The sequence below is a fragment of the Actinoplanes sp. NPDC023936 genome, assembly GCF_040639325.1.
Classification (GTDB): Bacteria; Actinomycetota; Actinomycetes; order Mycobacteriales; family Micromonosporaceae; genus Actinoplanes.
Genome location: NZ_JBEZZR010000008.1, coordinates 57,672 through 241,332 on the forward strand (window position 1 = coordinate 57,672; position 183,661 = coordinate 241,332).

157 protein-coding genes and 3 pseudogenes are annotated in these 183,661 nt (G+C 71.8%); 71 read left to right on the forward strand and 89 right to left on the reverse strand.

The genetic code is table 11. The annotated features are described in order from the left end of the window. Positions 1–96 precede the first annotated feature (96 nt). The 3 genes from AB0F72_RS13645 (at position 97) to AB0F72_RS13655 (ending at position 3,426) form a co-directional block, all read left to right on the forward strand. Positions 97–1,764, forward strand: a complete 1,668-nt coding sequence (locus AB0F72_RS13645) for a sigma-70 family RNA polymerase sigma factor (RefSeq protein ID WP_360430038.1) — start codon at positions 97–99, stop codon at positions 1,762–1,764. Between the two features lie 285 nt (positions 1,765–2,049). Beyond that, a complete protein-coding gene (locus AB0F72_RS13650; protein ID WP_360430040.1) occupies positions 2,050–2,406 on the forward strand; it encodes a hypothetical protein in 357 nt (118 codons plus the stop codon). Positions 2,407–2,661: 255 nt separating this feature from the next. Next, positions 2,662–3,426, forward strand: a complete 765-nt coding sequence (locus tag AB0F72_RS13655) for a hypothetical protein (protein WP_360430042.1) — start codon at positions 2,662–2,664, stop codon at positions 3,424–3,426. A gap of 8 nt (positions 3,427–3,434) precedes the next feature. Here the strand turns inward: AB0F72_RS13655 and AB0F72_RS13660 are convergent, their stop codons facing one another. Beyond that, on the reverse strand, positions 3,435–3,638 hold the full coding sequence (locus AB0F72_RS13660; protein WP_360430044.1) for a cold-shock protein: 204 nt from the start codon (positions 3,636–3,638) through the stop codon (positions 3,435–3,437). 617 nt (positions 3,639–4,255) lie between these two features. Between AB0F72_RS13660 and AB0F72_RS13665 the strand changes: the two genes are divergently transcribed. Then, positions 4,256–4,399: a hypothetical protein gene (locus tag AB0F72_RS13665; protein ID WP_360430046.1), complete on the forward strand. Its 144-nt coding sequence runs from the start codon at positions 4,256–4,258 to the stop codon at positions 4,397–4,399. A gap of 367 nt (positions 4,400–4,766) precedes the next feature. Here AB0F72_RS13665 and AB0F72_RS13670 read toward each other — a convergent pair whose 3' ends face one another. Then, positions 4,767–5,774, reverse strand: coding sequence for a YafY family protein (locus tag AB0F72_RS13670; RefSeq protein ID WP_360430048.1), 1,008 nt, complete (start codon positions 5,772–5,774; stop codon positions 4,767–4,769). A 101-nt stretch (positions 5,775–5,875) separates the two neighbouring features. On the opposite strand from AB0F72_RS13670, the gene AB0F72_RS13675 reads away from it, so the two are divergent. Then, positions 5,876–6,337, forward strand: coding sequence for a VOC family protein (locus AB0F72_RS13675; protein ID WP_360430050.1), 462 nt, complete (start codon positions 5,876–5,878; stop codon positions 6,335–6,337). A gap of 33 nt (positions 6,338–6,370) precedes the next feature. Here the strand turns inward: AB0F72_RS13675 and AB0F72_RS13680 are convergent, their stop codons facing one another. The 5 genes from AB0F72_RS13680 to AB0F72_RS13700 all read right to left on the reverse strand — a co-directional run bounded on the left by AB0F72_RS13680 (position 6,371) and on the right by AB0F72_RS13700 (position 9,707). After that, positions 6,371–6,943, reverse strand: coding sequence for a DM13 domain-containing protein (locus tag AB0F72_RS13680; protein WP_360430052.1), 573 nt, complete (start codon positions 6,941–6,943; stop codon positions 6,371–6,373). Positions 6,944–7,053: 110 nt separating this feature from the next. Further along, on the reverse strand, positions 7,054–7,665 hold the full coding sequence (locus tag AB0F72_RS13685; RefSeq protein ID WP_360430054.1) for an NAD(P)-binding domain-containing protein: 612 nt from the start codon (positions 7,663–7,665) through the stop codon (positions 7,054–7,056). Positions 7,666–7,886: 221 nt separating this feature from the next. Then, the gene (locus tag AB0F72_RS13690; RefSeq protein WP_360430056.1) at positions 7,887–9,020 is read right to left on the reverse strand and encodes a hypothetical protein; all 1,134 of its coding nucleotides are present in this window, start codon (positions 9,018–9,020) and stop codon (positions 7,887–7,889) included. Further along, the gene (locus AB0F72_RS13695; protein ID WP_360430058.1) at positions 9,007–9,537 is read right to left on the reverse strand and encodes a SigE family RNA polymerase sigma factor; all 531 of its coding nucleotides are present in this window, start codon (positions 9,535–9,537) and stop codon (positions 9,007–9,009) included. Before AB0F72_RS13695 ends, AB0F72_RS13690 begins: the two co-directional genes overlap by 14 nt. Then, complete coding sequence (locus tag AB0F72_RS13700; RefSeq protein WP_360430060.1) at positions 9,534–9,707, reverse strand: hypothetical protein; 174 nt, start codon at positions 9,705–9,707, stop codon at positions 9,534–9,536. The genes AB0F72_RS13695 and AB0F72_RS13700 overlap by 4 nt, the downstream gene beginning before the upstream one ends. Before the next feature lie 31 nt (positions 9,708–9,738). On the opposite strand from AB0F72_RS13700, the gene AB0F72_RS13705 reads away from it, so the two are divergent. Both AB0F72_RS13705 and AB0F72_RS13710 read left to right on the forward strand, forming a co-directional pair. Further along, positions 9,739–11,319: a Na+/H+ antiporter gene (locus AB0F72_RS13705; protein ID WP_360430062.1), complete on the forward strand. Its 1,581-nt coding sequence runs from the start codon at positions 9,739–9,741 to the stop codon at positions 11,317–11,319. Between the two features lie 109 nt (positions 11,320–11,428). Continuing rightward, entirely contained in the window at positions 11,429–12,187 is a 759-nt protein-coding gene (locus tag AB0F72_RS13710) for a hypothetical protein (RefSeq protein WP_360430064.1), read from the forward strand. Between the two features lie 147 nt (positions 12,188–12,334). Here AB0F72_RS13710 and AB0F72_RS13715 read toward each other — a convergent pair whose 3' ends face one another. From AB0F72_RS13715 to AB0F72_RS13725, 3 genes are all read right to left on the reverse strand, one after another. Next, on the reverse strand, positions 12,335–12,850 hold the full coding sequence (locus AB0F72_RS13715; protein WP_360430066.1) for an STAS domain-containing protein: 516 nt from the start codon (positions 12,848–12,850) through the stop codon (positions 12,335–12,337). A 95-nt stretch (positions 12,851–12,945) separates the two neighbouring features. After that, positions 12,946–14,103: a serine hydrolase domain-containing protein gene (locus AB0F72_RS13720; RefSeq protein WP_360430068.1), complete on the reverse strand. Its 1,158-nt coding sequence runs from the start codon at positions 14,101–14,103 to the stop codon at positions 12,946–12,948. 169 nt (positions 14,104–14,272) lie between these two features. Continuing rightward, on the reverse strand, positions 14,273–14,560 hold the full coding sequence (locus tag AB0F72_RS13725; RefSeq protein ID WP_360430070.1) for a DUF1330 domain-containing protein: 288 nt from the start codon (positions 14,558–14,560) through the stop codon (positions 14,273–14,275). Between the two features lie 115 nt (positions 14,561–14,675). Here AB0F72_RS13725 and AB0F72_RS13730 point away from each other — a divergent pair, with 115 nt between their 5' ends. Beyond that, positions 14,676–15,644, forward strand: coding sequence for an AraC family transcriptional regulator (locus AB0F72_RS13730; RefSeq protein WP_360430072.1), 969 nt, complete (start codon positions 14,676–14,678; stop codon positions 15,642–15,644). Between the two features lie 93 nt (positions 15,645–15,737). Here AB0F72_RS13730 and AB0F72_RS13735 read toward each other — a convergent pair whose 3' ends face one another. Both AB0F72_RS13735 and AB0F72_RS13740 read right to left on the reverse strand, forming a co-directional pair. After that, positions 15,738–18,143 (reverse strand): helix-turn-helix domain-containing protein, encoded by a 2,406-nt coding sequence (locus AB0F72_RS13735; protein WP_360430074.1) that lies wholly within the window; start codon positions 18,141–18,143, stop codon positions 15,738–15,740. After that, positions 18,029–20,284, reverse strand: coding sequence for a helix-turn-helix domain-containing protein (locus AB0F72_RS13740; protein WP_360430076.1), 2,256 nt, complete (start codon positions 20,282–20,284; stop codon positions 18,029–18,031). The genes AB0F72_RS13735 and AB0F72_RS13740 overlap by 115 nt, the downstream gene beginning before the upstream one ends. 245 nt (positions 20,285–20,529) lie before the next feature. Here AB0F72_RS13740 and AB0F72_RS13745 point away from each other — a divergent pair, with 245 nt between their 5' ends. Both AB0F72_RS13745 and AB0F72_RS13750 read left to right on the forward strand, forming a co-directional pair. Beyond that, positions 20,530–23,193, forward strand: coding sequence for an AAA family ATPase (locus AB0F72_RS13745; protein WP_360430078.1), 2,664 nt, complete (start codon positions 20,530–20,532; stop codon positions 23,191–23,193). A gap of 1,176 nt (positions 23,194–24,369) precedes the next feature. Beyond that, entirely contained in the window at positions 24,370–24,927 is a 558-nt protein-coding gene (locus AB0F72_RS13750) for a SigE family RNA polymerase sigma factor (protein ID WP_360430080.1), read from the forward strand. 77 nt (positions 24,928–25,004) lie between these two features. Here the strand turns inward: AB0F72_RS13750 and AB0F72_RS13755 are convergent, their stop codons facing one another. Both AB0F72_RS13755 and AB0F72_RS13760 read right to left on the reverse strand, forming a co-directional pair. After that, positions 25,005–26,087: an amidinotransferase gene (locus AB0F72_RS13755; RefSeq protein ID WP_360430082.1), complete on the reverse strand. Its 1,083-nt coding sequence runs from the start codon at positions 26,085–26,087 to the stop codon at positions 25,005–25,007. A 42-nt stretch (positions 26,088–26,129) separates the two neighbouring features. Continuing rightward, positions 26,130–33,227: an amino acid adenylation domain-containing protein gene (locus AB0F72_RS13760; RefSeq protein WP_360430084.1), complete on the reverse strand. Its 7,098-nt coding sequence runs from the start codon at positions 33,225–33,227 to the stop codon at positions 26,130–26,132. Positions 33,228–33,452: 225 nt separating this feature from the next. On the opposite strand from AB0F72_RS13760, the gene AB0F72_RS13765 reads away from it, so the two are divergent. Next, a complete protein-coding gene (locus AB0F72_RS13765; RefSeq protein ID WP_360430086.1) occupies positions 33,453–33,611 on the forward strand; it encodes a hypothetical protein in 159 nt (52 codons plus the stop codon). 194 nt (positions 33,612–33,805) lie between these two features. Further along, a complete protein-coding gene (locus AB0F72_RS13770; RefSeq protein WP_360430088.1) occupies positions 33,806–34,645 on the forward strand; it encodes an SDR family NAD(P)-dependent oxidoreductase in 840 nt (279 codons plus the stop codon). A gap of 31 nt (positions 34,646–34,676) precedes the next feature. Here AB0F72_RS13770 and AB0F72_RS13775 read toward each other — a convergent pair whose 3' ends face one another. The 3 genes from AB0F72_RS13775 to AB0F72_RS13785 all read right to left on the reverse strand — a co-directional run bounded on the left by AB0F72_RS13775 (position 34,677) and on the right by AB0F72_RS13785 (position 37,819). Further along, positions 34,677–35,525, reverse strand: a complete 849-nt coding sequence (locus AB0F72_RS13775; protein WP_360430090.1) for a helix-turn-helix transcriptional regulator — start codon at positions 35,523–35,525, stop codon at positions 34,677–34,679. A 116-nt stretch (positions 35,526–35,641) separates the two neighbouring features. Then, entirely contained in the window at positions 35,642–37,024 is a 1,383-nt protein-coding gene (locus AB0F72_RS13780; protein ID WP_360430092.1) for an amidohydrolase family protein, read from the reverse strand. Positions 37,025–37,057: 33 nt separating this feature from the next. Then, positions 37,058–37,819 (reverse strand): Atu4866 domain-containing protein, encoded by a 762-nt coding sequence (locus AB0F72_RS13785; protein ID WP_360430094.1) that lies wholly within the window; start codon positions 37,817–37,819, stop codon positions 37,058–37,060. A 101-nt stretch (positions 37,820–37,920) separates the two neighbouring features. On the opposite strand from AB0F72_RS13785, the gene AB0F72_RS13790 reads away from it, so the two are divergent. Further along, positions 37,921–38,760, forward strand: coding sequence for a helix-turn-helix transcriptional regulator (locus AB0F72_RS13790; protein WP_360430096.1), 840 nt, complete (start codon positions 37,921–37,923; stop codon positions 38,758–38,760). Positions 38,761–38,837: 77 nt separating this feature from the next. Here the strand turns inward: AB0F72_RS13790 and AB0F72_RS13795 are convergent, their stop codons facing one another. Beyond that, positions 38,838–39,773: an HAD family hydrolase gene (locus AB0F72_RS13795; RefSeq protein ID WP_360430098.1), complete on the reverse strand. Its 936-nt coding sequence runs from the start codon at positions 39,771–39,773 to the stop codon at positions 38,838–38,840. A gap of 158 nt (positions 39,774–39,931) precedes the next feature. On the opposite strand from AB0F72_RS13795, the gene AB0F72_RS13800 reads away from it, so the two are divergent. Both AB0F72_RS13800 and AB0F72_RS13805 read left to right on the forward strand, forming a co-directional pair. Then, a complete protein-coding gene (locus AB0F72_RS13800; RefSeq protein ID WP_360430100.1) occupies positions 39,932–41,434 on the forward strand; it encodes an arylsulfatase in 1,503 nt (500 codons plus the stop codon). Between the two features lie 47 nt (positions 41,435–41,481). Beyond that, on the forward strand, positions 41,482–42,390 hold the full coding sequence (locus AB0F72_RS13805) for a formylglycine-generating enzyme family protein (RefSeq protein ID WP_360430343.1): 909 nt from the start codon (positions 41,482–41,484) through the stop codon (positions 42,388–42,390). A 312-nt stretch (positions 42,391–42,702) separates the two neighbouring features. Here the strand turns inward: AB0F72_RS13805 and AB0F72_RS13810 are convergent, their stop codons facing one another. The 6 genes from AB0F72_RS13810 to AB0F72_RS13835 all read right to left on the reverse strand — a co-directional run bounded on the left by AB0F72_RS13810 (position 42,703) and on the right by AB0F72_RS13835 (position 50,205). Further along, positions 42,703–43,212, reverse strand: a complete 510-nt coding sequence (locus tag AB0F72_RS13810; RefSeq protein WP_360430102.1) for a hypothetical protein — start codon at positions 43,210–43,212, stop codon at positions 42,703–42,705. Positions 43,213–43,364: 152 nt separating this feature from the next. Beyond that, complete coding sequence (locus AB0F72_RS13815) at positions 43,365–44,363, reverse strand: LacI family DNA-binding transcriptional regulator (RefSeq protein WP_360430104.1); 999 nt, start codon at positions 44,361–44,363, stop codon at positions 43,365–43,367. A 78-nt stretch (positions 44,364–44,441) separates the two neighbouring features. Then, the gene (locus AB0F72_RS13820; RefSeq protein ID WP_360430106.1) at positions 44,442–47,027 is read right to left on the reverse strand and encodes a glycoside hydrolase family 78 protein; all 2,586 of its coding nucleotides are present in this window, start codon (positions 47,025–47,027) and stop codon (positions 44,442–44,444) included. A gap of 6 nt (positions 47,028–47,033) precedes the next feature. Further along, positions 47,034–47,930 (reverse strand): carbohydrate ABC transporter permease, encoded by an 897-nt coding sequence (locus tag AB0F72_RS13825; RefSeq protein ID WP_360430108.1) that lies wholly within the window; start codon positions 47,928–47,930, stop codon positions 47,034–47,036. Positions 47,931–47,933: 3 nt separating this feature from the next. After that, on the reverse strand, positions 47,934–48,818 hold the full coding sequence (locus tag AB0F72_RS13830) for a sugar ABC transporter permease (RefSeq protein WP_360430110.1): 885 nt from the start codon (positions 48,816–48,818) through the stop codon (positions 47,934–47,936). A gap of 76 nt (positions 48,819–48,894) precedes the next feature. Next, positions 48,895–50,205, reverse strand: a complete 1,311-nt coding sequence (locus AB0F72_RS13835; protein WP_360430112.1) for an extracellular solute-binding protein — start codon at positions 50,203–50,205, stop codon at positions 48,895–48,897. A 271-nt stretch (positions 50,206–50,476) separates the two neighbouring features. On the opposite strand from AB0F72_RS13835, the gene AB0F72_RS13840 reads away from it, so the two are divergent. Then, positions 50,477–51,487, forward strand: coding sequence for a LacI family DNA-binding transcriptional regulator (locus AB0F72_RS13840; protein ID WP_360430115.1), 1,011 nt, complete (start codon positions 50,477–50,479; stop codon positions 51,485–51,487). A 31-nt stretch (positions 51,488–51,518) separates the two neighbouring features. Here AB0F72_RS13840 and AB0F72_RS13845 read toward each other — a convergent pair whose 3' ends face one another. The 6 genes from AB0F72_RS13845 to AB0F72_RS13870 form a co-directional block, all read right to left on the reverse strand. Beyond that, positions 51,519–53,420, reverse strand: coding sequence for an adenylyl cyclase (locus AB0F72_RS13845; protein ID WP_360430117.1), 1,902 nt, complete (start codon positions 53,418–53,420; stop codon positions 51,519–51,521). 147 nt (positions 53,421–53,567) lie between these two features. Beyond that, the gene (locus AB0F72_RS13850; protein WP_360430119.1) at positions 53,568–54,467 is read right to left on the reverse strand and encodes a LysR family transcriptional regulator; all 900 of its coding nucleotides are present in this window, start codon (positions 54,465–54,467) and stop codon (positions 53,568–53,570) included. A gap of 7 nt (positions 54,468–54,474) precedes the next feature. Further along, positions 54,475–55,662, reverse strand: a complete 1,188-nt coding sequence (locus tag AB0F72_RS13855) for a cytochrome P450 (RefSeq protein WP_360430121.1) — start codon at positions 55,660–55,662, stop codon at positions 54,475–54,477. Then, positions 55,659–56,603: a PDR/VanB family oxidoreductase gene (locus tag AB0F72_RS13860; protein WP_360430122.1), complete on the reverse strand. Its 945-nt coding sequence runs from the start codon at positions 56,601–56,603 to the stop codon at positions 55,659–55,661. The genes AB0F72_RS13855 and AB0F72_RS13860 overlap by 4 nt, the downstream gene beginning before the upstream one ends. Before the next feature lie 109 nt (positions 56,604–56,712). Further along, on the reverse strand, positions 56,713–57,471 hold the full coding sequence (locus AB0F72_RS13865; protein ID WP_360430124.1) for an IclR family transcriptional regulator: 759 nt from the start codon (positions 57,469–57,471) through the stop codon (positions 56,713–56,715). Between the two features lie 12 nt (positions 57,472–57,483). Continuing rightward, the gene (locus AB0F72_RS13870; protein ID WP_360430126.1) at positions 57,484–58,965 is read right to left on the reverse strand and encodes an FGGY family carbohydrate kinase; all 1,482 of its coding nucleotides are present in this window, start codon (positions 58,963–58,965) and stop codon (positions 57,484–57,486) included. A gap of 195 nt (positions 58,966–59,160) precedes the next feature. Between AB0F72_RS13870 and AB0F72_RS13875 the strand changes: the two genes are divergently transcribed. Next, positions 59,161–59,667: a hypothetical protein gene (locus tag AB0F72_RS13875; RefSeq protein WP_360430128.1), complete on the forward strand. Its 507-nt coding sequence runs from the start codon at positions 59,161–59,163 to the stop codon at positions 59,665–59,667. A 96-nt stretch (positions 59,668–59,763) separates the two neighbouring features. Further along, positions 59,764–61,020, forward strand: coding sequence for a PP2C family protein-serine/threonine phosphatase (locus tag AB0F72_RS13880; RefSeq protein ID WP_360430130.1), 1,257 nt, complete (start codon positions 59,764–59,766; stop codon positions 61,018–61,020). Between the two features lie 121 nt (positions 61,021–61,141). Here AB0F72_RS13880 and AB0F72_RS13885 read toward each other — a convergent pair whose 3' ends face one another. The 3 genes and pseudogenes from AB0F72_RS13885 to AB0F72_RS13895 form a co-directional block, all read right to left on the reverse strand. After that, positions 61,142–61,549, reverse strand: coding sequence for a DUF6069 family protein (locus AB0F72_RS13885; protein ID WP_360430132.1), 408 nt, complete (start codon positions 61,547–61,549; stop codon positions 61,142–61,144). Continuing rightward, positions 61,542–62,015 carry an SRPBCC domain-containing protein gene (locus AB0F72_RS13890; protein WP_360430134.1) on the reverse strand — a complete coding sequence of 158 codons (474 nt, stop codon included), beginning with the start codon at positions 62,013–62,015 and terminating at the stop codon, positions 61,542–61,544. The genes AB0F72_RS13885 and AB0F72_RS13890 overlap by 8 nt, the downstream gene beginning before the upstream one ends. Positions 62,016–62,128: 113 nt before the next feature. After that, a pseudogene (locus AB0F72_RS13895) lies at positions 62,129–62,464 on the reverse strand (metalloregulator ArsR/SmtB family transcription factor); the annotation flags it as partial. A 167-nt stretch (positions 62,465–62,631) separates the two neighbouring features. Here AB0F72_RS13895 and AB0F72_RS13900 point away from each other — a divergent pair. Genes AB0F72_RS13900 through AB0F72_RS13915 form a run of 4 tightly spaced genes read left to right on the forward strand, consistent with a single transcriptional unit; the run spans position 62,632 to position 67,790 of the window. Next, positions 62,632–63,363 carry an ABC transporter ATP-binding protein gene (locus AB0F72_RS13900; protein ID WP_360430136.1) on the forward strand — a complete coding sequence of 244 codons (732 nt, stop codon included), beginning with the start codon at positions 62,632–62,634 and terminating at the stop codon, positions 63,361–63,363. Then, positions 63,360–65,867 carry an ABC transporter permease gene (locus tag AB0F72_RS13905; RefSeq protein ID WP_360430138.1) on the forward strand — a complete coding sequence of 836 codons (2,508 nt, stop codon included), beginning with the start codon at positions 63,360–63,362 and terminating at the stop codon, positions 65,865–65,867. Before AB0F72_RS13900 ends, AB0F72_RS13905 begins: the two co-directional genes overlap by 4 nt. A gap of 31 nt (positions 65,868–65,898) precedes the next feature. Then, complete coding sequence (locus AB0F72_RS13910; RefSeq protein ID WP_360430140.1) at positions 65,899–67,158, forward strand: sensor domain-containing protein; 1,260 nt, start codon at positions 65,899–65,901, stop codon at positions 67,156–67,158. Then, positions 67,146–67,790 carry a response regulator transcription factor gene (locus AB0F72_RS13915; protein ID WP_360430142.1) on the forward strand — a complete coding sequence of 215 codons (645 nt, stop codon included), beginning with the start codon at positions 67,146–67,148 and terminating at the stop codon, positions 67,788–67,790. Before AB0F72_RS13910 ends, AB0F72_RS13915 begins: the two co-directional genes overlap by 13 nt. A gap of 55 nt (positions 67,791–67,845) precedes the next feature. Here the strand turns inward: AB0F72_RS13915 and AB0F72_RS13920 are convergent, their stop codons facing one another. Next, positions 67,846–68,562, reverse strand: a complete 717-nt coding sequence (locus AB0F72_RS13920; RefSeq protein ID WP_360430144.1) for an NAD(P)-binding domain-containing protein — start codon at positions 68,560–68,562, stop codon at positions 67,846–67,848. A gap of 249 nt (positions 68,563–68,811) precedes the next feature. On the opposite strand from AB0F72_RS13920, the gene AB0F72_RS13925 reads away from it, so the two are divergent. Further along, entirely contained in the window at positions 68,812–69,249 is a 438-nt protein-coding gene (locus AB0F72_RS13925) for a DUF1622 domain-containing protein (RefSeq protein WP_360430146.1), read from the forward strand. Between the two features lie 106 nt (positions 69,250–69,355). Continuing rightward, positions 69,356–69,784 carry a hypothetical protein gene (locus tag AB0F72_RS13930; RefSeq protein WP_360430148.1) on the forward strand — a complete coding sequence of 143 codons (429 nt, stop codon included), beginning with the start codon at positions 69,356–69,358 and terminating at the stop codon, positions 69,782–69,784. A 77-nt stretch (positions 69,785–69,861) separates the two neighbouring features. Here the strand turns inward: AB0F72_RS13930 and AB0F72_RS13935 are convergent, their stop codons facing one another. Both AB0F72_RS13935 and AB0F72_RS13940 read right to left on the reverse strand, forming a co-directional pair. Then, on the reverse strand, positions 69,862–70,419 hold the full coding sequence (locus tag AB0F72_RS13935; RefSeq protein WP_360430150.1) for an LURP-one-related family protein: 558 nt from the start codon (positions 70,417–70,419) through the stop codon (positions 69,862–69,864). 148 nt (positions 70,420–70,567) lie between these two features. Further along, positions 70,568–72,949: a hypothetical protein gene (locus tag AB0F72_RS13940; RefSeq protein ID WP_360430152.1), complete on the reverse strand. Its 2,382-nt coding sequence runs from the start codon at positions 72,947–72,949 to the stop codon at positions 70,568–70,570. Positions 72,950–73,184: 235 nt separating this feature from the next. Here AB0F72_RS13940 and AB0F72_RS13945 point away from each other — a divergent pair, with 235 nt between their 5' ends. From AB0F72_RS13945 to AB0F72_RS13955, 3 genes are all read left to right on the forward strand, one after another. After that, the gene (locus AB0F72_RS13945; protein WP_360430154.1) at positions 73,185–75,545 is read left to right on the forward strand and encodes a LuxR C-terminal-related transcriptional regulator; all 2,361 of its coding nucleotides are present in this window, start codon (positions 73,185–73,187) and stop codon (positions 75,543–75,545) included. Positions 75,546–75,671: 126 nt separating this feature from the next. Then, a complete protein-coding gene (locus tag AB0F72_RS13950) occupies positions 75,672–77,549 on the forward strand; it encodes a glycoside hydrolase family 15 protein (RefSeq protein ID WP_360430156.1) in 1,878 nt (625 codons plus the stop codon). A 6-nt stretch (positions 77,550–77,555) separates the two neighbouring features. Beyond that, the gene (locus AB0F72_RS13955; protein ID WP_360430158.1) at positions 77,556–78,170 is read left to right on the forward strand and encodes a hypothetical protein; all 615 of its coding nucleotides are present in this window, start codon (positions 77,556–77,558) and stop codon (positions 78,168–78,170) included. Here AB0F72_RS13955 and AB0F72_RS13960 read toward each other — a convergent pair. Both AB0F72_RS13960 and AB0F72_RS13965 read right to left on the reverse strand, forming a co-directional pair. Continuing rightward, entirely contained in the window at positions 78,116–78,562 is a 447-nt protein-coding gene (locus tag AB0F72_RS13960; protein WP_360430160.1) for a hypothetical protein, read from the reverse strand. The genes AB0F72_RS13955 and AB0F72_RS13960 overlap by 55 nt on opposite strands. Beyond that, a complete protein-coding gene (locus tag AB0F72_RS13965) occupies positions 78,559–79,200 on the reverse strand; it encodes a TetR/AcrR family transcriptional regulator (protein ID WP_360430162.1) in 642 nt (213 codons plus the stop codon). Before AB0F72_RS13965 ends, AB0F72_RS13960 begins: the two co-directional genes overlap by 4 nt. Positions 79,201–79,328: 128 nt before the next feature. On the opposite strand from AB0F72_RS13965, the gene AB0F72_RS13970 reads away from it, so the two are divergent. The 7 genes and pseudogenes from AB0F72_RS13970 to AB0F72_RS14000 all read left to right on the forward strand — a co-directional run bounded on the left by AB0F72_RS13970 (position 79,329) and on the right by AB0F72_RS14000 (position 90,441). Further along, positions 79,329–80,903 carry an FAD-dependent oxidoreductase gene (locus tag AB0F72_RS13970; protein WP_360430164.1) on the forward strand — a complete coding sequence of 525 codons (1,575 nt, stop codon included), beginning with the start codon at positions 79,329–79,331 and terminating at the stop codon, positions 80,901–80,903. Next, entirely contained in the window at positions 80,900–82,600 is a 1,701-nt protein-coding gene (locus AB0F72_RS13975) for an aldehyde dehydrogenase family protein (RefSeq protein WP_360430166.1), read from the forward strand. Before AB0F72_RS13970 ends, AB0F72_RS13975 begins: the two co-directional genes overlap by 4 nt. 209 nt (positions 82,601–82,809) lie before the next feature. Next, positions 82,810–82,962: a zinc ribbon domain-containing protein gene (locus tag AB0F72_RS13980; protein WP_360430168.1), complete on the forward strand. Its 153-nt coding sequence runs from the start codon at positions 82,810–82,812 to the stop codon at positions 82,960–82,962. Beyond that, positions 82,902–86,123 (forward strand): AAA family ATPase, encoded by a 3,222-nt coding sequence (locus AB0F72_RS13985; protein WP_360430345.1) that lies wholly within the window; start codon positions 82,902–82,904, stop codon positions 86,121–86,123. Before AB0F72_RS13980 ends, AB0F72_RS13985 begins: the two co-directional genes overlap by 61 nt. Further along, positions 86,050–86,412 (forward strand): annotated as a pseudogene (locus tag AB0F72_RS13990) (hypothetical protein); the annotation flags it as partial. The gene AB0F72_RS13985 and the pseudogene AB0F72_RS13990, both read left to right, overlap by 74 nt. A gap of 51 nt (positions 86,413–86,463) precedes the next feature. Next, positions 86,464–87,555 carry a S53 family peptidase gene (locus tag AB0F72_RS13995; RefSeq protein ID WP_360430347.1) on the forward strand — a complete coding sequence of 364 codons (1,092 nt, stop codon included), beginning with the start codon at positions 86,464–86,466 and terminating at the stop codon, positions 87,553–87,555. A 6-nt stretch (positions 87,556–87,561) separates the two neighbouring features. Next, the gene (locus tag AB0F72_RS14000; protein WP_360430170.1) at positions 87,562–90,441 is read left to right on the forward strand and encodes a P-loop NTPase fold protein; all 2,880 of its coding nucleotides are present in this window, start codon (positions 87,562–87,564) and stop codon (positions 90,439–90,441) included. Positions 90,442–91,043: 602 nt separating this feature from the next. On the opposite strand, the gene AB0F72_RS14005 is transcribed toward AB0F72_RS14000, so the two are convergent. The 11 genes from AB0F72_RS14005 to AB0F72_RS14055 all read right to left on the reverse strand — a co-directional run bounded on the left by AB0F72_RS14005 (position 91,044) and on the right by AB0F72_RS14055 (position 103,632). Further along, positions 91,044–94,529 (reverse strand): tetratricopeptide repeat protein, encoded by a 3,486-nt coding sequence (locus AB0F72_RS14005; protein ID WP_360430172.1) that lies wholly within the window; start codon positions 94,527–94,529, stop codon positions 91,044–91,046. After that, positions 94,526–95,011, reverse strand: a complete 486-nt coding sequence (locus AB0F72_RS14010; RefSeq protein ID WP_360430174.1) for a hypothetical protein — start codon at positions 95,009–95,011, stop codon at positions 94,526–94,528. The genes AB0F72_RS14005 and AB0F72_RS14010 overlap by 4 nt, the downstream gene beginning before the upstream one ends. Before the next feature lie 128 nt (positions 95,012–95,139). Beyond that, positions 95,140–95,742, reverse strand: a complete 603-nt coding sequence (locus AB0F72_RS14015) for a 4'-phosphopantetheinyl transferase superfamily protein (RefSeq protein WP_360430176.1) — start codon at positions 95,740–95,742, stop codon at positions 95,140–95,142. 38 nt (positions 95,743–95,780) lie between these two features. Next, on the reverse strand, positions 95,781–96,842 hold the full coding sequence (locus tag AB0F72_RS14020) for an acyl-CoA dehydrogenase (protein WP_360430178.1): 1,062 nt from the start codon (positions 96,840–96,842) through the stop codon (positions 95,781–95,783). Continuing rightward, positions 96,835–97,977 (reverse strand): acyl-CoA dehydrogenase family protein, encoded by a 1,143-nt coding sequence (locus AB0F72_RS14025; protein WP_360430180.1) that lies wholly within the window; start codon positions 97,975–97,977, stop codon positions 96,835–96,837. Before AB0F72_RS14025 ends, AB0F72_RS14020 begins: the two co-directional genes overlap by 8 nt. Then, complete coding sequence (locus AB0F72_RS14030; protein ID WP_360430182.1) at positions 97,974–98,219, reverse strand: phosphopantetheine-binding protein; 246 nt, start codon at positions 98,217–98,219, stop codon at positions 97,974–97,976. The genes AB0F72_RS14025 and AB0F72_RS14030 overlap by 4 nt, the downstream gene beginning before the upstream one ends. Next, positions 98,216–99,487: a type III PLP-dependent enzyme gene (locus AB0F72_RS14035; RefSeq protein WP_360430184.1), complete on the reverse strand. Its 1,272-nt coding sequence runs from the start codon at positions 99,485–99,487 to the stop codon at positions 98,216–98,218. Before AB0F72_RS14035 ends, AB0F72_RS14030 begins: the two co-directional genes overlap by 4 nt. After that, positions 99,484–100,947: a class I adenylate-forming enzyme family protein gene (locus AB0F72_RS14040; RefSeq protein WP_360430186.1), complete on the reverse strand. Its 1,464-nt coding sequence runs from the start codon at positions 100,945–100,947 to the stop codon at positions 99,484–99,486. The genes AB0F72_RS14035 and AB0F72_RS14040 overlap by 4 nt, the downstream gene beginning before the upstream one ends. Beyond that, positions 100,944–101,216 (reverse strand): acyl carrier protein, encoded by a 273-nt coding sequence (locus AB0F72_RS14045; RefSeq protein ID WP_360430188.1) that lies wholly within the window; start codon positions 101,214–101,216, stop codon positions 100,944–100,946. The genes AB0F72_RS14040 and AB0F72_RS14045 overlap by 4 nt, the downstream gene beginning before the upstream one ends. Next, entirely contained in the window at positions 101,213–102,715 is a 1,503-nt protein-coding gene (locus tag AB0F72_RS14050; protein ID WP_360430190.1) for an amino acid adenylation domain-containing protein, read from the reverse strand. Before AB0F72_RS14050 ends, AB0F72_RS14045 begins: the two co-directional genes overlap by 4 nt. Next, positions 102,712–103,632 (reverse strand): BtrH N-terminal domain-containing protein, encoded by a 921-nt coding sequence (locus AB0F72_RS14055; protein ID WP_360430192.1) that lies wholly within the window; start codon positions 103,630–103,632, stop codon positions 102,712–102,714. The genes AB0F72_RS14050 and AB0F72_RS14055 overlap by 4 nt, the downstream gene beginning before the upstream one ends. 260 nt (positions 103,633–103,892) lie before the next feature. On the opposite strand from AB0F72_RS14055, the gene AB0F72_RS14060 reads away from it, so the two are divergent. Genes AB0F72_RS14060 through AB0F72_RS14075 form a run of 4 tightly spaced genes read left to right on the forward strand, consistent with a single transcriptional unit; the run spans position 103,893 to position 108,168 of the window. Continuing rightward, a complete protein-coding gene (locus tag AB0F72_RS14060; RefSeq protein WP_360430194.1) occupies positions 103,893–104,369 on the forward strand; it encodes a flavin reductase family protein in 477 nt (158 codons plus the stop codon). 33 nt (positions 104,370–104,402) lie between these two features. Next, positions 104,403–105,425 (forward strand): NAD-dependent epimerase/dehydratase family protein, encoded by a 1,023-nt coding sequence (locus AB0F72_RS14065; protein WP_360430196.1) that lies wholly within the window; start codon positions 104,403–104,405, stop codon positions 105,423–105,425. Then, positions 105,419–106,717, forward strand: coding sequence for a DegT/DnrJ/EryC1/StrS family aminotransferase (locus AB0F72_RS14070; protein WP_360430198.1), 1,299 nt, complete (start codon positions 105,419–105,421; stop codon positions 106,715–106,717). The genes AB0F72_RS14065 and AB0F72_RS14070 overlap by 7 nt, the downstream gene beginning before the upstream one ends. After that, positions 106,714–108,168: a serine hydrolase domain-containing protein gene (locus AB0F72_RS14075; RefSeq protein WP_360430200.1), complete on the forward strand. Its 1,455-nt coding sequence runs from the start codon at positions 106,714–106,716 to the stop codon at positions 108,166–108,168. The genes AB0F72_RS14070 and AB0F72_RS14075 overlap by 4 nt, the downstream gene beginning before the upstream one ends. 177 nt (positions 108,169–108,345) lie before the next feature. Here the strand turns inward: AB0F72_RS14075 and AB0F72_RS14080 are convergent. The 8 genes and pseudogenes from AB0F72_RS14080 to AB0F72_RS14115 all read right to left on the reverse strand — a co-directional run. Then, a pseudogene (locus AB0F72_RS14080) lies at positions 108,346–109,533 on the reverse strand (MFS transporter); the annotation flags it as partial. Beyond that, complete coding sequence (locus AB0F72_RS14085; RefSeq protein WP_360430202.1) at positions 109,530–110,435, reverse strand: LuxR C-terminal-related transcriptional regulator; 906 nt, start codon at positions 110,433–110,435, stop codon at positions 109,530–109,532. The pseudogene AB0F72_RS14080 and the gene AB0F72_RS14085, both read right to left, overlap by 4 nt. Positions 110,436–111,218: 783 nt before the next feature. Next, positions 111,219–111,557: a hypothetical protein gene (locus AB0F72_RS14090; protein WP_360430204.1), complete on the reverse strand. Its 339-nt coding sequence runs from the start codon at positions 111,555–111,557 to the stop codon at positions 111,219–111,221. Between the two features lie 463 nt (positions 111,558–112,020). Continuing rightward, a complete protein-coding gene (locus AB0F72_RS14095; protein ID WP_360430206.1) occupies positions 112,021–112,191 on the reverse strand; it encodes a CsbD family protein in 171 nt (56 codons plus the stop codon). Between the two features lie 89 nt (positions 112,192–112,280). After that, positions 112,281–112,865, reverse strand: a complete 585-nt coding sequence (locus AB0F72_RS14100; RefSeq protein ID WP_360430208.1) for a TetR family transcriptional regulator — start codon at positions 112,863–112,865, stop codon at positions 112,281–112,283. 54 nt (positions 112,866–112,919) lie between these two features. Beyond that, entirely contained in the window at positions 112,920–114,149 is a 1,230-nt protein-coding gene (locus tag AB0F72_RS14105) for an FAD-dependent oxidoreductase (protein WP_360430210.1), read from the reverse strand. 3 nt (positions 114,150–114,152) lie between these two features. Beyond that, positions 114,153–114,347, reverse strand: coding sequence for a ferredoxin (locus AB0F72_RS14110; RefSeq protein ID WP_360430212.1), 195 nt, complete (start codon positions 114,345–114,347; stop codon positions 114,153–114,155). 327 nt (positions 114,348–114,674) lie between these two features. Then, the gene (locus tag AB0F72_RS14115; protein ID WP_360430214.1) at positions 114,675–115,520 is read right to left on the reverse strand and encodes an SGNH/GDSL hydrolase family protein; all 846 of its coding nucleotides are present in this window, start codon (positions 115,518–115,520) and stop codon (positions 114,675–114,677) included. Between the two features lie 108 nt (positions 115,521–115,628). Here AB0F72_RS14115 and AB0F72_RS14120 point away from each other — a divergent pair, with 108 nt between their 5' ends. Further along, positions 115,629–116,867, forward strand: coding sequence for a helix-turn-helix domain-containing protein (locus tag AB0F72_RS14120; RefSeq protein ID WP_360430216.1), 1,239 nt, complete (start codon positions 115,629–115,631; stop codon positions 116,865–116,867). Positions 116,868–116,894: 27 nt separating this feature from the next. Here AB0F72_RS14120 and AB0F72_RS14125 read toward each other — a convergent pair whose 3' ends face one another. Further along, the gene (locus tag AB0F72_RS14125) at positions 116,895–117,620 is read right to left on the reverse strand and encodes an SDR family NAD(P)-dependent oxidoreductase (protein WP_360430349.1); all 726 of its coding nucleotides are present in this window, start codon (positions 117,618–117,620) and stop codon (positions 116,895–116,897) included. A 41-nt stretch (positions 117,621–117,661) separates the two neighbouring features. On the opposite strand from AB0F72_RS14125, the gene AB0F72_RS14130 reads away from it, so the two are divergent. Next, positions 117,662–118,531, forward strand: coding sequence for a helix-turn-helix transcriptional regulator (locus AB0F72_RS14130; RefSeq protein WP_360430218.1), 870 nt, complete (start codon positions 117,662–117,664; stop codon positions 118,529–118,531). A 41-nt stretch (positions 118,532–118,572) separates the two neighbouring features. On the opposite strand, the gene AB0F72_RS14135 is transcribed toward AB0F72_RS14130, so the two are convergent. From AB0F72_RS14135 to nhaA, 4 genes are all read right to left on the reverse strand, one after another. Further along, positions 118,573–119,034 (reverse strand): hypothetical protein, encoded by a 462-nt coding sequence (locus AB0F72_RS14135; protein ID WP_360430220.1) that lies wholly within the window; start codon positions 119,032–119,034, stop codon positions 118,573–118,575. A gap of 5 nt (positions 119,035–119,039) precedes the next feature. Next, positions 119,040–120,203, reverse strand: coding sequence for a hypothetical protein (locus AB0F72_RS14140; protein WP_360430222.1), 1,164 nt, complete (start codon positions 120,201–120,203; stop codon positions 119,040–119,042). Continuing rightward, positions 120,200–121,096 carry an ABC transporter ATP-binding protein gene (locus AB0F72_RS14145; protein ID WP_360430224.1) on the reverse strand — a complete coding sequence of 299 codons (897 nt, stop codon included), beginning with the start codon at positions 121,094–121,096 and terminating at the stop codon, positions 120,200–120,202. Before AB0F72_RS14145 ends, AB0F72_RS14140 begins: the two co-directional genes overlap by 4 nt. A 105-nt stretch (positions 121,097–121,201) precedes the next feature. Then, a complete protein-coding gene (nhaA, locus tag AB0F72_RS14150) occupies positions 121,202–122,512 on the reverse strand; it encodes a Na+/H+ antiporter NhaA (protein ID WP_360430226.1) in 1,311 nt (436 codons plus the stop codon). A 248-nt stretch (positions 122,513–122,760) separates the two neighbouring features. Between nhaA and AB0F72_RS14155 the strand changes: the two genes are divergently transcribed. The 4 genes from AB0F72_RS14155 (at position 122,761) to AB0F72_RS14170 (ending at position 127,115) form a co-directional block, all read left to right on the forward strand. Further along, the gene (locus AB0F72_RS14155; protein ID WP_360430228.1) at positions 122,761–123,123 is read left to right on the forward strand and encodes a DUF1330 domain-containing protein; all 363 of its coding nucleotides are present in this window, start codon (positions 122,761–122,763) and stop codon (positions 123,121–123,123) included. Between the two features lie 291 nt (positions 123,124–123,414). Then, positions 123,415–124,302, forward strand: coding sequence for a hypothetical protein (locus tag AB0F72_RS14160; RefSeq protein WP_360430230.1), 888 nt, complete (start codon positions 123,415–123,417; stop codon positions 124,300–124,302). A gap of 293 nt (positions 124,303–124,595) precedes the next feature. After that, on the forward strand, positions 124,596–125,051 hold the full coding sequence (locus tag AB0F72_RS14165) for a transposase family protein (RefSeq protein ID WP_360430232.1): 456 nt from the start codon (positions 124,596–124,598) through the stop codon (positions 125,049–125,051). A gap of 1,317 nt (positions 125,052–126,368) precedes the next feature. Next, on the forward strand, positions 126,369–127,115 hold the full coding sequence (locus AB0F72_RS14170) for an alpha/beta hydrolase (RefSeq protein ID WP_360430234.1): 747 nt from the start codon (positions 126,369–126,371) through the stop codon (positions 127,113–127,115). A 6-nt stretch (positions 127,116–127,121) separates the two neighbouring features. On the opposite strand, the gene AB0F72_RS14175 is transcribed toward AB0F72_RS14170, so the two are convergent. Then, positions 127,122–127,763, reverse strand: a complete 642-nt coding sequence (locus AB0F72_RS14175) for a helix-turn-helix domain-containing protein (RefSeq protein WP_360430236.1) — start codon at positions 127,761–127,763, stop codon at positions 127,122–127,124. A gap of 228 nt (positions 127,764–127,991) precedes the next feature. Here AB0F72_RS14175 and ligD point away from each other — a divergent pair, with 228 nt between their 5' ends. Further along, positions 127,992–128,930 carry a non-homologous end-joining DNA ligase gene (gene ligD, locus AB0F72_RS14180; RefSeq protein WP_360430351.1) on the forward strand — a complete coding sequence of 313 codons (939 nt, stop codon included), beginning with the start codon at positions 127,992–127,994 and terminating at the stop codon, positions 128,928–128,930. Between the two features lie 24 nt (positions 128,931–128,954). On the opposite strand, the gene AB0F72_RS14185 is transcribed toward ligD, so the two are convergent. Further along, the gene (locus tag AB0F72_RS14185) at positions 128,955–129,935 is read right to left on the reverse strand and encodes an aldo/keto reductase (protein WP_360430238.1); all 981 of its coding nucleotides are present in this window, start codon (positions 129,933–129,935) and stop codon (positions 128,955–128,957) included. Positions 129,936–130,094: 159 nt separating this feature from the next. Then, the gene (locus AB0F72_RS14190; protein ID WP_360430240.1) at positions 130,095–130,232 is read right to left on the reverse strand and encodes a hypothetical protein; all 138 of its coding nucleotides are present in this window, start codon (positions 130,230–130,232) and stop codon (positions 130,095–130,097) included. 187 nt (positions 130,233–130,419) lie between these two features. On the opposite strand from AB0F72_RS14190, the gene AB0F72_RS14195 reads away from it, so the two are divergent. Further along, positions 130,420–130,860 (forward strand): response regulator, encoded by a 441-nt coding sequence (locus tag AB0F72_RS14195; RefSeq protein WP_360430242.1) that lies wholly within the window; start codon positions 130,420–130,422, stop codon positions 130,858–130,860. Positions 130,861–130,968: 108 nt separating this feature from the next. Here AB0F72_RS14195 and AB0F72_RS14200 read toward each other — a convergent pair whose 3' ends face one another. The 3 genes from AB0F72_RS14200 to AB0F72_RS14210 all read right to left on the reverse strand — a co-directional run bounded on the left by AB0F72_RS14200 (position 130,969) and on the right by AB0F72_RS14210 (position 134,566). Next, positions 130,969–131,106, reverse strand: a complete 138-nt coding sequence (locus AB0F72_RS14200) for a hypothetical protein (RefSeq protein WP_360430244.1) — start codon at positions 131,104–131,106, stop codon at positions 130,969–130,971. A 730-nt stretch (positions 131,107–131,836) separates the two neighbouring features. Next, positions 131,837–132,358 (reverse strand): SUKH-4 family immunity protein, encoded by a 522-nt coding sequence (locus AB0F72_RS14205; RefSeq protein ID WP_360430246.1) that lies wholly within the window; start codon positions 132,356–132,358, stop codon positions 131,837–131,839. Positions 132,359–133,768: 1,410 nt separating this feature from the next. Next, on the reverse strand, positions 133,769–134,566 hold the full coding sequence (locus AB0F72_RS14210; RefSeq protein ID WP_360430248.1) for a helix-turn-helix transcriptional regulator: 798 nt from the start codon (positions 134,564–134,566) through the stop codon (positions 133,769–133,771). Between the two features lie 137 nt (positions 134,567–134,703). On the opposite strand from AB0F72_RS14210, the gene AB0F72_RS14215 reads away from it, so the two are divergent. Together AB0F72_RS14215 and AB0F72_RS14220 are read left to right on the forward strand one after the other, a co-directional pair. Further along, positions 134,704–135,624 carry an NADP-dependent oxidoreductase gene (locus tag AB0F72_RS14215; RefSeq protein ID WP_360430250.1) on the forward strand — a complete coding sequence of 307 codons (921 nt, stop codon included), beginning with the start codon at positions 134,704–134,706 and terminating at the stop codon, positions 135,622–135,624. Positions 135,625–135,752: 128 nt separating this feature from the next. Continuing rightward, positions 135,753–136,214: an aromatic ring-opening dioxygenase LigA gene (locus AB0F72_RS14220; RefSeq protein ID WP_360430252.1), complete on the forward strand. Its 462-nt coding sequence runs from the start codon at positions 135,753–135,755 to the stop codon at positions 136,212–136,214. A 45-nt stretch (positions 136,215–136,259) separates the two neighbouring features. On the opposite strand, the gene AB0F72_RS14225 is transcribed toward AB0F72_RS14220, so the two are convergent. The 3 genes from AB0F72_RS14225 to AB0F72_RS14235 are packed head-to-tail and all read right to left on the reverse strand — an operon-like array spanning position 136,260 to position 137,406. Beyond that, on the reverse strand, positions 136,260–136,706 hold the full coding sequence (locus AB0F72_RS14225) for a hypothetical protein (protein WP_360430254.1): 447 nt from the start codon (positions 136,704–136,706) through the stop codon (positions 136,260–136,262). Further along, a complete protein-coding gene (locus tag AB0F72_RS14230) occupies positions 136,703–137,161 on the reverse strand; it encodes a DUF6325 family protein (protein WP_360430256.1) in 459 nt (152 codons plus the stop codon). Before AB0F72_RS14230 ends, AB0F72_RS14225 begins: the two co-directional genes overlap by 4 nt. Further along, positions 137,161–137,406: an SHOCT domain-containing protein gene (locus tag AB0F72_RS14235; RefSeq protein WP_360430258.1), complete on the reverse strand. Its 246-nt coding sequence runs from the start codon at positions 137,404–137,406 to the stop codon at positions 137,161–137,163. Before AB0F72_RS14235 ends, AB0F72_RS14230 begins: the two co-directional genes overlap by 1 nt. 517 nt (positions 137,407–137,923) lie before the next feature. Here AB0F72_RS14235 and AB0F72_RS14240 point away from each other — a divergent pair. After that, a complete protein-coding gene (locus tag AB0F72_RS14240; RefSeq protein ID WP_360430260.1) occupies positions 137,924–139,477 on the forward strand; it encodes a CHAD domain-containing protein in 1,554 nt (517 codons plus the stop codon). Beyond that, a complete protein-coding gene (locus tag AB0F72_RS14245) occupies positions 139,474–140,211 on the forward strand; it encodes an AAA family ATPase (RefSeq protein ID WP_360430262.1) in 738 nt (245 codons plus the stop codon). Before AB0F72_RS14240 ends, AB0F72_RS14245 begins: the two co-directional genes overlap by 4 nt. A gap of 31 nt (positions 140,212–140,242) precedes the next feature. Here the strand turns inward: AB0F72_RS14245 and AB0F72_RS14250 are convergent, their stop codons facing one another. Both AB0F72_RS14250 and AB0F72_RS14255 read right to left on the reverse strand, forming a co-directional pair. Beyond that, positions 140,243–140,461, reverse strand: coding sequence for a hypothetical protein (locus tag AB0F72_RS14250; protein ID WP_360430264.1), 219 nt, complete (start codon positions 140,459–140,461; stop codon positions 140,243–140,245). A 28-nt stretch (positions 140,462–140,489) separates the two neighbouring features. After that, positions 140,490–141,341, reverse strand: a complete 852-nt coding sequence (locus AB0F72_RS14255; protein ID WP_360430266.1) for an NmrA family NAD(P)-binding protein — start codon at positions 141,339–141,341, stop codon at positions 140,490–140,492. A gap of 136 nt (positions 141,342–141,477) precedes the next feature. On the opposite strand from AB0F72_RS14255, the gene AB0F72_RS14260 reads away from it, so the two are divergent. Both AB0F72_RS14260 and AB0F72_RS14265 read left to right on the forward strand, forming a co-directional pair. Then, the gene (locus AB0F72_RS14260; protein ID WP_360430268.1) at positions 141,478–141,912 is read left to right on the forward strand and encodes a hypothetical protein; all 435 of its coding nucleotides are present in this window, start codon (positions 141,478–141,480) and stop codon (positions 141,910–141,912) included. Further along, a complete protein-coding gene (locus AB0F72_RS14265; protein WP_360430270.1) occupies positions 141,909–142,214 on the forward strand; it encodes a transcriptional regulator in 306 nt (101 codons plus the stop codon). Before AB0F72_RS14260 ends, AB0F72_RS14265 begins: the two co-directional genes overlap by 4 nt. On the opposite strand, the gene AB0F72_RS14270 is transcribed toward AB0F72_RS14265, so the two are convergent. Beyond that, positions 142,211–142,369 carry a hypothetical protein gene (locus AB0F72_RS14270; protein WP_360430272.1) on the reverse strand — a complete coding sequence of 53 codons (159 nt, stop codon included), beginning with the start codon at positions 142,367–142,369 and terminating at the stop codon, positions 142,211–142,213. The genes AB0F72_RS14265 and AB0F72_RS14270 overlap by 4 nt on opposite strands. 63 nt (positions 142,370–142,432) lie before the next feature. Further along, entirely contained in the window at positions 142,433–143,146 is a 714-nt protein-coding gene (locus tag AB0F72_RS14275) for a TetR/AcrR family transcriptional regulator (RefSeq protein WP_360430274.1), read from the reverse strand. A 123-nt stretch (positions 143,147–143,269) separates the two neighbouring features. On the opposite strand from AB0F72_RS14275, the gene AB0F72_RS14280 reads away from it, so the two are divergent. The 16 genes from AB0F72_RS14280 to AB0F72_RS14355 all read left to right on the forward strand — a co-directional run bounded on the left by AB0F72_RS14280 (position 143,270) and on the right by AB0F72_RS14355 (position 161,005). After that, complete coding sequence (locus tag AB0F72_RS14280; protein WP_360430276.1) at positions 143,270–144,208, forward strand: alpha/beta hydrolase; 939 nt, start codon at positions 143,270–143,272, stop codon at positions 144,206–144,208. A gap of 745 nt (positions 144,209–144,953) precedes the next feature. Then, positions 144,954–146,033, forward strand: coding sequence for an extracellular solute-binding protein (locus AB0F72_RS14285; RefSeq protein ID WP_360430278.1), 1,080 nt, complete (start codon positions 144,954–144,956; stop codon positions 146,031–146,033). After that, positions 146,009–147,121 carry an ABC transporter ATP-binding protein gene (locus AB0F72_RS14290; protein ID WP_360430280.1) on the forward strand — a complete coding sequence of 371 codons (1,113 nt, stop codon included), beginning with the start codon at positions 146,009–146,011 and terminating at the stop codon, positions 147,119–147,121. The genes AB0F72_RS14285 and AB0F72_RS14290 overlap by 25 nt, the downstream gene beginning before the upstream one ends. Then, positions 147,118–147,930 (forward strand): ABC transporter permease subunit, encoded by an 813-nt coding sequence (locus tag AB0F72_RS14295; RefSeq protein WP_360430282.1) that lies wholly within the window; start codon positions 147,118–147,120, stop codon positions 147,928–147,930. Before AB0F72_RS14290 ends, AB0F72_RS14295 begins: the two co-directional genes overlap by 4 nt. Beyond that, a complete protein-coding gene (locus AB0F72_RS14300; RefSeq protein ID WP_360430284.1) occupies positions 147,927–148,844 on the forward strand; it encodes an ABC transporter permease subunit in 918 nt (305 codons plus the stop codon). The genes AB0F72_RS14295 and AB0F72_RS14300 overlap by 4 nt, the downstream gene beginning before the upstream one ends. Beyond that, positions 148,841–149,782 carry an ABC transporter ATP-binding protein gene (locus AB0F72_RS14305; protein ID WP_360430286.1) on the forward strand — a complete coding sequence of 314 codons (942 nt, stop codon included), beginning with the start codon at positions 148,841–148,843 and terminating at the stop codon, positions 149,780–149,782. Before AB0F72_RS14300 ends, AB0F72_RS14305 begins: the two co-directional genes overlap by 4 nt. Beyond that, positions 149,779–150,540, forward strand: coding sequence for an ABC transporter permease (locus AB0F72_RS14310; RefSeq protein WP_360430288.1), 762 nt, complete (start codon positions 149,779–149,781; stop codon positions 150,538–150,540). The genes AB0F72_RS14305 and AB0F72_RS14310 overlap by 4 nt, the downstream gene beginning before the upstream one ends. Next, complete coding sequence (locus AB0F72_RS14315; protein ID WP_360430290.1) at positions 150,534–151,490, forward strand: hypothetical protein; 957 nt, start codon at positions 150,534–150,536, stop codon at positions 151,488–151,490. Before AB0F72_RS14310 ends, AB0F72_RS14315 begins: the two co-directional genes overlap by 7 nt. Next, a complete protein-coding gene (locus tag AB0F72_RS14320; RefSeq protein WP_360430292.1) occupies positions 151,487–151,984 on the forward strand; it encodes a hypothetical protein in 498 nt (165 codons plus the stop codon). The genes AB0F72_RS14315 and AB0F72_RS14320 overlap by 4 nt, the downstream gene beginning before the upstream one ends. Positions 151,985–152,007: 23 nt before the next feature. Further along, positions 152,008–152,460 (forward strand): SRPBCC family protein, encoded by a 453-nt coding sequence (locus AB0F72_RS14325; protein ID WP_360430294.1) that lies wholly within the window; start codon positions 152,008–152,010, stop codon positions 152,458–152,460. Continuing rightward, a complete protein-coding gene (locus AB0F72_RS14330; protein ID WP_360430296.1) occupies positions 152,457–153,704 on the forward strand; it encodes an aspartate aminotransferase family protein in 1,248 nt (415 codons plus the stop codon). Before AB0F72_RS14325 ends, AB0F72_RS14330 begins: the two co-directional genes overlap by 4 nt. A gap of 8 nt (positions 153,705–153,712) precedes the next feature. Next, positions 153,713–154,954 carry an acyl-CoA dehydrogenase family protein gene (locus AB0F72_RS14335; protein WP_360430298.1) on the forward strand — a complete coding sequence of 414 codons (1,242 nt, stop codon included), beginning with the start codon at positions 153,713–153,715 and terminating at the stop codon, positions 154,952–154,954. 2 nt (positions 154,955–154,956) lie between these two features. Beyond that, the gene (locus AB0F72_RS14340; protein ID WP_360430300.1) at positions 154,957–155,211 is read left to right on the forward strand and encodes an acyl carrier protein; all 255 of its coding nucleotides are present in this window, start codon (positions 154,957–154,959) and stop codon (positions 155,209–155,211) included. Beyond that, on the forward strand, positions 155,208–156,437 hold the full coding sequence (locus AB0F72_RS14345) for a beta-ketoacyl-[acyl-carrier-protein] synthase family protein (RefSeq protein ID WP_360430301.1): 1,230 nt from the start codon (positions 155,208–155,210) through the stop codon (positions 156,435–156,437). Before AB0F72_RS14340 ends, AB0F72_RS14345 begins: the two co-directional genes overlap by 4 nt. A 1-nt stretch (position 156,438) precedes the next feature. Next, positions 156,439–157,464 carry an SDR family oxidoreductase gene (locus AB0F72_RS14350; protein ID WP_360430302.1) on the forward strand — a complete coding sequence of 342 codons (1,026 nt, stop codon included), beginning with the start codon at positions 156,439–156,441 and terminating at the stop codon, positions 157,462–157,464. Positions 157,465–157,609: 145 nt separating this feature from the next. After that, positions 157,610–161,005: an SIS domain-containing protein gene (locus tag AB0F72_RS14355; RefSeq protein WP_360430304.1), complete on the forward strand. Its 3,396-nt coding sequence runs from the start codon at positions 157,610–157,612 to the stop codon at positions 161,003–161,005. 39 nt (positions 161,006–161,044) lie between these two features. On the opposite strand, the gene AB0F72_RS14360 is transcribed toward AB0F72_RS14355, so the two are convergent. The 14 genes from AB0F72_RS14360 to AB0F72_RS14425 form a co-directional block, all read right to left on the reverse strand. Next, positions 161,045–161,998, reverse strand: a complete 954-nt coding sequence (locus tag AB0F72_RS14360; protein ID WP_360430306.1) for a BadF/BadG/BcrA/BcrD ATPase family protein — start codon at positions 161,996–161,998, stop codon at positions 161,045–161,047. After that, positions 161,995–162,903 carry an N-acetylmuramic acid 6-phosphate etherase gene (locus tag AB0F72_RS14365; protein ID WP_360430308.1) on the reverse strand — a complete coding sequence of 303 codons (909 nt, stop codon included), beginning with the start codon at positions 162,901–162,903 and terminating at the stop codon, positions 161,995–161,997. The genes AB0F72_RS14360 and AB0F72_RS14365 overlap by 4 nt, the downstream gene beginning before the upstream one ends. Continuing rightward, on the reverse strand, positions 162,900–163,874 hold the full coding sequence (locus tag AB0F72_RS14370; protein WP_360430310.1) for a hypothetical protein: 975 nt from the start codon (positions 163,872–163,874) through the stop codon (positions 162,900–162,902). The genes AB0F72_RS14365 and AB0F72_RS14370 overlap by 4 nt, the downstream gene beginning before the upstream one ends. A 100-nt stretch (positions 163,875–163,974) precedes the next feature. Beyond that, the gene (locus tag AB0F72_RS14375) at positions 163,975–165,009 is read right to left on the reverse strand and encodes an SIS domain-containing protein (RefSeq protein WP_360430353.1); all 1,035 of its coding nucleotides are present in this window, start codon (positions 165,007–165,009) and stop codon (positions 163,975–163,977) included. A 112-nt stretch (positions 165,010–165,121) separates the two neighbouring features. Next, complete coding sequence (tmk, locus tag AB0F72_RS14380) at positions 165,122–165,736, reverse strand: dTMP kinase (RefSeq protein WP_360430312.1); 615 nt, start codon at positions 165,734–165,736, stop codon at positions 165,122–165,124. 84 nt (positions 165,737–165,820) lie between these two features. Then, the gene (locus AB0F72_RS14385; protein ID WP_360430314.1) at positions 165,821–166,624 is read right to left on the reverse strand and encodes a creatininase family protein; all 804 of its coding nucleotides are present in this window, start codon (positions 166,622–166,624) and stop codon (positions 165,821–165,823) included. Continuing rightward, a complete protein-coding gene (locus AB0F72_RS14390; protein WP_360430316.1) occupies positions 166,608–168,308 on the reverse strand; it encodes a radical SAM protein in 1,701 nt (566 codons plus the stop codon). The genes AB0F72_RS14385 and AB0F72_RS14390 overlap by 17 nt, the downstream gene beginning before the upstream one ends. Beyond that, positions 168,305–170,227, reverse strand: coding sequence for a hypothetical protein (locus AB0F72_RS14395; protein ID WP_360430318.1), 1,923 nt, complete (start codon positions 170,225–170,227; stop codon positions 168,305–168,307). Before AB0F72_RS14395 ends, AB0F72_RS14390 begins: the two co-directional genes overlap by 4 nt. A 6-nt stretch (positions 170,228–170,233) precedes the next feature. After that, positions 170,234–172,858, reverse strand: a complete 2,625-nt coding sequence (locus AB0F72_RS14400) for a radical SAM protein (protein WP_360430320.1) — start codon at positions 172,856–172,858, stop codon at positions 170,234–170,236. Further along, positions 172,846–174,747: a radical SAM protein gene (locus AB0F72_RS14405; RefSeq protein ID WP_360430322.1), complete on the reverse strand. Its 1,902-nt coding sequence runs from the start codon at positions 174,745–174,747 to the stop codon at positions 172,846–172,848. Before AB0F72_RS14405 ends, AB0F72_RS14400 begins: the two co-directional genes overlap by 13 nt. Before the next feature lie 523 nt (positions 174,748–175,270). Then, the gene (locus AB0F72_RS14410) at positions 175,271–175,738 is read right to left on the reverse strand and encodes a cupin domain-containing protein (RefSeq protein WP_360430324.1); all 468 of its coding nucleotides are present in this window, start codon (positions 175,736–175,738) and stop codon (positions 175,271–175,273) included. 89 nt (positions 175,739–175,827) lie between these two features. Beyond that, complete coding sequence (locus AB0F72_RS14415; RefSeq protein ID WP_360430327.1) at positions 175,828–176,898, reverse strand: alkene reductase; 1,071 nt, start codon at positions 176,896–176,898, stop codon at positions 175,828–175,830. Between the two features lie 228 nt (positions 176,899–177,126). Further along, positions 177,127–177,633 carry a MarR family winged helix-turn-helix transcriptional regulator gene (locus tag AB0F72_RS14420; RefSeq protein ID WP_360430329.1) on the reverse strand — a complete coding sequence of 169 codons (507 nt, stop codon included), beginning with the start codon at positions 177,631–177,633 and terminating at the stop codon, positions 177,127–177,129. Between the two features lie 242 nt (positions 177,634–177,875). Continuing rightward, on the reverse strand, positions 177,876–178,754 hold the full coding sequence (locus tag AB0F72_RS14425) for an alpha/beta hydrolase (RefSeq protein ID WP_360430331.1): 879 nt from the start codon (positions 178,752–178,754) through the stop codon (positions 177,876–177,878). Positions 178,755–178,884: 130 nt separating this feature from the next. Between AB0F72_RS14425 and AB0F72_RS14430 the strand changes: the two genes are divergently transcribed. The 3 genes from AB0F72_RS14430 to AB0F72_RS14440 all read left to right on the forward strand — a co-directional run bounded on the left by AB0F72_RS14430 (position 178,885) and on the right by AB0F72_RS14440 (position 183,417). Beyond that, entirely contained in the window at positions 178,885–182,076 is a 3,192-nt protein-coding gene (locus AB0F72_RS14430) for a BTAD domain-containing putative transcriptional regulator (RefSeq protein WP_360430333.1), read from the forward strand. A 61-nt stretch (positions 182,077–182,137) separates the two neighbouring features. Next, entirely contained in the window at positions 182,138–183,034 is an 897-nt protein-coding gene (locus tag AB0F72_RS14435) for a MerR family transcriptional regulator (protein WP_360430335.1), read from the forward strand. A 161-nt stretch (positions 183,035–183,195) separates the two neighbouring features. Further along, a complete protein-coding gene (locus AB0F72_RS14440) occupies positions 183,196–183,417 on the forward strand; it encodes a hypothetical protein (RefSeq protein ID WP_360430337.1) in 222 nt (73 codons plus the stop codon). The last annotated feature ends 244 nt before the right edge of the window (positions 183,418–183,661 follow it).

Here is a 183,661-nt window from a genome sequence, read left to right on the forward strand (position 1 = left end):
CGCGGACATGATCACATAACGACTTTTCACGACCGAATTTCGTCGGCTGAACGACTGAGGATCTTGGAGGTCCGGCGGGCATAAGGTGGCCGGGCTATGAAACAGACGCAACCAGACGTGGCGGACCTCGTCACCGCCGCCCAGGACGGCGACCGGCGGGCCCTGGAGCGGCTGATGGCCGCGCATCTGCCGCTGGTCTACAACATCGTCGGGCGCGCCCTCGGCGGTCATGCCGACACCGACGACGTCGTGCAGAACACCATGCTGCGCGCCGTCCGCGACCTGCGGTCCCTGCGTACGCCCGGCAGTTTCCGGTCCTGGCTGGCCGCCATCGCGGTCCGCCAGGTCGGCACTCATCAGCAGCAGCGACAGGCCGCGCAGGACCGCACCACCGGGCTCGACGTGGCGGCGCACCAGCCCGATCCGCACGCCGGCGTCGAGGACGTCACAGCGCTGCGCGCCGAACTGTCCGGCCAGCGCCGCGAGATCGCCGAGGCCACGCGCTGGCTGGACCCCGACGACCGGGTGATCCTGGCCCTGTGGTGGCAGGAGGTCGCCGGCCTGCTCAGCCGCGCCGAACTGGCCGGCGCCGCCGGGCTCAGCGCCGCCCACGCCGGTGTGCGCCTGCAGCGCATGCGCGAGCAACTCGACCTGGCCCGCGCCGTCGTCACCGCCCTCGCCGTGGACCCGCCCTGCCCGCAGCTCACCGGCGTCCTCACCGGCTGGGACGGCCGGCCCGCAGCGCTGTGGCGCAAGCGCATCGGCCGCCACGTCCGCTCCTGCCCGCTCTGTTCGGCCGCGGCAGCCCACCGGGTTCCGCCGGACCGGCTCCTGGCCGCCCTGCCCGCCCTGGTGGCGCCCGGCGGCCTGCTCCCCGCGACCCTGGCCAAGACCGTGACGGCCGGCGCAGCCACCGCGGCCGGCGCCGCCACCGCTGCGGCCGACGCCGCCTCCGCCACCACATCCATCGGCACCGCCGCCGCTACCTCCGTCGCCGCCATCGCCGCCGCTGGTGGCGCCACGACGGCCGCCTCCGCCGCCGCGAAGGCTGCCGTGGCGAAGTTCGTGGCCGCGCACCCGATCGCCGCGGCCGTCGCCGGCCTCACCGCCGCCGCGGCGGTCGCCGTGCCGGTCGCCGTCCGCACCGACCCGGCGCCGCGGTCCCAGCCGCGCTCGCCCGCCGTGATCGCCACCGTCTCGCCGGCCGTCGCGCACACACCCGCCGGCGGCCGGCCGCCGGCACCCACTCCCCCCGCCTCCGCATCGGCGTCCGCACCGGGCCCCACATCACCCACCACGTCCGCCACCAGGTCCCCCGCCGCATCGCCCGCCGCCGTGGGTGCCGTGCCGCTCGGCCGGGTGTCGTTGCAATGGGTCGCCGGCGGCTACGTCAGCAACACCGCGGCGAACACCATCACGGTCACCGGCAGCCCGGACCGGCGGCTCGCCACGTTCGAAGCCGTCCGCGGCCTGGCCGACCCGCAGTGCGTCTCGTTCCGCACCCTCGACGGCGCCTACCTGCGCCACTACGAGCTGTACAGCCAGGCCGACGCCTTCGACTACAGCCAGATCTTCCGCGAGGACGCCACGTACTGCCCGCGCCCCGGCATCGCCGCGGACTCGGTCATGCTCCGCTCGTTCAACTATCCGGACTTCTTCCTGCGCTGGGACGGCGTCAGGTTCGGCATCGGCTACACCAAGAACACCGACGACTTCCGGACCGCGAGTTCGTTCCGGATCCGAGAACCGTTGTCCACCGGTTGACCCCACCGGCCGGCAGCCGGTGTGCGGCTGCCCGGCCGGGACCATGGGGGCTGTATCCTGTGCCACGGAATCACTTCGCTTGTCGATGGCGCGCGGACAGCCGCGAAGCACATCACACATGATCCTCAAGCCGGATCACTGGCGCGGTACGAGCTCGCCGGACCGTGGTTCCTTCTCCGCGGCGGCGCGGCCGCACACCGGCCGGTCGACGCCCCGGAGGACCCGAAGAGAACTGACCAGCGCGGGCTACGCTGTGTCACTAGGTGTGGAAGAACGGAGGTGCCGATGATCAGCGTGCAGGAGTTCGCCCGCCGACTCAACATCCTGAGCCCAGGGGCGGTGACCAGCGAGGACATCGAGGATCTGGCCGATGCCGCGGGGGTGCGCATCGACCCGGGTCGCGGCATCGATGCCGCTCAGGCCCAGCAGATGCTGGATCATCTGTCGCCGCCGGTGCCGGTCAGTGGAACCGCGATCGTGGCGTCGCAGTGGACGCCGGAGACCACCGGGCGCGTCTCGGCGCCGCCGATGGTGTTCTCCAATCCCGGCGCCGTCGACGCCCCGTCCGACCCGCCGGCCCGGCCGCGGAAATCCGGGCAGACCCGTAACGGGCGGCCCGGCTCTCGATCACCCCGACGGTGACCGCCGGCGTCGTCACCGGGGATTGAGACGTCCCGGAGGCCGCCGACCGGCGTTCTGACCAGGCCGGTGAGGGATCGGAGAGCGTCCGGAGACCGCCGATTCGTACTGTTCAGCGAGGCCGATCGACTGTTCCGCGGCGTCCGGCGACCGCCGCACCTGCGCCTCGCGGGACACGGTGTCCACATGCGACATGGTGTGCGGGGCGCTGAACCCCGATATGCGCCCGGGCGATCCCGGAGGCACAGGGACCGGACATTGCTGGAGTTCCGTGTGCTCGGCCGGCTCGGCGTCGCCCGTGACGGCACGGCGGTGCCCTTGCCGGCACAGCAGACCTCCCTGCTGGCGTCCCTGGCGCACCTGCGCCTGGTCTTCACCGCCCCCCGGCTACCGCCGCGGCTGCTGATGCTCGTCGCACCGGTCACCGCGTTGTCTGCCGGCCGGCACGGTGCGGTCCTGCTCGCCACCTGGGACGGCTTGCGCCGGAATCTCGGCCTGCCGGTGCCACTGGGGTTCGCCGTCACCTGGCGACATCACCCGGCGCCGCGCCTGCGGCGGTTCCGTTCGACCGGCTCGACGAGCAGAGTCGCACGGTCTTTCGGGCGATCGCGTGACAGGAGTGCTTCGTTCTTACTTACGTACGCTGATCGCGCTCTCGTCGCGGTGAACGCGCTCGGATCGCCGGTCAGCGGTCGTCACTGTGCCGCGAACGGATGGCGAAGGCGGCGCATCGCCTGCTCACCGCGGTCCGATGCGGGAAGGGCCGGCGTCAGATCAGCCGCGGCGGCGGGAGCGAGAAACGGCGTCACACTTGCGCCGACCGCGACAGGCGCCGGGCGTCGGAAACGTGAAAGTTCGGAGAGCGGGCGGGAAACAGGTGCCCGTAGCGCCTCGGTGATCGTGGTCATAAGCCTTCCTCGAACGGCCCGTAACCGCGAAGCGCGGGCCGCGAAAAATCGGATTGGATTGAGTTTTGGATACGCCAACGGCGGCTCGCTGAACCAGTCGAGCCGCCGTCGGTAACGTGTGGATCAGAGAACGCGGATGTTCTCCGCCTGCGGGCCCTTCTGGCCCTGCGTGATGTCGAACTCGACCCGCTGGTTCTCCTCAAGGCTGCGGAAGCCGCTCGCCGAGATTGCCGAGAAGTGGGCGAATACGTCGGCGCCGCCACCGTCCTGGCTGATGAAACCGAAGCCCTTGTCGCCGTTGAACCACTTCACGGTACCTGTAGCCATGTCTTTTCCTTCGCAAGCTGTCGGAGCCCGCACCGCGCGGACTCTCACGTCGCCGCGTTGATCGCCCGCATCGCCTCGACGCGGATAACGAAAAAGCGCCTGGATGGGCTCGATAACCCATCAGGCGCCGAAAACGTCTACGGAAATCAAAACTGCAACGAGGGAACCGTATCACAGAAAATCGGCTACCGACCCAAAAACTTGCGGATGGTTTCCGGGACGCCTCCTGAGGGGCGGTCACCGCACGCGTGGGCTCGATGCCACCGAGCCTAAGTCGATCTTGGAGTTGGCACTGGTGGGCGACGAGTTCGGGGTGAGGCGGCCGCCGCTCGCAGCCGCCTGACTACCCGGGTCGTCACCGACTGCCCCGGGTAGTCACCGACCGCCCCGGGTCGTCACCTGGCGTGCCGGCGTCCGGGGTAAAGCCGGCGCTTTCCGGAAAGCCGCGGACGTGGGAGGCCCCACAGAATGCCGCACACCCCGTAGCGCTCCCCGTGGACAGTCACCCATCGTGACGCAGCGTGGGCTCGGCGAGGCCGCCGGGACGCAGACTCGGCGATCCCGTCACCCAGCGGGCGAATCGCGGGCGACCTGGCGAACCGGGCGAAGGCGGGACGGTGGACATCTCGAATGCCGACCCTTATGACGCGATGCTGCCCGGCGACGGACGAGGTGGAGGATTCACCATTGAAGAGACCGGCACCGGAATTCGAATCTCTCTGAGCACCGAACAGGAAGCCGACACGCCCGGGCGGCAATGAGCCGCCAGGTCTCCCAGGGATCGCGCGGCGCCGAAGCATTACGCCTCATGCACGCGCAGACCGCCGTGTTCGCCGTGGTGCCACCTCGATCAGGCGGCGCGTCACCGACCGGGTCGCCCCGCCTGACGGCTTGCTCACCCCTCACACTACCCCGCCGAACGGAATCGTCCCGGCGCAGAACTCGCACCATCCTGTTCGCGATTTCTGGCACGTGAAGAACGCTCCGCTCGTGCTAGCGTTGTGCTTTTCCTATTTTCCATTCTTCTTCCACCGGACACCGGACAGGAACATTTCTCGCGGGTGTTCAGTCCTGATCGGACAGGCGCGGCCTTTCCATCGGCGACACTGCCGGCCCGGCCCAGCATGATCAGTCGGCAGGAGAGCCGAGACCGGCGAAACGGCGGGCGAGCCGGGCGAAAGCGTCGGTGAGTTCGTCCGGGCCGATGACGGTGATGCCCGCGTCGTAGCGGGCGAAGGCGGCGGCGAGGCTGGGCCAGGACCACGACCCCAGGGTGAGCCGGCAGCGATCCGGTTCGATTTCCTCGACGACGCCGTCCCGGGTGTAGCGGGCCACGACAGCGGCGGGCAGGTCGAGGATCACGGTGCCCCGGCAGGGCCAGTCTCCCGAGGCGTCGCCGGAACCGCGGAACGTGCTGATGACGTAGGCGTCGACATCTCCGCCGGGCAGCGCGCGTGGCGTGAATCGGGGCCCGTTGGGGGTACGCAGGCTCATCCGGTCGGCACGGAAGGTACGCCAGGCGTCGCGGTCGAGATCCCACGCGACCAGATACCACCGGCCATCCCACGTGATCACATGGTGCGGCTCGACGCGCCGCGCGGGCCGGTCCGCCCCGCCCGAGCCGTAGTCGAAGCGCAGGATTTCACGCGCTTTCACGGCCGCGCTGATCGCCAGCAGCACATCGCCGCCGACGGGCGCGGCCGGCCGGGTGACCGGGCGGTCGACGGCGGTGACCTGCAGCGCGTCGACGCGATGCCGTAGCCGGGAGGGCATCACCTGCCGGATGGTGTTCAGCGCCCGTTCGGCGGCCTCCCCCAGAGAGCCGCCCCGTCCGGCGGCCTCCTCCAGCCGGCCGCCCTGGGTGGTCGCGACGATCTGCAGGGCGACGGTGAGCGCGACGGCCTGGTCGTCGTCGAACAACAGCGGTGGCAGTTCGGTGCCGGCGCTCAGCCGGTACCCGCCGTCCGGGCCCTTGACCGCGGCGATGGGATAGCCGAGTTCGCGGAGCCGGTCGATGTCACGGCGCACGGTGCGCAGGCTGACGTCCAGGCGGTCGGCCAGTGCCGTGCCCGACCAGTCCCGGCGCGTCTGCAGCAGCGACAGCACGGCCAGCAGGCGCGCGGAGGTTTTCGGCATGGATCTGATTCTGCCGTTGAGTAGGTGACACTTCCTGTCACCCACCGCTGCGAATCTTGGTCTCAGCCGGATGCACCGGCTGCCACGACCGAGGAGTCACCATGACCATCTCCACGACCACGCACCTGAACTTCCGCGGCGACGCCCGTACGGCGCTGGAGTTCTACCAGTCGGTGTTCGGCGGCCACCTCACCGTCATCGCGTACGGCGATTTCGGCATGCCGAAGGACCTGCCGGACGCCGACAAGGTGGTCTTCGGCCAGGTCACTGCCGACAACGGATTCAGCATCATGGCCTACGACGTGCCCGGCCGGGCCCCGGAGGCGGTGCCGCCGGCCATCACCACCCGCGAGCACGGCATGACGCTGACCGGCGACCGGTTCTTCGTGTCCGTCCGCGGCGAGACCGTCAACGAGGTCGGAGCGCTCTGGGACAAGCTCGCCGACGGCGCCGAGATCATTGAGAAGTACGGCCCCTCGCCGTGGACGCCCGGCTTCGGAATGCTGACCGACCGTTTCGGCGTCACCTGGATCCTCGACGTCGCCGCCCCGTACGCCGGCTGAGCAAGCACTCCCGCGCAGCCGTCGCCGCCACCTCTACGACCTGACCTCGCTCAGCTCGGCCGCTCCGAAGGAGACGGCGAACCGCTTGCACCAGATGCTCACGCTCCGGAACACCTCCGGGTCGACACCGTCGGCGACGCGGTACACCTGATCGCCGCGGTTGCCCTTGAGCTTGCCCAGCTCGGCGTATTCACCGTCGTCGAACACGTGCCATCCCGCCGTGCCGGTGGTCACCCCCTGGTCGGAGAGCCACACGCGCAGGTCGGGTCCGTCGCTGGTGTCGAGTCCGGCCAGTTCGAGCTGGTGGCTGCCGTCCGGGTTGCGCACGATCCGGGCGGTGCCGCTGGTGTCGTGCTCATGTGTCACGAAGGTGCCCTCCGCGATCACCACAGGCGACACCACCCGCGCGGACGCGGACGGCGTGGAAGGTGCGGAAGGTGAAGGCGCGTCCGACGGTGGTGACGACACGGTGGACAGGGCGTCCGCCACCACGGTGTCGGTGAACAACCGCCACGGCTGGAACCAGTAGAGGGCTCCCGCGCCGCCGATGCCGAGCACGGCGACGACGACCCAGGTGACGGGTCTGGTGAGAAGTCGGCGAATCATCGTTCGAGTCAACCCGCCGAGCCTCGATGACACCAGCCCCACCGGCTTACGAGCCCCTTACGGCCGGTGCGTGGCGCGGCGCCGGGGAGGACGCCGCGCCGAGCGTCACGTCAGCGGATCACGGACACGTTGTACTGACCGGACGGGCTGACCGCCCCGATCGCCAGCGAGAGGTACAGGTAGTGCTCGGTGGCCCGGGCGGTGGCGATGCCGCCGAGGTCGACCTGGTCCTCGTGCTGCCAGCCGAGGCCGGTGAGCAGCTGCCCGGTGATCTGCTTGGCGTCGCGGTCGTCACCGGAGAGGAAGACCGAGCTGCGCTCGGGCAGGGCGCCCGGGTTGGTCATCACCGCGGCCGGGACGGTGTTGAGGGTCTTCACCACCTTCGCGTCGGGCAGCAGCGCCTGCAGTTTGGCGCCCAGGCTGTCGCCCGGATACAGCAGCTCGAAGGCCGGGGTGATGGCGTTCGCCACGTCGATCAGCACCTTGGTGCCGAACGGGCCCGGACCGATCTTCCCGAGCACGTCCAGTGTCACCGAGCCGGGCAGGGTGTTGACGACGACCTCGGCGGAGGTGATGGCGTCGGTGAGTTCGGCGACGGGTGCGCTGAAGCCCTGCCGGCCCGGTGAGTCACGGACACCGAACACCACGCCGTGCCCGGCGTCCAGCAGGCCGTAGCCGAGCACCGTGCCGACGTTGCCCGCTCCGAGCACCGCGATCTTCATGATTGTTCCCCGTTCTGGGTTGGGCGGCGGTTGCCGCGTGCAGCAGGACCCCGTGACGGGTTTCAGGATGGAACGCGGCGGCACCGGTTCGAATCGGTGTTTCTCGCCTAATCGGCTCTCCGCGGTGCGGAACGCCGCGTCGTCGCCGGCCGGCAAGAGCACGAGCGACGCCGGGGCCGGGCCTGCGACGCCGGGGGAAGCGTCGCAGGCCCGGGGCTCGGTCAGAACTCCGCGCGCAGGGCGGTGGCGGCGTCGACCCAGCTCGCGGGCTGGTCGACGTCAGCCAGCTCGATGCCTTCGATGATCTTGGTCATCTCGGCGTCGATGAGCCGGCCTTCGCTCGCCACCTGGACGACGACCTTGCCGTCGACCCGGTGGGTGGTGCAGAAACCGCTGGTGCACTTGATCGTGGCGTCACCGGGTCCCTGGTTGGAGTTGGCGGTGCGGCCGACGACGACCAGGAAGCTGCCGGGCAGCTCCGCCTCGGAGACGCTGCCGAACGGCCTGGCCAGGCCGCTGGTGGCCGGCGCCGGGTCGGCGAACTTCGCGCCGCCGTACTCTCCGTCGCGAGCGGTGGCGATGCCCTCGAGGCCGGGCAGAGCGCCCGATCCCAGCTCCACCGCCTGGTAGCCGGCCGGCACGTAGCCCATCCGGAACGGCAGCGTGGCCGCGGTCGCCGGGCTCGGTTCCAGCCCGGCGACGACCTGACGCAGGTCGGCGTCCGTGGGGTCGGCCGCGCTGTTGGAGTGCGACTCCAGAACGGCCCAGCCACCCTCCGTGTACTCCCAGGCCAGCACGCGGCGGGTGATGTCGTCGGTGCCGCCCTTGCCGGTGAACTGCCAGGCCCGGTGCCCGTCGACGGTGAGCTGCTTCGCGCCGCCGAGCTTGGCCGGGTCGAACGCGCCCGGACGGTACAGGGTCAGATGGGCGGCGATGGTCTCCTCGCGTTTGCGGGCGCCCGGCGTTACGGGGTCCGGCAGATCCGTCGCCGGAACCGCCTTGTCGTGGGTGATGCGCCCGTCCAGGTAGACCGAGGCGATCTGGTACGCGGTGGAGGCGACGATCGGATCCTGCACATGCCAGCGCCCGGCGTCGAACGCCCGGAACGTGAAGCTGAAGGGATTGTCCGGGATCTCGAACGACGGTCCGGCAGCTGCCTGCTGGCCGCCGGGGAGCACGGTGGGCATCGTCAGCCCGGCGGCGGCCACGACCGCCACGACCGCGGCGCCCGCCCCGGTCCAGCCGGCCCGGCGTACGCGCTGCGCCCGCCGTCCCCGGGTGACGATGTCCTCCACCGTGCTGCCGTGCGGCGGTTCGTGGGCCGCCGCCAGTTCGAGCACGTCATGCATGCGCATTCGCCAACTCCTCAATATCGTCGACCATGTCGATGTCCTCGGCGGCCAGCAGTTCCCGTACCCGGGTCAGGCCTCTCGCGGTGTTGCTCTTCGCGGTGCCGAGGCTGATGCCCATCACCCGGGCCGTCTCCTCGAGGCTCAGCCCCAGGTAGAAACGCAGAACCAGGGCGGCGCGCTGCTTGCGCGGGACCTGTTTGAGCGCGGCCTGCACCCGCAGTTGCTCGTCGGTGACGCCGGTGGTGTCACGGGTGGCCATGTCGGGCATCGCGTCGCCGGCCGAGCTCTCCCGCCGCCACGGGCGCCGCACCTCGGAGACCGCTGCGCGGTGCACCATGGTCCGGACGTACAGGTCGGGTCGGTCCACCCGGCCCCAGCGGGGATAGAGCTTGGCCAGAGCGTTGGACACGGCGTCTTCAGCCGTGTGCCAGTTGCCGCAGGTGAGATACGCCTGTTTGCGCAGCGGTCCCAGTTGGGCCGCGACAAACTGACGGAACTCGTCCTCGTCCTCGGCGTTCAAGATTCAGCTACCTCCTTAGGCGCGAGAAAAACGCCAAGTCGGCGCTGGAAGGTTGCAAACGCCAGGGACGTAACTTTCCGCAACGTGCCGAACACGGCCGCGCGAGAACCGGTGTTCACGCGATTTAGGCGACGGCCACCGATACGGCCGAGCCCGCCGTCGTCGATCATCGAGCCACCTCGACCCGGTGGAGGATCCTCGATGCAGATGCAACTGCTGCTGGTGACGATCGTGTGCCTGATCGCCGTGTCCCCGGCGTTGGCGCGGCTGGTCCGGCTTCCCGCGCCCACGGTCCTGTTCCTGGCGGGCTGCCTGCTCTCGGCCGTCCCCGCCGCGGCACATGTCGAACTGCCGCCGGAGTTCGTCCTGCTGGTCGTCCTGCCGGTGCTGCTGTTCTGGGAGGGCTACTCCACCTCCATTCACCACCTGCGCCGCTATTGGCGACCGGTTCTCCTGCTGGGCGTGCCGCTGGTGCTGCTCACCGCCGCGGCCGCCGCGGTGGTCGCGCACGCCGCAGGCCTGCCGTGGATCGCGGCCTGGGCGCTCGGCGCCGCGGTGGCGCCAACCGATGCGAGCGCGGTGGCCGCGTACGCGCGGGCGCTGCCCGGCCGGTGGATGACGGTGCTGCGGGCGGAGAGCCTGATCAACGACGGCACGGCTCTGGTGGTGCTGGCCGCGGTGATCGCGGTGAGCCACGGCGAGAGCACCGACGGCTGGTCGTTCGGGGTGGACCTGCTGCGCTCGTACGCCGTGGGGCTGGCCGCGGGCCTGCTCGCCGGGGTCCTCGGCCTCCTGGTGCTGCGCCGCGTCGCCGACCCGATGGTCAACGGCGCCGTCGCCGTGGCGTTGCCGTTCGTGGCGGCGGTGCCCGCCGAGGCCGTGCACGCCTCGGGTGTGGTGGCCGTGGTGACGTGCGCGCTGACCGTGAGCCGCCGCTCCCGGCGGATCACGACGGGCCGGTCCCGGCTGCAGGCGTACGGATTCTGGGAGATCACCACGTTCCTTCTCGGTGGTGCCCTGTTCGTCGTCAGCGGACTCCAGGTGCGCAGCCTGTTCACATCGGTGGACACGGCCGCGGCGGTACGCCTCGTGGGGTGGGGCGTGGCGATCGCGGTGGTGGTCCTCGCCGTCCGGGCGGGCTGGCTGTTCGTCAGCGCGTGGGCGCTGCGGCTGGTGGATCGCCGGCCCGTCCAGCGCACGCTGCGGGCCCCGGCACGGATTCGTATCGTGCTGGCGTGGGCCGGCATGCGCGGCGGCATCTCCATGGCGGTGGCCCTGACCGTGCCGGTGGCGGTGTCGGGCGCCGCGTTCCCGGGACGGGCGGAGATCCTCATCCTGACGTTCATGGTGGTCGCGATGACCCTGCTCGTGCAGGGCGCGACCCTGCCGCTGGTCATTCGCTGGTCGCGGATCGCCGCAGAGGACGCCGACCCTCAGGCGGCGCTGCGCCGGGTCGATCAGCGACTTGCTGACCACGCGCTCGCCGCGCTCGACATCCCTTCGGTACGCGGTGACGCGTCGCCCGAGGTCATCGAGCAGGTGCTCGCCGGCCTCCATGACGAGCACCGCCGGGGCGGCCAGCCCACCGAGCAGGACCGGCACGTCACCCGGGTACGGCTGCGGCTGCTCGAGGAGATGCGCCGCGAGCTGGTGGCGATGGCCTCCCGTGACGAGGTCGAGGACTCCCTGATGTGGCAGATTCAGGAGCGCCTGGATCATGAGGAGGCGCGGTGGGCGGTCCGGCTCGACGACGCCGGCCACTCCGAGGCGCGGTCCCGCTGAAGCGCTCCGGAAATTAGGCGGGAACCACCGATCCGGCGCGACCGCACGATGGGGATGATCAACTGGGCCGGCGTGGCGCCGGTCGAGCCCTCACCGGAAGGACCACTCCTTGCTCCGCTCTCGTACCCCTGTCCTGCTGGCCACGGCAGTCGCTGTCGCGCTGACCTCGCAGGCCTGTTCGACGGACACTTCGCCGGCGCCCACCGCGCCCGGGTCCGCACCGGTGACGACCACCACCGGTGCCGCGGAGACCACTGCCACCGCGGAGACCACTGCCACCGCGGGGACCACCGTGGACGCGACCGAGCCGGCCTCGCCCGGCGACGACGACGCCGAGCAGGCCCCGCCGGCGACGCGCACGCCCACCGCGGGCGCCACGTCGCGGCCGGCGGCAGCGTCCGCCGGCGCGATCCTCGACGGCCGGCGGCAGGTCGTGATCAAGCCGGTCGAGAGTTCCGAGTCCATCGTGGTGATCGATGACGCCGGCCGGCTCACGCTGACCGACGGACCCACCGACAGCGGGCTGTTCGTCCTGACGCCGTCCGGCAACCGGCATCTGATCAAGACCGCCCGGGCGGGTGCGGGCGGCGAGCCGTCGTGCCTGGGCCTGAAGACCAACGGCAGCAGCTCGCTGACGGTCGAGGCCGCGCCCTGTGACGCCGGCCGGGCCGGGCAGCTCTTCTCCATCCAGCGCCAGAACGGCCAGGAGGCCGGCGGGCGTCCGGTCTACTCGCTGAGCAGTGGTGGCGCGTACCTGCGGGTCTCCGGCCAGGGCGGGCTGATCGCCGAGGAGCTGGGCGACAGCGCCGCGACCGGATTCACGTTCGTCGACAACGGCGCTGCCACGTTGCCGCAGCTCGGCGACTGACCCCGGCGGCCGGCCCGCCGCCGCCTCCCCCTTCACCGGCGCCTCCGCCGGGCACGCCGGCGACCGGCCCTGCTTCCGTTGCGGAGGCGGGGCCGGTCGCCGGCGTTCGCGGGCGTGGTGGCCCGTCGGCTGCGTGATCGGCATCGGTCACGGACGGCTGCTCGCCGCCGCGGGTTGTCCCGGCCGGGGAAGGACCGGCGCGGGTTGTCCCGGCCGGGGAAAGGCCGGCGCGGGTTGTCCCGGCCGGGGGAAGACCGGCGCCGGGGTACGCGACCACGTGCTCGCGGGTACCGGAACGGGAAGTACCGGCGTGCGAGCCGCCACGGCGGCCGGCGCCGGCAGGTTCGGCCGGCTGATCAGCGGCCAGATGCCCGAGATGTCCAGCACCCGGCGGACGAAGCCGCGCGCGCCGGTGACCAGGAATCCGCTGCCGGCCGCGGTGCTGGCAGCCCGGCAGCGCACCAGCGTCCCGCCGCCGGTCATGTCGATGAAGGTCAGCTGGTACAGGTCGATCAGCACGTGCTCGGCCCCGGCGGTGAGTGCCTCGTCGATCGCCGCGGCGAGCTCGGCGGTTCCGCTGAGGTCCAGTTCGCCGCGCAGGCTCAGGTAGCAGGCGGGTGGGAAATCGACGTCGACGGCGATGTCCAGTATCGAGGTGGTCATGAAGGATTCCCTTCGTCACGTCGCTTGAGGCGGCGTCCACGACCAGCCTGCTCCCCGCGGGTGATGCTCGAATCGGCGTTGATCGCCTATAGATCTCAGGTCAGCCGGCACAGGGCGGTGTCGACGAAACGCACGACGGCGTCAGCGGCCTTCTCCGGCTCCGGCACCGAGCCCGGCAGCGCCGTGACGGCGACCGCCGCGGCCCGTCCGTCGTCGGTGGCGCCGTCCCTGGTCTCGTATCCGTGAATGTCGCCGCCGTGACCCCACATCAGGCCACCACAGCTCAACGGGGTGCTGATGATGCCGAGACCGTATCGGGCGCCCGCCCACATGCCCGGCGCCGCGACGGTGGAGCGCATCTCGGCGAGTTCCGCCTCGCCGAGCAGCCGCCCGGCCAGCACCGCGGAGTAGAACGTGTTGAGGTCGGCGGTGGTGCCGATCATGCCACCGGCGGCCCAGCCCCACGACGGGTCGAGGCGGGTGACGTCGCGCAGTGTCCCGGTCGTGTCCAGGTGGTACCCGTGCGGGTGCGGCTTGCGGATGTCCTGGTCGCCGGCGGACGGGAAGTAGGTGTCCCGCAGGTTCAGCGGCCGCAGGATACGACGGGTGATCTCCTCGCCGACCGGGCGGCCGGTGACCCGTTCGACGAGCAGCCCGGCAAGCAGGTAATTGGTGTTGCTGTAGGCCCAGCCCTGTCCGGGGGCGAACTCGGCCTTGCCGGCCAGCGCCAGGTCGAGCAGGTCGCGCGGGGAGACGTAGCGGTGCTGCACGGGGAAGATGTCGTCGGCGAGGTACGCCGCCGCGTAGTCCGGCAGCCCGCTGGTGTGCTGCAGCAGCTGGCGCACGGTGATCCGGCGGCCGTCGATGCCGTCGCCGCGCACCAGTCGCGGCAGATAGGTCTCCACCGGTTCGTCCAGGCGGATCCGGCCGTCACCGACGAGCTGGAGCACGACCACGGCCGTGAACGTCTTGGTGTTGCTGCCGATGCGGACCTGCCCACCGGCCGGAACCGGCGCCTTGGTTCGCAGGTCGGCGACGCCAGCGGTGTAACGGCGTTCGCGGTCGTCGCGGCTGTGCAGGGTCGCGACGGCGCCGGGGAAGTGCTGCTCGGTCACCAGAGCGCGCAGCCTCGCCGCGACGTCGTCACGGCCGGCGGCGGCCGCTGCGGGCGTGCTGCTGACGGCCACCGCGCCCACGGTGAGTGCCGCGGTGGCGGCCACGCCGATCCGGCGGCACAGGTGCGGGTAGGACACAGGGACTCCTTCGATGGAAGTGACACATCGAGCTTGTCGAAGATCCTTTACCGTGCCCATGCGGCCACCTGGCCGGTTGACGGTAGGGGTAACCCGACCACCGGGTCACCCCTACCCCGGGTTCAGGCGCCGGCCGCGGCGATGATCCGGCCGCCCGGCCACGCGCCGGTCAGCTGTTCTCGCCGACGACCACCCGCACCCGGGAGTGGCGGCGGCGGATCTCCTTGAGCGGCTGGTACTCCGGCGAATCCCAGAACCGCTGCACCGCGGCCTTGTCCGGGAACTCGTGGATGACCAGCGTCGGCGGCCGCCAGTCGCCCTCCAGCACCAGGGCGTCCGGCTCCGTCAGCACGTTGCGGCCACCGGCGCGCTCCAGCAGCGGGCCGACGCCGTCGAGGTATTCCTGGAAACCCTCGGCGCTGTCCACGTCGAGATCGATGACGACGTACGCAGTCATGTGCTCTTTCTCCTTGCCGTGTCGCTTGGTGATCCCAACGTTAAGCCGCCTTCGCGGTCGTTTCTATGCGTGAAACACGCGGAAACATACGTGAGCGTCCCGCTAACATGGACGGGTGGATGTGCTCAGTGACGTCATAGCGTCGATGCGGACCGGCCGCGCCAAGTTCGCCCGCACCCGGCATCTGGGCCGGTGGGGCAACCGCTTCGGGCCGTACCCGGGAGCGGGTTTTCATGTCGTGCTCGCCGGCTCCTGCTGGCTGCTGCCGCCCGGCGGTGAGCCGATCCGGCTCACCGCCGGAGATGTCGTGTTCCTGCCGCACGGCGCCGTGCACGGCCTCAGCGACACCCCGGCGCGTGCCCTCGACCGGCTGCCGCCGCAGTCCCCCGACGGCCCGGATCTCGGCGACGGCGACCCGGACGCCGGCGACGCGCTGCTGCTGTGCGGCGCCTACCGGCTCGACCACGGCACGGCGCATCCCTTCCTGCGCCACCTGCCCGAGGTCATCCACCTGCCCGCGCAGCTGGGCCGGCACCCGGCGCTGCGCGCGGCCGTCGACCTGCTCGGCGCCGACCTCACCACCGCCCGGCCGGGCGCCGACGCGGCCCTGCCCGCCCTGCTCGACCTGCTGCTCATCTATGTGCTGCGGGCCTGGCTCGACGAGCAGAGCGCCACCGGCGCCTCCGGCGGCTGGTCGGCCGCGCTCGCCGACCCGGCGGTGGCCACCGCCCTGCACCACATGCACCAGGACCCGGCACGGCCCTGGACGGTGCAGCAGCTAGGCGAGCTGACCGGCCTGTCCCGCACCGCGTTCGCGCGCCGGTTCACCGCCACCATGGGCCAGGCCCCGCTGGCCTACCTGACCTGGTGGCGGCTCAACACGGCGGCCCGGCTGCTCAGCCGCGACGACGCCGCGCTCGCCACGATCGCCCGCCGGGTCGGCTACTCCTCGGAGTTCGCGTTCGCCGCGGCGTTCAAACGGCAGTACGGGGTGTCCCCCGGCCGGTTCCGCCGCGACCACCGGGCCCGGCCGGTTCAGCACGACCACGACGTCGACGACGCGAGCGTGCTGCACAGCGCCTGACCAGACAGCGCGTGACCAGACAGCGCCTGACCACGGCCGGGCTGCTGCTCAGTCGGCCGATGCCAGCCGCTCTGCCAGCTGACGCCGCGAGCCTCATCGCGGTAGCTCGCGCAGAGCCTGCTCGGTCTCCGCGATCCCGGCCTCGTCATTGGTGGCGCTCTGCAACAGCAGCAGCGCCTCGAAGTCGGCTCGGGCCGCCGGGACATCGCCCAGCTCCCGGTAGGCCCGCGCCCGGCACCGCAGCGCGCGGATACGCCCCTGCATCATGGTCGGCACATCAGCGGGGGCCAACGCGATGGTCGCCGCCTCCACCACGGCCGGCCAGTCACCACGCTCCAGGTGGACCAGAGCCGTGTGACCGCCCAGCGACAGCCTGGCCTGCTGGGCGATCGTCTCGATCGGTGCCGTGGCGGGGTCGTTCAACAGCGCGAACGCCTGATCGAAAGCGGCCAGCGCCTCGTCGTAGCGGCCCACCAGACGTAGCGCGTCGCCGAGACCGACGAGCGCGGACTGTTCCCCGGCGTAGTCGCCGGCCAGCCGGAAGTTCTCGACGGCGTCGCGGGCCGGCGGGAGCGCCTCGTCGTGGCGCTCCTGCAGCAGCAGCGCCCAGGAGAGATAGGTGTCCGCCCAGGCCATCTGTTGATGATCCGCGGCTCGCTCGGCGAACCGGAACGCCTCCCGCGCGTACCGGACGCCGCCCTCGCTGTCGCCCAGGCAGATGAGGTGGGCCCAGGAGAGGTAGCCGAGTTGTGTCGCGACCAGGCGGTCGTCGCCGAGCCGGCGGGCGGCCTCGGTGGCGAACGCGAAGACCTCGTGCCATCGACCCCAGTGCATCCAGTGGTCGGAGAACCAGTGCAACGACTCCGCCACGTCGACCACCTGCCGATGCTCGCCGGAGGCCGCTGCCGAGGCCAGCGCCCCGAACCAGTTCTCCGCCTCGTCCATCAGCCAGGTCTTGGCCGCGTCGGGCGAATCGAGCGGGACCAGCCGCGGCTCCGGGGCCTCGGCCGTGCCGCCGGGCTCGTACCAGCTGCCGGCCGCGACGGCGGTCCCCAGCAGCCAGCGTTGCAGCCGGCCCCGGGTGGCGTCGACCTGATCGGCGCTCTCCTCCTGCCGCAACCTCTGCCCGGCGAAGAGCCGCAGCAGGTCGTGGAACCGGACCCGGGCGCCTTCGGATTCCTGGAGCAGACCGAGCTCGATGAGCTCGTCCAGGGCGTCAGCCGCGTCGCCCGGGGAATCGCCGGTCAGGATCGCGGCGACCTCCTCACCGGCGGTGCTGCCGAAAATCAGGCTGAGCCTGCGGAACAGCCGGCGGGCCGGCGGCGAGAGCTGCTCGTAGGAGAGCGCGAATGTCGCGCTGACCTGGAGATCTCCGGCGGCCAGCGTGTCCAGGCGGCGTTCCTGGACGGTCAGCCGCTCGATCAGGTCACCGGCGCTCCAGCGCGGCCGGCTCGCCAGCCGGTTCCCGGCGACCCGGATCGCCAGCGGGACGTTCGCGCACAGCCGCGCCAGGTGCCGCAGATCCCCGGGGTTCTCGGCCCGGTCGGCGGTGATGACGCCGAGCAGCCGGACCGCCTGATGTTCCGGCAGCGAGGCCACCCGCAGCCGGTCGACACCTTCCAGGCCGCTGAGCATCCGGCGGCTGGTCACGATCACCGCGGCCGGCCCCTCTGCCGGCAGGGCGGTACGAACCTGGGCCTCGCCGGCGGCGTTGTCGAGCACCACGAGGATCCGCCGGCCGGCGCAGAGGCTGCGCCACAGCGTGGTGGCGTCGGCGAGCCGATGCGAGAAACGACCGATCTGGGGTGCGACCGCCTGGATCAGCCGCACCAGCACCGCTGTCGGGCTCAGCGGTTGCTCGGCGAGCCCCTGCAGGTCGAGGAAGTACCGGCCGTCGGGGAATGCCTCGGCCAGCTCGGCCGCGGCGGTGACTGCCAGGGACGTCTTGCCGATGCCGGGCGAGCCGCTCAGCAGCAGCACCGGCCCCGGTTCGCCGGGTTTGGCCGCGGTGGCCCGGCTGCGGATCCAGTCCCGTTCGGCGTCACGGCCGGTGAAGTCGGTGATCGTCCGGGGCAGCGGTAGAGCGCCGTGCGACAGGCTCGGTCCGCTGCGGCGGCCGGCGCGCGCCGCCGCGGCAAGCGCGGCCCGTTCCGGCTCCCCCAGGCGCAGTGCGTCGGCGAGCGCGGCGACGGTACTCGCGCGCGGTCCCCGGCTGATCCCGCGTTCCATGTCGCTGATCGCCCGGTCGCTGAGTCCGGCCGTCTCGGCGAGCTGTTCCAGTGTCAGTTCCGCTGCCGCGCGCAGCCGCCGCAGCAGGGATCCGAAGTCGTCGCCGTTCAGGATGGTGACCTTCCGCCCGTGTCCTCGTCGTGCACCATGATCCTCTAGTGGCGCGCGGGGTCCTGAAGGTTGCGCAGAGCTCGCTCGGTCTCGGTGGCTCCGGCGTCGTCGCGGGAGGAAACCTGTAACCGCAGCAGCGCCTCGAGGTCGGCCCGGCACGACGCCACGTCGCCCAGCTCCCGATATGCCTTCGCCCGGTATTGCAGGCAACGGATGCGGGTCTGCATCGGCGCCGGTTGACCGTCCCGCCGCAGCGCGACAGAGACCGTCTCCACCACCGCGTTCCACTCCTGCAGCTGGTAGTGGGCGCGGGCCGCGTAGCTTCGCGCCGACACCTCGGTCTGGCGAGCGATCGTGAGCCTCGGCGCGGTAGCCGGGTCGGTGACCAGAGCTATCGCCCGGTTGATGGCTTCCAGGGCTTCGTGGTGACGACCGATCTCGAAGAGCGAATCCCCGAGGGCGAGCAACGCCTGTGGCAGAGCGGCCCGGTCCCCGGCGGCGGCGAAATACTCGGCGGCCTGCCGGGCGGGCAGCAGCGCCTCCTCGTGACGCAGTTGTCCCCGCAAGGCCCACCAGCGGTACATCCGGGCCCACGCCATCTGCAGCGGGTCGCTCGCGCGTTCGGCGCACCGGAACGCCTCCTCGGCATGCCGCAACCCGGTGTCGTACTCCCCCAGACAGAACGTGTGCGCCCAGGACAGGTATCCCAGCTGCGTCGCCAGCACCACATCGTCACCCAACCGGCGAGCGGCCTCGGCAGCCAGCGCGAAGACCTCGTGCCACCTGCCCCAGTGCAGCCAGTAGTCGGAGAACCAGTGCAACGACTCCGCGACGTCGACGACCAGCTGGTGTTCTCCGGCGGTGGCGGCAGCGGTCAGCGCACCGAACCAGTTCTCCGACTCGTCCATCAGCCAGGTACGAGCCGCCTCCGGGGAATCCAGCGCGGCCAGTCGCGGTTCCGGTGCCGCAGCGCCGCCTTCGGGTTCGTACCTGCTGCCCGCGGCGATGGCGGTGCCGAGCAGCCAGTCGCGCAGCCGGGTCCGGACGGCCTCGATCTGCTCGGCGCTCTCCTCCTGCCGCAGTCGCTGCTGGGCGTAGAGCCGCAACAGGTCGTGGAATCGGGCGCGGCCGGCCCCGTACCCCTGGAGCAAGCCCAATTCGACGAGAGCGTCGAGGGTGTCCGCCGCGTCAGCGGCGTCACCGAGCAGAATGGCCGCTACCTGCTCACCGGCACTGGTGCCGAAAATCAGGGACAGCCGGCGGAACAGCTGCCGCGCCGGCTGCGGGAGCTGTTCGTAGGAGAGCGCGAATGTCGCGTTGACCTGCAGATCTCCGGCTACCAGGGCGTCCAGGCGGCGTTCCTGCACGGCCAGCCGCGCGATCAGGTCACCGGCGCTCCACCGGGGGCGGCTGGCCAGCCGGTTGCCGGCGACCCGGATCGCCAGCGGCACGTTGGCGCACAGCCGGGCCAGATGCCGCAGATCCTCGGGGGTGGTGGGCCGGTCGACGGTGATGGCGCTCAGCAGCCGGACCGCCTCCCGCTCCGGCAGGGCCGCGAGCCGCAGCCGTTCGGCGTCACCGAGCCCGCTGAGGATCCGGCGGCTGGTCACGACCACGACCGCCGGGCCCTGCGGGGGCAGCGCGGCCCGGATCTGGTCCTCGCCGGCGGCGTTGTCCAGTACCATCAGCATCCGCCGGCCGCCGGCCAGCCGGTGCCACAGCGCTGTCGCGTCGGCGAGCCGGCGCGAGAAGCGGCCGATGTCCGGTGCGACGGCCTGGATCAGCCGCGTCAGCACGGTGGTCGCGCTCAGCGGTTCGCCGGCCAGTCCCTCCAGGTCGAGGAAGTGCCGTCCGTCGGGGAACAGGCCCGCCAGTTCCGCCGCGGCCCGTACCGCCAGGGAGGTCTTGCCGATGCCGGGCAGGCCGCTGAGCAGCAGCACGGGGCTGGGCGCCGTGGCCTTCGCCGCCGCTGCCCGGTCATGGATCCACGCCAGCTCGGCGTCCCGGCCGGTGAAGTCGGCGACCGCACGCGGCAACGGCAGCACGTCGCGCGACGTCGTCGTCCCGGCGCCGCGTCCGGCCCGCGCCGCGGCCACGAGTGCGTCACGGCCGGCGTCATCGACACCGAGGGCGTCGGCGAGCGCTTCGACGGTGCTGACGCGCGGTCTCCGGCTGATGCCGCGTTCCATGTCGCTGATGGCACGATCGCTGACACCGGCTGCCTCGGCGAGCTGCTCCAGCGTCAGGTCCGCCATCGTGCGCAGTCGCCGCAGCAGCGACCCGAACTGTTCACCGTCCACGGTGAGTGCCTTCCGCCAAAACTGCGTGTCTTCTTCGTGGTGCGACCGAGGCCGATCAAGTGAAATGAAGGCTACGGCGGGGAGCGTTGTCTTCCCTGCTGACGGCGGCCATGACGGCTGTCACACCGCGCGCGTCCGGTAGTGTGCGCGCAGCGTTTTCCGGGGGAACGGCATTGCATCCAGCTCAGCCACTGCGGCGATCAAGCGGGGATGCGACAGCCGGCGCATCGACTCCCGTCACCGGCGTGGCATCGCTGCACGGTCGTGCCGAGGTCGTGTCCGGCGTCGGGAGGCTGCTGGCGGACGCCCGCGGCGGTCGCGGCGGTGCGATGGTCGTCTGCGGCGGCGCCGGCATCGGCAAGACCGCCGTCCTCCAGCGAGCCGTGCAGGCGCACGGCCAGCGGATGCGGGTGCTCGCCACCTCCGGCAACCCGGTGGAAGGACATCTGGACGGCGCCGCGCTGCACCTGATGCTGCAATCGGTTGCCGAGGAGCTGGACCGCCTGCCCGCCGCCTCGGCCGGAGCGCTGCGCCGGTTGACCGGGCTGGAGCCGCCGCGAGCGGATCCCCCGGCGCTGATCGCCGATGCGATGCGTGCGCTGCTGGCCGATCTCGCCCGCGACACGCCCGTGGTCTGCGTCGCCGACGACTGGCAGTGGCTGGACGAGCTGAGCGCTTCGGTGCTGTCCGTCCTGAGCGAAAGGCTCGACGACCTGCCCGTCGCGCTGCTCGTGGCGACCCGCGGCACGGGCGGGCAGAGCCCTCTCCAGGCGCTACCGCACCTGCGGCTCGCTGGACTCGACGACGAGGCGGCACGCCACCTGATCGATGAGCTGTCGCCGGTGCGCGTGGATCCGGCGGTCGTGGACCGCATGGTCGCCGAGTCCGCCGGGGTGCCGGCGCTGCTGTCGGACGAGATCGACCCGGCGCCGCCGGGCCTGGCCTGGGTGGCGGGTTTCGGTTATCCGCGCTCACCGGCCCCGGCCGCGCTGCCCGCGTCACTCGGTCGAGCGCTGGACGGTCTGCCCCCGTCGTCGCGACTGCTGATCGCCGTGGCCACGGCGGACCCCACCGGTGACCCGGCGGTGTTCCGGCGCGCGGCCGGACTGCTCGGTCTCGGCGACGGCGACATCGCCGGCCTCGGCCTGCGGGGCTTGCTGACGATCCGCGACCGGGTGTGTTTCCCGGACTCCGGCGTACGGCGACGCCTCTACGCGGCAGTGTCGCTGTCCGAGAGGCGGGAGGCCCATCGGGTTCTCGCGGCCGCCTACGACCGGCCCGCCGATCGGGACCGCCGGGCCTGGCACCGGGCGCTGGCGCAGGAAGCTCCCCTGGACACACTCGCGGGTGAGATCGTCGCGGCCCTCGACACGGCGCGCGGCCGTGGCGGCCATCCGGCCGTGGCGGCCCTTCTGGTGCATGCGGCCCGGTTGTCGACCGGCGTGCGCGACCGCAATCAGCGTCTGTTGCAGGCCGCTGACGCGCGCCGGGCCGCCGGTGACTTCGCCGGGGCGGCCGAGCTCGTCGACGTGGTACGGCACCACGCTTCCGACAAGCAGCTCCGGCTGGTCGCCGCCGCGGTGGGGGCACGTGTCGCCTTCGAACAGCGCCGCGATCTCGACAGCGCACGGGCACTGCTCGCCGCGGCCACCGGCGCCGCCGAGGCCGGATTGCCGGGTGCGGGCGTCGTGCTGCGCGACGCGCGCGCCGCGCTGAGCAGCCTGGGCCGGCCGGGCACGGTCGCCACGCCGTCGACGAAATTCGGCCGTCTGACCGGCCACACCCCGTCGCTGTCCGGCTTCGCTGCCTGCTGGGGGCCCTGGCACGCGTACGGGTCGTGGCCCAGCAGCGACAGGCCGGATCCCTCGGACAGGGGTCAGTCCGTCGAGCATGCCGAGCAGCGGCTGCGAGCGGCCCGGGATGCCGGGGACCTGGCCGGGATGCCCGACGCCATCGCCTGCCGGGCCGTCGGCCACCTGTTACGCGGTGAATTCGACGCCCTCGACCGGCTCGCCGCGGAGGGCGAGCGGATCGCCGTCCTGCTCGGCATGCCCGCGCCGGCACACCTGCGCCTGATCGCGGCGGCGTGGCACGGTGACGAGCTCAAAGTTCGCAGGCTGACCAACACGGTACGGGTGTCGGCCCGGGCTCGCGGTGACGAGCGGCTGCTGGCCGTCGCGGCCTACGCCCAAGCGGTGCTTCTGAACGCGGGCGGCCGCTACGCCGAGGCGCTGTCCGCCTGCCAGGAGACGGATCCGGCCGCCGGCGGTCTCGCGCTGTGGCTGCCGCTGGAGCTGGCCGAGGCCGCCGTCCGCGCCGACCGGCTGGACCAGGCGAAAGCCGCCGTCGCCCGGCTCGTCGCGAGCGGCTCCCGTGCCGAGACCGCGGTCGGCCGCGGTTCGATCGCGCTGGGCCGTGCGCTGATCAGCGGCGAAGCCGAGGCCGACGAGCAGTACCGCGCCGCCATCGCCGAGCTGTCCGGCGGCCATGGCGTCGCGCTGCTGGCCCGCGCTCACCTGCTGTACGGCGAATGGCTGCGCCGGGAGGGCCGCAAGGGCGAGGCCCGCACCCACCTCACGACCGCTGAGACCAGCCTGGCCCGCCTCGGAGCCACGACGTTCGCCGCGCGGGCACGCCGGGAGTACTCAGCGACCGGGCGGCGCCCCCGCGCCCGGCGTCCGGACGCGACCGGGACGCTGACCGCGCAGGAGGCGATCGTCGCGGAACTGGTCGCTTCCGGCGCGACGAACCGGGAGATCGCCGAGATGCTGTTCCTGAGCCTGCGGACGGTGGAAGCTCACATGCGGGCCATCTTCGCGAAGCTGGCAATCACCTCGCGCCGGCAGCTGGTCAGCCGCAAGCCCCCAGCCGAGGCCGCGACACCGTCCGCAGTACCGCCCGCTGGGTGAAGGGATCGCCGCGTCTGCGTCCGGGCGGCCTCGCCGAGCCCATGCCGCGTCACGATCGGTGACTGTCCACGGGGAGCGTTACGGGGTGTGCGGCATTCTGCGGGGCCTCCCACGTCCGCGGCTTTCCGGAAAGCGCCGGCTTTACCCCGGATGCCGGCACGCCAGGTGACGATCCGGAAGTCGGGCGGCCGCGAGGCGCCACATCACCTCGAAGTAGCCGCTCACCAGCGCTGACCCCAAGATCTACTATGCTAGTGGCATTGCGGCCTTCCGAGCCGTAGCCGAGCACGGCTACCCCAGCTTGATCACATGCCTGAGCTACGGCTGGGCCTTCCGAGCCGTAGCGGAACACGGTTATCTCGGCGTGATCACAGGCCTGAGCTACGGCTCGGCCTTCCGAGCCGTAGCGGAACACGGTTATCCCGGCGTGATCACAGGCCTGAGCTACGGCTCGGCCTTCCGAGCCGTAGCGGAACACGGTTATCCCGGCGTGATCACAGGCCTGAGCTACGGCTCGCCAAGCCCCAATGCCACTTGGCTTAACGTGACCATGGGTGCGAGCTCCGCAGGCCCGCGAGATCCGGGCCTGCGGGGGTGATAGGTCGCCGGGGTGGGGTCCAGTCGTGCAGCCGGGTCGTCCCGCTGTCGCGAGGGTCGCCGCTGAGGCGGGTCGACCGGTTCGCCTAGCCTGCCCGGTTCGCCTAGCCTGCCCGGTTCGCCTGGCCTGCCCGGTTCGCCTGGTCATCTGGTTCGCCAGGTCACCCGGAGCGCCCGGTCGCCCGCAGCTCGCCCGCTGAGTGAAGGAATCGCCGGTTCTGCGTCCGGGCGGCTCATCGAGCCCATGCCGCGTCACGATCGGTGACTGTCCAGAGGGAGCGTTACGGGGTGTGCGGCATTCTGCGGGGCCTCCCACGTCCGCGGCTTTCCGGAAAGCGCCGGCTTTGCCCGAGATGCCGGCACGCCAGGTGACGATCCGGAGGGGTAGTCGAGCGGCTGCGAGGGGCGGCCACATCACCCGGGCTGCCACGCCGCCAGAACCATAGGTAGAGATCACCGATGCGTGGCCACGGTCGTGCCGACACCCTGGTTCAGCAAGAAGAACTGTTCAGGGGGAGGCATCCTGCGGCGCTGCGCGACCGCGGGGCGCCGGAAAGTTCGACGTGGCTGATGGTGAACATGACAGACGCGGGTAGTCCCGTGCGGCAACAGTGGCAGCAGCGGCACGACGGCCGCGACGCGGCCCGGCGAAGCGATGCCGCCTATCGCGAGTACGTGTCGGCGCGCATGGACGGCTGGCGGCGCACCGCGTACCTGCTGTGCCGGGACTGGCACCTGGCCGACGATCTCGTGGCCACCCTGCTGCTCAAGGTGTTCCAGCACTGGGCCACCATCGCGGCCGTGGAGAAGCCGGACTCGTACGTGCGCCGCATCCTCCTGCGCACGGCGCTCGACGAGCGGCGCCGGGCCTGGCAGCGCGAGCTGCCGGTGGGGATCGTGCCCGAGCGGGCCGCCGCCGTCACCGGCACGGATCTCGTCGCGGACCGGCAGACGCTGGTCGCTCTGGTGGCCGCACTGCCGCCGAAGCGGCAGCGCATGATCGCCCTGCGCTATCTCTGCGACCTGTCGGTCGAGGACACTGCCGCGTGGCTGGGCTGCTCGGTGGGCAACGTGAAGAGTCAGACGTCACGGGCCTTGGACACGTTGCGATCCGGCCTGCGCGAGCAGGCGCACTGACCGGGTCGGCGACCGCCCCCGGGCGATCCGGGAGCGGGCCGCCCGGCTGCGACGAGACAGCCGGGCGGCCCCGTGGCTCAGAAGTACGAACGCAGGGTCCCCTGCCGCCGGACGTCCGCGGTGACGCAGTGGAAGCATCCGCCGAAGCGCATCACGTTGCGGAACGGCACCGGCACCGGTTCCATGTCCCAGTCGGCGAACAGATCGATCAGCGGCTGTTCGCCGGCCTCGACCACGACGCGCCGCTCGTCCAGCATGAACACGTTCATGCTGACCCAGGCACTGGACATGTACAGCTCATGGTCTTTCGGCAGGGCCGGATCCGGGGCGTACCGGATGTCCCAGGAGTCGAACATGGCCGGCGCCGACTTCACCCGGTTCGGGTTGAGCAGCAGCTTGCCGGGCGCCAGTGGCATGAACGACGCGTCGATGTGCATCGGCGACGGATCGGTCACGTCGATGACGTGCACGGTGTACTCCTCGCCGATGTGCCGGGCCACCCAGTCGATGCCGAGCTGGTTGGTGACGTGGCTGCGCTGGGCGAAGATGTCGGTGCCGCAGCGGATGAAGTCGGCGGCGTCGAACGTCGGCTCGAACTCGGTCGTCAGGTACCGGCCCGACTCGTACGGCCGCTCGGTGTCGTACCCGGCGTCGTAGATGTCGTCGGTGAGCTGCGGCTTGGGCGCGCTGATCCACCGGGCGCCCCGGCGGAAGTAGTCGGTGAGCAGGCCGCGGTACGCGTCGATCTCGAAATACCGGGACCGCCAGGCCATCGGCGCCTCGATGATGGTGTCGCCGACGACGAGCAGCAGGTCGCGCGGCATCGCGCTGTACAGGCCGCCCGGGCTGCGCCAGTTCGGGGTGGCGAACGGCCGCCGATGGTCGACGGCGTCGGGCCGGACCACCCGCACACCGAGCCCGGTGAGGGTGTTCGCGAAGCCCTCCAGCTCGGCGACGGCGGCCGCGGCGTGCTCGGCGGGCCAGGGCCGGCCCGCCGAGTTGCGGAACAGCTGTTCGGAGCGGGCCGGCATGGTGGCCTCGACGGCCACATCCCATTCCGGTACGGCGGCGCCGTCCATCACACCGACGATGACCTCTTCGAGTGGGTCCCACTCGTTGTAGGAGCTCACCGCGGGTGTGGTGAGGTTGTTCTCGGACACGGTTCTCCTCTGTGGAGGGATGGGAACAGTTGCGGGAAAGCGTCAGACGGCGGTCAGGCGAGCGTCGGCCTGCCGTTGCAGGTCGTCACGGCCGAGGATTTCGGCGTCCGGGACGGCGTCGGGCAGCGCGTCCTCGAGCAGCCGCAGCCGCGGGTTGTACCAGCCACGCAGCGTCCAGCCGATCAGCAGCAGGCCGCTGACCACGATCACCAGGGCCAGGCCACGGCCGGGGCCGGTGCCGAGGAGCGCGCCGGCCGTGCCGGCCAGCGCGGCGTCCGGTTGCAGCGCGTCGCGGAACAGCCGGTCGGCCAGGGGGCCGACCAGCACGTACCCGATCGGCATGGTCAGGTTCATCGCGGTGATGAAGATGGCCAGCACCCGGCCCTGCAACTCCAGGCCGACCTTGGTCTGGACCAGGGCGATCCAATGGCCGTTGATCAGCGATTCGGTGGCCGACAGGCCGAACATGCCGACCACCATCAGCCACGGCCGGCTGCTCAGGCCGATGGCAGTCAGGGCGAGGCTGCTGACACCCATGAAGACGATCATTCCGGTGGCGCGGCGCCGGGTGCCGCCCCACACGCTCATCACCAGCCCGCCGACCAGAGCGCCGAGGCCGCCCGCGGTGAGCACCAGGCCGAGCGTGGCGACGTCGTGCTCGATCAGAATCATGGGGGTGATCAGCGCGAAGCCGATCGTGTAGATGAGGTGGTCGACGACGAAGAACCGCAACGCGGCGGTCAGGCCGGGTCGCCGCGCCACGTACCGCCAGCCGTTGCGGATCTGCTGGGTGACGGTCTCCTCCCGGCGGCGGAACAGCCGGTCGGGGAACCGGACCATCAGCAGGGTGACCGCGGCGACAGCGAACGTCGCGGCGTCCACGAGCAGCAGCTGCGGCGTGCTGAGCAGGCCGAGCAGACCGGCCACCAGCATCGGCGCGAACAGGGCGCCGGCGCCGACGCCGAGCTGGCCGATGCCGGTGGCGTGGCCGAGGAACGGCTTCGGCACCAGCTGCGCCATCGCCGCCAGATAGGCCGGCCGTTGGAAGGCGGTGGCCAGCGACGTCAGCGCGCACAGCAGGTAGACATGCCACATCCGCAGCTCGCCGCCGCTCATCAGGGCGATCAACGCGATGGTGGCGAGGCCTGCCGCGCCGTCGGAGGCGAGCATCACCAGCCGCCGGTCATAGCGGTCGGCGACCGCGCCGGCGACCGGACCGGCGAGGATCCCGGGCAGCAGGGCGACCGCGGTGACGAACGCGAAGTCGGTGATCCGCCCGGTCTGCTGGTACACCCACAGGCTGAGCACCAGCTGGCTGAGGCTGCTGCCGACCATCGACACGAACTGGCCGGTCGCGACCACGGCGAACCGTCCGAGACTGGGCTGTGGCGCCTCGGGATCCGCCGCGGGTGCGGGGTCCGGCGCCGCGGCCGGCGCCGGATCGGTTCCGCCGGCCCACCGCACGATGCGCCGCGCCAGCTCGGCGGCCTGGTGCTTGAGGAAGAAATGCCCGGCTTTCGGCAGCACGGCCAGGCTCACGTCCGGGCCGAAGTGCTCCCACTCGTGGAAGCGTTCCTGGTACAGCTCGGTGACCCGGTCGCGCTCACCGACCACGCTCAGGATCGGGATCGGCAACCGCTGCGGGTCAAGGCGCAGCGTACGGGTGAAGTACTCCTCGGTGTCGCGGACATCGTGCCGTACCGCGCGCAGCACATGAGCTTGCTCATGTTCGTCGATGACCTCGGTGAAGCCGCCGCGGGCGCGCAGGAACTCGAGGTATTCCCGGTCCGAGACGAGGCGGTTGACCGGAAGCCGGCGGTACGCCCAGTCGAACAGCTTGCCGGGCAGCCGCGCCACCGGGAACCCGGCGCCGATCACCAGGCCGGCGACGTCGCGACCGGACTCGTGCAGCCGGCGGGCGAGCTCGACGGCGATGGCCGAGCCGTGGCAGTGGCCGTAGACGTACAGCGGGCCCGGGATGCCGGCGAGCTCGTCGAGACAGCGGCTGACGATCTCGGCTCCGGGCAGCAGTGGCTCGTCCGGGCGGCTCCAGTCGTGACCCGGGCTCTGCAACGCGTACAGCGCCCAGTCGCCGGGCAGCGCCGACGCCAGCGGTTCGAAGGCGATCGCGCCGCCACCGGAGTAGGGCACGCACACCAGGGTCGCCGTCGTGGCGGGCCGGTGCGGGGTGAGCCGGTGCAGCAGCCGGTCCGGCTCCGGTTCCGCGGCCGGAGCGGCGAGGTGCTCGGCGAGCCGCCGCACTGTCGAACAGCGGTAGAGATCGAGCAGCGCCACCCGTACGCCGGTGACCGGCTCGATCGCCCGGACCAGCCGCAGGGCGGTGAACGAGTCCCCGCCGAGGGCGAAGAAGTCGTCGTCGAGACCGACCGCGTCCACGCCCAGCTCCGCGGCCCACACCGTGGCGAGCCGGCGTTGCAGGTCGGTGCCGGCCTCGCCGCCGGCCGCCGGTGCGGCGCTCTCCGGCGGTGGCGGCAGGGCGGCACGGTCCAGCTTGCCGTTCGGTGACACCGGCAGGGCCGGAAGCGTGACCAGCGCCGCCGGCACGGCGTAGTGCGGCAACGTGTCGTGCAGCAGCCGCCGCAGCGGCTCGGTTTCGAGGTGGCCGTCCGGCACCACATATCCGACGAGCCGGGCGGTGTGCACCGCGACGGCGGCGGCACGTACGCCGGGCAGCGCGGTCAGGGCCGCTTCCACCTCGCCCGTCTCGATGCGGTGACCGTTGATCTTCACCTGGTCGTCGCTGCGGCCGAGGAACTCCAGGACACCGTCGTAGCGGCGACGGGCATGGTCGCCGGTGCGGTACATCCGGGCGTGCGGATGCCCGGCGAACGGATCGGGGTGGAACCGCTGGGCGGTCAGCTCCGGACGGCCGTGGTAGCCGGCGGCCACACCGGGCCCGCCGATCCACAGCTCACCGATCACACCGTGCGGCACGGGCTCGCCGTGCTCGTCGAGCACGTACAGCCGGTTGCCCGGGTACGGGTGTCCGATCGGCAGTGGCGCCGACGGCGGCAGGTCGTCGGCGGGGCCGTCGAAGTAGGCGTTGTCGACGGTCGCCTCGGTGACGCCGTAGGAGTTCACCACCCGCGCCTGCGGGCCGAGCAGCGCTCCGGCCCGCCGGTACTCGTGCACGTACCAGCGGTCCGCCCCGCCGGCGAGCAGCCGCAGCCGGGGCAGTGTGACGCCGGTGGACTCGGCGTGCTCGATCAGCCGGCGCAGCACGGCCGGCACCAGTTCGGCGACCGTGACGTGCTGCTCGTCGAGCAGCGCGTGCAGGGCGGCCGGGTCCAGCAGGGTCTCGCGGGGGCAGACGACCAGGTGGGCGCCGGTCGACAGGGCCCGGACCGTCTCACCGACGAACACGTCGAAGGAGAAGCTGGCCGCCTGCAGGTGGACGTCGGCGCCGGTCAGGTCGTACGCGGTGCGCCACATCGCCGCTGCCGCCCGCAGGTTGCCGTGGGTCACCACGACGCCCTTGGGCTGCCCCGTCGTCCCGGACGTGTAGAGCACGTACGCCGGTCGGGCGTCATCGACGCCGCCGCCGGTGGACGGCGCTGAGCCGGGCGCCGGCGGCAGGCTCGTGCAATCCAGTGTCGCTGCGCCGGCCGGCAGGGCGGGCGTCCCCGCGCCGGTGAGCACGACGGCGGCGCCGCTGTCCTCGACCATGTAGCGCAGCCGGCCGGCCGGGTAGTCGGGGTCGAGCGGCACGAAGGCCGCGCCCGCGTGCCACACGCCGAGGACGGCCGCGATCACCAGCGGCCCGCGGGGCAGGCAGATACCGACCCGGTCGCCGGCGCCGACGCCGGCCGCCGTCAGCGCCGACGCGATCCGGGCAGCCGCGTCGTCCAACCGCCCGTAGGTCCAGGTCTCGGTCCCGCACCTCACCGCGGGAGCAGACGGCGTCAGGCCGGCCCGGTCCCGGACGGCGTGGTGCACGGGCGGCTCCGGGGCCGGCCCGGGTTCCGGTGCCGCGAGCAGGTCGCGGCGCTGCCGATCGGGCAGGACGGCGAGCCGGTCCACCCCCGCGTCCGGGTCGGCCACCGCGGCCTGCAACAGCCGCACCAGCTGGTCGAGCAGTCGTTCGATGCTGATCTTCTCGAACAGCTCCGTGGCGTACTCGGCGGTCAGTTCGGGTGTCTCGCGGACCAGGTCGACGGTGATCGTCAGGTCCAGCTTGGTCATGCCCGCGTGGGTGTCGCCGACGTGGGCGACCGTCACCGCCCCTCGGGTGGCTCGCGCGGGCGGGGTGTTCTGGACGATCAGCATGGTCTGCGTCAGCGGGCTGCGGTCGGCGCGCGGAGACACCCCCGCCGCCCGGATTATCTCGGTCAGGGCCAGTCCGTCGTGGCTCAGCGCCTCGCGAGCGGCCACGGTCGCGCGCTGGAGCACCGTGCGGAAGGATGGCTCTCCCGACAGATCCGTGCGCATCGGCAGGACCGTGATGAAGGCGCCGACGGTCGACTCCCGCTCCGGGTCGGTGCGGTGCGCCACCGGGGTGAGCACGGTGATGTCGCTGTGCCCGGTCTGCCGCCGGATCAGGGTCTGCACGGCGGCCAGCACCACCGCGTACGGGGTGCTCGCCGCCTCGGCCGCCAGCTCCCGCACGCCGGTGAGCAACTCGGCCGGCAGCGGCCGGGCCAGTTTGACGCCCGCGAAGGACCGCATCGCCGGCCGCGCCCGGTCGGCGGGCAGCTCCACGCCGGTGTCCAGGCCACCGAGCCGCTCGGCCCAATGCGCGCGCAGCCGGTCGCGTTCGGCGGACTGTGCCAGGATCTGCTCGGCGTGCAGATGCCCGGTGTAGCTCGCCGGAACCGGCGGGTCCTCCCCGGCGAGCAGCGCGGCGAGGTCGTCGGCCACCACCGCCGCCGACCAGCCGTCGAAGACGGCGTGGTGAACGGCCAGCACGAGTTCCCACTCCCCGGCGCCCAGCCCCAGCACGGTGGCCGCCAGCACCGGCCCGCGGGACAGGTCGAAGACGGTGCGGCCCCGCTCGGCACGCAACCGCTGAGCCTCCGCCTCCCGGTCCGGGACGGTGAGCGCGGTCAGGTCCCGTACCTCGACCGGCACGGTGGGGGTGTCCCCGACGACCAGCACCGGCCCGGTGTCGCCCTCGCGGATCACCGCGCGCAGGGCGTCGTGCCGGTCCGGCAGCCGCCGCACGGCCGCCACGATCGCGTCCGAGCCGGTAGCCCCGCTGATCCGGTACCGGATGCCGAGAGTGTTCATCGCGGTGCCGGGCAGAAGCTGCTCGCCGAGCCACGCGTCGCGCTGGAAGTCGGTCAGGGCCGGCGGCCCGGCCGGTTCCGGCGCCGGTCCGGCGTCGTGCGGCGCCCGCTGCGGGCCGGCGGATACCAGGCCGGACAGGCCGGCGACAGTGGGATGCGCGTACAGGTCGGCGAGGGTGACGAGGGCGCCGAACCGGCGCTGTATCCGGGTCAGGACCTGGACCGCGGCCAGCGAGTGCAACCCGAGATCGGGCAGCACGTCGTCCGGGCCGGGACGGTGCCCGAGGATCCCGGCGACGATCTCGGCCACCGCCTCCTCGGCCGGTGAGGCATAACCGGTGGCGGAGGCGGCTCGCGGCGCCGCGAGCGCGGTCAGCGCCGCGATGTCGATCTTGTCGCGCCCGGTACGGGGAAAGCCCGTGACCGGTACGAGCGTCGTCGGCACCGCGTGCCGGGGCAGTGTCGCCGCGGCGTGGTCGCGCACGCCGGCCAGGTCCGCGGTGACGTCGTCGACCAGCAGGAACGCGAGCAGGATCTGCCGCCCGTCGTCGTGGTGCACCACCGCGTCACGCACGGCCGGGTGCCCGATCAGCGCGCGTTCCACCTCGGCCGGCTCGACGCGGAAGCCCCGCACCTTGATCTGCCGGTCGATGCGGCCGAGATAGACCAGCCGGCCGTCGCCGAGCTCCCGGACCCGGTCGCCGGTGCGGTAATAGCGCACGCCGTCGCCGAGGGTGCGGAACCGCTCCGCGGTCAGCTGCTCCTGGCCGACGTAGCCGATGGCCACCGTGGGCCCGCCGATGAACAGCTCGCCCGCCTCACCGGGCGCGACCGTGGCGCCGCCGGCGTCGAGGATCCGGGTGAGCACGCCCGGCAGCGGCCGGCCGATCACCGACTGTCCCGGGACCTCCGGTTCGGCGTCCGGTCCGGCCAGCTCGTCCCAGGTGCAGACGATCGTCGTCTCCGTCGGCCCGTAGGCGTTGACGACGCGGATCCGGGCCGCCTGCGGCAGCGCTCGCCACGCGGCCACCCGCTCCGGCCGGACGGCCTCGCCGCCCATGGTGACCAGCCGCAACGTCGGTGGCAGCGCGATCGCGTCGCTCGCCAGCGCGTCCACCATCTCGTGCCAGTACGCGGTGGGCAGGTGCAGCACGGTGAGCCGCAGAGCGGCGCACCGCTCCAGGAACCCGGCCACCGAGGAGATCATGGCGTCGTCGCGGATCACCACCGTGGCGCCGGCGGTCAGCGGGGGCAGGATCTCCTCGATGCTCGCGTCGAAGGCGATCGAGACGAACTGCAGGACCCGGTCGTCCGGGGTGTACCGGTAGCCCGCCGCGTCGACCCGGCAGAAGTGACGCAGGGAGTCGCGGGACACCGCTACGCCCTTGGGCCGGCCGGAGGTGCCCGACGTGTGGATGACGTAGGCGGTGTCCCGGCCGGTCGCCGTCGCCGGCGGCGCGACCGCCGAGCCGGCGCCCGTGGCCGGCGGCGGCAGGCAGGTCAGCCCGACAGCGGCGAACGGCGCCTCCCGGCCGGCGGCCACCACCACGGTGGTGACGCCCGTGCCGTCGGCGGTCCGGCGCAGCCGGTCGGCCGGATCGGCCGGGTCGAGCGGGACGAAGGCAGCGTCGGCGAGCAGGATGCCCAGCATGGCGAGCACGGTTCCGGCGCCGCGTTCGGCGGCCAGGCCGACCACGTCGCCGCGGCCGATGCCGTTGTCTCGCAGCTGTGCGGCCAGGGTGCGGGCCCGGGCGTACAGCTCGGCGTAGGTCAGGACGTCGTCACCGTCGACGACCGCGGGATGGCCGGGACGGACGGTGACGTGGTGAACGAGTGAGGACAGCAGGGTGCTCGGCGCGCCGGGTACGGCAGCGGCGATCTCGGGTGCAGACATGAACCGGGTCTCGGTAGGCGACGGTGCGGCAGGAACTATGGAGGCCGCCGATGAACACCCGTCATCCCGTCGATGGCGTGATCGTGCACTTTGGACTCGCCGATCCCGGTGTTCGTGATCATTGATGGAACACTTCGGGGCCGGTGCAACCCCCGGCCCGATGCGACCCTCTGGAGCCCGCGGGCACGCCGCCGATTCCGACCGGTGGGGCTGAGCATCGCCGCGGTGGCTCTGCCCATGGTGGCCGTCACCATGCTTGACGCGAGCGCGGAGCAGGTGAGCCTCCTGGCCGCCGCGGTCTGGCTGCCGGCGCTACTGGTCGGCCTGCCCGCCGCGGTCGCGGCCGACAGGCTCCCCGCGCGAACGTCAGCGTTCCGGAGATGACGGGCAGCTCGTCAGCCTGGGTGCGTGACTCCCAGGAAAACCGCGTCCTACCTCGGCGGCCCGCCACGAAGCAGGCTGGTTCTCGTCAGCGGCAACGATCCGCCAGCAAGACGATCCGCCAGCAAGACGATCCGCCAGCAAGACGATCCGCCAGCAAGACGATCCGCCAGCAACGACGAGAAAGGCTTTGTCACATGGCTACCTGGTTTGTCACCGGCGCTTCCCGGGGCATCGGCGCGGAGATCGCGCGTGCCGCCCTCGCGGCCGGCAACGATGTCGTGGTCGCCGTCCGGGATCCGCGGCGGATTCCCGCGGATCTCCAGCAGTCCCCGGGTGTTCTGCCGGTGGCCCTGGACGTCACCGACAGCGCCGGCATCCCGCGGGCCGTCGATGCCGCGCTCGACCGGTTCGGCAGTATCGACGTGCTGGTCAACAACGCCGGGCGGGGCCTGCTCGGCGCCCTGGAGGAGATCACCGACGCCGAGGCCCGGTCGCTGTTCGACCTCAACGTCTTCGGTCTGATCAACGTCACCCGGGCCGTGCTGCCGGTGATGCGCAAGCAGGGCTCCGGCAAGCTGGTGCACATCGGCTCGCGGTCGGGCTTCGAGGGAGAGCCCGGGGTCAGCCTCTACAGCGCCTCGAAGTTCGCGGTGGCCGGCGTCAGCGAGGCCCTGTCGGTGGAGCTGGCCCCGTTCGGGATCCAGTCGATGGTGGTGGAGCCGGGCGTGTTCCGCACCGACTTCCTCGACACCAGCTCGCTGTCGGTGGCGGCGAACCGCCTGCCCGAGTACGACGGCACCCCGGCGCACGTGACGCTGGACTGGATCGGCGAGGCCAACCACGCGCAGCTGGGCGACCCGGTCAAGGGTGCCGCGCTGATCGTGGAGGTCGCCACCGGCGACACGCTGCCGAAGCACCTCTACCTCGGCCGGGACACCTTGGAACGGCTCCAGGTCAAGATCGATCAGATCCGCGCCGACGTCGAGCCGTGGCGGGAGAAGTCCGCGGCGACCGCGCACGACGACGCTGCCTGACGGCAGCCGGCCTTTCGCCACCCCGGTACGGTCACGGCCGTGCCGGGGCAGCGGCATTTCCGGGTACGGGCACAGCCGCCCGCAGACGCTCGAACGCCACAGCCGTGGGGCTCGCCGGCTCGGCCTGGTAGACCACGAGCTGCTGATGCGGCGCGCCGTTGACAGTGAACGCCGAGAACGCGATGTGCAGGTCGCCCACCTGCGGGTGCCGCAGGTGTTTGCCCTCCTGCGACTTGCCTTTGACCTCGTGCAGCCGCCAGAGCCGGGCGAAGTCGTCGCTGGCCCGCGACAGCTCCTCGACGACCGCGGCGATCCGCGGCGAGTCGGGGTCGAAGCCGTAAGCAGCTCTGATCTCGGCGACACAGCTGTGCGCCGCCCGGTCCCACTCCTGGTAGAAGTCCCGCCCGGCCGGGTCGGCGAACACCATCCGGGCCAGGTTGTCGAACCGGGTGAAGCCGCTGTGCAGGGCCGTCGCCATGGCGTTGGCGGCCAGCACGTCGAGGGCGGGGCCGACGACGAAGGCGGGCGTGTTCGCCCAGCCGTCCATCAGTTGCAGGAGCTGTGCGCTGACCGTGTCGGCACGATGGTGCCGGGGCCGCTGCGTGTCGTCGAGGCACAGCCGGTGCAGGTGGTCGGTGGCTTCGGCGTCCAGGCGCAGCGCCAGCGCCACGGCGGTGACGACCTGGGGTGACGGGCGAGTCTCCCGGCCCTGCTCCAGGCGGATGTAATAGTCGGAGCTGACGCCGGCCAGCAACGCCACCTCCTCCCGGCGCAGTCCCGGGACCCGGCGGCGCCCGTACTCGGGCAGTCCGACGTCGTGGGGTTTGAGGGCCTCCCGGCGGGCTCGCAGGAAGTCGCCCAGCGGCGTCTCGTGGCTCATGATCCGAAGAGTAGTTCGCGCCCGGCGGCGGGTGCATGTGACGTGAGCCGGCCCGGCGGCGCCCCGTGCGGAGGGCGCGGCCGGACCGGCTCGTGATCGTTTCCTCGGCGCGCTGCTCAGGCCGCGGCGCGCAGGATGTGCTCGCGGGAGGCGGCCACCTCGTCGCGCAGCGCCGCCAGATCCACGTCGAGCAGCCGCCCGCCCCACTTACGGACCTGACCGGCGATGAACACGGTGTCGATGTTGCGGGCGTCGGCGCCGAGGACCACGGTGCCGACCGCGTCGTTGAGCGGCATGGTGTTGACGTCCTGAGCGCCGATGACCAGCAGATCGGCCTGTTTGCCCGGGGTCAGGGACCCGGTCACGTCACCGAGCCCGTTGGTGCGGGCGCCCTGCAGCGTGGCGAAGTCCAGCACGTCGGACGTGCTGATCCGCCGCGGCTCGGCGCCGGTGCCGTAGACGGCGTTGACCGCCCGCATCCGCTGGATGGCGTGCAGCGCGCGCATCTGCGTGAACATGTCGCTGGCCAGCGCGACCTCCACGTCGATGCTCAGGCCGGGCCGCACACCGGCGGCGAGGGCCTCGTCCACGGCGGGGATCGCGGTCTCCAGGCCGATCTGGGCGTCCGACGTGGGCGCCAGCGCGATGGTGGTGCCGGTGTCGCCGATCGCCCGCCAGGCGTCGGCCGTCAACCCGGTGGCGTGGATCAGGGTGACGTCCGGTCCGAGCAGTCCCTGCCGCTCCCAGCCCAGGATCGCCTGCGAGGACGGCGTCCCGAAGACGGCGTCGATGCTGACGCCGACGCCCAGCCGCCGGGCGGCCTCGGCCAGCTCCGGGCCGTACGCCAGGGCCGGGCCGGCGATCTCGTCGGTCGCCAGCGTGGCGAGGCGGAAGGTGAGCAGCTTGCTCTCGTACTGCTCGCGCAGCCGGGCCACGTCCGCCGGCCACTGCTTGTCCCAGTCACCGAAGTGCGGCGCCATGGCGGCGTGCACGCCCCGGATGCCGGTGTCCAGCAGGGCCCGCACCGCCTGGTCGGAGTGTTCGGCGGTCCGTGAGTTGTGGGAGAAGTCGAGCATCGTGGTGATGCCGCTGTCGATCGCGGTCAGCGCGGCCAGCCTGGTGCCGACGTACATGTCGTGCGGGCGGTAGGCGGGCGCGTATCCCATCAGGGTGCTCGTCACGTACCCGGCGAGGTCGTCGACGTCGGGCATGAGCCGGCGCAGCTGCGCCTCCCAGGCGTGGCGGTGGGTGTCGACGAAGCCCGGTGTCAGGATCGCGCCGGTCACGTCGATGACGATCGCGTCCTCGGCGTTGATGCCGGCGCCGACGGCGGCGATCGTGTCGCCTTCGATCAGGACGTCACCGGCCGGCAGCACACCGAGGGCGGCGTCCATGGTGACCACTGTGGCGCCGGTGAGCAGGATGCGGCGGTGCGGCTGGGCGGCGGTGGCCCGCAGCCGGGCGAGCTGGGCTTCGCGGTGAGAGTGGTCGGCGTACATGTCGGGGGTCCTTTGCGGTTCGCGGTGGATTGGTCAGCGGCGGGTGAAGCGGTAGCCGGCGTGGTGCAGTTCGCCGTCCTGGAAGGTGCCGAACGCCCAGAAGCCGAGGTCGTCGAGGTAGTCGATGCGGTCACCGGTGATCCAGTAGCGGCCCTGGTAGGCGCTGGCGCGGTCGCCGCGGGCCTCGTCGTAACGGCCGTCGGGCAGCAGCTCCTGCCGGACGAAGTCGTTCTCGTCGACCCACATGCCCCGGTACGGGGTGTCGGCGTCGGTGGGCAGGTCGTCCGGTGCCGCCGTCTCGTCCTTCTCCACCGGGCGTCCGTCCCAGACCGTGACCCGGCCGCCGCTGATCAGCAGGTCCAGGTGGCTCCCCCGGGCCGGGACCGGGCCCTGCGGAGTGTCCGGGGCGTCGTCGAGGCGCAGCACGGCGATGTCGGCGTCCGCGCCGGGCGTCAGCGTGGCGCCGGTGCCGCGGCCGGTGAAGTCCGGCGCGGACGGGAGCACCAGGGTTCCCGCGCAGTCGATGACGATCATGTTGTCGTCGCCCGCCGCGGTGAGCAGGCCGGGACCGACGCCGACGATGACCGAGCCGCCGATGAGCACATCGGCTCGCTCCCAGTCACCCATCAGCGGGTTGCCGGTGATCACCGTGCCGCCGGTCAGCAGCAGCGGACGGCCCGGCTGGTGGAGGATCTCGGTGCGGACCCAGTGGGGCCGGCGGTCCGGGTCGTGCCGGCGGTAGCTGGTCATCGCGGTGTTCCCTTCGAGCGTCGAGCGGCTTACGGCATCGAGCATCGCGACACCGGCAGGGGCTAACCAGGACGAGGCGTTCCTGGGTGTAACGCACCCACCCTCAGCACCGCGGAAGCCGGGCTCCGGCGCCTAACCTCAAGGGCGTGACATCGACCGAGGGCCGTGCGGCGGGCGAGCTTCTCCGGTCTCGCCGGGAACTCCTGACCCCGGACGCGGTCGGGCTACCGAGGGCCGGGCGGCGGCGGGTGCCCGGGTTGCGCCGGGACGAGGTGGCGATGCTGGCCGGGATCAGCCCCGGCTACTACGCGCGGCTGGAGCGGGGCGAGGCGGCCCGGCCCGCACCGCACGTGCTGGACGCCGTCGCGCACGCGCTGCGGCTGGACGAGCAGGCCACCGCGCAGTTGTACCGGTACGCCCGGCCGCGGGCGCGACCACGACGCCCGGCGGGCGCTGCCGAACCGGTCCACGCCGGCCTGCGGCGGCTGATCGAGCAGGTGGGTTCGCTGCCGGCGTTCGTTCTCGGCCGTACCCAGGATGTTCTGACCTGGAACGCCCTCGCTGCCGCGCTCTTCTCCGGCTTCAGCCGGCACGACAACATGGTGCGGATGCTGTTCCTGGATCCCGCGACGGACACCTTCTACCGCGACCCGGCGCGGGCCCGGCGCCGGGCGGTGGCCGACCTGCAGCGCGTCGCGGCGGAGGCGCCGCACGACCGGCGGGTGCGGGACCTGGTGGGAGAGCTCGCCGTGTGCCGCGCGTCGTTCCGGGCGCTGTGGGCGCGTACGGATCTCGCGGCCGTTCCGGTGGGCGGCATCGAGCAGATCCAGCACCGTGGCGTCGGCGCCCTGGAACTCCACCGCGAGGCGTTCACCGTCCGTGGGATGGCCGATCAGCAGCTGGTGATTCTTCATCCGGAGCCGGGTTCGGCGTCCGCCGACGCGCTCGTGCTGCTCCGGGCCATGGCCGGCGAGCCGGACCGGTGACCCGGGCGGGCCGCGGAACGTCACGGCGGCAGCGACGCCGGCACCCACTCGGCCCGCGCCGCAGCCGGCCGGGAGCGTCAGAAGACGGTCGACCAGTCGTCGCGGACGCTGACCACCGTCCACCCGTGACGGCCGGCCTCCTCCAGCGCCTTCTCCGCTCCACTGGTGTAGGCGAACTCGCGGTCCGCGTCGTCGTGCAGCACGAGCAGCCGCAGGAACGGCTTGCCGGCGTGCTGGCTGAAATGCAGCATCGGGATGTCGCCGTTGGAGTTCCCGGCGGCCAGCAGCGGGCGGCGGCCGACCCGGTTCCAGATCCGGACCGGCTTCTCCGGGCCGTCGTCCAGGTAGTCGAGCTCCGCCTTGTGGTAGATCGTGCCGCCGGCGGCGTCCTCGCGGTAGTCCAGCGCCACGCTGCTGCCGATGACCCGCTCCCGCGGGATGCCGTAGACCTCCTGGCTGATCGGCCGCATGAAGTCGCGGCCACCGCCGGAGGCGATGTAGTTGGCGAAGCCGTTGACCGTCAGGAAGTCGAGCAGCTCGACCATCGGCTGGTAGGCGCACCGGAGGTATCCGCGTCCCAGCGTCGGATGGTCGGTCTTCCGGAGGAACTCGTCGGACCGGGCTTCGAACTCCTGCACCGAGATGCCGTCGTACGCCGCGAGGATCCCGCCGGCGACGATCCGGACGTTGCTGTCGTCGCCGGCGTAGTGCTCGGTGAGCACGGCGCCCAGCCACTCGCTGTCGCGTTCGTACGCCGCCTTCCACGGCTGGCGGCCGCGCAGCGCGGGATCGGCCTCGGCCATCTCCACGAACCGCCGCAGGATGAAGTCCAGTTGGATCGGCAGTGGCTTCTCGCACCACAGTGTCCCGTCGTTGTCGAAGACCGCGACGCGCTCCTCGACCGGCACTTCGGCCGTAACCCGTTCGACGAAATCGAGGATCGCGGCCCGGGCGGGCCCGTCCTGCCAGCTGGGGAGTGGTGCCTGCGCCGTGCGGCTGTCATCAATGGTCACCCGCCGAGCATCGGCCACCGTACGCCGTCCGGCCTCACCCCGAGGAGGTGAACCTCCCGTCGCTGACTCACCCGCATGGGATGAGGCGGCGGGGGTGACGGCCATCGTTCACTCGGTGGGTGCCGGACACCAAACCAGCGGCGAAGGAGCGACCACGAATGCCCACCGAGCGTCCGAATATCTTGGTTATCTGGGGCGACGACATCGGGATCTCGAACCTGAGTTGTTACAGCGACGGCTTGATGGGCTACCAGACGCCGAACATCGATCGGATCGCCGAGGAAGGCGCTCGGTTCACCGACTACTACGGCGAGCAGAGCTGCACCGCCGGGCGGGCGGCCTTCATCTGCGGGCAGAACCCGATCCGTACCGGGCTGACCAAGGTGGGGATGCCGGGAGCGCCGGTCGGCCTGCAGGCCGAGGACCCGACCATCGCCACCGCGCTCAAGGCACACGGGTACGCGACCGGCCAGTTCGGCAAGAACCACCTCGGCGACCGGGACGAGCACCTGCCGACGATGCACGGCTTCGACGAGTTCTTCGGCAACCTGTACCACCTCAACGCCGAGGAGGAGCCGGAGCTCGCCGACTACCCCACGCCGGAGGAACTGCCCAACTTCCACAAGAGGTTCGGCCCGCGCGGGGTCATCCACTCGTGGGCGGACAAGGACGGCACCCAGCGCATCGAGGACACCGGCCCGCTCACCAAGAAGCGGATGGAGACCGTCGACGAGGAGTTCTTCAGCGCGGCGGCCGGATTCATCCGGGACAGAGCAGCCGCCGACGAACCGTTCTTCGTGTGGTTCAACAGCACCCACATGCACTTCCGTACGCACGTGAAGCCGGAGAGCCGTGGTCAGGCCGGCCGGTGGCAGTCCGAGTACCACGACGCGATGGTCGACCACGACAAGCTCGTCGGCGACCTGCTGAACCTGCTCGACGAGACCGGCATCGCCGAGAACACCATCGTGGTGTACTCCACCGACAACGGCCCGCACATGAACACCTGGCCGGACGGCGGGATGACCCCGTTCCGCGGGGAGAAGAACTCGAACTGGGAGGGCGCGTACCGGGTGCCCGCGGTGGTGCGGTGGCCGGGCCGGATCGCCCCCGGCACCGTGTTCAACGGGATCGTCAGCCACACCGACTGGTTCCCGACCCTGCTCGCCGCCGCCGGCGTGCCGGACATCGTCGACCAGCTGAAGACCGGCGCCGAGCTCAGCGGCACCCGCTACAAGGTCCACCTCGACGGCCACGACCAGACCGGTTACCTCACCGGCGAGGCCGAGGAGAGCCCGCGCCGGCACTTCTTCTACGTCTCCGACGACGGCGACCTGACGGCCGTACGATTCCACAACTGGAAGCTGGTCTTCCTGGAGCAGCGGGCCACCGGAACGCTGCGGGTGTGGGCCGAGCCGTTCACCGAACTGCGCGTTCCGAAGATCTTCAACCTGCGCACCGACCCGTACGAACGCGCCGACATCACCTCGAACACCTATTACGACTGGGTGCTCGACCACGCGTGGATCGTGGTGCCGATGCAGGCGTACGTGTTCAACATGCTGCAGAGTTTCGCCGAGTTCCCGCGGCGGCAGGAACCCGCCAGCTTCAACCTCGACAAGGTTCTGGCCAAACTCCAGGAAGGCATCGGGAGCGCGTGACCGAGTCAGCCCTCTCCCCGTCCACGAGGATCCCGCCGGCGGACGACATGATCTGGGTCCCCGGCGGGGCCTTCCGGATGGGATCCGACAAGCATTATCCGGAGGAGGCCCCGGCCCGGACCGTCGAGGTCGACGGGATCTGGATCAGCCGGACCACCGTGACGAACGCCGCCTTCGCCGCCTTCGTCGCGGAGACCGGCTACCGGACCGTCGCCGAGCGCCCGCTGGACCCGGCCGACTTCCCCGGCGCGCCGGCCGAGAACCTGGTGCCCGGGTCGATGGTCTTCGTCGGCGCCCCGGGCCCCGTCGACCTGCGGCACCTCAGCCAGTGGTGGGCGTGGACACCGGGCGCCTGCTGGCGGCGCCCGGAGGGACCGGCCAGCGATCTCCGCGGCCGTGCCGACCATCCCGTGGTGCACATCGCCTACGAGGACGCCGAGGCGTACGCGACCTGGGCCGGCCTCACGCTGCCCACCGAGGCGCAGTGGGAGCACGCGGCCCGCGGCGGCCTGGAGGCCGCCACCTTCACCTGGGGAGACGAACCCGAGCCGGCCGGCGAGCGCCGGGCGAACTACTGGCACGGCGACTTCCCCTGGCGTGCCGAGCGGGGCTACGGAACGACCATGCCGGTCGGCTCGTTCCCGCTGAACGGATACGGGCTGGCCGACATGGCCGGCAACGTCTGGGAGTGGACCCGGGACTGGTACGCCGAACGGCGCTGGACCGACATCTCACCGTGCTGCGCCCCCCGCGATCCCCGGGGCGGGCAGCGGGAGCAGAGCTACGACCCCGCGCAGCCGCAGGTCCGGATCCCGCGCAAGGTGATCAAGGGCGGATCGTTCCTCTGCGCGGACAGTTACTGCCTGCGCTACCGCCCCGCCGCGCGGCGCCCGCACATGGTCGACACCGGCATGAGCCACCTCGGCTTCCGGTGCGTCGCACCGGCCAGCCCCTGATCACCCCTCCGAGGACGCCGGTTAGGACCGCACGGATCTTCATCGCTGGCTTTCTTTGCGGGCGGTATGGCCGTTGTCTTAACTTGGACATCGACCCAGGCCGGTCCAAGTCTCGATGTTGGCGTGTCGGTGATGGCGGTCGCCATGACTTGCACCGCGCTCATCGTTCAGGGAGTTGATTTCCGACGAGATCGACTCCGTCGGTCAAGCCGCATCAAGGGCATGTGCTGGATTGAAACGCCGCCAAGTCGTACGCGCTGGCGAGGTGAACCGGAGGCGCGATGCGCACCCCGTGCCTCGGTCCTCGCTTCGTCACGCCGGGCGCCAGATGCGTAACAGGTAGCGTTCGACGCCGCTCCCTTGTAGCTGCAGAGCGTCGGCGGCTGGGCCGTCGGCGGCTCCGAGCGCTGCGGCGATCCCGACTGCCGCAGCGGCGGCCTCGTCGCGGCCGCGGTGATAGACGCTCACGGTGTGCCGACCGGGGCCTTCTGGGACTTCGATGTTGTCGATGACCTTGCCGAACGTGTCACCGGCCAGCAGTTCGCCGGTGGGAAGGTCGATGGTGAAAGTAAGCGGGTGCGACCAGCCCTGGTCCTCGATGGTGTCCGGCGGCCCCTCCCATGTCTCGACCTCAAGGTGTACAAGGGTCAGTTCCTGGGCAGCGGCGATCACGACTTCGTAGTCGGTGGCGGCCGCGACGGTCGTGGCGGCTTCCTCGATCGCGCGGGACCGCCCCTCGGCGGCGTCGGCGTCGATGTCTCGCACCACGATGAGCCGGTACTGCGGACGCAACATCAGCTCGTGCCGGCTGACCTGGGGCACTGATCCTCCTGCGGTGAGTCGGCTGCCGCCGGTCGAGGCACATCACCCATGCCCGTACAACGAATGATGTTGTGCTACAACAACTCTAAGCCCCAGCTCATCTCGCTCGTGGCGCCGATCAGCATGCCGTGCCGACCGCCACCACCAGCGCGTCAGCGGCGACCGGCGGTGGATTCGCGGATGACGAGTTCCGGCTGGAAGACCATGTCCCTTCCTCTCCGATTCCTGTCCTTCACCTCGTCCAGAACGAGCTGCACCGCGGCCCTGCCGATCTCCGCGGCGGGCTGGCGCACGCTGGTCAGCTCGACGGCGCTCGCGGCGCTGGCGAGGTCGGTGTCGTCGAAGCCCACCACGGCGAGATCATCGGGGACTCGTAGCCCGTACCGGGTGAGCTGCTGGATGACGCCGGCCGCGATCAGGTCGTTGGCGCAGAACACCGCCGTGGGCCGCCGCCGGGACGGCAGCCCGGCGAGGCGTGCGCCGACCGCACGCCCGCCGGCGATGTCGGCGTTGCCGGTATCCAGCCACTCCAGCGTGGTGTCCGCCGTCGCGGCGACGCGGGCGGCGCCGTCGTAGCGCTCGTCGCGCCGCCAGCCGGCGAAGGCCAGGCGGCGGTGCCCGTGGTCGAGCAGGTGCCGGGCGGCGATCTCCCCCCCGAGGAGGTCGTCGCTGCGCACCGCGCTGTGCCGGCCGCTGGGCACCTCCCGGGCGAGCACGACGACCGGTGTGCCGCGCTCAGCGATCAGTGTCAGCGCGGGATCGTCCACGTCGTTGGGGGTGATGACGAGCCCGTCGAGGCGCCATTCGGCCAGCCGGTGCAGCAGTCGCTGTTCGCGGGTGTTCTCGCCCAGGCCGGTGTGGAACAGCGCGACCTCGGCGCCGGCCTCGACGGCGGCCTGTTCGGCACCCGCGGCGACCTCGGCGAAGAACGGGTTGCCGAAGTCGAGGACGACCAGGCCGAGGGTCCGGGTGCGGCCGACCCGCAGCGCGCGGGCGGCGGCGTTGGGCACGTACCCGACGGTCTCCATCGCCTGCCGGACCCGGTCCTGGGTCGCCGGGTTCACCAGGTGCGGGCGGTTCACCGTGTTGCTGACCGTCGCGTCGGAGACCCCGGCCACACGGGCGACGTCCCGGATCGTTGCGCGCGCCACCGTCGTCCTCACTCGTCTGCTGTCTCCGGCTGCCGCCGGCGGCTCCCGGCCTGAAGGGTACGGGAGCCGCCGGCCGGCTCAGAAGTAGTGGCGGGCGGGAAGCGGGGCGATCGGATCCTCCGCGGCCGGCCGGTGGGCGCAGGAGAACGCGTGGGTCCCGCTGCCCACGCTGACCGGCGGCCGGCCGGGCAGTTCCACCACGGCGTCGCAGTTCGGCGGCACGATCACGTCCACGTGCAGCGTCGCGCCGTCGCGTCGCCACCGCACCGAGGCTTCGCCGTACGGGGTGCGATGCCGGGCCGCGGCCCAGTCCAGTCCGCCGCCCGGCCGGGGCCGCACCCGCAGCGTCCGGTAGCCGGGGGCGGCCGGTGCCAGGCCGGCGACCGTGCGGTGCAGCCAGTCGGCGACCGCACCGAGGGCGTAGTGGTTGAACGAGGTCATGTTGCCGGGATTGATCGATCCGTCCGGCAACATCGAGTCCCAGCGTTCCCAGATCGTGGTGGCGCCCATGGTGACCGGGTAGAGCCAGGACGGGCAGCCCTTCTCCAGCAGCAGCCGGTACGCCTCCTCCAGGTGACCGCTGACGGCGAGCGCGTCCAGGATCAGCGGCGTGCCGGCGAACCCGGTGCCGATGCGGAACTCGCCCTCGCGGACCAGCTCGGCGAGCCGCTCTCCGGCGTGCACCCGCTGCCCCGCGGAGAGCAGGTCGAAGCAGAGCGCCAGGGCGTACGCGGTCTGGGTGTCCGAGACGCAGCGGCCGCTGGCGGTGACGAACTCGCGGCGGAAGCCCGCGGTGACCCGATCGGCGAGCCCGGCGTAGGAAGCCGCGTCGTCGGTCTTGCCGATCAGCTGGGCCTGCCGGGCGAGCAGCCGGGCGGAGTGCGCGAGGTAGGCGGTGGCGACGAGGTACGGATCGGTGCGCGCCTGCTGCGGGCGGTCCGGCGGGGCGGCCGGATCCAGCCAGTCACCGAGCTGGAGCCCGGCGGCGATGACGTCGCGGTCGTCGAGCAGCCGGCGGCAGCCCTCGACCCACGCGCGGGCGGTGTCGTAGCCGCGCAGCACCGGCCCCGGGTCCGCGGCCCGGTCGAACAGCACCAGCGGGACCACCGTTGTCACGTCACCCCAGACGGCGCAGTGGAACTGGGTGAAGTCGGTGGCGATGTGCGGCACGTAGAGCGGGACGAGGCCGTCGTCGCCGGTCTCGGCGATGACGTCGGTGAGCCAGTCGGCGATGCTCCCGGTCGCGTCGTAGAGGAACGCGGCGGTGGGGGCGAAGACCTGCAGGTCGCCGGTCCAGCCGAGACGTTCGTCGCGTTGCGGGCAGTCGGTCGGCACGGAGACGAAGTTGCCGCGCATGCTCCACCGCACGTTGTCGTGCAGCCGTTCGATCAGCGGGTCGGAACAGGCGAAGACGCCGGTTTCGGCCATGTCGTCGTGACAGACCACCGCGACGACGCCGGCCGGGTCGAGCTCGCCGGGCCAGCCGGTGATCTCGGCGTAGCGGAAGCCGTGGTAGGTGAACCGCGGCTCCCACGTCTCGGCGCCGGTGCCGGCGAGCACGTAGCTGTCGTGCGCGACGGCGGTGCGGATCGGCCGGGTGCACAGGCGGCCGTTCTCGAGCACTTCAGCGTGCCGGAGGCCGATCCTCGTACCGGCCGGGCCGGTGACGGTGATCCGCAGCCGACCGGCGAGGTTCTGACCGAAGTCGATCAGGTGGGTGCCGTCGTCGAGGCGGGTCACCGTGGCCGGCGCCAGTGTCTCGGTGCGGCGCACCGGTGGTCCGGCGGCGGCGGTCAGCTCCCCCACTGTGGGTTTCTTTTCCTGTACGGGGGTCCAGCCGCCCGGTTCGATGCGGGCGTCGTGGTGTTCCCCGTCGTAGATGCTGGACGCGGTGATCGGCCCGTACGCCCAGGTCCAGGTGCCGTCGGTGACGACCTGCTCGACGCTGCCGTCGGTGTAGCGCAGTTCGAGCTGTGCCAGCAGCGCGGTGTCGGCGCCGTACCGCTCCCCCACCCGGTTCCAGCCGTACTCGCCGCGCCACCAGCCGTCGGCGAGCCAGCCGCCGATCGTGTTGGCCCCGGCGCGCAGCAGCCCGGTGACGTCATAGGTCTGGTAGGACAACCGGTGGTGGTAGCTGGTCCAGCCGGGGCTGAGCACGTCGTCGCCGACCCGGGCGCCGTTGAGCTCCAGCTCGTAGAGGCCGCATGCGGTCGCGTACACCCTGGCCCCGGCCAGCCCGGGGCGTACCGCGAAGTCGCGCCGCAGCAGGATCGGCCGCCGGTCGCCGGCGCTCGCGTCGGTGGAGCCGACGAAGGCCGCCTTCCAGTCGCCGGGTTCCAGCAGGCCGGCCTCGACGGTGGTCGGCTCGCTCCACGGGGTCGGCTCGGTCTCCCCGGCGGCCCAGACCCGCACCCGGACCTCGGCCCGCTCGCGGGAGGTCAGGGCCGGGCCCGGCCACGGCACCAGGACGCTGTCGCCGGAGTCGATCCGTCCGGTGGCGTGACCGTTGATCTGGATCTCGTAGCCGGCCTGACGCCAGCCGGGCCGGACGGTCCGCACCTGCCAGGACAGGCGGGGAGTACGGTCACCGACGCCGAGAGGATGGTTGTGGTGCTCGATGCGGGGCGCGCCCACGCGCGTACCCGTGCCGTTCATGGCAGACATCGCGGCTCAGCCCTTCACCGCGCCGGCCGCCAGGCCGCGCATGACTCGCTGGTTGAGGAAGACGTAGATGGCCAGGATCAACAGCACGTTGATGCAGATCGCGGCGAAGGTGGGGCCGTACTCGACGACGCCGAACTGGCCGGTGAAGTTGAGCAGGCCCACCTGAACGGTGCGCTGCGCGTCGTCGGTGGTGAAGGTCAGCGCGATGAGCAGGTCGTTCCAGAGGAAGAAGAACTGCACGAGGGCGATCGTCAGCACCGAGTTGCGCATCATCGGGAAGCCGATCGAGACGAACGAGCGGATGATGCTCGCGCCGTCCATGGTGGCGGCTTCGAAGACCGACTTGGGGATGGCCCGGAAGTAGGTGGCCATCATGAAGACCGTCAGCGGCAGGCCGGTGGCCGTGTACGTGATGATCAGCGGCCACAGGGTGCCGGTCAGGTGCAGGTCGAAGTAGACGGTGAACAGCGGCAGCAGGATCATCTGCCCGGGGATCATGATGCCGGCCAGGAACAGCAGCAGGGTGGTCTGCCGACCCCGCCAGACCAGCACCTCGAGCGCGAACCCGGCCGCCGTGCCGAACACAATGATCATGACCAGGGCGGGCACCACGGTGAGCAGCGAGTTCTGCAGGTAGGTCGCCACCGACGACCACGCCTGGGTGTAGTTGCCGAAGTTCGTGAAGCTTTCCGGCAGGGCGGTGGTCGAGCCGTTGAGGAACTCGTCCTGTGTCTTGAAGGAGCCCAGGAACAGCCAGATCAGCGGGTACACCACGACGATCAACAACAGCGCCACGCAGGCGTAGCCGGGCAGCCGGCGCGCGGCCCGGCGCCAGTCGCGGGTGTTCCGTGGCGCCGGCACGCCGGTTGCGGCGCGGGCCGGGCGGGTGGTGGTCAGTGTCATGGCTTATCCCTGTCCCACGTCGCGGCGCGTCGCGCGGAAGATGACGACGGTGACCAGCAGGCACAGCACGGTCAGGGTGAGCGCGATGGTCGAGCCGTATCCGTAGTCGCCGTAGGCGAACGAGGTCTGGTACATGTACAGCGTCAGCGGGCTGGTGGCGCTGCCGGGGCCGCCGCCGGTCAGGGCGTAGATCGAGTCGAACGCCTTGAGCGTGCCGTTGATGCTGAACACCAGCGAGCTCACCAGGACCGGGAGCGAGAGGGGCACGACGATGCTGCGGATCAGCCGCCAGGTGCCGGCGCCGTCCATCGCCGCGGCCTCCATCATCTCGTCGGGGATGTCGAGCAGGCCGGCGTAGAGCAGGACCGCGTAGAAGCCCATCGAGCGCCAGATGTCCATCAGCGCGACCACCAGGAACGCGTGACCGGGGGTGCTGAAGAAGTCGACGCCGGTGCCGCCGAACGCCTCGATCGCGGCGTTGACCGGGCCGGTCTGCGGCGCGTACTCGAAGAACTTCTGGAACAGCAGCGCTACCGCGACGGTGGGCAGGATGACCGGGAAGAACACCAGGGTCCGGATGATCGAGCCGGCCCGGCGCAGGAAGAAGACGTAGAGCAGGGCCAGCAGGTAGCCGACGAGAACCTGACCGACGGTGATGACCACGGCGTACTTGACGGTGAACCACAGCGCCTGCGGCAGGGCCGGGTCGTCGAGCAGCTTGCTGAAGTTGGCGCCACCGGCCCAGGTGAAGCCGGAGATGACGCTGCCGGTGAAGAAGGTGTAGCCCAGCGACCACAGCATCGGCACCAGCATGACCAGGGAATAGACCAGCAGGGCCGGTCCGAGCAGGAGGGCGACCGACTTCCGGTCGCCGAGCACGCTGTGCATTCTCGTTGTTGCCTCTCTAGGAGAGCGCCGGCGGCACGACACCCCAGCCAGCCCGCCGGCGCTCCGTCCTCCGGGGTCAGCCCAGGTTGGCGGTGACCGTCTGCATGAACTTCTCGCCGGTCAGCTGGCCGCCGGCGAGCAGGCCGCCGTTGCCCTGGCTGACGGTGGTGGCCTTGGCGGAGAAGTAGGCCTCGAACCACAGGACGCTGGTCCGCACGCCCGCGATCTCGGTCTGGATCTGCTTGGTCAGCGCCGGCACCTCGACGCTGCCGTCGGTGGCGAAGCCGGTGATCTGGCTGGAGTCGCGCAGCGCCACCGTGCCGTAGTTGTCGACGATGCACGTGACCCAGGCCCGGGTGTTCTCGTCGTTCTCGTACGCCTTCTTCGAGATCGCGAGGGCGGTTCCGACGTTGGCCGGCATCTGGTCGGCGGTGCCCGTGCCGCCGGTCACGGTCGGGAACTTCAGGAAGCCGACGTTGTCGGCGCCGATCTTGTTCTTGCTCTCGTCGTTGAAGTCCGACAGCGCCCAGGAGCCCATGTAGATGAAGGCGGCCTTGCCGGTGAGGAACGTGTTGAGCGCTGTCGCGTAGTCGATCGAGGTGGGCGACTTGCCGAAGTAGCCGGCCTTGCCGAGCGCGGCGATCGCGTCGGCGGCCGCGACGTACTGCGGGTCGGTGAGCTGGGCCGATCCGTCGGCGACCTTCTTGAGCGCGTCCGGGCCCTGCTGGCGCAAGATGTAGTTGCCGACCCAGCGGGTGACGCCCCAGCCGTCGCCGCCCTTGCCGGCCTGCGAGATCGGCTGCACGCCGGCGGCGTGCAGCTTCGCGAACGCGGCGACCAGGTCGTCCCAGGTGGCGGGCGGCGTGGTGATGCCGTTGTCGGCGAGCAGCTTCTTGTTGTACCAGATGCCCTCGATGTTCAGCTCGGTCGGCAGCACGAGCTGTTTGCCGTCGTACAGGCTCGTGATCGTCGACGAGGCGGCGGGCAGCACGCCTTGGGAGATCGCGGCGGTGTCGAGCACCGAGCCGCTGTCGGCGAGCTGGCTGGTCAGCGACGGCGCGTTCGCGGCGATGAACGTCTGCGGCAGCGCGCCCTGGCCGGCCAGAAGCTGGAGCTGCTGGTCGAGGCTGGCCTGCGCCTGCTTCTTGATCTCCAGCGGCTGCGCGGCGTTCTGGGTGGCGCACTCCTTCTGGCTCAGCGTGGTGAGAGTGGCCGGGATGGTGGTGTTCTCGTTGATCGACAGGAACGAGAAGTTCTTGGCCGAGGATCCGCCGGAGGCGGTGTCGTCTCCCCCGCCGCAGGCAGCGGTGGAGACCACGAGCGCCAGAGCGCTGATCGCCGCCGCCACGCGGGCGGGTCGGTGGGTGCGCGGAGATATGGGTGCCACAGGTCCTCCTTGACGACCGCGGATGTTTCGGTGAGGGTCTTCGTTGAAGCGTCTAAAGACTCTGTGGGCAACGACACGGGGTCAATACGCGGTTGCTGATACCGTCTATTGATCGCTTGGATATCCGCAGTTCACGAGCTTTACCAGCGGTTATCGCGATTCAACACGCCGGAAACACGGCGGCTCCGACGCTGGGAGTGCACGGGCCTTCCGCGCTGCGGGAGCCGCCTCGGCCGGTTCGGAATTGAAGCGTCTGACCTAAGCTCTGCGCATGATCAGGATCGCTGACGTCGCCGCCCGCGCCGGCGTCTCCGTCGGCACCGTCAGCAACGTGCTGAACCGGCCGCACGCCGTGGCCCCCGCGACCCGGCAGCGCGTGCACGCCGCCATCACGCAGCTCGGCTACGTGCCGAACGAGGCGGCCCGGTCGCTGGCCGCCGGCCGCCGCCGCGCCATTGGCCTGATCGTCCCGGACGTCACCAATCCGTTCTTCGCCGATGTGACACGGGGCGCCGAACAGGTCGCCGATCAGCGTGACGTCGTGGTCATGCTGTACAGCAGCGGCGAGTCCGGCGAACGGGAGGCCCGCTACGTCGACCGGCTGGAGAGTCAGCGGGTGCAGGGGGTTCTCGCCAGCCCGGTGCAGGAGGCCGGACCGGCCGTCACCGGCCTGGCCGGCCGCGGCACACCGGTGACCCTGGTCGACCGCGGTTCCGCGCGGCGCGACCTGTGCTGTGTGTCGGTGGACGACCACGCCGGTGGCCGTCTCGCCGCTGAGCATCTCGTCGCCACCGGTCATCGCCGCCTGGCCTACCTTGGTGGACCGCTGTCGGTTCCCCAGGTCACCGCCCGGCTGGCCGGAGCGCGCGAGGTCTGCGGCGCCGCCGGCGCGACGCTCGAGGTCATCGAGACCGAGGCGATGAGTGTCGTGGCCGGCCGCCGTGCCGGAGCCGCGCTGGCCGGCCGGCCCGCCGTGGACCGGCCGGACGCGGTGTTCTGCGCCAACGACCTGCTCGCGCTGGGGCTGCTGCAAACGGTCAGCCGCCACGGTCTGCGGGTGCCGGCCGACCTGGCGATCGTCGGCTACGACGACATCGACTACGCCGCCGCGGCCGCCGTGCCGCTGACATCGGTCCGCCAGCCCCGGGCCGAGCTGGGCCGGGCCGCCGCCGAGCTGTTGTTCGAGGAGATCGACACGCCGGGACAGCACCGGCATCGGCAGGTGGTCTTCCAGCCGGAACTCGTGGTCCGGCAGTCCAGTGGGCCGGCCCCGGCCACCTGACGGCAGCCGGGGTCCTGGCCCGCTCCGGTGATCAGCCGGGGTGGGACGCCAGCCGCGCCGATGCGGTGAAGCCGGGAACTACCTGGTTGGGCTGGGTGGAGTCGACGGCGGCGCCGGTGCTGCCGACGATGGCGCGGATGCCGCCGCCGAACGCGATGACCGCGGTCGTCATCGACGTGAACCGGACGCCGGCGCGCCGGGGCGCCTCGACGGCGGTCCACGCGTGCACCGGCGCGCCGGCGAACGTGGAGTCCAGGAACAGCGTGTAGATCGCCGTGCCGGTGGCCGCGTGGGTCGTCACGCCGGGCGCGACCCGGTAGGAGGCGTAACCCTCCTTGGTTCCGTCCCGCCAGGCGGCCTGGTTCGGCGGGTCGTACGGGAACTCGCTCTGGTAGAAGATCGTCCGGCCGCGCTCGCCGTTCCAGACGACCTGATTCTTCTGGTGGTGCTCGACGAAGAGGCCGAGAGCGGTGACGTCCGTGCCGTTGACGACGAGCCCGGTGTCGCTGGTGTTGCTGGTCCAGCCCACGCCGCTGCCGTGGTCGGCACGCCACAGCCAGTTGTCGTCGAGGATGACCCTGCTCTGGTTGACCTGCACCGAGATCCTGCTGGACCCGGGCTGGGCGCCGCCGATCCGGACGAACAGGTCGCTGAGCGTCGTCGGGTTCGTCGCGTCACCGATGTTGTTCGCCCGGCCGGTGCCGACCTTGACCAGCACATCGGTGCCGGGGCTCGCGTCGACGAGCAGGCTGGAGATGACGACTCCCTTGACGTCGCCCACGTCGATCGCGGCCTGCCCGCCGGTGGGCGCCAGTGTCGCGTACCCCATGCCCATGACGACGGTGTCGGCTCGGGTCACCGTGATTGGGCCGTCGAGGCGGTAGATGCCGGGGGTGAGGATCAGGTGCTTGCCGGCCGCGAGGGCCCTGTTGATCGTCGCGGCGGTGTCGGTGCCGGGCTTGGCGATGTGGAACCGGGAGATCGGGATGCTGGTGCCGGCGGCGCTGCCGGTCGCCCAGTTCACGCCGGAGGCGTTGGTGCGCGCCTTCGGCACGAAGACCGCGTAGGAGTCGCCGTTCACGGTGAGGAACGGGGCGGGCCGCGACGTCGGGGTGGCCGGCAGGGTGGTGATGCCGCGGCCGGTGAAGTCGCCGGCCGGTGCGCCTTTGACCCCGGAGAAGACCAGGTTGGCGGAGCCGCCGCGCCAGCCGCCGATCTGGCTGTCGCGCACGTAGTACTGCGCCTGGCCGGGTCCGGCGTCACCGCCGCTGGTGACGGTGCCGCTGATCCGGCTGTCGGCCATGGTGGTGCCGAACAGGGTGGCGCCGTACGCGCCGTTGAGATCGAGGTTGCCCCGGATGTCGACCCGGCGCAGCGAGGAGGCCTGGGAGGTGGCCCAGCGCATGGTGTGCGCCGGCGCGACGCCTTCCGGTCTGGCCCGCTGCGCGTCCGCGCCGACCGGCCGCTGGATGGGGTCGATGGAGAGGTTGGCCAGCGATCGGTAGAAGTTGGTCAGGCCGTCGGCGGAGCCGTCGGCGTTCTGTCGCGGCTCGGCGTGCAGGGCGCCGTTGATGGTGACGCTGGTGGGCGAGGCGCCGAGACCGGCGATCGAGGTGTAGTACCCGACCTCGCTGTTGACGATGCCGGTGGCTGTCGCCGGGTCGTTCCGGCCGGCGGCGCTGCCGTAGACGCCCGGCTTGAAGTAGACCGCATGCCGGTTGGTGCTGAACTCCGCCTCCGCCGAGATGCCCTGCAGGTACGCGTTGATCTGAGCGACCGGCGTGCTCGGGTCGAAGATCTTCACATCCGGACCGAAGTCGGGAGTGGCCGCGGCGCCGGCCGGCAGCGCCGGGCCGGTGAGGGCGAGGGCGCCCGCGGTCGTGAGGACGGCAAGGATCGACGTTGCCGCACTGCTTCGTCTGCGTGGTGGCACGGATGTCTCCTCGGGTCGGCGCGTCGTGCCCGCGTGGTGGTCGCGGAGGGGATGACGCGCGGGGTGCCGTCACCGTGCCTGAGCGCCGGCACATCGGAGAAGACGAAATTGTTTATGCGGTGTATCCGTCGTGTTAATAGACAGCCGTTACTGCTGGATCTGGATGGCGGCGTCGATGAAGCAGCGGCGCAGCCATTGATGCGCCGGATCGTTCTCGTGTCCCGGATGCCACCACATCGCCTCGACGATCGGCGCGGTCGGGAACGGGCAGTCCACCATCCGTACCCGGCCGGCGGCCTCCATCGCCGCACCGAGCTGGCGTTGCACGAGGGCGACCCGGTTCGTGCCGGCGATCAGGGCGGGCAACACGGTGTAGCTGTCGACCACCAGCCGCGCGTCGAGATCGATGCCGTGGGTGCGCAGCTCCCGGGCGGCGGTGGTGATCGCCGTGCCGTCGTGGTAGGTCAGCACCCACGACCGGCGGGCCAGGTCCTCGCCGGTCAGCGTGGCGTCGGCGGCGGCGTCGACCAGGCACGCCCACTCGTCCTGATACAGATTGCGGTGCGGCAGCCCGGTGAGGATGCCGTGCGGCAGCACCAGCAGGTCGACGTCCCGCAGCTCGTCGGCGGCCTGGTCCACGTTGTGCCGGGTGGTGGGCTGGACGTGCAGCCGCACGTGCGGCGCCCGCTCGTCGATCAGGGCCGCCACGGCCGCGCCGAGCACGGTGAGAGCGTAGTCAGACATGATCACGGTGAAGGTGCGCCGGGACAGCGCCGGGTCGAAGTCCGGCTGAGCGCTCAGGACCTGATCGGCGGCCGCCACCACGTTCGCGGTCGGCGCGGCGAGCCGCGCCGCCAGCGGGGTGAGCTGGTAGCTGTGCCCGGCCCGGGTGAGCAGGTCGTCGCCGAAGTGCCGGCGCAGCCGGGCCAGGGCCGAGCTCATCGCGGGCTGGCTGATCCGCAGCCGCTCGGCGGCCCGGGTGACACTGCACTCGGTGAGCAGCGCGTCCAGCGCGGTCAACATGTTGAGGTCGACGTGGCGGGCCATCGCAGCCTTACTTCCGGTGCAGTCGGACGGGGATGCTGCGCCAGGCGCGCAGGGTGTTGTTGTGATGGCGGCGCACCGGCCCGGCGAGCTCGATCCGCGACACCCGCCGGGCGAGCGCGGTGAGCACCGACTCGGCTTCCAGGCGGGCGATGTGCTGGCCGACGCACTGATGGATGCCCATGCCGAAGCCGACGTGGCCGGACGGGTCCCGGGACAGGTCGAAGCGGTCCGGGTTCGCCCAGCGGCGGGGGTCGCGGTTGGCGGCGCCGAGGAACATCAGGATCTTCGCGCCGTCCGGGATGACCGTCTCCCCCACCGTGACGTCGGTGGTGGCGGTGCGGAAGAACGTCTGCACCGGCGACTCCCACCGCACCGCCTCGTCGAACGCGACCCGGGCCAGCGCCGGCTGTGCGCGCAGGCGTTCCCACTGGTCCGGGTGGGTGGCGAAGGCGTAGAGCACGGCGGACAGCCCGTGCACGGTGGTGTCGACGCCGGCCGACAGCAGGGATCGGACCACCAGCGGCGCCTGCTCGGGGGTCAGGTCGCCGCGGTCGGCGGCCGCCCAGATGGCGGCGCCGAAGCCGTCCGAGGTGAGCACGTCGCGGGCGCACTGCGCGTTCACCCAGGCCGACAGGCCGGCGATGCGTCCGGCGCCCGCGGCGACGAGGTCGTTGGGCGGACCGAAGGCGTTGAACAGGTGGTCGCCGTAGGGCAGCAGGTTCTCCCGCCCGGCCTCGGGAATGCCGACGGCGTCCGGGAAGACCCGCAGCGGGAACGCCTCGGCCAGCGCCGGCACCGCGTCGATGACGTCACCGCAGCTGAGGACCCGGTCGGCGAGGTCGGCCGCGGCCGCCGCCCACCGGTCGCGGAGCCGGTGCAGTGCCCGCGGGCCGACGATGGCCGACAGGACACGGCGTGGGGCGTCGTGGTGTGGCGGGTCGGCTTCCAGCAGCAGGCTCGGCGGCCGCCACGGCTTCTCGTACCGGAAGTTGCTCAGCCCGACACCGGCCGCGGACTGGAAGCGCTGCCAGTCGGTGAGCGCCGCGTGCACGTGTTCGTAGCGAGCCAGCGCATAGGTGTCGTAGCGGCTCAGACGCACGACCGGGCCCGCCTCGCGCAGCCTCTCGTGCAGCGGGCCGGGGTCTTCGAGGTTGTCGTGGTCGAACGGGTCGGCGTGCGAAGCGGGCGGTTTCACAGGTCCACCACCAGCCGGTCGGAACGGGACCGGGAGACACACGCGAACATGCGGGTGCCGGCGGCGCGTTCGGTGTCGTCGAGGACGCTGTCGCGGTGGTCCGGCTCCCCCGCGAGCACGGTGATCTCGCAGGTGCCGCAGACGCCCTGGCGGCAGGAGGAGAGCACGTCGGCGCCGGCGGCGGTGAGCACGTCGAGGACCGACGAGTCGGTCGGCACGGTCAGCACCGCCTTGGACCGGGCCAGCTCGATCTCGAACGGGGTGCTCCGGGCCGGGCCGGTCAGCGTGGTCGCGGCGAACCGCTCGGTGCGCAGGGTGTGCGGCGGCAGCCCGGCGCAGGCCCGCTCGACGGCGGCCAGCAGCGGGGCCGGGCCGCAGCAGTAGACACGGGTGCCGGGCTCCCAGGCGCCGAGGAATCCGGGCAGGTCGAGCAGCCCGTACCGATCCTCGGGGCGCAGGTGGACGCGATCGCCGTACCCACCGAGGTGGCGGCCGAAAGCGAGGCTCGCCTCGCGCCGGCCGCCGTAGAGAAGCTGCCAGTCCGCGCCGAGCAGGTCGGCCTGCGCGATCATCGGTAGCAGCGGGGTGATCCCGATGCCGCCGGCGATGAACAGGTAACGCGCGGCGGGAACGAGGGGGAAGTTGTTGCGCGGCCCGCCGAGGCCGACGGCCTCGCCGACATCGAGAACATCATGGAGGTACGCGGATCCGCCGCGCCCGCCCGTTTCCCGCAACACCGCGATCCGGTACGTGTACGGGTCCCACCGATCGCCGCACAGCGAGTACTGGCGCACCAGCCCGCCCGGCAGAACCAGGTCGATGTGGGCGCCGGGCGTCCAGTCCGGCAGCCGGGCACCGCCCGGGTCGGTCAGGGTCAGCGCGATCACGCCGTCGGCGACCGGCTCCTTGCCGGCCACCCGCAGGGTTCGTGTTTCCGCCACGTGAACCTCCTGTGACATGAGGCCGCCAGGATGCGACGGCCGTCACAGCGGTACCAGTGGCCTTCTCACTGAACGAGAGACGAGTTCACCGGCTGAATGAGAGACGAGTTCACCGGAGCCGTCGCGTGATGCCCCGGGCAGCGGCCTGCAACGCCGGCACCAGCGACAGTGCCCGGCCGTCGTTCGGCACGATCACCGACAACCCGGCCACCACCGGGCTCGCCGGATCGGCGCCGTCGCGCACCGGAACGGCGACTCCGGTGGCGTCGGCGTGAATCTGGCCCTCCGCGACGACGTGCCCCTGCCGGCGAATCCCGTCCAGCACCCCGCGCAGCCGCGCGGGCGTGGTGATCGTCGCCGGCGTGAAGCGGGGAAGCGGCCCGGCGAGGACCTGTTCCTGCAGGTCCCGTGGCGCCCAGGCGAGCAGGACCAGGCCCGCGGAGGAGGCGTGCAGCGGCAGCCGGCCGGCGATCCGGGTCACGTTGACCACCGCGTCGCGAGCCGACAGCCGCTCGACGAACAGCACCTCACCGGCATCGAGCACACCGAGCTGCACGTGGTGGCCGATGACCGCGTGCAGGTCCTCCAGGAACGGCATGGCCGCCTCGCGCAGACCCAGCGTCGGCGAGGCCCGCTGGGCCAGCTCCCACAGCCGCATGCCGATGCGGACCTTTCCCGCCGCGGTGCGCGTCAGGAGCCCTTCGTCGATGAGCGCGGCGATCAGCCGGGACGCGGTAGCGACATGGAGCCGGGCCCGGCGGCCGATCTCCGAGACCGACAACTCGGGCTCGTCCGGCGTGAAGGACTGCAGGATCCGGGCAGCGCGAGCGAGCACCGGCTCGCCGCGGGGCCGGTCGTCAGGGTGCACGGCGTTCCGTTCTCAGTCCCGCAGGAGCTTGTCGTACACCTGGGCGAACCGCGCGCGTCGTTCCGCGTAGTGCTCGGCGTGCGCCGGCCGCGGCTCGTAGGTCGCCCCGGTGGCCCGGGGCGCGCGCGGGACGTCCGGCGCCAGCACGTCGAGCGCGAGCAGCGCGGTTCCCCGCTGGGTGGCGCGCCGCCGGGTCACGTGCGTGACGGGCCGCCCGAGCACGTCCGCGAGGACCTGCAGCCACTCCGGCTGGTCGTTGCTGACCCGGCCGGCCGCCGCGACCTCCACGACCTGCGGTGCGGCCGGGTGCAGCTCACCGGCGACCCGCGCGTAGGTCATCGCCACCCCCTCGACGATCCCGCGGAACAGGGCGTCAGCGTCGGTGGCCGCCGACACCCCGCCGAACACGGCGCGGGCCCCGCCGGCCCAGCCCGGCGCGCGTTCACCGGTGAGGTACGGCAGCACGAGCGGCGTGGCGTCACTCGGTGGCGCGGTGAGGACGGCGGGGAGGGCCGGGCTCAGGCGTAACGTGCTCTGCGCCCAGCTGACGGCCCGGCCGACGTCGTTGATCGCGCCGCCGAGCAGCGTGCGGCGCGCGTCGACCCGGTAGTTCCACAAGCCGAACGGCAGCGGATCGGCCGGGCCGTCGAGCAGCACCCGCAGCGCGCCGCTGGTGGCCGTCGCCGCGGTGAGCACCGTGGCGTCGATCGCCCCGGACCCGATGTTGCTGGCGAAGCCGTCGGTGATCACCGGGAACCACGCGGCCCGGGCCAGCGCCGGCCAGCGCGCCGGAGCCGCCGCGGGGACCGGCTGTGTCATGTCCCGCGGCGCGGAGAACTGCTCCGGGCCGGCGCCCGCGGCGGCGAGCAGCCCGGCGTCGAGTTCGCCGGTGCGCCGGTCGAGCAGGCCGGTCCACGCCACCGTGGACGTCCCGGCCAGCGGCTGCCCGATCAGCCGGGCCCAGACGTACTCGCCCAGCGACCACCAGCGCGCGGCCTGCGCGACGACGCGCGGCTGGGTGGCCGTGAGCCAGCGCAGACGCGGGGCGTGGTAGCTGGTGTGGATCCGGGTCCCGGTGCGCTGCTGCGCCGCGTGCTCGTCGAGTTCCTGCCGCAGCGCCGCGACCGCCCCCGCGCTCCGCGAGTCCGCGTAGGTCAGGCACGGCGTGAGCGCGCGCCCGGCGGCGTCGACAGCGATCAGCGAGGCGGCGAACGTGTCCATCGCGACGCCGGCGATCCGGTCACCGAGTCGCGGGTCGGCGGTCACCGCGTCGATGACGAGCGTGACCTCGGCGGTGACCTGCTCCGGATCGATGACCGAGGTGCCGTCGGGCGCGACGGTGAAGGCGTGCGGAACCTTGTGCTGCAGGCCGTGGACTCGCCGCCCCGCGGCGTCGTGCACACCGCCACGGGTGGCGGTGGAGCCGATGTCCAGCGCGAGGACCAGCGGGTCCAGCGCCGCCTCGAGGGCAACGTCCTTGTCGGTCGGGGTCATCGCGGTCCTCGTCGTCGCCGTCGCGGATATCCAGCGACCTTAGCCCGGCCGAGCTCCCGTGCGCCGGTACCGTACCTGATCCGCTCGCCACCCGAACGGATGAGTTACGCCACGGGCGGCCCGGGGCGGCTCCTGCGGTGCGGCAGCCTGGGAGGGCTACCGGTAGACGGAACCAGCGGCGAGTCGAGGAGTGCGATGGGACTCGGCACCACGACCCTGGCGGTAGCCGTAGCACTGGGATCGGCCGCCGCCCCCGGCCGACCATCGGTCACCTTCGATCCGGCGACCGGTACCGGCTTCGTCGCGGCGGCAGACCTTCAGCGTGCCTCCCGGTGGAGCGGGGCGACGGTACGCAAGCGGGCACCGGGCATCACGTTCGCGATCTCCACCACCCGGACGTACACGGCGACGTGTGAATGGCTCGCCAATGGCGGGACACGCCGCCGGGACATACGCCGGGTGGTCGTCAGACGCACCGGCACGGTCGCCGCCGTACGCGTCTATCAGCCACGAGTAAAGGACCAGCTCGTCGGCTTCTCGCTGGCCGGTCTGGGCCCCGCCACGACCGTCGGCACGGTGCCGAGAGTAGGCGCTGCCTGTACCGGCCCGCGCCGCCACGGCCGGTGGACGATCGTGAAGCAGACCGCCGCGGTGAGCACCCTCTCCGCGCGTTTCGGCAAGGCCTCGGTGAAACTGGCGTGACACTGCCACGCGTGGCGCTCCCGCCCGCTCGATCACGCCTGGCCGGAGTCGCTCCGCCCCGGCGGTCCCGAAGCCGGACGTCCGTATGCTGCCCCCATGGATCCGTCGGTCGAGGTGGCGTTGTCAGGGATGCTGGCGGCTGCCGAGGACGCCACGCCGGTCAACGCCGTCGAGGCCGTCACCCGCGAGCTCGGCGAAGCACTGCACGCCAGCAGCGTCTCCTTCCTCATCGCCGACCTGAGCGGCCGGGCCCTGGTACGGCTGGCGCATGTGCCGTTCGGCCCGGTGGGCGACGGCCGCCGTGACGGCGACGAGGTCGCGACCGTGATCCCCTTCGACGGCGGCCCCCAGGAGGAGGCGTTACGCACGCAGGCGGTGCAGGTGATCGGCGGGGACGCGCGGTGGATGGTTCTGGCCCCGGTCACCGAGCGCGGCGAGGTCATCGGGCTGCTGGAGATCTTCGTGGCCGTGGAGCCGGCGCCACAGATGCTCGCCGAGATCGCTCGGACCGCGCATGCGCTGGCGTTCGTGGTGATCGCCAACCGCCGCCACACCGATCTGTTCGAATGGGGACAGCGCACCACCACGTTCAACCTCTCCGCCGAGATCCAGCGCCGGCTGCTTCCCAGCGCGTTCACCTGCGAGGGTGGCTCCTTCACGCTGTCCGCCTGGCTCGAGCCGTCGGCGAGCATCGGCGGTGACACCTTCGACTACAGCCTCGCCCGGGACACCCTGCACTTCAGTGTCACCGACGCGATGGGCCACGGCGTGACCAGCGCGCTGATCGCCACCCTCGGCGTGGGGAGCCTGCGCAACTCCCGCCGGGCCGGGCACAGTCTCACCGAGCAGGCCGATCGGGCCAGCTCCGCGATCGCTGAGCACAGCCCGGCCCGCGGCGGCTTCATCACCGCGATCCTCGGTCGCCTCGATCTGCACACCGGGACATGCGACCTGATCAACGCCGGGCACGTCGAACCGATCCTCGTCCGCGACGGCGATCTCCACGAAGTGACGCTGCCCCGCAACCCCGGACTCGGCATGTTCCCCGGCCGCAAGTCCCGGGCCGGCGCGGTCACGCTCGATCCCGGCGACCGCGTGGTGATCGTCACCGACGGCATGAACGAGCGCCGGGCCGCCGCCCTCGACCTCAAGGCCCGGCTCCCATCGCTGGGCTCCCTGCACCCCCGGGAGGCCGCGCGGGCGCTGGCCGACGGCGTGCTCGCCGTGGCCGGCCCCACGCTGGAGGACGACGCCACCCTGATGATCATCGACTGGCACGGACACCACGGCCGGCCACGCCGCAGCAGCGCGGGCGCCGACGTCTCCGCCGCCGCCTCGACGGACGGCCGCTGACCGCACCGCGGCTACGGCCGGGTCGTCCGGCCCCCGATCCGGAACCGTTGCCGGCATGATCGAGGGCCACCGACTCACTGAACGCTACGGCTCCGCGGCGCGGGTCTGCATGCGCCGGCGATCAGGCTGGTGCGGGACGCCGCGTCCGCATCCGCAGGACCGCGACGACGATCACGGGCACCAGCATGAGGTGGCAGATCGCCAGCGCCGCCGTGCTGGCCGTGTCGAAGTCCGCGGGCACCGTCATCAGCGGGACCGTGACGACGGCCAGCAGTGGGCCGGCGATCAGCGCGGCCGTCGCCACCCAGCCGGCCCGGGGCGCCAGCAGCGCGACAGCGGTCAAGCCGATCAGCAGCGGAACCGCGCTGAACCCGGCCACGGTGAGCGCGTCCACCTCGGCCGGCTCGCCCCGCGAGGTGAACCGGTAGGTGGCGCCGGCGGCCCGGCCGATCGCGTACACCGCGAGGTTGAGCACGACCGCGGCGGTCACGCCGAGCGCGACCACCGCGGCCCGCGGCGGCTCAGACATCCTGGGTCCGGCGGGCATCCTGGGTCCGGCGGGTCAGGAACGCCTCGATCCGGGCGAACGCCCCGGCCCAGACCTCGCCGACGAAGAAATCACGGACCTCCGGTACGGGGAAGCCGCTCTGCACCACGGTCATCAGCGTCCCGCCGTCACGGGCCTCGAAGGTGATCTCGATACGGGTCTGCATGGTCATGCCGTCCGGGCTGGACCCGGTCGAGTCGGTGACCAGCCGGTGCGGGCGGTCGATCTCGACGAACGTCTGCGTCTCCCGGAACAGCGCGTCCGGGCTGGGACCCCAGACGGCGGTCTGCGTACCGCCGACCCGCAGGTCGACCTCGATCTCGACGATGCCGGGCTCCTCGTCGAGGATGCTGAACCAGATCTTCTGCTTCTCGGCGTCGGTGTAGGCGTCGAAGACCTCCTCCGGTGTGGCCGGCAGCTGCCGCGTCATCCGCATGTCGATGCTCATTCTCCGGGTCCTTTCCCGTCGTCCGATGGGTTCGTCGCGCGTTGCCGGGGTTCGTGTGGCGGGGTGCCGAGCGGCCGCGGTTCGCGCGGCGGTGTGCCGTGCGGCGGCGTCTCGTTCTGCCGTGTTCCGCTTCGAAGCGTGAAGAAGACGTCGAGGCCGTCCAGGCGGCGGGCCCAGAGCCGCTGGTAGAAGGCGATCCACGCCATCGCCTCGTCGAGCGGCGCGGGGGCGAGGCGGCACAGGCGGGCGCGGCCGACCTTCTCGGTCACGATCAGGCCGGCCTCTTCGAGGACGCGCAGGTGTTTCGTCATGCCGGTCAGGGTCATGCCGGTCGGCTCGGTGAGCTCGCCGACGCTGGCCGGGCCGTCACCGAGCCGGATCAGGACACCGCGCCGGACCGGGTCGGCCAGGCACGCGAACACCCGGTCGAGAGCGTCTTGCTGAACCATGCGGTTCACTGTACGACACTGAACCGGTTGGTTCAATGTCGTACCCGAAACGCGGGGTGTGGGAACTTCTCCCGTCCGGGGGTGGCGGCATGGTAGGGGTTTCCCCACCATCGGGACCATAGGTCGCCGTGTACTGCCCGCCTCCCCCGCCGACCAGGCTGATCCTCATGAGAATCAGTGGAGTTCCGGTGGTCGAGCTGACCGGCGTCACCAAGGCGTACCCGGGTGGCGCCCGCGCCCTGGACGGTGTTTCGGTGGCCTTCGACGCGGGCTCGTTCGCGGCCGTGATGGGCCCGTCCGGATCCGGCAAGTCGACGTTGCTGCACTGCGCCGCCGGCCTCGATCGGCCCGACGCCGGGCGGGTCCGGTTGGCGGGCGAGGACATCGGCGCGTTGCGGGAGCCGCGGCTCACCAAGGCGCGGCGGCGCCGGGCCGGCTTCGTGTTCCAGTCCTACAACCTGATGGACTCGTTGTCGGTCTGGGACAACGTGCTGCTCCCGCAGCGGTTGTCCGGTGCCCGGCCGGATCGGGCCTGGGCCCGGGACGTGCTGCGCCGGGTGGGCCTGAGCGGGCGCGAGCGTGACCGGCCGGCGCAACTCTCCGGCGGGCAGCGGCAGCGGGTCGCCCTGGCCCGGGCGCTGGCCGCCCGGCCGGAGATCGTCTTCGCGGACGAGCCCACCGGCGCCCTGGACCTGTCGGCGGGCCGCGAGATCCTGGCGTTGCTCCGCGAGGCCGTCGATGACCTGGGTACGACGGTCGTCATGGTCACGCATGATCCGGTCGCGGCCGGCTGGGCGGACCGGGTGGTGTTCCTGGCCGACGGCCGCGTCGTCGCCGACCTGGCCGACCCGACGCCGGAGAAGGCCGCCGCGCGGATGATGGCGGTGGCGGCGCGATGATCCGCCTGGCGTTCGGCACGCTACGCCGGCACCGCGGCGTCTACTTCGGCACGTTCGTCGCCGCGCTGCTGGCGATCGCCCTGCTGGCCAGCGGCGGACTGCTCCTGGCGTCGGTCCTGACCGCCCGGCCGCCGGCCGACCGGTTCGCCGCCGCGACCGTCGTGGTGGCCGGTCCGCACGAGGTCAGCGTCACCACCACCACGACGAAGAAGGACAAGGTCAAGACGAAGGTCAAGACCGAGCAGCTCACCGGGTCGGAGATCCTGCCGGCCGGCCTGACCGGCCGGTTGCGGACCCTGCCGCAGGTCACGGCCGTCGTTGCGGACGTCGCTTTTCCGGTACGGGCCAGTACGCCGGACGGCCGTGTGCTGCGCGGCGCGGACGGGGCGCCGGTGATCGGGCACGGCTGGGCTTCGGCGGCGCTGACGCCGTACACGTTGCGCAGTGGCCGGGCGCCGCAACCGGGTGAGGCAGTCCTCGACGCCGACCTGGCCCGGCGGGCCGGTGACACACTGGTGATCACGACACGGACGGGCACCCGGCAGGTCCGGGTCGTCGGCGTCGCCGCCCCGGACGGGCGCGACGGACTACCCGCGCAGGGCGCGATCTTCCTGGCCGACGCGGAGGTCGCCGCGGTCGCCGGCACGGCCGGCCCGACGGCGGTGGCTGTCGTGGCCGCACCCGGCGCCGACCGTGCCGCCCTGGTCGCGGCGGTGCGCGAGGTCGCCGGTGACGCCCGCGTGCACACCGGCGACGACCGGGCCCGCGCCGACCTGCCCGGGGCCGTGCCGGACTACATCGCGCCCATCTCGATCTTCGGTTTCGTCCTCGGTCTGACCGGATTCGCCGCCGTCTTCGTGCTGACCGGCACCGTGACGCTGGGTGTGCGGCAGCGGCTGCGGGAACTCGCGTTGCTCCGTGCCGTCGGCGCGACGCCGGGACAGTTGCGGCGACTGCTCGGATGCGAGAGCGTGCTGCTGGCCGCCGTGGCGGCGCTCGGCGGAGCCCCCCTCGGGATCGTGCTGGCCGAGGTGGTGGCGGAGCGGTTCCGGCAGCTGGGTGTGGTCCCGGCCCAGTTCGAGGTCCGCGTCCAGGTGTTCGTCCTGGTGGCCGCCGCGGTGGCGGGGATGCTCGTCACCTTCGCCGGCGCACGGCTCGCCGCACGCCGCGCGGTCCGGATCGCCCCGACCCAGGCGCTGACCGAGACCGCGACCGCTCCCACCGGCGCACTGCTGCCGCGCGTGGTCATCGCGGCGGTGTCCACCGCGGGCGCCGTCGCCCTGCTGACGTTCGTGCCGCTGGACGGGCCTCTGGGCATGGGGATGAGCTTCGTCGCGACGGCGCTGCTGCTGAGCGCTGTCGCGGCGCTCGGCCCGCTGCTGGTGCGCCTGCTGACCGGGCCGTTGTCGCGGGTCCTCGGAGCCGGCAGCGCCGCGGGCTGGCTGGCCGGGCTGGTGACCCGGGCGGAACAGCGGCGGGTCGCAGCGGTCGCCGTGCCGCTGGTCCTCATGTTCGCGGTCAACGCGGTGATGCTGCTCAACAACGCGCTGGTGGGCGACCTGACCGAGGCCGAGCAGACCGCTCGCGGCGCACCCGCCACGGCGCAGGTGTCGGCACCGGCCGGGCTCTCGCTCGCGACGGCCCGGCGGCTCGCCGCCGCCGACGGAGTGACCGGCTCCGCGACGACCCTGCCGACCCGGGTGGTCGTCGAGCAGGGCGGCAAGCCACAGGACTACCCGGCGCAAGGCCTGCTGACCACCGGAACGGCGCCGGCCCTGGATCTGTCGGTGCACGAGGGCGTCCTGGGCGGGCCGGGCACGCTCGCCGCGAGCGCCTACCTCACCCGGCAGTACGACTGGCGGATCGGTGACCACGTGCCGGTCTGGCTGGCCGACGGTCATCAGGTCCAGCTGCGCCTGACCGCGGTGTACGAGCGGGCCCGCGGCTTCGGTGACCTCGTCCTGCCCGCCGACCTGGTCGCCGCGCACGATCCCGGCGGGCTGGTCGGCGCGATGGCGGTGCGGTACTCGGGCGGCGTACCCAATGATCTTGCGGCTTTTCCCGGCGTGCGGATCACGCCTGCCGTGGCGGCGGCGACGCCCGGCGACGCCTCGGACCAGCAGGGCGGATGGGAACTGATGATGGTGATCTCCCTGGGATTCACCGCGATCGCGGTCGTCAACACGTTCGCCATCGCCACGGCGTCACGCCGGCGCGAGTACGCCGGGCTGCGCCTGGCCGGGGCCACTCCCGGACAGCTGCACCGGCTCGCGTGGCGCGAGGCGCTCATCACGGTGGGCGTCGGCCTGGCCCTGGGCGTGATCGTGACCAGCGTGGTGGTGGGGACGTTCAGCGCCGCACAGGACGGCGCTCCACGGGTCATCGTGGACCTCCCGACGTACCTGGGAATGATCTGCGGTGTCGGCGGGCTCGGGCTGCTCGCGGGCGTGCTGCCGATCCGGCTCGTCGTCCCCCGTCGCAGTCTGCCCGTTCTGGGGGCATGACGTGGCGGCCGGGATCGGTAACATCAGCGCGATGCTGCTGCGGACGGGGCGGGCCCTGGCGTACCTGATCATGGGCTTCCCCGCCGGTGTGCTCGGGTTCGTCTGGAGCCTGGCCGCCACGCTCGCCGTCACGCTGACCTCGATCACCCATCTCGGCGGGCCGGCTTTCCTCGGCGCCTCCTGGGTCACCCGCCGGTTCGCCGACACGGAACGGCGCCGGGCCCGGTGGGTTCTCGGCACACCCATCAATTCACCGTACGTTCCTGGCAGCGGCCGTACCGTCGGCGAACGCGTCCGGGCCGTGGCTGTCCAGCCCGCGACGTGGCGCGACCTGGTCTGGCTGGTCCTGCTGTTCCCGATCGGGCTGGCCGGCGCGGTGGCCGCGATCGTCACCGCCGCCGTGGAACTCGGCATCCTCACCGCCGTGCTGTGGGCGTGGGCGGTGCCGAACCCGCACGCGCCCGAGCCGATGCGATTCCTGATGACCACGGTTCCCGGCCGGCTCTGCCTGACCGTGCTCGGCATCCTCCTGCTGCCGGCGGCCGCCTGGCTGATCCGCACCCTCGGCCGGTTGCAGGGCCGGGCCGCCCGCGCCCTGCTGGCGCCCGGCATGCACCGGCACCTGGTCGACGAGACGGCCCGGCTGGCCGAGACCCGCCGCCGCGTCGTGGACGCCCAGGCCGCCGAGTTGCGACGCATCGAACGTGACCTGCACGACGGCGCCCAGGCCCGCATCGTGGCCGCCGGCATGACACTGGCCCTGGCCGCCCGCAAGCTCCGGCCGCGCGGACCGGACCGGCCCGCAGAGCCGGGCACCGGCGCCGCTCAGGCCGCCGCCGACATCGATCTGGCCCGCCGGCAGCTCGACGACGCCCTCACCGAGATGCGCCGTCTCGTCCGCGGTATCCACCCGCCGATCCTCACCGACCGCGGCCTGTACGCCGCCGTCGCCGCGCTGGCCGGGGACAGCCCGCTCACGGTGAGCGTCCAGGGCGACCCCGCGGAGCGGTACCCGGCCGCTGTCGAGTCCGCGGCGTACTTCGTGATCGCCGAAGGCCTCGCCAACGCCGCCAAGCACGCCGGCGCCGGCCGGTGCACCGTCTCGCTGGGCCGATCCGGCGACACCATCCACCTCACCCTCGTCGACGACGGCCACGGCGGCGCTGATCCGTCCGGGTCGGGCCTCGACGGGCTGCGCCGCCGGGTCGAGGCACTCGACGGCACGCTCACCGTCACCAGTCCGGCCGGCGGTCCGACCGCCCTGCACGCGGAGTTCCCATGCGCATCGTGATCGCCGAAGACCTGCTCCTGCTCCGGGACGGCATGGTGCGGTTGCTGACCGACACCGGGCACACCGTCGTGGCTGCCGTCGACACCGCGCCCGGTCTGATCGCCGCGGTCACCGAGCACCGGCCGGACCTGTCCATCGTGGACGTGCGGTTGCCTCCCGGCTTCCGCGACGAGGGCCTGCGCGCGGCCCTGGAGCTCCGGGCCGCCGACCCCGGCACCCGGGTGCTGATCATCTCGCAGTATGTGGAACGCGCCTACGCCGCCGAACTGCTCGCCGACGGCCGAGGCGGGGTCGGCTATCTCCTCAAGGACCGGGTGACGGCCTTGGACGACTTCCTCGACACGGCGGAACGCGTCGCCGGCGGCGGCACCGCGATGGACGCCGAGGTCGTCCGGCAACTGTTCCACCGCGGCAGCCGCAACCACGGCATCGACGGACTCACCGCCCGCGAGCGGGAGGTCCTCGACCTGATGGCTCAAGGACTGTCCAACTCCGCGATCTGCGGCGCCCTGTTCCTGGCCCCGGTGTCGGTGGAGAAGCACATCACCAACATCTTCGCCAAGCTCGACCTGCCGCCCGCGGACGACACCAACCGACGAGTACGCGCCGTCCTGACCTACCTCAATCAGTAGTCGGCCGAGCCGTCCCGGGCCGAGCGGAGATCCGCCGGCCCGTGGTGTCGCCGGGTCAGAAGGCGCGGCCGGCCACGTGCACCCGCTCGGCGGCATCGAGCGCACGGCGCAGCCCGGCGGCCGCGACGGGGCCGGCCGGAGCCTGCATCATCTGCTCGCCGGGGGTGGCCGGGTCGGCGAGGTAGAGGCGGGTGTACGCCGCCGCCTCCGGTTCGAAGCGCCAGCTCTGCGCGAGCGGGCCGGCGTCGACGGTGTCGTAGCCGAGCTGGTCGATCAGGGTGGCCGCGGCGCTCTTCGCCGCGGCGTCGTCACCGGCGATCGGCAGGGCGGTGCGGTCAGCGGCGCCGGCCGGGCGGGCCAGCTGGGGGATGTGGTGGGCCAGGATGTTGTTGAACGCCTTGACCAGTCGCGCTCCCCGGAAGTGCCGGTGGACCAGCTCGCTGGTGGTGATCTTGTCCTGGTCCAGCTCGGCGATCCGGCCGTCGCGGTACGGGTAGTAGTTGCTGGTGTCCAGCACGATCGTGTCGTCGAGCAGCCCGGCGGGGATGGCGGTGTGCGCCGTCAGTGGCACGGACAGCAGGACGAGGTCGCCGGCCCGGGCGGCCTGCTCGACAGTGCCCGCCGTGGCCAGCGGGCCGAGTTCGGCGATGAGCCCGGTGAGGCTTTCCGGTCCGCGCGAGTTCGCCACGACAACCGGGATGCCGGCCGCGACGGCGAGACGCGCGACGGCCGCGCCGATGTTGCCGCTTCCGATGATGCCAAGGGTGGGCATGTCCGCTCCAGCTGCAGATTCTCAGCGGAGGATGTCTCCGCTTCCACCTCAAAAAATACGGAGATAGCCTCCGGGTTGTCAACGTGACGCGATCGACGCCGGCCCGGTCCCGCCCGGCCGTCGGCAGCGGGCCGCACGCCCCGCCGCCGGTTCCGGCGCTGCCGATTCATCCGCCGGAAGCGATGCCCGCGGCGCCGCCACCGGGAAGCGTCGAGCCGAGCGATCGATGCGGGAGGAGGCCGGACCGGCGTGCGCTTTCACCAGGTGATGGAGTGGATCGTCAGCGGTTTCGAGATCACCGGGGTGGCCATCCTGGCGATCGGGTCGCTGTGGGCGCTGCTGTCGGCCTCGGCGACCCTGGTCAAGGGCGATCGGCAGGCCGCGTACCAGCGGGCCCGGCAGGACGTCGGCCGGGCCATCCTCCTGGGCCTGGAAGTCCTGATCATCGCCGACATCGTCCTGACCATCACGGTCGATCGCACGCTGGAGAGCGCGCTGGCACTCGGAATCATCGTGCTGGTGCGTACGTTCCTCAGCTTCTCGCTGGAGATCGAACTGGAGGGCGCCCCGCCCTGGCGCCGGGCCCCGCGGCCGGGCACGCCGGGAACGAGCCGTCGCACGCCTGGCCCGACGCTCTCCGAGGAGTCATCCGCTGCGGACGAAGCCGCGCGGCGCGCCGACCCATAACGTCGGCCGAGCCGATCTTATCGATTCATGGGCACCGATCAATTGCCGACCGAATCCACCCCGCGGCGCGCTCCGGTCCGGGCGCGGCCAGACAGGAGACCCGATCATGACCGAACAGACAACCTCACAGTACGGACGTACGCACGACAAGCGCCCCAACGGCTGGGCCGTCGGGCTGACCACGTTCGCCGGCGTACTCATGATCATGGTTGGCTGTTTCCAGGCCTTCGTCGGGTTCGTCGGCCTCCTGGAGAACGAGATCTACGTCAACACCCCGAACTACGTCGTGGAGTTCGACGTCACCGTCTGGGGCTGGGTCCATCTGCTGTTCGGGCTGGTGGTGCTCTGCGCGGGCTTCGCGGTGCTGGCCGGGCAGACCTGGGGCCGCGTCGTCGGCATCATCCTGGCCGGCCTCAGCGCACTGGCCAACTTCGCGTTCATCCCGTACTACCCGATCTGGTCCCTGGTGATCATCACGTTGGACGTCTTCGTCATCTGGGCCCTGGCCGCACACGGCCGCGACATCACCCGGTGAGCCGACCGGCCGTCCACGGCCGGGACGCAGCCGGCGGATCGGTCCCGGTCCGGGACCGATCCGCGCCGGCGTAGCTGTCAGTCGTCGCCGTGCGTCATCTCGTCGATGGCCACCGCGACGGCGAGCACCAGCGCCAGATTCTGGTCCGGGGCGATCTCGACACCGTAGGTGTCACGCAGCCGGAACCACCGCTTCGACACCTGCGCGACCTTGCGGCCGTCGTCGTTCTCGATCTCGTACTCGTGGTCGACGATGTTGCCCTGCGCCCGCAGGTCAGCGCCGTCCTCGACATCGACCTTCCAGCGCTCGCGCAGAGGCGAGACCAGCGCCTTGTGCACCAGCGCCATCCGGTCACCGTCCGGCCCCTCGATCGCCATCGTGCCGCGGATGTGCATGACCCGCTTCTGGATGGTGCACAGCCGCTCGCCCCGCATGTCCTCAAGGTGGAACGTCTTGCGCAGCCGCAGCGCCTTCCCGTCCACCCGGAAGACCCGCTCACCACGCTCGTCCTCGATCCAGAAGTCATCCCCGATCGAGATCATTTTCTGCCGCAGCTGGAAGCGGCGCGCGGTGCCGCCGTGCCCGAACGTCTCGCGCTCCTCGTGCCGCCTCGCCCGCCGGTCACCCAGTCCCATCTCGACGCCTCCGTCCCGCGGATGCGCAGGGCACCCACCGGCCCAGCATGACCCGCCCGGCCCGGCGGCACCTCACCCACCGCGGATGGGGTGGCGCCCCCTCACGCGGCGGCGTTGCCCGCCCTCACCCGTGGAGCGTTGCCCTCCTTCACGCGTGGAGCGTTGCCCTCCCTCGCGCGCCGGTGCCGCCGACCGGATCGGCGGTGGAGACGCGGAAGACCGCGACGTCGCCGGCCGTGGCGGCCACGGCCCAGCCGCCCGCCACGTCGAGTGTCCCGATCGGCCCCGCGAACAGGCCCGAAATCCGCGCGGCGCCGCTGCGGCCGATGTCGAGCAGCAACTTTGTTCCGTCGGCCATGATGGCCACAGCCACCCCGCTGGTCGCGAAGCCCGGAACGGTCACCACGCTCGTCATCCCACGGATCCCTGCGCGCTCGGCGATGCGTTGCGCATTGCCGTCCCCGCCACCAGACCGCGACGGTCGGGGCTCGTCCTCCTTCGGAGGCAGCGGCTGTGGATTCAGTGCGACGTCCTCAGCGCCTGACCCGGGCGGGGACACCACACCGATCGCCGTCACGGTGTGCACGAGGGTCCGCCCGGCTGCCCGGGTGGCGATCGTTGCGTTCCCGGAACGTGTGAGCCCGAGGACGGAACGCTGGAGCCCGGGCAGAGTGACATGGCGCTCGAACAACACGGTGCGAACGACGACGTGACCCTCCAGCGAGCGGCCATCGGCGCGGGCGAGCAACGCCGGTTCGACGGCTGCCGAGAGCGGGAGCAGGACCGGCAGGACGGCACGACCGCCGGCATCGGCGATCACATCGATGGAGTGCGTGGCCGATCGGAATCGGACAAGCTCACCCGCGTCGAGACCGATCGCTCGCACGAGCTGCACGATGAGCCCACCGTGGTCGTGGACGAACGCCGCCCAGCTGGGATCCTCGAGGGGCGGTGGCTTGAACACATCGACGTGCACGCCCCAGCCGAGGCCGAACCGGCCATGCTCCAGGGGAACGACACGGGGGCAGTCGGGGATGTCGTAGTCGCGAGCGTTGAGGACGCGTCCGGTAGCGTCGGTCACCGCTTTCGGCGGCACGCCGACGTTGACGAAACGTACCCCTCGAGCCGTGCGGACGATGAACGTCAAGGGCTGGGTCACGACGCCCGCGACCGCGTAAGGGATCGCGGCCCGAACGGTCGCGGACTCGAGAGCGGAACCAGTATCGGGTGATGACAGATACTGGATGAAGGAAGCTTCCGGGCTGCGAACCTCGACGCCACAGAATGCTCCACAGCCGTCGATGACCACCTCGCCGAACGATGTGGTGTCGCTGATCGTCGGCGGCTCGGCGGAGGGAGCCCCGTCGCCCGTCTGCGCGCCGATGGAGCACAGTTGAATCCTGGTCGGCCCGCTGAGTGCGGAAACCGTCAGGGTGAACGGCGGCTCGTACCGGCCCGGCATCGTCACGGCACCGCCGATCGTCATACCTGCCGGGGAACCGAAAATCGTGTCATAGCGGAATCGCACTCCGAGGAACTGAATGGACGACAGCGCCGTATCCATGACGAAGGTGTGGTCGCCGGCCGGTGTTCCGCCGAACTGGAGGGGGTCGAAGGCGTCCTCCATGAGGCTCTCCGCAATTTTCTCGACGAATCCCGGAACCAGGTCGGAGAAGACGTGCAGTGACCATTGAATCGTTGCGCGCAGTGCCGGCGCCGGCCCGGTCAGAAGACTGAGATCGATTTGCAGATCGACGCTGATTCGTACGGTGAAGATCCCCATAGTCAGTGACTGGTGGACCCCGAGGTCGACACGCGGGACAGCATCGACCGAGGAGTATTGGGCACTGATGGCCGCCACCGGTAGGCGTTTGGCGATCGACGGCTCAACTTTCGAACGGACGAGACGCTCGACCGCGGGCGAGTCGAGGAACAACGCCCAGTCCTGGCCGGGCAGCAACCGCGAGACAGGAGCGCTCGCCGCATCGAACCGGACGGCGACGACGCCGTCAGCCAGCACGATGTCGGCCTTCTGGATCAGCGTCACTCCGAGTAGGGCCAGCTGGGGGGTGAGATCGATGGACGAGGGCGGAACGAGGGATCGCAGTTGTCCCTCGATCTGATCGGGATCGACACCGATCCGCTCGGCAAGCATCCCGATGTCGGGCTTGACCGGGTTGAGCGTCAGCGTGGAACGGGTTGCGGCCTCACCCGTCGACGTTTCGAATTGGCTCAGTGTGACCTGCAAACGGAACGGGAGAGAAAGGCGGGCAGCCGCGTTCACGGCACCGTCCGGGACACCATTGGCGGCGGCGAACAGCTCCCCATCCGCGACAGCGAACACGTCGACCGGAACCCGCACCTCGACGGAGGACTGGACAACGCCGACGGTGGCCCCCGCCACCACGTCGAGATGATCGATGGAAAATCCCGAGAATCGGGGACAGCACGTGGCTCGGAGCTGCCGCCGCAGACTTCGTGACGTCAATTCCGCGAGCGATACGTCGCGGATCTGAAGTTCGACACTCACGGCGGGTCTCCCTAAATAGAGCCGGCATGGCACAGGCATGGCACCACCACTGACATCGCAACAGCTCATTCTTTCGCACGCTTTCTCGGCGCGGCCCGGGCATTCGCCGTCTCTCACTGCTTCGGCTGAGGCGGCCGGCTTCGGCCGAGGCGGCCGCCGAAACCTGACACGGCCGCGCGGCGGAACAGGGCTGAATGCCCGGTTGGTCCCGTTGACGCCCGGCCGCTGCCACTTGATGATGGATGCGTTCGTGGCGGCCGCCCTGCGCCACGGAGCAGGCGTACACGATTCGGCAACGGTGACGGCCCGCTCCCGGGGGCATCAGCCGACGGGCGAAGTGGAGCCGGACCTGGTGGCCGACGCGCAGCAGCCGAACCGGTCGAGCGACCTGACGGCCTCCAAACTCCTGCCCCCGCTCGTGCGGGCCGGCACGGTTCGCCGCTCGTCGTTGCTGGAGCTCCTCGTCGATGCCGACGCCCAGCGCATCGTGTCGGTGGTCGCTCCCGCGGGCTACGGCAAGACGACCCTGCTGTCACAGTGGGCCGACCGGGGCAACCACACGTTCGCCTGGGTGTCGGTGGACGAGGCGGACAACGATCCCAAGGTCCTGCTGACGTACGTCGCGGAAGCGCTCAACGCCGTCGAGCCGCTGAGCCCGCGGGTCTTCGACGCGCTCACGTCGCCGGCCAGCTCGATTCCCGGCTCCGTCGTGCCGAGGCTGGCGTCGGCGTTCGCGTCGATGCGGAAGCCGGTGGTCCTCGTGCTGGACGACGTGCACCTGCTGCAGGACCGGCCGTGCCGGGACGCCATCTCCATCCTGGCGGAGAACGTCCCGGACGGCTCCCGCCTGGTGCTGGCCGGGCGCACGGCCCCGCCGTTGCGCGTCGCCCGGCTGCGGACACAGGGCCGGATCCTGGAGATCAGTGCGGCCGACCTGTCACTGACGGCCACGGAGGCCGGCTCGCTGCTGCGCGAAGCAGGCGCCCCGTTGCGGGCGGACGACGTGGTCGCGCTCTACGCCCGTACCGAAGGATGGCCGGCCGGCCTGTACCTCGCCGCGCTGTGCCTGCGCGAAGGCGGCTCCGTCGACCGGGCGGTCGCCTCGTTCGGGGGCGACGACCGGCTGGTGAGCCAGTACATCGAGGCGGAGTTCCTGGCCCGGATCCCCGCTGGTCAGCGGGAGTTCCTGGTCCGGAGCGCGGTGCTGGAGCGGATGTCCGGGCCGCTGTGCGAGGCGGTGCTGGGCGTGGCCGGCGCCGCCGCGGCCTTAGCCGATCTGGCCCGGTCGAACATGCTGCTGGTGCCCCTGGACCGCCGCGGTCAGTGGTACCGCTACCACCACCTCTTTCGCGACATGCTGCGGGCCGAGCTCGAACGGTACGAACCCGAGCTGATCACCACCCTGCAGCGCCGTGCCGCGAGCTGGTACCTCGAGCATCACCTGCCGGAGGAGGCGCTGGAGTACTCGATCACGGCCGGGGACGTGGAGGCCACCGCCCGGCTCGTCGGCGAGCTCTGGTTGCCGATCTACTGGCAGGGCCGCCGCGAGACCCTGGAGCGCTGGGTCACCTGGCTGGAACGGCAGGGCGGGATCGACAAGCATCCGATGATCGCCGTGATGGCCGGATTCCTCTACACCGTGACCGGACGCCCGGTGGAAGCCGAACGATGGGCGAATCTGATCGACCACTGGCAGTACGGGCGACCGGGCTGGCCGGCCGATCCCGCCACCGAGGCGTACACGGCCACGCTGCGGGCCGTCCACTGCCGCCGCGGTGCGGCCCAGATGCGCGCCGACCTGGACGAGGCCGACGCCAAGTACGCGCTCGCGGGCATCGTGTCGCCGACGCCGGCCCTCTATCGCGGGGTCGCGTGCATCATGTCCGGCGAGCCCGGCGGCTGCGACGCGCACCTTCAGGACGCCGTCACCGTCGCCGAGCAGACACACGCCCAGGAGATCCTGGTCGCCGCCCTGTACCTGCAATCGATGCTGGCCATCGCCCGCGGCGGGTGGAGCCTCGCCCAGTCCCTGGCCGATCGCGCACGCGATGCCGCGCAGCACCCCGGGACCGAAGAGGCCCTGGTCTGGACGGTGCGGGCCCGCCTCGCGCTGCATCGCGGCGATCTGCCCGCCACCCGCCGCGCCCTCGCCGAGACGCAACGCCTGCGGCCCCTGCTCACGTACGTGGTGCCCTTCTACGCCGTCCAGGCGCGCCTCCAGCTGGTCCGCGTGCACATCGCGCTGGCCGACACGGCAGGGGCGAAGACGCTGATGACCGAGGTCGACGAGGTGCTTCGGCACCGGCCCGAGCTGGGCATCCTGACCGACGAGGCCGACGAGCTCCGGGCGCACCTGTCGACCATCCAGACGCCGGCCGAGCCGGGGGCCTCGTCGCTGACCGGCGCCGAACTCCGGGTACTTCCCATGCTCGCGACACATCTGACTCTCGGCGAGATCGGCGCCGAGCTGTACGTCTCGGTGAACACCATCCGGGCACACGCCAAGTCGATCTACCACAAGCTCGGGGTGGCGTCCCGCGCCAGCGCGGTCAGCCGGTCCCGCCAGCTCGGTCTGCTGGAGGAACTGCGGACGTGACGCGCCGGCAAGCAGTGACGGCGCGAACCATCCGTACCAGATGAGGCGCGGCCGCCGCGGCCGCACCATGCTTGCGCCATGCGGGGTGCGCCTGCGCCCGTGAGGCCGACGAGCGGGAGGCAACTGATGGACCAACAGCACCGGAGCGCGGCGGCACCATCGCCGTTCCCGCCGATCGCCGACTACGCGTTCCTGTCCGACTGCCACACCGGCGCGCTGGTGGCGCCGGACGGCGGAATCGGCTGGTTGTGCGTCCCCAGCTTCGACTCGCCCAGCGTGTTCGGCTCCCTGCTGGACCGCCAGGCCGGCTACTTCATGTTCGCGCCGTTCGGGACGAGCCACCCGGTCACCCGCAGCTACGAGCCGGGGACGAACGTCGTGGTCACCACGTGGCAGACCCCGACCGGCTGGATCGTCGTCCGCGAGGCGCTGACCATGGGTCCCCGCGACCGGCCCGACGAGGTAACCCCGCACACCCGGCCGCCGGCCGACGACGACGCCGATCATCTGCTGGTGCGCACCGTGCGGTGCATCGAGGGGACCGTCGAGGTCGAGCTGTCCTGCGAGCCGGTGTTCGACTACGGGCGGGTGCCGGCGCAGTGGACGCTCGTCGACGGCGACCGGCACACGGCCGACGCGACAGGCGCCGGTCAGACGATCAGGTTGCGTACCGATCTCGCGCTCGGTGTCGAGGGTGACCGGGTCCGGGGCCGGCATGTCCTTAAAGCGGGCGACGAGGCCTACTGCGTACTGTCCTGGGCGGAGGGCCTGGCTTCGGTGCAGGACGTCGCGGAGGCCAACCGGCGACTCGACGCCACCACCAAGTACTGGCGGTCATGGCTCAACGGCGCCCGGATGCCCGACCACCGCTGGCGCGAGGCGATCCAGCGCTCGGCGCTGACGATCAAGGGCCTGACCTACATGCCGACCGGGGCGACGGTCGCGGCGCTGACCACGTCGTTGCCGGAGACGCCCGGCGGCGAGCGCAACTGGGACTACCGGTACACCTGGATGCGCGACACCACGTTCACCCTCCAGGCCCTGCACTTCCTGCGGCTCGACTGGGAGGCCGACGAGTTCATGCAGTTCGTCACCGACCTCGAACCCAACGATGACGGATCCCTGCAGATCATGTACGGCATCGACGGCCGCCGTGATCTCACCGAGGCGACCCTGAGCCACCTGAGCGGCTACGACGGAGCCAGCCCGGTGCGCACCGGCAACGGCGCGTTCGACCAGCGGCAGAACGACGTGTACGGCGCCGTGCTGGACTCGATCCTGCTGCACACCCGGCACAGTCAGCGGCTGCCCCGGCGGCTGTGGCAGATCGTCGAGGTGCAGGCCCGCTGCGCGACACAGGTCTGGCGCGAACCGGACCAGGGCATCTGGGAGGCCCGCGGCAAACCACAGCACTACGTGTCCTCGAAACTGCTCTGCTGGGTGGCCCTGGACCGCGCGGCCAAGCTCGCCGAGATCCGCGGTGCCCCGGCCCTGGTGACCGAATGGCGGGCGACGGCCGACGAGATCAAGGCGGACATCCTCGCCCACGGCCTGACCGATCGCGGTGTGCTCCGCAAGCACTACGAGACCGACTCGCTGGACGCCTCCACACTGCTCGCCGCGATGTTCGGCTTCCTCCCGCGCGACGACGAGCGCCTGCACGCCAGCGTGCTCGCCATCGCCGACGACCTGACCGAGGACGGCTTCGTCCTGCGGTACCGCACCGAGGAGACCGACGACGGCCTGTCCGGCAAGGAGGGATCGTTCCTGATCTGCTCGTTCTGGCTGGTGTCCGCCCTGGCCATCGTCGGCGAGGAACAGCGCGCCCGCGACCTGATGGAACGGCTGCTGCGAGTCGCCTCGCCCCTCGGCCTGTACGCCGAGGAATTCGACGTCTCGACCGGCCGGCACCTCGGGAACTTCCCGCAGGCCTTCTCCCACCTCGCCCTCATCGAAGCAGCGGCCCGCATGGTCATCGCCGAAGCGCGCGAAGAATTCTCCTGACCCGTCGTGCTGGTCCTGAACGTGTACGCGCCTGTCGCCGCCAAGGCGGATGTGCTCGACGTCCTACGCGCCGAACCGTCCGCCGTGAACATCCTGCGAGGCGGCACGACAGTCGACGGCGGGCGGGTGCTGATCACCGCGGACATACCCGCCGCGAGTGTCGACTCCCTGCTGCCGCGGCTGGAAGCCACCGGTGTGCCCGGGGAGGACATCTCGATCGTCCATCGTGATGTCAGCCGTCCGCTGGGCACGCTGCACAGCAACGACCGGCCCTCGTGGAGCGGTGGCGCGCTGGCCTGGAGCGAATTGGCGATGGAGTCCCGCCAGTACGCCCGGGCGGTGCCCCAATACCTGACGTTCATGGGCTGCGCCGGGGTCATCGCGGCGTTCGGCGTCCTGACCAAGAGCTCCACGCTCGTCGTCGGGGCGATGGCGATCAGTCCCGACCTGCTGCCGCCGTGCGCGATGTGCGTCGGCCTGGCCGCGGCATCGGGCCTGCCGGCAGCCGCGATCCTGGCCGTGAACGTCGCCGTGCTGGTCCTGGCGGGCACCCTCACGCTGCTCGTTCAGCGACGCCTGGACAGATTCCACAGCGCCTCCCCGCCGCCCTCCGGCACCTGACAGGCTCCCGGGTCAGTGCGCGATTGCCGGTCGAGCGCCGCGCCGAGGAGAACGCCCAGCACCGCGGCCGTGCCCGGCACCGCCAGCGCCGCCCACCGGCGGCGGGCCGGCAGCCTGCGGAGACCAGCGACGACGCTGAGCGTGTCGACCGCGTCGACGACGGCGGCCCACCGGACCCAGCGTCGCAGTTCCGCGTCCGACCCCGCGGCGGCGACGACCGCGCCCAGCAGCGCGTCGCGCACGCCGAAGAACCTGATGTACGCCTCGGCACCGGGTGTGACCGCGTCCTCACCGGTGAGGGGCGCGCTGCTCGATGCCGGAGCGAACAGATGCGCCGCACCGATTCCGGCGCGCAGGACGCCGGTCAGCCGCCCGGCGGTGGTTGCCCTCATAGCTGACCCCCCGCACCGGCCGCGGTGCTCGCGTTGACCGCGGAGAGCGCCTCGATCACCCGGTCGCAGCGCTGCGTCATCGCGGCGGCCGTCTCGGCCGGGTGCGCGAGCCACCAGTTGACGACAGCGGTCACGACCGCCTCCCACACGTGGGCGCTCAGCGCGTGGTCCTGGTCGTCGGTGAGGCCACGCCCGGCGAGCACCTCACGGGTGCCCTCGACGGCCAGCCGGTGCAGCCGGTCCCGGTATCCGGACGCCGCCTCGTGGACTGCTGAGCCGGCCGGAAGCGTCGGGTCGGTGAGAATGACCCAGTCCAGGCGGCGGCCGTCGAGCGCGGCGAAGATCGCGGCGAGGGTCTCGCCGGCACGTCCGAGCGTCGTTCCGTTCTGGGCGTCGACGACGTGGCCGACCAGGTGCTCACCGGCGCGGTTCAGGCAGGCGAGGTACAGGCCCTCCTTCGAGCCGAAGTACTCGTAGACGAGCGGCTTCGAAATTCCGGCCCGCTGCGCGATCGCCGCCATCGAGGCGTACGCGAAGCCGCGCTCGGCGAACCCCTGCACCGCGGCATCGAGAATCTGCTGCTCACGGTCGGCCCGCGGAACTCCCTTGGTGCCGGCACCGCCACCGGTTTTTGCCATCTGCGCAGTCTGACATTCGGCCATGCTCGCGTGTGCCACCGGTCAGCACTCCCTTCGAAAAGAACTGACTCGGTGGTAACTTACCAGAGAGTCAGTTCGATAGCGGCACGAAGAGAGTGGGGTAACCGGTGGGTACGTACGACTACATCGTCGTCGGGGCCGGGTCAGCGGGCGCCACGCTGGCCGCACGGCTGTCGGAGGATCCGGGAACGACGGTGCTGCTGCTCGAGGCCGGCGGATCCAGCCGTCACCTCAGCGTCCAGGTCCCGGTCGCCTTCTCGAAGCAGTTCCGGACCAAGTACGACTGGGAGTTCTGGACCGAGCCCGAGCCGCAGCTCGGCGGACGCCGCCTGTACCACCCGCGCGGCAAGATGCTCGGCGGCTCCAGCGGCCAGAACGCGATGATCTACATCCGCGGCCACCGCTCGGACTACGACGACTGGGCCAAGGGCGGCGCGACCGGCTGGTCGTACGACGAGGTGCTCCCGCTGTTCAAACGCTCGGAGCGGAACTCCCGCGGCGCGAGCGAGTTCCACGGCGGCGACGGCCCGCTCTTCGTCCAGGACCCCCGCTCCCCCAACCGGCTGAGCCGCAGCCTGGTGGCGGCCATGATCTCCACCGGCCTGCCCGGCAACGACGACTTCAACGGCGCCGAGCAGCTGGGAGCGGGTCTGTTCCAGCTCACCCATCGCCGCGGTCAGCGGTGGACCACCGCGGACGGCTACCTCACCCCGGCCCGCAAGCGCGCCAACCTGACCGTCCAGCCGGACACCCATGTGTTGCGGGTGCAGATCGACGGCGGGCGCGCGACCGGCGTCCACGTCAGCCGCGGCGGGACCGTGGGGTTCCACCGCGCCGAGCGCGAGGTCGTCCTCTCCGCCGGGGCCTTCAACACCCCGCAGCTGCTCATGCTCTCCGGCATCGGCCCGGCCGGCCATCTCGCCGAGCACGACATCCCGGTGCTCCTCGACAACCCGAACGTCGGCGCCAACCTGATGGACCATCCCGTCTACATCCTCAACTACGAGACCACCGCCAAGGGCACCCTGGCCGGCGCCGAGTCACCGATCCACCTGGTGAACTACCTCGCGCGCCGCCGCGGGCTGCTGACCTCCAACGTCGCCGAGGCCGGCGCCTTCTTCCACACCCGCTCCGGCGACGAGGCGCCGGACATGCAGTTCCTCGCCGGTCCCAGCTACTTCTGGCAGCACGGCCTCGCCACGCATCCGCGGCCGGCGTTCGCCATCGGCTGCTCACTGGTCGGCTCGCTGAGCACCGGTCAGGTCCGGCTGCGCAGCGGTGACCCGCAGGCGAAGGTCGCGATCACGTTCGACTACTTCGCCGAGCCCGCGGACATGGCGTCGATGGTCACCGCGATCGAGCGGGCGCGTGAGGTCGCCGCCGCGCCGCCCCTGCGGGCCGTCGTCGGCAAGGAACTGCACCCGGGTACGGCCGCGCGACGCCGCCAGGAGATCGTCAGCGAGATCCGGCAGAGCGCGGAACACACCTATCACCCCGCGTGCACGGCCCGGATCGGCAGCGAGACCAGCGGCGTGGTCGATCCCCAGCTCCGGGTGTACGGCGTGGACGGTCTGCGGGTCGCGGACGCCTCCGTCTTCCCGCGCATACCGCACGGCAACACCCACGCGGCGGCGGTCCTGGTCGGCGAGCGTGCCGCGGACCTGCTGCGGGGCACCCGATGACCGGCGCCGCGGACATCGACCGGACGGTCGGCGACGCCGTCACCGCTCTGTCCAGAGGTGAGACCGCGTGGGGCGCGCTGCCGCTGCGGGGACGCCGGGTTCTGCTCGAACGGCTCCGCGGCCTGACGCTCGCGCACGCCGACGAGTGGGTCCGGGTGGCCGGCCGGATCAAGCGACTGGATCCGCGCTCCCCGCTCATGGGCGAGGAATGGCTCAGCGGGCCCTATCCGCTCCTCGCCGCGGCCGGGGCGCTCGCCGAAAGCCTGCGGGAGCTGGAGTCCGGTCGCGGTCCCGCCGACGGCCTGCGCATCAGCCGGGCGCCCGGCGGCCGGTCCGCGGTGCACGTGCTCCCGCACGACATCTTCGACCGGCTGCTGCTCAGCGGATACACGGCCGAAGTGTGGACGACGCCGGGAGTCGACGCCGCGACGGTGCGCGCCGGCGCCGGGCTCGGCCAGCGGACGCCGCAGCGCACCGGCGGGATCTGCGCGATCATGGGCGCCGGGAACGTCTCCTCCATCGCCCCGCTCGACACCCTGTACGCGCTGTACGCCCACAACCAGGTGGTGGCCCTCAAGCTCAACCCGGTCACCGATCCCCTGCTGCCGATCTTCGAGAAGATCTTCGCCCCGTACGTCGAAGCCGGTTTCGTCCGGATCCTCACCGGCGGAGCCGAAGCCGGCGCCGCCCTCGTGCACCATCCCGATGTGGCAGCCGTCCACATGACCGGCAGCGCCGTGACCCACGACGCCATCGTCTTCGGGGCCGGCGCCACGTCGCCCGGCCGCAGCCCGATCCTCACCAAACCGATCTCCAGCGAGCTCGGCGGGGTCAGCCCCACCATCGTCGTCCCCGGCGACTGGTCGGCGCGGGACCTGCGATTCCACGCCCAGCACGTGGCCACCCAGCGACTGCACAACGGCGGGTACAACTGTGTCGCGTCGCAGGTCGTGGTGGTCAGCTCGGACTGGCCGCAGAAACGGCAGTTCCTGCGGGAGCTGGAACGCGCGATGGGCGAGGCGCCGGCCCGGGACGCCTACTATCCGGGCAGCGACGACCGGGTGGCCCGGGTCCGGGAGCACTACCCCGCCGCGAAACCCGTCGGGCCGGCCGGCAGCCGGACCCTGGTGCTCGGCGTCGCGCCGGAGAAGGGCGAGTACGCGCTCACCGAGGAGTTCTTCGCCCCCGCCCTCGCGGTCACCGAGCTCCCCGGACGCGGCATCACCTTCCTGCGGGCCGCGGTGCGGACCGCGAACGAGTGCTTCGCCGGGACCCTCGGCGTCAACCTGCTCGTCGACCCGGCGACCCGGCGGAAACTGGGCGCCGCCTTCGAGGAGGCGCTCGCCGACCTGCGATACGGCACGATCGCCGTGAACGCCTGGACCGCGTTCGGCTACCTCACCGCCCGGGCCACCTGGGGCGCCTTCCCCGGCCACACGATCCAGGACGTGCAGAGCGGCATCGGGGTCGTACACAATGCCCTGCTGCTCGACCACACCGAGCGCACCGTGGTCCGCGGGCCGTTCCGCCCGATGCCGCGCTCCCTCGCGCACGGCGATCTCACGTTCGCCCCCAAACCGCCCTGGTTCACCGGCAACCGGACCGCGGCGGCCACTGGGCGGCTGCTCACCCGGTTCGCCGCCGAACCGGGCTGGTCGAAGCTGCCCGCGATCTTCCTCTCCGCCCTGCGCGGCTGATGCGCCGCGCCGCGCCGCGCCGCCACCGCCGCGCTCGCCGGGTGATCGCCGGCAGTCGTCTTCTTTGTTGCTACGTCCACTGTCTCCGATTGGACCCGCGCGAGCCGCATTGATGTCCAAGAGTCGACTGCTGCGGCGGCGATTACGGGTCTATTCTGAGCTGCGTCAATGGGATCTTTCTCGCGCATGTCGAGTATTGGATCGGTCAGATGATTGTTTGCAGCCGGTGTGCGCGAGAAAACGCTGACGAGGCACGCTATTGCCCCGATTGCGGTGATCAATTGCGCGGCGCGGACGCCGGCTGGAAACCCGGAAGGTCGTCACGGCCCTGCGCTGCGGGATCGACGGTTACCAGGAGCTGAGTGAGTCACTCGATCCGGAAATCCTCAAGGAATTGATGAACGTTTTTCTGGAGGATGCCGGACGGGTTCTCGATCGTTATGGGGCGACCGTGCTGCCGTCGTCCGGCGGCGTGATTCTGGCCGTCTTCGGCGTTCCCCGGGTGCACAGCGACGACGCTCTCCGGGCCGTTCGCGCGGCTCTGGACCTGGTATCGGATCTGCGCGGCCGCAACGACGCGTTTCACCGTGCCTGGCGGACGCGTCTGTCGCCGCGGATCGGGATCGGCACCGGTACGGTCGTGGCCGCCGACCCCGTCGACGGGCAGATGGCCGTCGCGGGCGACGCGCTGAATCTCGCGGCCCGCCTCGAACGAGCGGCCCGGCCCGGCGACATCCTGATCTCGGACGCGACACATGCCTTCGTGCGCGACAGCTCGACGGTCGAGCCGACCGCTCCGGCGTCACCCACCGGCCGGCAGGCGCCGATCCACGCGCTGCGCCTGCTCGGACTGCGCGGCCCGCGCGAGCGGGCGCCACATCTGGACGCCCCGATGGTGGGCCGCGAACAGGAGCAGGCCCTGCTGCAGCAGGTGTTCGAGCGTGCCGTCTCGAACCGGACGTGCCAGCTCTTCACCGTCCTCGGTGACGCCGGGGTCGGGAAATCGCGGCTGGTGCGCGAGTTCGCCTCGGCGCTGGCGGGCGGCGCGACGGTGGTCACCGGGCGGTGTCTGCCGTACGGCAAGGGGATCACGTTCTGGCCGGTGGCGGAGATGGTGCGGCAGGCCGCGGATCTGCACGTCGAGGAGACCGCCACGACGGCCCGAGCCAAGCTGCTGGACGCGCTCGGCGCCCTCGGCGGGCAGGAGAGCGCCCGGTCCGTCGCCGACCACCTTCTCTGCGTTCTCGGTTTGTCGGACACCGCGGCTCCGCTGGAGCAGATCCTCTGGTCGGTCAGCAGGTTCCTGGAGAGTCTGGCCCGGCGCGAACCCCTGGTCGTGATCTTCGACGACCTTCAGTGGGCCGAGCCGACCTTCCTCGACCTCGTCGACCACGTGGCGGAATGGTCCGGCGAGGTGCCGCTGCTGATCCTCTGCCTCGCCCGGCCGGAACTGCTCGAGAACCGGCCGGCCTGGGGCGGCGGCAAGACCAACGCCACCTCCATCCTGCTGGACGCGCTGAGCCGCGACGAGTCGGCGCGGCTCGTCGGCCATCTGCTGGACTACACCCCGGTGGCGCGGGACACCTGGAATCGGATCGGGGACACCGCGGCCGGGAACCCCCTGGTCCTCGAACAGCTGCTGGGCATGCTCCTGGACGAGGGGACGCTGCGGCGCGTGGACGGCGAGTGGAGCATCGCCGACCGGACCACGCCGACGATCCCGCTGCCGCCGTCCATCCAGGCCATCCTCGCCGAACGGCTGGAACGGCTGCCCCGCAGCGCACAGGCGCTCGCGCAGCGCGCCGGCGTCGTCGGCCGGGTCTTCTACCGCGGGGCCGTCGTCGAACTCACCGATCCCGAGGCGCGCGCCGGTGTCGAGGCCAACCTCCTCGCCCTCACCCGCAAGGGCTTCATCAACACCGCCACCTCGGAGCTCCTCGACGACGACACGTTCCGGTTCCGGCACATGGCGATCCGCGACGCCGCGTACGAATCGCTGCCCAAGTCCCAGCGATGGGCGTTGCACGAGCGTTTCGCGCGGTGGGTGCAGGACCGGCTGCAGGGCGGCGACCGGAACATCGACGAGCTCGTCGGATACCACCTGGAGCAGGCGTACCGGTACCGGTTCGAGCTGAATCTGCTCGACCGGCACAGCCGTGAACTCGCCGTCGAGGCCGCCGCCAGACTCGGCGAGGCCGGGCGGCGCGCCTTCGGGCTGGGTGATCTCTGCGCTGCCGCCACGCTGCTCACCCGTACGGTGGCCCTGCTGCCCGACGACGATCCGGAGAAACTGGAGGCGCAGGCGCTGCTCGGCAGAGTGCTCCGCTGCGCCGGTCAGTTCCCGCAGGCGCAGGCCGTCGTGTCGGACCTCATCGCCGGGGCGGCAGCCGCCGGCGACGAACGCCTGCGCGCCCAGGGCCTCGTCGAGCAGGCGTTCATCCAGCTCTACACCGACCCGGAGGGCCGCACCGAGGACGCGATGGCCTGCGCCGGTCAGGCCATCGAGGTGTTCGAACGGATCGGCGACCACCGCAACCTCGCCGAGGTCTGGAACCTGCTCGGGGTCGTGCACCTGATGCGCAGCGACATGACCGCCCGCCAGGAGGCGCTCGAACAGGCGCTGGACTACGCGCACCGGTCCGGCGACACCCGCAACGAGGCCTGGATCATCTGGGGCATCATCGGGTCGATGGCGCAGGGCGCGATCCCGGCCATCGACGCGGCCGCCTACGCGCAGGATCAGCTCGACCTGGCGCGTACGAAGGGATGGCGTCTCCTGGAAGCCGGCGCGTCGCTGCACCTGGGCCGGCTGCGTGCCTTCCTCGGCCGGTTCCGGGAGGCACTGGCACACGTGGTGCAGGCCCGCCGGCTGTGCGAGGAGCTCGGCCTCCCGCTGTGGGCGGCCAGCACCTGGCAGTACTCCGGGATGGTCGAGTCCCTCGCCGGTGACTGGACCTCGGCCGAGCGCCACTTCCGCCGCGGCTACGAGGCTCTGGGCCGGCTCGGTGAGCAGACCTACCGGCTGACCGGGGCGGCCTATCTCGCCGAGGCCCTGTACCACCTCGACCGGTTCGACGAGGCCGTCGAGCTGACCGACGAGATCAAGGAGAACGCCGCCTCGGACGACGTGCACACCCAGGTGCTGTGGCGCGGCACCTCCGCGAAGGTGCTGGCGCGCGGCGGCGACAGCTTCCGTTCGGTGGCGCTGGCGGAGGAGGCGGTCGCGCTCTCCCACACGATCAACGACCCGAACGTACGGGCCGACGCGCTCTTCGATCTCGCGGAGTGCCGCGGGCTGGCCGGCCTGCCGATCGAGGCGACTCAGGCGGCGACCGAGGCGCTGGCCCTGTACCGGGACAAAGGCAATGTCGTGAAGGCGCGGGAATGCCGTGGCTTCGTCGACGATCAGCGGTCCGCACTGGACCCGGCGAATGCGATGGAGGAATCAGATGAGCACCCCGACGACTTCGCAGAATCCGGTCAGGTTCCCGATTCCCGGGAGCGCGAGGACGCTGACCGGTAAAGAGCTCGAACTACGCGGAGCTACGCTGACCGAGAAGAGCCTCGGCGCGGAAGAGATCATCATAACCGTCGCGCTCGGCGATGCGTCGGATCTGCCGGAGCTCCAGAAATTCGCTGCGGCGAACCGGCTCACCGAAATCAAAACGGGCCTTCCCGCGAGATTCGTCGTGCTCCAGGGGACCGTCGCCGACATCGAGGCGGCCTTCGACACGGAATTGACGATTGCGCAGCAGCCGTCGGAGACACACGACCGGGCGGTTTCGCGCACCTTCCGGCGCAGGAAGAACAAGCCACTGTGGGTCCCGGAACCGCTTGCCGGCAAGATTCACGGAGTCTTCGGCATGGACAACCGGCTGGAGACCCGGATGCAGATGCATACGCGTCCCCGTCCGGAGTTCTTCGGGATGGAGAAGCCGGACGTCGAGCAGACCGTGCTCGACGCCCGGTCGATCGCGCAGGAGTTCGGACCCGAGGACGGCTCGGGGCAGGTCATCGCGCTTCTGGAGTTCGGCGGCCGGCTGGACAGCCGGTTCGTCGTCGAGGGTCAGCCGATCCACGAGGTCGATGTCACAGTCCACCAGGCGAGGAGGGTTGGCGACGAGCCCCGGGCCGACATCGAGGTGGGACTCGGTGTGCACGTGCTCGGCAACGTCGTCCCGCGCGCCGAGATCGTGATCTTCTACGCCGAGAACACCTCAGCCGGATTCATCCACGCCCTGGCCACGGCGATCCACGACGAACGCCGGCCATCCGTCATCTGCATCCCGTGGGGCGACCACGAGAGATCCTGGACCGCCCAGGCGATGCGCGTCGCCGACGAGCTGTTCGCCGAGGCGAACAGCAAGGGGATGACCATCTGCTGCGCGTCCGGGAACCATCGGTCCGCCGACGACGAGTCCGACCCGGAGGCGTTGCAGGTGGACTTCCCGGCGTCGAGCCCGCACGTCGTGGCCTGCGGCGGGACGATGATCCGGAACGGGCGGGAGGTCGTCTGGGAGGACAAGTCAGCACCGGAACTGGACAAGCCCGACCTCGGCAGCGGGGGCGGTGAGAGCACGCAGTTCGCCCGGCCCGAGTGGCAGGAGCGCTTGGCGGAGCGCGGGTGGACCCGGCGCGCCGTGCCCGACCTCGCCGGATACGCCGACGGCTACGAGATCGACCAGGACCCCCGGACCCCGCTGGCCGGGGGGACCAGTGCGGCGGCGCCGCAGTTTGCCGGCGTGATCGCCCGACTCAACCAGCGCCTGAACACCCGCGTCGGCCACATCACGCCGCTGTTGTACGCGCTTCCCGAGGACGCGTTCACCGACGTGCTGCACGGGGACAACACCGGTTATCCGGCGACCCCGGGCTGGGACGCCTGCACCGGGCTGGGCAGCCCGAACGGCAGCAGGTTCCTGGACCTGCTCGAGGCCGAACTGCGCCGCGAGTGAGATGCCATGCGGGTCGAGTCCGGCCGGCGGCCGCCCTGGGTCTGTGCCGTGCACGCCGGGCCGGAGCGGGTGGCGGGAGTGGGGGTGCTCGTCGCCGACCGGTACGTGCTGACCTGCGCCTGGGTGGTCGACCGCGCGCTCGGCCGCGATGCCGAACCCGATCCCCCGACCGGAACGGTGGACGTCACCTTTCCCTTCACGCGGCTGAGCGGGACGGTCCGGGCCCGGGTGGCGCCCGGAGGCTGGTTCCCGGGAACGGATGACGGCTCGGGGAACATCGCGGTTCTCGAGCTGACCGCAGAGCCGCCCGCCGATGCCGTGCCGGCGCCCGTCACTCTGGAACCGGCACGTCCCGGCAGCAGGTTCAGCACGGTGCGGTTCCCGCACAGGCCCGGCACCGGGCTGGTGTCGACGGGAGTGATCCGCGGGTCCAGCGGCCCGGCCGCATGGGTCAAGATCGATTTTGACGATCCGGTGCCAGGGCGCGAGGACGCCGGGGACGGTGGCGCTCCCGTCTGGGACGAGGACGCCCGGCTCGTCGCCGGCATCCTGGTCGGCCACGACCCGGCCCGGGACAGCCGCAGCGCGTTCATGATCCCCATGTCGGCGGTGCCGCGCTACTGGCCCGAGCTGACCGACGGCATCACCCCGGCGCCGGGCCGGGCGGCGAGCCGAGCGCCGGGCCGGGTATCGGGCCGGGTATCGGGCCGGGTATCGGGCCGGGTATCGGGCACGCCCGCTCCCGCGCACCAATCGGCGCCGGCCGACGACGACCAGCCGGCCGACGACGACCAGGGTGAACGGATCGCCGGATACACGGCCGACGACGCGGACACCGTGGACCGTCTCGGGTTCTCCCGCGACGTCAACACGCTCGCCGCGCTGCTGGCCTCCAACACCATCCAGCCGCCGCTGTCGGTCGGCCTGTTCGGCGCGTGGGGATCCGGCAAGACGTTCTTCATGCGCCAGCTCGAGCGCCGGGTGGCAGCGATCGCCGCCGCCGCCGAACAGGCCGCGCAGGACACCCCGCCGCGCGCCAGCTTCTTCTGCGCCCGGGTCGTGCAGATCAGGTTCAACGCGTGGCACTACGTGAACGCCGACCTGTGGGCCAGCATGGTCACCCGGGTCTTCGAAGGACTCGACGACCATCTCACCTCGGGTCCGGACCCGGCGGCCGGGCGCGGGTACCGCAGGCTGCTGGCCCAGTTGGAGACGTCGCGGGCCCTGCTGCGGGAAGCCGAGCAGGCGCAGGAGTCGGCGCGGCAGGATCTGGAACGGGCCGAGCAGCAGCGCGACGAGCGCCGCGCGGACTCCGAACGCCGCAACGTCGGTGAGATGGTCCGGGACAATCCGCAGCTGGCCACCGCGGCCGATGAGCTGACCGACATCCTCGGGCTCGACCGGACGCTGACGAGTCTGGCCGAGGTCCGGCAGGTCGCCCGCGACCTCGGCAATCTGCGGGGACGACTCGCGTACAGCTGGCGGGCCGTCCGCCCCCGGCGCGCCGTCGCGATCCTCACCGGTCTCGGGGTGCTGGCGGTGCCGGCGCTGGCGTGGCTGCTCAGCAGCCAGGAACAGGTGGCGGCGACCGCGTCGTTCCTGGTCACCCTGCTGGCTGGCGCCTCCGCCCTGATCAGCGTGGTCCTGCGGCGTGCGCGCGCCGCGCTGAGCGCCGCCACCCGGGTGCTGGAGGCGGACAACCCGGCTCTGGTGGCCGCCCAGCGCGCCGTCGAGGAGCAGCGGGAGCGGGTCCAGCGGCTGGAGCAGGAGGTCGCGGCGCGGCGGGACCCGCAGCCGTCCAGCCTCTACCGGTTCATCAACGAGCGGTACAGCAGTTCGGACTACCGGCAACACCTGGGCATCGTCTCGCTGGTGCAGCGCGACTTCGAGGCGTTGAGCGAGCTGCTGGCGGCGTCACCGGCGGACGACGGACCGGCCGGGCTCCCCCGGATCGACCGCATCATCCTGTACGTCGACGACCTCGACCGGTGCCCGCCCGACAACGTGCTGCAGGTGCTGCAAGCGGTGCATCTGCTGCTGGCCTTCCCGCTGTTCGCGGTGGTCGTCGGCGTCGACTCGCGCTGGCTGGAACGCTCGATGAGACGCCAGCTCGAGTCGTTCGTCGCGCTGGCCGACGCCGGACAGGACGGCGACGACGGTGATGCGTCGACGGCGCAGCGCTACCTCGAAAAGATCTTCCAGATCTCGTACTGGCTCCCGTCGATGAGCCGGGACGGTTACGCCGCGCTCGTGCGCTCGCTGCTCGACGTGCCGCGAGCCGACCCCGGCGCCGCGGACCGGCTTCGTCCGCCGGTCCCGCTCTCCGGCGAGCACGGCGTCGCCGCCGAAGAACCGATTGCCATGGGTACGGGGGAATCGCCGCCCCGCGCGAAACCCGTGGCGCCGCCGCCCGGGGCAGGGATCGACCTGACGCCCCGGACACTGCTCATCACCGAACGGGAACGCCGGTTCGTCGAGGCCCTGGCGCCCTTGATCTCGACTCCGCGGGCACTGAAGCGGCTGGTCAACCTCTATCGCCTGCTCAAGGTCTCCGCCGACGACGTGCCGGCCGAATCCGGCTTCCAGGCCCCGCTGCTGTTGCTGGGCATCACCGTCGGCTTCCCCGGTCAGGCGGGAGCCGTGCTGGCCGCGCTGCACGAGACCAAGGCGGAGACCTGGACCTCCTTCCTCGACGAGCTGCGGACCCGCACGCCGCCGGCGGCTCCGGGCGCCGGTCCGCACAGCCCGCCCGGCGAGACCCGGTCCTGGCGGCGGCTGTGCGCGGCCCTGGACAACGTTGCCGGGTCCGTCACGGTCAGCGACATCGCCCCGTTCCAGGACTGGCTCGGCCCGGTCCGGCGTTTCTCCTTCATCCTCGACCCCTGAAGGGGGGCCCGAGCCGCCCGCAGGATCACGGCGTCGGCGCTCGACCGCCCGGCCGAGCGCAAGGGACGTGAGATGGTGCCGCCGGTTGCCGATCGTGGAGCGGCGCGGGAGAGCTGGCGCTGAGTGCTCCCGCCACGGGTATCCAGCAGCACTGACGACCAGCTCGTCCTGCTCGGCTGGCTGTCAGCGTTCTCGCAGACCGGCCTGGACAGCACCCAGCGCCAGCCGGACCGGCTGAACCAGCCGGACCAGCCGGACCAGCCGGACCAGCTGGACCAGCTGGTCATCAGTGCTCCCGGGCGCGGCAATGTCCCACGGAACACGGCAATGTCACCCAGCGTGCGGACAACCGAGGTAAACGCCGCGCTTCACGGAAACCCGCGGCCGCCCCAGGCCCCACAGAATCACGCACAGTCGCAGCGCTCCACCATCGCCGGCCACCCACCGTGACACGCAGCGAAACCGGCACACCACCGATCGACGAGTTCCCGCATCGCGAACCCAGCGGCTCACCCACGTCTCCCGCTCGACCCCGGGTCCGGCGCGAGCCCGGGGGCCGGCGCGACCCCGGGTCCGGCGCGAGCCCCGGGGCCGGCCGCCGATCACGTCGGCGGGCCGGAGGCGGGCTGTTCGAGGTGGCGGCGCAGTTCCGCTGCCTCCTGCGCCCGGCCGAGCCCGTCGAGGATGGCGGCGCGTGTCAGGTGCGCGGAGCGCAGCTCCTCGTCGTATCGCTGCGGCAACTCGCGCGCGAGCTCGTCGAGGATGCCGATGGCTTCGGTGACCGATTCCAGGGCCTGTCGCAGGTCGGTTCCCAGGCTCGCGCACGCCCGGGCGTACGCGAGAAGTGACGTGGCGTAGTCCGATCGGTGAGCGTCCGGGTTCGTCGCGGCCAGCCGGCGCCGGATGCTGACGGCTTCCGCGGTGGCGGCCAGGGCCGGCTCGGTCCGGGTCAGCCCGGCCTGGATCGTGCCGAGCGTGGTCAGTGCCTCGGCGAGGCCGGGCAGGTGGACGTCCGGCTGGGCGGCGGCCAGCGGGCGCAGGATCGCGGCGGCCTCGTCCGCTGCGGTCAGGCCCGTTTCGCGGCGGCCCGTCTCGGCGAGGTGGCGGCCGTGGTTGCTCAGTCCGGCGGCCAGCCGGGGCAGATAGACCTGCGGGTTCGCCGCGGCCAGCCCGCGGTGGATGCGCACTGCTTCGTCACTGACGACGAGGGCGTGCTCGGGTTCGCCGCTCCGGGCGCGCCAGTTGCCGAGACTGTCCAGCGACACCGCGAGGTCCGGTAGGTGGGCGTCCGGGTTCGCCTCGGCCAGCCCTCGCCGGAGGAGCACGGCCTCCTCGGCCGAGGCGAGGGCCAGGTCGGGGCGCCCGACTGCGGCCTGGTGGTGAGAGAGATTGTGCAGGGACGAGGCGAGATCGCGGAGATGGGCGTCCGGGTTGGCGGCGGCCAGCCCGCGCCGGATGCGCTCGGCTTCCTCGGCCAGGGCCAAGCCCTGCTCCGGACGGCCCAGCTGGGCCAGGATCATGGCGAAATTGTGCAGGGACGCCGCGAAGTCGGAGAGGTAGGCGTCCGGGGTCTCCGCGGCCAGCCGGCGATAGATCTTCACCGCCTCCTCGGCGGGCGCCGGTGCCTGTTCGCGCCGGCCCTGCTCCCACCGGTACAGGCCCAGCCGGTTCAGGGATCGGGCGAGGTCGGGCAGGTGGGCATCCGGGTTCGCGTCGACCAGCCGGCGGCAGATGCCGGCGGCCTCTTCGCTCAGCTCCAGGCCCTCCACACCCCGGCCCGACCCGGACCGGATGGCGGCGAGGTTCGTCAATGACGCGGCGAGGCCGGGCAGGTGGGCATCCGGGTTCGCCGCGGCCAGCCGGCGCCGGATGCTCACCGCTTCCTCCGCCGGAGCGACGGCCCGGTCTCGCCGGCCGGACTGCCACAGGCGCATGCACAGGCTGTTCAGTGACGCGGCGAGGTCGTGCAGATGCGCGTCCGGGTTCGCCGCGGCCAGCCGGCGGTCGATGGCCAGGGACTCCTCGGCCAGCGTCAGAGCCTCCTCTCGCCGGCCCAGCAGGTTGAGGATCAGGCTGAGGTTGTACACCGAGACACCGAGATCCCGCAGGTGGGTGCCGGGGTCGCTGCCGGCCAGCCGGCGCCGGATGCGGACAGCCTCCTCGGCCAGCGGCAGCGACTGTTCGTACCGGCCCAGTTCGGCGAGGCGGCTGCACAGGTTGTTCAGCGACCGGGCGAGGTCGGGCAGCTGGTTCTCCGGGTCGGTCTCGGCCAGCCGGCGCCGGATCCCCACCGCCTCCTCGGCCAGCGGCAACGCCACGTCTCGCCGTCCCAGCCCGGACTGGATCAAGCCGAGATGGGTGAGTGAGGCGGCCAGATCGGACAGGTGGGCTGCCGGGTCGGTCTCGGCCAGCCGCCGCCGCAGGCGCACCGCCTCTTCGGCGGGGACGAGGGCCTGCTTGCCCTGGCCCGCGTGGTCGAGGCGCCGCGCGTGCGAGGCGTGCAGGCGGGCCTGCTCGGCGAGGTCGGTCGTCCGGGCCAGATGATGTCCGACCAGGACGCTGCTGATCGCGGCGGCGGCGATGTCGAGGTCGAGGTGCCGCTCGGCCGGCAGCAGGGGGTCCAGCGCCTCCAGGATGCCGGGATCGATGCCGGGGATGCCGGCCAGCCGGGTGAGGGTGGCGCCGCCGGCGGCCATCACCAGACCGGGCTGCTCGCGGATCATCGGGTACAGCACGCCGGTGGCCAGGTGCGGCCAGCGGCGGGCGGCTTCCACCAGTACGGTGATCGCGCCCGACGCCCCGACCGCCGGCGCCGCGGTGGCGGTGAGCAGGCCGGTGATGATCTCCCGGGTCCAGTCGCGTGCCAACCGGCTGTCCTCGCCGTCCCGGCCCGGGGTGGACAGGGCGAGCAGATCTTCGCCGAGCCGGTCGGGGTGCAGCGGTTCGAGGACCGTGCTCGCGCCGGCGGGCGGATAGCAGGCGAGGTGGTCGTCGATCACCCGGTCCGCGAGCGGGCCGCTGTCGGCGATCCCGGCCCGGTGCAGGGCCTGCCTGGCGTCGTGGCGCGGCTGGGCGCCGAGCAGCGTCGCGGCGACCACCGTACGGTGCATCATCTCGGGTGCCGTGGTGATCGGCGCTTCGGCCCGGGTGTGCAGGTGCTGCCAGTACCCCTGTTCCCGGCGCAGCAGGTACGCCGAGACCGCGCCCTGTCGCGTCGGTGGAACCTGTCCGTGCCGTGTCGCGTCGACGGTGGCCAGCGCGGACATGTGTACGGCCAGCACCTGCCCGAAGGCGTCGGTGGCCAGGTCCGGAGCGGGCCAGGTGGCGGGCGGATGTTCGAGATCCAGGGCGGCGGCGAATCGGTTCGCCGCGGTGCTGAACAGGGCGAGACGGTCGTCGGAGCTGTCCGCGGCCAGCGCGGGCAGGGCGAGCTGGTCCGCCGGCACGCCCAGGTCGCTGTCCACCCGGTCGGCGAGCGCCGGCCACCAGTACCCGTCGGAGCGGGCCAGCAGCAGCACGCGAACCCGGGCTCCGGTCCGGGAATGCAGCCCGTGCAGATGGGTGATCAGCGCCAGCAGCGCGGAGAAAGGCCACCGGTCGGCGTAGTCGACGACCGCCAGGAGCGCGCCGCCGGGCAGGTCGACCCGGGAGGCGTCGGCGCCGCTGACCGGAATCGCGGCCGGCGCGTGGGCGATCTGCCACACCGTCCATCCCGCAGCGGCGCATTGGATGCCGACTTCCGTGGCGAGCCGGGTCTTGCCCTGTCCACCGGCGCCGTGTACCAGCAGCGCCGACACCGGGTCGTCACCTCCGGCCCACTCGGCCAGCCCGTCGAGCGTTCGTTCCCGGCCGCTGAACGGCACGATCTGGTGGCGGGCCAGCAGGAGGCGGCTGGGCTGGGACCGTGCTCGTGCCGCCGGCAGCGGCACCGGCGTGTGATCGGCCGGGACCACCCGGTACGGCGGGCGGTCCCGGCTGATCGTCACGTCTCCGCCGGCACCGGCGATCATGATGATGTCGCCGAACACCACGCTGCCGGTGACCGTCTGCCCGGCATCCGGCGAGCTTCCCCATCGACGCCGGGTCACCGGTCCACCTCGGCGTCGCCGCCGATCCCGTCGATCTGCGTCACCTGTCCGGTCACCGGCGTGCGCGTCACCGACTGCCCGCCGCTGCCGGACGGTGGTGGCTCGACAGACGTGCCCGCCGCCGCAGAAGAGGCAGCCGGAGGCCCGGCGAGGGAGGCAGCCGGAGGCCCGGCGGGGAAGGCAGCCGGAGGCCCGGCCGGTGTGCCGGGGCCGACGCGCAGGTTCCCGTGGACGGAACGGATCTGGGTGACGCCGCCGGCGGCCGAATCGGTGACGGACTGCCCGCCCGCCTGCCGGCGGGCGTCGCGGACGCCGAAGATCGCCAGGCCGAGCCCGGCCAGGCCGACGAAGAGGGCGCTGACGCCGGCCCACTGGTCAGCCTTCTCCAGTCCTTGCCGGGCCAGGAACGTCCCCCATCCGGCAACGATCATCCCACCGGCGAGCACTGCCACCCACCCGCGCCTGCGGCCGCCTCGTGTCATCACACCATCATGGACGAAGCCGGCCACCATCGACATCGATCAGCCCGGACGGCGGCTCCACGCGGCATTGTCACAGGCCCAGGTAGATCCGACGAGCAGCATGCCGAGGCCTTCGGCGCGCAGGCGTTTCAGCACGGTGAGGATGTCCTCGCCGGTCCGGCCGGTGAGTCGCGGCCCGGGTCGACGCCGTGCCGGTCGGTCCAGGCGACCGCCAGCGCGGCCACCGGATGGGCGAGCCGGGCCCAGCGAACCTCGCCCAGCTCACCCCGGTCACCCTCGGGGCTCACCGGGAGCTGCCAGAACGCGGACCGCATGCCGAGGCCGGTCGCCTTGGCGTACGCCTCCTGCACGGTCCAGACGGCGCAGAACTCCCGTTCGCCCGCGGGACGGCCGCAGCAGCGCCGCACCAGCCGCGGGTCGAGTCGCGCCGGCGGCTCCTGGATGTCCACGCCGACCGGGCCGGCCGGCCACACCGCGGCCGCCAGGTGCCGGTCGGTGTGTGCCAGGGAGAGCCCGCACCGGGTTCCCGGCAGATGCGGGCGCTGCCCGGCGGGCGCGATGACCCGCCGGGCGGCGCCCGGGCCGAGGACGGTGCGGACCAGGTCGCGCAGCAGCGCGCGGCTCTGCGCGATCTCGGCGGCCCGCCGGGGACCGGCCCCGGCGGGCGGGCGCCCGGTGGTCAGCACGGTGATCGGCGGGCGGCCGGCGCCGGTCGGGACGACGTACCTCATGGCCGGCTCGGCTCGCCTCATGACCGACTCGGCTCGCCTCATGGCCGGGCCAGCTCGGTGGCGATCATGTCGAGCATCGTCTCGGTGCTGCCACCGGCGATCGCGAAGGCGCGCAGGTCGTCGGCGAGGGCGCGGATCCCGGAGCCGGCGGTCAGTCCGTCCGCCCCGCGCGCGTGCAGGCAGTGTTCGGCGAGTTCCGGCAGGAGCTCACCGACGGCCGCCTTGACCGCCATCGTGTCGCCGGCCGGAAGACGATCCCGCTCCCCGGTGGCCGCCACCCGCTCGACGAGCGCGTCCAGCATCCGCAGGCGTACGTCGAGGCGGGCCAGCGCGTGGCGCGCCGACGACCGTTCCCACAGCGGGCGGTCGTCGATCGACCGCTTCCGCAGGTGCTCGACGGTGCCGGTGATCAGCTCCCGGCCGAGCGCCGCCGACCAGACGCCGCCGGCGAACCGTTCCCCCGCGATGTGCTCGAGGAACGCCGCCAGGCCGCGGCCGACGCCGCCGAGGATGTGGCGTTTCTCCAGGCGTACCTCCCGGAACCGGACCGTGGCGAGACCGGCGCCGGCCATCAGGTCCGTCGGTGCGGGGGCCCGGCTGACGCCGGGCGTGTCCGCCGGGACCAGCACCGCGGTGAAGGCGCCGAAGTGGCGGCCGGGCCGGTGCCGGGCGAGCACGATCAGGTGGTCGGCGGTCAGGCCGTTGGTGACCCAGGTCTTCGCGCCGTCGAGCACGACGTCGCCGCCGGTGATCTCCAGCCGGGTGGTCATCGCGGTCAGGTCGGTGCCGGGGGCGCCGGCGTCGGTCGCCGCGATGGCACCGACCGACCGGCCATGGGTGGCGTCGTCCACCACCTCCGGCCAGTCCGGCCGGGCGAACCGCCACATCATCGGCAGGAACGTCGCGACGTGCACCACCACCGACAGCGCCGCTCCGGTCGGGAGGCCGGTGGTGACAGCGGGCAGTTCGGCCCGCAGCCGGGCGGTGTCGAGCGGCTGCCGGACCTCGCCGCGCAGGCAGCGGGCGAAGACCCCGGCACGCCCGCAGGACAGGACCGCGTCGTGCCCGGCCGGGCGCACCAGGGTGGCCGGCTCAGCCAAGGCGCACCTCCCGGTCCAGCAGGGTCAGCGCGCCGTTCGCGAGCAGCAGCCGGTCGTTGGCGTAGTTCAGGCTGGCCGACCGCAGATCCCGCAGGGTTCGTTCGAGCTTGAGCGGGCCGCCCCTGAGGTAGCCGAATCGCAGCCCGACCAGTTCGACCAGCTGGTCCACAGCCCGGTAGGCGCGTTCCGACGTCTCCACCTTCAGCGCGTTGAGGCGGATCTGGAACGCCGGGTCCTCGGCGGTCCGGGCATCGCGCAGGGCGGCGTCCGCCTCGGCCGTAACGGCGTTGAGGAACGCCGCGGCGACCTCCAGGTCCTGCCGTACCCGGGCCAGCCGCACCCGGACCAGCGGTGAATCGCTGGGCAGCTGCCGGCGGCCGGCCGGCGACCGCATCAGCTGGACCACCTCGGCCAGGGCCGCGCGGGCCGCCCCGAGCCAGCAGGCGGCCCAGCCGAGATGGCCGGCCGGGGCGAACGCGCGCACCACGACCTCGCGGAAACCGCCGGGCTCCCCGATCAGGTTGGTCGCCGGGACCGTGCCGTCGAGCTGCACGGCGACGCTGTGGGTGCCGCGCATGCCGAGCGGATCCCAGTCGCCCTTGGTCTCCATCTTCAGGTCGGCCCGGTCGGCGTAGACCAGGGTGACCGCGTGCGGCGGCGCGCCGGCGTCCTGTCGCATGGTGATCAGGAAGCCGTCGGCGTGCAGCGCGCCGGTGACGATCGGCGCGTCCCGGCGGACGATCAGCTCGTCGCCGTCGGTCTCCAGCGGCGCCTGGGCGGTCAGCAGGTGACCGCCCTTGCCGCGCTCGCTGGTCACCGACGCGAGGTAGACCTCGCCGGCGGCGATGCGCGGCAGCAGCGTGTCGCGCAGCGGCGATTCCGCGTAGGCGACGACGGCGGCGACCTGCTGGCAGTGCATCGCCCAGATCATCGCGGTGGACAGGCACGCGCCGGCCAGTTCGCCGGAGACCCGCACCAGATCCTGCAGGGTGCCGCCCGCTCCGCCGTACTCCGCCGGCACGAGCAGGCCCATGAGCCCGCTGCCGCGCAGCGCGGCCAGCGACTCGGCGGGAAAGGAGGCCTCGGCGTCGGCCCGGCCGGCGTTCTCGGCCAGCACCTGCTGGAGTGAGGTCATGACACCGCCTCCCGCTCGGCCTCGACGACGGCGAAGAGGCTGGTGGGCGTGGCGAACGTGTCGGCGGTCAGCCGGTCGTCGGGGAGCGTGACGTCGAAGCTCTCCTCGATGTCGAAGAGCAGCTCCACCGCCTGCATCGAGTCCAGCCCCAGTTCCTGCAGCCGGGCGTCCGGCGGGAGGGGCTGGTCGGTGCCGAGGTAGGGCAGGTGCGGACGCAGGACCTGCTCGAACTGGTCGTTCATCGCGCGTACTCCTTCGTCTTGTCGTTGTTGTTCGTCTTGTTGTTGTTCCCTGCGGGGATCGTCGGGGTCGGGGTCGTGACCGGGACCTCGGTGCGGTGCAGCGCCAGCCGGGACACGTGGACCGGCTCGCCGTCGTCGAGCACCACCTCGACCGGCGCGGGGTGGCCCAGGAACGCGAGCAGGCTGGCGGTCAGCCCGTAGGCGCCGACGTTCGGGATCTCCAGCAGATCGCCCGCGGCAAGCCCGGGCAGGGTCACCCCCTGCGCCCAGGTGTCCAGCGGCGTGCAGAGCGGGCCCACCAGGGTGTACGGCTGGGCGTCGCCCCCGGTGCCGACGTGCGGGCGGGGCTGCAGCCGGGGCAGCCGGCGCAGGCCCGCCATGCCGCCGAGGTGGTGGACACCGCTGTCGAGCACCGCGTAGGTCTTGCCCTTGGAGGTCTTGACGTCGACGACCCGGGTGATCAGTCGCCCGCAGGTGCCGGTCAGGTAGCGACCGGACTCGAACGAGACGCCGGGCCGCCCGTGCCGCCACCCGGCCAGGTGCTGGTCGAGCAGCGCGCTCAGCCGGCTCCGCAGCCCGGGGAAGGCGTAGCGGTCGCCGGGGACCGAGTACGGCGCGCCGAAGCCGCCGCCGAGGTCGAGTTCGGACAGCTCGAAGCCGAGCGCCGCCGCGATCGTGATGCTCTGCTCGTACTGCCGCAGCAGGGTGTCCTCGTCGGCGATGTTGGTGCCCATGTACAGGTGCAGGCCGGTGACCCGGCCGCGGAACCGCTCGGGCGCGGCCAGCACCGCGGACAGGTCGGTGCCGAACTGGGAGGCGGTGCCGGTCATCGCCAGCCCCATGCCGGGTACCGGCTGGTCGGCGTTGATCCGCAGCAGGCACTCGGTGGTCACCGCGGCGGCGCGGGCCGCCGTCTCGATGCGGTCCAGGTCGGCCGCCGACTCGGCGGAGAAGCGGCGGACCCCGGCGGCGAGGGCGCCGGCGATGTCCGCCCCGGTCTTGCCCGGACCGGTCATCAGCAGGTGCTCCGGGGGGAAGCCCGCGGCCAGGGCGGCGGCGAGCTCGCCGGTCGAGCTGACCTCGGCGTGGCAGCCCTGTCCGGCGAGCGTGCCGGCCACCACGGGGTGCGGGTTGGCCTTCAGCGAGTAGTAGAGGCGGTGCGGCCGGGGCAGCGTGTCGCGCAGCGCCCGGCAGGCGGCGCGCACCTCGGTCAGGTCGTACACGTAGGCCGGGGTGCCGAAGCGGCGGGCGATCTCGTCGGCGTTCATGCCGCCTCCCATCGGGCGCGCAGCGCCTTGCGGTCGACCTTGCCGTTGCCGTTGAGCGGCAGGTCCGTCTCGACGTGACAGAACGGCGGCACCCGCGCGTCGTCGAGCCGGGACCGCAGCTCCTTGCGCAGCCGGTCCTCGTCGATGTCGCCGGCGGCGATCAGCCGGGCCGGCTGTTCGCCGCGCGGGGTGAGCACCACGGCCAGCTCGACGCCGGGGATGTCCATGGCCGCCGCCTCCACCTCGGTGGCGCTGACCCGGGTGCCGCGCTGCTTGTACACGTCGTCGTCGCGGCCGGCGAAGTACAGATAGCCGTCCGCGTCCATCAGGCAGCGGTCGCCGGTGTGCAGCACCGGCAGGCCGAGCTCGTCACGCCGGAACCGTTGCGCGGTCAGCTCCGGCGCCCGCCAGTACCCGGCCATCACGTGCGGCCCGCGGACGACCAGCTCGCCGACCTCGCCGGGTCCCAGGCGCCGGCCTTCGTCGTCGACGACGAAGGCCTCGGTGTCGTCGAGGGGGCGGCCGACCGTGCCGGGCCGTTTCAGGTCCTCGTCCGGTTCCGAGATCGAGATCCGCTTGCACTCGGTCAACCCGAACATGGTGATCACCGAGAGGCCGGGCACCCGGTCGCGCAGCCGGGAGGCCATCGCGTCGGACAGGGCGGCGCCGGTGTTGGTGGCCAGTCGCAGCCGGGCGGGCGGCTCACCGCCGCGGTCGATGAGCCGGACCAGGGTGGCGGCCAGGCTGGGCACGGCCGGCAGCACGGTCGCCGACCAGCGGTGAATCGCGCTCAGCAGGGTGGGGCCGGCGTCGGCGGCCGAACCGAGGACCAGGTGCGCGCCGGCCAGCACGGCGAGATGCGCCTGGTAGAGGCCGTAGTCGAAGGAGAGCGGCAGGCAGCAGAGCACCACGTCGTCCGGCCGGTACCGCAGGCGGGCGGCGATGGCCCGGGCCGCGAAGAGGATCTGGCCGTGGGTGGAGACCACGGCCTTGGGCATGGACGTGCTCCCCGAGGTGTAGATCAGAGTGGCGGCGTCCTGGGAGATCCCGGTGCGCGTCACCGCCGACGCGCCGGCGCCGTCCGGCCGCAGCGGCCGCACCCGCGCCGCGGCCAGGCACTGCTGCTCGGCGGTGCCGTCGGTCAGCACGGCGGCGGGCGCGCAGTCGCGCAGGATGTGGGCGAGCTGGTAGTCGGTGGACTGCTCGTCGACCACGACCGCGCAGGCGCCCAGGCGGGTGATGCCGTACAGGGCGGCCACGGTGTCCGGCGAGTGGGCGGCGAGGACGACCACCCGGTCGCCGCGGCCGATGCCGGCGTCGTGCAGGTCGGCGGCCACCCGCAGGCTGCGGTCGCGCAGCCGGCCATAGGTCAGCGTCTCCGGGCCCGAGCTGACGGCGGGCCGGTCCGGGGTGGCGGCGGCCCGCTCGTCGAGCAGGTCGGGCAGAAGAGTGGCGGTCATGATGCGGTCACCTCCGGGGTGGCGTCGGTGCGGAGCCGGTCGATGAGCGCGGAGATCGCCGGCACGGACGAGAAGGTCTCCGGTACGACGTCCCGCGGCGGCACCTCGACGCCGTAGTGGTCCTCGATGCGTTCGAGCACGGTGACGATCGCCATCGAGTCGTAGCCGGGGACGTCGAACAGGGTTGCGGCGTCGCACACTGTCGCCTCGTCGACGGCGAGCACGTCGGCGACGGTCGCGGCGGCGAAGGCGTCGGTCGTACGGGTCATCGGGGGTCCTCCGGGTTTTCCGGGTCTTCCGCCGGGTTTTCCGCCGGCAGGCCGAGCAGCTCCGCGCGGGCGATCTTGCCGGTGCTGGTGCGGGGCAGTGCGGAGCGGATCGCGACGGTCGCCGGCACCATGTATCCGGGCAGCTGCTCCCGGCAGTGCCGCAGCACGGCGCCGGCGGTGACCGCGCCGCCCTCCCGGCCCGCCACGAACGCGTGCAGGGTGTGGGTGAGCCGGTCGTCGGGGCGGGCGATCACGGCCACCTCGGCCACGCCGGGATGCCGGCCGATCGCCGACTCCACCTCACCCAGCTCCACCCGGTAGCCGCGGGTCTTGACCAGGCCGTCGCGGCGGCCCAGCAGGTGCAGCAGCCCGTCCGGGTCGCGCCGCACGTGGTCGCCGGTGCGGTAGAAGCGCCGCCCGCCGATCGTGCGGAACGCCTTCTCGTTGAGTTCCGGCCGGTTGAGATAGCCGGGAGTGACGCAGTCGCCGGCGACCAGCAGCTCGCCGTCGTCGGCCACCCGGAGGCTGACGTCGCCGGCCGGGTGGCCGATCGGGATGCGGCTGCGCGTCAGGTCGGCGCGGTCCAGCCGGTACGAGGTGATCACGTTGGTCTCGATCGGGCCGTACAGATTGGCCACCTCGCAGTTCGGCAGCGCGGCCCAGAGCCGGGCGAGCGGCTCGGGCCGGAACTCCTCACCGGCGTACAGCAGTTGCCGCAGCGCGTCGAGCGGGGCGTCGGCGAGGTCGGTGCGGTGGATCAGCGCGGTGAGCGCGGACGGGACGGCGTACAGCGCGGTGATCCGCCGGCGCCGCAGGAAGTCCAGCAAGGCCTGCGGGAACAGGGCGGTGCGCTCGTCGACCAGGTGCAGCGTGGCGCCGGCGGACAGGCCGGCGTACAGGTCGTAGACCGGCAGGTCGAAGTGGAGCGGGGCGTGCACCGCGACGGCGTCCTCCGGCTTGAGCGGGAAGGCGCCCGCCGCCCAGCCGACGAACGCGGCCGCGTTGCGGTGGGTGATCCGCACGCCCTTGGGGGTGCCGGTGGACCCGGAGGTGTAGAGCAGGTAGGCGTCGCTGTCCGGGTCGATCGGCGCCGGCTCGGACGGGCGGTCGCCGGTCGCGATGTCCCGTGGGTCGGCCGGCAGTGTCAGCACCGGCACGCCGCAGCCGGAGAGGTCGTCGCCGCCGCCGGCGAGCACCAGGCCGCAGCCGGCGTCCCGGAGGATGAAGGCGCGCCGGTCGGCCGGCATCGCCGGGTCGACGGGCAGGTAGGCCCGGCCGGTGGCGAGCACCGCCAGGAACGCGACGACGGTGCTGGGGCGCTTGGCGGAGAGCACGGCGACCGGGCGGCCGGGCGGCGCCTGCGCGTTCAGCCGGGTGGCGAGCCGGGACGCCGCGGCGATCAGATCGGTGTAGGTGACCGGCACGTCACCGGCGATCGCGGTGGCGTCGCCGTGCCGCCGCGCGGCGTCGAAGACGTCCAGATGCACGGGTGTGGTCATGAGTCCTCCTCGAGAAGCCGGGCCGCCGTCGCGTACTCCGCCCGCGCGGCCGCCCGGATCCGGTCCAGGACCGCGTCGGGGGCGGGCCGCCCGCGGCGGACACGGCGGACGGCGAGGTACGCGGCCTGCTGCGCCCGGTCCCACGCCGTGACGACGTCCTCGGTGAACCGGTCGTCGGCCAGCCAGCGGGCGTGCAGCCGGCGGGATCGGGCCAGCAGCCAGGTCTGCAGCGCGAGGTTGTCCACCTGTTCGGCGGTGAGCTCCCGGTGCGCGGTCAGGAAGCGGTCGAACACCCCGCCGTCGATCGCCGCCCGGATCTGGCGCGCGTTGGCGGCGATCCGCTCGCCGGCCGGCACCGGGCGGGGCGCGCCGGCGGGCTCCAGCGCCGCCCAGCGGACCGACCCGTCGGCCGCGGTCACCGCGGCGTCCAGCTCCGGGACGGCGATCGTGGTGACCGTCGGCGCGGCTTTGCCCCACTCGGTGACGTTGTCGTACGGGTCGGCGATGGTCACCGCCGTGTCGTCCTGCCCGGTCACCACGAAGCCGTGGCTCATCCGGGCGTGCCCGAAGTAGGGCAGCCAGGGCAGCGCGAACGCGTCGCCGAGGACCAGCACGGCGTCCCGCCGGCGCCAGGCGTCGCGGGCCTCGGCCGGACCGCCCGACCGGTGCCACACCGGTCGCAGCCCGGTGCGGGCCGCCACCCGCTCGTCCAGATCGGCCGGGGGCAGGTCGAAGCGGGGCAGGCCGCCGTCGGGGGCGGCCGGCACGGCCTCCCAGTCCTCGGCCAGGCTCGGATGCGGGTCCTGCACTCCGGCGTGGACGAGCAGCGCCGCCAGCGGGCCGGAGACGCAGTCCAGAACCGCGCCGTCGACCGTGCCGAGCACCGTGTCCCATCTCGCCGGTGCGGCCGTCGTCATGTCGAATCACCTCGCTCTCAGCTCCTGTTCGACTTCCAGCAAATGCGCACCGCGGTACGGCGGCAACGCGATGACCGCAAGCTGAATCGCACCGCTGGCACGATGCGGACAACGCGCTGGTAGACACGGCGAATCCGAGCTGACCAGAAGCGGCAACGGCTGCTCTGGCACTTTCCGGCCAGTGCCCGCCCCTTGTCGCTTCCGGTTCGGCGCGATGCCATGGGAAAGGAATTCCACCACCCGTACGAGGAGGGTCTATTGTGGATACCGCCACCATTCCGGAAATACCGCAGGAGGTTTTCCGCGACGTATTGGGAACGTTCGCCACGGGGGTGACAGTGGTGACCGCGCCGGAGGCCACGGGCGCGACAGTGAATTCGTTCACCTCGGTCTCGCTGGACCCGCCACTGGTCGCCTTCTGCCTGCGGTGCGGGTCGCGGACCGGGGCCAGCGTGCGCCGGCACCGCCGGTTCGCGATCAGCATCCTGTCGAGGGATCAGCAGGACGTGTGCCAGCGTTTCGCCCGCGCCGAGCCCGACCGCTCCCCCGCCGCCCGGCAACTCGTCGACGCCGCCGGGGTGCCCGTGGTGCGCGACGCCCTCGCCCATCTCACCTGCACTCTTTCCAGCATTCAGCGGTACGGCGACCACGACCTGGTCGTCGGCCAGGTCCGTGCCGCCCAGGCGCCGCGCGCCGGCGAGGAACCCCTGATCTTCTTCCGCGGCGGCTACCGCTGAGCCCGCCGCGACTACCCGGAACGGAGTTTGTCAATGGAGCATCTGACGTTGGAGAACCTGGGTCCGCTGCGCTGCGTCGCGGTGACCGGCGGCCTCGGGTTCGTCGGCCGTCACCTGGTGACGGCACTGCGCCGGCAGGGGGTCGGCGTGCGGGTCCTCGACCTGTCCGACGGGCCCGGCCGGCACGCGACAGGCGTCGAGTACCGCCAGGTCGACCTGCGCGATCCGCGCGCTGTCGCGAGCGCCATCGAGGGGGTCGACGTCGTTTTCCACCTGGCGGGGAATGCGAGCGGGACTCGTTCCGTACACAATCCGAGGTTTGATTTCGAAGCGAATGCCGAGGCCACTTTCACGCTCGCCGAGGCGCTCCTGAACACCGACGCCAAAAGACTTGTCTATATGTCCTCGGCAATGGTCTACGGCCGTCCGCAGGCCGCGCCGATCCCGGAGGAACACCCGCTACAGCCGTTCGTTCCCTACGGCGCGTCGAAGCTCTCCGGCGAGTTCGCGCTCCGGGCGTTGCACGAGTCCCGCGGCCTGCCGGTGGTGATCGGCCGTTCCTTCACGATCTACGGACCCGGCGAGGACCCGCGCACCGCGGGCGGCGAGGTGTCGCAGTTCCTGCGCTGGCACCTCAACGGGCTGCCGATCCGGATGACCGGCGACCCGGACCGCAAGACCCGCGACTTCAGCCACGTCAGCGACGTGGTCAGCGCGCTGCTGCACCTGGCCTGCCGGGCAGCGGACGGCGACGTGGTCAACATCGGCACCGGCCGGGAGGTGTCGCTGCGGCAGCTGGCCGACGTCATCGGCGAGGCCACCGGGCGGGCCGCGACGCTGCTGGCCGACGACACCATCACCGACGACACCTACCGGCACATCGCCGACATCAGCCGGCTGCGGTCGCTGGGCTTCCAGCCGGCGGTCGACCTGCCGGCCGGTGTCGCCGATCTCGCGCGGCGGCTCGGCGCCAACCCGGAACTGCCCAGCGTGGACACCGTCTTCCGGGCCGAGCAGGAGTTCACCCCGACCCGGATGGAGGTTCCCACATGCTAGCGCTGCACGGCGGATCGCCGGTCGTCACCGAGTCGATGATCGGCGCCTGGCCGCAGGTCACCGACGCCGACCGGCAGGCCGTTCTGGCCGCCATGGACGAGTCCACCCCGTGGCACTGGCCGATGCGGGTCGTCCAGCAGCTCGAACGGGACTGGGCCGGGTACACCGGCGCGCGGCACGCGCTGGCCGCCAACTCCGGCACCGCGGCCCTGCACATGTGCATCGCCGCCTGCGACATCGGCCCCGGTGACGAGGTGCTGGTGCCGGCCGACACGTTCCTGGCGTCCGCGTCGTGCGTGCTGCAGGTCAACGCCGTGCCGGTCTTCGTGGACGTCGACCCGGTCACGTACAACATCGACCCGGCCCAGGTCGAGGCCCGGATCACCGAGCGCACCCGGGCGATCGTGGCCGTCGACCTGAACGGCCTGCCCGCCGACTACGACGCCCTGCACGCGATCGCCCGCAAACACGGCCTGGTGGTCATCGAGGACGGCTCGCAGGCGCACGGCGCCACCTATCACGGACGTCAGGTCGGGGCGCTCGGCGATCTGGCCGGGTGCAGCCTGAACGGCTCGAAAACCCTCTCCGCGCTCTCCGAAGGCGGGCTGTTCACCACCGACAACGACGAATGGCGGGAGAACGCCGCCCGCGTGCTGATGTTCGGTGACGAGATCAAGGGCAAGAAACGCGAGTACAACGCCCGGATGATGGGCTGGAACTACCGGATACACTCGCTGGCCGCCGCGTTCGCCGGATCCCAGCTGAGCCGGCTCGCCGAGATGACCCGGATCCGCCAGGAGAACGGCGCCTACCTGTCCGAGGCGCTCGCCGGCGTGCCCGGCATCCGCACACCGGTGGTGCCGGACGACCGGACGCACGTCTACTTCTTCTACCCGATGATGGTGGACGCCGCCGCGATGGGCTTCCCCGAGCACAGCGACGAGACGGTGCGCCGGGCGCTGAAGGTCGCGTTGCGCGCCGAGGGCGTTCCGGTGGACGAGTGGCAACCGCAGCCCATCCCGGGCCAGACCCTCTTCCAGGAACGCCGGGGGTACGGCAAGGGCTGCCCGTGGACCTGCGGCCCGTCACCGTCCCGCGTGCAGTACCACTCGTCCGACTACCCGGTCGCCGAGGACATCTGCCGGCGCCGGCTCGTGCTCGGCGGCAGCGTCGCCGGGTTCGGGCCGCCGAACGGCCGCGACCTGATGCAGCGATTCGGCGAGGCGTTCCGCAAGGTGGTCGTCGAGCACCGGTCCGAACTGGCCGTGCTGGTCAAGGAGGAGGCCGGATGACCGCGACGCTGACCCGCCCGCCCACCGCCGGGCGGCTGGACCTGGACGACATCTCCGCGACCATCGACGCGGAGATGCGGGCGGCCCGGGTACCCGGCCTCGCCCTGGCCGTGATCGCCGGCGGCGAGGTCGTGCACGCCGGCGGGTACGGGGTGACCAGCGCCGACTCTCCGATGCCGGTCACCGGCGACACCCTGTTCCGGCTCGCCTCCGTCACCAAGATCCTCACCGGTGTGGCGATCATGCGGCTGGTCGAGAGCGGGCGGCTCGACCTGGACCGCCCGCTCGCCGAGGACCTGCCGCGGCTACGGCTGCGCCGGCCCGGCCTGGCCGGCCGGATCACCCTGCGCATGCTGCTGAGCCACACGTCCGGCCTGCCCGAGGGCTCGGTGGAACGGCCCTGGCGCCAGGAGCGCCGGGAATGGGAGGGACTCGGCGACCACGTCCACGACGATCTGCGCCGGCTGCCGTCGGTGGGCGAGCCCGGCGAGCTGTACTACTACAGCAACCTGGGGATCAACCTGGCCGGCTATCTCGCGCAGGAGGTGACCGGCACGCCGTTCCCCCGGCTGCTCGACGAGCTCGTCATCCAGCCGCTCGGCATGGAGCGGACCACGCTGGACCCGACCGTCGCGATGACCTATCCGCTCGCGCAGCGCCACCGCCTCGACGAGGCCGGCCGGCTGCGGGTGCGCCGGGACGGCGGCGACAACTGCGGGTTCCACCCGTCCGGTTACGCGTTCTCCACTGTCGCCGACACCGCCCGGGTCCTGCAGCTGCACCTGGCCGGCGGGGTGTTCGCCGGGCAGCGCCTGCTGCGGCCGGAGACGGTACGGGAGATGCAGCGCCCGCACGTCGACCTGCTGCTCGCCCGGCCGCTCGGATACGGCCTCACCTGGCTGATCGAGCCCTCGTACAAGGGGATCCGGCGGGTCGGGCACGAGGGCGTGCTCCGCGGGTACTGCGCCAAGGTGGTGTTCGCGCCCCGGGAGGGCGCCGGCGTGGTGCTGTTCTACAACCACGAATACAACGAGACGCCCCGGTTCTTCGCCGCCCGCGAACGCATCATCGATGCCGTCTTCGACCGCGTGCTAGGCCTGCCCGACGGGCCGGCCACGGCGCCGGGCCCGCCGACCGGCTCGTTCGACCCGCGCTGGGCCGGCGAGTACGGGCAGATCCTCGGCACCGGCACGGCCGAGCTGTCGATCCGGGACGGGCGGCCGCACCTGCGATACGGGCCGGCGGGCGACGGCGTCACGGTCCCGCTGCGCCAGACCCGGCCCGGCGCGTACGAGAGCGTGCTCGCCGACCGGGAGTTACCCGCGGTGCCGTGGCCGCGCACTCCCTACCTCATCATCGACCGGGTCTCCGTCGGAATCCCCAGCGGCTCCGCCGGGTACATCGCCGTCAACGGGCAGCCCTACCGGCGGCTCAGCGGCCCCGGCGGCTGAGCCGTGGCGCAGCATCGCGGTGGCGGCGATCATCGCGGCCACCGCGATCACCGCGGCGCCGGCGAAGGCGAGGTGGTAGCCGGCCAGCACGTCCCCCGGGCCGGCCGGGCCGTCGCCGGCGACCGCCGCGGTCCGGATCGCGGCCGCCGTCACCAGCACCGAGACGCCGACCGCCACGCCCAGCTCGCTCGCCGTGTTGATCATCCCGGAGACCACGCCGGGCTGGTCCTGGACGGTCCGGGTGGCGACGCTGAACGCGGCCAGCGCGGCGAGACCGTTGCCCGTGCCGAGCAGGACGAACGCGGGGACCGTCACCGGCAGCGGCTCGCCGCCGACGGTGAGCAGCAGGGTGAGCATCGCGCCGGCCGCGATCAGCAGCAGCCCGCCGGCCAGGACACGGCCGACCGAGAACCGGCGGATCAGGGCCGGACCGGCCAGCGAGGAGAACACCACCGCGAGGTTGAACGGCAGGAACGCCAGACCGCTCGCTGTCGCGCTCATGCCGGCGATCTCCTGCAGCAGCATCGAGCACAGCAGCAGCACCGAGGTGGTCGTGGCGGTCACCGTGCCGGCCACCAGCAACCCGGCGAGCAGCAGGCGGCGGCGCAGCAGCGCCGGCGGCATCAGCGGCGCCGCGCTGCGGCGTTCGACCAGGGCGAACAAGGCGAGCACGAGCAGACCGGCCGACGTGGCGATCCACCAGCCCGCACCGCCGCTGTCGATGCGGGTGCAGCCCAGGATGACCAGCGACATCCCGGTGGTGATCAGCACCGCGCCGGGCACGTCCAGCCCGGCGGTCCCGTCGCTGCGCGACTCGGGCAGCAGAGTCTTGAGCAGCAGGAGCCCGGCCACGCAGAACGGGATGTTGGCGAGGAACAGCCACCGCCAGCCGACCTGGTCGGCGACCAGGCCACCGGCCACCCAGCCCGACGCGCCGCCGGCCGCCTGGGCCGCGGTGTACCAGGCGATCCCGCGAGCCCGGCGAGGACCGGCCGGCAGGATCGTCACCACGATCGCGAGCGCCGAGGAGGCCAGCGCCGCCGCGCCGCCGCCCTGCACGGCCCGCGCGGCCAGCAGCACCAGCGCGGTGGGCGCCACCGCGCAGGCCAGCGACGCCGTACCGAACAGGGCGAGACCGACACCGAAGAGCAGCCGGCGGCCGTACACGTCGGCGGCGCGGCCGGCGGTGATCAGCGTTCCCGCGAAGACCAGGGTGTAGCAGGTGATCAGCCACTGCGTGTCACGATCGGCGAGGTGCAGGTCGGCCTGCACCGACGGCATCGTGATCGTCACGACGGTCACGCCGAGGACGACCATGAACTGGGCCACGCAGATCAGCACCAGGGCACCCGTCGCACGCCTCACGCGTCCGCCTCCTCACCGACCCAGCCCAGGGCGTGTGCCCGCACACCGGCCTGGAAGCGGCTGGTCGACTGCAGGCGTTGCAGCAGTTGTGACACGAGGCGGCGCACGGTGCGCACCGACACGCCCAGTTGCCGGGCCAGCGCCTCGTCCTTGAGGCCCAGGCTCAGCATCGCGAGTATCTCGCGTTCCGCGCCGCTCGGTGGCTCGGTGGCGGCGACCGGCCCGGCCGGCGCCTCGTCGCTCAGCGGCAGCGCCCCGTTCCAGCAGAAATTGAACAGGGAGCTGAGGGCCGCGGTGACGCCCGCGTCGCGCAGCACGAGCACGGAGCCGCCGTCGGAGACCGCGGCGAGCCGCTCGTCGGCCAGCATCAGAAAGGTCGGCGCGCGGTCGAGCAGCCGCACCTCGGCACCGGCCGCCACGGCCTGGCGCACGTGCTCCCACCGCCCGTCGGCCCGCCGCCCGTCAGCCGAGAAGATCATCCGGGTGTGCACCCGGCGTTCGAGGGCGCGCCGCTCGTGCGGCAGGACGAGGGCCCGGAACTGGTCGTCGGGCGAGCCCGGCGGATGCACGATGCGCAGCGTGTGCTGGGCCAGGCCGTAGAACTCCCGGAGGAAGACGTGCGACTGCTCCGCGTTCCGGGCCCGCTGCATGTCGTTCTGCTCGGCCTCGTGCCGGACGTACTCACTGAGCAACGGCCCGATCTGGCGGCGGACCGCGGCGGCCTGCCGGCGACGACGAGCGGCCTCCAGGTCGGCCTCGGCGACCCTTTCCTCGAGCACCGCCTCGGGACCATACGCAACGATCTCGGCGATGCCCCGCTGACGCCGGATCAGGCCTTTCTCCACCAGGCCGGCGATGGTGCGCTCGACCTCGTCGAGCGGCACCTCGGCCGAGCGCGACAACTCGAGGTCGCTTCGCCCCGGGCGAACCAGGATCGCGCGGTATATCCGATCTTCGTCATGAGCCAGCCCGAGCGCTTCGAACACTCGTCCCCCCATCGATGCCCGTCACCTGGTAATGATCAGCCACCCCACGATCCAGTGACCAACTCTAACGACGCCTCCGGTGCCTGACAACTTGAACGGCCAATTGTTCAGTCTGTAAACGAACGGTTAACGGGATTGGCTTTAAGCGTCTTCATCCCCTTTCCGAACGACGAAACAATTGCTTTTCCAGACTGCCCAGAAAGCAGCATGAGGACGCCCCCGGCCCGGGCGCAGGCCACGTCTCGCCTGGCCCACAATGCCACTTAGCTTAAGTTGATCGTGACTGGGAGCTCCGCATTCGCCCGCGAAATCCGGGCCTGCGGGGTGATGCTCGCCGGGGGTGGAGGCCAGTCGCGCAGTCGGATCGTCCCGATGTCGCGGGTCGTCGCGGGTGGTCGCTGGCACGGATCGACTGGGCCGCCCCGGCGTCTGGTCCGCCGGGTCGCCACGTTGCCAGGTAGCCACATCGTCAGGTCGCCGAGTTGCCAGGTGGCGCGCGGTTTCGCCCGCCGGGTGCACGGATCGACGCGTCTGCGTCCGGAGGTCTCGCCGAGCCGACCCCGCGTCACGATGCGTGACTGCCCACGAGGAGCGCTACGGGGTGTGCGGCATTCTGCGGGGCCTCCCACGTCCGCGGTTTTCCGGAAAGCGCCGGCTTTACCCCGGATGCCGGCACACCACGTGACGATCCAGGGGTAGTCAGGCGGCTGCGAGGCGGAGCATCACCCCGGACTCGTCGCTTACCAGTGCCAACTCCGAGATCAACTTGAGCTGAATGGCATTGCGCCTCGCCCGGTGAGCACCGAAGAAGCGCTCACTTATCGAGAAAACCGGGAACCAGCGTGTAGCCATGCGCACGAGTCGCTGCCAGAAACTGTTTCCGCCGCAGATAAGCAGGATGCGCACAATCTCATCGCCACTGATTGATCTGACGAATAATCTGCGCGACATGCGGCTGCGACACGGCGACCATCGGCAAATCCGGCCCTCTTCCTCCGCCTGCACCGGCTCGGAGATCCACGCGTGTTCGGCCTGCACCGGTTCGGAGATCTACGCGTGGATCTCCGGGCACATCGCGTTGGCCATCCTAGGAACCTAACCTGCACCGGCCCGGCTCGACACCGACGCGGCCGCGGAGCAGCGCACCCCATCGGCCGCATCGACCTCCGGCGCTGCCGGCCCGGCCCTGCTGGGAGCGGTGACACTCGACGGCGTACCGGAGAATGTCGCCCTTGGGTTTCGCCGGGCGGCGACACCGGCGGCCTGGCCCTGCTCGCTTCCCTGGCCGACACGCTGATGCCCGAGGCCTACAGAAGGGCGGACCACTCGTGGCGATGAGCACCACGGCCGGATTCGCGCTCTCGTTCGTCCTCTCCATCCTGTGACCGACCGACCGCCCGACCGTCGGCGGCGGCGGCGACGACGACGACGACGGACCCACACGGCGCAGGGCCGGGGCGGTGATGACCCGCCCCGGCCCTGTGCTGACGTGTTCGCCCTGTTACTTGAACACGTCCTTGATCTTCTCGCCGGCCTGCTTGACCTTCGAGCCCGTCTGGTCGGCCTTACCTTCGGCTTCCAGCTGCTCGTCGTCGGTGGCCTTGCCAACGCCTTCCTTGACCTTGCCGCCGACCTCTTCGGCCTTGTTGTCGACCTTGTCGTCGAACGCCATCGGGCACCTCCAGGTCGTAATGGCTACACCCTGTTCATACCCTCACCGGCGACCGGCAACCCCACGGTCAGGCTTCGGTGCGCCGTTGGTCAGGAGCCCTGGCCCGGTGCCGGCCGCAGCATCGGCAACAGCGTCTCCCGCGCGAAGGCCGCGACGGCTCCCGGATCGTCGGCCTCCGCCACGCCGTGCGGGGTGAGCAGTAGCGACACTGCGAACCGGACGATCGCCTCGGCCGCGCGATCGACGTCGGCGGGCGCGATGCGGCCGCGATCCCGCCAATCCCTCAGGCGCTCCGCGATGAGCGATCGATAGACCGCGAGGACCGGCCCCGCGTTGATCGTCAAGGCCGGCAGGAGGAGCTCCGGCTCACGATGCAGCACGCGGTCGAACAGCGGATGGCCGCGCACGTAGCGGACCAGGAAAACGAACCCGGCTTCGATCGCCCTGGCCGGGTCCTGCTCCTGGCCCAGAACGTCGTCCAGCGCTTCGACGCCGCGCCGGGTCTCCGCCTCGATGACGAGCTCGATCAGATGGTTCTTCGTCCCGACGTGGCGGTAGGCGGTGGCCCGCGCGAGTCCGACGCGTCGCGCGACATCGTCGATGCTCGTGCGACGGATCCCGACTTCCGAGAACTCCTTCAGCGCGGCTTCGAGAATGTCGTCAAGGACTGTCATAGGTCGAGGGCGCGGTACCGGGCGGACATACCCGCAGCTTACACTCGCTCGTCGTCACGGCAGGCGAGCGCTTCGCGCGAACCGGAGGGCGTGATCCCAGCTCGCCCGCTCAGAGATCATCCGACGGTATTTCATGATCTGGCCGGGCCGGTCGACGGTGAGGCAACCGACCAGACGGGCGCCGCGGCGGTACAGGGCGAGCAGCCGTTCACTGCCGGGTTCGCTGACGACGCTGACCTCGTCGGCCTGCGGGACACCGACGAATTGAATCCGCTGCCCGTACCAGACGGACCAGAAGTAGGGCACGGTCGACAGGGCGGCGCCCCGCGGCCCGATGGCGTTGCGCGCCGCGGCGGCACCCTGCTCGACAGCGGTGGCCCAGTGCTCCAGCCGCATCAGTTCGCCGTCGAAGAGCGCGTTCGGCCAGTGCGCCACGTCGCCGGCGGCGTAGACGCCGGGCAGGCCGGTCCAGAGTGTCTCGTCGCAGAGAAGGCCGCCGTCTCGCTGATGCAACGCAGCGCCGGATTTCGCCAACCACCCGGTGCTCGGGGTGACGCCGATACCGGCGATCACGAGATCGGCGGGCAGTTCGGTGCCGTCGTCGAGCATGACGGAGCGGACCTGGCCGCCGGCCTCGGTGATCCCGGTGACGACGGCGCCGCAGCGCAGCTCGGTGTCTTCCCGTTTGTGCAGTGCCGCGAGGGTGTAGCCGACTTCCGGGCCGACCGAGCGTGACAGGGGCACGTCGAGGGCCTCGACGATGGTCACGTCGAGACCGCGCATCCGAGCGCCGGACGCGATCTCCGAGCCGATGAAGCCGGCTCCGATGACGACGGTGCGGGCGCCGGCGTCGAGCGCCGATCGCACGGCCCTCGCGTCGTCGAGAGTGCGCAGGGTGTGCACGCCGCGGACGCCCGCCGCGCCGGGTAGGGCACGGGCCGCGGCGCCGGTCGCGATGACCATGGCCGAGTAGTGGATCGCCTCCTCTCCCACGGTCACGGTCTGCGACTGCGGATCGAGGGCACTGGCCGGGACGCCCAGTTTGAGCACCAGGCCCAGTTGTTCGGTCAGGTGCCGTTCGGTGCGCAGCCACGGCACCGCCGCGTCACCGGGATCAAGGAATGCCTTGGAGAGCGGTGGCCGGTCGTACGGGAGGTGCTCCTCCGCGCCGACCAGGACGATCTCGTCCTGGAATCCGTATTTCCGAGCCGTCTCGGCCGCCCGGAGCCCGGCCAGCGAGGCACCGACGATGACGAGTCGATTCGCTCTTGCTCGATGTGTCATGGCTCAGGCTTCGACGATCTTTATCGCCTGGTACGGGCAGCTGGCGGCCGCGGCTTCGGCCGCTTCCCGCCGGTCCTCGCCCAGCCGCTCGACGAGCTGCTTCATGGTCCCGTCGTCCTGCACCTCGAAGAGATCGGGTGCCTCGGCTTCGCACAGGGCGACTCCGCTGCACTTCGCATAGTCGACGTTCACGCGCATGTCCTTCTCCTCAGCTGAGAAACGTTGAGACGAATGAGTCTATGCGTCTCACGCCCATCGGAGCGTGCCAACATGAGACTGACAGACTGTTGCGTCTCTCCGTATCATCGATGCATGAGGATCCCTCGGAAATGCGGGGGCGGCTGCTACCGCCCTTCGACCGGTCTTTGCGGAGTCCGAACTTGCCGTTGGACTTCTTGTGCCACTGGAGGTTGTTCTCCCGCATGTACTTCGCGTCGCCCGCCGCGGAATCGGTGATTATCGGGAGCAAGCCGGTCAGGTCGCTCGCGATCACCGGCGAGTTGTTGGCGTACGCCAGGTCGCGGGCTATCGGGCCGCGGTGGCGATGGCGTGGCCGAAGGCGGCCATGCCCCGGGCGTTGGGGTGCAGCGGGGCGGCGGGGCTGGCCGGGACAAGTCCTTCCACGTATCGCTGCGCGGCCGGGGCGCAGGTGTCGTGACCGGCGCTGATCGCGGCGAGGTCGACGTACGTGGCCTGGTGCTCCCGGGCCTCCTGCTCGATTGCCGTGTTGAGGTCGGCGACCAGCGACTGGACGTAGTCGGCGTCGCGGGCCCAGATCGGCTGGGCCGGGAAGCAGCCGCCCGGCCGGATGTAGGTGGGGTAGCCGGTGACGACGAGCGTGGCCTGCGGCGCCCGGCGGTGGATCTCGGCGAGGGTGGAGCCGAGCGCGGTGGCGAACGCGGCGATCCTCGCCCTGGCCGGGTTTCCCTGTTGCTGCTGACGGTCCGCGCAGGACGTGCCGAGGGGTTCGCGCAACAGGTTGACGCAGCCCAGCGCGAGGGACACCAGTTCGCTGTCGTTGCCGCCGACCGTCAGGGTCACCAGGTCGGTCGTGGTGCGCAGCGCGGTGAGCTGCGGGGCGATGATGCCGTACTGCCGGCCGGACAGGTCGGGCAGCTTCGCCGCTGAGCAGGTCACGTCGGTCAGCCGTGCGCCGAGCAGGTTCGCCACGACGCGCGGATAGTTCTGACTGCGCGATCGCAGGCAGAGCAGGTTCCAGTCCGGCACTCCGACCAGGGGGCCGGCGGCGGCCGAGTCGCCGAGCGCGACGTAGTCGAGGGTGTCGGCCCGGGCGGCCGCGGTGGTACCGAGAACGAGCGCGACGGCCGTGACGAGCACGGCGACGGTACGGCTGAGCGGGCGTAGGCGCATAGCGGCTCCCTGGACGAGTATTACCGGCGTGTTACCGACCCATTTAGGATCGGTGCCAGGCCGGGGAGCCCGGCCTGGCAACTTGGCCAGATATCGAAGGCGGCTGTTGTGACCGAGCACAATGGCGTGTCCGCGGCGCTGCTCCGGCGACTGCGGACGGAAGCGCCCGCTCTGGCCACCGCCGCCACCGCCCTGCTGGCGCAGGAGCTGCCCGTCTACCGGCGATTGCCGGCCGAGGAACTGCGCGGCGACGTGCGCCGGATCGTCGAGGAGACCATCCTCGGCTTCGCCGAGTTACTGGCCGGCCGGCCGTCCGTCGACCCGCGGAGACTGGCCGGCGCACGTGCCTCGGCGGGCCGCCGCGCCGAGGAGGGCATTCCCGTCGACGCGGTCACCAGCGCGTACCACGTCGGGGCGCAGGTGTGCGTGGACGCCATCCGGCCACACGCGACAGCTGACGAGATGACCGTGCTGCACCGCGAACTGCTCGGCTACCTGCGCATCATGCTGGCCGAGGTGATGGCCGGATACCTGGAGGAACGACAGGCCCTGATCGGTGAGAGCGGCGCCGCGCGGCAGAGCCTGCTGTCCGCGCTGCTGGACGGCGGTGACAGCCGTACCGTGGCGCAGCGCGCCGGGATCAGCCTGCCGGCCCGGTACGCGGTGCTGTCGCTGGTCATCGCGGCGCACCCCGACGAGCAACATCCCGACATCGACGCGACGGTCGCCGCCCGCCGCAAGATCCGCCGAATCACCGCGGAACTCGACCGCCGGATCGGCCAGCCGGTCCTCGCCCGCATCGCCCCGGACCAGGCCATCGTCCTGCTCCCCGCGACGGCGCCGGCCGGCGGGCCCCTCGACGGCGACAGCGGGACCCGGCTGCGGTCGCTGATCGACGCGCTCAGCCGGGCAGCGGAAGCGCCCATCCTGGCCGGGGTCACCGCCGGCCCGCCCGACCAGGTGCCGGCGCTCGCCCGGCAGGCCGCCGAGGTCCGCGACGTGGCCGCCGTCTTCCGCCGCCCGGCCGGGCTGTACCAGCTGGGTGACCTGCTGCTGGAGTACCAGCTGACCCGGCCCGGGGCGGCCCGCGCGGAGCTGGCCGCGCTGCTGCGCCCGATCATCGGCAAACCGGACCTGGTTCCGACGCTGCGCCTGTACCTCGAGGCGAACCTCAACCGGCGCAAGGTCGCCACCCAGCTGCACGTCCACCCCAACACGGTCGACTACCGCATCCGGCGGGTCGCCGTCCTGACCGGCCTGGACGTCGCCGAACACCGCGACCTCCTGACGCTCAGCGCGGCGCTGGCGGCACATGACGCGGAGAGCGCCACTGCCGCGTCGGGGTGATGCCGTCCCGGCCGAGCAGACAGGTTGTCACACGGCCTGCGCGATGTCGGTCGAGAAGCTCAGATCGCGGCCGTTCTCGATGTCGGCGCTCAGGGCCTCGACGCGGGCCTTGGCGAGCCCGTAGGAGTCGGAGCCGAGCAGCTGGTGCAGCGGGGCCTTCCCACCGGTGGCCACGCTGATGATCGCCGCCGCGGCTTTGCCGGGATCGCCGAGCTGGGTGCCGGGCATCTTCAGGTGGGCGTCGGTCATCTCCCGGATCGCCTCGTATCCGCCGATCGGCTTCGACGGCAGACCGAGCGAGGTGGTGCGCAGGAAGTCGGTACGGGTGTAGCCCGGCTCGACGAGGTGGACGTCGATACCGAAGCCGGACACCTCGGCGGCCAGTGATTCGGTGAGGCCTTCCAGGGCGTACTTGCCGGCGCAGTAGAGACCCCAGCCGGGGAAGGCGGTCAGGCCGAGGATCGAGGAGATGTTGATGATGTGCCCGCTCCGGCGTTCGCGCATCCCCGGCAGCACCGCACGCAGCACGTTCCAGACGCCGAAGATCTGAACGTCGAACATCTGCCGGGCCTCGGCGTCGGTGACCTCCTCCACGGCGCCGAGGAAGCCGTACCCGGCGTTGTTGACGACGACGTCGATCGTGCCGAACCGCCGGGCGGCCGCCTCGACCGCCGCCGCGACGGCGGCCTCGTCGGCCAGGTCGACCTCCGCCGTCAGCAGCCGGGACCGGTCGACGTTGCCATGCCCACCCAGGCTCTTCTCCCGGGCCCGGGCAGCGCGCGATGATCTGTCGCATGGCGGTGAACCTGGACCTGGGCGAGTTCCTGCGCACCTGCCGGGCGAGCACGACGCCGGAGGCCGCCGGGGTCGAGCCGGCGGACGCGGCGGCCGGGCGACGCGTCCGCGGGCTGCGGCGCGAGGAGGTGGCGCAGCTCGCCGGAGTGAGCGTCGACTACTACACCCGGCTCGAGCAGGGCCGCCACAGCACCCCGTCGGACGCGGTCGTCGACGCGCTGGCCCGGGTGTTCGGTCTGGACCAGGCAGGCCGCGCGCACTTGGCCGATCTGGCCAGCCCCGCCCGGCGGCGCACCAGGCAGAAGCCGCCGCAGCGGGTGCGCCCGGCCATGCGGCAGATGATCGCCTCGATGACCGAGCACCCGGCGCTGATCCTGGGCCGGCGCACCGACGTACTCGCCGCCAACACGCTGGCCTGCGCCCTGCTCACCGACTGGGCGCGGCTACCGGCCCGCGAGCGCAACTACACCCGGTGGATCTTTCTCGACCCGGACGCGCGCGCCGCGTTCCTCGACTGGCCGTCCGTTGCCGCCGACGTCGTGGGCACCCTGCGTCTGTACGCCGGCCGCAATCCCGACGACACCCGGCTCAGCGAACTGGTCGGCGAACTCACGATCAAAAGCCCGGATTTCCGTACGTGGTGGAACAGTCACAAGGTTCACGAGCGCACCCACGGCACCAAGCGCATGACGCACCCCGCCGTCGGGCCGATCACGCTGCGGTACGAGGCGCTGACCCTGCCCGGCGACGAGGACCAGACGCTGTTCCTCTACACCGCCGACCCCGGCAGCCCGTCCCAGAACAACCTGCGCCTGCTCGGCCTCTGGGCCGGCGGCGACCGTGGTCGCGCGGGCGCCTCGGCAGGGTGACCGGATCAACCCCGGTGTCACCGACATCTGGCCGATGGGGTTCAGCACCGCAGATCTCGTCGCTGATAGCCGACGACTGCCAGGACCGTCGTGGCCGCAGCGATGCCGATCATGGTCGTCGTCGCCAGCCAGTCCGCGGACTGCAGCGGTACCGGCGCGAGGTGCGCGAACGGCGAGACTTCGCGGACCCAGGTGGGCGCGTCGATGCTTTCCGCCATTACGAGGAGAAGGAAGCCACCGGTGGCGGGTAACGCACCCAGCAGCGCGGCCAGGCGTGGCGCCCAGCCGGCGGCAAGGGCGGCCGCGGCAAGACTGAGCAGCACGATAGGCAACGTGTTCCAAGCTCCTTGAAGCGCTGCCAGCACGTCGAGCCCGCCACCGGCAGCGGCGATCCCGGTCCACATCGCCAGCCCCGCGAGCGTGACCAGTGCGACGGCCCCACCCGTCGTCGCCAGCAGTTCGGCGCCGAACAACCGCCGGCGGCTGATCGGCTGGGCCGACAACAGGGTCAGTGCCGCTCGGTTTCGGCAGCGAGGAACGCCGCCATCCGGATCGCGGCGAAGCCGCCGACGGGAAGCGCGAGGAGAGCGAAGAGCGTGGCGGTGAAGCCTTCGACAGCGCTGAGGTCAGCGAACCCGGCTTCGGCCGCTTCGCCGGCCAGGACCGGGTTGTCGGCCAGGAAGCCGGTGACCGTTACCGTTGTCGCGCCGATCAGCAGGAAGTAGGCGCCGATCCCGAGGGCCCAGCCGGTCAACGGTCGCAGCAGGCGCCGTACGGCGAACGCCTCGACACCGCCGAGGAGTCGCAGTCGTGGACGTCGGCTCGGACTACCGGTGATCAGCCCGCCGCGGACGTCGCGGCGCCCCGCGGCCAGGAACGCGGTGGCACCGGTCAGCACGGCCGCGGCGAGCAGGACGAGCAGGGGCAGGACCCGGTCCTGGTGGTACGGGCCGCTGAGCGCGAGCAGCCCGAACGGAGACAGCCAGCGCAACCAGCCGAGTTCGGTGATCCCGTCGCCGATCATGCGCATCAGCAGCCCGACACCGAGAACCGCCACGGCGGCTCCGGTCGCCGGCGACCGTGCGGGGAACACCTGGGCGGCCAGTGCCGCGATCATGGTGAAGAAGAGGCCGAGCAGTCCGATGCCGGCACCGTGGATCAGCGCACCCGCCGGCGGTGTGCCCGCGAGCAGCAGGACCGCGGCGACCGCGATGCCGGCGGTGAGCGCCGCTGTCACGACGACGATGACATGCCGGGTCACCGCCGTGCGCAGGGCGACCCGGCCGGCCAGCAGGACGTCCCAGCGGCCGGCGTCCTCCTCGCCGCGGGTGATGCGGGTGGTGGCCACGACCGCCCAGGCGCCGAGCAGGACGGCGATGACGGTGCCGACCCGCCAGACGGTGAATCCGCCGGCGGTGCCGAGGGCGACGGGTTCGCCGAACAGGGTGCGGATGGCGGGGTTTCCGGCCAGCGCCTGCAGGCCGCCGGCGGCGCCCGGGTCTGCCATCACGCCGGCGTAGGTGCCGGCGACCAGGGCTGTCATACCGGCGATGAGGGCGACGACGACGAGCCCGCCGCGCCGAACCTGCCGCACCGCCAACCGGGTGACGGCCCGTCCCTGGCCTTGGGGCATCGCCGGGTGCGCGGTCGCGGCCGGTGTCGTGGTGGTCATCGGACGGCCTCGGTGCCGTAGTAGTCGAGGAAGATCTCCTCCAGGCTGGGTTCGCGAACCGCGAGGGCGGTGATGTCGGCGTTCGCGAGTGCCCTGAGCGCCGGCGCGGGCGGTCCGGTGAGCGTGAACCGCAGCCGTCCCGCACCTGCCGCCTGCACCTCGCCGACCCCGCGGATCGTGTCCAGGCGCGGTGGCGCGCCGGTGTAGGTCAGGGTGACCTCGGAGCGGTGCAGGCCGCGGAGCTCGCCGATCGGGGCGATCTGGATGAGTCGGCCGGCACGCAGGATGGCGACGCGGTCACAGATCGCTTCGACTTCGGCCAGCTGGTGGGAGCTGAGGAAGACCGTCTGCCCGCGGTCGCGAGCTTCGGTGACGGCGGTGCGGAACTCGCGTTCCATCAGCGGATCGAGGCCGCTGGTCGGCTCGTCCAGCACCAGCAGCGGCGCCCGGGTGGCGAACGCCGCGATCAACGCCACTTTCTGCCGGTTGCCGGTTGAGTAGGTCCGAGCCGGTTTGGACGGGTCGAGCTGGAACCGCTCGAGGAGCTCGTCGCGGTAGGCCAGGTCGGCGCCGGGGCCGGTGGCGGCCTGCAGGTGCAGGATCTCGGTGCCGGTGAGCTGCGGCCACAACGCGACATCCGCCGGGACGTAGGCCAGCAGCCGGTGCGCGCGGGCGACCTCAGCCGCGTTGACGCCGAACACCCGGGCGGAACCGGCGGTGGGGCGGGCGAGGCCGAGCAGCAGGCGGATGGTGGTGGACTTGCCGGCCCCGTTCGGGCCGAGGAACCCGAACACCTCTCCGGCGGACACGTCGAGGGTGAGGTCGTCGAGGGCGGTGAGGCGCCCGTACCGTTTGGTCAGGCCGGCGGTGCGCAGCGCAAGATCGCTGGTCATGGGAAGTCCTTCGCGGTCGCGTGGATATGACCGCCGACCAGACTTCCCGGCACACCTGCCTTCACCGTACGCCTGCGCATACCCGGCGGGAAGGCCTCGCGCCGGTCAGCGCCGCACGGTGTCGTCGTCCCAGAAGTCAGGGATGCCGTCGGCGTCGGTGTCGCGTTCCTCCGCCGCGCACAGCTGCCGGTAGTGGCGGTTGCGGGCCCGCAGCACCACCGTGGCGAGAAGAGCGGAGATCAGGGAGCCGGCCAGGATCCCGATCCGGGCATGCTCGTCCTTTTCACTGCCCACACCGAAGGCCAGTTCGCCGATCAGCAGCGAGACGGTGAAGCCGATCCCGGCCAGCAGGCTCAAGCCCACGACGTCCCACCAGCTCACGCCGTCGCCCAGAGTGGCCCGGGTGAACCGCTGCACCAGCCACGTCGACCCGAGCACGCCGACACATTTGCCCAGCACGAGGCCGGCGACGATGCCGATCGTGACCGGGTCACGCAGTGTCTCCCCGAGGCCACCCGCGCCGGCGACTGACACCCCGGCGGCGAAGAACGCGAACACCGGCACCGCGAACCCGGACGACAGCGGCCGCCATCGGTGCTCGAAATGCTCTGCCAGCCCCGGACCGTCGGCACCACCACGGCGGAGCACCGGAACCATGAACCCGAGCAGCACACCGGCCACCGTGGCATGGATGCCTGAGGCGTGCACCAGAGCCCAGGTGGCCGCGGCCAGCGGCAACAGCAGCCACCACGAGCGGACCCGTCGCTGCACCAGCACGGCGAACAACCCCAGCGGCAGCAGAGCCGCAGCCAGCGGCAGAAGGTGCAGGGAGCTGGTGTAGAACACCGCGATGATCAGGATCGCCAGCAGGTCGTCGACCACCGCCAGGGTCAGCAGGAACGTGCGCAACGCCGCCGGCAGATGCGTGGAGATCACCGCCAGGACGGCGAGGGCGAACGCGATGTCGGTGGCGGTCGGCACCGCCCAGCCGGACAGCGCCCCACCCGCCGTACCGGCGTTGATCGCGGTGTAGATCAGCGCGGGGGCCGTCATCCCACCCACCGCGGCGGCGACCGGCATCACCGCGCGCCGCGGATCGCGCAGATCTCCGGCGACGAACTCACGTTTCAGCTCCAGGCCGGCGACGAAGAAGAAGATCGCGAGCAGCCCGTCCGCCGCCCACTGCGCCAGCGTCAGATCCAGATGTAGCGCGTGCGGACCGACCCTCAACGCGACCAGATCCTGGTAGCCCGCCGACCACGGCGAGTTGGCCCACACCAGCGCCAGGACCGCGGCGCCGAGCAGCAGCGCCCCGCCGACGGTTTCGGTACGCAGGATGTCGCCGATGCGGCTGACCTCCGGCCAGCTGCCCCGGCCGAACAGGTGGCCGGACTGACGAGGCGGTGTTGCGGTCACGGAACTCCTTCGGCGGGCACGACAATGACGTCGCCGACCAGGCTTCCCGGCACACCTGCTTGGCAATCTACCGGGCCCGGATCATCGCGGCAGCGATACACCTCACGCCGGGACCGCATCCGGTGATGTTCAGGCCCGGGCCAAGTGATTGCACGTGCAGTGCAAATTTATTGTTCCAGCGTCTTGACGGGCACCGTGTCCGCACCCGGATACTCGCGACGGGACACCCACGACCGGAGGAGCAATCGATGGCAGTGAACCCGGACGGCGATTTCCTGGCCGACTTCCTCGCCGAGGCGCCGGACGACCCTGTCGTCATGCTCAATCTGCTCCGGTTCGCCGACGGCGGGCGAGCGCTGTACCGGCGGTACACCCGAGCCTTCGGCGAGAAGATCGCTCCTCGCTACGGTGTCGAAGTGGTCTATGCCGGTGACGGCGGTGACGCTCTCATCGCCGAGGACGGCCAGCAGTGGGACGCCGTCCTGCTCGTCCGGTACCCGTCCCGGCGCGCGTTCCGCGAGATGATCGGCGACCCGGACTATCAGAACATCAGCCATCTGCGGACGAGCGCATTGCGTGAGGCGGTCCTGCAGCCGACTCGCCCTTGGTGACACCTGGTCGCCGCGCCGGACCGATCGTCAGGGTTGACCGTTCCGCAGCAGCGCCTCGATGTGGAGGCGCTCCGGAAGGTCCTGTTCGGTGGCGTACCGCAGAGCAGCCTCCCAGTCAGATCAACCGACTCATCCGGACAAGGGAAGTTCCGTTCCGTCTCCACAAGCCCTCCGAGGTCAGCAAGCCGACGCAGTGTAGGCACGCAGCCAGATCCAGCCGGACCAACATCACAGCGGAACTCGGCAAGCCTCCCGTCGTTACCGCCCCACGAAGCCGGGCTGATCGAGGAGATGACCAGCAACACGCATCACCACCGAGGCCGCGAAGCCGTATGGTTGGATCCCTTGATCAAGCTAACCGCGGCGCGGGAGACGATCCGGTTGAGTTTTGACCTTGCCGTTCTGGCGATCGACGGGTGGACCGACGTTTCCGAGGTCGCCGCGATGGTCGACCGTTGCCAATCGCCCGTCCATGTCGAAGGCGAGCTCGACGAACGAATCGTCGCCTTCTATGAGCGGTTGCGGGCACGGTTCCCGGACTGTCCGCCGTACTCGGACTCCGACGACTGCCCGTGGATGTCGATGCCGCTGGATGTCGGCATCGACCACGTGTCCATGTGCCTGAGCTTCAGCGAACGCAGCGATCCAGCGATCACGCTCATCACGGAGTTGGCGACCGAGTACGGCCTGACCCTCTGGGACCCGCAGGACGGGTCGGCACACAAGCCGGTAACAGCACCTTCCCGCGAGCAGGTCACGGCATGGTGGCGTGATCTCCTCGACGGCCGGTGCAACCGAGAGGATATGTTCGACCGCGCCCGTACCTGGGTCGAAGACTCGCCCGAGGCCATCGACGATCCGATTACCTCGATGGGGCTGCAGCAACTGCACGGCTTCGCCCTGACCGCCGAAGGGCGTGCGGGTCATCTCCACGGCGACCAGGAGATCCGAGCCGCGTTCGAGCAGTGGTTCAACCACGGAACGCGATTCGACGCCGACCCCATCGGCTGGCAACGGGACCGCTACAGCCAAGCTCTCCAGGCAGTCCTGCGCGCCCAAGGCCAGCAGCACGCCCAGGCCCTCGGGAAGCGCCTAGTGGCAGAAGGCTGGTTATCCACGAGGGCGGTTACACAGATCTTGGGCTCGACCACTGAACTCCCGAATCAAGATCCTTCCTAATTCAGAGAAGGCACGGGCACTAGATAGTTGCGACGTAGTCGCGCACCGTCGTGTACGACAACCGACCCGCGTTGTTCTCCCTGACGAGCTGCCCTTTGCCAACGAAGTTTGTCCGCGTCATCGGATCATGTTCCAGGCGAGGTTCTTGCCACCGAAGTCTGTTCGCCAGAGATGGCGGCGCGGCTTGCGCTGCACGCCCGGGCGACTTCAAGTAACGCTGGGTCACCTCCAGGGCGATTGCACAGTCCGACGGCTCGGCTCTGAACTGGGGATCCGTGGAGTGAGTGGCCTGCGTGGAGGCGACGGCATTGGTCACCGACGGTGAAAACAACGGTCTGCTGGCCGCTCTGTCGAAGGTCCCCGACCGTCGTGACCCGCGCGGGATCCGTTACCCATTGTCCGCGGTGCTGACCGTCGCGGTCTGCGCGGTGACGGCCGGTGCGTCCTCGTTCGCTGCGATCACCGATTGGCTTCATGACCTCGACGAACACGCCCGTGTCCGACTCGGCTTCAGCGATGGCGTGCCGGCCGGCACGACGATGTGGCGGCTGTTGATCCGTCTCGATCCGACCCTGCTGGCCACCGTTCTTGCCGGCTGGTTGCACACCCGGGCCCGACAGCCGAGCCCGCCGCCGCGCAGGTATCGCCGGGTGATCGCGGTCGACGGCAAGACTCTGCGCGGCGCCCGCCTGGTCGACGGCCGTCGAGTTCACCTACTGTCCGCCCTGGCACCACCACGGGGATCGTGATTGCCCAGGTCATGGTGGACACGAAGTCGAATGAGATCACGTCGTTCGCGCCGCTGCTCGATGCCGTCGCGCAGGTGCTCGGCACTCACCCGAACCCGCATCGTCGCAGGCCGGACCAGCCGCGAAACGGCCTACCTAACCGTGTCACTGCCCACCGGCCAGGCCCTACCCCGCGACCTGCAGACCTGGATCCGCAGCCACTGGCACATCGAAAACCGCATCCATCACGTCCTCGATGTGACGTTCCGTGAGGACCTGCACCAAGCCCGGACCGGCAACGGACCGCGGTCATCGCGACGCTGCGTAACGCCGCGATCGGGTGGCACCGCACCACGGGCGCAACCAACATCGCCCGCGCCACCCGCCAAGCCAACCGCCGCTCACACGACCTGATCATCGCCGTGACCAGCAGCTACCCGACAACGCAATGACCCTGGGGTCACCCCGCTGAAGTCCGGACATGCCGATGTGAGCGCGTTATTCCCGCGAAGGCTTACGCCGTCGGTGTTTCGGAGATCGCGGCTGGCTCCGGTGTCATTTGTCGGTCCCGCTGCACGGCGGGCCTCTGCCATTCTTCGGATCATTCAATTTCTGGCGCTTATCGCGCGTTGACAGGAGCCCTTCCATGAGTTCGGAAAGCCGGCCGAACATTTTGTGTCGGACATCTTGGACCATCGATGCTGGCACCCGGCGTGAGCGCTTGAGCGCTTTTGCCCGATCCGCGGTCAGCGTCTCCGCCTCGACAGCCGGCGCATCGGCCGCCGACGTTTGATGCGCGGTCGCTGGCACGGTCGCAGACTGCACCTGACCTCCGGAGGGAGCGCCAGCCGCGGACGAAGCCCCAACTACCGACGATGCGCGAGCCACAGACGGTGCCCGAGCCACGGGCCATGCGGGAGCCTCCGACGATGTGCCAGCCACGGACGATGCCTCAACCACGGACGAAGCCTCAACCACGGACGAAGCCGGAGCAAGGGACGAAGCACCGGCTGCGGACGGCGGCGGCTCGCACGGCACCGGGGTGGCCGGCAACGCGGGTGCGCTGATGAACCCCGTACCGCGGCGCGAGAGCACGGATCGAGACGCCTCGCCGGTGGTCCCGGCGGCTCGCCTCGAACACTTTCAGGAGCGAACGGGCCACACCGGCCGCCTTCCGACTCCGACGATCGTCAGGGTTGACCGCGGTCCGGCAGCATGGTCAGGGTCGCCGCCCGCTCCGGAATCTACGCGATTCTGCGTTCGTGAGCCCTCACCGGCCGGCTGCGACGAAGGACATGGTTGACGGGTCAGCGGCGCTGGTGTGGCAGGGTCGTCGCCGTGGAGAAACTGATCGATGTGGGCGACGGATCCCTGTGGGTAGAGGACACCGGCGGCGAACTGCCGCCGGTCGTGCTCCTGCACCCGGGCGTCGGCGACGCGCGGATCTGGGATTCCGTCTGGGAACAGCTCGGCGGGCAATACCGGCTGATCCGCTACGACGTACGGGGTTTCGGCCGCTCCGCGCCACCGACCGGGCGGTTCTCCCGGCTGGACGACGTACGCCGGGTGCTCGACCGGCTCGACGTCGGGCCGGCGTTGTTCGCCGGTTGCAGCATGGGTGGCGGCACCGCGCTCGACCTCGCCCTCGCCGAGCCGGATCGGGTCCGCGGATTGGTGCTGGCCTGCCCCGGCATCTCCGGTGCTCCGCCGGCGCACGACCCGGACGACGAGCCGGACAGCGCTGACCCCGAGGTCTTCGTCGAGCAGGGCGTCACCCGGTGGGCGCGGGCCGGGCGCGACCCGCTGGTCGTTGATCTGCTGCGGTCGGCGGTCCGTTTCTGGCTCGGCTGGGGCGATGCGTTCTTCGCCGATGACGGCGACGCCTGGTCCCGGCTGGAGGAGGTCGCCACGCCCAGCGTGCTGCTGCTCGGCGAGCTCGAACGCCCGTCGTTCGTCCCGGCCTGCGTCGAGGCCGCGCGGCGCATTCCCGGCTGCCGCCTGGTGCGTCTGCCCGACGCCGACCATTTCGTGCCGCTGCGCGCGCCCGACGCGGTACGGGAAGCGCTGCTCTCACTGTCGCAGTGAGGTCTCTCAGCCGCGGGCCCCGTGGGCACAGGATGAGCCGACGACCGGGTGGCGGAACTGCTTGATCCCGGTGCTGTGCAGCCGGACGTCGTGGGCGGCCCAGCGGGTCCGGAACTCCTCGCTGCGGGTGCACAGCTCGCCCACCAGGTCGGTCAGGGCCTTGTCGTACGGGTCCCGGCCGGCCTCGGCCCGCAGCATCGCCACGGTCATGGTGGCGATCCGTTCCCAGTCGCGCCAGAAGTCCCGGGCACGAGGGTTGAGGAAAGCGAACCGGGCGTGGTTCACCGGGCGGGTGGCGTCGTCGAACATCGGCGCGTACAGGGCCTGGGTCAGCCGATTGGCGGCGAGGACGTCGCCGCGGCCGTTGTTGACGAACGCCGGAATGTCGGTCATCAGCTCCAGGACGCGCGCCACGCTCGGGCGGACATGCTGCGCGGCGGGCTTGCGGCGGGTCCGGGCGGCCGGGCCGGCGGCGCGGGCCAGAGCGGCCAGGTGCTGCTGCTCGGCCTCGTCGAGATGCAGTGCCCTGGCCAGGGCGTCCAGGACGCTGTCGGAGGCGCCGGCCAGGTTGCCGCGTTCGAGCTGGGCGTAGTACTCGACGCTGACCCCGGCCAGGTCCGCGACCTCACTGCGGCGCAGTCCCGGCACCCGGCGGTTGCGGTTGTAGCTCGTCAGACCGGCCTGCTCGGGGGTGATCTCGCCGGTACGAGTGGTGGGCTGTCAGTACACCTTCCAGCAGCATCTTCTCCGTACCCGGGAGGACGTGAGCGCGGCGGCGCGGCCTGGAGTTCGCCGATTCGGCTGCGTAGGTGGTGCTCTTCGCTCGACGATCACCCCATGTGCGCGGCTGAGGACATGCCGCCGGCGATCGCTGCGATGCTGGCCACTCCAGGACCGGTCCCCGTGGGTGAGGGATGGGCAGCTGAGGTGAAGCACGACGGGATGAGAGCCGCGGTCACCGCCGTCGACGGCCGGTGGCGGGCTCGCAGCCGCACCGGCCGCGACATCTCCAGTGCCTTCCCTGAGCTGTCGGTGATGCCGGAGCTGCTGGGCGGGCGCCGGGTCGCGCTGGATGGCGAACTGGTCGTACTGGACGCTGCGGGGGCCTCCGACTTCTCGCGCCTTCAGGAGCGTATCGGGGTGCGCGAACCCAGCCCTCGGCTCCTGCGCACGGCGCCGGCCACCTTGTACGTTTTCGACCTGCTGGTCATCGGTGAGCGGGAGCTGCTGGCCGCGCCCTACACCGAACGCCGCGAGATGTTGGAGCAGCTGGGGTTGCACGGAGGCTGCGTGGACACGCCGCCGTTCTTCGTCGACGCGGCCGCCGACCTGTACGCCGCGGCCCAGGAGCACGGCTTGGAGGGCATCGTCTGCAAGCGGCTGACCTCCCCGTACACACCGGGCCAACGGAGTAAGACGTGGATCAAGACGGTGATCCCGCACGAGGCCGACGTGGTGGTGTGCGGATGGCTCCCCGGGCGGGGGCGACTGCGCGACACCATCGGCGCCCTGCTGGTCGGCGCCTACGACCGTACCGGGAAGCTGCACCTTGTCGGCCGGGTGGGCAGCGGCCTGTCCGGCGCGGCACGCCGGCAACTACAGCAGCAGCTGGCGCCGTTGCGACGCAGCCGCCCGCCGGCCGGTCATGCCGAGAGCGTGGCCATGGCCGCCGAGGCCCAGGCCAACTGGGTGGACCCGCAGGTCGTCGCACGGATCGCCTACCGGTCGTGGACCAGCGGCACCCAACTGCGGCACCCGGTGTACCGGGGTGTCCTTGACGATCGGGACGCCTCTGCCGCGCAATTGCCCGATTAGTGCCACCCGCCGGCGCACTACCCGTCACCTGTCGATCGAGGCCATGTTGGCATCGTCGTGGCGTGCTCCGGCCGCCGGTCGCAGCGCGTCGAGGCGTTCGAGTTGCGCCGGGGTGAGCTCGATGGCGTCCGCGGCGGTGTTCTCCTCGACCCGGGCCACCCGCCGGGTACCGGGGATGGGAGCGACGTCGCGGCCACGGGTGAGGATCCACGCGAGCGCGGTCTGTGCCGGGGTGGCGCCGATCTCGGCGCCGATGGCGGTGACCTCGTCGACGATGGCGAGATTGCGGACGAAGTTCTCGCCGGTGAACCGAGGGTTGGTCGTACGCCAGTCGTCGTCGGCGAAGTCGTCGACGGTACGGATCTGCCCGGTCAGCAGGCCGTGCCCGAGCGGTGAGTACGGTACGAAGCCGATGCCGAGCTCGCGCAGCAGCGGCAGGATCTCGGCTTCCACGTCGCGGGTCCACAGCGAGTACTCGGTCTGCAGGGCGGTGACCGGCTGCACGCCGTGGGCGCGGCGGATGGTCTCCGGCGACGCCTCGGAGAGGCCGAAGTGCAGCACCTTGCCCTGCGCGATGAGGTCGGCGACCGCGGCGGCTGTCTCCTCGATCGGGGTGTTGCGGTCGACCCGGTGCTGGTAGTACAGGTCGATGTGATCGGTGCCGAGCCGCCTGAGGGATCCCTCGACGGCGGCCTTCACGTTGGCGGCGCTGCTGTCGGTGACGCCGGGGCCACCACCCGCGTGGGACACCAGACCGAACTTCGTGGCGATCTTCACCTGGTCGCGGCGTCCTCTGATCGCCTCGCCGACGATCTCCTCGCTGAGGAACGGGCCGTAGATCTCCGCCGTGTCGATGTGGGTGACCCCGAGGTCCAGCGCGCGGTGGATGGTGCGGATCGACTCGGCGTTGTCGAGGCGGCCCTCGCTGGTGTAGGTACCGGCCATGGTCATGGCTCCGAGGCCGATGCGGGAGACTTCCAGGGCACCGAGGTGTGCGTTCTTCATGTCTGACTCCTGGGTTCAGGACGGTGAGGCGGACTTCCCCACGGGTCACCACGAGCGGCAACGACTTCAGGAAACGCCTGTTCACAGGATCGGAGAAGTTACTGCTGGAGGGTGTGCTGACAGCCCACCATTCACCGGCGCGCGCCTGAGCGTGCGACATCAGCGCCGCGGCGGCGGCCGCCGTTTCGGCACCTGCAGCGGCGTGTACGCCCAGAGCAGCCCGGCGACGAGCACGGCGGCGAACAGGGCGGCGACCGAGAGCAATCCGATCAGCAGGGGGAACCAGAGGGACTCCATTGCCACAGTGTGTGCGCCGCGGTGCTTCCGATGCCGATTCAAGGGCGTCAATAAGATGTGAAAATCACCGCGGGATACGGCGCCACGCTCTCTCGTAGCGGCCGTGTTCACACCGCACCGGCCGGCAGGGCTATATTTGCCGCCTAGCAACGGTCCGGCATCTCGCCAGGCCGAGAGGGAGACAATCATGGCGACTGGCCGGGCACTGACTGTGTTGGTCGTCGACGACGACGACGCCGACACGATGATGATCGAGGAAGCGCTCATGACGGCGCCGATCCCGCCCACGGTGCACCGGGTGGCCGACGGCACGGAAGCGCTCGAGTACCTGCGCCGGAACGGCGGTTTCGCCGACGCGGTGCGACCCGACTTCATCCTGCTGGACTTGAACATGCCCCGGATGAACGGCAACGAGGTCCTGGTCCAGCTCAAGAGCGACGACGATCTGAAGACGATTCCGGTCGTGGTGCTCACCACCTCAAACGCCGGCGCCGACATCGAGTCGAGCTACGCGCACCACGCCAACGCCTACGTCACCAAGCCCATCGACCTGGAGTCGTTCGAGGGCGCCGTCCGGCAGATCAACCGCTTCTACAGCGACGTCGCAACCCTCGCCGTCCGCGAGTAAGGCGGCCCGGCGATCAGGTCGTCCGCGGCCGCCACCTGCGGAACCGGCCCACCGGAAGGTCCTGGGTCGTGATTCTGGCCTTGGCCGTCACCATTCGGAAAGCCGCTGTCACTGGCGATGACGGTATTGGTCTTTGTCGCCGCTCATCGGCGCTTCCGCTACCGTGTGACCCTTGATCAGGAGACGAACCGCGTCGCCGTCGCCGAAGCCGCGGGTCACCGCGGTTCGGCTGATCAGCCGGAACATCTCCGCGTCGACTCTGACTGGGTACGTTGCCGGCGGCGGTGGCTCCGGCACCTCTTCGGAGGCCCTCGCTCTTCCGCGTTCGGTGACGGGCATCGACCTGGCGAGATCACCGAGCGCTTCCGTTCAAGAGCGGCGTAGCCACCAAGGATCACCACTCGGCGTTTGCGGATCGTGATAAGTGCGTCTCAACGATGCGTCATCCAGGCGGTCGACAACGGTTCCGAGCTCTCGCGCGGCGTGGGCGGGCAGCATGGCGACCGCCTCGTCCAGGCGCGTTCGTGCCCAGCCCGCACCGCAGCAAGAACACGTGAACTCCGCTTCCCCCGGCTTGCGCCGACGCTGACTGCCGTGGACGTGCGCGCTCCACACGCTCACCGCGACAGCCACCACACCGGGCAGCCAGAGTCGCCTCTCCAACAAACGGACGGCGGCGTTGGCGGGGCCGGACAATCCAGGAACATGGCGATGCCTGATCCATGGGCTTCCTGCGACGGGCACCCGGCGCCGTAGCGATCCAGGGGGCCTACGAGGCACGGCCCCTTCTACGAAACGTCATGCTGCCGATCCTCCCACGGAAGACGTGGTGCCGGTGGGCCATGGACCCCATCCTTGATCATTCCGCGCCGGCCAACATCCGTCCGCTCATCGGCACGACCGGACACCGCGCCGCAGCTGGGTGACTATCCGGAGCGCCCGGTATGCGGCAAAAGCGGATGAGCGTCGGCCGGGATCAGAAGAGCCACCGGTCGAGCACTCCGGGCCAGAACTGCCGTTCGTGATCACCGTCCGCGACGGCGGCCGGATCGATGACTTCGATCCGGCGGAGCAGATCGGCGAGTACGGCGAATGCCTGTTCCTGCGCCTCGGCACTCTCCTCCCAGCGGTCCAGAGCGGCCGATTCGGCGAAGCAGCTGCCGACCATGTGCAGCGAGCACAACCATTGGCTGATCGAGGAATTCACGAAAGAGCTGTCCCCATGCCCGCCGGCCGGCCACAGCCGGACCTCGCCGGTCTCCGGTACGGCGCCGTATTCCCAGGCAGTCTGTGCGGGCCCATCGTTGGACTCGAAAGCCAGCCTGTACATAGTCGGCGCGGCGCGGAAAGAGACCTCCTCGACGAGGTCCTCGAGCAACGGCACACCGCTGAGAATCAGCGCAGCCTTCTCCGATTGCGGAAGCCGCCATGCCGTCACGTCCGCCTCGGTCGCGCGTCTGACCCGCCCGCGGCCGGCCCAAGACTCGAGCTGTTCCATCGTTGGCGCCATCGGAGTTTGATCAGCAACCACGTCCAGACGATAGTCCGGCGGCTTCACCGTCGTGCGTCACGTGGCGTGCCGGCATCCGGGGTAAAGCCGGCGCTTTCCGGAAAGCCGCGGACGTGGGAGGCCCCGCAGAATGCCGCACACTCCGTAGTGCTCCCCGTGGACAGTCACCCATCGTAAGGCGGGGTGGGTTCGATCTTGCGGGCATCTATGCTCCTCCCTCGTGATCGAAGATTTTCGGTGGCGGCCTGTCGCGCTGCTGGCCGTCGCCGCGCTGCTGGCCGGGGCTACGTTGAGCGCCTGCCGGGACACACCTGCCCCCGCTACCTCCGTGAGTTCGGCGCCGGCACCGGAGGCGACCACCCCGGCCCTGGCCCGCCCCGGTCCGGGGGCGCCCCTCTCCGACGTCCAGGCCTGGGTCGGGCAGGAAGTGCGGGCGGCTTTCAAGGCTCAGACCGAGGGGCTGCTCACCGGCGACTTCGACGCATTCGCCGGCGCGGCACAACCGGGCGACAAGTCGCTGCTGGCCGAGCTGCGACGCCGGTTCCGGACTCTGCGCTCGCTCCAGGTGTCCCGGTTCGAGCAGCGGATCGACGGGCAACCGTACGCGTTGCCGAAGAAGGGAACCTGGCGCGCCGTACACATCGTCGATCACTGCTTTGTGGACAGGGACTGTGCCGCCGACGAGGCCGTCTTCGACAGCTTGTGGGTGGAGACGGCAGCGGGTCTGCGACTGACTGGCTTCCGCCCGCATGATCGCAAGTCGCCGTGCTGGTCCTGCCAGTCGTACGGATCCCGCCCGCTGAGCCGCCCGTGGGAGACCACTGAGCTGGTGGCACAGGTGGGCGCGCGTACGCTCCTCGCCGTCCCGGTCAAGTACCGCAACCGGCTCGCCGACCTGTCCCGCCGAGCGGAGAAGGCCGCCGCGGTCGCGGACCGCTACAGCATCGGAGACGGTACGGTCGGACGGTACCTGATCTTCGTCGCCGACGACGCGTCCTGGCAGCGCTGGTACGACGGTCGTCCCGGCCGATGGGTCGCCGGCCGAGCCTTCCCCACCGGTCCGGCGCGGATCGAGGTCGAGGTGCTCGCGTCGGAGCTGACCCCGGGGTTCGCCGACGAGCTGCTCACCCACGAGCTGGCACATGTCTCCACGTTGCGCGGCGACTCCTACTACGGCCGCGACGACGTCTGGTTCCTCGTCGAGGGAATGGCCGATTACGTCCAGCGGCAACGACCGGGCGTCGACGGGTACCGCAAGCGTTACGCGCTGGCTGACCTGCTGCGTCAGCGGCCGCTCCGCTCGGTCTCGATCAAACCGCCGGCCGACGATGCCGACCTGCTCGACGCCGACGGCCGATACGCCGTCGGCTTCTACGCCGTCAGCTTCCTGTTCAAGAACTACGGCAAGGCGAAGACACTGCAGTTCTTCCTGGGTGCGGTGCAGTACGGCATCGGGCTGGACGGGGCGTCACAATCGGCGTTCGGCAAGCCGTGGGCCACGGTGGACAAGGAGAGCGCGGCGTACGTTCGAGCCCTCTGATCAAGGGGCAGGCGGCGGTGGATCGGCTGGTCGAACTCCGGGCTGGCCTGGCGCAACCGGCGCACCAGGCCGGTGACCGCCGGGTCGTCGCCGCGGCGGGCGGCGGCCGCCCGCAGGTCACCGACGTGCAGCCGGCTGTAGTACTCCCGGTCCTCCGGGTGGTAGACGGTCCGGTGCTCGGCGTCGGTGAACCACCGCCAGACGATGTTGCGGCTCTGCGGCTGCGTGGGGCAGACCCCACCGAACAGGGCCTGTGCCAGCGCATTCTGCACCAGCAGGTCCCCCATGTCGTTGAGGATCTGCGCCGGTGTGTCGACCAGGCGGTCGAGCAGGAACAGCAGCCCCGGGCGTACGTGGTCCCCGGCCTGCCGCCCAGCCGGTGGCCGGTGACCGGCCAACAGGTACAGGTGATCACGCTCGTCGTCGTTGAGTCGCAGCGCCCGGGCCAGCGACGCGAGCAACTGGGTGGACGGCTGCGGGCTGCGAGCCTGCTCGAGCCGCATGTAGTAGTCGGCGGACATCCCGGTGAGCTGGGCGACCTCCTCCCGGCGCAGGCCGGGGGTGCGGCGCCGGTTGTCAGCGACCAGACCCACGTCCGAGGGCTGGAGACGCTCCCGGCAGCGGCGCAGAAAATCGGCGAGCTCGCGGCGATCCATGACAGTCATGATGCCGGTTGCCGGTCAGGCATAGCCAAGGATCACCAGTCCTAGGTAGGACGATCCGATTCTCGGCACGGCTCCGCGATGACAGAGTCCGGTCGTCCGATTCACACACGTCAGAAGGGAACGGACTGGTGTCACGGATCGTCAGCTTCACCCGGTTCGGCGGAACCGACGTCCTGGAAGTCATCGAGGCCGAGACCGGCACGCCCGGACCGGGTGAGGTCCTCGTCGAGGTCCGCGCCGCCGGGCTCAACCCGGTCGAGTCCGGTATCCGCGGCGGCTTCCTCCAGCAGGTCTACCCGACCACCTTCCCGGCCCGGCAGGGCAAGGACCTGGCCGGCGTCGTCACCGCGGTCGGGCCCGACGTCACCGGCTTCGCCGCCGGCGACGAGGTCGTCGGCTTCACCACCGCGCCCGGCACGCAGGCCGAGACGGTCGTGGTCCCCGCCACCCACCTGACCGCCCGCCCCGCCGGCGTGCCGTGGGAGGTGGCCGGCGCCCTGTTCACCGCCGGCGCCGCCGCCTGCGCCTCGGTGCGCGCGGTCGCCGTCACCGCCGGCGACACCGTCGTGGTCGCGAACGCGGCAGGCGGCGTCGGCAGCATCGCGGTCCAGCTCGCCCGCCTGGCCGGTGCGACAGTGATCGGCCTGGCCGGCCCGGTCCATCACGACTGGCTGCGCGCCCACGACATCGTCCCGGTGGCGTACGGCGAGGGCGCCGAGCAGCGGATCAAGGACGCCTCGGGCGGCACGGTGGACGCGTTCATCGACGCGTTCGGCGCCGCGTACGTCGACCTGGCGATCACGCTCGGGGTGCGCCCGGAGCGGATCAACACGCTGATGAACTTCGCGGCCGCCGGCAGGTACGGCGTCAAGGCCCGGGGCAGCAACGACGCGGCGACCCCCGAGGTGCTCGCCGAGCTCGCCGGGCTGGTCGCCGACGGCCGCCTGGAGGTGCCGGTGGAGGCGACGTACCCGCTGGACCGGGTCGCCGAGGCCTATCAGCACCTCGAACGCCGCCACACGCTCGGCAAGATCGTCGTCATCCCCTGATCCAGCCACCTAGCCCGTACATCAGCCGGGTGCCGTACGAGCCGTTGCCGCCCCGCGGAGCCCGTCACGCCATGTCTCATCCATTGCGGACGATGAATATCGCTGGGTTCCCCGAGATGGTGAAGCACATGGCATCTACCAACCGTCGGACCGGAGCGGTCCCTCTGCTCGGACTACTGGTGATCATCGCGGGCTCGGCTCTCCTGATCGCCGGCGTGGTCACGTACAGCGTGGTCAGCTCGACCCTGGCCGCTCAGAAGATCACGGTCTCGGATGACGCCGCCTACTTCGCGGGGCAGCAGGTTTCCCAGCCCTGGGAGGCGTATGCCGAGGCCATGGTGATCGCCGACCACGCCGCCGACATGGCGGGTGGGAAGACGTATGCGGAGCTGCCCCGCGACGACCCCAACCGGGAGTCCGTGATGACGGCGTCGTTCCTGCAGGCCTCGCTGTTCACTTCGGTCGTTGCCTTCGGCGTCGCGGCGCTGGCCGCCGGCCTCGGCATCGTGTTGCTGCTGATCGGGTTCGCCCTGCGGCGGCTCGCCCGCGCGACCGCGTTGGCCGACGCCCCAAGCCCCGGACCGGCCTGACCGAGCCGGTCAGGGGTTCAGGCCCACGCCTGCATCCGGATGTAGCTAAGCGTTTGGCCTGCCCAGCGCGGCCGCTATCTGCTCGATCGCCTCGGCCTCGGCGGGGCTCACGCTCCGGCCGTCCTCCCGGTGCGCGGCCGCAACCTTGTCGGCGAGGGTGAGCACGAAGCTCCGATACCCCTCGACCTCCTCGGCCGTCGCCTTGCTCTCCAGCAGCGCCACCGCGGTACGCAGGTGCCGAAGGCCGTTGTCCCGCAACTCCTGCGGAGTGCGATACATCGTGTGATCCGCCTTCGGCCGGGCCGCCACGATCTCGTCGAGCAGCTCACTTCGGCCGTGCAGGGAACGCGCCTCGGCGTACGCCTTCGACATCGCGATCGTCTCGCGGAACATCCCGCCGGCTGCCGCCGTCACCACGATCATGCCGGCGCTCGGCGGACCCTCGAGCACTGAGCGCCACTCCTCGTCGGAAAACGCTGCCTTTGTCGTCACCTCAACTCCTCCTCGATTCGCTGGTTCATCAGGGCCTCAAGCACCGCAAGGTCGTCGGGTGCCAGCCAGGTCTCCTCCAGCGGGGCACCACCCGCTTTCTGGATCGCCGCGGTCAGGGGCCCGGCCCAGAGGTGCTCGATCAGGGCGACCGCCGCTACGGACCCGGGCGGCACGGCATCGGCCAGGGACCACACTGAGTCACCGGCGGTGTCTGCGCCGGTCTGCTCCTTGCCTTCCGGCTGCCCGAGGAGCGCGGCTGCCAGTCCGCCGAGTCCGGCGTCGGCGCCGGCCGGCATGGCCAGCGTCTCGACCGCGCCGTCCCCGGCGCGCGCGACGAGGAGCAGGTCGAGCAGGCGGACAATTCCCGCCTGACGGAGCCGGGTGAACTCAGCGAGGATCTCGCCGGAGAACGCCGCATGATCGAAGCCGACAACGAGCACCTGCACCGGCCCCATCAGCGGTTCACCCGCGCCCGCAAGTCCTGATACTCCTCGGCGGTGATCACCCCGGTGTCGAGCAGCTGCTGCAACGCCGGCAGCGGGTCCGCCTCCGGTGCCGCGGCCGGGGCCGCGGCAGGCTGAGGGTGCGGGTGGGACGGATGAGAGGCCGCGTAGGCCTGCGCAGGCGTGAACCGGCCACCGTAGTACGGCACATCGCCGGTCATACCGGAACGCCGCAACTGCTTCGGCACCAACAACATCGGTCCTCCTCTCGACCTACCGCCAGTTTTGCCCACCCGCCGGGAGTAACGCCTCATCCTCAGCGGGGGGTGCATCGCGGGGCGACGGATGGGTTCACCAATTCTTGATAGGCATGCACCCAATCGCTGAGCTGCCCACACTCCAAACAGGCCGCGGCAGCCCACGGGGGTCCGCGCCGCCTACGTCTATTGAACAATCGGCTGCCATTGCCCGGATATTCCAAGGTCCCCACAATCGCCGGAAACGACCGGGACTGTTAGCTCACCACGGCCGTTGTGCCAGCACCACGCCGGCGAGCAGCACGGTGTCGGCCACGCTCAGGCCGGCACCGGTCACACGTACCTCGATGGTCGGGTAACGGGCGGACAGCCGGCCAGGAAGTAGACGCCGCCGGCCGAGGTGGCGCCGCGTGTCATTCCGCCTGGATGAGGTGCGAGCGCCGCGCGCCCTTCATCCTGACTCCTGGAGGCGTCGTCAGGCCGACCGAAGCGACGAAGCACTGAGCTGGAGATTGACATGCCCCGATCGTCGGCTCCCCCGTACCTGGTAGCGGACCGTGCACAATTACTCGGCCCACCGGAAACACACGGTGATCCCATCACCGCCGAAGCCGTCACCGCCGCCCTCACCGACGAGTTGTCCGTCGGGTTCGACCCCGCGTCGGTCGTCCAGGGCGCCGCCCTCGACACCTTCGACCGGCGGCTGGCGGCGGCCGGGCTCTTCCTCTACCACGTGTCCGACCCCGCAGGTCAACGGCTGGTGCTGATCTCGGAGAAGGACGGCGCGCCGTTGACGGTGCCGACAGTGGACGCGCGCTGGCCGGCACTCGTGACCGCCCTGCCCGCGGGTCCGGTCCGGGACGCACTGGCGCCCGTGGCCACGATCCGCGCCCTGATGGTGCTCGACGAGCAGACCCACCGGGTACGCCGGGGCGCGCTGCGCGACGAGGATCAGAAGATCCTGGTCAGGTTCGAGCTGGTGGAGCAGGTTACGGACGCGGCGGCGAGCACGTGGCTGAGCGTCAAACCCCTGCGCGGGTACGGCAACGAGGCGCGCAACGCGGTCCGCCTGCTCACCGCGGCGGGACTGCGGCCGGTCCAGCCCGCCCCGGTCGCCCCGGCCCCGGACGAGACCGGTGTGCGGCCGCTCCGGATCGGCCGGTCCGCGCCCGCGATCACTCTGCTGGTCGCCGAATGGTCCGCGTACCTCGCCGCGATGCGCGCCAACCTTCCGGGGGTGCTCGACGACGTGGACACCGAGTTCCTGCACGACGTGCGGGTCGCGGTCCGGCGGACCCGCTCGACCCTGAAGCTCGGTCGCCCCGCGCTGCCGGAGGGTGTGTCCGAGCGCTGGGAGCCGGCGTTCAAGTGGCTCGGCGACCTGACCACTCCGGTCCGCGACCTCGACGTCTACGAACTGGGCTTGCCCGAGATGGCCGGCTGGCTGGTGGCGGCCGAAGCCGCTGACCTGCGGCCCTTCGCCGACCAGTTACGGCGCCACCGGTCGGCCGCTCGGCGGAGTCTGGTCCGCGGGCTGCGCTCCGCCCGGTTCCGGACCACTCTCGAAGACTGGGCGGACACGCTGGCCGGCCTGTCCGGTCCTGCGCTCGCGCACGCGCCCAAGCTCGCCGTCGGCACGCTGGCGAACCGGAGCATCGGGCGGGCCTATCGGCGCGTGGTGCGGGACGGGGCCGCCATCGGACCCGGTTCACCGGCGGAGGCACTGCATTCGCTCCGCAAGCGGTGCAAGGAGCTGCGGTACGCCCTCGAGCTGTTCGCGCCGGTCAGCGACGACACCGCCGGCAAGCGCGTGGTGGCCGACCTCAAGGAACTGCAGAACGTCCTCGGCCGGTTCCAAGACTCCGACGTGCAGCAGCAGACGCTCTACGGTTTCGCCGAACAGATGCGGGCGGCGCACGCACCCACCCGGGCCCTGCTCGCGATGGGCGAGCTCGTCGCTCATCTGGGCGTGGACCAGCGGCGGGCCCGCGCCGACTTCGACAGGGCGTTCGCCCGGTTCAGCCGACCGGCTGGCCGGGACCGGATACGCCTGGTGAGGGTGGGCCGATGAAAGTCCTCGCGATGTACAACATCAAGGGCGGCGTCGGTAAGACGACCACCGCGGTCAACCTGGCCTACCTGGCGGCGCGCGAGGGGCAGCGTACGCTGCTGTGGGACCTCGATCCCCAGGCCGCGGCCACTTTCCTGTTCCGGGTGCAACCGCGGGTGAAGGGCGGGAGCCGAGCCCTGCTCACCCGTGGGCGCTCGCTGGCGGCGGCGCTGAAGGCAACCGACTTCGAGCGCCTCGACCTGCTTCCCGCCGACTTCAGCTACCGCAACATGGACCTCGAACTCGACGACACCAAGAAGCGGGCACGAAGGCTCGGCCAGCTGATCAGCACCCTCTCCGACGACTACGACATCGTCTTCCTGGACTGCCCGCCCAGCATCTCCCTGGTGTCGGAGAACGTGATGCACGCGTCCGACCTGCTCGTCGTCCCGCTCGTCCCGGCGACCCTCTCGCTGCGCACCCTCGACCAGCTGACCAGCTTCGTCGCGGAGGCGGGCGGCCACCAGCCGCAGGTGAAAGCGTTCTTCTCGATGGCCGACCGCCGCAAGAAGCTGCACCGGGACGTCATCGCCACGCTCTCCCGCGACCATCCCCACGTGGCGCGGACGATCGTGCCGGCCCTCTCGATGATCGAGCAGATGGGCGAGCGGCGTGCCCCCGTGCCGGCCTTCGCACCACGCAGCCGCGCCGCGATCTGCTACGAGCAGCTGTGGGCCGAGGTCCGCCCGTCATAGATCCGTCGAGTCGTGGACACGGTCGGCGACATCACGGGCGCCGCAGGGCCAGCGTGGCGTGGACCTGGGCGAGTTGCGTGGTGGCGGTGAGCATCGCGAGGTCAGCTCCGGGAACGTACGGCTCCTCCGAGTGGTCGTCTTCGTTGATGTTGGTGTGGTAGTCGACCAGACAGATCTGATAGAGGCGTTCGGCCTCGGCGATCAGTTCGGCGGCGCGGGCGGCGTGCTCGTCAGCAGTCACGTCGATCATGGTGCCATCCCGGCCCGGCGCGACACCCCTACCCGCGGAACTCGCCGGCGTGATCGCGAACCCAGGTTTCGTACGACCTCGCCGGATGCCCCGTGACGGCCTCGACGTCCGTGGTGACGCGCTCCGGTTCGTCGACGAGCCCGGCCCAGTACGCGAGCGACTGCTCGGCGAACGTCGCGCCCATCAACCCGCTCCACTGCTCGCGGGCCTGCTCCAGCGGCTGGGCCTGCGCCCGCAGCCGCCGGCCCAGCACCTCACCGATGACGCGGACCTGATCCTGGCAGCTCAGCGACTCCGGGCCGGTGGCCACGTAGGCGCGGCCGGCATGCCGCCGGTCCAGCAGCGCCCGCACCGCGACATCGGCCAGATCACGCTCGTGGACCAGCGACCGGCCGGCACCCGGATAGGGCATGCGCACCACGTCGCCGGCGCGGACCTGCTCCGCCCACTCCAGGGTGTTGGCGGCGAACCCGCCGCTGCGCACGAACGTGGCGGTTCCCGGCGAACGCTCGATGATGCTCTCGACGTCCGACCACACGCCCGGCATCGGGCCGTGCTCGTCGCGTTGCAACCGCGCCGCCGACAGGTGGACCAGATGCGCGACCTGCCCGGTCAGCGCCTCGATCACCGGTTCCGCTCCGGCGGCCGAGAAACCCGGCCACAACAGGAACGCGGCATCGGCGCCGGCGGCGGCTTTCGCCACCGTGGCGGGCTCGTGCAGATCACCCTGGGCGACCTCGGCCTGCGGAGGGAGATTCGACGCCTGCGGCGAGCGGACCAGGGTACGGACGTGAGCTCCGCCGCTCAGCAGACCGTCCACGACGAGGCGGCCGACGCGGCCGGTCGCGCCGGTGACGAGGACGATGGGTCGGGATGCCATCGGTGGCACTCCTTTCGTTGAGGGACGGACCGAGCCTCGTACCTCAACGGAACTTGAAGTCAAGCGTGTCTGCGCCGGAAAGTTTCCGCGTGGTTGAAAGTTGCCATGACGGAAAACATCTGGAATAGTTTCCGCTATGGAAAACAACCCGCACGTTCCGGACCCCGCCGAGGCCCGCGAGGCGCTGGCGACCATCGACACCGCCCAGCGTGCCGTGCGGGACACCCCGTGGCCCACGTGGATCTACCCGGTCAACGCGCTCCTGCTGGGAGCCATGACGCTGACCTTCGCGTTCGGCGACGACGGCTTCGCCCCCCTCCTCGCCGCCAGCGCGGTGCTCCTCGCGATCAACATGCTGGCCGGGTACCGGATGGGTACGCCGTACACGCTGCCCACCAGCCGCGCCTTCCTCGCCCTGGTCGGCGCCGCGATCGCGTGCCTGCTCGCCGCGTTCATCGTCGCCGAGCTCACCACGCGGTCCTGGCCGATCGTCGTCCTCGCCATCGCGGCGGCCGCCTTCTACCTGGCAGGCGGCGTCGTGCACCGGCGCTCGACCGGGGCGCCCCGGTGACCGCGGAACTCGACCCGATCATCCACCCGACGCACCGGCTGCGCATCTGCGCGATGCTCGTCGCCGGCAGCACCCTGGAACTGTCGGTCATCAAGGAACACCTGGATCTGAGCCCGTCGGCACTGAGCAAACAGGTCGCCGCCCTCGTCGACGCGGGGTACGTGAAGCAGGAGCGTCTCGGCTCGGACACCCGGCGAGTGTGGCTGTCGATGACGCGCAAGGGGCTCAAGGCGTACCAGGGGCACGTCGCCGCGCTCCGCCAGATCGTCGACGCGGCGACGGTTCCCCCGATGTCCGGCTAGCGCTCGGCGCGGCCGGCCTTCCCCGCGCCGCCCGGGACTCCGCCACGGACCGGCGGCCCGGCCGGGCTCCGCAGATAACCGCCGGTCGCGAGGGCGCTCGCGTGCCTGTCGTAGTCGGCCGGGTCGGCGGGCATGGCGGCCGGGTCGGCGGGCATGGCGGCCGGCGATGCCCGGCAGCGGTGGAAGATCGATGTGCGCCATCGCGTCAGGGAACCACATCAGCCCTGGGACGCCATGCGGTTCAGCAACTCGCGCAGCAGGAGCCGTTCGCCGGGGGTGAGACCGCCGGGCACGTCCTGATCCGGGGCGGCGAGAGTGGTGGCCAGCGCGACGGCGTTCGCGCGGAGGTCACCGGCGACGGGATTCGCGTCGGTATTGAGGATGCGGTCGAGCACCGCGTCGCGAAGCACCGACGAGTCGAAGTCGTCCCGATCGGATTGCGGCAGCGAGAGCGCGTGCAGCACCGCGCCCATGCCGGCCGCGTGGATCGTCGACACCGCCTGCTCGACCGGCACCACGAGCAGCCCGGACTGGGCGACGCGGACCACGAGCCGCCGCAGGACCGACAGGGCCGTCGTGGCAGCCGTGTTCTCCCGGTCCCGGCGGTCCTCCCGGTAACCGAAGATCAGAACGTAGACGTCCGGGTTCTCGATGCCGAACCGAACATGGACGTCCCAGCCCGAGCGCAGGGCGCTGACCGGATCGCCGCCGTCGGGCATCGCCTGTTTCCGCTCGAGATAGCGGGCGAACGTCTCCTCGGCCACGACGTCGAGCAAGCCCTGCATGTCGCCGAAGGCGCGGTAGATGGCCGCCGGCTGGACGTTGGCCGCCGCGGCGACGGCTCTGGTGGACACGGCATCGCGTCCGCCTGCTGCCAGCAGATCGATGGCGGCTCGGCGGATGCGGTCGCGGGAGGGGTCGGAAGCGGACACGTGTCAACGCTATCAGTGATGTCGGCCATCCCGACATCAGTGTTGCCGCGAATCCCGTTCCGTGCTTACATCGGTGATGTCAGCTGAACCGACATCACCGATATCACCAAGGAGTGACGCGGAATGACCGACACGACAGCACCCCCGGACGCACAGATCGCGGCGACCCTGCAGACCATGGCCGAGAGCTTCCGCACCTGGACGCGGGCCCCGATCCTTCACCACCCCGACGAGGCCGGTCTCGAGTACGAGGACGTCACCTTCCCCTCGGAGGACGGCACGCCACTGGAAGGCTGGTACATCCCCGCCGCCGGATCCGACAAGATCGTCATCGCGAACCACCCGCGCTGGTTCAACCGTGCCGGGCTTCCCTCCCACCTCGAACCGTGGAAGTCTCTCGGCGGTGCCGCGGGCAACGACTTCGAGGTCGACTTCGTGCCCGACTACCGGATCCTGCACGACGCCGGCTACCACGTCCTCGCCTACGACCTGCGCAACTTCGGTCAGAGCGGCGAGGCCAACGGCGGCATCTTCACCGTCGGGCGGTTCGAGTCCCGCGACGTCATCGGCTCACTGAACTACGTCCGCGGTCGCACCGACACCAAGGACATGGCGATCGGCCTGTTCAGCCGATGCGTCGGCGCCAACGCGACCATGTTCGCGATGACCCGGCGGCCCGGCGTCTTCGACGGCGTGCGCTGCATGGTCGCTCCGCAGCCGCTCTCCCCCGGCGTGTCCCTCGGGCGCGCGCTGGAACGCTTCGGCATCCCGCAGCGCTACCTGGACGAGCTGGACGAGCGGATCCGGCTGATCACCAGTTTCCGGCTGAGCGAGCTCTCACCGGTGCCGTGGGCGAAGAACGTGACAATTCCGACGTTCCTGTACCAGGTTCGCGACGACGTCTACACCCGGCCGGACGACGTGCAATCCATGTACGACAACCTTCCCGCCGAGAAGGACCTCCTCTGGATCGACGGCAGCACCCGCCGCTGGGACGGCTACACCTACTTCCAGAAGAATCCCGCCCCCATGCTCGAATGGTTCGACCGCTACATGACATGACCGGTAGCCGCCGGAGAGGCTGACGGTGGGCACCGGCCTTCCTGGAGCCTCGTCCGGAGCCACCACGTGTGGCTTCGGTCGCGGGAAGAGAACACTGCGCAGGCCCGCGAAATCCGGGCCTGCGGTGTGATGCTCGCCCGGAGGCGGAATCCAGTCGCGCAACGGATCGTCCCACTGCCGCGGGTACTCGTTGGCGCGGGTCGTCGTGGGCACGGACCGACCGGCCGCCAGATCGCCCGCCATTTCGCCCGCTGAGCGAAGGGGATCGCCGGGTCTGCGTCCGGGGCGGCTCATCGAGTCCACCCGCGTCACGATGGGTAGCTGTCCACAGGGAGCGCTACGGGGTTCGCGGCATTCTGCGGAGCCTCCCACGTCCGCGGCTTTCCGGAAAGCGCCGGCTTCACCCCGGACGCCGGCACACCAGGTGAGGATCCGGTGCCGGGCGGCCGCGAAGGGCTGCCGCATCACCCGGACTCGTCGCTCACCAGCGACGACTCCAAGATCAACTCATGCTATGCGGCATTGCGCAGGGGCTTCCCGGGGAGTCGCTGAGATCAGCTCACTGGAGCCCTCTGATCCGGCGGCCTTCGCTTTTCCTCGGGCCTTCCCGCGATGATCTCCATTCAAGATCAATGATGTGTAATCGGCCGCCAAGATTCGGTCTGGATACGTATTTGCATTGACTGCTATCGTGTTTGCCCTGTGCGGAGGCCCGCGGGATCACGGGCGGAACGGGGGATTCCTGATGGCCGATCGGCGGGTGCGCCGATTCATCGGCGGCGTGATGGCGTTGGCCGTGGTCACGGCCGGCCTTTCGGCCTGTGGCGGCGACGACGACGGCGCCGCCGGGACCGAGAAGATCGTTTTCGACTCCTGGGGCGGTGATTTCCAGAAGTCGCAGACCGAGCTGCTGTTCACGCCGTTCGAGGCCGAATCCAAGATCGACGTTGTCGAGCTCAGCGACGGCGAGAACATTTACGCCAAGGTCAAATCGCAGGCCGGCCAGGAGGCCGGTGAGATCGACATGGTGCACGGCGACGCGTCGTGGCTCATGCGCGGGCGCAAGGACAATCTCTGGGCGAAGATCGACTATTCCGCCCTGCCCGCCGATCAGGTTTACGAGGACGCCCGCGATGAATACGGCGTGGGCATTCTGTACTGGTCTTTCAACATTGTTTACAACCCGGCGAAGTTCGCCGGCGAAGCCCCTGACACCTGGGCCGACGTCTGGGATTACGCGATCCGGAACCCGAAGCGGGTGGCGATGTGGAGCGCCCGCCCCAATTACGTGATCGAGGCCGCGCTGATGGCGGCCGGCGTCCAGCCCGGCGCGGTCTACCCGCTGACCGACCAGAAGATCGACCAGGCGTACGCCAAGCTCGACGAGATCAAGGACAAGGTCGCCTGGTACGAGAGCGGCGCGCAGGGCGGCCGGCTGTTCGAGCAGGGCCAGGTCGACATCGGCCTCTATTACGGCGGGGACGCCTTCTCCCTGAAGATCGACGGCAAGGCGCCCACGGTGGTCTGGGACCAGGGCCTCTACACGCGCGACTACTGGCTCATCCCGGCGAACGCCCCGCACAAGCAGCAGGCCCTGCAACTGCTCAACTTCGCGCTGCAGCCGCAGCGGCAGGCCCAGTTCGCCGACCGCACCGGGTACGGGCCGGTGGCGCCCGCGGCGGTCGACCAGATCAGCGCGGCCACCCAGGCCCGGCTGACCAGCGTGGAGCCGAACAAGTCCCGTCAGCTCAGCTACGACTACCGGTGGTGGGGCGAGAACGACGACGTCCAGTTGCAGCGGTGGACGAAGTGGTTGCGGGGCTGATGGCCGGCGACACCGGCACCGGGCACGTCCTGCGGCTGGACCGCGTCTCGTTACAGCGGGGCGGCACCGAGGTGCTGCGCGAGGTCAGTCTCGAGGTGTACCCCGGCGAACGGCTGGGCGTGGTCGGGCCGAGCGGCGCCGGCAAGACGACGCTGCTGCGCCTGCTCGCCGGGCTGGAACGCCCCGCGGAGGGCGTCGTGGAGCCGGCCGTGGTGCCCGGCGAGCGCGCCGCCGGCGGTGTCCGGGTCGGCATGGTCTTCCAGGACCTCGGCTTGTTCCCGCACATGCGGGTGCGCAGCAACGTGGCGTTCCCGCTGCTGGTCCGCGGGGTGCCCCGCGAGGAACGGCGCCGGCGGGCGGTCGAGGCACTGGCACAGGCCGGGATCGGCGGGTACGCCGACCGGTTCCCGGGTTCGCTCAGCGGTGGCGAACGGCAGCGGGTCGCCATCGTCCGGACCTTGCTGAGCGAGCCGTCGGTGGTCCTGCTGGACGAGCCGTTCGCCTCGCTCGACCCGCACCTGATCGGGCGGTTCGCCGAGTGGCTGGAGGACATCCGGGCGCGCTCGAAGGTCGGCATGGTCATGGTGACCCACGACGTGGGCCTGGTCATGCGCTGGGCCGACCGGCTGGCGGTGCTGGTCGACGGCGCGGTGGTGCAGCTCGGACGCCCGGCCGACCTGTACGCGCAGCCGCGGACGGCGTTCGTGGCGACGTTCCTGGGTGGCGCCAACCTGCTCGGCGCCGTGGTCGCCGGCAACGCCGGGCCCGGCACGGTGACCTGCACCGTGCCGGAGCTGCCCGGGCGGACTGTCCGCGCCAGCGTCGCCGCCGATGTGCCGGCCGGCGCGTCGTGCCGCCTGGTGATCCGCCCCGAACACCTCACCGTCGGCGCCGAGGATGAGCCCGGTGGCCTGCCGTGCGAGGTGACGGCGGTGGAGTTCGCCGGGCGCAGCGCGGACCTGTCGGTGGTCACCGCGACCGGGCTCCGGCTGCGGGCCGGGGCCGGCTCCGCCGATCTGGCGCGGCGCGCCGGCGACCGGGTCAGCCTGCGCTGGCCACCGGCGCACGCGCACGCCGTGGCGGCATGACCGTGCGGTGGCGGGTGGCCGCCCGGGTGGCTCCGGCCGCGGCGGTGACAGTGTTCATGGTGGGCGGGCTGGTGGTGCCGCTCGGCCTGGTGCTGGTGGAGCTGACCGCCGAGCCGGACCGGTTCGGTGCGGTGGTCCGCGACAGCCTCTCGGCGGCCGGCCGGTCGGTGCTGCTCGCCGTCGTGGTCGCGGCGATCGCGCTGCCACCGGCCGTCGTGGTCGCCCGTTCGCTGAGCCGCGCCCGGCCGGCGGTCCGGGTGGTGGGCATCCTGCTGAGCCTGCTGCCGTTGCTGCTCAACCTGCTCGTGGTCATCCTCGCCTGGCTGGTGGTGCTGGAACGCGAGGGCCTGGTCGCCGTGGCGTGGAGCGCGCTGGCCCTGCCCGGTGATCCGCCCGGCATCCTCTACACCCGGTCGGCCGCCGTGCTGGCGATGGTCTACGTGGTGATGCCGGTGATGGCGCTGATCCTGCTGGACAGCTTCCACCGGATCGACCCGCGGATGCGGGAGGCGGCCCGGATGCTCGGCGCCCGGCCGCTGACCAGCCTCGTCCGGGTCGAGCTCGGCTTCGTCGCGCCGGCCCTGGTCACCGCGTTCGTGATGGGCTACGTCATCTGCCTGAACCTCTACCTGGTGCCGGAGTTCCTGACCGGCCCCGACCTGACCACGCTCGGGCTGCTGGTGCAGCAGGACGTCATCGAGACCTTCGATCTGCGGCAGGCCTCCTCGCGGGCGCTGATGCTGTTCGTCATGGCGGCGCTGCCGGTGTGCGGCGCGCTGGCCGTGGACCGCGGGGTGCGGCAGCGATGAGCCGTTCCGACGTCTGGCGGGGCCGGCTGTCCGCGGCGGCGCTCGCCCTCTGCCTGCTCTTCCTGGCGACGCCCCTGGTGCTGGTCGTGTGGATCGGGCTGAGCGACGCGCCGACCATCACGCTGCGGGCCGGCGGGCCGACCACCCGGTCGGTCGAGGCGTTCCTCGGCGATCCGGAGTGGGCCGACGCCACCCGGCGCAGCCTGCTGATGGCGGCCGTGGTCGCGGTGCTGGCCGTCGCGGTCGGCGCGCTGGCCGCGCACGCCAACGTCCGGCAGGGCGGCCACCTGTCGGTGCTCGCCGCGGGGCTGATGATCCTGCCGGCGGTGGTCCCGACCGTCTTCTACGCGCTGGGGCTGGTCCTGCTGGCCGACCGTACCCAGGCCGGCGCCCTCTCCCTCGTCGTGCTCGGTCAGACCGTGCTCGCCGCGCCGTTCGCATTCCTGGTGATGCGGATCGGGCTGCGGGCGCTGCGCCCCGAGCTGATCGAGAGCGCCCGGCTGCTCGGCGCGCGGTGGCACACCGTCCTGCTGCGGGTGGTCGCCCCGCCGCTCGTGCCGTACGCGGCGGTGTCGGCGGCGATCGCGGCGTCGCAGTCGCTGGCCGAGCCGGTCCTGGCGATCTTCCTGGTCAACGACGCGACGGCGACGCTGCCGCAGCGGTCGTTCCAGGGCCTGCGGTTCACCTTCGACCCGCTGATCATGACCGCCGCCGCCCTGATCGTGCTGGTGACCGCCGCCGTCGCGGGGCCCGCGCTGGTCCTGGTCCACCGGCGCGGGCGCCGCACCGCGCCGCCGGCCGACCCGGCCGATCCCGGTCCAGCCGTCCCCGGCCCGGCCGACCCAGGTCCAGCCGTCTCCGGCCCGGTCGTCCCCGGTCCGGCCGCCGCGACCCCGGCGGAGACCGCGTCATGACGCCCTTCCTGCGGGTCGACGGCGTCCACGTCCGGTACGACGACCGGCCGGCACTGAACGGCGTCTCCCTCGACCTGCACCGCGGGACCGTTCTCGGGCTGCTCGGCCACAACGGGGCCGGCAAGACCACGCTGGCCCGGGCGGTCACCGGGCTGGTCCCGCTCAGCGCCGGCCGGATCACCGTGGGCGGTGTCGACGTCACCCGCGACCGGCGCGCGGCCCGCCGGCTGACCGGCGTCGCGCCGCAGGACCTGGCGGTCTTCCCGCCGCTGACCGCGGTGGAGAACATCCGCAGCTGGGCCGAGCTGTCCGGGCTCCGCGGCGGCCGGTGCCGGCGCGCGGTGGACGAGGCGGTCGAGATGATGCAGCTCGGCGAGCTGCGCGACCGCCGGGTCGGACAGCTGTCCGGCGGCGAGCAGCGCCGGGTGCACTGCGCGATGGCGATCGTCGCGCGGCCGCCGTTGCTGCTGCTCGACGAACCGACAGTCGGCGTCGATCCGGTCACCCGGAGGGCGATCCTCGGCCATGTCGGCGCGCTCGCCGCGGCCGGGACGGCGGTGCTCTACTCCACCCACTACCTGGCCGAGGTGGAGCAGCTCGGCGCGGAGGTGGTGATCCTGCACCGGGGTGCGGTGCTGGCCGCCGGCGGCGTCGCCGAGCTGGTGGGCCGGTTCAGCGAGACGGCTGTCGAGCTGACGTTCCGGTCCGGTGACGGCGTCGAGGCGATCCGTACCCCGGTGGCCGATCCGGTCGACGAACTGCCGGCCGTGCTGCACCGGTTCGGCGACCGGCGGCAGGACCTGGTCGGCGTCGCGATCCACCGGCCGAGCCTGGAGGACGTCTTCGTCCGCCTCACCAGCGGCGAGACCCGGCTGACCAGCGGCGAGACCGGTCCGGCCAGCGGCGAGGCCCCGGCCGCAGAGGAGGCCGGCCGATGAGCGCGCTGGTCGCCATGGTGCGGCACGAGTGGCGGGTGCAGCGGCGCGAGCTGGCACCGGTCGCGATGCTGACGATCATGCCGGTGGTGCTGATCACGGTGCTGCTGCCCACCTACGAGAACGCGCTGGCCCAGGACGCCCGCGGCGTCGGCGCGGCCGAGCACGCGGTGCCCGGGTTCGCGGTGATGTTCGCGCTGTTCCTGGCCGCGCACGCGGGCATGACGTTCTTCCGCGACCACGCCTGGCACACCTGGATGCGGCTGCGCACGCTGCCGGTTCCCGCGTCCACGCTGGTCACGGCCAAGCTGGTGGTGCCCTTCCTGCTGGTGCTGTTCCAGCTCGTCGCGGTGTTCGCGGTCGGCGCCGCCCTGTTCGACCTGCGGGTCCGCGGCTCGCTGGCGGGCCTCGTGCTGGTGCTGACCGTGTTCGCCGCCTGCGTGCTGGCGCTGAGCGTGCTGGCGGTGGCGGTGTGCCGGACCGTGGTGCATCTCGCCGCCGTGACCAACGTGGGCACCCTGGTCCTCTCCGGCCTCGGCGGCGCGCTCGTGCCGGTCGTCCTGCTCCCCGGCTGGCTGCAGCCGCTGGCGCCGCTGACCCCGTCGTACTGGGCGATGCGCAGCCTGCAGACCGTCGTGTCCGACGGCGCCGGCCTGACCGGGGTGCTGCCGCCGCTCGGTGTCCTCGGCGCGATGACCGCGGGGGTGGCGGCGGTCGGCGCCGTGCTCCTGCGCCCCGACCGTCCCAAGGAGGCATGGTGACCGGCAAGACCGTGCAGGAGGCGCTCGCCGTGGTGGGCCTGGAGCTCGACGCGCTGCTGGCAGCGGCCGGCAGCGTCCTCGACGGCGGCCATCCCTACCTGGTCGGCTCGCTCGCCGCCGGCCTGGGAAACGCGGGCAGCGACGTCGACATCCACCACTTCCGGCCGGAGACCGCCGCGCCGGCCCCGCCCTACCTCATGTTCGTCGACGGCGTCACCGTCGACGTGGAGTACTACCCGGCCGAGATCGCGGCCCGCACGGTCGCCGGGTACGCCGGCCTCACCTCGGTCGCCGTCGCGGACGGCCGGATCGCCCTGGCCACGCCGCCGGCCCGGACCGTGGAGCACCAGCTGACCCGCTGGCTGACCGCCCTCCCGCTGCGCGACGGGAGCCCACCGCTGGTGACCGGGGACGACCGCGCGGCCGTGGTGGCACTGCTCGCCCGTGCCGCGTACGACACCTTGGTGCAGCTCGCCGCGGTCGCGGCACTGGCCGGCGGGCGGGCCGGCGCCGGGTACCTGTGGCATCGCTGCGGGCGGCAGGCGCTGGAGGTGGCGTGCCGGATCGCCGGTGATCTCGCCACCGGCGACAAGTGGCTGCCCCGGCGGGCGCTGCGCACGCTGGGCGGGCCGTCGGTCGCCGGCGCGGGGTTCCGCACCGGCGACGAACAGGCGGTACGGGAGCTGCTCGCGGTGCTGCGCCTGCCGCTCGGCGACCCGCTCGCGATGACCGTGGTGCAGCGGTGCGACAGGGCCAGGGAGGTGGCGATCGGGCGGACCCGGCACCTGCTCACCCGGCACGGGCGGCTGTTCCGGGAGTACCCCGCGGCGGAGGGCCGGGTCGCCACGGTGGCCGCCGAGATCGGAGCGGGGACGTTGCTGCACGCCCTGCGCACCGGACAGATGACGATGCGCGCCGACCCGTCGGCGTGTGCGGAGGTGCTGCGATGAGCGAGGAGACCGGGAACGACCTGACCTGGGTGCTGACCCACGGCGCCGGCGCGGCGTGGCAGTACGCGATGGCGGTGCAGAGCACGGCACAGGACGTCGAGGCCGCGTACGACGACGAGGACTGGGCGGTCTGCGTGGAGTCGTGCGCCACCGTGCTGCGTGCCGTCGTGTACTGCGACCAGGTCGCCGGGGGGTACGTCGGGCCGCCGACCGACCTGGAACGGCATCTGGAACTGGCCTTCGCCGGCGGCGACGCGGCCGAGGCGCTGCACGCGCTGCCGGTCCCGGCCGACGCCACCCGCGACGACGCCGACACCGCGCGGGGGCTGATCGCCGGGCCGGTGGCCGCCCTGTGGTCCCGGTTGCCGATCGAGATCCCGGTGGTCCGCAGCGCCACCGGCTACTTCCCCACCGTGCGCATCGGCCGCGACATCGAACGGCTGCGGGCCGAGCACGGCCTGCCGCCCCTGGACTGGAACCAGTGGGAGTTCTGAACCCGCCGACCGAGGAGGACGCCGTGCCGATCGTCATTACCGAACACACCACCGAGCAGCCGGCCGACCGCGTCTGGACGGCGCTGCTGGACACCGAGTCGTTCGCGTCGTACATGGAGGAGGTCAGCGAGATCCGCATCGTGGAGAGCGACGGCGACCGCCGGCTCAGCGACTGGGCGGTGCTGCTCAAGGGCTCCCTGCTGGAGTGGCAGGAGGAGGAGCTGATCGACCGGGACCGCCGGCGCATCGAGTTCCGGCAGACCGAGGGCGACCTGGCCTACTTCTTCGGCCACTGGCAGGTCACCGAGCACGAGCAGGGCTGCACCGTGGAGCTGCGCGTCGAGTTCGACATCGGGATCCCGCTGATGGCCGAGATGCTCAACCCGGTCGCCGCGCGGGCCCTGGAGGACAACTCCCGGCGCATCCTCGGACAACTCGGCGAGCGGGCCGCCGTGACGCACCCGGCCCAACCATGACCACGGGCGCCGAGCCGGCCCGGGTGTTCCGCGCCATCCAGGACCACCTGTCGCCACCGCTCGCGCTGGCCACCAAGCTGGCCGGCCGCGGGGCGGTCGAGGTCGCCGCGGACGGCGTGTGGGTGACCATGTCCGACGGGCGGCGCCTGCTGGACTTCGGCTCGTACGCGGTGACCCTGCTCGGCCACCGTCATCCCGCCGTGGTCGACGCGGTCCGCGCCCAGCTCGACGTGATGCCGACGGCCACCCGGTCGATGGGCAACCCGGCGCACACGGCCGCGGCCGGCGCGCTGTCCGACTACCTCGGCGGGGCGTTCCCCCGGGTCCACTTCGGGCTCAACGGGTCGGACGCGGTCGAGGTGGCGGTCAAGCTGGCCCGGGTACGCACCGGCCGGCCCCGGATCGTGGCGGTCGAGGGCGGCTTCCACGGCAAGTCGCTGGGCGCGCTGGCCCTGACCCACCACGCGGCGTTCCGGGCCGGCCTCGGCGAGGTGCTGCCGAGCACCACGTTCGTGGCCCCGGACGATCCCGGCGCGGTGGCCCGGGAGGCCGCCCGCGGTGACGTCGCGGCCCTGGTGTTCGAGCCGGTCCAGGGCGAGAACGGGGTGCGTCCGCTCGACCCGGCGGTGCTGCGCCGCTGGTGCGACGACATGCGCGCGGCCGGCGGATACGTCGTCGCCGACGAGATCCAGACCGGGCTGCGCCGCTGCGGGCCGCCGCTGGTCGTGAGCGAGTGGGGACTACCGGTCGACGCGGTGCTGGTCGGCAAGCCGCTCGGCGGTGGCGTCGTACCGATCTCGGCCATGCTCTGCACCGACGATCTCTACCGCCCGCTGGCCACCAACCCGTTCCTGCACAGCGCCACCTTCAGCGGGCATCCGCTGTGCACGGCGGCGGTCCCGGCGGTGCTGGAGGTCCTGGAGTCACGGCGTGCGCACGGCGAACGGCTCGCGGCGCAGGTGTCGCAGGCGCTGCACGCGTTGCGCGAGGCCCACCCGGACGTCGTGGTCGAGGTCCGCGGCCGGGGCCTGCTGTGGGGCCTCGACTTCGCCGGCCCGGAGCTGGCCGGCGAGGTCATCCTGGGCGTGCTGCAGAACGGCCTGGTCGTGTCGCCGTGCCTGAGCCGCCCCTCCACGCTGCGCCTGCTCCCGCCGCTGGTCGCCGAACCGGGGCACGTCGAGCAGGCGGTGGGCGTGTTGACGAAGGCCGTGCAGGACGCCGGCCGCCTGGTCCGCAACGGTTAGGAAGACCGATGGACATGCATCCGTACGGGGCCGTCTGGCCGGACGTCACCCGGTTCCTCCCCGACCCGGTGCTGGCCGGGATCGCCGGCGGCGCGCAGGAGGCCGACCGGGCGGGCCGGCCGCCGGCCGCCGGCCTGGCTCTGCTGCGCGACGCCGACTGGCCCGGCATGCCGGTGCCGGCGGACTTCCACGGTGGCGGCGCGACCCTGCTGGAGTGCTGCGCCGCCCAGCTCCGCCTGGCCACGGCCGATCCGGCGCTGGCCATCGCGGTCAACATGCACCTGTTCTCGGTGGGTCTGATGGTCGAGCACTGGCGCCGCCGCGCCGACGTGTCGTGGTTGCTGCTGGAGGCGATCGCCGAGCAGCGGCGGCTGCTCGCGTCGGCGTTCGCGGAGCCGAACCTGGGCGGCTCGGTGAGCCGGTCCACGTTCGTCGCCCGGCCGGCGCCGAAGGGCTGGCTGGTGTCCGGCACCAAGCGGCCGTGCTCGCTGGCCGGGGAGGCCGACCTGGTCTCCTTCCAGATGGAGGTGCCGGCCGGCGACGGACGCGACGTGGTGGTCGCGCTGCTGCCGACCGGCGCGCCGGGGCTGAGCGTCCGGCGGTCCTGGGACGCCCTCGGGATGCGCGGCTCCGGCTCGGACACTGTGGTGTTCACCGACTGTCACGTGCCCGAGGAGCTGGTGTTCTACCGGGCCCCGGCCGGCGACGAGCAGGACGACGTGCTGGCCGCCGGTGTGGTCTGGTTCAGCCTCACCGCGTCCGCCTGCTACCTCGGGCTCGCGCGGGCGGCCGTGGCGGCGGCCCGTGATCTGCTCGGCCGCGGGTCGGTCCACCACCTCGGCGTCCCCCGCGCCCACCTGCCCAGCGTGCACGACGTGGTGGGCGCCCAGGTCGCCCCGTTGCTGACGCTCGAGGCGGCGTGCGCGCACCTGGCCGGGCAGCTGGACGCCGGCGCCGCGCCGCACGCGGTGCTGCCCGCCTGCCTGGCGGTCAAGCAGCAGACGATGGACGTGGTCCCGGCCGCGGTCGGCGCGCTGGCGGAGGTGTGCGGCGGGGTCGCGTACGGCCGGTCGACCCCGCTGGAACGACTCTGGCGGGACGCGCAGGCCGTCCGGTTCCACCCGCCGACCCGCCTGCCCACGCTGCAGTACCTGGGCCGCGACGCCCTCGGCCTGCCGGCGTACCTAGACCTCGACGAGCACGCGCCGCGGCTGGCCGGTGACCTCGCCGGAACCGACGAAAGGGGATGACGATGCGGTCCAGAGCGGAACTCGCCACACTCGTACGGGAGAAGGTGGCCGAGGTGGTCGGCGCCCCGGTCGAGGAGATCGACGAGTCGACCAACCTCGAGGTGGGATACCACATCGACAGCCTGGAGCTGATGGAGATCGGCGCCCGGCTGGAGACCGCGCTCGGTGTCCGCCTCGACCTGCGCGAGCTCGCCGGGATCGAGACGGTCGGGCAGGCGATCGACCTGCTGACCAGGCGGCTGGCGGCGCAGCCGTGAGCCGGGTCCGGGTGGCGGTGACCGGGCTGGGGGTGAAGGTGCCGGCCGGCACCGGCGTCGAGAACGCCTTCGCCTGCCTCCTGGCCGGGCGGTCGCGCGCGGTGCCCGTGCCGGAGCTGGTCGACCGCGGCATCGCTGTCACGTTCGCGTGCCCGGTGCCCGGCTTCGACCCGGCCGCCTACCTCACCCACCGCGAGTCCCGCCGCCTCGACCGGGCCGCTCAGCTCGCTGTCGCGGCGGCCGCCGACGCGGTCGCCGACGCCGGTGACGCGGGCATCCACCCGGACCGGACCGGCGTGTTCGTCGGCAGCGGGCTCGGCGGCATCCTCGCCACCACCGCGATCACCCGCGCGCACGACGCCCAGCCGGGCGGCATGCCGGTCGACACCGTCGCGCGGCTGATGCCCAGCGCCCCGGCGGCCTGGATCGCGCTGCGCCAGGGTTGCCGTGGGCCGGCCCTGACCTACGCCACCGCCTGCGCGAGCGGCGCGACGGCGATCGGTGAGGCGGTCCTGAAGCTGCGGGCCGGCGAGGTGGACACCGCGGTGGCCGGTGGCGTGGACACACCGATCGGCGCGATGGTGATGGCCGGCTTCGCCCGGATCGGCGCGCTGTCGATGCGCAACGACGACCCGGCCGGCGCCTCCCGGCCGTTCGACGTCTCCCGCGACGGGTTCGTGATGGGCGAGGGCGCCGCCTTCCTCGTGCTGGAGCGCTGGGAGCACGCCAGGGCCCGGGGCGCCCGGATCCACGGCGAGGTCGCCGGGTACGGCAGCAACACCGACGCCTTCCACATCGTGGCCCCGATCGCCGAGGGCACGGTGGCCGCCGACTGCATGACGGCCGCGCTGGCCGACGCCGGGGTCGAGCCCGCCGACGTGGGGCACGTCAACGCGCACGGCACGGCGACGCCCCTGAACGACCGGGCCGAGACGGCCGCGCTGGCGCTCTGCTTCGGCGACCGGGCGCCGGTGGTGACCGCCCCCAAGGGCGTGACCGGCCACATGATCGGCGGCGCCGGCGCCTTCGAGGCGATCGCCGCGCTGCTGGCGGCCACCCGCGGCGTCGTGCCGCCGGTCGCCAACCTGACGGCCGCCGACCCCGGCTCCCCGCTCGACCTGGTCCGCGCCGAACCGCGGAGGATCGAACAGGGCCGCCCGGTGATCTCCAACTCCTTCGGGTTCGGCGGGCACAACGCGTCCCTCGTCCTGATCCCGGAGTCCTGACGTGCGCGTGCTGCTGACCGGGGCCACCGGTGTGGTCGGCGTCGAGGTGGCCCGCCGGCTGGCCACGCCCGGCGGGCCGGAGCTGGTCCGGGTGGCGCGCCGCCCGGCCGGCGACGACACGGTGACCGTCTGGCGGATCGGCGCCGAACCGCCGCCGGCCGGGGTGCGCGGGCCGTGGGACGTGATCGTGCACGCCGCGGCGTCGACCCGCTGGACGATGACCCGGGACGAGGCGCGGGAGGCGAACATCGTCCCCCTTGACGCGGTCCTCGCGCTGGCCGGCGCGGACACCCACCTGGTGCACGTCTCCACGTCGTACGTCGGTGGCGCGCGCCTCGAGGACGACCGGGCCGACGCGTTCGACGGCTTCCGCAACGGCTACGAGTGGTCCAAGGCGGCCGTCGAGCGGATTCTGCTGGACCGCCACCGCGGCCCGGTCACCGTGGTCCGGCCACCGCTGATCCTCGGCCGCCGGGAGGACGGCGCGATCCGCCGGTTCAGCGGGCCCTACACGTTGCTCCAGTCGCTGGTCTCCGGGCTGGCCGCGGTGGTGGTCGGCGACCCGGGCGGGTACGCCGAGATCGCGCCCGTCGACCAGGTCGCCGACGTCATCGCCGGGGCCGCGCTGGGTGCACCGCCGCAGCGCCCGGTGATCGAGGTGGTGGCCGGCGGCGAGCGCAGCCTGCGGCTGGCCGAGCTGGTCGAGATCACCTGCCGCGAGCTGAACGACTGGCGCGCCCGGCACGGCGTGCCGCCGATCGAGCCGCCGCCGCTGATCTCGCGGCGGCGCTGGCACCGGTTCTTCCTGCCGCTGGCCGACCAGTACCTGTCGCCGATCCAGCGCGGCGCGGTCGACCTGCTCGGCATGTTCGAGAGCTACACCAGCATGCCCGAGCCGTTCACGCCGACCCGGCCGGTCGAGGACCCGGCGGCCGTCCTGGTCGCCTCGGTGCGCTATTGGACCGAGACCAAGCCTCGGCTCGCGGCCCGGCTGCCGCAGCCGTGGGCCTTGATCGCACCGGGATGAGCGCGGCCCTGACCCGCCGTAACGCACACGACCGATGCTCGAAAGAGGTCATTTTGAGCACACTGTTTGCGCGGTGCGCTATGGTCGTGGCTCTCGACGGGCCGGAGCCGTCCGGTGCGAAACCATCGATCTGAGGAGCTCGTGCATGTGCGGGATCGCCGCGGCACTGCCGGACTACGACTGTGACCTGCCACCGGTCACCGATGCCCAGCTGCGCGACGTGCTGCCGGCGGCGCCGCAGCCCGAACCCACCACCGACCAGCCCGGCTCGATTGAGCTGCACGCCGCCTTCGACGGCCTGGTCAAGGACCTGACCGCCGCCCACGAACTCCTCACGCTGCCCACCGCGGTGCACCGGCTGGCCTGCTCCGCCGCGCTGTGCGACGACATCCTGGCGCGGACCTCGGCGCTCGACCGCTGGCTCACCGCGGCCGAGCGGGTCCTCGACGACCCGGCCGCCGCCTGGGACGCCGACCTGCTGGAGCAGGCGCAGCAGCGGGCCGTCGCCGCCCGCGACCTGCTGTGGTCGATCGAGCAGGACCGGATCAGCGCCGCCCGGCGGATCGCCGCCCTGGCCGGGCAGCACGACATCACCCTCCGGGAGGCGCGCAGCTACCTGGCCGTCGACGCGGTCCTGGACGCAATCGACCGGCTCGAGGTCCGCGGCCGCGACTCGGCCGGTGTCCAGCTGTGGGTCGAGCTCGACGACGCCGACCTGGCGCGGGTGCCGGCCACGCTGAGCGCCCGCGCCGACGACGACTTCCGCCACTGCGCCACGGCGCAGTTCCCCGGCGGCGTGTCGCTGGTCTACAAGCGCGCCTCGATCATCGGCCGGCTCGGCGACAACGTCGCCCACCTGCGCGCGGCGATCACCGGCGACGACGAGCTGCACACCGTGCTCGGTCTGCCCAGCGCCCGCGTGACGGTGGTCGCGCACACCCGCTGGGCCAGCGTGGGCCGGATCAGCGAGGCCAACGCGCACCCGCTGGACAGCGCCGCCCCGGCCGGCGACGGCACCGGCTTCGCGATCGCCGCGCTCAACGGCGACATCGACAACCACGTCGCGCTGCGCGAGCACCTCGGCCTGCCCGCCTCCTCGACCGGCATCAGCACCGACGCCAAGCTGATCCCGGTGATGCTCGCCCGGCAGACCGGCGCGGGCCGCCCGGCCGACCAGGCGCTGGCCGCCTCCGTCCGGCAGTACCACGGCTCGGTCGCCATCGCCGCGCAGTCCGACGCCGCCGCCGGGCGCCTGCTGCTCGCCGTCAAGGGCAGCGGCCAGGGGCTGTACGTCGGCTTCGCGCAGGGCTGCTTCCTGGTCGCCAGCGAGGTGTACGGCCTGGTCGGGTGGACCGACCGCTACCTGCGGATGGACGGCACCCACACCGACGGCGGCGAGGCCGGCACGGTCATCGTGCTCGACCGGCGCGGCGCCGGCACGCTCGCCGGCCTGACCCGCGAGACGGTGCTCGGCCGTCCCCGGCCGGTCGAGGGCGCCGAGGTCTCCACCGCCGAGATCACCACCCGCGACATCGCCCGCGGCGCCTTCGACCACTACCTGGAGAAGGAGATCAAGGAGGCGCCGTCCTCGTTCCGCAAGAGCCTGCGGGGCCGGATCTCCGACGACGGCCAGCGGCTCTCCGTCGCGCTCGGCGAGTCGTCGCTGCCCGTTTCCATCCGCACGCGTTTCGCGGCCGGCGAGTTCAGCGAGCTCCTCTTCGTCGGGCAGGGCACGGCCGCGGTCGCTTGCGAGGGCATCGCGAAGCTGGCCGAGGAGCTGCTGCACCCGGCCGTCATGGTGAGCGCGATGCCGGCCACCGAGCTGTCCGCCTGGAAGCTGCGCGCCGACATGTCGTCGACCTGCATCGTCGCGGTCAGCCAGTCCGGCTCCACCACCGACACCAACCGGGCCATCGACATGGCCCGCACCCGCGGCGCCGCCGTGCTGGCGATCGTGAACCGCCGGGACAGCGACCTGAGCCACAAGGCCGACGGCGTCCTCTACACCTCCGACGGGCGCGACGTCGAGATGGCGGTCGCCTCGACCAAGGCGTTCTACTCGCAGGCGGCCACCGGCGCGCTGCTCACTCTGCAGATCGCCAAGCTGTGCGGCACGCTTGCCCCCGAGCTGGAAGACCTGATGCTGCACGCGCTGCAGGAGATGCCGCAGCAGTTGCGGACGCTGGCCGGCGTGGGCCCGCGGATGGCCGAGATCGCCCAGGTGGCGATCCGCTACCCGCACTGGGCCGTGGTCGGCTCGGGGCCGAACCGGGTCGCCGCCGACGAGACCCGCATCAAGCTCTCCGAGCTGTGCTACAAGACCGTCTCCACCGACGCCGTCGAGGACAAGAAGCACGTCGACCTGTCCGCCGAGGCGTTCGTGCTGGTCTGCGCGGCCGGCACGCCTCCGGGCCAGCTGCGCGACCTCACGAAGGAGGTGGACATCTTCGCCGCGCACCGCAACCAGCCGGTGGTCATCGTGGACGAGGGCATCGACCTGCCCTGGGCGACCGACTGGGTGGTCCCGGTCCCGGCGGCGCACCCCGCGTTCGCCTGGATCCTCAGCACGGCGGCCGGGCACCTGTTCGCCTACCACGCCGCCCGGGCGATCGACGGCACCGCCGACCCGCTGCGGGAGGCGCTGGCCGAGCTGGAGGCGTCGGTGGACGCCGGCCGCACCGCCCTGGACGAGCTGGACGCCGCGTCCGGCCGGGTGCACGAGTTCCTCGCCGGCGCGGCGCAGGGCCGCCTGCGCGGGGTCCTGCCCAGCGACATCATGCTCCGCGTGCACCAGGCCGCGACGCTGGTGCGGCACGGCGCCGCCGCCGTGCTGCCGGAACTGCCGGTCGCGGTCGGCGACGCCGCCGATTTCGTACGCACCCAGCTCACCGGCGCCGTGGACGAGCTGACCCGGTCGATCGACTCGGTCAAGCACCAGGCCAAGACGGTGACCGTGGGCACCTCCCGCGGCGACTCCGACCTGCTCGACAACACCATCGCCGGGGCCGTCACCGAGGCCGGCGGCGACCCGTCGCTGCTGAGCTACCCGGTGCTGCTGGCGGCGCGCGCGTTCAGCCGGGTGGTGGAGCGGGTCGACGGCACCATCCGCTACCAGCTGAGCGGACCACCGAGCCAGGCGACGCTGCGGGTCACCCGCAAGACCGGCATCGTGCGCGACCTCACCAGCCGCGCCGACGGCGGCGCCGCGCTGAGCGGCTCCAAGCAGCTCGCGGTCGCCTCGCGGATGGTGCGGCTCGTCCGGGGCACCCGCGACGGCCGGCTGGTGCTGATGATCCCCGAGCAGACCGGCGGCCGGGTGCACGCGCTCACGCTGGTGCACGTGACCCTGGCCGAGCGGGCCGAGCCGGCGCACGTCGCCGGCGTGCTGGAGCTGACCGGCAACCGGCTGGCGGAGATCCGGGCCGCGGTCACCGAGACCGACACCGCGTTCACCGTCGACGACCTGGCCCGCGTACCTGTCGAAACGGTCCTCATGGGCCCGATCGACGAGGTGGTCCGGCACCTGACGGTCCCCGCCTGACGGTCCCGGCCCGCCGCCCCACCGAGCCGACGCGGCCGGTCAGTGCCGGACGTCCGGCAGCCCGGCCGCGCGGGCGGCGGCGAGCCGGGCCGCGCCGAGCGCGGGGTCGTCCGCCGGCAGCGGGTCGACGCCGTGGCGGTCGCGGACGCCGCGCATGACGGCTGCGCCGACCGGGCCGGGTCCGAGCAGCACCGAGCCGCCGAGCACGACGGTGGCCGCGGGACCGTCCGCGGCCACCGTCGCCAGCGCGTGCAGCAGCAGCGCGGCGGCGTCCGCGGCGATGGCGGCCGCGGTGGCGTCGCCGCGGGCGGCGGTGGCGCTCACCACCGGCGCCAGGCTCGCCAGGACCGCCGGCGGCGCGCGGTGCACCCGCGCGACCAGCGCCTGACGCGCGTCCTCCGCCCCGGCGGCGATGCCCAGCGCGGCGGGCACGGTGGCGGTGAGCTCCGTCGCCGGCGCGCGCCCGTCGAGCCGGGCGAGGACGGCCCGTACGGCTGCGCGTCCCAGCCACACCCCGGACCCGTCGTCCCCGACGATCCACCCGTGACCGTCGCAGCGCCGGGCCAGGCGGTGCCGGCGCACGGCCGCCGCGGCGGCGCCGGTGCCGGCGACCAGGACCAGGCCGGCGGGCTCCGCGGTCGCCGACGCGAAGGCCAGCTCCAGGTCGGTGCGGAGCTCCACCGCGCAGGTGAGCCCGGCGAGGCGCCAGGCCCCGCGCAGCGCGTCCAGGGCGGCCGGTCGTCCGGCCGGGCCGGCGCCCGCCATCCCGGCCACGGCGGCGACCACGCGCCGGGGATCGACGCCGGCCAGCGCGGTGTGCAGGGCGTCGGCGAGCGCGGCCTGCGGCCGGCCGGCCGACCACGGGTTCGCGCCGCCGCTCTCGCCGCGGCCCACCACCCGGCCGCCGATCGTGGCGATCACGCAGCGGGTGCCGCTGCCGCCGCTGTCCACGCCGGCGACCAGCGCCTCCGGCCGGCCCGCGGCCGTCGTCACGGGCGCCGCAGCACGGCGACCGCGTCCCCCACCGTCCCCCCGCAGCGCTGCAGGGCGGCCGAGGCCGCGTCCACGCCGGCCTCGGCGAGGAGGGCGACGACCGCGACACGGACGTTCCACCCGGCCCGGCGCAGGGTGTCGGCGCACATCTCCGGGCTGGCCCCGGTCACCTCGGCGACCACGCCCACCCGCCGGCGGTCGAGCTTGTCGTTGCGGCCGGCGCCGTCGATCATCAGATTCGCGTACGTGTGTCCGCGCCGCACCATGACAGCGGTGGAGAAGGTGTGCAGCACGATCTTGGCGGCCGTGGCGGCCTTCATCCGGGTGGAGCCGGTGACCACCTCCGGACCGGTGTCCACCGCGATGTGCACGTCGGCGCGAGCCGCCAGCGGCGCCTGCGGGTTGCTCGAGATCAGCACGGTCCGCCCGTTCGCCGCCCGGGCGGCGAGCAACGCGCCGCCGACGAACGGGGTGCGCCCGCTGGCGGTCACGCCGATCACGACGTCGCCGGGGCGCACCACCCGTGCCATCCGCCCGGCCCCGGCGTCCGCGTCGTCCTCGGCCGCCGGGTCGGCGTGCAGCAGCGCCGCCGGGCCGCCGGCCAGGTGCGCCACCACCCGGCGTCCGTCGTCACCGTAGGTGGGCGGCAGCTCGGCCGCGTCGAGGACGGCGAGCCGGCCGGACGTCCCGGCGCCGACGTAGTGCACCCGGCCGCCCGCGTCCAGCGCCGCCACCGCGAGGTCGACAGCGGCGGCGATCCGCGGCAGGGCGGCGGCGACAGCGCCCGGCACGGTGGCGTCCTCGGCGTGGATGGCCCGGACCAGTTCGTCGGTGGGCAGGCGGTCGAGGTCGGCCGTGCGCGGATGCCGCCGCTCGGTGGGCGGCAGCTCGCCGGGCCCGGTCATGTGACGGCCTCGTACAGGCGGCGCATGGAGCAGATGGTGGACCGCAGCTCCTGCAGGTGGTTGCCGGGTGTGTAGGCGACAGCGGGCAGCGTCCGCGGGACGGCGGCGGGGTCGAGGCCGACGGTCTCCACCGCGCAGCCCGACGACAGGGCGAGGATGCGGACGGCGTCGCAGTGCTGGTAGGGCACGTAGATGCCGGAGGTGACGATGAGCACCCGGTCGTACAGCGTGAGCGCCACCTCGCGCGCCCAGTGCCGCAGCGTGTCCAGTGTGGAGGCGCGCCGGGCGCCGGGCGCGCTGGACGCCGACGCCAGCACCCGCACCTCCGGCCCGGGGCCGTGCCACCAGCGGCTCGACCACGACCGGTTCAGATCCGGCCCGGTGTGCAGCTCCTCGACGACCTTGTCCGGTTCACCCAGCGCGAAGGCGTCGCGCACGGCGGCGGTCAGCACGTCCACCTCGTACGCGCAGCCGTGCAGACCCAGCGGAGCGAGTGCCGCGCGTTCGGCCTCGTGGAGGCGCCGATAACTCCCCAGCCCGGTGACGACGCCCGCGGCGGTCGTCCCGGCCGAGATGAGGTGGCCGGCGTAGTGCACCCGTTGCAGGCACGCCGGCGCGACAGCACCCAGCATGAGCAGGTGGGTGTAGCGGCGCCGGCGGGGCGGGCGGCGGTCGCACAGCCCGAGCGCCGCGGTCGCCGCCGTGACCCGCCGGACCAGGTCGGCGGCCAGCACCGGTTCGTCGGCGTCGATCCGTTCCCGGCCCCGGCGGTAGTCCCAGTGCTGAGCCGAGAAGTCGTCGAGATATGCCAGCACCGCGCCCGTACCGGAGGCCCGGGGAATCCGGCCGCCGAAGGACTCGACCAGGTCGCGCAGCGGCGTGGAGGTGCTCCACCGCGTGACCGCCGCGGCGATGCCGGCCGGCGCCACTCCCCCTTCGGCGGCGGGGAGGGGCACCTGCTCGTACCGCACCGTTCGCCACCCCCACCACAACAGCTCTATCGACGAGCATCTTTCCGGATGCCCCGGTGCCAGACAAGGGGTGCGGTGACCGGCGGCCGTATGCGGTGGCTCACCGGGTGGGCGTCACCTTGGTGATGCCGAGCGGGGCGTCCGGGTCGTTGCCCCGGTTCACCGCGAGGGCGAGGGTCAGCCGCTGCAGCGGCAGGATGTCGAGCAGCGGGCTGTACCGCTCGTCCACCGCGGGCACCGGGAACCGGCCGTGCGTGCCCGCCACCTCGGTCGGCGAGACCACGGTGACCTCGGTGTCGCGGGTGCTGAGCTTGGCGACCACCTCGCGCATGGCGGCGCCGCCGGGGCCCGCGCCCACGACCGCGAGCACCGGGACCCGGGGGGCGGTGACGGCCAGCGGACCGTGCAGCAGGTCGGCCCCGGAGTAGGCCAGGGTCGGCACGTACGAGGTCTCCATGATCTTGTGGGCGGCCTCGCGGGCGGTCGGATAGCCGTAGGCGCGACCGGTGACGACGAGGTTGTCGACGAAGCGCAGGCGGGAGGCGACCCGCTCGGGCTCGTCGCCGGCGAGGACCTCGGCGGCCAGCTCGGGCAGTGTGGCGAGGAACGCCGCCTCCTCGGCCGGGAGCCGGCCGTCACCGGCGCGGACGCCCTCGATGAGCATCAGCAGCGCCAGCAGCTCGGTGGTGTAGGTCTTGGTGGCGGGCAGCGCCCGCTCGTGGCCGGCGTCGAGGTGGATGACCAGCTCGGCGATGGTGGCCAGCGGCGAGTCGGGCTCATTGGTGATCGCCACGGTGGTGGCGCCGGACGCCCGCGCCGCCTGGACCAGCTCGCACAGGTCCGGCGACTCACCGCTCTGCGAGACGCCGATGACCAGCGCCTGCGAGTAGTCGGCCCGCGCGCCGAACAAGGTGACGGTGCTGGGCGAGCCGAGGCCGGCCGGCAGCCCCAGCCGGATCTCGCTCAGGTAGCCCCCGTAGAGCGCGGCGTGGTCGGAGGTGCCCCGCGCGGTCAGCATCACGTACCGCGGCCGGCGCGCGGCGACGACCGCGGCCACCTCGGCGATGCGGGCGGCCGCGGCGGGCGCGACGAGACGCCCGTACGCGGCGGGCTGCTCACTGATGTCGGTGGCCATGCCGGCGCCAGCCGAGCCAGTCTTGATGTTCGAAGCGTGCGCGCTACTGGAGACCATGTGCTCATTGTTGCGCGAAACGCGGCACTTTCGCAATCAAAGAAGCAGAAGCTGCTCACTCAGCGGGCTTCAGGTGCGCGAGGATGGCCGCCGTGACCTCCTCGGCCGGGCGTTCGGCGTTGATGGTGACAATGTTCGGGCGCTGCTGCGCCAGGCGCAGGTATTCCGCGCGGAACAAGCGCAGGAACTCCACGCCCTCGCTGGTCTGCACCGGCTTGTGCCGGCGCGCCGAGATGCGCTTCCAGGCCAGGTGGGGATCCACGTCGAGCAGGATCGTGATGTCCGGCGGGCGGACCAGCCGCAGCATCCGCAGCACCCATTGCAGTTCGGCGCCGTACGCCCGGGCGTAGGCCTCGTAGCAGAGCAGCCCGCGGTCCCAGACGACGGTCTGCCCGGCCTCGAGCCGTGGCTCGATCCACCGCCGCGAATGCTGCACGACGTCGCTGGCGATGACGAACTCGCGCAGCGTCGCCGGGATCTCCGGATGGTAGGAGTGCGGATCGCCGAACATCTCTTCGGCCAGGTCGAAGATGCTGTACGTGGCCGACAGATGCGTCTTGGTCGTCACCACGTCGACACCGCGCGCCGTCAGCGCCGCGGCCACCGCCGCGACCTGTGTGCTCTTACCGCTTCCGTCGATGCCCGCGAGGGAGACGAGCTGCGGCACCATGCGATTTCCCCCGTTTCGACGACCGTTGTGGCACCAGGCCGACGAGCATACTCATCGATGGCAAGGCCGCCGGGCGTCCGTGCGTCAGGCCACCTCCTTGCGCGGGAAGGCGTCGCGGAAGCCCAGCAGGAACGACGAGAGCCGCTCCGCGGCGGCCTCGAACCACACCCGGCCCTTCTCCGCCGTGGCCAGCGACGGCGACCCGATGATGCCGGTGGCGGACAGCTCGCCGAACACCTCGGGCATGAACATCGGCGACTTCTCCAGCAGGTCGTGGTGCAGCCCGGGCAGCCGCCGGTAACTGATCTCGTCGGCGATCAGTTCCGTGCGCACGCTCTCCGGGCGCAGGTGCAGCATCAGCGAGGTCTCGAACTCGCACCCGTGCGCCATGCCGCCGGGTGTTGGCGACTCGCGCAGCTCCCGCACCTCCGGCAGGCACAGGCTCCAGTAGGAGCAGCACGCCGTCCGGAACTGCGGATCCTCGTTCAGCACGTGCGTGGCGGCGCGGACCAGGTCGTTGTTCCAGCCGTGACCGTTGACGATCACCAGCCGGCCCCATCCGGACCGGCGCAGCGACCGGCCCAGGCCGACCAGCAGGTCCAGGTAGACCGGGGCCGGCACGGAGACCGTGCCGGGAAACCCCAGCTCCTTCTCGTTGTAGCCGAACGGCAGCGCCGGCAGCACCAGGTCGCCGGTGGACGCGCACGCCGCCGCCGCGACCCGTTCGGCCAGGTAGAGGTCGGTGTCCAGGGGCAGGTGCGCGCCGTGCTGCTCGCACGACCCGGTGACCAGCACCGCCGTCGGGTCGCGGTCGCGGAACGCCTCGCTCACCTCGGTCGTGGTCAGCAGCCCGGCCGGTACGGCCGGCCGGTCAGCAGGGCTCGGCAACGGTGCTCACCGCCGTACCGGTCAGGCAGGTGATCCGCTCGACGACGCCGGCGGGCAGGGTCGCCAGGTCCTTGACCAGGGCCTCGCGGATCGCCAGTGACCGCTCCAGGTGCTCGCGCCGCCGGCGGTCGAACGCCTCCTCGTTCCAGCTGGTCATCGCGATGTCCAGCGCCGACTCGAAGAACTGCAGCCCGATGTCGTTCAGCCGGCCGATGTGCTCGTCGGTGATGGCCTGGATCCGGTGCGCCATCGCCTCGTCGAGGTCGCCGTTCTGTGCCCGCCGCCAGAACGCCGGCACGTCGACCACCGCGAAGCGCTGGAAGAACTTGTCGACGTCGATCAGGTCGGCGGTGTAGCCGCGCATGAACGCCTTGCCGAGGTGCCCGATCTCGGGGATCTCCCAGTCGTACACGTCGTACGGCGAGTCGTAGCTGAAGTCGGCGGCGAGCATGCCCTTCTGGATCAGCTGCATGGAGATCTCGGTGCCGGGGAAGACGTCCAGCGTCTGGCAGTAGTTGGAGTACAGGTACATCTGCCCGACCGAGTGCAGGAAGTGCCCGTCGATCTTCAGATCCTGCCACGAGGTGAACGGGTCGAACATGATGAAGCCGATCTGCAGTCCGACCCGGGCCTCCCGGAGCTGCCGCAGGACCTTGTAGTACTCCTCCGGCGTCTCGTGCTTCTTGAAGTACTCCAGCCGCCGCGGCGAGCCGGACTCGACGCCGATGTAGACACAGCTCAGGCCGCTGCGCATCAGTTTGGCGATCAGCTCGGTCTCGCCGTTGATCGCGTCGGCGCGCAGCAGCGCCCGGAAGCCCACCTTGATGCCCGACTCGATCAGCAGGTCGGCGATCTCGTCGGCGCGTTTGCGGCCCCGCTTCGACGGCGGGATGAAGTTGTCCTCGCTGAACCAGAAGAAGTTGATGCCGTACTTCTCGACCAGGCTCTTCATCTCGGCGACGACCAGCTCGGCGCTGCGGGCCCGCCACTTGATCCGGTAGCCCAGCGAGGGGTCGACGCAGAACGTGCACTTGAACGGGCAGCCCCGGCTGGTGGAGATCCGCGCGTCGGTGACGTTCATGCCCCGCCGGATCATCTCCTCCAGCGTGTCGCGGGCGGGTTCCGGCAGGTCGTCCAGGGCCGGTTCGGGCGGCGCCCCGGTGTAGTGCATCAGGCCCTTCTCGTTGCGCAGGTAGAGCCCGGGGATGGTCTTCAAATCAGTGCCGTCGTTCAGCGCGTCCACCAGCCGGCCCATGGTGATCTCACCGTCGCTGGCCACCACCACGTCCACGCACGACTCCCGGCGCAGCAGGTCGCGGGCGCTGTAGAAGGCCTGGTGGCCGCCCCACACGATGAACAGATCGGGGCGCAGCTCCTTGAGCCGGTAGGAGATGTCCAGCGCCTCGCGGATCGTGATGCCGGTGATCGACATGCCGACCATGTCGGGTTCGGTGGCCAGGATCTGCCGCGCGCAGGCGTCGGCGTCCTTGATCGGCGCTTTCTCGGCCAGCTCCCAGTAGGAGATGTAGCTGTCGACCTGGAAGTTCAGGATCTCCACCGGTACGCCACGCTCGCGCAGGTAGGCGGCGATGTACCCGATACCGAGGTGTTCGGCGCCGGCCTGCGAGACCGCGGAGGAACGCTTCTCATCACTCGACGGCAGGACGAGCGTCACCTTTGTCATCGTGCTTCCTCCCCATAGCTTGCGGACCCTTTGTCCATCACCGCCCGCGCCGGCCGCCCGAACCGCGGGCAGTGCACCGGCCGGACCGCCTTACCGAGACACTCGTTGCAGCCGTCGCAGGCGCCCCCGCCCACGCCGGCGAGGATCTTCGCCGGCAGGTCGGGCTCGGCGATCAGCGGACGGGAGAGCGCGACGAAGTCCGTCCCGCCCTGGGTCAGCGCGGAGGCCATGCCCGCCGCCGTCCGGAACCCGCCGCACGAGCCCACCACCAGAGCGGGATGCCGCGCCTTGACCCGGCCCGCGAACGGCACGAAGAAGCCCTCGGACCGGACGTCCGGCTCCCCCCGGCGCGACGGCGTCAGCCAGGACCGCGCCGCGGGCGTCCACGCGCTCCACTCCACCGCGGACACCCGGGTGGCGGCCAGCGCGTCGGCGAGCCGGTCGGCGTCGGCCAGGTCGTAACCGCCGGGGACGAAGTCCGAGACGTTGGCCTTGACCAGGACGGCCAGGCCGGGCTGCACGGCGGCGCACACCTCGTCGACGATGCGCAGCGTCAACTCCAGACCGCGGTGCCCGGCGGTACCGAGCCGCAGCGGCGGCGCACCGGCCACCAGCTGATTGAGCAGGTAGCCGTGGGCGGCGTGCAGCTGCACGGCGTCGAAACCCGCCTCGGCGGCGGCCCGGGCCGCGTCCCGGAACAGGCGTACCACGGCGGCCTCATCGTGCTCGCCGAGGGCGAGCGCGCCGCCGTGCCCGAGCTGGGCGCAGAGCGGCGCCGGGCCGGCCCGGCGGACCGCCGCGACGACCGCCGCCCAGGCCGGCACGGCCGGACCGGGCCGCAGCACGCCGTGGCTCCGGCTGGCGCGCACCGCCTCGTCGACGGCGAGGTAACCGGTGACCACCAGGCCGGCGCCGCCGGCGGCCAGCTCCTCGTGGATGCGCCGCATGTCCGCGGTCGGCAGGCCGTCGCCGTCCACCGCGCGTTCCGTGGTGCCGGACCGGACGATGCGGTTGGCCAGGCGCAGCGGGCCCATCCGCAACGGGCGGGCGAGCACCGCGGCCGCGCCGGGGTCCGGGCGGGGACGGAAGGTGACCGACATCAGCAACCGCGGCCGCAGGTCGGTGGCGAGCCCGGACACCAGGCCGTGCGCGCGCACCACCGCGTCGGCCTCGCGCAGCTCCGCCTCGGTCGGCACGCGGGGCCCGGGTCGCGCGCCCGCCAGGCCGGCCGGGTCGCCGGCGTCCAGCACCGCCACCGAGACGACGTCGGGCAGCAGGGCGAAGGTCAGTGCGGTCGCGGCGCCGGTACGGCCCGCGGCGGACCACCGGCGGTGGAGCTCGCGGGCGGCAGCGGCCCGGCCGTCACCGGAAGCGGCCCGGGCGTCACCGGCCGCGGGCGAGCCGGGACCGGCCAGCAGGCCGTCCGCCAGCGGGTGCCGCACGATCACCGCGCCGCCCCACCGGCGCAGCCGGCCCAGGCACTCCAGCAGGACCTCCTGGCGCACCACGCTGAAGGCGAGCTCGACGGCGTCCAGGCCGGGCACCTCCAGCGCCGCCCGCACCTCGGCGGCCGTGCGCACGGTGGCGCCGACCGCGCGCAGCCGGTGCCGGTGCCGCAGCTCGGTGAGCGGCGTCAGCGCGGCGACGCCGGCCGCGGCGACGTCCAGCAGCACCAGGTCGGGCGGCTCGGGCAGGGCCGGGCCGGTGAGCGCGCCGGCCGCGGCCGGGGCGGCGGTGAACGCGTCGGGCAGCTCCGGCCCGGTCCAGCGCGCCGGCCGCACATCCCGGAAGAACCGCACGCCCCGGTCGTACGCGGCGATCCGCCGGCCGGCGTCGGCGGGATCACCGGCCAGCCCGATCTCGGGGAAGGTCAGCCCGGTGGAGCCGAACCGGCGCAGCACGGGCGGCGAGCTCAGCACACCGCCTCAATCCACATAGCCGACCGCCGTGGTCCGCGGGGACTCGGTGCTCAGCAGGTCGACGAGCCGGTTCAGCGGCTCCTCGAGGCTCCGGTACTCCGACGCGTCCAGCGACACCGTCAGGGTCGGCTTCTCCGGGTCCAGGTAGAACGACCGGTAGCCGCGCACCACGTCGGCGATAGCCGGCAGCGAGTAGCCCCACTCGTGCAGCAGCGGGACGCCGTACTCGCGCAGGGTCTCCAGCAGCTGGTCGTGCCGGGCCGCGTTCACCATCACCCCGAACAGCGCGACGCCCATCTCCATCGCGTACAGCGGTGCGGGGTCCTCGTCGGCGATCCACTCCACGTCGAAGTCGATGAAGTGCAGGTGCCCGGCCGGGTCAACGATCTCGTTGTAGCCCCACCGGTCGCCGAGGACGATGCCCGCGCGGTGCGCGCTCTTGAGCTGGTGCAGCATGCGCAGCACGGTGGCCGGGTTGCCGCCGTCGCGCAGCTCCTCGGCCAGCGGGCGGCCCGGAACGTACTCCAGCGCCAGCCAGTCGGCGCCCCGGGCGGCGATGGCGGGCGTCCGGACCCCGGCCTGCCGCAGCCGCTCGACGAAGCGCGCCTCGTCGTCCAGCGTGCGCAGCCGGAACCGCCCGCCCAGCTCCGACATGTGCGCCCGCTCGTAGAGCAGCCGGAGATATTCGGTGGTGGCGTCGCGGTCCTGCTCCTTGCGGACCCGCACCACGTACGCGGCCTTGGTGCCCTCCAGCAGCACGACGGTGTTGAGCATGCCGCCGCTGAGCTCGTGCACCGCGTAGTCGTCGGCCGGCAGCGCGGCCAGCGCCTGCCGGACCTGCCGGCTCATCTGGCCGGCCGGCGACGCCGCGGCCGGCGGAGCGGTCGTGCGGCGGCGGCCCGTCCGGTCGGCGGCCGCCGCGGCCACCTCCCGGTGCAGGTCGTCCAGTTGCGCGGCGCCGACCCGCTGGGCGGTCCACGCGGTGTCGCGCAGCTCGAAGAAGCGCTCGCCGCACCGGCCCTGCCGTGCCTCGTCGATGGCGCCCGTGAAGAAGGCCATGTTCGCGTCGTTGAGGTCGCGGATGACCGCCTCCTCGCGGCGCCGCCAGTCGTCGAGGCGGGCGTGGCCGCTCAGCTTGCGGTAGAGCCGGGGCAGCAGGTTGGTCCGGTAGCGGTAGAGCCACTTGTCCCGGGTGACCGTCTCGTTGTCGTGCGACTCCTCGATGAGCTTCGCGAGCCGGCCCAGGTCGCGGTCGGCGAAGTCGTACGCGTCGTAGGGCGAGGTGGCGTCGAAACCCTCGTGCAGCAGGCCGTCGCGCTCCATCTCGTCGGCGATCTCGGTGCCCGGGAACACGTCCAGCGCGTGCGTGAAGTTGCTCTCCAGGTACATCTCCTGGATCTCGTGCAGGAACGTCGCGGACGCCTCCAGGTCGGCGAAGCTGCAGTACGGCTCGTACATGATGAACCCGCACTGCAGCGCGATCCCGAGCCCGCGCATCTCGGCGACGATCTGCTTGTGCTGCTCGACAGTGGTGCGCTTCTTGAACCGGTCGAGCTGCGCCTCGCTGCCCGCCTCCAGCCCGACGAACGCCGAGACCAGGCCGCTCTCCGCCAGCCGCGGCAGCAGGGACTCGTCCCGCAGGAAGGTGTCCGAGCGGTACCGCACCCGGTAGGTCACGTCGAGTTCGCGGGCGATCAGCTCGTCGGCGATCTCGCGGGCCCGGCGCTGCGACGACGGGGCGCCGGTGACGAAGTTGTCGTCCGACATCCAGAAGTGCGTGATGCCCAGCCGGCGGTTCAGCATCTCCATCTCGTCGACGGTCTGCCCGGCCGTCCGCGCGTACCACATCCGGTCGTAGCGCATCGCGTCGATGCAGAAGGTGCAGTCGTAGTTGCACCCGCGGCTGGTCGTGATGCGGCACTCGGTGATCGGGGCGCGCAGAACCATCCACATCAGATCGTCGCGGGCCGGCACCGGAAGGTCGTGCACGCCCTTGGGCATCGCCCGGTACATGTCCATGATGCCGCGGTCGGCGGTGGGCGTGCGGGTCACCGCCTCCGGGATCGCGCAGGGGAACACGCCGCGTTCCAGGGCGTGGCCGAGCAGCACCATGGCGCGCTCGCCGTCCTTCATGCCGATGAAGTCCAGGACCGGGAACTTCGCCATCAGCTCCTTGTGGCACAGGATCGCGTGCGGGCCGCCGAGCCCGAGCACACAGTGCGGGCGCTCGGCTCGGATGATCTCGCAGATGCGCAGGCTGAGCATGAGCGTCATGGAGGTGACGCAGAGGCCCACCACGTCCGGGCGGGTGTCCAGGATCTCCTTGGCGATGGCCTCGGCCGAGTAGCTGTCGCGCGGGTCGTCCAGCCCGTCCCAGGCGTTGAAGAATGTGGACAGCTGGTAGTTCAGCTGCGTCGCCGGGAAGCCCTCGGCGCGCAGGTACGCCGCGATCGAGCCGAGTCCGAGGTGCTCCGCCCCGGCCATCGACACCGCGCTGGAGCGCAGCGATTCGGTGCGCGGCAGGACCAGCGTGAACCGTGGCCCGTCGCGGAGCACCACGTGCCCGACCCGGGAGTCGGCGGTCTGCGCCGGGTCGGGGATGAACTCGTTGAGGATGATCAGATTTGCCACGCGATGTCCTCCCGTTCCATCGCGCCCGACGGCGGCGCCCCGTTGATCCGGGCGTGGTTGGTGCTCGCCATCCGGTCGGCCGTCTTCGCCAGCTTCTCCAGCCGCTGCAGGTACGGGCGGCGCTCGACGCGCATCGCGTCGAAGTACCCGGCCACCGCGTCCATGTCGAAGGCGTTCTCGGCGTTGTCGATCGCCGCGTGGATGGTCTTGTGGTGCACCATCGCCATCAGGTCGAACAGCTCCTCGGCCTCCTCGTTGATCGCCCGGTAGGCCGCGGAGTCGGCGTCGCTGAGGTAGCCGCCCTGGTGGAGCCAGAGCAGGCGGGGCAGGTTGAAGGCGCGCAGCCGCATCAGGGACCGGTCGATCGCCATCAGCGGCGCGGTGTAGAGCGTGTCCATGGCGGCCGCCAGCGGCGCGATGCGCGGGTCCTCGTAGTCGTAGAGGCGGAAACCACCCCGGTACGGGTGCTCGAAGTGACCCAGCCCCTTCTTCTGGATCATGCGCCGGTACGGCGTACCCGGATAGACGTCCATGCTCTGCACGAAGTTGAACAGGTTGTACGCCTCACTGATCTCCAGCAGGAAATCGGTGTCCTGGCGCATGTCCGGGAACGAGGTCAGCGGATCGAAGAAGATGTAGCCGATCTGCAAGCCCATCCCGACGCTGCGGATCGCGCTGATCGTCGTGCGCACCTGGTCGGTGGTGCACGCCTTGCCGAAGTACTTCAACCGGCGCGGCGTCGCGGACTCGACACCGATCAGGCCCATGGTCACGCCCGCGCGGAACATCAGCGGGATGAGGTCGTTGCGCCCGTCGAACGCGTCGGCCCGGAAGTACGCCCGCATGGTGATCCGCAGCCGGCTCTCCAGCAGCGCCCGGCAGATGTCGGTGGCCCGCTCCTGCGACTGCGGCGAGCGGCTCACGAAGTTGTCGTCGACCAGCCAGAAGTGGTTGATGCCGAACCGTTCGTGCAGATCCTCGATCTCCCGTACGACGTCGTCCGGCGGCCGCAGGGTGTGCCGCCGGAAGCCGGCCCGGTCGGAGGTGGCGCAGAACGTGCAGAAGTCCATGCAGCCACGGCTGGTACTCAGCCGGGCCTCGTTCGCACCGGTCTCCGCGCGAATCTTGACCAGGTCGTCCCGGGCCGGGTCGGGCAGGTCCCACAGCGCGTACCGGTCGGTCACGGTCGGCGGCGGCTCGATGACCGGCATCCCGGGGGTGGTGAGGCGCAGCAGGTCACCCTTGCGCGCGCCGATCCGCCACCCGCCGCTGAGCGTGCCGTCGGCCCGCCGCACGAAGAAGCCGTCGCAGTCCTCCAGGCTCTCCCCGTCGCGCATCCGCTGCAGGAAGGCCGGCAGCGTGAAGTCGCAGTCGCCGACACCGACCGAGTCGATGTACGGCTCCTCGTTCAGCAACGGCTCGGCCGCCGCCGTCGCCTGGTGCCCGCCGAAGCAGATGTGCAGGTCGGGCCGGCGCTCCTTGAGGATGGCGGCGAGCCTGAGCGAGGTCTCCAGGGTGGGCCCGGTGACCGTGATCCCGCAGAAGTCGGCGTCCTCGGCGAGAATCTGCCGGGCCATGTCCTCCGGGTCGGGCTGAATTTCCAGGAAACCTTCCTGTCGCATCACGCGAAGGTAGGTCTCCAGATCGAAATTCATGATCTTTGCTTCGAATCCGGCCCGGCGCAGAGAGGCGGCGAGATAGGCGACCCCGATGTGCTCAGGACCTGCGACCGAGGTGAATGCCACTCCCGCATGAATGAGGGGCGGAACCACCAGAACGGCCTTGAAGGTATCGGTGGCGGACGCGGTCATAGAGCCCCCCGATGCTCGACGGACTGATCTCCGGACATGATCTTCGGAGAAGCGCGCCGAGCGGCCGGCATCCAACATGGACCGACGCGGAATCGCTGCCCGGTATGGTGTCTCGCGCTCTCGCCGGCGCCATTAAAGGATCATGTTCATCAATGGCAACCAGTGCTGAGGGTACGCATTAATCAACTACGGTGTCAACGACCACAGCGGCCCTCGATCGAAGGGGAAGGTTCCACCTGCCGCCATTGACCCGACCTCGACAAGATCGGGATCTGCGCTGCTGACGGCGGCCGCGGATCCGGTCGGCGACGCGGTCCGGGGTCCGGCCGGACAACGAGATCATGGCAGGGAAGGGCGGCATGACGAGATCGAAAAAGGCTCAGGGTAAAGCCAGGCAAAGCGCATGGAAACGAGAAAACCCGCCAGCGGCCACTACGGCGCAGGTCTATTGTAGATCTCAATATCAGTCAGCAATCTTTCCATTCGCCGACGCTGGCCCGACCCGGTCCGGCCAACGAATGAGGTCGACTCCATCGAGGTCATGAGCCACCTCGTCCCAGAAGTGGCCGAGGGCCAGCACACCGGCCCGCTCCGCGGCGGTTCAGCGGGGTGGCCCGACGACCACGTTGCCGCCGATCTCCGCGGCCTCGGCGAGCAGCTGGCGGCTGATCTCGAAGCCGTCCGGCCGCGGGGTGGTGAGGTCGCGGCCGGCGTGGCGGAACATCTTCTCCAGGCCGCCGGGAGTGGCGATGACGAGCAGGTCTGCCCGCTCGGACGTGATCCGGTAGCCGTGCGGGATGTTGCGCGGCAGGTAGACGATGCCGCCCTCCTCGAGTTCGTGGCGCTCGTCGCCGACCCACACCAGCGCGCTGCCCTCGATCAGCAGGAAGACCTCGTCCTCGCGGGTGTGCAGGTGAAACGGCGGCGCTTCGTCTTTGGCGACGTCGAAACGGCCGACACTGAGCTGCCCGTCGGTGGCGTCGCTGTCGAGCAGGACGCTGTAGGTCCCGCCATCGAGCCATTCGAGTTTCTGCTGCTGGCCGCGTTGTGCCAGGTACGGGATGGTCATGACGTTCTCCAATGCTCGTGGCGCGGATGGCCCGGCGGCCGGCGCCGGCCGAGGTGGCGGCCGGCGCCGTCACGTTGTTCAGGGAGCGGTCAGTCCTGACCGGCGCCGGAGAGCGTCGGGTAATCGGTGTAGCCGCGTTCGTCGCCGCCGTAGAAGGTGGGGCGGTGCGGCTCGTTGAGGGGCGCGCCGGCTTTGATGCGGGCCACGAGATCCGGGTTGGCCAGCGCCATGGCGCCGACGGTGATCACGTCGGCGAGGCCGTTGTTCAGATCCTCGACGCGGGTTTCGAGGTCGGCGCCGGCCCGGTTGAGCAGCAGCGGACCGGGCCAGTCGCTGCGGATCTGCTTGAGCAGCTCGTCGTTGCCGCCGTGGGCCACGTGCAGGTAGGCGAGTCCGAGCGGAGCCAGGGCCGCCACCAGGGCGCCGTAGATCGCGGCCACGTCGTGCTCGACGACGTCGTTGAACGGGTTTCCGGGCGAGATGCGGAAGCCGGTCCGGTCGGCGCCGATCTCCTGGGCGACAGCGGTGGCGACCTCGATCGCGAAGCGGATCCGGTTCTCGACGGAACCGCCGTACTGATCGGTTCGCTGGTTGGCGTTGCTGGACAGGAACTGGTGCAGCAGGTAGCCGTTGGCTCCGTGGATCTCCACGCCGTCGGCGCCGGCGGCGATCGCCGCGGCCGCCGCGCGACGGAATTCGTCGACCGTCTCGGCGACCTCCGCCGTCGACAGCTCACGCGGTTCGGGCACCGGCTGCATGCCGGCGGCGGTGAACATGGCGCAGTTGGCCTGTACCGCCGACGGCGCGACGGGCTGCCGTCCGTGTGGGGTGTTGTCGGGGTGCGAGATGCGGCCGACGTGCATCAGCTGGATGACGATGCGCCCGCCGGCGGCGTGCACGGCGTCGGTGACCTGACGCCAGCCTTGGATGTGCTCGTCGGTGTGGATGCCGGGGGTGAGCAGGTAGCCCTGGCCGTCGCGGGAGGGCTGGGTGCCTTCGGTGATGATCAGTGCCATCGAGGCGCGCTGGGCGTAGTACTCGGCGTTCATCGCGGTCGGCACGCCTTCCGGCGTCGAGCGATCGCGGGTCATCGGCGCCATCGCGAGACGATGCGCGAGCGGAATGGCGCCCAGCTCGATCGGGTTCCAGAGGTTGTTCACAGAGGGGTCTCCACTACGCTACGAACGTGGCTAGCCACGTTCTTGGGGCTGTTGATGGGTTGGTCGGCGGCCGGGCGTCATGCCGCGGCTGCTCAGCCTCGGGCGGCCGTGGCGGCGGAGGCCAGAAGGTCGGCGACGGGGTTGAGGAACGCGGGCACGCCGGCGGTGGTCGAAGCCGGGGCACGACGCATCCCCGGATGTCACGGCATCCGGCTGCGTTCGGCTGTCTCAGCGGGTGGTGTCGTTGCCGTCGTTGCGCAGGGACTGCTCGATGGTCCGCGCCAGCGTGACGAAGGCGCCGATCTGTTCCGGCTCGAGGAATTGGGTGGACACCTGCTCCAGGCGCGCCCACATCGCTTCCAGCGGCTCGCGCATCGCCCGCCCCCGGTCGGTCAGGAAGACCTGCTGGACGCGGCGGTCGTGGGCAGCGGCCTCCCGGCGCAGCAGGCCGGCGTCCTGCATACGGCTCACCGCCTTGGAGACGGTGGAGTGGTCGAGGCCGGCGCTGGCAAGAAGTTCTGACTGCGTCTGCCCGTCGCGTTCCATCAGCTGCATCAGCAGCAGCTCCTGGCCGGGGTGCAGACCGAGGTCGCGGAGCAGGGCGCCGGCGAAACCTCGGTGCGCCCGGGCGAGGGCGAAGATGGCGAAGCTCAGTGGCCCGGTGCGGACCGTGAGATCGTCGCTGCCGTCCACGGCGGTGTCCGCATCGTCCGGTGCAGCATGCGATGCGGTCACGATGTCTCCTGCGGGTCGAGAGTCGGGGTGGCCATGGTTATCACCGCCTGAGAAGGTATCCGTGCCGCCGAGTGGGAGGTGGTCGACCCGCCGGAATGTGGCCGACCACCTAAACCTGCCACGGAATCGGTGGCTGGCCAAGCTTCTATGATGGACAGCACACACGTGGCTGGCCATCTAAATGCCGGCCGGTTCGAGCGACCGGTGCGCGGCGAGAAAAGTCCCGACCCTGGACGAGCAGGTCAGCGCGTCAGCAACTCACGCAGTGACTTGACGATCTCGGCGGGTGCCTCCTCGGCCATGAAGTGGCCGCTGGTGACGGTGCGGTGGTGCAGATCGGCGACCCAGGGCCTCCACAGCGCGGCCGCGTCGAAACCCAGCGCCGAACCCCAGTCCTGCTGGATCACGGTCACCGGCATCCGCAGCTGGTTCCCGGCGGCCCGGTCGATCTCGTCGTGCTCGATGTCGATGCCGCCGGTGGCGCGGTAGTCGGCGACGATCGACGGCACCGCATCGCGCGACGCCCGCAGGTACTCCGCCCGCACGTCGGCCGGAATGGCGTCCGGGTTGTTGGTCCAGGTGTCGAGGAAGTAGCCGAAGAACGCGTCGGCGCTGTTGCCGATCATCTGCTCCGGCAGGCCCGGCGGCAGCGCCATCAGGAACAGGTGGAAGCCGACCGCCGCGCTGCGACCCCGCAGGATCTCCCAGGAGTCGAGCGTGGGCAGCACGTCCAGCGACGCCAGGTGCGTGACCACACCCTGGTGGTCGAGCCCGGCCCGGATCGCCACGTGCGCGCCCCGGTCGTGCCCGGCCAGGGCGAACCGGTCATGCCCCAGGGCCTTGGCCAGCGCGACGATGTCCGCCGCCATGGTCCGCTTGGAGTACGCGGTGCCGTCGGGATCGGCCGGCTTGTCGCTGTCGCCGTACCCGCGCAGGTCGGGAACGATCACCGTGTGGTCGGCGGCGAGGTCGGCCGCGACGTGGCGCCACATCAGGTGCGTCTGCGGAAAGCCGTGCAGCAGCACGATCGGGCTGCCGGAACCGCCGACGGCGGCGTTGAGGGCGACACCGTCGGCGACCTCGACGCGCCGGTACTCGAAGCCACTGATCTTGGTAGTCATGATGGGACCTTTCCTTGACGCCCCGCCCTTCTGGCGGTGCGAGAAGATCCTGCGTCGCCGCGGTCAGCAGCCGGTCAGTAGCGGATCAGTGCCGACGGAGCACCGTCGGCCACCTGCTTAGATGGAGATCATGAGCACCCGGACACCGGCGGCGGACGCCGTGACCTTCGGCGTGCTGGGTCCCATCACGGCAGCCGGCGGGCACGGCGACATAGCGCTGCGCGGCGCCCGGCAGCGTGCCGTGCTCGCCCGGCTGCTGATCGCCCGCGGCCACGTCGTACCCATCGATCAGCTCATCACCGATCTCTGGGACGACCCGCCGGACGGGGCGATGAGTGCCGTGCGGACGTTCATCGCCGACCTGCGCCGGGCGCTGGAACCCGACCGCCCACCACGGCAGCCGCCCTCGCTGCTGATGACCACACCACCGGGGTACGTGCTACGCGCTGCCCGCGACAGCGTCGACGCCTGGCGCTTCGAAGACGCCGTCACCCACTCCAGGGAGCTGCTGGCCGGCGGTCAGGCCGCGCGGGTGCTCGGCGTGCTGGACGACGCGCTCGCGATGTGGCGAGGACCGGCGTATCCGGAGTGGACCGGTGACTCCTGGGCTCGCGGCGAGATCGACCGTCTCGACGATCTGCGCCTGCTGGCCGTCGAGCGCCGCGCCGAGGCGCTGCTGCATCTCGGTCGCGCCGAGGAGGCCGTGACCGATCTGCAGGCTCACGTCGTGGCCGCGCCGCTCCGCGAGGACGGCTGGGGGCTGCTGGCCACCGCCCTGTACCGCTCCGGCCGGCAGGGTGAAGCGCTCAGCGCCCTCCGGCGAGCCCGCGACACACTCGTCACCGAGCTCGGCGTCGATCCCGGCGTCCGGTTGCGACAGCTGGAAGCCGACATTCTCGCGCAGGCACCGCATCTGATCGCGCCCGCTGTCCCGCCTGCGGCCGAGCGGATCTCGGCGGCCGGGCGCAGACCGTTCGTCGGCCGGGAGAACGAGCTGACCCGGCTCACCGTGCTGGCCGATCAGGTCGTGCGGCAGGCCCGCCCCGGTCTGGCTCTGATCTCCGGCGACGCGGGTTCCGGCAAGTCCGCCCTGGCCGAAGCCGTGGCCGAGCACCTGCGGTCGATGGGGTGGGTGGCGGCCTGGGGTCACGGCCCCGAGCACGCCGGCGCCCCCGTCGCGTGGCCGGTCACCCAGATCTGCGCAGCCCTCGGCGCACCGGATCTGGTCACCGGCACACCCGCGCCCGAACCGGCGGTGGCCCGTTTCCATCTGCATCGTGCGGTGGTCTCGCTGGTGGAGGACGCGGCGGCCCGGACGCCGGTGCTGCTGGTCCTCGACGATCTGCATCACATGGACGAGGACACCCTCGGCCTGATCAGCGCCCTGTTGACGGTCCCAGAGGCGGTGCACGGGCCGGTCCTCGTGCTGGCGACGTACCGGGCCACCGCCGTCACACCGTTGCTCACCGCGGCGCTGGCCGCCTTCGCCCGCACCGAACCGGTCCGGCTGTACCTGGGCGGCCTGCCCGAGTCCGCGACCCGGGAGCTGGCTCGTGCGCTCACCGGCGAGGATTTCGACGATGCGACCGCACGTATCCTGCATCGGCGCAGCGGCGGTAACCCGTTCTTCGTCCGGGAACTGGCCCGGGTGCTGCGCGCCGAGGGACCGGCGGCCCTGGACGCGGTGCCGGTCGGGGTACGCCACGTGATCCGGCACCGGCTCGCCCAGCTACCCGATTCAGCGCAGCGGGTGCTGCGCGAAGCCTCGGTTCTCGGCCGCGACGTCGACCCCGGTGTGCTCGCCGCGCTCGGCGGCGACGAGGAGACCCTGCTCGACGCCGTCGACAGCGCGGTCGCCGCCGGTTTCCTGACCGAGTCCGCCGGTCAGCTGCGTTTCACCCACATCCTGGTCCGCGACACCCTCTACGAGGACCTGTCCGCGCTGCGCCGGGCCCGCTGGCATGCTGCGGCCGGGGCGGCGATCGAGCGCCTGCATCCGTACGACGTCGTCGTGCTCGCGCACCATTTCGACCGGGCGGGCACCCGGGAAACGGCGGCGCGCGCCGCGCGGTACGCGCGCGCCGCAGCCGAGCAGGCGGAACGTCGCGCCAGCTCGCACGAAGCCGCCCGCTTCTGGCAACAGGCGGTGGCCGCGCACGACCGCGCCGACGACGGTGACATCGCCGGCCGGCTCGTCGCCGTCATGGGATGGTGCCGGGCCCTGGCGGTCACCGGGCACCTCGACACGGCACGCCGTCACCGCGCGGCCGCCATCGCGACCGCGGAAGAACTGGACGATGCCGCCCTCACCGCCGACGTGCTCGCCGCCTTCGACGTTCCCGCCGTCTGGACCAGCAACGACGACGAACACCTGTCCGCCCGTGTCGTCGCCGCCGCCCAGCGGTGCCTGCCCGCCCTGCCCGCCGCGGACCGGCATCGACGCAGCCGGCTGCTGAGCCTGATCGCGCTGGAGTCCCGCGGCACCCGAAGCGGCATCGGTGCGGCCGGCGCACGTGAGGCCGAGGAGCTGGCCCGTGCGGCGGGCGATCCGGCGCTGCTGGCGTTCGCCCTCAACGCCCGATTCATGCACACCTTCCACCGCTGTGGCCTGGCCGCCGAACGCGCCGCCATCGGCGCCGAGCTGGCCGCCGTCGCCGCCGCACACGAGCTGGTGACCTTCGAGGTCCTGGGCCATCTGATCCTGCTGCAGGCGCACAGCGCGCTCGGTGACTTCGCCGCCGCGGACACCGCAGCGACCGCCGTCGACGCCCTCGCCGCCCGGTACGACCTTCCGCTCGCCACCGCCTTCACCGGCTGGTACAGCGGGTTGCGGCTGGCCGGCAGTGGCCGGTACGCGCCGGCCGAAGCCGCCTACCGCAGCGCCGATGAGCATCTGCGCGGTAGCGGCATCGCCGGAATGGAACACGGCCTGCTGCCCCTGGCCCTGCTGTCGTTACGCCTCGGCGAACCCGGCCCGGACTTCACCGGGTGGCAGCAGCAGGCGAAGGGCTTGGCGGAGATGCCATGGGGTCCGCACGAGCCGTGGGTCCGCCCGCTGCTGCTGCTGGCCACCGGGCAGCGGGCGCAGGCAGCCGCGGCGTTGCGGGCGCAGCCGGCCTCCCCGCACGATCTGCTGCGCGAGGCCCGGGCGTGCTTGAGCGCGCGGGCGGCCCTGGTCCTCGGCGACCGGACGGTCCTGCGACGGGTACACGCCGAGCTGTCACCGGCCGCCGGTGAGGTGGCGGCCGGCACCGGCATCCTCAGCCTCGGGCCGGTGGCCGCCCATCTGCACGCCATCCAGGCCGCCCTCGAAGCGGGATGAGCCCGCCGACGGCCGCGCCGGACTTGAGTCTCCAGCGGCATGAGGGTTGATCGTTATGGGCATGGGTGATCTTCTGACGATCGGGCAGGTGTCGCGGCGCACCGGCCTGGCAGTGCACACGATCCGGTACTGGTCGGACAGCGGCCTGGTCGTGCCGAGTGGCCGCTCCGCCGGCGGCTACCGCCTCTACGACGGCACCGCGGTGGCCCGGCTCGAGTTGATCCGTACGCTGCGCGACCTGGGGTTCGGTCTGGAAGCGGTGGGAGAGGTGCTGCGCGGGCGCAGCTCGATCGCGGACATCGCCGGCGTCCACGCACAGGCGCTGGACGCCGAGATCCGGCTCCTGGAGGTCCGTCGTTCCCTGCTCCTGGCGCTGGCGCGCAGTGCGGACGCCGAGCAGGCGCAGGGACTGGTCGACCGGCTGGCGACGGTTTCGGCGGCTCATCGGCAGCGGCTCATCGACGCGTTCGTCGATGAGCTCGCGGCGTCGGTGCATCCGCACTCCCCCGAGCGCGCCGAGAAGCTGCGGTCGTGGCTTCCGGCCGAGTTGCCCCGTGATCCGACGCCCGCGCAGGTCGATGCGTGGGTGGAGCTGGCCGAGCTGGTGAACGATCCGGAGTTCGTGAGCATCACGCTGGACTCGCCCGCCACCTCGCCGGCCGACGCCGCGTCCGGGATCGACCACGGGCCGGTGTTGCGTCCGGTACGCGCGGCGATGGACGACGGAGTGCAACCGGTGTCGCCGCAGGCACGACAGATCGTCGACGCCATCGTCGGGGACCTCCCCCGGTCCCGGTGGCGGGAGCTGGCGGACCAGGTGGACACCTACACGCATGCGAAGGCCGAACGGTACTGGACGTTGCTGCAGATTCTGAACGGGCAGCCGGCGATGCCGCCCGCCGCGCCGTTGTTCGCCTGGTTCGCGGCGGCGTTGCGGTTTCACGGGCAGCATGGGTGAGCAACTGGACAGCGGCACCGCGGTACGCGCGTATCCGGCATCGCCGTGTCGGTGGCCACTCACCCTCGGTCCGCGAGCCACGATTCTCTATCCAGCGGTATAGGCGGATCTCGGACCCTGGCCAGATCCGGCGCGATCCTTCAGCTGCCAGGATTCACGGCATGTCGGAAACGAAAACCCGCATCCGCTCATGGGCCTCCTATCTGCTGGCCGTCTTCGCGGTGCAGCTGGTACTTCACCTTCTTGTCAGAACCGAGCAGTTCGGCGATGGCCCATTGGAGCATTCCTTCGTACGTGTCGGCATCGGCCTCGTCGTGGCGCCGATCATCGTCGTCGCGGCGTCGTCGCTCTCTCGCTCGATCAGGGTGAAGTCACAGTCGTGACGAGGCGATCGCGCCGCAGAGCGAAGTGGTCCACGCTCAGCGCCGCCCGCCCACCGATCGGGATGACCACACAGGACAGCGCATGGCGCGGATGCGGGAGGCGCGGGTACGACAAACGGTCCCTCTCGCGTACGAGAAGGACCGTAGGGCGGTGGGGTCAGGCAGCGTCCGCGTGCCGTCGGGGCTGATAGTTCTGATGGTGCCGCAGAGCGTCTTCGAGCTGGTCCTCAAGGATGATGATCCG

Excerpts from the sequence above, each read along its gene's own strand:
- AB0F72_RS13645 (WP_360430038.1), top strand. The coding sequence starts at position 97 with ATGAAACAGACGCAACCAGACGTGGCGGACCTCGTCACCGCCGCCCAG.
- AB0F72_RS13650 (WP_360430040.1), top strand. The coding sequence starts at position 2,050 with ATGATCAGCGTGCAGGAGTTCGCCCGCCGACTCAACATCCTGAGCCCA.
- AB0F72_RS13660 (WP_360430044.1), bottom strand. The coding sequence starts at position 3,638 with ATGGCTACAGGTACCGTGAAGTGGTTCAACGGCGACAAGGGCTTCGGT.
- AB0F72_RS13670 (WP_360430048.1), bottom strand. The coding sequence starts at position 5,774 with ATGCCGAAAACCTCCGCGCGCCTGCTGGCCGTGCTGTCGCTGCTGCAG.
- AB0F72_RS13675 (WP_360430050.1), top strand. The coding sequence starts at position 5,876 with ATGACCATCTCCACGACCACGCACCTGAACTTCCGCGGCGACGCCCGT.
- AB0F72_RS13680 (WP_360430052.1), bottom strand. The coding sequence starts at position 6,943 with ATGATTCGCCGACTTCTCACCAGACCCGTCACCTGGGTCGTCGTCGCC.
- AB0F72_RS13685 (WP_360430054.1), bottom strand. The coding sequence starts at position 7,665 with ATGAAGATCGCGGTGCTCGGAGCGGGCAACGTCGGCACGGTGCTCGGC.
- AB0F72_RS13690 (WP_360430056.1), bottom strand. The coding sequence starts at position 9,020 with ATGCGCATGCATGACGTGCTCGAACTGGCGGCGGCCCACGAACCGCCG.
- AB0F72_RS13700 (WP_360430060.1), bottom strand. The coding sequence starts at position 9,707 with ATGATCGACGACGGCGGGCTCGGCCGTATCGGTGGCCGTCGCCTAAAT.
- AB0F72_RS13705 (WP_360430062.1), top strand. The coding sequence starts at position 9,739 with ATGCAGATGCAACTGCTGCTGGTGACGATCGTGTGCCTGATCGCCGTG.
- AB0F72_RS13715 (WP_360430066.1), bottom strand. The coding sequence starts at position 12,850 with ATGACCACCTCGATACTGGACATCGCCGTCGACGTCGATTTCCCACCC.
- AB0F72_RS13725 (WP_360430070.1), bottom strand. The coding sequence starts at position 14,560 with ATGACTGCGTACGTCGTCATCGATCTCGACGTGGACAGCGCCGAGGGT.
- AB0F72_RS13750 (WP_360430080.1), top strand. The coding sequence starts at position 24,370 with ATGACAGACGCGGGTAGTCCCGTGCGGCAACAGTGGCAGCAGCGGCAC.
- AB0F72_RS13760 (WP_360430084.1), bottom strand. The coding sequence starts at position 33,227 with ATGTCTGCACCCGAGATCGCCGCTGCCGTACCCGGCGCGCCGAGCACC.
- AB0F72_RS13770 (WP_360430088.1), top strand. The coding sequence starts at position 33,806 with ATGGCTACCTGGTTTGTCACCGGCGCTTCCCGGGGCATCGGCGCGGAG.
- AB0F72_RS13775 (WP_360430090.1), bottom strand. The coding sequence starts at position 35,525 with ATGAGCCACGAGACGCCGCTGGGCGACTTCCTGCGAGCCCGCCGGGAG.
- AB0F72_RS13780 (WP_360430092.1), bottom strand. The coding sequence starts at position 37,024 with ATGTACGCCGACCACTCTCACCGCGAAGCCCAGCTCGCCCGGCTGCGG.
- AB0F72_RS13785 (WP_360430094.1), bottom strand. The coding sequence starts at position 37,819 with ATGCTCGATGCCGTAAGCCGCTCGACGCTCGAAGGGAACACCGCGATG.
- AB0F72_RS13800 (WP_360430100.1), top strand. The coding sequence starts at position 39,932 with ATGCCCACCGAGCGTCCGAATATCTTGGTTATCTGGGGCGACGACATC.
- AB0F72_RS13805 (WP_360430343.1), top strand. The coding sequence starts at position 41,482 with ATGATCTGGGTCCCCGGCGGGGCCTTCCGGATGGGATCCGACAAGCAT.
- AB0F72_RS13820 (WP_360430106.1), bottom strand. The coding sequence starts at position 47,027 with ATGTCTGCCATGAACGGCACGGGTACGCGCGTGGGCGCGCCCCGCATC.
- AB0F72_RS13825 (WP_360430108.1), bottom strand. The coding sequence starts at position 47,930 with ATGACACTGACCACCACCCGCCCGGCCCGCGCCGCAACCGGCGTGCCG.
- AB0F72_RS13830 (WP_360430110.1), bottom strand. The coding sequence starts at position 48,818 with ATGCACAGCGTGCTCGGCGACCGGAAGTCGGTCGCCCTCCTGCTCGGA.
- AB0F72_RS13840 (WP_360430115.1), top strand. The coding sequence starts at position 50,477 with ATGATCAGGATCGCTGACGTCGCCGCCCGCGCCGGCGTCTCCGTCGGC.
- AB0F72_RS13850 (WP_360430119.1), bottom strand. The coding sequence starts at position 54,467 with ATGGCCCGCCACGTCGACCTCAACATGTTGACCGCGCTGGACGCGCTG.
- AB0F72_RS13870 (WP_360430126.1), bottom strand. The coding sequence starts at position 58,965 with ATGACCCCGACCGACAAGGACGTTGCCCTCGAGGCGGCGCTGGACCCG.
- AB0F72_RS13875 (WP_360430128.1), top strand. The coding sequence starts at position 59,161 with ATGGGACTCGGCACCACGACCCTGGCGGTAGCCGTAGCACTGGGATCG.
- AB0F72_RS13880 (WP_360430130.1), top strand. The coding sequence starts at position 59,764 with ATGGATCCGTCGGTCGAGGTGGCGTTGTCAGGGATGCTGGCGGCTGCC.
- AB0F72_RS13885 (WP_360430132.1), bottom strand. The coding sequence starts at position 61,549 with ATGTCTGAGCCGCCGCGGGCCGCGGTGGTCGCGCTCGGCGTGACCGCC.
- AB0F72_RS13890 (WP_360430134.1), bottom strand. The coding sequence starts at position 62,015 with ATGAGCATCGACATGCGGATGACGCGGCAGCTGCCGGCCACACCGGAG.
- AB0F72_RS13900 (WP_360430136.1), top strand. The coding sequence starts at position 62,632 with ATGAGAATCAGTGGAGTTCCGGTGGTCGAGCTGACCGGCGTCACCAAG.
- AB0F72_RS13905 (WP_360430138.1), top strand. The coding sequence starts at position 63,360 with ATGATCCGCCTGGCGTTCGGCACGCTACGCCGGCACCGCGGCGTCTAC.
- AB0F72_RS13910 (WP_360430140.1), top strand. The coding sequence starts at position 65,899 with ATGCTGCTGCGGACGGGGCGGGCCCTGGCGTACCTGATCATGGGCTTC.
- AB0F72_RS13915 (WP_360430142.1), top strand. The coding sequence starts at position 67,146 with ATGCGCATCGTGATCGCCGAAGACCTGCTCCTGCTCCGGGACGGCATG.
- AB0F72_RS13920 (WP_360430144.1), bottom strand. The coding sequence starts at position 68,562 with ATGCCCACCCTTGGCATCATCGGAAGCGGCAACATCGGCGCGGCCGTC.
- AB0F72_RS13930 (WP_360430148.1), top strand. The coding sequence starts at position 69,356 with ATGACCGAACAGACAACCTCACAGTACGGACGTACGCACGACAAGCGC.
- AB0F72_RS13935 (WP_360430150.1), bottom strand. The coding sequence starts at position 70,419 with ATGGGACTGGGTGACCGGCGGGCGAGGCGGCACGAGGAGCGCGAGACG.
- AB0F72_RS13945 (WP_360430154.1), top strand. The coding sequence starts at position 73,185 with ATGATGGATGCGTTCGTGGCGGCCGCCCTGCGCCACGGAGCAGGCGTA.
- AB0F72_RS13950 (WP_360430156.1), top strand. The coding sequence starts at position 75,672 with ATGGACCAACAGCACCGGAGCGCGGCGGCACCATCGCCGTTCCCGCCG.
- AB0F72_RS13960 (WP_360430160.1), bottom strand. The coding sequence starts at position 78,562 with ATGAGGGCAACCACCGCCGGGCGGCTGACCGGCGTCCTGCGCGCCGGA.
- AB0F72_RS13965 (WP_360430162.1), bottom strand. The coding sequence starts at position 79,200 with ATGGCAAAAACCGGTGGCGGTGCCGGCACCAAGGGAGTTCCGCGGGCC.
- AB0F72_RS13975 (WP_360430166.1), top strand. The coding sequence starts at position 80,900 with ATGACCGGCGCCGCGGACATCGACCGGACGGTCGGCGACGCCGTCACC.
- AB0F72_RS13980 (WP_360430168.1), top strand. The coding sequence starts at position 82,810 with ATGATTGTTTGCAGCCGGTGTGCGCGAGAAAACGCTGACGAGGCACGC.
- AB0F72_RS13995 (WP_360430347.1), top strand. The coding sequence starts at position 86,464 with ATGGACAACCGGCTGGAGACCCGGATGCAGATGCATACGCGTCCCCGT.
- AB0F72_RS14000 (WP_360430170.1), top strand. The coding sequence starts at position 87,562 with ATGCGGGTCGAGTCCGGCCGGCGGCCGCCCTGGGTCTGTGCCGTGCAC.
- AB0F72_RS14010 (WP_360430174.1), bottom strand. The coding sequence starts at position 95,011 with ATGACACGAGGCGGCCGCAGGCGCGGGTGGGTGGCAGTGCTCGCCGGT.
- AB0F72_RS14015 (WP_360430176.1), bottom strand. The coding sequence starts at position 95,742 with ATGAGGTACGTCGTCCCGACCGGCGCCGGCCGCCCGCCGATCACCGTG.
- AB0F72_RS14025 (WP_360430180.1), bottom strand. The coding sequence starts at position 97,977 with ATGACCTCACTCCAGCAGGTGCTGGCCGAGAACGCCGGCCGGGCCGAC.
- AB0F72_RS14030 (WP_360430182.1), bottom strand. The coding sequence starts at position 98,219 with ATGAACGACCAGTTCGAGCAGGTCCTGCGTCCGCACCTGCCCTACCTC.
- AB0F72_RS14035 (WP_360430184.1), bottom strand. The coding sequence starts at position 99,487 with ATGAACGCCGACGAGATCGCCCGCCGCTTCGGCACCCCGGCCTACGTG.
- AB0F72_RS14040 (WP_360430186.1), bottom strand. The coding sequence starts at position 100,947 with ATGACCGCCACTCTTCTGCCCGACCTGCTCGACGAGCGGGCCGCCGCC.
- AB0F72_RS14045 (WP_360430188.1), bottom strand. The coding sequence starts at position 101,216 with ATGACCCGTACGACCGACGCCTTCGCCGCCGCGACCGTCGCCGACGTG.
- AB0F72_RS14050 (WP_360430190.1), bottom strand. The coding sequence starts at position 102,715 with ATGACCACACCCGTGCATCTGGACGTCTTCGACGCCGCGCGGCGGCAC.
- AB0F72_RS14055 (WP_360430192.1), bottom strand. The coding sequence starts at position 103,632 with ATGACGACGGCCGCACCGGCGAGATGGGACACGGTGCTCGGCACGGTC.
- AB0F72_RS14065 (WP_360430196.1), top strand. The coding sequence starts at position 104,403 with ATGGAGCATCTGACGTTGGAGAACCTGGGTCCGCTGCGCTGCGTCGCG.
- AB0F72_RS14070 (WP_360430198.1), top strand. The coding sequence starts at position 105,419 with ATGCTAGCGCTGCACGGCGGATCGCCGGTCGTCACCGAGTCGATGATC.
- AB0F72_RS14075 (WP_360430200.1), top strand. The coding sequence starts at position 106,714 with ATGACCGCGACGCTGACCCGCCCGCCCACCGCCGGGCGGCTGGACCTG.
- AB0F72_RS14095 (WP_360430206.1), bottom strand. The coding sequence starts at position 112,191 with ATGGCGTTCGACGACAAGGTCGACAACAAGGCCGAAGAGGTCGGCGGC.
- AB0F72_RS14100 (WP_360430208.1), bottom strand. The coding sequence starts at position 112,865 with ATGACAGTCCTTGACGACATTCTCGAAGCCGCGCTGAAGGAGTTCTCG.
- AB0F72_RS14105 (WP_360430210.1), bottom strand. The coding sequence starts at position 114,149 with ATGACACATCGAGCAAGAGCGAATCGACTCGTCATCGTCGGTGCCTCG.
- AB0F72_RS14110 (WP_360430212.1), bottom strand. The coding sequence starts at position 114,347 with ATGCGCGTGAACGTCGACTATGCGAAGTGCAGCGGAGTCGCCCTGTGC.
- AB0F72_RS14115 (WP_360430214.1), bottom strand. The coding sequence starts at position 115,520 with ATGCGCCTACGCCCGCTCAGCCGTACCGTCGCCGTGCTCGTCACGGCC.
- AB0F72_RS14130 (WP_360430218.1), top strand. The coding sequence starts at position 117,662 with ATGGCGGTGAACCTGGACCTGGGCGAGTTCCTGCGCACCTGCCGGGCG.
- AB0F72_RS14140 (WP_360430222.1), bottom strand. The coding sequence starts at position 120,203 with ATGACCACCACGACACCGGCCGCGACCGCGCACCCGGCGATGCCCCAA.
- AB0F72_RS14145 (WP_360430224.1), bottom strand. The coding sequence starts at position 121,096 with ATGACCAGCGATCTTGCGCTGCGCACCGCCGGCCTGACCAAACGGTAC.
- AB0F72_RS14155 (WP_360430228.1), top strand. The coding sequence starts at position 122,761 with ATGGCAGTGAACCCGGACGGCGATTTCCTGGCCGACTTCCTCGCCGAG.
- AB0F72_RS14160 (WP_360430230.1), top strand. The coding sequence starts at position 123,415 with ATGACCAGCAACACGCATCACCACCGAGGCCGCGAAGCCGTATGGTTG.
- ligD (WP_360430351.1), top strand. The coding sequence starts at position 127,992 with ATGCTGGCCACTCCAGGACCGGTCCCCGTGGGTGAGGGATGGGCAGCT.
- AB0F72_RS14185 (WP_360430238.1), bottom strand. The coding sequence starts at position 129,935 with ATGAAGAACGCACACCTCGGTGCCCTGGAAGTCTCCCGCATCGGCCTC.
- AB0F72_RS14190 (WP_360430240.1), bottom strand. The coding sequence starts at position 130,232 with ATGGAGTCCCTCTGGTTCCCCCTGCTGATCGGATTGCTCTCGGTCGCC.
- AB0F72_RS14195 (WP_360430242.1), top strand. The coding sequence starts at position 130,420 with ATGGCGACTGGCCGGGCACTGACTGTGTTGGTCGTCGACGACGACGAC.
- AB0F72_RS14200 (WP_360430244.1), bottom strand. The coding sequence starts at position 131,106 with ATGTTCCGGCTGATCAGCCGAACCGCGGTGACCCGCGGCTTCGGCGAC.
- AB0F72_RS14205 (WP_360430246.1), bottom strand. The coding sequence starts at position 132,358 with ATGGAACAGCTCGAGTCTTGGGCCGGCCGCGGGCGGGTCAGACGCGCG.
- AB0F72_RS14210 (WP_360430248.1), bottom strand. The coding sequence starts at position 134,566 with ATGGATCGCCGCGAGCTCGCCGATTTTCTGCGCCGCTGCCGGGAGCGT.
- AB0F72_RS14220 (WP_360430252.1), top strand. The coding sequence starts at position 135,753 with ATGGCATCTACCAACCGTCGGACCGGAGCGGTCCCTCTGCTCGGACTA.
- AB0F72_RS14230 (WP_360430256.1), bottom strand. The coding sequence starts at position 137,161 with ATGGGGCCGGTGCAGGTGCTCGTTGTCGGCTTCGATCATGCGGCGTTC.
- AB0F72_RS14235 (WP_360430258.1), bottom strand. The coding sequence starts at position 137,406 with ATGTTGTTGGTGCCGAAGCAGTTGCGGCGTTCCGGTATGACCGGCGAT.
- AB0F72_RS14240 (WP_360430260.1), top strand. The coding sequence starts at position 137,924 with ATGCCCCGATCGTCGGCTCCCCCGTACCTGGTAGCGGACCGTGCACAA.
- AB0F72_RS14245 (WP_360430262.1), top strand. The coding sequence starts at position 139,474 with ATGAAAGTCCTCGCGATGTACAACATCAAGGGCGGCGTCGGTAAGACG.
- AB0F72_RS14250 (WP_360430264.1), bottom strand. The coding sequence starts at position 140,461 with ATGATCGACGTGACTGCTGACGAGCACGCCGCCCGCGCCGCCGAACTG.
- AB0F72_RS14255 (WP_360430266.1), bottom strand. The coding sequence starts at position 141,341 with ATGGCATCCCGACCCATCGTCCTCGTCACCGGCGCGACCGGCCGCGTC.
- AB0F72_RS14260 (WP_360430268.1), top strand. The coding sequence starts at position 141,478 with ATGGAAAACAACCCGCACGTTCCGGACCCCGCCGAGGCCCGCGAGGCG.
- AB0F72_RS14270 (WP_360430272.1), bottom strand. The coding sequence starts at position 142,369 with ATGCCCGCCGACCCGGCCGCCATGCCCGCCGACCCGGCCGACTACGAC.
- AB0F72_RS14280 (WP_360430276.1), top strand. The coding sequence starts at position 143,270 with ATGACCGACACGACAGCACCCCCGGACGCACAGATCGCGGCGACCCTG.
- AB0F72_RS14285 (WP_360430278.1), top strand. The coding sequence starts at position 144,954 with ATGGCCGATCGGCGGGTGCGCCGATTCATCGGCGGCGTGATGGCGTTG.
- AB0F72_RS14295 (WP_360430282.1), top strand. The coding sequence starts at position 147,118 with ATGACCGTGCGGTGGCGGGTGGCCGCCCGGGTGGCTCCGGCCGCGGCG.
- AB0F72_RS14300 (WP_360430284.1), top strand. The coding sequence starts at position 147,927 with ATGAGCCGTTCCGACGTCTGGCGGGGCCGGCTGTCCGCGGCGGCGCTC.
- AB0F72_RS14305 (WP_360430286.1), top strand. The coding sequence starts at position 148,841 with ATGACGCCCTTCCTGCGGGTCGACGGCGTCCACGTCCGGTACGACGAC.
- AB0F72_RS14310 (WP_360430288.1), top strand. The coding sequence starts at position 149,779 with ATGAGCGCGCTGGTCGCCATGGTGCGGCACGAGTGGCGGGTGCAGCGG.
- AB0F72_RS14315 (WP_360430290.1), top strand. The coding sequence starts at position 150,534 with ATGGTGACCGGCAAGACCGTGCAGGAGGCGCTCGCCGTGGTGGGCCTG.
- AB0F72_RS14320 (WP_360430292.1), top strand. The coding sequence starts at position 151,487 with ATGAGCGAGGAGACCGGGAACGACCTGACCTGGGTGCTGACCCACGGC.
- AB0F72_RS14330 (WP_360430296.1), top strand. The coding sequence starts at position 152,457 with ATGACCACGGGCGCCGAGCCGGCCCGGGTGTTCCGCGCCATCCAGGAC.
- AB0F72_RS14335 (WP_360430298.1), top strand. The coding sequence starts at position 153,713 with ATGGACATGCATCCGTACGGGGCCGTCTGGCCGGACGTCACCCGGTTC.
- AB0F72_RS14340 (WP_360430300.1), top strand. The coding sequence starts at position 154,957 with ATGCGGTCCAGAGCGGAACTCGCCACACTCGTACGGGAGAAGGTGGCC.
- AB0F72_RS14355 (WP_360430304.1), top strand. The coding sequence starts at position 157,610 with ATGTGCGGGATCGCCGCGGCACTGCCGGACTACGACTGTGACCTGCCA.
- AB0F72_RS14365 (WP_360430308.1), bottom strand. The coding sequence starts at position 162,903 with ATGACCGGGCCCGGCGAGCTGCCGCCCACCGAGCGGCGGCATCCGCGC.
- AB0F72_RS14375 (WP_360430353.1), bottom strand. The coding sequence starts at position 165,009 with ATGGCCACCGACATCAGTGAGCAGCCCGCCGCGTACGGGCGTCTCGTC.
- tmk (WP_360430312.1), bottom strand. The coding sequence starts at position 165,736 with ATGGTGCCGCAGCTCGTCTCCCTCGCGGGCATCGACGGAAGCGGTAAG.
- AB0F72_RS14390 (WP_360430316.1), bottom strand. The coding sequence starts at position 168,308 with ATGACAAAGGTGACGCTCGTCCTGCCGTCGAGTGATGAGAAGCGTTCC.
- AB0F72_RS14405 (WP_360430322.1), bottom strand. The coding sequence starts at position 174,747 with ATGTTGGATGCCGGCCGCTCGGCGCGCTTCTCCGAAGATCATGTCCGG.
- AB0F72_RS14410 (WP_360430324.1), bottom strand. The coding sequence starts at position 175,738 with ATGACCATCCCGTACCTGGCACAACGCGGCCAGCAGCAGAAACTCGAA.
- AB0F72_RS14425 (WP_360430331.1), bottom strand. The coding sequence starts at position 178,754 with ATGACTACCAAGATCAGTGGCTTCGAGTACCGGCGCGTCGAGGTCGCC.
- AB0F72_RS14430 (WP_360430333.1), top strand. The coding sequence starts at position 178,885 with ATGAGCACCCGGACACCGGCGGCGGACGCCGTGACCTTCGGCGTGCTG.
- AB0F72_RS14435 (WP_360430335.1), top strand. The coding sequence starts at position 182,138 with ATGGGTGATCTTCTGACGATCGGGCAGGTGTCGCGGCGCACCGGCCTG.
- AB0F72_RS14440 (WP_360430337.1), top strand. The coding sequence starts at position 183,196 with ATGTCGGAAACGAAAACCCGCATCCGCTCATGGGCCTCCTATCTGCTG.